Below are 222,247 nucleotides of genomic sequence, written 5' to 3' on the forward strand. Positions count from 1 at the left end.
TGTCGCTCATGCAGCAGCTCGGCGTCGTCCCCACAGGCGCCCCGGCGTAGCAGCGGCCGGCTCAGAGCCGGTTGCCCTGAAGCTCGGCTGTCGCCTGATGTTCGCCATCGATGACCTGAATGGCCTCGAGGCGTTGATGCCCTCGATTTCCTCAGAGATTGCCGCCCAGGCGATCTCGAACACACCGCGCAAGGAGGAGTTATGCCCACGATCATCGTGACCCACGATGTCACCGACACCGACCACTGGCTCTCATCGCCGAAGCGGGAGGAGCTCCTGCCCTCGTTGGGCGCCAGCAACATCCGGACGTTCGTGAACCCTCAGGACCGAACGAAGGTCGGATTGGTCATGGACATCGCGGATCTCGACGTTCTCTTCGCTGTGCTGGAGAACCCATCGGACGAGCTGGCCGAGGCAATGAAGTACGACACCGTTCTCCCTGAGACGATGGCGATCTTTGTCGCGTCCTGAACCACCGTGATGACTTACGCCGCGCTGGCGCTTGACCGGAAGTCGAGGAATCCGGAGCTAGACGCCAACAGATCCGCGACACGTCGCCAGCTGATGTGCGACAGGGCTGGAAGTCTGCCGACCGTGAATCCGGCAGCGATGCACGGATCTGCCGCGATTGGCTCGCGCCGATTCAGCATGCCCAGCCGCCTACGCTGGACGCGTGAGCTTCATCGTGCCGAGTGATGTCGAGTACCAGCGCGCCAAGCGGTTACGGCAGCGGAAGTCTCGCCTCGACCCGATCTACGACGACTTCGTCGAGAGATTCCGACAGCGATACGGTTTCCCGCCGCTGGCCATCAGCCTGGACGCGATCGATCGGCCGGGCCAGCCGCGAAAGACGCCACGACTCGGCGTCGTCCTCGAACGCAGCCGGCAGTACAACTCGTTTCTGCGGGATCCGTACAGCTACGACTCCCGCAAGCAGCACACCATCGCCGGCATGTTCGCGGAAGCGCTCAGTGACCACAGCCCGCACCGGATGCCACGGCGGCCTGTCAGAGTTTGTCCCTGTGGACGAGGTGGACGCAGCAACTGTTCTCTCGCACACCCAGCAGGAGATCCCGCCGGATCAGGTACTGGCGACCTGGTGTCGCTCCCGCCGCCGGCAATGCCTGCGGACGCGCGCGGAACGCCGAATACAAGTGACCATGACCGGCTTGCGGCCCGGCCGCTGGCGCCCTGATCATCTGCAGATGAACGAGACGCCTGCCACGGCGAGGCTAAGACGTGCCGTCCGGGCGGTCATCCTGGCCGATGATGACCGTGTCCTGCTGTGCCGCTTCAGCTTCCCGCATCCAGCTGTACCGACCGGCGCAACGGTCGTATGGGCGGCCCCCGGCGGCGGCATCGAGCCCGGTGAACTGCCGCTCGCGGCACTGCGCCGGGAGCTGCACGAGGAGACGGGGCTTGTCATTGACGCCGACCCGCCTCACGTCTGGCACCAGGAGGTCGCCGCTCCCGGCCATGCGGACGGCTACGACGGAGTGGTCAACGACTACTTCCTCGTCCGCACCACGCGCTTTGATCCCCGCGGCGCGCTGTCCGATGACGACCTCGCCGCCGAGCACATCAGCGGGATGCGATGGTGGCGGCACGGAGACATCGCCCAATACAGTGGAACCGACCTGTTCTCACCCCGTGACATCGCCACACCGCTGGCGGCGCTGATCGCCGGTGACATCCCGGGCACGCCAGTGATGCTCGGCCTGTGATCTCCCTGGCACTTATAGGTCCGCTGTACCCGCCAGACGCACCAAAGACACGAGGCTGCCGGACAATCAGGCGAATCTCCGCGCGCGGCGTGCAGGTCCGACGGGCATCGGGAGGCGGGCAGGACGACTGGCGGCACCCGACCCGCTCAGGGAGCCAGGGCCCGCAGACAACACCTCAGGGTTCCAAGGATTGATGGGCGGTACCCGGCGATGCGACCGCGACCTCATCGCCGTGGCCATGGCTTGGCTAACTCCCACGGCGGCTTTGACCGCAACTCAGCACAGATGATCGTGCAGCAGCGCCTGCTCTACCGCCGTCGCGCCTGCATAACCATCCACGCTTGGCGGAGAGCACAACGTCCGCTTCTGCCGCTGTCCGGTGCGCGCTCATGCCGATCACCGTCTGGCGAGCCATCTCCGCCTACTCGTCGGGCTCGTCGTCCAGGTGCGGCCCGTCCCAGGTGGACAGGCAGAAGGGATGGCCGGCCGGGTCGGCGTACACCAAGCAGTGGTCGGAGTTCGGCTGGAAGTCGAGCCGGGTGGCGCCAGCAGCGACTGCGCGGGCTCCGGTTGCTTCGAGGTCGTCGACGAAGAAGTCGAGGTGCATCTGCATGGGTACGTCGGCACCGGGCCACACCGGTGGGCAGAAATCGTCGACCTGCTGGAATGCGATGAAGCCGTTCGGCCCGGAGACGGTCGCCCAGTGCTCGCTCCCCTTCGTGACGCCGCCGGTGAGCTCGGCGTAGAAAATCGCAAGGGCGAGCGCGTCGGGAGCGTTCACCGTGGTCACGCTGAGTCTGATGTCGTCGGACATCACTCGATCTCCATCGCTTCGTAAGCAGGGGACAACTCGTCCCAGCGCCGGCGCCACGCCGGTGCCGGAGTCTGCTCGGTCCAGCGCTCGGGGTGGGCCCCGGTGTCCTCTGCCAGCGACCGCCCCAGATCCTCCAGATGCGCCTGCCACCCGGCCCCGTGCAAGTACAGCTTGTCCACCGGCAGTCCACGCTCCTCGACCACCAGCCTGGTCTGCGATCCCTCCTCGGTCAGCCATGCCTCCATCTGAGACTCATCGTCCGTGCCCGGCTCCATCGTGAGGAGCAGATGATGCGGTCCGTCGCACACCTCGACCCGCCCCGGACCGGTCCAGGTGCTGGTGAAGACAGCATGGATCGTGCCGCCCACCCGCAGGTCGCCTGAGACTTCAGCGATCCAGCGCACGAGCCGCTCCGGGGTCGTACATGCCTCCCACAGGTCGTCGATGTCCGTGTCGTAGATGTCCTCGACACGCACCGCGCCGCGGGTCTCGTCAAGCGCCCGCATCGTCCCGATGATGTTCACGTTCGCGCCTTCTTCCCTCGAGCGATCTCTGTATGAAGGGCGTCGAGCCGGCTCTGCCAGAGCACGCGGTACTCCGCGAGCCACTCGTCCACCTCGATGAGCGCCTCCGGACGGAGGCTGTAGATCCGGCGCTGCGCCTCCCGGCGTACCTCGATCAGTCCGGCCTCCCGCAGCACCCGCAGATGCCGGGACACCCCCGGACGGGCGATCGGGATCGCCTCGGCCAGCTCTCCCGCGCTCGCCGGATGATCGCGCAGGATCTCCAGAAGCGTTCGCCGGCTCTGGTCCGCCAACGCGTGCAGCACCGCATCCATAGCCCTAATGTATCGGATCGGGTACGTATCCGCAAGGTTACATACGACTCGTCGATGTGCGGGGTCCGACGGTGGGAGCCGCCCAGGCCTTCTCCGGTGTCCTCAACCGATAGAACGCGGACGCGCGGCAGGGCGTCCGCTCATGGCCGCTGTCCGGGCAACCGAAAGCGCATGCGGAGCGCGGCTCAGACGCCTACCCTCGGCGGTGGCCCTGCCTTAGGCGGGTCGGTTCACCCCGACCGCCCGTCCTGCAGCATGGAGGGGGAGGCAGCCCGTTCGAGCCGGGCCGGGGTGGGCACAACGCACTCACATGCCGCAGATAGTAAGGCTCGCTCATGCCGAGGAGGGTGCGGGCCGCGGCCCCCGGCTGGTTGCCGATCGGGCCCCAAACGACATGGTTGCGACCTTCCCATGTCCCTGGTGGATGGTGTTGGATTCTGGCGGGACGTGGATCGACTTATCGGGAGGATATCGGTGGGCCTCACTGCGACCTGGGCTGTCACCACGGAGCCTGACCGGTTCGCCGCACACGCTCATGACCGTATCCCCCCCGCTCCTCGACTGGTCGCCGACGGAGGACGCCGGCAACGTTCGTACGCCGTGGGGGGTGCTTGAGTGCCCTGATATCGACCTTCACGCATCGGCCGAACTCGCCGACAGGTGGGCGACGGCCGACGGCTCGCCCCTGCTGCTGATCGGAGTGTTCGACAGCGACGGCGCCGAGGTCGTCTCCTTTGGCTCAACCGGCGCGGTGCGTACGTTCATCGACCTCGAGGGGTACGCCTCATCGATCTTCCCGGGGTACGCGCCGTTCGACGACGAGGGCAACATGCTCGAGGGAGCGGCGCGCGAGGAGCTCGAGAAGGAGTCCGAGCTCGAGTTCAACCGCGTCTGCGCCATGCTCCGGGACCACAGCTCAACGGCGACAGTCGCCGCTGCAGCGCTCCGTGACTGGGCACTGGAGTCTGGCTTGGCGGCTGAGCCTGTCGAGCGAATCAAGGAGCTCTTGGGCCGCCGCGATCTCTTCGTCGAAGACACAGTCTGGGCCCTCCTCGCCTCACTCGGAGTGCGGACATCCTGAGGATGTGCAAGCCGTCCGCGGCGATTCTGCCGCTCTTCCCAGACATCGCCGCCTCAGGCCAGCGGATCTGGTGGCGGACAGTTCTGACGAGGTGAAGCCGACGACCTCCTCATTGCGAGTCCGTTGCCCTGAGCCCCAACCGCACGACGACTCGACCCGGTGCAGTGATCGCGCTCAGCGGCCGGGGATCGCTGACGGCTGTTCAGGCTGCCACACCGGACCGGAACGTCAGAGCACCTCCCGGCTCGGCCCCGAGGCCTCGTCACCTCGTGTCCTCTTTCGGCGGCCGAAGGGCGGACACACGACGACGATCTGCCGCTTCACCCGGTCCCCGGATCACGCTCCGGGCAGAAGCGGTGGATTGGCAACGAGCGCATATTCGAAGTGCAGTATTCGGCCGCGGGGAGGAGACCGACAGCCGGGCCGGGGTGGTCGCAACGTAGGACGAGCCCGACAGCGAACTGGCCGCCAAGCTCAGCAGATCCACACCGGCGCCCGCTGTCACCAGACGATGGGAACAGGTCCGGGCACACGGCCGCCAGACCGATCTGCGAGCGCGAGTTTGGATTACGTGAGGCTGTTGCCAATGAAGGCCAGGGTGAGGGCTTCGATCCGGCGGAGCTCGGTCTCGGGGGCATCGCGGAGCGGGCCTTGGCCGGTGAGCACGGCGGTTCCGTGGACGACGGACCAGATCGGGAATTCGATGCCGTCGCGTCGTTGCGGATCGAGGACCCCGGCTTCCACGAGTTCGTCCAACGCGGCACGCAATAGCCCCAGCGGGGTGCGATCCGATTCGCCCGTCGCCTCGTCGCGGCTCGCGTAAGCATGCTGCTGCGGCACCGCGAACGCAGTTGCGAACAGGCCGGGTTCATCGTGGGCGAACTTCAGGTAGGCCGACCCGATCGAGCCCAGCCGGCGGCGAGCCGCGACCGGGTTGCCGCGTTTGCCGCTGACCCGAGCGATGTCCGCGGCCATGCGGTCGGCCAGCTCGGTCATCGCCGCAGCGCAGACCTCGGCGAGTAGCTCGTCGCGGTCGGCGAAGTGCCGGTAGGCAGCGTTGGGAACGACGCCGACCATACGGGTGGCTTCGCGAAGCACCACGGCGTCAGGACCGCCGGTGCGAGCCAGTTCGACTCCGGCAGCGACCAGGCCTGCGCGTACGTCGCCACGCGGGCGTCGTCGCCGCGAGCGTGGTGCTTCCTCTGCTGCCGCTTCGCCCGTGCTCACGGGGTCAGGATAACAATGTGGACACCGTCCACTAAACCGAGCTAATGTGGACAGTGTCCACTAACTGCGAGGAAGGGCCTCTGATGGGGGAGAAGACGAATTCAGACCTGCGCCGCGACGATCTGGTGTGGGTGACCGCGGACGCCTGGTTCGCAGGCGGACAGCGGATTTGGTACGACGCGACGTCTGCACAGGTACTGCCCGACGACGAGGCCGCCGCGAGACCCGGCGTACTGAAGGTCTTCGAGCGCACGACAACCGCAGGGACGGAGGCTGACGCCGTGTGGCTGACCATGCTGCCTGGGTTCCCGGACGGTTCCTACGGCTGGGCTCAAGTGGATCGTCTACTCCCCGCCGGGCTCGGTCCGCGGCTGTACGTCGAGCCCGTCGGTCAGGGCGATTCGGACAAGCCCAAGCGCTACCCGCATTCGACATACGGACGAGCCGATCTCGTCGAAGCCTTGTGGCGGCACCACGGCGTCGGTCGTACTGTCGTGGTCAGTTTCGACTATGGCTCGCTGACGCTGCTGGAGCTTCTTCGCCGCCAGGTGGTGGAGCCTGATCGGATCGCGCCGACGATCGCGGCGGGCTTCATGGTGAATGGTGGTTTGTTCGCCGACGCGCATTCGCACCCATGGCAGGGAACTCCGATGCTCAGGTCTCCGCTTGGTGCCCTTGGTGCGCGGGCTTCGCAACGCTCGTCGGCGTCGTTCATCCGGGGATGGAGGCAGGCCCGGATGTACTCGCGCGACTACCACCCGAGCCAGACTGAACTCGTCGAACTGTGGTCGGCATTGGTCCGCCGGGGCGGAGCAACGTTCCTCCATGACGGTGCCGGCTTCGTCAAGGAACATCGCCGCAACGCGACGCGCTGGAACCTGGCCGCGATCGCACGAGAACTGAACGGCACGGTGCCGTTGTACGTCGGCGGCAGCGACGAGGACCCCTACGAGCATCGCCAGATCACGGCGGCCCGCGAACGAGTACCCGAAGCCCGGATCATCACCTTCCCAGGCGGCCACCTGACCACCAGCGAGCACCCGGACCTCCTGGCCGATGCGATCACCGACATCGCTTCCCGCCACGGAGTAGGCAACCGTACGCCGACCGCTGACGAGACGAGCGTCTGACGTGCGAGTCGCGATCAAGATCGTTGTCAACAGCATCGGTATCTTCACAGAGGAAATAGCATGAACGACACCGCAATTCCGTCCCAGTACGTGACGAGGACGTCCCGGGCCGACATCGAGCAGGCCCTTGTTGCCGCAGGCAAAAACCTGGACAGGCTCCAGGCCGCAGATCTCGCGATGATGGAGGACTTCCACACCGGCGGACGAATCGCGACCGGGCAGCTCGCCGACTTGGTCGATATCACGCCGGACAGTGAGGTGCTGGACGCCGGCACGGGCATCGGAGGAACCGCGCGCTACCTCGCGGCCCGTTTCGGGTGCGCCGTGGCAGCTGTCGACCTCTCTGACGAGTACTGCGAGACTGCCCGCTGGCTCAACCGCCTCGTAGGCCTGGATGACCGGATCGTCGTACGTCAGGGGGACGTGACCACGCTGCCCTTCGACGATTCATCGTTCGACGTCGTGTTCAGCCAGCACGTCCAAATGAACGTGGCCGGCAAAGACAGTCTCTATCAGGAGGCGAGGCGAGTTCTGAAGGCCGGCGGCCAACTCGCCCTGTGGGACATCACCGCCGGCAACGGACGCGAACTCGACTACCCGTTGCCGTGGGCCGACGGACCCGACCACACCCATCTCAGCACACCGGCAGCCCTGCGTGCCGCCATCGAGACTGCCGGATTCACTGTCAAGCACTGGAGGGATTTGACCGAGGAAGTCGGCACCATGATGCGAACGATGGGATCACTTCCACCCAGTCCGCTCGGGCTTCACGCGTTCGTCCCCAACTTCCGCGAGCGCGTGAAGAACGTCAGCGAAGCCCTGTCCGACGGCAGCCTTCAAGCCATCCAAGCGGTCGTCCTAGCACGCTAGCCTGCGCGTCCGCTGCTCGATGGAGCCGAGGTGCCGCCGCCGGTGACCGGCGGCGGCCCAGCACGCGGTAGCGTCTCAACAGGTGCGTCGACAGCGGAGGAGCATCGGGGATCGCCATGACCAACCGTCCACGCACGACCGGGATGGATGACGGGGACACGTCACGACCGCAGCCGGATTCGAGCGCGAGTGGACGCGACGGGGTGCGGCTTGCGGTGGTCGTGGGTGCGCTCGGTGTGGTGTTCGGCGACATCGGAACCAGCCCGATCTACACCCTGCAGACGGTGTTCAATCCCAGCGATCCGCATCCCGTCCCGGTCAGCTCGGAGAACGTGTACGGAGTGGTCTCGCTGATCTTCTGGTCGGTGATGATCATCGTCACGGTCACCTACGTGCTGTTGGCCATGCGTGCTGACAACGACGGTGAGGGCGGCATCATGGCCCTGATCACGCTCTTGCGCCGGCTGGGCACGCAGCGGGGCGGGCGCACCGCGGTCGTGTTGGCGGCGCTGGGAATCTTCGGCGCCTCGCTGTTCTTCGGCGACAGCATGATCACCCCGGCGATCTCCGTCCTGTCTGCCGTCGAAGGCCTCAAGGTCGTCGAGCCCTCACTCGAGCAGTTCGTCGTACCGATCACCGCGGTGATCATCGTTTTGCTGTTCGCCGTACAGCGTCGGGGCACGGCGGCCGTGGGACGCGTGTTCGGACCGATCATGATCGCCTGGTTCGTGGTCATCGGCGCGAACGGCATCAGCGGTATCGCCGAACACCCGGGCATCCTCAAGGCCCTCTCCCCCACGTACGCGCTGGGCTTTCTGACCGGCCACTTCAGCATCGCCTTCTTTTCCTTGGCGGCGATCGTCCTTGCGGTGACCGGCGCCGAAGCTCTGTACGCCGACATGGGGCACTTCGGCCGTCGATCGATCACCCGTGCCTGGCTCGTGCTCGTGTTCCCGGCCTGCGTTCTCAGCTACCTTGGTCAGGGAGCATCGATCCTCGAGAATCCGGCCAACATCAGCAGCCCGTTCTTCCTGCTCATTCCCGACTGGGGACGCCTGCCGCTCGTACTACTGGCCACTGCCGCAACCGTGATCGCCTCTCAGGCCGTCATCACCGGCGCCTACTCGGTAGCATCCCAAGCTGCCCAGCTCGGGTACCTCCCCCGGCTCCGGATCGCGCACACATCGGAGTCGACTGCCGGTCAGATCTACGTGCCCTGGATCAACTGGGTCCTGATGATCTCGGTGCTCACCCTCATCTTCGCCTTCCGCAGCTCCGCGGCACTCGCCTACGCATTCGGCATGGCGGTGACAGGAACCATTACCATCACAACCCTGCTGTTCTTCTACGTCGCGCGGCGCCGATGGAACCTGAGCCCTTGGTTGACAGGCATCGGCGCGGCGCTACTGCTGTCAGTGGATCTGCTGTTCGTCGCGGCGAACCTGACCAAGCTCGTCCACGGTGCCTGGCTTCCGCTCCTGATCGCGATCACCGCGTTCACCGTCATGACGACCTGGCAGCGCGGCCGCGCGATCGTCACCGCCGAACGCGAGCGGCGCGAGGGCCCACTCGGCGACTTCATCAGCCGATTGCGCGAACGGAAACTGCCCGCGCAACAAGTTCAAGGCACGGCGGTCTTTCTGAATCGCGGCGGCCAGACCACACCGCTAGCCCTGCGCGCGAACGTCGAGAACAACCACGTCCGGCACGAGCAGGTCGTCATCGTCGCGATCGAGACCGAGCCCGTACCCCGCGTCGGCACGGACCGGCGGATCGTCGTGGACGACCTCGGGTACCGCGACGACGGCATCATCCACGTCACCGCCCGGTTCGGCTACATGGAGACTCCCAACGTACCGACCACCTTGGCGCTGCTCGCCCCGGAGGCGACCGAGGGCCGGCTCCAGCTCGATCGGGCCTCCTACTTCCTGTCCAAGATCGAGCTCCGGCGAGGAGATAACCCGGCCATGGCAACGTGGCGTAAGCGCCTCTTCATCGCCACCTCTTACATCACCGCCGACGCCGCCGAGCATTTCGGTCTCCCCCGCGACCGCACAGTCATCATCGGCTCATACATCGACGTGTAGGCAGAACCCCCACCTCCCCAACCCGGCCGCCCGGACGCCGAGGCGAGCTATTCCTCCGAAGGCGCTCGCGAGATGAACATGCATGTCGTCGGCCGCTCCGTCACGGCCACTCGGCGTTCGTCTGGTCGATCAGTTCGGCGCGTCGTCTGCTGAGAAGCCGGCGGCTGCGAGCAGGCGGCGGAGGCCGACCACCGCCTCGATCTCCGTGTCCTTGTCCGAGGGGATGTCGAAGAAGCCGGTCTCGGACCCGACCGTGACTTCGACCTTGCCGTCGTGGCGGCGTTCCACGGTGCCGACAGCCTCCAGCAATGACACCACGTCGTGCCACTCGATGTTGTGGCTCACGGGATGCTGGAAGATCTTGCGCAGCGTCGCGCGGTGGTGGCTGGTGAGGTGCTCAGATCCTGGGTCCGACGTCATCGCGACTCCTCGTCATCATTGGCCAGCGTACGCCTGGCGCCCTGGCCGGGCCCCAGCTGCCGGCCGGAGCATGATGCTGCGGCCGGCTCGCTCTGCGAGATGTTCAGTGGGCGGCTCGCTCGATCACCTTGGTCACCGCCGAGGGCTGCGACACTGCGACCAGGTAGGAAGCGCCGGCGATCTCCACCTTCGTCGCGCCCGCCCGGGTGGCCATGAACCGCTCGGCGGCGGGGGCGATCGCCTTGTCCCCGGTTGGGATGACGGCGTACTTCGGGAGTGCCGCCGGAGCACTCTTCTCGACCGGCTCGGAGAAGGCCGAGGATCCCCCGCAGTGGCACGGCGGGAGCCACGACGTTGTAGCCGTCACTCTGGAGCCGGCTGGTCACCATGGACCAGCTGGAGCCATCGGCGTACGCCCCGTGCAGCAGGACAATCGTCGGCTTCTCGGTGGCCTGTCCGGACTGGGCTGCCTGCGCGGTGGTCGCGCCCGCCAGCAGCAGGCCCGCACCCAGCCCCGCGAGGAGAAGATTTCTTGCCTTCAGCATCAGTTTTGTCATTGTCCTCACACCTCCACCTGGTTCGCCGTGACAGCTGGAATGTTGCGGGCTTCGATCGCCGGACGGTGTTCTCGAAGGCCGTGCCCAGGACGCGCTTGCCGAAGAAGGCGAAGACGAACGCGAGCAGGTGGCCCTTGACGTTCTTGCCGTCACGCACGATGACGACGTCGATCTCGGTCGCGCCGTCGGCCCGCCCCTTGAGGGTGTAGGTGTAGCCGGACTCGCCGCCCCAGACACTGGAGTCGGTGGTCGTGAGGACGACGTGGTTCGGGTCGGACCAGTCGCAGCGCAGGCGCTCCCAGACACCGCCAGAGCCCTCGGTGACGTCGGCGTGCCCGGGTCCCAGGTCGTACACCCTCAAGTAATCGTCGTGGCTGTTGGCGAAGAGATTCGAGCGGCCAGGCCCGAAGTCCGTGAGCCCGGCAACGAACTGCTCGGGCGTCGAGGTGGTCACCTCGGTGAGGTGAATCGTGGTCATGGCGTCTTCCAATCCTTGAAGGGTTCCGCTTGCTACCACTGTTCGTCGGCAGTTGACGCGTCACCCCAGTGGAAAACACTGGTTCATCGCCCGGTGTGAAGCCTCACCACTGGCCTTCGGGCCAGGGTTAGCCACGCTTTGGCAACGGGCGGGTTGTCCGAGACTGGTTCACGGCCGCTGCCCACGCAGCCGTCGAGCACGGCACGGTCGTGCTGATCACCATCGGCGCCGGCGGTTCCGTGCGTGCCCGGTTCAAGCGGCACCGCGCTGCAGCCCCTCCCGGACGACCGCAATGGTGCAGGCCATCCTCGTTCTCCACCACGTCGAAACCCCGACCTACCAAGGAGGCAAACGCTCAGCCATGCCGACCCAGTGATGAGTTGTCGCGCCCGCACCCGTCATACCTACGACGGGACACGACGAGACGGAAGGATGATGTGATGAGTGCGGACACGCGGCTGGAGGAGCTGGGCGTGAGCGGTCTGGGCGAGAGCGGGCTGGGCGAGGTCGACGAGCCGGCGTTCTCGGGGCTGGCGGAGCGGCACCGGCGGGAGCTGCACGTGCACTGCTACCGGATGCTCGGGTCGTTCGAGGACGCCGAGGACACCGTGCAGGAGACGTTCCTCCGTGCCTGGCGGCGGCGGGAGACCTTCGAGGGGCGGTCGACGTTCCGGGCCTGGCTGTACCGGATCGCCACCAACGCCTGCCTGGACCTGCTCGCCAAGTGCCGCCCGGAGCCCGCGACCGGCGGCGAGGTGCTGTGGCTGCAGCCGTACCCGGACCGGCTGCTCGACGAGCTGCCCGCGGGCGACGCGGACGAACCGGAGACCGTCGCCGTCGCGCGGGAGACGATCGAGCTGGCCTACCTGGTCGCAGTCCAGCACCTCGCGCCGCGCCCGCGGGCCGTGCTGATCCTGCGGGACGTGCTCGGCTGGCCGGCGAAGGACGTGGCGGAGCTCCTCGGGGACTCCGTCAACTCCGTGAACAGCGCGCTGCAGCGGGCCCGCGCCGGTATGCGGGAGCACCTGCCCGCCGAGCGGCAGGACTGGACCGGCGGCGATGAGGACGCCGGGACGCGCGAGCTGGTGCGTCGCTTCACCGACGCGAGCGTGGCCACGGACGTCGACGGGCTCACTGCCCTGCTGCGGGACGACGTCCGCTGCTCGATGCCGCCCACGCCGGGCCTGTACGTCGGCCGCGACGCGGTGGTGAACGACTGGGTCGAGAGCGGCTTCGAGGGCCTGGGGCGCCTGCGCGCCGTCCCCACCTCCGTGAATCGGCAGCCCGCCGTCGCCTTCTACCTCTGGCAGGAGCAGGAGGACGCGTACCTGCCGCTGACGATCGACGTGCTGCGCATCACCGGCGGGGCGATCACCGAGATCATCACGTTCCACGACGACCAGTTCCCGAGACTCGGGCTGCCGGAGCGCCTGCCGGCGGACGGCACGGACTAGTCCCGGTGTGGACGCTCGCGCTGCGCGGTGGCGCGCGTGTCGCGGTGGTCGCGGCGGAGTGGTGCGACGCGTTCGGCGTCGTCACCCGCGGGCGGGTGCAGCTGGAGCTGCGCGACGGCGAGCCCGGGCCGGTCCTCGGACGCGACGCCGGGTTCTGGCTCCGCGGCACCGGCGTCCGCGCCCTGCGGAACCCCGGCCGTCGCACGGCGAGGGTGCGCATCGTCACCCCCAGGGCCAGGACCGTCGCACGCCAGTCGGCACACCCCGTACACCAGTTACCGAATGATGGAGGAACGACATGAACAGCATGAATGACACCGGGGCCGTCGCAGGCCCGGCATCGGGCCAGACCAGCCACACCCACCGGCTCCGCGGGCTCGCCGGCACCGGCTTCATTGCCACGCTCGCAGCGATGGTGGCCACCACCCTCGCCGCTGCGCTTGCCCAGGCCGTTGGCGTCGACTTCGAGGTCCCCGACGGTGGCGAGACGATCCCGTTGTCCGGGTTCGCCGTGGTGACCGGCTTCTTCTCGGTCGTGGGCATCGTCATTGCCGTCGCCCTTCTTCGTTGGAGCGCTCGCCCCGCCAAGCGATTCGTGTGGACGGCAGTGTCGCTGACCGCGGTCTCGTTGGTCCCGCCCCTCCTCGCCGGGGCAAACACCGCCACCACCACCGCCCTCCTCGGGCTACACCTCGTCGCTGCGACGGTGATGATCCCCACCCTGGCGCGGAGCCTCCGCACCCGGACCGGTTGACGATCCCGCAACGGGACACTTCAGAATCGCTAGTGCGCGGGGATGAAGGTGTGTTCGTACCGACTGCTTCCTCGGCGCGAATGATGTGCATGAGGGCGTTGATCAAGGCCAAATGGGTGAACGCCTGCGGAAAGTTGCCGAGGTGGCGTCCGCTGAGCGGGTCGATCTCCTCGGCGTAGAGGCCTAGCGGGCTCGCGTAGGACAGCAGCTTCTCGCAGAGCGCGGTGGCCTCGTCCGCGGTCACGAACGCCACGCAAACACCGTCCTGCAGGGCTGCTGCCGTCGCGCCCGGGGATGTACTGGTCATTCCCGGGTCTCGCCGCGTTGCGGCTCTCGCCAGTGCCACACGCCCGCGTGACGGCCGGGGGTTTTACGGGCGCGGCGAGGCAAACCGATGCGTGACCGTGAGGCAGTGCCAACGGGTGCGAGGGCCTCATCCCGAGACCGGCACACCAGCCGCGCGTCGGGCGCGGCTACGGTTCACGAAAGGAACTGCCATGTCCGTGAAGCGCAAGATGCTGACTGCCGCGGCGGCGCTGACCACGATCGGCGGCCTGGCCACGGTGGGGACGGGGTCCGCGAGCGCCGCCACTCCGCAGTGCGGCGACGCCTGTATCTCCATCTTCAGCAAGGTGCTCGGTACGCCGGCCCAACCCAACTTCGTCGAGGACATCCTGGGCGGGGTGGCGAGAGTCGGCCAGCGGGTGATCTTGAAGCAGGCCAGCGGCTCGGATCCTTCGGAAGACATCATCCCGCATGGGGGCACTGTCGCCGACTTCTATGCCGCCGGGATGGTGTCCGCGGAGGTGAACAGTCACTACGGCAGCCTGCGGGCCGTGCAGCAAGAGTATGCACCGCTCGGGGTGCCCAGTGGCCTGTGCGTGGGCCTGGCGAGCGTCGCATACCAGGACGAGCCGCTTACCTTGCAGCCGTGCAGCGTTCCGGCCACGACCGTGTGGATCCTCAATCCCGCCCTCTCGCACGCCCCGGGGTACTTCCCCATCATCAACGCCTCGACTCCGGACTTCAGCCACCCGTTCGCGATGGACCTGCGGCAGGACGCAATCGCGAGCGATCACCAGAGGCTGGAGATCCATGCCCGCCGCCTGCAGTTCCTCACCGGTGAGAAGACGCTGCCGGACAGCCAACTGTGGGGCGCGCATTTCGGAGCGCTGCAGTAGATGCCCAGCGTGAGAACTGCGCCGTCCCGATCCGGGGACGGCGCCGCTCTCACACTTCGTTTCAGGACTCGGCGAGAAAGTGATCGGCGTTCGGCGTGCCGGCGAACTTCTCGTGCATCAGGCGCGAGAACAGCAGCAGCGAGCTGCGTGGCCGGTGGAGCACCACGAGGTGCTGAGCGTTCCCGGCGTCATTGCGGGTCACCACGACGACAACACCGAGTGGCTCGCCTTGGACCGAAGCGGCGTAGTCCTCGAGGAAGCCGTCCTCACCGTAGTCACCGGCGAACTTGAAGTCCTGGAACTCGTACAGCTCCCGCGCCTGGACGACGATCGCACGAACGTCCTCCGCGCCACGTGCGGTCCCGTTCATCGCCCCACCCTCCAGGGCGACGTCGTCGGCCAGTTTGTCCAGCCACCAGGGGTAGTAGGAACCGGTGCCGGTGTGAGTCGGCGCGTCGACGCCCGCGACCAGCTGCGAACGGCGTACGACCTGTTCACCACGATCGGAATGGAAGCGTTCGCCGAACGGGCCCGCCGCGAACTGACCGCGACCGGCGAAACCGTCCGCAAGCGAACGGCCGAAGTCCCCACCGCGCTGACTCCACAGGAGGCCCAGATCGCACAGCTCGCCAGCGACGGGTTCTCCAACCTGGAGATCGCGACCCGGCTGTACATCAGTCCCCGCACCGTCGAATGGCATCTGCGCAAGGTGTTCACCAAGCTCAACATCCGCTCGCGGCAACAGCTGCACGGCGCCGCGCTGGACACGGCTCCGACGTAGCCACCCATCCCCGGGAGGGCATCCCCGCGAGGTGTTGGCTGGTCGGTGTTGTGTTCGAACAGCGTCATCAGGGCCCGAGTCCCGGGTCGGCAGCTCTTCGAAGATCGGCCCGATCGGACCAACCTTGGGATGGTTGATCGGTGACCTCCCGCTGCGTTTGTGACCTCGGCTCGCTCACGATGCCGGTGCCACCCTGTCGTACTTGTAGAAGCCTTCGCCGGTGGATCGGCCGAGCTCGCCCTCGTCGATGATGGGCAACCCCAGCGCGTGCGGATCCTCTGCGGCTCGCTCGGCGGCGGCCATGGCCTCCGTCGGCGCTGGCTCGAGGTAGGGACTTACGTTGAGCAGTGCCCGGGCGACATAGTCATCCTTCTCGCCGACGGGGGCGACGTAGTACATGGCGTCTTTGGCAGCTTCGAGGCTGTGGAGGCGGGCAATGGTCCAGGTGGCGAGGTACGTCGACGCCAGGCAGCCGCCGGCAGTGGCGAGGTTGCCGCGGGCGAAGAACGGCTGATCGAGGACATCGACGCCGGCAGCCACAACCCACGGCTTGGAAACGAGATCCGTGCAGGCCGGCACGTCAGTCAGATGCCCGAGCTTGGCTAGGACCAATGTGCCGGAACACTGTGCGGCCAACAGTTGCCGGGTCGGGTCGAGCCGGCGCAAGGAACTCATGATGGCGGGATTCTCGACCACTTCGCGGGTCTTCCTGCCACTACCGACGATGACGGCGTCAGCGGTGCAGGCCTCATCGAGATCGATCATGGCGTCGATGGTGACGCCGTTCATCGAACGCACCCGCGGCGCCGGGCTGGCGATAGAGACCCGCCAGCCGGGTGCGCTGACGCGGTTGAGAATGCCGAGGGCGATGAGGGAGTCGAGTTCGTTGTAGCCGTCGAAGGTCAGGATCGCGGTGTGCATGGCAGGCTCCTTCCGGTTCGTACCGCAGGCTAGAGCCGCCCGTGCATGACGGTCGAAGAATTGTCATGCATACACTTGGGCGGTGAGGACGCCGAAGTACAAGGGCGTGGTCGATTCGCTGGCGGCGCAGATCCGCGCCGGGCGGTGGCCCGCCGGCCACCGCCTACCCACTCATCGCAAGCTTGCCGCGGACGAGGGCATCGCGGTCGTGACGGCTTCCCGGGTGTACGCCGAGCTGGAGGCGATGGGGCTGGTCAGCTCCGAGCAGGGCCGGGGCACGTTCGTGCGTGACCTCGCTGCCGCGTCCGGCGAGGAGATCGATCAACGGGCGGTGGCCGTCGACGCCATCGATCTGAGCTTCAACTCGCCCTCGGTTCCCGGCCAGGCCGATCTGCTACGCCAGGCATTGCGCGACCTCGCCGGGGCCGGCGACCTCGACGCGCTCCTGCGGTACCAGCCACCTCGCGGGCGCGTTCAGGACCGGGCTGCGGTCGCCCGTCACCTGCGCCGGCGGGGACTTGACGTCGGCCGCGAAAGAGTCTTGATCGTCAATGGCGCCCAGCACGGTCTCGCGGTGACGGCGATGGCCCTGTTTCAGCCGGGCGACGTGGTCGCGGTGGACGCTGTCACCTATCCCGGGTTCATCGTTCTCGCGCGCACGCTAGGGCTGGAGTTGTCGCCCCTGCCGGTGACCGAGGCCGGGCCCGATCTCGATGCGCTCGAACAGTTGTGCCGGCGACGTCGGGTCCGCGCCGTCTATGCGATGCCGACCCTGCACAACCCGCTCGGCTGGGTGCACGACGACTCCCAGCGCGCGCGGCTCGTCTCGATCGCCAACCGGTACGGCGTTTCGATCATCGAAGATGCCTCGTATGCCTACCTCGTCGAGGATGCACCACCGCCGCTGGCGATGCTTGCCCCCGACCTCACCGTCTATGTGTCAGGCCTGTCGAAGAACGTGGCGACCGGTTTGCGGATCGGCTTCATCGCCGCACCCTCGGCACTCGTGCCAGCGCTCGAGCGCGTCATCCGGGCAACGACTTGGCACACCCCAGGCCTGACGGCAGCGATCGCCTGCCGGTGGCTGGACGACGGCACCGTCGACCGCCTCGAGACGCAGAAGCGGAACGACGCCCGCCTTCGGCAGTCCATCGCCTCGGAGGTTCTGGCCGGGTTGCCTTGTATGGGACACCCGTCGTCGTACTTCCTGTGGCTGCCCTTGGCGCAGGACGCACGGCCGGACCGGATCGCGGCAGCTCTGGCCGGCAGACAAGTCGCGGTCTCCACCGCCGAACCATTCGCAGCGACGCCCGCGGTGCCGCAGGCCCTCCGACTGGCGCTCGGCTCGGTCGGAATCTCCGACCTCCGTCATGCCCTCCACGCAGTCCGACAGGAAACCGACCGCGATCCCTTCCGCTGACAACGACGCAACCGAGCGGTCCGCCACGACGTCCGCTCGTACCAACCTTTTCAGCGAGGTCAAATGAGGACCGCATGACAGTGGCGTACGTCGATACTCCGACCAAGCGGGACCGTGCCCGCGGGGAGACGTCGACGGGTCGCGGTGCCGCCTATCTGATCTTCGTCAGCACCCAGAATGTGGCTCCCGTGCCCGCGCCGTAGGCGAGGTGGGCGCTGAGGTCCCAGGCCAAGGTCGTGGCGTCGTACTTCCAGATCGGCTTGTAGAGCCCTGCGGCAGGCAGGGCGACGTAGTCGCTGGCGAACACCACGGCGCCGAAGGGCACGCCGTACAGGGGATGTGGCGTCCGCAGCGATCCGGCCAGGATTCCGTAGGCCGCGCCCGCTGCCGATCCATAGCCCCAGTGAGCGATGGTGCTGATGAGCCAGGCGGAACGGTCGGGGAGATCGCGCTGGGTGAAGCCCTCGATCACGCGCCTGACTACCTGCCCTGGGTCGGGGGCCGTCTCCCAGTTCTCGACCGGCGCGAACTCCCAGGCCACCGGGCTCTTGGTGCCACCTGAGCGGCGGTATTTCTTGTAGTGGACAGCGTCTAGGCAGGCGGTCCCTATGGCCCCGGCCAGCAGTCCGACTACCACCGCCGCGAGCGGAGTCATCGGGTTCCTTTCGGACACGCATATTCGGTCTCCCCTCATGATCAGGGCGCCAGCCAGGCCACGTGCGGCCGCGACCAGAGCCTCGGTGCCTCAGTGCCGATCCGCAGATGGCTCGAGCGCGGCACAACCTCAGTGAGTGGCTGGTGGTTAGCACCTGCGGCGCTCGGACTTCTCCGCGGCGAGGCCTTGGCACCAAGCCGGTGACAGCCCAATTGTCGTCGGTGGCTGGGAGGGTGAGAAGGGGACATCTGGCGCTCTCTCCTTTCGTGCTTGGGTGACCGGAACGCCTCAGGCGTCGACAGTGCGATGTTCCTCGCCAGCACGACTGACAGCGACGGCACCGTAATCCAGCGGCCGGTCTGCATGTACCCGCTGGTCGCCTGCTACCAGGGCCACGGGAGCACCAACGACGCCACGAACTTCACCTGCCGAACAACCTTATTCGCGGCCGACCCAGGTGGCGACGCACGCCTCGTTGCCCTCGGCGTCGGCCAGCACCCACCACATCGGCGCGTGCGCGTCGGAGACCAGATGGCCGCCCGCGGCCAGGGCGGCGGAGATGCGGGCCTCGGCCTGATCGTGGGGGACGGCGACATCGAGGTGCATGCGGTTGCGCTGTGGGCGGGCCGCATTCATTTGCTGCAACCCGAAGCCCGGGCCGCGGCGCAACGGGTCGAACAGGTAGTCGTCGCCGATCTCGCGGTAACCGAGCAGCGCCCGCCAGAACGGCAGCACGTCGGCGCCGACGAGTACGTCGAGGGTGACGTTGACGAGCTGCACGGCGGTCGGGTCGGCGGGAATGTCCAGTTCCTTGGCGGCGGCAGATATCCGCCGGGCCAGCGCGATGTCGCGCCGCCCCAGGGACACCGTGACACCGGCGGACCGTAGGTCGACGCTGAGGTACTCCTGCTCGGCTCCCCCGGCTAGCCGGCCGATCTCATCGACGAGCGCGATGCCCTTGGCCAGCGAGCCGGTCCGGAAGTGGGCCGAGACCACGTGGTAGAGGGAGCGCCAGTCCTCGACATCGTCGGCCGCGTGGAACTGCCCGGCCGTGATCTGCTCGGTCATGCCGGCGAACCTAACATCGGCGGCGCGATGGATGCCCGCGCGGTCAAGCGTCGGGCAGCACCAATGCCATCGACTCGAATTCGACGATCATGCGGGGTTGCGACGCTGGCCGGCATCCCGGCATCCCGGCATCCCGGCGCCCCCGGCGGTTGACGGCCGGTCCCTCGCTCGGCTGGTCACGATTTGCCCACGCCCGGTGACAGCTGCTTGTCAGGCCATGGTGTTCTCTGCTGCCGTAGCTCCTGAATCCGGACAGGAGGCTGCGGATGCCGACGGTGGTTGGGGACAGCAGAGAGCCTACGGACGTGGCTGAGGCCTTGCAGCTCGCCTACTCCGCGTTGAGGCAAGCTGTCGAGCTGGAACGGAAACGCCAGGACGAGGACGTCGATCCGGACACCTGGGCAGCGGAGATCCACGAACTGCGCACCATGATGTCGGCCGCCGGCCTGATGATGCGATCCATCGGGTTGTCGCGCTTCACCAGCCGGGTCGACTGGGCCCCCAAGGTGCACCGCCCGAGCAGCCGAACCTCAAGCCGGGCCAGTTCCTCTTGCTGGCCGAAGCCGATCTCCAGGCTGCACATCACCACTTCGAGCAGGCGGCCAACAACCTGACCGCCGCCCGCCTAAAGCTCGGGTACCTGGTCTGACCCGTCAGCCGTCTCGGGACCCGGCTGCTGCAGCCCGAGCCCCAGCGTCACCTCGTCGCCAACCGTGCTCGCGTCCAGCGTGATCACCAGTGGGCGCCACAGATGCGATGAACGCGATACGGCGCGACCGTCGATGGTATGACTACGAACCAGATGACCTTGGCGAACCCCAAGCGGGTAAGGCTCGTCGACCACGCCGACGTGGTTCGCCTCACCGCCGTTCAAAATCCGCTGACGAACCTCGTCGTTCGGCTAGCCATCGTGCCGGGCCTCGTCCGGCCCGGCATCGCACACTGGGACGTGAAGACGCGTCTCCCCCTTCACCCACTCTCCAACGAGAACGCGTACGGCGACCCGCAGTTGCTGCACGACCTCGCCGTACCAGGTGAAGCCTTCGCCCATCGGCTCGGCGTGGACGTCATCGTCGGCGCCGAGACCGGTGGCATCCCGCTGGCCACCGCCGTCGCGCTGGCCGGCGACCTTCCGTTCGCGTTCGTCCGCAAGCCCGGTTACGTGGGGCACGAGGACCACGAACCACGCGTCCGCGGAGCGGCAGTCGCCGGCCAGCGAGTGCTGCTCGTGGACGACGCGGTCTCATCGGGCAAGGCGCTCGAAGCCTTCGCAGACGAGCTCCAGAGCGAAGGCGCGAACCTCGTCGGCGTCTTCGTCCTCGTCGACATGCGCGACGTTGCAACTTCGGTGGCGCCGATCACCATCACGCTTCCGATCGAGTCCATCGCGACCTACCTCGAGGTACTCACAGCAGCCACCGATCACGGCATACTCGATCCGGCAACCCACCAGCTCGCAGTCGATGCCCTCGTCAACCACTGGCCCAACGACGATCCCCGCTGGACGCTCCTGAACCACGCTGCCTGACGCGGCTGCTACCGCCGGCGTGGCTCGGCGGCATTCGCTGCGCAAGGTGTTCGCCAAGCTGGGCCCACGTCCTGCCCGAGATCGCCGCCCTGCTGCCGCACGGTACGGCGACCTTGGTCTAGCTTCGCGCAGCCTGCTCGATCACCTTGGTGACGAGCTTGGGGTCGGTCATCAGGCCGAGGTGCCCGGCGTCGTACTCGGTGATTTTGGCGCCCGCTCGTGTAGACATGGTCCGCTGTGCACTGGCCGGGATGATCTGGTCCTTGGTGCCGATCGCGCTCCAGGACGGGATCGTCCGCCAGGCCGGGGTTCCGGACGGCTCGTTGAGTGCTCCCAGTGCACCCGGTCGCTGGGTCGCGAAGACGAGATCCTTGTCTTCGGCACTCAGCCCGGTCGCGAACGAGGCGAAGACGGTCGACCGTTTGAGGTACACGTCGGTGTCCGGGGTGGGCGGCAACGTGGCGGGTACGAGGTCGAACACGGTCGCCGGGTCGACAGAGAGCGCCGAATCCGGCCCCACGAGCTGGAACGGGGTCTCGCCTGCGTCCGGGGCGAAAGCGTTGACGTATACGAGAGCCTTGACGTTCGGAAGCCCGGTGGCCGCGTTGGTGATCACGAAACCGCCGTACGAGTGGCCGACTAGCACGACCGGTCCCGTCAGCGTTTGCAGAAAGGCGCGCACCGACGCCGCGTCACTCGCTACCGAGCGCAGCGGGTTGGGGATGGCGCGTACCGTGTACCCGTCGTCCTGCAGTCGCTCGGTGACGCGGTTCCAGCTCGAGCCGTCCGCCCAGGAGCCGTGCACCAACACGATGGTCGGCTTCGCCCCACGCTGTTCTCCAGCAGCGCTCTGCACCGGGTTGAAGCTCGCCAGGGCCAGCGCCGCGGCGGTGAGCAGGAACGCCACAATGCGCCCGCGTCTCCTGGGACGGCGAGCAGGGTTGGTCAGGGGATTCGTCATGGATCTGTCCACTTCCGTGTGATGGACAGCCGACCGCGTGCCGATCGGCTCATCAATATGTCCGAGCACCACCCCGCGATGTGACAGCACCGTTGGGATGTCACACGCCGCTCGGAGAGACGCTCGCGATTCTCTGGGCAGATGTCTCACACTCGACACTGGCAAGGTCGACTGCACACACCAGATTCAGCGGGTAGCGGGGAAGGGCCTCGTGCGCACCCGCGTCAAGTCCGAGGCCGGCGAACGGCGCATGCTCCCTTCCCGACTGGGCTGTGGACATGCTCCGCGCTAAATGGAACGCGGGCTGCCGTCCGATTCGCCGATCTTCCCGGACTCGACCAGGGGGTTTCGAGATCCGCACACCCTCCGAAAGAGTCTGCGAGACGTGCGGACGCCGGTCGCAAGCGAGAGACGACGGGAACTCGGCCGGGATCTTCGAAACCATCGCCGCCAGGCGGGCTTCACCCAGCAGGACTTCATGAACAGGCTCGGTTGAAGAGGACGCGCATCACTCTAGTCGAGACTGGCCGAGTCAGACTCGATGAGCAGGAAGCCGGCGTACTGGCAGAGGCTTACCAACTGCCCAGCGGGAACGAGCCGCCCTGATGGAGCTGACAGAGCTCGCCGGCATCCGGTCCTTGGCAGACGAGCTGGCATGGGTGACCTCCCACAAGTTCCGCAAGACCACCGCCACCATCCTTGACGAGGCACCACGGGGCCAGACGGCGCGCAGCCACCGGCTGAGCGTGACCAGCCGCGCCCGCCGGCAGGTGTCCCCCCCCCCCCCCCCCCGGCTTCGCGGCTGGGCTCGTTTGGCTAGAGACAAGGTCCTAAGTACCAAGTGCCGCTACCGGCCTTGGCACGTGAGTCGACAAGGATCGGGGGAGGGCCGAAGGGAGCTTGTGCATCCTGGTTGATGAAGGCGTCAACTGTTCCCGTTGGTGCTGCAAGGATCACGCACCCCTGGGCCATAGCCAAGGTGTCCGTTCCAGTGGCGCTGACGGGATAGATGCAACTGTCCGCCCGTATCTCAATCGTCGTCGACACGGGCTCGATCAGCTTGGCATCGACCGACTCGCAGCCGAGATGAACAGCAACCGCGCCGGCAATCGCCTTCCGCAGTGCCCGCAGCCAGGCCTCGCTCGGAATCGGGCCGGAGCGGTCGGTAAGGCCCCGAAGCTCTTGAACCAAATGATGCCGTGACCATTGATGTAGGTAACCCACAGTGCCTTCAAGCGCGAACAGTTGGGCCTGGGCAATCTGGGGCGATGACGGCGTTGTACGGCCGCCCCCTTGGGCAGGGGTATTCGTGCATCCCGACAGCGCGCCGAGGCAGAGGGCGATGGCGGCCAATATTGACGCGATCGATGCTCGATCGTCCACCACCCAGTGGGCCGGCCGCGCGGTGACGAAGCCCCCGATATCCGTCCTCACAGAAGTCATAGCCAGCCTCAACAGGAAGGTGAGCGGCACCACAGACAGACCGAGTGTCCATTAGCTCGGCGGTCAAGTCCACAAAGGTCGGCATGTATTGTCGCGCTTCGCACTTTCCGTATTCCGCGATCGCCTAGCCTTGGCGTTGCAGCAACGCTGTGATCGCGTGCGTCGACAGCGTCGTAGGTGCCGAGAAGTGCCTTACCTGCAAGGGATTCTGGGTGTGTCTACGACTCAGAATGGTCCAAGCGGGAAGGCACTTCCTATGTGGTGCGACACGAGGTCGCGTGCGTCGAGTGGCGCGTTGATTGGAGGTGGCGGTGTCGTCGATGACGTAGCCCGGGTAAGTGTTCGAGCGCCTGTCCCCACCCCTGACGTGCGTTGCTGGTAACGGCGGGGTGCGAAGCTCGGGGAAAGCCGAAGCTGTCATTGATCCATCCCTGGGCGGCGGGTGAGGGAAGGCCGGACGGGTGGTGGGACCGACATGGCCGCTTGCGACAAGTCGCCTGGCACAGCCAAGTTGCTCCTAGCCCATCAACTATCACCCCACTCGACCGGACATGCGCCGCCGCTGCCTTCCCCGGTCCAGGTCGACGCCGTCATCGACCTATACGTCTCCACCTGGTCACTCGCACGAGTCGGCGAGCGGCCCGGGCCGATCCGACCACGGATCGAACCTCCTCCGGGGGCCTGGCGTCGATGCACGAGACACACACGGGGGACCTCGGTCTTGATGTCCTGGCGGTTCGCCGGTGCGTCGTCAGGCAGCGGCACCTCGAGCCGATCCCCCCGCGATGGCTACACTGCCGGGTCATGGCAGAGAGCGCTCGCAAGTCTGTGGTGCGGTTGACCGGCCGGTGGCGGATCGCGGAAATGAGCGGGTGGGACCGTGATGCCATCGATCTGGTCGAGCCGGGTTTCATCGAGTTCACCGGTGGGACCGGCCGGTTCGGTTTCGTCGCCGTCCGCGGCTGGTTGGACTGCCGCCCAGTCGAGCGGGACGGCCGGCTCGGTGTCGAGTTCACCTGGGAGGGTGTCGACGAGGGCGATCAGGTCAGCGGGCGCGGCTGGGCGTCTCTTGCCGATGACGAGACGATCGACGGGCACTTGTTCTTCCACAACGGAGACGACTCGAGTTTCCGGGCAAAGCCCTTCACCGCGGACGATCGCGCGGAGGGGTAGTGAGCGAGTACCAGTACTACGAGTTCCTGGCGATCGACCGACCGCTGGACGATGACGAGCAGGCCGACGTGCGGTCCCTGTCGACCCGGGCGAGGATTACCGCCACCAGTTTCGTCAACGAGTACCACTGGGGCGACTTCCGGGGTCATCCGAAGCTGTTGATGGAGAGCTATTACGACGCGCACCTGCACGTGGCCAACTGGGGTACGCACCGGGTGATGTTCCGTCTGCCCCGCGATCTCCTCGATCCCGATGTCGTCGAGGACTACTGCGCTGGCGACCAGGTGGATGCCTGGATCGCCGACGAGTTCGTGGTGCTCGACCTAACCAGCGAGGATCACACCGGCGAACTGATCTTTACCGATGACGTTGAGGTGTTGTTGTCAGCGATCGTCGGCGTTCGTGCCGAGCTCGCGGCTGGTGATCTCCGGCCGCTCTATCTCGCCTGGCTGGCCGGATACGGCGCCTGGGAACGGGACGAGGACGTCTTCGACCGCGAAGCCGACAACGACCTCGAGCCACCGGTACCGCCTGGTCTGAGCATGCTCACCGCTGCCCAGCGGGCACTGGCGGATTTCCTGCGCCTCGACGACGAACTGCTCGCGGTCGCGGCGCAGGCAAGTCCAACGCTCGAGCAGGTCACCGACGATCCCGACGACCTTGCCACCTGGGTGGATCGCCTATCGATTGGCGAGAAGAACCGGCTCCTGGGACGGGTGCTCAAGGGGGAGGCCGCGAGAGTACGGATAGAGATGCTGCGCCGCTTCAGGGGCGACAGTGCGCCGACCGTCCCATCCCCGACTCGCCGGACCGTGGCCGATCTGCTTGACGACGCGGCACGCCGACGAGCCGACCGAAAGCGTCACCTGGCAGCCCAGCGCGCCGAAAACGAGGTACGCCGGGAGCAGGCGCGCGCCCAGGCCCGCGCACAACGACTCGACGAACTGGCCACCGAGGAAGACACCTGGTGGTCACGCGTCGACGCGCTGATCGACACCCGGAAACCAGCCGAGTACGACGCCGCCGTCACGCTGCTCACCGATCTCCGAGCACTCGCCGAACGCGAGGACCGCTACGACAAGTTCACACTGCGCACGACCGCACTGCGGCGGACCCACGCGCGCAAGCCCAGTCTCATCGAGCGCCTCGACCGGGCTGGCATCTGAGCTTCGGATCGAGTCGAGCAGACCTCTAGCCGCCTTGAGGTTACCGACGAACGGCATACCGGCGAGGTGCAGGAGTTCACGTTCACCGCCACGCTGACCCGCGAGCAGCAGGGCGCCGTGGACGATCTGCGCGACCATGACCTTGGCGTACTGGTCGCACCGCCAGGCGCGGGCAAGACCGTGATCGCCTGCGCGATGGTAGCCGCTCATGCGACCTCCACGCTCGTACTTGTCGACCGTAAGACCCTGGCCGATCAGTGGCGGGCTCGCATTACCGACCTGCTGGGGGTCAAAGTCGGCCAACTCGGTGGCGGCCGTCGCAAAACCCGTGGGGTGGTTGACGTCGCGATGCTGCAAACACTGGCCCGGAAGACCGACATCGAGCAACTCACCAGCGGCTACGGGCTGATCGTCGTGGACGAGTGCCACCACATCCCCGCCCTGGCGTTCGAGCACACCGTCAAGCAGATCTCGGCCCGCCGCTGGCTCGGGCTCACCGCCACACCGTACCGCCGCGACAAGCTCGACGACCTGATCGCCCTCCAGCTAGGTCCGGTCCGCCACAGCGCGGAACGTCGAGCGTGGCAGGATAGGTGACCAACGTGAAGCCTCTGGTGGCTACGGCCATGATCTTGTGGTGAGACCTGTCCTGCCAGGGGCCTCACGTCTGTCTCCCCGGGTGCGCCCTGTTCCGTATGCCGCACATGGAGTGGTCCATGTCGCTTTGCTCGATGAGTCCCGTTGCGGCCAAGGGCGGCGCCGCCACGAGCCGCCGAACAGGTAGCTGCTGAACAGTCCGAGCGCAGACGAGATGGTCCGCGGCCGCAGGAAGGCCTGTGGGGCGCGCCCAGTGATTAACACGTAGACAGATAGACGGCCTCAAGTTCGGACAGATATGGGCAGTCGGACCTCCGTGCTCTCTCTCAGCTGGCGTGAAGGACCCGAAAGCGATCGGGTTGCGCCGGATCTCGATCAACGACTTGGATGGGCGTCCAAGCCCATTGCCAGACGCCGATGCCTGGCGTGCGGGAGAATTGGATCTGCCCGCGGGTGCCTTCGACTGCAACGCGCGGCCAGGATTCGGCAGTGCTCGCCCGGTCGACGCCGTGAGAACGCAGCACATCGGCGAGGACGGCGACCGTGTCGTAGCCCTCGAAGGCGACGAAGGAGGGCGCTTCGGCTAGCCGCTCGCGGAGGGCCGTCTCGACTCGTGCACCGAGTGGGCTGAGGCGCTCGGGCATGTAGCGCAAGAATGGGATCGCGGCGCTGTCCTCGCCCAGCAATGTCGCCCATTCGGCGAACTCCGGTTGCCCGGCCGGAGCACCAATCATGATGTCGGCGAGGCGCTGGTCGTGGCGGACGGACTTGACGATCGACACTGCCGGCTCCGGGTGCCCGACCAGAAGAAGGAGGGCTGTCGCGCGATTGTCGACGAGTTCGTCGCGCACGGCCGTGGGGGCGAGCGCGTCCATGTCGAGTTCGATGACGGTGCCGCCGCGCGGAGCGACGTAGTCCTGCAGAATGCGAGCCCCAGATGCCCAGTAGACACTCGACTCGGCTGCTACGGCGATTCGACTGTGCCCAGCGCTGAGGAGGAACTCTGCGTAGATCCGCCAGCCGTGGGATTGCGCCGGGGCGAGGCGAGCGACCCATTCCGTTGGCTGTTCGGTGAGCGCGTCGAGAACCGCTGACGAGCAGAGGAACGGCACGCCGAGGGCGTCGGCCCTGGCGGCAGCGGCGCGAGCGACGACGCTGTGATACTCCCCCGCCAAGGCAGCCACGCCCAGGTTAGCCAGTTCATCTACGGCCGCCGCGGCCCTCTGTGGATCAGCCGCGGTGTCTCGGACCACCAGCTCGAGTGGTCTTCCGACGATCCCGCCGGCGTCGTTGACTTCGCGAACGGCCAGCTCGAGTCCAGCGAGCAAGTGCCGGCCTGCCTCGACCCAACCAGGCCGAGTTAGCGGAACGAGAGCGCCGATCTGGACGGCTGATCCGTCAGTCCGCTCCGCTCCAAGTGGCGATGGTGGCGCATTCATGGGTTGGCGTCTCCCGCGTGACGATCCGGTAGCAGTTTGCCCCGGATCGCAGAGTGAACATCAGTGGCGTCGAGAGTAGCCGAGCCGAGAATGCCAGCTTCGGCGCCCCGCCCTGCATGCCGTGCGCGCCAGGCAGTTGCTCGACTGCCCTGGCGAGCTCGCGTTGAACCGGCCCCGGTGGGTTCGGGCGACAAGTGGCCCACGGCAACAGAGGCAGCCCGCCGTGGGTTTGGTCCCGCTCAGGCGTGTGACAACACAACAACAAGGGTGAACTGCAGCCCCACGACTGCCACCACGCCACCTGCGACAACCCACACAGGCTTCTTCTGTAGGTTTGGCTGGCTCACGGCTCGAACCGACCGGGGCCTAGACATCCGTAGCGGTTGCCTAGGCCCCGGACTGGTGCGATGACTTGCCCGTTCGACGCATCGGCGGTTGAGGCGAGTGCGGGTCCTAGGCGACGGTGAGGCCTTGTCGTCGGAGTAGGTCGGACAGGGTGTCCCAGTCGGGTGCCGATTCGATGGCCTCGTAGCGCAACGCGTTCTTGTCCTTGAGGCCGGTTGAGGTGCACACGCAGACGATCGGGCCGTCGAAGGTGTCGCCTTGCTGTAGTGCGGTCCGCAGGCCGGCCACGCTGGCGACGCCGGACAGTTCCTGCCAAATGCCCTGGCCGGACAGGTCGTCCTGAGCCCGGACGAGGTCGGGGTCGTCGACACCGATGACTCGTCCAGTCGTGTGGTTCATGACGTGGGTGCTCCGGTAGCCGCCCGTCGTCGTGGCCAACGAGTACGCGTCGGTCGGTGTGAAGTCGACGGTGACGGCCGGGCGGTGTTGTGCGAGGGCGGTTGCGAGTACGGCGCGGCTGCCGATCTCGCACGCGTACAGCGACGGAACCGAGTCCACGACACCGAGCAGGCGTAGTTCCTCGAACCCCTTCCAGACGCCATAGAGCAGCTCGCCGTACCCGGTCGGGACGAACACCGCCCCAGGCAGGCGGTGGCCGAGCTGGATGTAGAGCTCGTAAGCGATCGTCTTGTACCCCTCGGGACCGAACGGGTGCCCGGTATGGGTTGTGGTCTGGTTGCTGACCGGGTGGAAGCCGAGCTTGTCGACGATGTCTTTCACCACGCCCCAGCGCGCGTCCCTCGGAACCGACAGCACTGTTGCGCCGTATGCCCCGACGAAGGACTCTGCGAGCGCAGGAGCGCCGGGAGACATTACGACGATGCAGGGCAGTCCGACACGGGCTGACAGCGCGGCTGCCGATGCGCCATGGTTGCCGGACGAGGCAACGACAACTCCCGGTGCGCCCGAGAGGGCCGCTGCGCTCACAGTGCAGAGGTTGAGCCGGTCTTTGTGGCTCCACGTCGGGTTGCGGCTCTCGTCCTTGACGAGCACCGGAGCGTTCGACCTGAACGCGGCGGACACGTCGACCAAGGGCGTGCCGCCGATCCCCAGTCCGAGCCGGCTGTCGAGTGGCGGTAGCAGAGGCGCCCAGCTGAGGATGTCGTCGGGCAGGTGCCGACGGTCAAAGAGAGCTTGCCGCAGTTCTGAGCCGACCGCGGCGTAGTCGTAGCTGACCTCGAGCGGGTACGAGATGTCGGCGTTGCTTGTGCGTGGGCACCCGGCGGTCAGCGGTGGCAAGAGTGAATAGGTCAGGTCGTGGGCATGGATGGTGCGCTGCCCGGTCGCCAGGGAGGACGACAGGGCAGCGGCAGCATCCGCCTGGATGCTCAGGCTCATGGCTTGAGCGCGACGAAGAACGCCTGGACCGGTGCGTCGGACGACGCGCCCCAGATCGAGTGCCGGACACCGACCGGTACGACGAACGCCGAGCCCTCCTTGATGGGGATGCGCTTCCCGGGGAGCCCGATGACACCCGAGCCCGAGATGACGTAGTAGTACTCGGCGTGGTCGTGCTCCCCGCCCAGCTCGTCGTCGGTCGGTTCGGTCTCCCGATACTTGTACTCGATCAGCGCGGCGCGCGCCCCGTGGGTCTCGCCGAGCGTCTCAGGGGTGAGCAGGCGCCAGCTCGTGCGGGTCTCGTTGTCGTGGGTCTCGACATCGTTGGGGGTGATGACCTTCATGGTTGTGCCTCCACTTGTCATGCATTGGGTGATGGATGGGATCGATCAGCCGGTGGACGTCCCGTCGTGCTGACCGATGCCGTTCGCGGGGTGCCAGCAGGCGTAGCGATGGTGGTCGCCTGCCTCGCTGCTGTCCGTGGGGCCGGTGATGGTCATCACCGGGTTGTCGAGTTCACAGACAGCTGACCGCCGGGGACATCTCGGGTGGAATGCGCAGCCGGCGGGGCGGTTCAGCAATGACGGCGGTTCGCCGTTGAGCAGGACACGGTCGCGGCGCACTCCGGGTGTGCGCGACGGTACGGCGCGAACCAGGGCCGCCGTGTACGGGTGGACAGGTGTGTCGAGCACGTCGCTCGCCGGGCCGGTCTCGACGATCCGGCCCATGTACATGACGGCCACCCGGTCGCAGACCCTGCGGAGCAGGGAGACATCATGGGCGACAAGCAGTATGGCGACGTGCAGACGCCGGGCGAGGTCGGCGAACAGGTCGACAACGCCCGCGGCGGTTTCCTCGTCGAGCATCGAGACAGGTTCGTCCGCAACGATCACGCGGGGCTCGACGACCAGCGCACGGGCGATGGCCACTCGCTGACGCTCACCCCCGCTGAGTTCGTGCGGGTACCGATCCAGGTAGTCCGCCGCAGGCTTCAGGCCGGCGTTCTCCAGAGCGATGACGACCCGGGAGTGGGGCTCGTCGGTCGTGAGTTTCTGGGCGATGAGTGGTTCGACGACTGTCTGGCGGACGGTGAGCCGCGGGTTCAGCGACTCGTAGGGGTCCTGGAAGATGAGCTGCAGGTCGCGGCGCAACAGTTTCCAGTCGGTCCGCCCGTCTCGGGAGACGTCGACGCCAGCGATCCGGATGCTGCCGTCGGCCATCTCGGACAGGCCGGCCAGGGCCGATGCCAGGGAACTCTTTCCGCACCCGCTCTCGCCCGCGAGCCCGACGATCTCGCCGGGGGCCACGGTCAGCGTCACGCGGTCAAGGACGGTCACCTCGTTGGACTTGCGTAAGGCGGCAAGGCCCCGCCCGGACTTGTAGCGGACGGTCAGGTCGAGGGCCTGCAACACCGGCGGTCTGTTGCCGGTGATAGCGGACCGCTCGAGAGTCACCTCGTCAGCCGCCGCGGCTGGCCGCAGAACGTTCCGCGGTGAGCCGGCCGCGAGCACCCGTCCGCGCTCGAGGATGATCACCTCGTCGCACAGTTCGTTCGCGACGCCGAGGTCGTGAGTGATGACGAGCAATGACAACCCGAACGTGTCCCGGGCCTGAACCAGCAGCTCGAGGATCCGATCCTGGACGATGACATCCAGCCCCGTGGTGGGCTCGTCGGCGATCAGCACCCGCGGCTCCAGGACTGTCGCCATCGCGATCAATGCCCGCTGTCGCATCCCGCCGCTGAATTGGTGTGGGTACGACGAGGCTCGGTCAGGGTGGATGCCGACGCGTTCCAAGGCCTGGTGGGCCATGCGGATCGCGGTACGCCGATCCACGTTGCAATGCGCGCGAACGACCTCGGCGATCTGATCGTCGATCCGGAGTACGGGGTCGAGCGAGTTCATCGCGGCCTGCGGCACGAGCGCGAGCTGCTCCCAGCGGATCCGCCGTCGCGCCCGCTCCGGCGTCGTGAGCAGGTCGGTTCCGTCGAACGTCACGCTGCCGGTCACCGCCGCGTTGCGAGGCAGTAGACCGAGTATCGCCTTGCCTGCAGTGGTCTTGCCCGACCCCGACTGACCGATCAGTCCCACCGTGCTACCTGGGGCAAGACTGAGATCGAGTCCGTGCAGGGCAGGTGCGGCGCCGTGAGACGACTGGTAGGTCACCGCCAGGTCACGAACCTGCAGCAACGGTGTCGTTGGTTCAGCCACGGCGAGGCGTCCGTTCAGAGACCGCGGTTCCGGCATGGTCATGACCGCCGCCCTTCCGTCCGCTGCGCCTGCGCGGATTCGTACGCCCGGCCGAGCAGTGAGGTGCACAGCACGAACACTGTGATGGTGAGGCCGGGGAAGAAGGCCCACCACCAGGCCGTCCGGAGGTCCGGTGAGGTGAACGCGTCGAACATGATCGTTCCCCACGAGATCGAGTTCGGGGGCGCGAGACCGAGGAAGCTGAGGCTCGCCTCCGCGAGGACCGCCTCCGCGACGAGGAAGATGCCGTACAACATGGCGAGCGAGGCGACGTTCGGGGCGATGTGCTTGTACAGCACCCGGCGCCGGTTCGCGCCGGCCACGACCGCCGCACGGACGAAGGTGCGCTCCTTCAGGGTGAGCACCTGTGACCGGACGACACGCGCACTGGTCCGCCAGAAGAGCGCGGCGATGGCCAGCAGGAGTACCGCGTCCGAGCGCCCGAGCAGGCCCACGAGGACGATCGCGAACGGCAGGAACGGCACCGCGTAGGCACTGTCGGTGATGCGCATCAGAAGCGAATCGGTGCGCCCGCCGGCGAATCCCGCGATCAGGCCGACATTAACGCCGACGGCAACGGTTGCCAGGGCTCCGACCAATCCGACCGACAGAGTCCGTTGGGTCCCCCAGATGACCTGGCTGAACACGTCGCGGCCGTAACTGGTCGTGCCGAAGGGATGTTCCAGGCTCGGCGGCAGTGACCTGGCGAGCGAACCGTCCGAGGTCTGGAGGCGATCGAACGGTCCGTACGGCGCGATCCAGGGCGCCAGCACCGCGATCATCACGAACAGTCCGATCGCGATCAACGCCGGCTTGGCTCCCGGCGTACGCCAGACCCCGACGATCGCGCTCCAACTTGACGCCCCCGCGCGCCGGCCGCGCCGACCGAGGTCACGCGCGGTGTCGGTGACGGCGCTCATGCCAGCCTGACCCGTGGGTCGAGGTAGGCGTACATGACGTCGACGGTCGCGTTGACAGCGACCACGGTGACGGCGGTCAGGAGGAACACGCCTTGCATGACCGGGTAGTCGAAGTTGTTCACGGCCTCGACCACCGCGCGGCCCATACCTGGCCAGGAGAAGACCGTCTCGACGATGACCTGGCCGCCGATCACGTTGTCCACAAGTGTGGGCGCCAGAGTTACCACCGGCAGCATGGCGTTGCGGGCACCGTGCCGATAGATGATGCGGGAGGCGGCCAGACCTTGCGCCTTGCCGTGCGCGATGAACTCCTGTCCGAGCACGTCGTTCATGGCGGTCCGCATCGTCAGCATCGGCTCGACGAGGTAGTACATGACCAGGATCGACAGGGGGAGGAGCAGATGGTGCAGGAAGTCCCACGACCAGAATGTGCCGCCGTCTGCTCGCCCGGGGGAGAACATACCGATGGACGGCACCAAGCCGAGGATGAGCCCGAACAGCATCAGCGCCAGAGTCGACACCCAGAACACAGGTGACGCTTTGACGACGAAGGCCGAGGTCCGGAGGCCGCCGTCGACCCGCGGCCGACTGGTCGCCGCGAATGCGCCGAGCCAGACACCGATCAGCACGGCCAGGATGATCGCCGGAACAACCAGGACGGCCGTGTTGATCAGTGCCTCACCTAGTACGTCGGTGACCGGAACCTTGTACTGGAACGACATCCCGAGATCGCCGTGCAGCAGGGCCTGGCAGTAGGACTGGAACTGCATCGGCAGCGGGTCGTCGAGTCCGTACCGCTGCCGCAACTGTTCGGCCACAGCGGGATCGACGTCCGGCCCGATCACGGCCGCCGCAGGGTCGCCCGGAACAGCGCGGAAGAGCAGGAAGGTCGCCGGAACAAGGACGGCCAGTGTGAGTACGCTCTGGCCGATCCGGACGAATCCGAAGCGGAACAACGGCCAGAGATTTCGGGGGAGCTGGCCCGGACCGGGCGATCCCGAGGAGGAAACAGGCCTGACTGCGTGGGTGATGGTCATCGCCGGATCCTTCAGCAGTCCTGGCGGCTGCAGGACAGCTTCCGCTTGTCGGCGTCGGCGGCGGGGAAATAGAGCTTGCCGTCCGGGCCGAAGGCGTAGCCGGCCTCTCGCAGTGCGTTCATCGCCTTGTCCCGGTCCTCCTCGAAAGGCTTGAGGCTCGAGTCGTGCCACTGCCCGAGAACTGGCGCGATCACCGAACCGCCACGATCGGCTCCACCTTTGAGGACGACATCGATCAGGTCCTCGTACGGGACGAGCGAGGCCAGCGCCTGGCGGAAGTACTTGTCGTTGCCCGGCTCACGCGAGGTGTTGAAATGCAGCCCCCGCCACCCGTGACTCTGGGTCTCGACGACCGTCACTCCGGGGGTGTTGCGCAGCGACTCGTACTGCAGGGCGGGCTGCACGTCGTCGTACAAGTCGATCTCGCCGGACTTCAGCGCGCCGACCCCGGCGTCGAAGGTTCCGAGGATGGTGAGTTCGAGGCGGGCCACCTTCGGCGGGTCATAGTGATTGCGGTTGGCAACGAAACTGAGGGAGCTGCCGAGCCGGCGCTGCTTGAGCACGAATGGTCCCGAACCGATCGGGCTCGCGTTTGCCGCCTTCGCCGGGTCCGCGATGGACGCCCAGACGTGACGGGGCAGGATGGGCATCTGCGTCAGGGTCACGTCGGCGAAGTGGGCGGCCGGACCGGCCAGCGTCAGCGTGGCCGTGAGCCCGTTCGCGGTGGCGGATTTCACGTTCTTGAGGCCGGCCGAGTACAGCGGTGCGCCATGGTCACGCAGGTACGCTGCGGAGAACGCGAAGTCGTCGGCGGTCACCGGCTTGCCGTCGCTGAAGGTGAGTCCGTCACGTAACTTGACCGTGACCGTGGCGCCTTGGACCTGAACATCGTCAGCCGCTCGCTGCACAGTCTTGCCGTCGGGACCGACCGCGAGTGCCGTGTCGTACAGCAGCGAGATGGGGATCTGGCTCTCGAGGGTTTCGGCGACAACGGGATTCAGGGTCGGTGGATCGAACGTGGTGCCGACGACGAGGACGTCGCGACCGTCCTTCGGCGTGGCCTGGGTCGTGTTCCAGATGTTGAAGACCGGATAGCCCAGGGCCGGCTTGATGCCGTCCCAGCGGTCCGACCGGTACGCGGCTCCGACCTTGGGATAGAGCAGCGGTACGGCGGGAAGCTCGTCGTACACGATGCGCTGTGCGTCGAGCACTGCCTTGCGGCGTGAATCGGCATCCGCGGCCTGGTTCTGGGCTTGGTACAGCTCGTCGTACTTGTTGTTCTTGAAGAGCGAGAGGTTGTTGCCGTCGCTGGTGGCGTTGCGTGAGGCGAACCGGCTGAGGAGGTTCTCGGGATCGAGGCGCTCAGGTGTCGGGCCGTAGGACACGAGCGCGACGTCGTAGTCCTTGCCGAGGAAGGTCCGGCTGTTGATTTGAGCGTCGTCCAACGGGAGCAGCTCGGCTGGGATACCCGCGCCCCGCCAGGCTTCGACGATCATGCGGGCCATTTCGAAGCGCGTCGGATCGTTCGCGGCGGTCTTGGTGAGCAGCCGGATGGTCGGGACCGGTTTCCGGCCGCCGGTGTCCCCGGTGTGGGGCCGGTCGGCCTCGTCGGTCGCGGGTTCGTGCGCGCCGAAACCGCAGGAGGTGGCGAACAGTACGGACGCGATCAGGGTCGGAACGAGGAGGGGACGGTGGCGGAGTTTCATGGTGAGCCCTTCCTGGGGCGATGACAGAGATGCCGGTACGGCGCCCTGCGTTACGGCGGAGTGGGATGCTCGTCGTCAGTGGGCTCGGAGCCGCCCCCAGGCCGGAGGAGCCACTGTTCGAGCGAGCGCAGAATGTCCGAGGCGACGTCGGCGCGCATCGAGTACTTCATGCCGTTGCGGTCGCGCTGCTGCCGCACGAGACCCGCGGTACGGAGTTGGTGCAGGTGGTGATGGACGGTCGGCTGGCCGAGTTTCAGCAGGCTGACGAGCTCGGTCGTGTAGCGCGGCCGGTCCGCGAGCAGCCGGAGCAGGGTCAACCGGTTCGGATCCGCCATGACCTTCAACGCGGTGACCAGTTCGGCGCGCATCGGCACCGGGTCGTAGCTGTCGAACATGTCGCTGTGGACGCCGAAGATGATGAAGGCGGCACCGCTGGCCTCGTCGAGACGCGTCGACATGAAGGGATACATGAACACCGACGGCGCGAGCGTGACAGTTCGCACCTCGATGTCCGGTCCCAATGAGTAGCCACCGGTCAGATGCTCGATCGCCGCTGCCGCCGGCAGCGCGTCGAGGGTACTGCGCGCCGCGTCGCCGGCGCGCTCCACCAAGCCGGTGGTCTCGCCGAGGTGTTCGTTGAACACCGCCGCCAGGTAGCCGTCGAGCAACGTCACCAGATCGGCCTGCACGACGTCGGGCTCGAGCAGAACCTTGCGACAGCGGCTTGCCCAGCCTCCTGTCAGACCTGCGACAGCATCCTTGACCGTAGACGCACTGCCGGTGCTCAAGGCTTGGCGGAACGCCTCGCGTCGGTCGGGACGGGTGTCACCGGTGTCGAGCAGGAACATCGCCAGTTCGTCGGGCCTCGTTGCCGCGATCGCCGCGATCAGGTCGGCAGGACCGGCACCAGGTGACAGCTCCGTGATGACCCTCGCAGCGCCATAGCCGAGCGCGGTGTCGAGGCCCTGGAAGAGGAAACGTCCCTTGGACACGAGGTCGTCGCTCAGGCGGGGGAGTTGATCGGCGGCCCAGCGGCGGCTCCGTGTGAAGGTGCGGGGATTGAAAAGAGCGCGCAGGCTGACGACGAAGTCGTAACAGACCGAGGCGTCGAGCGTCACCTCGCCCCGGAACTCTGCCGAGGTCAAGCCGCGATCCACGCCCCTGATCAGCCTCATGAGTGATATCGCTCCGCTTCGAAAATCGATGGTGGTCGATACTCTAAGAACGTCGATAGTGTTCGTCAAGAGGCCGGGTGTGGTGGCCTTTCCCTGTAGGTGCTGAGGTTTCACGTCACGGACGACCACCGCTTACGCCGGCGGATGGGGCGAAGGCCGAGTGCCCTGCGTAGGTCGCCTAGAGCGTTCGCGATGGGCCGAGCGAGGTTCTGACCGCTGACAACGCTGATGGTCGGCCGATGACGGAACGGCGCATCGACCACTCGCTCGCCCGGCAAGCGTCGGGCGCGTCGTCGTACGTCGCGAACACGACTACGGCACCTTCGAAAGCACCGGCTCCAGATCGGTCGAGTACAACGCCTGAGGGTAGGAACAACACCAAAGAGCCGCACGCCGACCAGTTGCTCCAGTCGCGCCAGCCGTTGACTGGAGGACGGCTGCGACATCTGCAGATCCCGGGCTGCGGAACCAACAGAGCCACGGCGGCTCGCCGGGGGGTAAGGCTGCGGCGGCCGAGGTCGATATTTCTTGCGATCAGACGCTGTCCCGAAGGGTCGAACCCTTCGGGACAGCGCAGTGCTAGCGGGCGTCCATGACCGAAGTCATGCCAGGCTGCCCGTCAGCGGGTGCGTGACGCCGGCCGGGTGGACGTGGACGCTGACCTCCTGCAGATGCGGCGTCTTCGTGAGGAGCCGGTGCTCCACGAACTCCGCGATGCTGTGCGCCTCGGCCACCGATAGTCCTGGCTCCACGGTGATCTCGGCGTCCGCGACCAGGCGGTGGCCACTCCACCGGGCGCGCATGGTCTCGACACCGGCGACGCCCTCCGCCGTACGCGCGGTCTGCGTCATCTGGTCGATGATGCCGTGATCCACGCCGTCCATCAGCCGGCGGATCGTGATCCGCAGCGAGCTGACCAGGACGCCGAGGATCGCGATGGCGATGAACAGACCGACGATGGCGTCGGCACGTTCGAATCCGAGCCAGACCCCGATGACACCGAGCACGACGGCGATCGACGTGAACCCGTCGACTCGGGCGTGCTGCCCTTCGGCGACCAGGGCAGCGGAGCCGATGCGCTTGCCCGCACGGATGCGGTAGATCGCCACGACTTCGTTTCCGGCCGCGCCGATGAGACCGGCGGCCAAGACCCAGCCGAGGTTGGTCAAGGGGTGGGGATCGACCAGCGCGTCGATGGATTCCCAGATGATGAGGCCGGCTGAGGCCGCGATCACGAGGGAGATGAAGAGCCCGACCAGGTCTTCCGCGCGGCGGTAGCCGTAGGGGTAGCGCTTGCTCGCGGCGCGCTGTCCGATCTTGAAGGCGATCACCAGCGGGATGGTCGTGGCAGCATGGCCGAGGTTGTGCAGCGTGTCTGCCAGGAGGGCGATGGATCCGGACGCCCAGACGATGACGACCTGGAGCAGTGCGGTCAGCATCATGCCGGCCAGGCCGATCCAGGCTGTACGAATACCTTCTTGGCTGGCTTCTTGTGCGGACTGAATCGCTTCGTTCGAGTCATGAGCGTGTGGCACGAGCGCGTGCTTGATCTTCGCCCATATCCCGCGGCCGTGGTCATGATCGTCATGGTCGCCGTGCCCGTGCCCATGCCCGTGGCCGTGCCCAGCAGTGGCCTCGCCGTCGGGTCTCGCGTGATTCCCGTGCTGCGCGTGCCCGTGCTCAGCGGCTTGGATGTTGGCAGCCCCACCTGTGTGGTCGTGCTCGGACCCGTGGGGGTGCTTGTGATCGTGCTCTCTGGTGCTCATCGGCTGTCTTAGTCCTCCGCTCTGTCAGGTACCGGTGGCTGGATCAGGGTGGCTCACCGCGCCGGGCGCCCGGTGGTGTTCGGGAATTGCTTCACCGGAGTGCTCGGCGTGATAAATCGCGTCCTGGACGAGCTGGCTGGCATGGGAGTTCTCGATCCGGTAGAAGACCTGGTTGCCCTGCTTTCGGGTTCGAACGAGCCGTGCCATCCTCAGCTTGGCCAGGTGCTGTGATACCGCGGCCTGTGACTTGCCGACCGCTTCGGCCAACTCGTTGACCGCCATCTCGCCGTCCAGCAGCGCCCAGAGCAGCCGCACCCGGGTGGGGTCGGACAGCATCCGGAAGACCTCCACAGCCAGCGCGACCTGTTCGTCGGGTGGTATAGGTCCGCGTGATTGCGTATCTGCGCGCATATGCAGATACTAATGAAGAAACTTCGCCTCGGCAAGGTTGCGTCCGCCTCTCAGCGTCGCCTTCGTACCGAGGGCTCAGCGCAGCGGAATGCCAGGTGGCCACGGCTGGCAACAGGTCGCGGGCGACCCATTGCTCAGCGACGGTGTCCCAAACGCCAAGCTGAACTGGGGCGGCCGCGCACCAAGTTCCATCCGTCAGCCGCTTGCTGGTGGAGAGGGTGCGGCCGCCGTCTGGGCCGCCGGCAGGGACGGTACGGCGCAAAGGTTCGCGATCTCGTCGAGGATCAGACTGAGAGGTGGCTCCATGCGTCCTCCTTGGTTGCCGGCCGCGATCTGGCGGCGGCTTCGGTGATGTCTTCGAGGAGTGCGGCGATGAAGGCCGAGGTCGCGCTGGCACCGACGCCTGTGCCGAGAAGGTAGGTGCTCCCCCGGTCTCGGAGGAAAGCGATCGCGGAGGCAGGCTGGACCGTGGACATGCTGCGGGCGAGGTGGAAGCCCGGGACGCCACCAGACTCACCGGTCTTTCCGGACTCGAGCGGAGGGTTTCGGGATCCCCACAATGTTCGTAGGAGTCTCCGAGACGTGCGCCAGCCGGTAGGAACTGAGCGGCGCCAGCAGCTTGGCAAGGTCCTTCGTGCTCATCGCCGCCAAGCTGGATCCGCGCAGAAGGACGTGGTCGACAAGCTCGGCTGGAAGAAGACACGGCTCAGCCTCATCGAAACCGGCAGGATCAGGCTCGATCAGGAGGAAGCTGGCCTTCTGGCCGACACGTACCGAAGCCGTCGTAGTACTGATCTTCCGGTTCGAACTCACAGTCGATGTCGTGCGCAACCATCAGCTGCCCAATCGTCAACAGAGTCCCGGCCGATGAGGAGCAATGGAACGAGATCCGGCGTCAGAGGCCGGATTGTCACGCCAGGTGTGTGTCTGGCGTGAGGTCGCGGGCTGCCCTTCTGCCCTGGATCGCGGGTCCGGACCCCAGGCTCCGGTAGCGTGCGCCGGGTTCTGCTCCGCCTTCTTCTTCTTCGAGCGAGGATTCCTGTGAACCTTGACTTCGGCCTCGAGCCGCTCTTCTCCTGGTACGTCGTGCTGCTGTGTCTCAGTGGCGCCGTAATGGTCGCGCTGGCCGCGATCAAGGCGGGCGACCGGTCGGTCGGCTCGCGTGCCCTCAGCGCGGTGGCCGGCATCGGCTTCCTGGGCTACGGGATCTACCTGGGCTTCATCTTCCAGGGCGACAGCTACCTGATGTTCTTCCAGGCGTTCATCCTGCCGGCCCTGCTGGTCGTCAACTTCGTCCGCTCCCTGTTCACCAACCACCCGGCAGAGCCGCAGCCGCAGCCATACCCGGGCGCCCCCACGCAGCCGTACCCGGGAGTCCCCATGCAGGCGCAGCCGTATCCGGGTGGTTCCGCGCAGGCGCAGCCGTACCAGGCTGGCTCCGCGCAGCCGCAGCCGTACGCGGGCGACCCCACGCAGCCGTACCCGGTCCAGCCGCAGCCCTATCAGGCCCAGCCGCAGGCGTATCCGGCCGGCCCGACCCAGTCGGGTCCGACGCAGTCGAGCTGAACCCACCTCGGGCAAGCTGGTTGCCTGCGGCAACCAGCGTCCGGAGGAATCAGGAGGCGGCACCCCTGCCCGAACTTGGGGTGTCGCACTGGTCGTCGCGGTTGCTGGCGGCCCGGTGGCCGGCCAAGAACGCCCGGGTCACCCTGCACAACACCGCGACCAACTGGCGAGCCCGCCCCTCCAAGTCATTGGAGGGGGTTCGACGGCCGTGCCGTCCCCTTTTGACGAATTCTGTGAAGGTGTCGACGTGCGCGCAACTCGCGACTGTCAGGCCAGAACCCGCAAGTAGTGAGAGGAACCCGCCGGCCGAGGGGGGGAATTGGCCGGCGGGTCCGCCTTTCCAGGATCGCCCTTGGGTTTACGGGTCGACGGCGACCGTGCAGGTGTAGGTACTGGGCTTCAGGCCGAGGCCGAGGCCGAGCCGTCGCCGTTGGCGCCGGTGGAACCAATGGCCATCTGGCCGTCGGGGCCGGTGCACACGATCGTGGACGCCGTACAGCCGTCGATCTGGGAGTCCACCGACACCGACAGGTTGGTGAGGTGTCTTGCCGAAGGCAACCGTCTCGCCGCCGTACGGCGAGTCGGTGCAACTCGCCTTGTTGTTGACCACCACGGTCTTGGTGATCGGACCGTCGGCCACGTCACCCGTCGGCACTGTCTCGGTGACCGAGTAGCTGCCGAACAGGAGGTTGTCGAAGCATGCCTGCCCGTTCGCGTTGCGGCGCGCACGCCGGAACCACGCGATAGGAACATGTTCTCCCCTCAGGAGATCGGGTCGCCGGCCCAGGCAGGGTCGGTCTGCGTCACCGAAGCGCCGTGAATCAGCGCGCGCCCTCCGAGCGCCTGCAGCGCGACCCCCATACCCCCAGCCATGGACCCGCGGCACCTCTGGATCCGTGCCCAAAAACCTACTCTCGCCAGTCCCGAGTGACAATTACCTTACAATCATTGACTTTTCAAGGAACGCTCTTGCTGAACCCGGCGACGGCAACCTTGGAGATGTTGGTTGCCGTGCGCATCTATCGGGTGACTGTGAGCCGCCGGATCGGCGGGGTTGGCCTTTTGCATCACAGACCGTCGTGGTCCGTGCACCAGTCCGCTCGGCGCTGGTCCGGTTCAGCTGTTCGGTGCCTTGTTCGCGTCGCCGCCTTGGGCGTAACGTCAGGAACGACGTCTGGGGTAGGGATAGACGACATGTGAGTGGGTGGGGGCCCGTGAACGTGTGGCGGGCATGTTGTGGCGACCGGGCTCGGCCCGCTGACTTGCGGGCCGTGGGGCTGCCGAACGCGCGCGCACCTCCGGCGCGAGTCTGGGGCAGCGCAACCAGAAATCATGGGCGACCGCACGGGGGACAACACACCGGCCAATCACCGGGTCCAGCCGCTCCTGCGCAACAAACCAGCCTGCCGCCGCGGACAGCTCACTGCTGCCGCAGCCGTCAGGCAATCACCTTTGGGGGATCCCATGCGCAGGTTCTTCACCATGCTCGTCGCGGCACTCGCGGCGATGCTGTTCTTCGCACCACAAGCAGTCGCGGGAAGCCCACACTTCGTGGGCACGCCCACCGTGACCCGCAGCGGCGACTCGCTGATCGTCTCCGGCAAGGAAGCCGGACTCGGCAGCGAAACTCAAGTCACCATCCAGGTCAGCGCGCAGGCCGCATGCCTGAACCCCGGGCAGAACTTCCCGCAGGCCGCGAACAAGCAGACGTTCACCGCCGAGGGCACCTTCCCGGTCCAGAACGGCAAAGCGCTGTTCGAACTCACGCTGACAGCAACGTTCCAGCCCAAGTGCAGCCCGCCAATGCGGGTCGTCTTCGGCGACGTCACCGTCCAAGACACCGCGCACGGACTCTCGGTCACCATCCCAGGGCCCTTCTGACGACGTGCACCTTGAGTTGAAAAAAATCAGAGGAGGGGCGGCGACGTCGCCCCTCCTCACGTCTCGCGCAGCGCGGAACCGCCGACGCCTGCCACTGCGGCACTCAGACTGCCCGCACCGAAAACTGCTGACGCAACAGTTGCGGCAACCCGGACAACGGCAGCCTCCACGGCGCAGGCCGCGACCAGAGCTGTCATCTTCGGCACGTTCCGACTGTCGTCATCGACAGAACCGTAGACACGTTGCTATTAGCAACCTTTGGGGACACTGGATTTTCCGGCGGCACGAACACACAACCTGGCCTGGGTACCAGGCCCCTAGCGAACGCTCGTCGTTGCGCCAGGAGGCCTGACCACCCACCTGTCAGGTACACGGTCAGAGCCAGGTGACCAGGAGCATTCCCCGAACATGCGGCATCAGGCCCGGCGGACGATCACCAGGCCCGCGTTCTGGTCGAGGACCAGGAGGTCGTCGAGGCCGTCGCCGCTGACGTCGGTCACCAGGACGGAGGTGGCGAGGAAGGGGAAGCCGAGCTCGACCGGAGCAGGCGGGCTCACCTCGGTGCCCGTCACCCGCCAGACCTGCGCCTGCCACCAGCTGCCCGGCCCGGTCACCAGGTTGTCCTGGCCGTCGCCGTCAAGGTCACCCATTCCGACTCCGCTCACCGGCGGCGCGTACGGAACGGCGAGCCGTTTGAAGGCCGGCCCGATCCTCAGCTGCGTCTCCGAATCCGGGTAGCTCGCCGGTCCGGTCCACGCCAGGTCGGCAAAACCGTCACCGGTGACGTCGCCGAGCGCGACATCGCCAACGCCCACTGCCGGTTCACGGAAGGCTTGGGTCCATCCACCGGCGGTCGGAGTCCATACCGCCACGGCCTGGTCGTCCGGTGTGGACGCGACGCCCGCCACCTCGAGGCGACTGTCGCCGGTGACATTGCCGATCTCGATCCGGCCCACCGTGCCGGCAGCGATGGGCTGCGCCTTGCCGGTGGAGAGCCGACCCGTACTCGGCAGCACCTGGAGCGCAGTCGTCGTGCTCACCACGACATCGGCCAGGCCGTCCCCGGTGAGGTCGGCGATCCCGACGTCGAACGCCGCTCCCGTCGTACGCCGCAGCGACGGCGGGCCGAAGCCGGTCGACGAAGCCGCCGAGACGAGTACTCCGTCCTGCGACGGCAGCACCGCGTCCGCGTCGCCGTCGCCGTCCAGATCCCCCAACGCCAGCTCCTGGGACCCGAACGGAACGGCGCGGCTGACGGGATCGGCGAGAGACCCGTCGGCCTGTCCCCTGCGCAACTGCAGGAGATTCCCGCTGTCGGCCGACACCACGGTGACCAGGTCGGGCCGTCCATCACCGGTGACGTCACCGACGGCAGCGTCGTACGTGGCTCCGCCGGCGGAAAGGACCTCGGGCTCCGCGAGCGGAGCGAGCACCGGGCGAACCTCGATCATCGCGGTGGTCGAACTCGGCAGGTAGGCGGTGTCGCCGGTCCAGGAGACGGCCACCTCGTACTGGCCTGCCACCAGGTCGACCTCGATCGTCGCCGAGCCGCCGGCCAACGAGACGGCCCGTGGCTCACCGCCGTCGATCGTGAAGGTCATCTCCCCACCCAAGGTCACGAAGCGGTCCTCGGGAGAGTTCTGCACGTACGCGTTCAGAGTCACCGCGCCCTCGTCGAACGGACCGTAGACCGACAAGACCACCCCGCTCGGCCAGCGTGGCGGCGTCGTCACGGTGACCGTCTCGGAGGGTGCGGAACGCTGGCCGTCGTAGGCAACCGAAAGCACCACATAAGAAGTCGTCGTCTCGGCAGAGGTCGCCACGAAGACGCGGCTCACCTCGCCGGAGTACGACCAGGTCTGCAGCGGCCCGTCGAGCGAACCGTCCGCGGCCACGGCATACACCTCGTACTTCGCCTCCCCGTACCCGGACTGCCACGTCAACTGCACCAGGTCGGGCCGAACTGCGGTGCCGACCACCGACGCCGGGGGCGCCGGCGGAGTGGTGAGCTGCGCTGGTGCACTCCAAGGCGACGCCGCATTGCGCCCCAGGGCCCGCACTTCGATCGTGTACGGCGTCGCGGCGAAGACCTTCAGCTTCGCCGAGATGCCGGTGGTGGCGAGGGACTCCACCTCCCCGTACGCCGTCCAGCGCACTTCATAACCGGTCGCCCGATCGACCACAGTCCACGACACGTCGACCGAGGTCGCGGCCGTGGCTACCGCCGACGTAATCGTCGGAGCAGGCAGCTTCGTAGCCCCGAACGCCGAGGTCGGAATCACCAACAGAACCGGCAAAAGAACCAACAGAACGAATACGCCGCGCAGCTTCATCGGACCCCCTGGGCCTCAACCACCAACCGCCACGCTGCTTGAGCGATAGTGAAGAGATACTGACAGCCGCCCCCGCTGGGCGCAATCGCTCAAGCGACCTAAATTTTCGGCCCGCCGACCCGCATCTGCGAGCCTGCCGCCGACCGCCGTCAGGACTTGGCGGGCGCCTCAAGCCTCCCGCCGGCACACTGCCATGAGCCGCGCGGCGGCCCCGGAGGGTGCGGGGCCGCCTTCAGTCGGCCGTCAGGCTTCTCCCTGGCTCTCCGACACTGGATTGAGTGGTTGGAGACCTGCGGGAAGCGGTTCGTTGTCGCTGAGTTTGGCATCCGATGGTGTCGAGGTATCGCATGCCACATTCTCACCCACCCACACCGTCAAACAACTTCAGCCGCGCCGCACACTAGTTAAGGCGAATTGTTGCAAAGACAGATGTCGCGAACTGCTCTCCATAGACGCCATTCCAGTGATTTATGGTCCGGTATTCTCGCAAGATCCTCGTCCAAGACATCGCTCGGCAAGAGATCAGGGGACGGCGAATAGTCCCGCTGTAGGTACGACGTCGTCCAGGTCGTGATCAGACGTCGCGCACAATCAGCGAAAACCTTCGCCGCACGGCGGGTGATCGCGACAATCCGGGCAGTAACGATCGCAGATTGTGACCTGACGGGACGTTGACGACATCCATCGGGAGTGCCCAGGCTGACCCCAGCATTGTCGGCCATGATCGCGTCGGCTGCAGGGGGGACCTGTCATGCGCTCAGTCTTTTCGCGTACCCGGGCGGCCGTCGCCGTCACCGTTCCGCTCGTCGTGATTCTCACCGCCACCGTGCCGGCGACCGCGCACGATACCCCGCCGACCCCTGCCACCGGCACCGCAGCGAGCCCTGGCGGACACGACCACGGTGACCATGACCATGCCGCCGAGGACCTCGTTGGTGTCCCGATGAACGAGATCGAGCGCGCCGCGAAGGCCCGGTCCGACGAGGTGACCCGGCAGACCGGCCAACGCCCCGGCCGCCGCTCCCCGAAGGAGCAGGCGGTGGCGGACGCCATTGCGGCGGCCGCGGATCCGGCGGTCTCCGGGGCGTGGAGCAGCGTGGTCAACACTCCGGTCGTGCCGGTGTTCAACGCGATGCTGCCGAACGGCAAGGTGCTCATGTGGGACTCCGTCGGCGACGGCCCGGCCGAGTCGTACAGCGATCAGTCGTTCACCCGGGCCGCGGTGTGGGACCCGGCGACGAACACCAGCAAGCGGGTGGATGTGCAGGGCTACAACATCTTCTGCGCCGGCTACGCACAACTGTCCGACGGAACCGTCCTTGTTGCTGGAGGCAACCGAAATACGTCGCTGAACGGGATCCGGAAGACGCACCTGTTCGACTGGCGAACGGAGACCTGGCGGCGCGGGCCGGACATGGCCGCCGAGCGTTGGTACCCGTCCGTGACCGCACTGCCGAACCAGGAAGCCCTGATCCAGGGCGGCGGTCCGGAGAACGCCGAGGTCCATCAGACCAACCAGTGGATCCGCCTGCTCACCGGGTTCACCACCCCGTCCAGCCGGCTGTACCCGCTGCTCACCGTCCGCCCGGACGGAAACGTCGACCTGGTCGGAACCGGCACCACCATGCGCACGTTGCAGACCAGCGGTGCCGGCACACAGGTGGCGACGTCCCTCCGCGACACGATCAACCGCGACTACGCCAGCTTTGCGACGATCCGGGGCGGCAAGACGCTGGTAGCCGGCGGCGGGATCGTCGCCGAGGACGGCAAGGTCAGTGTGCCGACCCGGACCGCGGTGATCGTGGACTCCAACGGCGCGACACAGGCACAGCCGACCGGCTCGATGGCGACCGGGCGGCGGCAGCACAACCTGACGGTCCTCGCCGACGGCGATGCCCTGGCCACTGGCGGCATGAACGCCGTCGTGAGCGACGGCGGCGTCAACCTGGCCAGTCCCGTGTACGCCGCGGAGCTGTACGACACCGAAACGGGTAGTTGGCGCACGCTCGGCGCCGCGAACCGGATCCGCCAGTACCACTCGACCGCCCTGCTGCTGCCCGACGGCCGAGTGATGACCGGCGGAGGCGGGATCTGCGGGGAATGCCAGCGGGTCGGCTACCTGGAGAAGAACATCGAGTACTTCACGCCGCCCTACCTGTACGGCGCCGACGGGCAGCTCGCGGCTCGTCCGGCGATCACCGGAGCACCCACGATCGCGTCGTACGGCAACACGTTCTCAGTGACCTCGCCGCAGGCCGGGTCGATCGTCAAGGTGGGCCTGGTGGGGCTCGGTGCGCCGACCCACGGCGATGACCAGGGCCAGCGTTACGTGCCCCTGACGTTCAGCGTCGCCGGGACGACTCTGACCGTCGCCTCACCGGCCAATGTCAACGCCGCGCCGCCGGGCTTCTACATGATGTTCGTTGTCGACAGCAACGGCGTGCCGTCGGTGGCGCGGATGGTCCAGCTGACCGCCACGGCCCCACCAGCTCCGGCGCCCGTACGGCTGACCATCGCCGGACCAGGCGACAGGTGCCTGGACATCGACCACAGCTCGACCGTGCCTGGCACCAAGGTCCAGCTGTGGGACTGCAACGGCACGGGAGCACAGCGCTGGACGCACCCGGCGGACGGCACGTTGCGAGCACTCGGAATGTGCGCGGACGTACCGGCCGGCAACCTGCGCGTAGGGGCTCCGCTGCGAACCGACATCTGCAGCAGCGTCGATCCGGCGCAGAAGTGGACCGTCAACGCGAACGGCAGCATCCGGTCGACCACGAAACCCAAACTCTGCCTGTCAGCCCCCGGGCGAAACAACGCGGAGCCCGTTACCCTGGCCAACTGCAACGGCTCCGCGACCCAGGTGTTCCGGTACTAGTGCAGATCCTCCCGGTGGTGCGTGAACAGCTGCGGATCGCCGAAGGGCGTAACCCGCAGCCCAGCGCAGGGCTGATCCACTCCCAGACGGTGAAGGGTGCCGACACCGTCGGGCGCGAGTCCCGCGGTCAGAATGTGGCGATCGGGTTGACCGGGCTGCCGGACGTACCGGCGAAGCGGACCGGCGCGACTGCTAGCTGGAAGTCCCACTGGCCGAGCTCGGCAGCCGTCGTCGCGCACACCTCCAGGTCGCAGTTGTCGAGCAGCCACAGACCCATCGCAACGAGGCTCACGGCGTGTACCGGCATCAACACGTCTTCGTACCCCGACGGCTGAACGTCCTGGGGGGTGTCAGCGCCGATCAGCGCGACCTCCCGTTCGTGCAGCCACGGCAGGCAGGACGCGTGCCAGCCGGCCTGCGTGAACCCGCTGGCCTCACCGGCCTCGTGCCGAACGCGGCCATAGCCGGTCCGCAGGAGTACCGCATCGCCGGATCGCACCCGCACACCCTGGCGACGCTCGGCCTCCTCGAGATCGTCGGGAAACACACCTTGCCCCGGTTCCAACCACGGCACATCGTGGACCCTCGCAATGTCCAGCAGGACACCACGCGTGATGATCCCGTTCGCCGCCGCCGTGACGGCCGCCCACGCCGATCCCGTTGCGGCGTCGACCAACGAGTGCGACCGCCCGTTGTACATCGTGCCGTCCCAGAAGATGTGGCACGGCGAGTCGATGTGGGTGATCGTGTTGCCGTGGAACATGATGCCGAGCCGCTCGTTCGAAAAGCCCCAGCGCCGGTCAGCGCGGAATCCGGGCACCGGCATGTGCTCGGCGCCCGGCATGTCGGCGGCGCACGGGCAAGTCGTCGTCGACCGCTCCATTTCTTCCGGTACGGCGACCTCCCATGCGCACGACATGCTCCTGCCGTGGCGCACGGCCCGCGCCGCCGCCAGCCGGACATCGTCGGTGATGTGGTTCAGAGTGCCGAGCTCGTCGTCGTCGCCCCACCGTCCCCAGTTCGACAGCGTGTTGAAGTACCCGAGCACGTCGTCCTGTGTGGGCATCGGTCGCCTTGCCGTCATCCCAGCATCGACTCCTCCGGTCAGGCGGTTCGAGGCACCGCAGGCAGGGTAGGTATCCCGCCCCCCCTTTCACATGCCAAGGCCCGCTGAACTGGCATGACACTACAATCGTCAGCGACCAGCCCACCACCGATGGCGTTGTCGGTGGCCATGGCATTCCGGCGTTGGTCGGACCCGTCTGGCCGGGCGCCCCGTCGCGGTCGTCGAGCTTGGGTGGCCTATCCGAGCCGGACCGGCAGGTGGACACTGTGTGCGTGGGGGCAGTGCAAGCACGGCCGAGTCGTCGGCTCGTTGGCCGAGGGGTCGAGGAGCGACTTCTCGCGGATGCCCTGAAGGCGACCGCGTGTGGTCGTCCGTGTGCAGTGATGGTGCACGGCGAGGCGGGCGTGGGGAAGACTCGGTTGGTCCGGGAAGTCTGCGACGCCCTCGGCACCGAGATCCGAGTGCTCTGGGGAACCTGCGTGCACTTCGGTGAGGCGTCCGTTCCGTTCGCGCCGGTGACCGGTGCGCTCCAGTCCTGGCTGGCACAGGCGAACGCTCAGGAGCAACCGAGACCCAGATCCAGGACCTGCTCGGCCGTGCTGTGGACATCGACCTCGCAGCCCAGATCTACGAGCGCTCGGCCGGTAACCCCTACCTCACCGAACTCCTGGTCGGTGGCCTGTCCGGGGACGAGCCAGGACTCCCGGCCACGGCACCCGCGGCGCTCCGCGACGCGCTGCTGGCCAGCTGGCACGGTTTGTCCGCGGCCGCGCGCCAGGCGACCCGTGTACTCGCGGTCGGCGGCCGCCCGACCGACCTCGCGGTGCTTGCCGGCGTGGTCGCCGAACACGGTGTCGAACCCGGCCTACTCACCGGCTGCCTGACCGAGGCCCAGGACCACGGCGTCGTACTACCCGACGGTGACGGCCGGCCCTGGTTCCGCCACCCGCTTCTCGCCGAGGTCCTGTACGACGGTGTGCCGCACGGCGAGAGGGTAAAGGTGCACGCGACCTACGTGCGCGTGCTCGAGGGCATGCCGGGTGGGCAAGACGGTCGCGTGGCTGCCGACCTGGCAGTCCACAACCATCACGCCGGGAGAGTCGACGATTCCTACCGGTGGTCGCTTACCGCTGCGGGCCACGCAGCCGAGCTGTGCGCCACATCCGAGGAGGCCATCCACCTGGAGCGTGCCTGCTCGTTGTGGGACCAGATCTCGCCGGACGTCCGAGGCTCACGAGTTGGACATGTCGATTTGCTCCGCCGGGCGAGCCGCGTCAGCGGACGAGCCTGCCGACTCGACTCTGCTGTCAACTTGGTGAGAGAGGCGTTGTGCGTGGTCGACCGGGATTCCGAGCCGCTCCTGACCAGCACCCTGTTGCTCGCGTGGTGGGAAGCGACATATCGCGGCTCGGCGCCCATGAAGGCGGGTGTCGACGAGCTCGTCGAGGCGGGTCAGCTGACCCAGGCCTATCCCGACAGCGCCGAGCGTGCCTTGGCGTTGGCGGGGTTGGCCTTTGCCGAGCGCTGGGACAAGTCGTACGACAGCGCGGCGGCTCACGCAGAGGAAGCCGTGCAGGCTGCACGGAGATCCGGGTCGGAACTGGCGCTGGCAGGCGCCCTCAGCACGCGCGCTTTCGTACATCTTCATGACCTCGCCTCGAACCCACTGGCGGACGCGGAGGAGGCCGTGCGGCTTGCTCGGTCGTGCGGTTCCACGGACTGGTTGGAGGAGGCAGCGATCTGGCAGGTCAGGTGCTTGAAACATCTCGGCCGGGTCAACGAGGCCACTGTCGTGGCTCAAGGGGCGTTCCAAGAGGTGCTCGCGGCGGGGTCGGAGTGGGCGTATTTCCTCGCCTCACACGCCGCGGAAGGGCTTCTGTGGCAGGGACGTTGGAACGATTGTCGCGAGCTGCTTCGGACGGCGCTGGCAGCGCGCTGCGGAGGCATCGCAGGAGCATCGGTTCGACTAACGGCTGCACAGCTGGCCGCTCGGTCCGGGCGCATCGCAGAGGCCAAGCTGCACCTGGACCGGGCTCTGAACCTGATCTCCGAGGACTTCGCCGGTCTCCGCGGAGACCTGACCCTCGCCGGCGCAGAAGTCTTCCTGGCGTCCGGTGAACCGCAGAAGGCGCTGCAGTGGCTCAGACGCCGGATCGTCGTGCCGAATGCAGCGAGACCCCACTACAGCGAGGACATCCTCGTGGAATTCGCGCACGCCGCCGCGGAGACCGCCCGGGCCGCCCGAGACGCCGGCGATGCGGACGGTGTCGCACAGGCGGTCGCCACGCTTGATGACCTGATCGCCAAGTGGCCAGCGGAATCGTTCACGGCGGAGCGGCCGGATGCCGTGGATGTGGCGATGTTCAAGGCACTGTTCGATGCCGAGGTGGCGCGCTGCAGGGGCCAGACGGGTCAGGCGGACCTGTGGCGGCATGCGATCGAGGCGTGTCATGCGGCTGGTGTGCCTTGGGAGGAAGCGGTCTCGCGCCTGCGCCGGGCGGAGGCCATGCTGGCTGCCGGATCTCGCGGATCAGCTGTGAGTGATCTGTTGCGGCAGGCTCACCTGACTGCTGTCGAGCTCGGCGCGCAGCCGTTGCAGGAGGAGGTCGAGTCGCTCGCACGGATGGCCCGCGTCTCGCTTCGTGAACCCGTCCCGGTGCCGAGTATGCCTGAAGCTCCGACAGCGCTTGGCGGCCTCACCCCGCGCGAACGGGAGATCCTGGCCTTCCTGGTGGCCGGACGATCGAACGGTGAGATCGCGAAGGCACTCGTCATCAGCTACACGACTGTCAGCGTCCATGTCTCCAACATCCTGCGAAAGACCGGAACGTCGAGTCGGGTGGAAACGGCAGCACTTGCCGAGCGGCTGGGCAGCCAGCGCGTCGACTGACAGGGACGGGAGAACGGGTCCCAGCCAATCGGCGCGCCGGCCCACCTCTAGCGGCGTGCGGGTGCCGACTTCTCTCGCCAGAGAAACCCGAATGCCGCGGCTAACCGGCCAGTGCGTGGCGGCGCCGGTACAGCCACATGCCGGTAAAGGCGACGGCCGCACCACCGAGTGCGGAGGCACCAGCCTGCAGGGCCTCGACCCCGCTGTCGTCCGACCGGCTCTGGCCTACCGTCGCCGCCTGCACGGGAGCGACTTCGTACTTCGGGTCGTAGTTCGGGTAGTTGTACTCCGGGCTCTTGCCCTCGGATGCCGGGTAGCCGGTCCCTTCGTCCGGCCACTCGGGAGGCGCGGGCACGCTTTGAGACGTGGACGCGGCTTCAGGGTCTTTCCCCATGGCCGACGCTTCGGTCGTGGTGAGGACCACGGCGCCCATCGCGACTGCTGACAGTGCGAGGGCGGAATACCTGCGGTTCATGATTCCTCCGTGAGGTCGTCGCGGCGGGATCGCCGCCTTCTTTCACGGTCGGCTCACATGCCCGCAGCCACATCCGACGCACCCCCTCAGAAATGGCGCAGAACCTCTTAGATTTCGGTGCCGGATGCGCGCGCCGAAGCTCTGTCTCAGCTCAGCGGCGACCGCTGAACCAGCTCCGGCGCCTTGCCGACGCCCTCCCCCAGTGCACGGCGGCTGCTGGATCCCAGTCATGCATTGCCGTGCTGGCCTGGTAACTGCTCGACAGCCTTGGCGAGCTCGAGTTCAACCGGGCCTGAGAGTTCGGGCGACAAGTTGCCCATGGCCACGGTGTCGCCTCGCGCTGAGTTTTCCGTCCCGCTCAGGCGTGGGACAACACGGCAACAGCCTGACCCGCGCCGGCATGCAGGCGGCAGCGATGTCGCGATCTGCTCCGGGAACCAGGCCGCGTCGTACTGGACGAACCGCAGAAACGCGGTGCATCGATGAACTCCGAGTCCTAGAGTGCGTGGGGTGAATCTTTCGCATCTCGGTGCGCCGATCGGGCCGATGATCCGCGTCCACGGCGGGTTCGCCAACCGGACTTACCGGCTCGACACCGACCAGGGGTCGTTCGCGGTGAAGGAGTTGAACCTCGTCGACCGCCCCTGGACCTACCGCATCGAGGACGTGTTCAGGTTCGAGCGGGCGGCCTTCGCCGCCGGCATTCCGATGCCGGAGCCGATCTCGGCCAGCCACCACACGCTCGTCCACCGGTGGGTCGAGGGAAGGAAGATGCCCGAAGCACCAGTGTCGGGGGCGTACGCGTTCGAGATCGGTGAGATTCTCGCGCGCATCCACGCGCTCGACGTCGAGTGGACCCACATGTCGATCGAGGACCCGGCGGCACGGGACTGGCCCGAGCTCGCCGAGCGGGCGGCGTCGACCGGACAGCCGTGGGCCGACGAACTCGCCTCCCATGTCGAGACGCTCCTCGCGATTGCCCACTTCGTCGACACCTGCGAACGGCCAGGCCCTGTTGTACTGACCCACAGGGACATCCAACCGTGGAACCTGCTCGCTCGAGACGGTCGGCCGGTAGTGCTCGACTGGGAGCTCTCGGGGATGCTCGACCTGGCGGGTGAGCTTGGCTCGACCGCGCTGAGCCTCGCGAAGGGACCTGGCTTCGACAACATCGAGCCCGCCATCTTCCGCTCGGTCCTCGACGGCTACGTTGCAGGGGGCGGAGCGCTGCCCCCGTCGGGTCCAAGCTGGTTCGTGTTCATGATCGGCGGCTGGCTGGGGCACACAAGGCGGAACGTCCTCCGGTGCCTGGCTGGTGTTGAGGCGAGCACAGGCCCTGACCTCGCGCTGTCGCACGAGTCCGTGCGCAACGGCGTGCGCGGCCTACCCGACATGTTCGGCCGGCTTGCAGAGCTCGAAACGCTGCTCGTGTGACTGACCCGCTTCTGTGCGCCAAGAGCGCGTCTACTTGACTGGTTCAGTGAAGGAACCCGTCCCACTTCAACTCGTAGCGGGAGCCGCCAGGCATGCCGTTGCGGCCAGGCAACTGTTCGACGACTTTGGCAAGCTTGGGTGATTCCAGCCCTGCTACGGGGCGCAGCAACGCGCACGACCTGCTGCGGTGGTTCCCCGTTCTGCGTGGATCGCGCGGCTCGCGCGGCCGCTGATCGCGGCCGGTCTGGCCGAGCTGCCCACCGGCCCGGCCTTTGCCAAGTCCTGGGCCGAACTGCACGCGATGGCAGCGTCGGAGATGAAGTGGGCGTTGTGGCGGCAAGAGCGTCACAACGGTACGCCGGAACCGCTGCCCACCGGGTCACTCGTCGAGGAGTTGCGCGCTGACCCCGTCCTGCCCGAAGCCCTGTCAGCCGCGCTGGCCGGCCCCGGCGTGATCGGGATTCTGGAGCGGCACGCCGTACCGTCGTGGGAGCTCGGTCCGGCCGTCGCCGAGCTGGTCGCCGATGGCCACCTCGACCGGTCCCGCATTCTGGCCGACGCCTTTGTCGCATTGACTCGCCAGGACACTCCCAGCACCCGGAAGGGCATCGCGAAGCTGCTGGCAGCACTCGACCTGAAAGGTCCGGACCTCGCCGAGCGCATGCCGTTGGTCCAGGGGTTGCTGGCGACCAGCCACGGATCGGTGACCGCCGTGCTGTTGCCCGCAGCGGTCGAAACCGCCCACGCCGACGATCTCCCCGACCTCGCGGCCACGATCTTCGCGCGTCCGGAGAAGGCCCAGAAGACCGTGCTGCTCAAGGCGTTGACCGGGCCGCACGCGGTCGACCGGTGGGGATCCGACGCGGTGACGATCGCGCTCAAGGTCGCGGCCGACGTACCCGACCAGGCGTTCGCAGACCGAGCCACCAAAGCGCTTACCGCACTCGGAGTCGCCCAAGAAGCCGACGCAGAGGCTCCGCTGTCTGATCTGTGGGCCGCACCCCTGCCGGTTAACGACACCGGGCCTGCCGCCAAGATCGAGCCGGATGAGCCTGGGCTGGCCGCTGCTCTCTCCCGGATCATCAGGTCAACCACGGCCGCGGACGGCGCGGTCTTCTGGGACGCGATCGTCCGCTGGTCTGCCAGATCGCCTCAAGAGGTGCGCTACTGGGCCTGGTCCGCAAACCAGAGTCTCGGCGACGGAGTGCGCCCGCCGTCGGCTCTGTGGGCAGTGGTCACAGCGGCCGACGTGACCGCGAAGACCCACAAGACCTTGTGCGACAAGATCGCGAACGGCGTACACGCGCCGACCGACTGGGAGATCGCCAGCCTGTCCCTGACCGGCGCGGTCCACGAGATCTTCGCGAGCGAGACAACCCTAAGACTCGGCACGATCCCGTACCTGCTGAGCACCCCGACACAATGGAACGGCCTACTCTCCTTCGACACCCTCGTGGACCGTCTCAAAGGCTACGGCCGTACGTCGGCAGGCCCGACGGATCTCTTCCTCGCACTACTCCGCCTCGAACCCACTCCACCCGAACGCACGACCCAACTCGACGGATTGTCACTCGACCTGTGGTCCCCGGGATCCACGTGGCGTACGGCGAAACACACCGAAGACGCGGTCGACCTGCTGCGACAGTGGATCGAAGGCGGCGGACTCCCGAAGCTCGTGACTCGACATGACGGAGCAACCGTGACCGTCGAACCGGTCCGGCTTCCGATCGACATCAGCCTCATCCCAGGCATCCCGGCCGGGCTCCTCGCCGGTCACACGAGCGGTACCCATCGCGAGTACCACGAGTGGGCGATCAGAGCCGAAACCGGATTCGGGATCGTCCCGGCCTGGCCGGATCTGTTGGCCGCCAAGACGCAGACGCAGTACGACCAAGCCGCGCGGCACCCACCTCGCTGGTTGCCGATGATGGCGCACGCGCCCGGCCCCGGCCTCGCTGTCCAGCATGACATCGCGGCCACGCTGTGCCACGCCGACGAGGATCGACGGCTCCTCGCCGTGGACGCAGCGCTGGCGCTGATGGGCCGCGGTCGGTGGGACAGCACGGCGTACACCGAGTGCTGTCTGCATCTCCTCAATGACGGCGTACTGCGTCTCGGTCGCCTTGGCCACTCGTGGGAGCAGCTGATTCTCGCGGGTGGGCTGCAACCACTCTGGCCGACCGCGATGACCGTGCTCGGCAAGGCTTCGGTGCTCGAGCGGAAGCCCGCTGCGCTGGCCGAGCTGTGCGGCGTACTGCGTCGCTACGTCAGCGCGGTCCCCGATCCACAGATCCCCGAATCCGTTCTGGAGCTGGCAGCATCGAAGGGTAGTAGCAAGGCACGGGTGGAGGCAGCCGCCTTTGTGGCAGCAGCCGCACAGGGAGAAGGCAGATCGTGACGATCGAGGCCGGTTATCGCACTGATTCGACGCTCGTACGGCGTACCGATCGCAGCGCACTGTTGGAACTCGAGACAGCGCTCGGTGCGACTCCCGGCGGACTCGTCGAGCAGCCGCGGTTCTTCAGCGGAGTGCTGGCGCGGCCGGACGTGACCGCGGCCGGCATCCTGGCGGTCGCCGACGTGGCCAACAGCCGGTACTTCGACGCGGGTCTCGTCCACCGCCTCAGCAACCTCGATCCCGTGGTCACCGCCTCGGGCGACCGGCTGCGGTTCGAGGCGTTCTCACTCTGCAACGGAGTCCACGCCCGGCTCGATCTGCTTGCCGATGGCATCGACTCGGGCGAGGTCGCGCACGGGACCACCAACGTGGACATCAACCAGCCGCTGCGCACCGCACTCGCCGGAGTCGGCCGCGCCGAGCTCGTCCACCTCGACGTCGGAACCGAAGGCCTCTCGGTGGCGACGCTCGACGAGACCCACCACGAACGGAAGGTCGATCTCCCGGACCGATGGATCAGGGGCTTCGCCGAGACGCCCGTGCTCGCCGCACGGATGACGCAGCGGGCCGAGCTCGCCGGACCGGCGGCGGCTCGATGGCTCGCCTCACTGCCCAAGTCTGCGCCAGGTCCGTCGTACCACCTGCTCCCGGCGCCAGGCGGATTGCGACAGTCGACCCGACCATCGCCTGGGTCCGTGCATCTTGCCGGAGCCGCGCGGCTGGCAGCGTCGGCGCGGGTCGCGCGCTTCACGCACCGCCTGCGCGTGTTCGGTTCCGACGATCACGCCAGCGCGTGGGTGTTCGAACTGCCGGGCGCGCGGTTGACGCTGCTGCTTTCCCCAGAACCGTACCGAGGCTTCTCGGGTGAAGGCGGCCTGCTGACCACCTTGACGGCGTCTTCGGCCGGGTCCGCTGCCGCCCGACTACTCGAACATCTCGCCTGGCAGCCGGTCATCGATCGCGATCGGCTGGCGGCGACGACGGACCTTCCCCTCGCGGACGTCGACGCGGGCATCGGCTACCTGGCCGTGTCCGGCAAGGTGGGCTACGACCTCCACGGGAGCACCTGGTTCCACCGGGAGTTGCCGTGGAACAGCGAACGGATCGAGCGTGACAACCCTCGACTGAAGGACGCCCGCCAACTGCTGCAGGACCGAGCGGTCGCGCCATCCGCCAACGGCTGGTCGATCACCTCCGGCAACCACCGCCACTGGGTCAAGGGCGATCCCTACACCTGCACCTGTCTGTGGTGGGCCAAGTACCACGGCCAACGCGGCCCCTGCAAACACGTCCTGGCAGTCACCCTGTACGTCCAGGCGCAGCACTAGCAGGTCTTTCGGTACGGACGGTCGCCGAACGACTGGGCCCATTCCGTGGGGGTCAGGTTGCGACCGGCCATGGTGCAGGCTTGGACGAGGATGCGCTGGGTGCTGGTTTCCCAGTGGTAGATCCTCCCGTCGGGTGATCCGTCGGCCCCGGCCACCACCTGACCACACCAGCCGAACCGGCGCGACCCGACAAACCAGTGGAACACCTCCGCAGCGAGGCGGAGCGACCCACCGCGCGCACCCACCAGGATCCAAAGTCCCCAACCGGAACCCACGCCCATCACCGGCTCATCGGTGGATCGAGGCTGAGTGCCTCGCCGCCGTTCTCCCAGAGGGCGGCGGCGACCAGGCTGACGTTGGCCGCAAACTCGTCCTCGGGCAGCTTCGGGAGCATGTCGTCCCAGGCGGCGATCATCGCGCCGCGGAGCTGCATCATGCCGAGGGGCCGGGCGAGGAACCACAGGTGGAAGTGTTCGCTCCCGTCGCCCCAGCGGTTGAAGTGCGTCCGCCCGACGCTGTCGATCCGCCGGATCGCGTTCGCGACGCGCTGGATCATCGGTCCGAGCGTCGCGGTGAGCTCGGGTGGGAGGTTGTCGAGCCGGTAGTGCTCGCGCGGCTCGAGAACGGCCACGAACGGCAGCCCACTCGGCCCGAACGCCTTGAGATGCCAATGGCCGTCTCGCCAGATCACAAACCGATCCGGATCTTCGCACTTCGGACACGGCCGCCCTCCGTCCTCACCGCTACGCGGCGGCTCCGGCAGCACCGGTTCGTTCAGCGGCACGACCTGGAGGTCGCCCTCGAACGGAAAGAACGGTCCACCCAGCAAGGGCTCGGCCGACATCCGCTCGCTGTACGGAAGTCTGCGGTGGTACTCGGACGGAAGTTCAGTCATGCCCCGCACTCTGTCCGAGAATCGGGGCATGGAGAAGCCGGAATTGGCGCGACAGCTGGACCTCGAGCCGCATCCCGAGGGCGGGTCGTATCGCGAGACGTGGCGATCGACCGTCGACTTCGAGCCCGACGGGTACGACGGGAGCCGGGCCAGCGCGACGGCGATCTACTTCCTGCTGGTACCAAGGGGAGGAGCCGCGGTCGCACCGGGTCCGGTCGGCGGAGATCTGGTTGTGGCACTCGGGTGGCCCGCTGACGTTGCAGTACGACGGCATCACGGTCACACTCGGCCCCGATGTGGCCGCGGGTCAGCAGCCGCAGGTCGTCGTACCGCCAGGGGCGTGGCAGTCCGCGCGGCCGGCGGGAGGGCAGGCTGTGCTGGTGTCGTGCGTGGGGTCACCCGGCTTCGACTTCGCCGACTTCACCCCCTCACCGGCCGGTCAGCCGGGCTGACCGGCCGGCTCAGGCTCACGTCTGCTGCGGTAGGGCGGCCTCCCCGGTGGTGATCTCCGGCAGGTGCTCGCGGACCATGAACCCGCTCGCGCAGACGATCCACACCGCGGACAGCAGCAACGGGACGGTGCTCATCAAGTTGCCCCCAGCAACGAACACGCCGTCGGTGGCGAACACACCGAACGCACCCGCGAAGGACACCAGGGCGGCCAGCAGGGCGAGGTAGCCCAGCCAGTTCGGCATCAGGTGCGTCCGCAGTACGCCGATCCCGGCCGCGGCCAGCGGCAGTGCGGCGGCGAAGCCGATCATCGTCGTCATCACCGCGGTGATGTTGTACATCAGGACCGTGAGTGCCTCGTCCCGGCCCGCGATGCTGAACGCGGAGGCTGCGGTGAGTGCGCCGTTCACGAAGACCGCGCCGCCCACCAGCACCGAGCCGGCCAGCAACGCGAGATGTACGTCGCTGCGCTCCTCCCGCTCCCGGATCGCCTCGGCGAAGGCGGCCGCGAACCAGATCACCAGCCCGGCGGCGGCGGCCCACATCAGGGAACTGAACAGCACCGTGGTCCGGTGGTCGTTGAGCCAACTCGAGATCGTGCCGCCCGAGTCGGCGACTGTCGGAGGATTGCCGGCCAGGAACCGGCCCAGGAGTGCCAGGACGACGAACGCCAGTCCGGCGATACCGCCCCAACGCAACTCGTGTCGCTCAGTCATGAGAAACACCTCCAAAGGGCATCGCGAAATGCGGTGCTTATACTCACGATGTTCGCGCGTTCCGGCCGGGAATCAAGACCATGTTTCACACCCGCAACACGGTGCCGTCCGCCGAACAGGCGGGTCGTCGGACGGCCCGCCCGAACCCCAACTGGAGAACGATTGCCAGCGCCTCGTACCCGGGCAGCAGGTCGATCCCTTCCCGTCCCCGCAACTGGATCGCGACGTGGTCGGCACCCGCGTCCAGGTGGGCCTTCACATTGACAGATCCATTGGCAGACCGTCTGCGATCATGGCTACACAGAGTAGTAATGCCTGGTCGAACGCTGAGCCGACGAGGGGACTCGAACCCCTCACCGCTTTCTGAGCCCAGACATGTCACCGCTTGCCGCCATCGCCCAAAGGTTGCCATGACCTGGGCTTATGCCGCGGCAGGCATGTCAACGACGCGCGGCACCACGCACTGTTTGCCACTGAATCACGTGAGCTAAGACGTGAGCGCTGCGTCCCGAGACGTGGAGCTCGGTCTTCAGGTGGGAGCGCAGCAATCCGTCGGCGAAGTACTCTCCGTGTCGCAGAGCATCTCCGCCTTCTTGAGCCCGGTCAGGTCGATCCCCGTCACCCCTGACCGCCGTCATAATGACCCTCGTGGTCGTCCTAGTCCCTCCGACCACTCCTGACCCAGCCACCGATGCCAGCACCTACGGCCGGGCACCCATCGCTGTTCCAATGGGTCCGCTCAAGGCCGCCCACCGCGGTCGGCATGCGTCAACGATCCGGCTGCGAGGTAGGCGTACAGACGTAAGAACTGCTGCTAAGCGACGATGTATCTGACGAAATCTAGATTATCGGCTCGCTCAACCGTTCGATTATGTTGCGGCGGCGTGGCGAATGGCGAGACCGACACCGAACCGGCACTGGCCGGATCGCTGCGGCTGCGTCGCTCGCCGAGGTCCGCCCTGTCCCCGGCTCCTCCTCAGCCGCCTTCGCCAAGGCCAGGGCGACATCGACGAACTCCTCACGACCGCCGTCGAGAAGGGTCAGTTCCGCACGAACCAGCACAGTCATCGGAACCCTCTCCGGTCTCCGGGTGAGGGGTCCGAGGTTGCCTCCGGTCACGGTTTCTGCAGCTGGACGACGTCGTACTCGGTCCCGGGCGGAGCACCCGGGCCGAACGGCGGGGGTAGGGCGAGGTCGAAGCGGGCGTTGAGGAGAGCCAGCCGATCGCCGTGCTCGGCCACGGCCGTAGGGACGCGGAACAGGTCGCTGGTGGTGGCGGAGACGATCTGGCCGCTGGTGAGGTCGGGGTCGAGCCTCAGCTCGACCAGGCGCTCTGCGAAGTTCTCCACCACCCACAGGGTCTTGCCGTCGAGCAGGAGTCCGTCCGGAGTTCCGGGGGTGAGGGTGCCGCCCGTCACGGTGATGGTCCGGCTGGCGCCCGTGCTCGGGTCGACGGTGAACAGCGCACCGAGCGTCGAGTGGCCGACGATCAGGACCTTGCCGTCGGGGGTGGCGTCGATGCCGTTGAGGTTGGGGAACGCAGCGACCGTCGCCGCCGGCCCGGACAGCGGAATCGCCACCGGTGTGCCCACCTGCCCGTTCGGTGCGATCGGCACCTTGAAGAGTACCGGGTTGAACGAGTCGGTGAAGTAGGCGCCGCCCTTGGTGACCACGACGTCGTTGAGCAGCGTCGGCCCGGACGTCAGCACCAGGTCGGCGATCGCGGAACCGTCGCGGGTGCTGTAGACGTACGCGTGCCCGCTGGCACCGCCCGCCACCCAGAGCCGGTGCCAGTCCTCCTCCACCTTCAGTCCGGCGGCCACTCGATCGGGTGGTGCGTCGACGAAGACCTCGCCCTCACCGCTGCGCAGGCTGCCCCGGTAGATGTCGCCGTCTTTCAGAGAGCCCACGTAGAAGGTGCTCCCCGTCCCGATGGCGATCGCCTCCGGCCAGAAGTCGTCTGGCAACGGCACCGACGTGGGGAACGGGCGCGCCGCCCCCAGAGTCAGCACGACCGCCGCCGCCACCACCACAAACCGACGAACACGAGACATACCGCTCCCCCCAAAGGACTGCTCCCCTTGAACCGACGGTAGATCGGGCTCCTGCTGCCGTCCAGATCGGACAGAAGGGCATGATCGCGGGTGACTGGACGCCTACGCTCCGGCCACGGCGGGGTCCTTCTTCAGAACGTGCACCGGGAGGAGCAGCATCGCCGCAGCGGTCGTCGGAGCCAACCCTTGTCCCTGGACGAGGAACGGGTACCCCCAGAGCAGTCCGAAGGTGCTGCCGGAGAAGCTCGTGGTGAGGTGCGTCCACAGCCCCAGCCGGGTGCCCGGCTCCTTCCAGGCTCTGCGCAGGTTGCGCACCTCACCGAGCGACTGATTGGGCCGTCGCAGCGGCTCGTCGTACGGACTGTCCTTGATCAGGAGCAGCACGGCCAGACCGGTCACCAGACTCCGGCAACCGTTGTCAAAGGCAACCGCCGACCACTACGCGAGAGCCGGCCTCGGCGGGTGCGGGGATTCGCCGCAAGACGACGAGCGGGATCGGGCGGTCTGTCCGCGAGCCGAACCGTCCGACATCCGGGTACCGGGCCACCACCTCCTGCCAGAGCTCGTCGCGCTCGCCCCCGCCCGCTTCTGCCGCGTGCACCGCAACGACGTCGGTGCCGATCTCGACTGCGGCGTCCGGATGAGTTCGGAGATTGTGCAGCCAGGCAGGATCGCTCGGCTCGCCTCCGTTGGACGCGACGACGACCACGCGGTCGCCTGCATGGCAGGAGTACACCAAGGGCGTGACCCGCCGCGTACCGGTTCGCGCCCCGACGTGGTGCAGGAGCAGGACGGGCGTTCCGGCCAGGGGCCCGCCCAGCCGGCCGCTGTTCGCGCGGAACTCGGCGATCACCTGGCTGTTGTCCGGACCTGTCATGAGGCGAATCCGTAGGTCAGCTCGACCTTGCCACGGTCGAGCTTCCGCACCTCGAGCAGCTCGGCACTGCGTCGTGGTGAGGTCGCGAACAGCGCGGTGCTGTCCGTGCCGGCGACGAGCGGGTACATGATCAACCGCAGCTCGTCGACCAAGCCTGCGTCGATCAGGGACGCGGTGATGCGCGCTCCACCGACAACGTAGATGTCCTTGCCCGGCTGCTGCTTGAGTGCGGCCACGTCGTCGACAGAACGCAGGAAGGTCGTGTTCGGCCACGACGTGGTCTCCAAGGTGCTGGACAGCACGTAGTGGGGCGTCTGCTTGATGAAGTCGGCCCACTCACGCTCGGCCGGCGTCGGCGGCTCGCTGGTGAGCCACGCCGGCGTCTCCGGCTTGGTCTGGATCCCGGTCCAGTACGACTCGTAGCCGGGGTACATGCCTCCGCCGAGCAGGCAGGCGTCGATCTGCGGCGTCAGGCCGTAGTCCTCCGACCATGCCTCGACCCAGTCGGCGGTACCGTCCGGGCCTTCCACCTTCGCGTCGAGCGACATCTTCATGGCGGCGATGAGCTTGCGCATTGCGTCCTCCGTCTGCTGTGCGGCCGCCCGTCCGTCGGACGGCCTACACAGACAGACCCGCGCCGGTCCGCCGATTCGTCGCGCGAAGCGAAAGTTCTATTCGGACAGCAGTCCGAACGCCGGGAACAGGCCGGGATCCTGGAACGCGACCATGCGCGTGATGCCGGCGGGAGAGACGGTCAGCACGATCACCGCGTGCGCGCGGTGGACGCCATCGGGACCGCGTGAGTACACGCCCAGCGCGTCCTGATCGTTGGCCCGGGTCCGGACGGTGCGCAGCCCACCGGGCTCGAGCAGCAGGTTGGCGCCGAGGAAACGGGCCACCGGATCGCGGCCGGCGAACCAGGTGAGCAGCGGCGGCATCTCCAAGACGGCGTCCACGCGCAGCAGCTCGGCCACCGCGGAGGCGTCCGCGCTTTCGATCGCTGCCGCGAACCGCTCGACGAGTCCACGCCGCTCCGCCTCGCCCGGCTCCGCGACGTCGTCGACGGCCGGCGTCGAGCGGGCCACGTCGGCACGAGCCCGCCGCAGCGCGCTGTGCACGGCGGTCGGGGTCGTCCCCAGCAGCTCGGCAACCTCGGCAGCCGACCACTGCAGGACATCGCGCAGGATCAGTACGGCGCGGGACCGGGCCGAGAGATGTTGCAACGCGGCGACGAACGCGAGCCGGATCCCCGCTCGCGACATCGCCACCGCCGCGGGGTCGTCCGGGAGGTCACCGAGGAGAACGTCCGGGTACGGCTGAAGCCACGCCACCTCCGGTCCGGCCACCAATGGCACGTCCGGGTCGGTGCTCGGTGCGCCGAGACCCGATGGCAGCGGCCGACGGCCACGGCGCTCGATCGCGGTCAGGCAGGCGTTCGTGGCGATGCGATACAGCCACGTCCGCGCTGATGACCGGCCTTCGAAGCCGTCGTACGACCGCCACGCCCGCAGGTAGGTCTCCTGCACCACGTCCTCGGCCTCGTCGATCGAACCGAGCATGCGGTAGCAATGCGCGAGCAACTCGCGGCGGTACGTCCCGGTGAGCTCGGTGAACTCGACACTCGTCGTCACAGCTTCCCAGGCTACTGGGGCTCGACGCCATGCGTTGAGGTGTCAGCCGCTCATGGTTCGTCCGGAAGGAGCTCATCGCGTCCGTGGGCCATCGCTTCTCGACGAGAGGAACCATTCGGCTACAGGCCACCAGTGCCGTGCATTGAGTCCGTCACGCCCCCTCGACATGGGTACCCACTCCCCCGGAGCGACTGGTTCGGTGGCAGAGATCGGTGCAAAGACCGGAACGTGCACGTAGGGCGTGGGATATGCGTACGTCTCGTCGGGCGTGGGTACAACGTTGCGGACGTAGCCCACGCAGCGCGTGGGCACCACCCGGCCAAGGATGTCCTGGCTCAGGTCATCAAGTCCCACGGTCGGAGCGGTCCACCCGTTGTCTCCTCCGAGGAACCGCGTCGGTAAATCGAGCCCCTTGTCTGCATCAACGCAGAAGATCTGAGGCTCACAACCAGAAACGAGTCGAGTCAGCAGGAGCCGAACAATAATGGCTGGTTCCGGGTTCGCCGTGGAGTCGCACGCCCACACTTCTGCAGTGCTTCCTGGCGGTAGCCACGGTGCGTCGGGAGTGCGTGCCACAAGTTGGTCGCTGAAAGGCATGGCCGGATCCTAGGCGCTTGCCACTTGGCTGCTTGCTAACAACCTTGCTAACAGGGGCCTCGGATCGACCTGTTCGGATCTGTACTGGTGAGCCCATTCAGCTCGGTCGACCAGCGGCGGGAACGCTCCCGGTAGACGGCCCTGCACTCGCCTCGGACGACTCGTAATGAGTAGGTCGAGCCGCGACAATGGCCGCGTGACCAGAGAGCCTGCGCCGCACCAGCGTGGAGAACGGCTGCGTCGCCTCGTCCGCGAGCGGGACTGGGAGTTTGCCTTCAAGCGGTTCGCGCTGCTTCTCGTCATCGTGCCGTCAGCCCTACTGATCAGCGCGGCGACAGCGGAGGCCGACTCGGGAGGCAGATGGTGGCCATGGCTGCTCGCCGGCGCGATATGGCTGCTCCTCGCCGGATTCACTTCGGCGTTGTTGCCCGATGATGCTCAGATCCCTTGTGACACAGGGATTGCCGTCGACCGAGTGGTTCGTCCCCAGTCGGCTCTTGGCATCAATGCGCGTTGAAACTCATGGGCTAAACCATGAGCTCGAGCGCATGCGCTCCGTGGGGCGGCCGATCCCGTACTTCTCGATCACGAAGCGCCGGAACAGGTAGCCGCGGCATGACGCGCCCTCCTGACCTGGCAGCATCCGGCCTGGGATCATTCTTCGTGAGCGACGAGGGGTTTCTGATTGGAGAACATACTATGGGATTCAATAGTTCTGAACGTCCGGTGCTCTACGCTTTTTGTGGCTTACCTGGTGCCGGAAAAACTATTGTTGCAAAAGAATTAGAGAAGTCGACGGGTGCGGTCCGGCTCAATGTAGACGAGTGGGTTGCCGCACTCGGAGTCGACTTCTTTGACTTCGAGTTCCGCCGTAAACTTGAGGTTCGACTCTATGAGCACGGCCTAACATTACTGAAACTCGGGTACAGCATCATTTTGGAAGATGGTTTTTGGAGTCGAGATGAACGTGATAGACATCGAGAGGTTGCGCACAAACTAGGCGCTGCTATACAAATGCATTACTTTGATGTGCCATTTGCTGAATTATGGCGGCGTCTTGAGATTCGTAATGCAAGTGGAACACCTGGCGCGGTACCCATAACAAAAGAGCTACTAACAAAATCCTGGTCTATATTTCAACGACCAGATGAGGCGGAACTGGCGCTCTTTGATAGTTTCATCATACATACCTAGTGTCGCGTAGCCCGCTCGCCAAGCCGAACGATCCCTTTCGGTCCGCGTAGTCCGCACCAGACACGGCGCCTCCTCCGGTTCCAGCGAGCGCACGAAAACCTCAGGCTGCCGAGCCATCACCACCTCGCCAGCAAGCCTCCACACCCACCGCCGAACCGGTCAACCCAACACGGCTACGACCCCAACCTTTCTGGACGAGGCACTAGCCAGGCGATTGGCCGTCCTGTGGACTGAAGTCGACCTTCGTGAAGAGCGAAGTAGCTGTCACCTCGCAGATCAACCGCATCAAAGGTCAAGGACTCGTTAGGCGTCGGACGAGGTCGCGTGCGGGTCAGCGTGTTCTGACCTGGCCACCCTGGGCGATGGCCATGCTTCACCGGCGGTTCAGTTCGGACGTCCGGCTAGAGGATCCAGTCTTCCTGGACGCTTTGGGCGGCTATCGGGACCCGAACAACGTCCGCAAGGACCTTCGCCTAGCTCGACAACCAATCGGCAATGAGCTTCGTTGTGAACTGGGCCGCTTGCTCGGCAAGGCTCGTCGGGATGCCGGCCTCAAGCAGATCGAAGCCGCGGAGCGGTTGGGATGGTCGAAGAACCGGCTCAGCCTCATCGAAACCGGGCGAGATCGGGTGGACCCGTCCGAGGCTCGTTTGCTGGCAGATACCTACCGGCTGTCCCGATCGTCCCGCGCCTCGTTGATGGACATGGTCAGCTCAGCTGGCCAACCGACGATTGCCGACGAACTGTCTTGGGTGACCTCACACAACTTCCGGAAGACAACGGCGACGCTCCTGGACGAGGCGGGGCAGACGGCACGGCAGGTAGCTGACCAGTTCGGTCAGTCCCGTCCTTCCATGACACAAGATGTCTACTTTGCCCGGAGAGCCCGCAATCCGGAGGCTGCCCACGCCCTCGCCGGAGCAATGCCGGAGCACCATGAGAGCCAAAATCATGGGGTAAACCATGGGCAGAAGGCTTATGGTTCATGAGGCGACAGGCATATGCCCTGGTGAGAGAGCCGACGAGGGGACTCGAACCCCTAACCACCGCTTTACAAGAGCGGTGCGCTACCAATTGCGCCACGTCGGCGGGTGGGACTGTGGGTCCCCGGTGTTGCTGAGTCATCTTAGAGGATCTGGTGGGCAGGGTCGGGAGGTGGAGGGAGGGGTTTGGTGGCCGGGGTCGGGGTGTTGCGCGGGAATCGGGGGTTTCGGCGGTTGTTCGTGGCTCGGGCGGTGTCGTTTCTGGGCGACTCGCTGGGGCTGGTGGCGCTGCTGCTGTACGTCGAGGGGGTTACGGGGGCGGCGTTGGCGGTGGCGTTGTTGTTGCTGGCGGGGGACTTCACGCCGGGGTTGTTCGGGGCGTTCGCGGGGGTGGTCGGGGATCGGATTGATCTGCGCAAGGTGATGGTGGGGTGCGATCTGGCGCAGGGGGTTCTCGTCGTGGTGATGGCGGTGGCGCTGCCGCCGTTGCCAGTGTTGTTGGTGCTGGTGGCGGTCCGGAGCCTGGTGGCTCAGGTGTTCCAGGCGAGTAGCCGGAGCGCAGTACCTGCGTTGGTGAACGACAGGGATTTGGAGACGGCCAACTCGACGCTCGGGGCCGGCACCTACGGGCTCGAGGCGATCGGGCCTCTGGTGGCGGCGGTGTTGTTCCTGGTCCTCGACGTCCGCGGGATCCTGCTGATCGACGCGGCGACGTTCTTCGTGTCCGCGGTCCTGCTCATGGGCTTGCCGAGTCTGCCGCCCAGCAACGAACACTCCGGTACGTCGGTACTCCGCAACGCGCGCGACGGCCTCAGCTACATCTGGAAGACGAAGACGGTGCGGGTGATCGGCCTCGGGTTCTTCGCGGTGGTGGCGTTCAACGGCGTGGACGACGTGGCGATGGTGTTCCTCGCGAAGGACGAGCTGCACGGCGGGGACTCCGCAGCGGCGACCTTGTACGCCGGGGTCGGGATCGGCCTGGTCGTGGGCTACGCGTTGCTCACCAGGTACGCGAGCCGCTTCGCGATGCCCGTGCTCCTCATCGCGGGTCTCGCGATCAGCAGTCTGGGCAACCTCCTCACCGGGTTGGCCTGGGCGATCTGGGCGGCGCTCGCCCTGCAGACCATCCGGGGAGTCGGCATCGCCGCGCTCGACGTAGCGATCAACACGCACCTGCAGCGCGTCGTACCGCCGGCGATGCTCGGCCGCGTCTTCGGCAACCTGTACGGCGCGATCGGCCTGGCCGCGGGGATCTCCTACGTCTTCGGTGGTCTTCTGCTCGAGCACACCAACGCCCGGGTGACCTTCATCGCCGCGGGCGTCGGCGGTCTCCTCGCGACGGCCGCGACGGCTATCGCTCTAAGGGTTCAAGCGCGGCGATAGGACCTCGCAGGGCACGGGCACCCGGTACTGCGATCAGCGCGACCGCCGCCATCACCAGGAACGCAGCCATCGGGTGATCCACCAGCAGGCCGACCACGATCGCGACGAGGAGTCCGCCGAGGTTGCCCGCCATCCAGATCAAGCCGGCGCCGGTTCCTTCGGCTTCACCGGTACGTCGCTCGACCAGTTCGAGCACGATCGGCAGGGCGGGCAGCAGCAGGAACCCGATCACGGTGATGGCGACGAATCCCATCAGCGCGCTGGGCACGAACGCGAGGGCCACGCAGGCGAGTGCGGTCAGCAGCAGGCTCATCACCAGCAGGGCGGATTCCGCGCGATACCTGACCACGATCACCGGGATCACCGCACAGCCGATCACACCGGCGACTACGTTGACCAGGAGAATCGTGCTCGCCGTCTCGCCACTGACTCCGGCAGGTTCCAGCAGGGCCTGGGCGAAGGTGGTCATGGCGACGAAGACTCCGAACGGGAAGATCGCCAGCACACAGAGCCGGCGGATCAGCGAGTCGCCCCACGCCACCTTCAGGGCGCTGCGATCCGGGCGACGGTGCTCTGCCTTGTGCTCGCCTGGTTTGCGCAGGGCAACGAGCAGGACGAGCGCGGAGACCACCGAGAAGATCGCCGTCAGGATGAGCATGGTCGGCAGCTGGTTGCCGTCGGCAAATATGGCGGCGAGGAGGAAGGCGATCACCATGCCGGCGAAGATGCTGGCGGTGCCGGCGGCGATCCCTTTCGGGCGGTCCTTCTCGGCGAGGTAGCGACCGGTGATGCCGGTGACGGCGTTGAGGACCAGTGGCTGGGCGACCGCGGCAACGATCTGGCCGGCCAGCAGCCAGCCGTAGTCGTCGCCGACGAGTCGCAGACAGGCGCCTAGTGCGGTCAGGACGGCACCGATGAGCAAGCCGCTGCGGAACCACCGGTCGAGGATCAGGCCGGCCGGGATCGCGAGCACGACGTACAGGAGAGGGAAGACCTGGGCCAGCCAGCCGATGGCGTTCTCGGAGACACCGTAGCGCTCGGCGGCAACCGTGGTGACGCCGGCGAAGTTCAGCCAGACGAGCTGGGTTGAAGCGCCGACCAGGGCGAAGGCGACGATCGCAAACCACCGGCTGCGAAGCCCGACCGACTGCTGTGTTTCCGCCATCTCTATCCCTCCCGAACCGAACAGTAACCGCAACCCGCCCCACCCCGCACTGAACCGGCAGAGAACCCGCACTGCACTCGCACTGCACCGCGGCAGCACGGGCGGAGGCAGGCCGCACCAGCGCTGACCCTGGGGGACCTCAACCTGGGAGGGGGGTTGGGGGGTTGATCAGGTGAGAGGGGTGAATGGATGCGGGATCAGGATGGGTTTGACGAGTTTGTTCGGGCCCGGTGGGGCTCGACCGTGCGGTTGGCGGTCGGGCTGACGTTGGATCACGGATATGCGGAGGATCTGGCGCAGGAGGCGTTGGCGAAGTTGTGGTTCCGGTGGAGCCGCGTGGCAGACGGCAATCCGGACGCCTATCTCCGCAAGATCGTGCTGAACACCTTCCTCTCCCGGCGGCGGCGCAGGTGGTGGGGAGAGCACGCGACCGCCGAGCTTCCCGAGTCCGAAGCCGGGCAACCGGCCGCCGCGTGGACCCAAGCGGCACCAACAACCCAGGTGGACGACCGCGACGCGCTGAGGCAGGCGCTCCGAAAGGTCAGCCCCAAGCAACGAGTGGTGATCTTCCTCCGGTACGCCGAGGACCTGCCCGAGCAGGAGGTCGCCGAACTGCTCGGCTGCTCCGTCGGCACGGTGAAGTCCCACGCCAGCCGCGGCCTCGCAGTACTCCGGAAGGCCCTCGACAACCACGCTCAGGAGGTGCACCGATGAACCAAGACCAGCTAGAACGCCTGCGCGACGACCTGCTCGACCTGGCAGATCCTTCGACCGGCCCGTCCGATCCAGCCGCACTGGTGAACGACCGCGTCCGCCAACTCAGGAGACGCCGTACTGAGGGGTCGCTGGCGGGTGTCGCCGTGGTCACCGCCGGGGTGATCCTGGCGAGCCAGACACTCACCGGCACCCCGCAGAGCGAACCTCCAGCGGCCGGGTTCCCCACGCCTGCTAGGACGATCGTCATGGACCCGAAGACCGGCAAGATCCTCAGCGAGAACCCGCCGCGCCAAGAGCAGGCGAACCTGCCGAGGTTCCCACTCCCCCAGCCCTGGCTGAACCAGATGTACACGAAGCTGCCCGGCGCGAACGCCTTCCGCCCGCACGGCTACTACGTGCAGACCGAGACCAAGCTGAACGGCCGACCTTGGGGCATGGTGTCCTACCAGGCCGGGATGACGACCTCGGAAGCCGGCTGTCTGGAGGTGATCCCGCAGGCAGTGTTCGACGCCGCGGCCTGCTTCGACCGTCCGGAGCCGCACGCCAGGGTCGACTGGCGCGCGCAAACAGCCACCAGCGGCACGAAGCCCGAGCTGACCGAGCTCAACAACAGCCTGGTCTACGGAGTGACCCACTACGGCGCCCGTTCGGTCAAGATCACCCTGGCGAACGGCACGACGTACCAGGCGCCCGCGACCGGTACGCCGGCCTCCCGGAGCCAGCGCTTCTTCGCCCTGGTGGTCCCGGCCAAGGCGCCCGCGGTCAAGAAGGTGGAAGCCTTCGACGCACAGGGCCGACTCGCGCCGGAGCTACTCGGCGACTAGTTCGACAGAGGCCGCGTGGCGGCGGGCCAGGTCGTGGTAGACGGCGGCGTTGTGGTCGACGAAGAGCTTGGCGGTGCCGTCCAGTGGGATGATCTTCTTCGCCGGGCTGCCGAGCGCGACGGACTCGGGCGGAATCACCGAGCCGGGCGTGACGGTGGCGCCGGCGGCGATCAGGGTTCGCTCGCCGACCACTGCGCCGTCGAGCACGATCGCGCCGTTGCCGATCAGGGCCTGCTCGCCGACCACGCAGTCGTGCACGAGGCACTGGTGACCGACGGTGGCGTTCCGGCCGACCTCGCAGAGCCCGTCGCCGACGTGGATCACCGAGTTGTCCTGGATGTTCGCGCCCTCGCGGATGACGATCCGGCCGAGGTCGGCGCGGATCACCACGCCATACCAGATCGAGGCGCCCTTCTCGACGACGACGTCACCGACCAGGGTGGCGGTCGGCGCGATCCAGGCTTCCGGGTGGACGGTCGGGCTGACGCCCTCAAAGGAATACAGCGGCATAGCAAGCAGACTAAGCGACTGACTTGACCTGCCGAACCAGTACTGCGCCCAGCAGCGTCACCGCGGCGGCTAGTACGTAAAGCACCGGGTAGCCGCCAAGGAAGCGCACCACAGGTGCTGCGATAGCGGGAGCAATCACCTGCGGCAGGGAGTTCGCGATGTTGATCACGCCGAGGTCCTTCGCCCGGTCGCGCGCGCTCGGCAGGACCTCCGTGAGCAGGGCGAAGTCCACCGACAGGTACACGCCGAAGCCGATACCGAGAATGACGGCTCCCACCAGCGCGCCGGACCAGGTCGGCCAGATCGCGAGCACCACGCCGCCCAGCGCCATCACGACGCCCGCCCAGGTAACGAAGACCTTCCGGCGGGCCAGGTGGTCCGACCAACTACCGGAGCCGACGGCCGTCAGGATCACGCAGAGGCTGTAGATCGCGGTCAGGATCAGTACGCCGGTATCGGGATCGTCGTAGCCGACCGCGTCCTGCAGGTAGAAGAACAGGTACAGCGTGCCGAGCGCATTGCCGAGGTTGAGCAGGAAGCGCGTCAACCACGCCCACCCGAAGTCGGGAAAGCGCCGAGGGCTCACCCAGAATCCGGCGAAGAACTCGCGCCACACCAGCGTGGGCCGCTCGGTCAACTGCTGGTCGCCGCTGATCAGCAGATAAGGAATCACCGAGACGAGCAGGAAGGCGGCACAAGCGATATAGCCGACGCCGACCCCTCCGACAACGGTGGCCAGGCCGACTCCCACCAGCGCGCCGAGCGTCTGGGCGAGCGCGACCCAACCGCCGACGACCCCGCGCTGGAGCTTCGGCACCCGGTCCGGCACGGCGGCGGTGATTGCCGCCAGCAACGCGTTGCAGAACAGTTGCACCAGGCACCAACCGAGCAGCATCCATGCGACCGCACCGGCGCCCGCCAGCACCAGCAACCCCACCGCCCCGCCGAGCGCACCCGCAAGCACCCACGGCACCCGACGGCCGAAGCGCGATCTCGTGCGGTCGGAGATCGCGCCGAACAAGGGGTTCGCGACCACCGAGACCGCCGCACCGACACCGGTGACTAGCCCGAAGACGAACTCCTTGTTGCCCGGAGCAATCGCATCGGACTGCTTCGCGAGCAGCACCTGAATCGGCCCGAGCCAGGCGGCGAACACCCCGACATTCGCCAGCACCACACCCGCAGTCCACCGCCCCCGAACCGGCACCACCGGTTCGGCAAGAGCGTGAGGTGCGGCCGACTCGGTGGTCATTCCCGGCTCTTGGCGATCAGGTTGCGGTACCAGTGGTACGACGCTTTGGGGGTGCGCGCCTGGGTCTTGAAGTCCACGTGCACCAGGCCGAAGCGCTGCGAGTACCCGGCGGCCCACTCGAAGTTGTCCAGCAACGACCACTGGAAGTAGCCGCGGACGTCGATGCCGTTGTCGATCGACTCTTTCAGGACACGGAGATAGGCGCCCAGGTAGTCGATCCGGCGTTGGTCGGTGACAACCCCGTCGACCGGTTCGTCGTTGATCGCGCAGCCGTTCTCGGTGATGTAGATCGGCGGGAGGCGGTCGCCGTACCGGGTCTTGAAGGTCTGCAGAATCTCCCCGAAAGCCTCGGGAACAACCGGCCAGCCGAAGTCCGTGCGCGGATAGCCCTCCAGAACACGTGGTTCGAAAGGAAGACCGTCAGGCATGGGGATGCCGTCCGTGGCCGCGGTGTCCGGGTTGCCGGTGGGAGCGCCGACCCGGACGGGCGCGTAGTGGTTCAGGCCGAACCAGTCGATCGGGGTGGAGATCACCTCGAGGTCCTCGGCGACCGGACCGGGCATCGCCTCCCCCAGCCCCTCGGGATAGCGACCCAGCAGCACCGGATCGGCGAAGAGCCAGTTGACCAGGTTGTCGTAGAAGCCTGCGGCCGCCACATCCTCAGGACTATCGCTGGCCGACCAGGTCGGAGCATGGTTCGACGCGATCCCGATATTCGACGCGCCACCCGCCCGCAGAGCCTGTACTGCGCGGCCGTGCGCGAGCAACTGGTGATGAGCCACCGGCAGCGCCTCGAAGCCGAGCCGCTTGCCCGGCGCGTGACCACCCACGGCGTACCCGAGCAGGGTGAGCACCACCGGCTCGTTGATCGTCATCCACAGTGGCACCCGGTCGGCGAAGCGTTCAGCCAGCAGGGCGGCGTAGTCGGCAAACCGCCCAGTGATGTCCCGGGACGCCCAGCCGCCGGCATCCTCGAGCGCCTGCGGGGTGTCCCAGTGGAACAACGTCGGCGCCGGCTGGATCCCCGCGGTCAGCGGCGAGTCGATCAGCCGGTCGTAGAAGTCGAGACCATCGGCGTTGCCCGGACCGATACCCGAGGGCTGGATCCGCGGCCAGGAGAAGGAGAACCGATAGACGTCGACCCCGAGGTCGCGCATCAGCCCGACATCCTCGGCATACCGGTGATAGTGGTCGCAGGCGACCTCCCCGGTGTCGCCGTTCAGGACCGCCCCCGGTGAGGCGCAGAACGTGTCCCAGGTCGAAGGGCCGCGACCACCCTCGGTCACGGCACCCTCGATCTGGTACGCCGACGTCGAGACTCCCCACCGGAAGTCGGGGCCGAAGTTCAGCGGGTCAGGCGTCACTCGCATCATCCTCACTGGGTCTGGCGACGTCCTGCGGACGCGGCGGCTCCACCTTGCGGACGATCACCGCGGTGCCGTAGGCGGCCACCTCGCTCATCGTCTGGGCGATCTCGTTGCAGTCGAAGCGCATCGCCAGGATCGCGTTCGCGCCCATCTGCTGCGCCATCTGGCACATCCGCATCACCGCGACATGGCGCGACTCGGCCAGCATCTGGGTGTACTCCGGCACCTCGCCACCGCCGAGCGACCGGAAGCTCGCGGTGAAGTTCGAGCCGAAGTCGCGGCTGCGCACGGTCAGCCCGAACACCTCGCCGAACACCTTCTCCGCGGTGTATCCGGGCAGGTCGTTCATGGTCGAGACGAGCACCGGGTACGGCGAACCCTGCGGCGCCACGTGCGGCGCGTTCTGCTGGGCCGGCTGGTACCCGCCCGGCGCCTGGCCGTACCCGGGCTGCCCGTAGCCACGCTGCTGCGGCGGCGGGCCCTGCTGGTAGCCGGGCGGCGGGGCGTACCCCGGCGGCGACCCCTGCTGGTAGCCCTGCTGTGGCGGGTACGGCTGGTTCGGGTTCGGAGGAAAGTTCTGGTTCATACCGTCATCTTTCCAGCCCCGTGCTCGTCATTGGCGGTAGACCTGGAACTCGTAGAGCGAGTACCCGTACGACGTCACCCGCCGCGTCCCGGTGATCCGCACGTACCGCGCGGTGGTGGCCGCGAACCGGGCCGCGTCCTCCCCGCCATCGCCGTTGCCGGTGGCAAACACCTGCTGCCAGTTCACGTTGTCCCGGGACACCTCGATCCGGTACGCCGACCCGTACGCCGCCTCCCACTTGAGCACCACGCGGCGGATCGTCTGCTCGGCGCCCAGGTCCACCTTCAGCCACTGCGGGTCGGACCACCTGCTCGCCCACCGTGTGCCAAGATCTCCGTCGACGGCCTTCGCGGGCGGCGAGTTGAACAGCCCAGTCTCGTAGCTGGAAGCGGTGGCGGTCTTGCCCACCGCCTGGTTGCTGACGTCGTCACCACGGCGCGCCGGGAACTCGACCACCTGCTGGTAGGTCGGCCGGTTGACCCACGTCATGCGGTCCTGGGTGATTCCGCCCATCGGCTGGTGCACGATCTGGTCCGCGCAGTACTGGTCGCCCGCTGGACAGTCCGCTGTCGCCGGGGAGGTGGTGGTTGCCGGGACCTTGGTTGCCGCCAGCAAGGAGTCGGCGAGCACCGTTCGGCAGGCGGCCAAGGAGCCACTACCGCAGTACGTCACCGGCTGCGGGGTCTTGACCGGGTCGCCGAGGACCTTCCGCAGGTCTCGCTGGACGAATCCCCACCAGCCGTTCTGGAACGCCGAGCCCTGGGCACTCGGACGCTCGTCGATCTTCTGCGCGCTCACCAGAGCTCCGTAGAGGTCCGGGCCGAGACCCTGGAACTGTGCGGGGACCAGCAGCGGCCACCAGGCGTCGAGAATCCGGATCGCCTCGGCGTGGTCGTAGGTCTTCGTCGCCTCGTTGGGTGTCTTCCGATGACTGCCGGCCGCCTGCCACGCCTCCAGCTTGGCGACGGCATCCGCGACAGCGGGATCGCTGATCTGTGCGCTCTCCAGCACCCGCAGCAGATACGGCAGCACCTGGTCCGCGCGGAGATCGACGGTCGCCGCCTCCTCCATCGCCTCGACCAACCTGCCGCGGGTGAACTTCTGCCCGGAGCCGATCACCGCCTTGATCCGGTCGTCCAGCGGCTGGCTGCGGTAGACCGCGTTGTAGCCGAAGTTCCCGTCGGCCGCGGAGAACCCGGGCGCCTGCTTGTTGTTCCAGCTGGTCAGGTAGTCCTGGTTGACCACCTGCGGATGCTGAGCCGGCGGCGTGTACGTCGCACGGTTGGTGTCCGGGTTCCAGCCCTGCCACTCATAGGTGCTCCAGGTCGGCAGGTTCGGGTCGGCCCCGGTCGGCCGGACCGGGTTTGTCGCCGGAGTTGAAGTACGCGATGTCGGTCTTGTCCGTGTAGAACCAGTTGAACGTGTAGCCGATGTTCGTCGCCGCGTTCTGGAAGTCCTGCGCGGAGTGGATCGCGTCCGGGTCGTTGAACAGCATGAACCCGAGCGCCGAGCCGACCTCGTTCCCGTAGGTCGACCGGTTCTTCGTGAACAGCACGGGCTTCCCGCCGACGGCGCCCCGGTGCGTGACGATGCCGTACTTCGTGCGCTGGGCGACCAACGTGTAGGAGCCGGCTGGTTCCGAGGACCCGAGACTCGGGTACCACGCGTTGTGCCGCTCGAGCTTCTCGATCGGGACGCACTGGTTCCGGAAGAGGTAGTGCGTCGAGTTCTTGGTGGGAGTCCCGCCGCCCGGCTCACACAGCTCAACGGCGTACGTGTCGGTGATGTCCTGGCCGGCCGAGGTGGCGCTCCAGGAGTAGTCGGCGCCGCGGCCGATCAAGGTGTAGAAGTTCAGCCCCGCGAAGGCGATCCCGCGCGAGCTGACTCCCGGGCCCTGAAGTTCCTGGCGGAGCAGGAGTTGCGGGGCGAAGTACGAGGTCTGGGGTCCGTAGACGGCCACCGGGTTGCCGCTCTCGGTGTGTGCGCCGGAGACGAGCAGCGCGTTCGACATTCCCTTGGGTCCGAAGCCCTCCGGGAAGACGCCGCCGTCGAAGATTCCCTTCAGGGATTCCTTGCCCTGGGCCTTGTTCGGCGGCTTGATTCCCGTGCTGCTCTTGGGTTTCAGCGTCTTGGCGATGCCGGCCGAACCGGTCTGGTCGACGACCTCGGGCTCAGGGGTCACCGAACCACGATCCGGCATCGCGCGACCGGCCGGGTTGGCCGGCGTCGTGCCGTAGGGAAAGGTCGCGCCGTTGTGCACGGTGGTGTTGGCCTCCGGGTCGTTCTGCGAGCGGAACGCCTCCCACACCTTGGTGCCCTCGGCAACGCCGTACTTCGCCTGCGCCTCGAGCAACGCAAGCGCGGACTCCATCTCGCCGCCGCCACCGGTGCCGAAGATGCCGGCCACCACGGCCGCGGTGGCGACCACGTCGGTCACCTTCCACGCTTGCGGCGTCGGCAGGCCGAGCGCGACGTACTCGCCGGGGTAGGCGATCCCGACGGTGTCGATGTAGTGGTTGACCCCGTCCACCCAGGCCTGGATGTCCTGCTGCATCCTGACGCCGTTGGCGCCATAGCGCTCGTCGGCGTCGTCGAACTGCTTCTGCAGCTCGACCTCGGTGTACGGCGCGGTCCGCCAGAGCTCCTGCTCGAACGCGCGGTTCCCGGCCGCGCCACCCGCGAACGGGGTCAGCTGGCCGCGGCCGAGATGCCGGAACACGTCCATCACGAACAGCCTGTCCCGCGCCCCGGCGTACCCGGCGCCGAACATGGTCCCCTCGCGGGTGGTGCCGGTGATGTGCGGGATGCCGCGGGACTTGTCGCGCACGATCGTCACGTCCGCGCGGGGATGGATCGTGCTCGCCACATCGCCCGGTCTCACCCCGAACGACGCGTCGTCGAAGTACGGGGCGAGGCCGTCGTCGGTGATGCCCTGGAAGTTCCAGACCAGCCGCTCGTACGGCTTGACGGTGTCGCTGAAGTGCGGCGGGCGGGTGCCGAATCCCTTGAACAGAAGGAGATCCGTGAAGGTCGCGTTACCGTTCTGTCCGGGTGGCACGATGTCCGCGCACTGCCCGACGCAGTAGTCGACCGGTACCGCGGCCGCGGCCGGTCCGGCCTGACTGGTGGTGGACAGACCGGCAGCCAGTACTGCGCTGACGGCGAGCGCGGCGGTCGTCGTACGGACGGCGCGGGTGAGCTGAGCGGGGCGGCGCGTCACGAGGTCCTCCCTAGAAGCATCTTCAGTTGATGGCGGCAGGGGATCGTCAAAAACTGACGATGACTCACCAGTAGGTTCAGGTCAAGAGTCTTGGACGCTTGACCTGGAAGCCGTACTGTGAGACCGGTCGAGAGGAGTCCGATGCCCCGGGTACCCGCGAACGAGCGGCGCGCCGAGCTCGTCCAGGCGGCGATCCAGGTCGCCACCCGCGAAGGACTGGCCGCGACCACCACCCGGCGGATCGCGCAGGAGCTGGGGATCTCGGTCGGCATCGTGCACTACTGCTTCCGGTCAAAGGAGGAACTGCTGCACGAGGTGATCCGGATGATCACCGAGGCGCAGGTGGTTGCCGCCCGCTCCGCGATCACGCCCGGCGGTGACGTCGCGGCGAGCGTGCGGAACGCGTTCCTCGGGTTCTGGCAACTCGTCGAGGCGACCCCGGACGCGCAGTTGCTGACGTACGAGCTGACCAGCTGGGCCCTGCGCAATGCAAAGACGGAGCCACTCGCACGGGAGCAGCGGGCCAGTCAGCTCGCGGGTATCGAGGAGATCCTGCAGGAGATCTCGGCCGCGACCGGGGTTGAGTGGAAGCTCCCTGCCGACCAACTGGCGCGGATGACGCTCGCCATCACCGACGGAGTCACGCTCGGCTGGCTGGTCGACCGCGACACGGCGTCCGCAGTACAGGCTTTGGAGACCTTCGCGGACCAGCTGCTCGCGCTGGCCGTCTAGTCAGAAGTTGGTGGTCAGGAAACGGTCGCGGGCTTGGCGGTGAAGGTGTTGCAGGCCGACGGATTGGCGGCTTCGAAGCCGCGGAGGGACCAGCGGCCGTGGTTGGTCTTGTTGCCGTGGGTGCGCGTGGGGTTCCACTGGTCGCCGCGGTTGCGGACCGTCCACTTCCACCTGTCCAGGAACGAGCCGCGGGCCGGGAAGAACTGCTTGTCGGCGCCCAGGTAGACACCACTCAGGCAGGAGGCCTGCAGCTCGCGCCGCCTGCTCTCGGTCAGCTGGGCCGCCGAGCCGTTCATGTAGCCCTCGCGGGTGTCGGACGCGACGAGGATCCCGGTCATCGCCTGCACGTGGTGCCCGTACTCGTGGGCGATCAGGAAGGCCATCGTGGCGCGGGCCCACATCGGGTCGGAGTCCCGGTAGTTCTTGATGTCGTAGTTGCCGTCCATGTAGATGACGCCGTTGCAGTACACCGCGGTACTGATCAGCGCGCAGGGCGAGGTCGACGACTTGCCGCCGTACACCTGCAACTGGGGAGCCCAGAACTGGTACCCCGCCTTGCGGATCGCGGGCGCCCACGCCTTGTTCAGACAACCGAGGGCCTGGGTGTAGTAGGCCCGGACCTTGGCGAGCGAGGTCGGCCGGACGGTCGGCTCCTTGCAGCGTGAGGCCGGCAGCCGGCCGACCTTGTAGAGCCGGTTCTGGACGACCAGCCGGTTCTCCTGAGCCATCGGCGCGACCGTCGCGGTCGGACCGGAAGGACTCGGCGTCGGCGTCGGCTTGGGCGACGTAGTGGTGGACGTGATGGCGGGGGCAGGCACTCTCACCGCGACCGAACCCGGCCGGTTCTGGTCGCCCTGGCGCACCGCCACCGCACCCGAGGCCCCGACGACCACGAGGGCCGCGCAGACCACCGTTATGCTCAACCGCCTGCTACTCGCCACCGGCTGACCTTAACCGCAAGCGCGGGCCTTCGCGCGCCGACCGAGGTCACCGAGATTTTCGAGGGGCCCGGCCGCAACTTTGCGTGACGGAACCATGGCAGACAGGTGTCACCTGCCACTATGGTGAGCCGCATCATGGGCACATATGAGCGGCATCGGTTGACCGACGTCATCAACGCCAAAGGGACCAACACGGCGCTGGGCGTCTCCCGCAGTTCAGCGAAGGTGGCCGAGGCGGTCGCAGAGGCCTTGCCCGAGTTCTTCGTGATGAAGGAGTTGGGCGACCGGGTCAGCGAGGCGATCGCACACGCCACCGGCGCGCAGGCCGGCGCCATCACGCACTGCACGTCGGCGGCGATCACCGTCACGATCGCGGCGGCGATGGCCGGCACCGACCCCGACCGCATCGCGGCCCTGCCCGACACCAGGGACATGCACAACAGGGTCGTGCTGCCGGCCGGCCATGCCGTTGCCTACGGCCAGTCGATCCTGCAGGCCGTCCGTCTGGCCGGCGCGAGCGTGGTGCTCGCAGGGTCCGAAAACCGTTGTAGCACAGACGATCTGGACGACGCGCTCTCCGGTTCCGAGATCACCTGCCTGCTACTCGTGTCGTCGCGGCTGACCCACGGCGAGCCCGTCGACCTGACCGCCGCGGTCCGCGCCGCACACCGCCGAGGAGTCCCTGCGATCATCGACGGCGCCGCCCAGTTCCCCCGGACCGCGGACCTGCTGGCCACCGGCGCGGACGTGGTACTGATCAGCGGGCAGAAATACCTGGCCTCGCCGACGGCCGGTCTGGTGATCGGCACCCAGCGGCTGGTCCGGGCGGTTCGCGCGCAGGAGAACGGCATCGGACGCGGGATGAAGCCGACGAAGGAGTCGACCGTCGGTGTGCTCGCGGCACTCGAGGAGTGGCAGGCGATGGACCGGGCCAAGTGGGAGGCGGACCAGGCCGCCAAGGTCGCCGCGTTCGTCCGTGCTGCCGACGAGTTCCCCGGGATCTCGGCCTCGGACCTTCCCGACCCGACCGGCCTGCCGCTGTCCCGAGTGCTCCTCACGGTGGATCCCGCAATCGATGCCACGGCTCTCGCCGCCAAGCTCCAGATCGGCCACCCGCCCATCTACGTGATCGCCGACGACGCTCCCGCGGGCCACCTCGTCCTCGAACTCGTCCCCCTCGACGACGACGAGATCGAAGTACTGGTGACCCGGCTCGGAATGGAGCTCAGGGCAACAGAAAAGCCCCCGGTGTGAACCGGAGGCTTCTCTGAATTGCCAGGGCTGGAACGTCAGCGTTGGTAGGACTTGTTGTTGCCCTCGTAGCGGTTGGACTCGGGGCGACGCGGGCCGTTGCCCGAGCGCTCCGGGCGACGGCTACCGCCACTGCCGCCGCGGCCTTCGTAGCCACCGCGACCCTCGTAGCCACGACTCGAGCGGCCGCCGCCGAAGCGCTTGCCACCCTTGTTGAAGCCACCGCCACCACGCGTCGGCTTCGGGGCCGGCAGCTTGACCGGAGAGCCCGACGGCTTGGTGCCACCGGTCAGCTCGGTCACGACGCCGTCACCCGGACGGGCGCGGACCGGCTCGGTGTTGACACCGGCCGACTCGGCCAGCCGGATCATGCCGCGCCGCTGGTGCGGCAGCACAAGCGTGACGACGGCACCCTTGCCACCGGCGCGCGCAGTACGGCCGGCGCGGTGCAGGTAGTCCTTGTGCTCGGCCGGCGGGTCCGCCTGGACGACCAGGCCGACGTCGTCGACGTGGATACCGCGGGCCGCGACATCCGTTGCCACCAGCACCGGTACCGAACCGTCCTTGAACTGGTCCAGCGTCCGGTTCCGGGCGCCCTGGGTCAGGCCGCCGTGCAGCGCCGCGGCCATCACGCCACGGTCCCGCAGCTGGGTGGCGACGCGGTCGGCGCCCAGCTTGGTGCGGACGAACACGATGGTCCGGCCATCGCGGCTGGCCAGCTCGGCCGTCAGCGACTGCTTGTGCGCCGGCTCGATCACGAGCAGGTGGTGCTCCATCGTGGTGACGGAGGCCTGGCCGGACTCGGTCGAGTGCGTGACCGGGTCCTTCAGGTAGGTCTTCACGATGGTGTCGACGTCGTTGTCCAGCGTCGCCGAGAACAGCAGCCGCTGACCTTCCGGCGGCGTCATGTCCAGCAGCGTGGTGACGGCCGGCATGAAGCCCATGTCGCACATGTGGTCGGCCTCGTCGAGCACGGCCACCTCGATCGCGCCCAGGTCGGCAGCGCCCTGCTCACACAGGTCGATCAGCCGGCCGGGGGTGGCGATCAGCAGGTCGACGCCACGACGCAGCGCTTCGATCTGCTTCGGGTAGGGCAGACCGCCGGCGATCAGCTTGATCGAAACGCCCATCACATGGGCGAGCGGCTCGAGCGCGTCGTGCACCTGCATGGCGAGCTCGCGGGTCGGCACCAGGACCAGGCCACGCGGGCGGCGCGACTCGGTGTGGCCACCGGCCAGCCGCATCAGCGTCGGCAGGCCGAACCCGAGGGTCTTGCCGGAGCCGGTCTGACCACGGCCGAGCACGTCCTTGCCGGCCAGCGCGTCCGGAATGGTGGCTTCCTGGATCGGGAACGGCGCGGTGATGCCGTCCTTGGCCATCCGCTGCACCAGCCGCGGCGCCAGTCCGAGGGCGGCGAACCCATTGCCCTCGGCAACCTCGCCGAGGTCGACGGGCGCCTCGACCCGGGCCGGGCGCTCGCGCTGCTCGAACTTGCGGTCGCCCCGGTCGAACGAGCGGTTGTCATTACGGTCGAACGAACGGTTGTCGTTGCGGTCGAACGTGCGGTTGGTACCACGCTCGGCGCGGGGGTCGCGGTCGAAGCCGCGCTCGTCGCGATCCTTGCGGTAGGCCGGCTTGTCGGAAGAGCTCCGGTCGTACGAGCTCTTCTGGTACGAGCTCTTCGGGTACGACGGGCTGTCGGTGCGGGTGCTCTTCGGGTACGACGAGGTGCCGGTGCTCGCCGGACGACGCTCGGAGTAGGCCGGGCGCTCCGGGCTGGAGTCGTTCGCACGCTCGGCGCGGTAGCCGCGAACCGGGCGGTCGTTGCCACGGGCGGCGTTGTCACGCGGGGCGTCGCGGCGCTCGCCACGGCTGCCACGGTCGGAGTACTGCGAGGGGCCGCCGCGGCGCTCGGTCACGACAGGCTTCTCCACCCGGGCCGAACTACGGTCGGTGCCCGGGGTGCTCGGTGCGTCCAGCTCGGCGGCCATCCGCTCGCCGTACGACTGGGTCTGGAACTTCTTGTGCCGCGGCTTCTTCGCCCGATCGGCGGCGTCGTTGCCGTCGGCGGGAACATACTGGTCCTGGTGGTGCTGGGACACGCAATCTCTCTCTCAACGTCACGGACGGATGCCGGATCGGAGCCGCACGCAAGCGCCGGCCAGAGATCTGGCCGGACTGGACGTGCTGGGCAGGAGATAGGCATCGACCTGCGGGCGCTATCGCGTTGCACCCATGTCGCCGGGGATACATCAGCGGGTTGCTGAAACCGACGGGTCGGAGCGCCTGGGAAATGCTCTGGTGACGCGACTCGCGCACCGACGCCGAAAAGTATACCCCGTCCAGCCCCGCCCCTTGACCACACCCAACAACAGGCGTACCGGGCCCAACCGCTCCACCCACCTACAACCACGTGACCCCGGCCACAATTCCCACCACCCGCGCGCGAGGTGGGACCCACCCGCAGGATCGCCGACGGAGCGCCCGCGGTACCCCCAAGAACTAAAGTCCCCTTCAGCTCTTGTCCCGGCGTCCTAGGGTGGCGGTATGGCGGAGGACACCATTCCCAGCAAGGACCACTGGTTGTCGATCGGCGAGATCGCGAACCGTTCCGGCGTCGCCGCGTCGGCCTTGCGCTTCTACGAGGACCAGGGCCTGATCAACTCGCGGCGGACGGCCGGCAACCAGCGGCAGTACCAGCGCAGCACCCTGCGGCGGATCGCGTTCGTCCAGGCGGCGCAACGCGTCGGGCTGGCGCTGGCCGAGATCAAGGCCGCGCTGGATTCGTTGCCTGGCGACCGGACCCCGACGCGCGCCGACTGGAGCCGGTTGTCGAAGTCCTGGCGGAGCCGGCTCGACCAGCGGATCTCCGAGCTCGAGCGGCTGCGTGACGACCTGGACGGCTGTATCGGCTGCGGCTGCCTCAGCCTGCAGCGCTGCAACCTCTACAACAAGGCCGATCGGCTGGCCGAGCGTGGACCTGGTGCCCGCATTCTGAACGTCGGCATACCCGGCGAGTTATGAAGGTCATAGAGCCGAGCTCGGCGAACGAGGGTTAACCCCCGAGTTCTTCCCGATCTGGTGTGGATTTCCTCGGGGCTTGGCAACATCCGGGATCGTGGCGATCAGTAACCCGCTGGTCGCTTTCCGCCACAGATCACGGAGTGAGGCCCTCCCATGTCCCGTCCCCGGATTCTGACTTCTCTCGCCGGGCTCGCCGCCGCAGCCCTGGCCGTCCCCGCCTTCGCCGCCGCCCCCACGGCGCAGGCCCCCAGCTCGTCCCCGACCACCGTCGCGGCGTACACCGGTTCCCCGCAGGACGAGGCCGCCACCAAGGCGTACCGAAGAACAGGAAGTAGTCCGGCTGCACGCGGGCAGTCCCGCTTGCGAGGCTGACGGTCAGGGCGGACTGGCGGACTACTCCTGTCCCTCGGTACGCCGCCCGCCTGCCGAACGCAGGCGGTCGGGTACAGGTAGCTTCCATCCGCTGGCAGGCGCGTTCGCCTGACCGTCTGTCTTCTGGGCGGATGAATGCAGCTACTGGTTCAGGAGCCTCGCCTTTTCACGCCACCGCCGGCGGGCAGTCCGCGCTGCGCGCTCGTCCACGCGCACCCGGCCCAGCCGCACCTGCCGGCACCAATCCCCCCACGCCAGCCCGTGCCCCAGCCTCTCGCTGCATCCGGATGGTTCTGGCTACCGCGCCAGCCGACCGCCGACCTCAGCGCGCGTCACCGCGGCGGCGTCCACCGGACTGGCGCACTATCTCTTTCTCTTCTGTCCTTTGTCTCTTGCTCTTCAACCCGTCGCCTACAGCTCGCGGTGGGGGCCGGTGGTGTTGCGGACTACCAACTCTGGGCGGAAGAGGAATTCTGTGTGGGGGGTGGTGTGGCCGCGGACCTCTTCCAGGAGGGATTGGACTGCGGCCAGCGCCATGGCGTTGACGGGTTGGCGGACCGTCGTCATCGGCGGGTCGGTGAACTCCATCATCGGGGCGTCGTCGTAGCCGACTACCGAGATGTTGTCGGGGACTGCGAGGCCTCGTTGGCGGGCGGCCCGGATGACGCCTAGCGCCATCATGTCGGAGCCGCAGACGACCGCGCTGACGCCGACGTCGAGGAGGCGCTGGGCCGCGGCGGCTCCGCCTTCTACACCGAACATGCTGAGCTCGACCATCGAGTCGACCTCGGCGTCGTTCAGGCCGAGCTGGGCCTTCATCGCGGTGCGGTAGCCGGCGAGTTTGCGCTGTACGACGATGAACCGCTCCGGCCCCGAGGCGAACCCGATCCGGCGGTGGCCGAGGGCAACCAGGTGGGAGACGGCGAGTTCCATCGCTGCCGCCTCGTCGGAGGAGACGAAAGGTGCCTCGACGCCCGGCAGCCAGCCGTTCACGAACACCACGGGCAGCTTGCGGTCCACCAGCGACTGGTACCGCGCGTGGTCCGCGCCCGTGTCGGCATGCAGCCCGGAGACGAAGATGATGCCGGACACGCCGCGCTCGAGGAGCATCTCGACGTACTCGTCCTCGGTCGCGCCGGACGGTGACTGGGTGCACAGCACCGGGGTGAAGCCGCGCTGCGACAGGGCGGACTCGATCACCTGGGCGAAGGCCGGGAAGATCGGGTTGATCAGCTCGGGCATCACCAGCCCGATCAGGCCGGCCGAGCGGCGCCGCAACCGGGTCGGCCGCTCGAAGCCGAGCACGTCCAGCGCGGTGAGCACCGCCTGTTTGGTGTCCTCGGCGACCCCTGGTTTGCCGTTCAGCACCCGGGACACGGTCGCCTCGCTGACCCCTGCCTTGACCGCGATGTCGGCCAGCCTCGCTCTACTGCTCACGGCGGCACCCTACCCACCGATCGTTGTTCTTGCAGCAAGATGCTGCAAGAACTTGCAGACTCGCGCCGCCCCCAGTCTGCGCGGAAGTGTCCACCAGGTGAACAGTACGGACACCTCACACGCCGTACACCTTGTCAGGAGCAGCCACTCAGGTCAGGATGAACGCACCCCCGCCCGGGGGCCTTTACTCGGATCGTCCGGCACGTTCCTGCCGGTGAAGGAAGGTACACAGTCATGGCTACTGTCTCGTTCAAGGCGGCGACCCGGGTCTACCCCGGTTCTGAGACGCCCGCCGTCGACAAGCTCAACCTCGAGATCGAGGACGGCGAGTTCATGGTGCTCGTCGGCCCGTCGGGTTGCGGCAAGTCCACCTCGCTCCGGATGCTCGCCGGCCTCGAAGAGGTCAACGAGGGTTCGATCTACATCGGCGACCGCGATGTCACCCACCGCCCGCCGAAAGAGCGGGACATCGCGATGGTGTTCCAGAACTACGCTCTCTACCCGCACATGTCCGTCGCGGACAACATGGGCTTCGCGCTGAAGATGCAGGGTGTCTCCAAGGACGACCGCGCCAAGCGCGTGATGGAGGCCGCCAAGCTGCTCGGCCTGGAGGAGTACCTCGAGCGCAAGCCGAAGGCCCTCTCGGGTGGTCAGCGTCAGCGTGTCGCGATGGGTCGCGCGATCGTGCGTAACCCGCAGGTCTTCCTGATGGACGAGCCGCTGTCGAACCTCGACGCCAAGCTGCGGGTCCAGACCCGCACCCAGATCGCCGAGCTGCAGCAGCGTCTCGGTGTCACCACCGTCTACGTCACCCACGACCAGGTCGAGGCCATGACGATGGGCGACCGGGTGGCGGTACTCAAGGACGGTCTGCTCCAGCAGGTCGACACCCCGCTGAACCTGTACGACCACCCGAAGAACAAGTTCGTGGCCGGCTTCATCGGCTCGCCCGCGATGAACCTGCTCGACGCGGACCTGGTCGAGGGTGGCGCCAAGCTGGGCGACTACATCGTGCCGGTCGACCGAGGCATCCTGGCCAAGGCCGCCAACGACAAGACCCTGACGCTGGGTGTCCGGCCGGAGGCCTTCAAGGTCTCCGACAAGGGCCTGCCGGTGCACGTGGCCGTGGTCGAGGAGCTCGGCGCCGACGCGTTCCTCTACGGCACCGCGGAGCACAACAACGAGCACCAGCAGATCGTCGCCCGGATCGACGCCCGGATGCCGGTCGAGAAGGGTTCGACCATCCACCTGGCCGCCGACCCGGAGAAGCTGCACCTCTTCTCGACCTCCACCGAGGAGCGCCTCATCGCCTGATCTCCGGATCCGGTACTGCGTACGCTGCCCCGGGTGGCTCGTCCAGCCGGGGCCGGCGTTCGTCTTGTCCCCGGCTGTTCGTCGTGCCCGGTGAAGGGCGTCACGCAGTACGGCGGGGCAGCGGGCGGTTCGGAGTACGGTCAGTCGGTGCGGTCGAGGCGGTCGAGGCGGTCCTGGTCGCGGTTCTCGAGCTTGTAGGTCGAGGTGGCCGCGCCGCCGATCACCACCCCCGGCGGAGTCAGGTTGCTCTCCTTGATCAGGTAGTGCGGGCGGTGCTTGGTCTCGTAGTAGATCCGGCCGATGTACTCGCCGATCACGCCGAGCATCACCATCTGGATCCCGCCGAGCCCCACGATCGCGGCGATCAGGGTGACGTATCCCGGCATCTTCACGCCCTGGGTGGCCGCGACCGCCACCACCCAGATCGCGTAGAGGACGGCGATCGCGGTGAGCCCCAGGCCGAAGTAGATCGCCACCCGCAGCGGTTTGTTGTTGAACGAGAGCAGCCCGTCCAGCCCGTACTCGAACAGCCTGCGAAAGGTCCACCGGCTCTTGCCGGTCTCGCGCTGCACGTTCTCGTACTCGAAGACGACCGACTCGACGCCGATCCAGGTGGCCTGGCTGTCGTCCGCGGATCGTGCGCCGAGCCCGATCGCGCTGGGCGGGCGCCGCGGCCTTGCTCGTCACGCTCGCCCTGATCAGCCAGGGCAGTCCGTTCCTGACCTCGGGCAGTGTCGGCATGCTCGCCGCCGCGGGCGGTCTGACCATCGCGGTCATGCTGACCTTGTGGCTGATCAGACGCCTCGGCAACCCGGTCACCGACGCCATCTTCTCCATCGGCGCGGCCATGCATCGCGACGACGACCTCACCCGCGCCGACGCCCCGCCCTTGGTGACGGTCCGCCCCGGCCCGGCCCCCGACGCACCGTTCACCAGCGCGTACGGCCTGCAGGAACGACTTCTCGGCGCCCAGGTGTACGACGTCCCGGCGTACCGCGGGAGCCTGGTGGCCCCCGGGCTGCTGACGCTGAAGGCGCGGTGTCCCGTGGAGTCCACCGTGTTCCTCAACTTCCCGCAGGTCGGCGGCCAGGCACGACTGGCGGGCGGCGAGTGGCAAGCGCTGACGGCCTCGCGCCGACCGAGGACCACGACCAGCAGCAAGATGGTGGAGCTCGGCAAGACACCGGTCTCGGGAGAGGTCCTGATCGACATGCAGGTCGTCGCCGCTGTCCGGGGGGCGATCACACCGCGTGGTGCGCTGGGCTGTCTCGATACCACCAAGCTGGCAACCGCCGTCTCCGGCCTCCGAGCGACCGGCGCCACGCACGTAGAGGCGGGCGGACGCTCGATCTCGGCGACGCTCAGGCCCGGCAGTGCTGGGGTGGCGGTGATCGCCGCACCCGCGCTGCCCGGCTGGCTGTGCGCCAGGGATGGCGGGAAGACGGAGAAGCCGACGAGCTTCGGCGGTCTGCTCTCGGTGTCGCTGCCCGTACCTACCGAGCGGGTGAGCTGCGAGTACTTGCCCCCAGGCCTGAGAATCGGTCTGGCAGCAGGAGGCGGCGCGCTTCTGATCACGCTCGCTCTGGTGCTCGCGGCACGATCCCGCAAGCGCCCGAGCGCAAGCGCCGAAGAACCTCCGACGCAGGGCGCTAACTGATGTCGCGGCGGGAGAAGACGAAGGCGCCGAGTGCGACCAGGACCACGGTGACGACGGCGAGATACCAGGCGCCGTGCTCGAACATCAGCGTCTTCGTGATCGTGCTGCAGCCGTAGCCGCCGTCGCTGGTGGGCTGGCACTTGTCGATGTAGTACGTCGCGTCGTGCTGGATCCAGGCGTCGAAGTTGAGTTTCACCAACCAGGGTTGGAGTTTGGTGAGGAAGCCGCCGAACACGCCTTCGACCAGGACGATGTAGCCCATCGCCACCCCGATCGCGGCCGCGGTGTGCCGGAGCAGCAGTCCCACCACTCCCCCGAGCACCGCGCCGACGGCGGTGACCAGGACCCCTCGGCCAGCTTGCGCGGTGAGATCACCCCAGACCTTGCCCGTCGTACCGGCGGTGATGCCCAACTGGTCGATGATCAGGAACGTGCCGACCAACAGCAGCGCGTAGACCACCACCGCCACCGGGACCATGCCGATCGCGGCGGCCAGCAACTTGCTGCCGTACACGCGCATCCGGCGTGGCTCGAACGTCAGCCAGTTGCCGATCGAACCGCTGCTGAACTCCGCGCCGACGAAGCTCGCGCCGATCAGGAAGGTGGCGAACACCAGCAGGTACGACACTCCGAGCAACTGCTCCGGCATCACCTCGGCGAAGACGGACTTCGGCTTCAGGAACTGGTCGATGGACGGGCCGTTGGTCTGGCAGTACACCTCGACCGGGTCCTTCGGGTCGGGCAGCGTCGCGTAGTCCTCCAGGCACCGCTTCGTGTACTCCGCGCCGTGCAACTCCCAGTCCTTCGCAGCGATCTCGTACTGCGCTTGTGCCTGCCGCCGCTGCTCCTCCGACTGCGGCCGGGCGTTGTTCCAGGTCGCGACCAGCACGATCGCGGTGATCAGCAGGACTCCCGCGACGCCGATCAGGGTCAGCCGGCGGGCCACCAGCCGACGCAGTTCGACCCCGCTGAGCCGGATCATCGGGTGCCTCCGAGGCCTTGGTCGGCGGTCAGTTCGAGGAAGACGGACTCCAGGTCGGCGCGGACCGGGATCAGCTCGGACACGTACAACTCCTGCTGCGCGAGGCGCCTGGTCACGTCGGCCGGGTGCTCGGCGCCGTCCACGAACAAGTAGTTGCCCTCGGCCCGCACCGTGAGCCCGGCCGCGGTCAGGATCCTGGTCGCGGCCTCACGCTGCGCCGCCGGGTCACCGAGCGGGCTGTCGATGGCGACCTTCACGGTCGTCCTGCCACTGCCGCCGATCACCTCCGCAACGGTGCCGGAGGCAAGCAACCTGCCGTGGCCGATGATCGAGACGGTGTCCGCGACCTGCTCCACCTCGGCCAGGATGTGGCTGCTGACCAGAACTGTCCGGCCCTGCTCGCCCAGGCCGCGCATAGTCTCGCGGATCTCCCGGATACCGGCCGGATCGAGGCCGTTGGTGGGCTCGTCGAAGATCAGCAGCTCGGGTTCCTTGAGGAGCGTGGCCGCGATCGCGAGCCGCTGCTTCATGCCGAGCGAGTAGGTCTTGAACTTGTCCTTGCCGCGCTCGCCCAGCGAGGTCTCCTCGAGCACCTCGCCGACCCTGCCACGCGGCGTGCCGATCGCGTCGGCCAGCAGTTCGAGGTTCTTCCGGCCGCTGAAGGTGGGGAAGAACTTCGGCGACTCGACGATCGCGCCGACCCGGCCGACGACGTCGGGCAGGTGCTCCGGGACGACCTGGTCGAACACCATCATAGTGCCGGCGTCGGCGCGAACCAGGCCCAGCAGCATCCGGATCGAGGTGGTCTTCCCGGAGCCGTTCGGACCGAGGAAGCCGTGCACGCCGCCGACCGGCACCTCCAGGTCGAGGCCCTGGACCGCGACCACCCGCCTGCCGCGACGGGTCCGGTAGGTCTTGCGCAAGGCCTGTGTGCGGATCGCCAGGTCCGGCATGCCCACCCCTCTCGTCGCCTCCCCGGATCGGGGGATCGCTCATCCTTGCAGAGGCAGACGTCCATCCCGCCGGGTTTGTCGCTGAGCGCACGAGTGGATCGTTCAAGGGGGGTCGCGGCCGCCAGGGATTTGGTCCAAGATTCAATGGATACCGTTGACAACGGCCTACGCCGGGCGCAGGACGCCCCCGACCGAGGAGATGTCGTGAACACTCGACCCCCGCTGCCGCCCTTCACCGAAGAGACAGCGATCCAGAAGGTCCGCGCGGCCGAGAACGCCTGGAACAACCAGGACCCGGAGGCCGTGTCACTGGCCTACACGCCGGACACCTACTGGCGGAACCGCGACACCTTCGTCACCGGCCGCGCCGAGGTGGTCGAGTTCCTGACCCAGAAGTGGGCCCGCGAACTGGACTACCGCCTGATCAAGGAACTCTGGGCCCACACCGACAACCGGATCGCCGTCCGCTTCGTCTACGAGTCCCACGACACCGCTGGCCAGTGGTACCGCTCCCACGGCAACGAGAACTGGGAGTTCGACGAGAACGGCCTGATGAAAGTCCGCCGAGCCAGCATCAACGACCAGAAGATCAACGAATCAGACCGCCTCTTCCACTGGACCGCCCCAGGCCCCCGCCCCGACGACCACCCAGGGCTCACCGACCTGGGCCTCTAACCACCCGAAGACACCCGCACGACCAGCCCGCGACGAGCGTGGCTTTTGGCCGACGACAGCGACCGGTAGAGACCAGCCGGCGTAGGGCGTCGGACAAAAGTCACGCTCGTCGTGTTCCCGGCCAGGCAGCACTGCTCCCGGTCGCGAGAAGGGCTCAGCCCCTCGCCGACCCTGCGCAACGCGGTACAGAAAAATTACCCCCGAGGGGTATCCTCCAAAGACTTGCCAAGGGATACCCCGAGGGGGTAACTTCGGGGGTGTTGACATACCCCCACGGGGTAGCTGCAGGAGAAAGAGAGACCGCCATGACCACCGAAGAGCAGCAGATCGAGCCGGGCCACGTGCACGGCTACACCGCCGAGAAGTCCAGCCACCTGAAGCGGCTGCGCCGGATCGAGGGGCAGATTCGCGGCCTGCAGCGGATGGTCGAGGAGGACAAGTACTGCATCGACATCCTCACCCAGGTGTCGGCCGCGACGAAGGCGCTCCAGTCCTTCTCGCTGGAACTCCTGGACGAGCACCTGTCGCACTGCGTGGTCGAGGCCGCACAGAAGGGCGGGGCGGAGGCCGAGGAGAAGGTCCGCGAGGCCTCCGACGCGATCGCCCGCCTGGTCCGCAGCTGACCCAGCCACACCAGACACCAACCACCCCGGCACAGAGTCACCCGCCTCGGTGCCGGTGATCACAAAACACGAGCAAGGAGCACCGATATGACCACCACGACCTACTCCGTCACCGGTATGACCTGCGGCCACTGCACCGCCGCTGTCACCGAGGAGATCAGCAAGCTGGTCGGCGTCCAGCAGGTCAGCATCGACCTCAACGCCGGTGGCACCTCCGCTGTCCACGTGACCAGCGAGTCCACCCTCGACGAGTCGGCCGTACGCGAGGCCGTCGACGAGGCGGGCTACGAGCTGGCCGCCTCTTCTCCGGGCGTCACAGCATGACCGGGGCTGTCGCGCTCCGGCTCGGCGCGTTCGCTGGTGCGCTCGCGCTGGCCTTCGCCGGCGCCTTCGCCATCGGCTCCGCGGTCGACCCGATCGCGGCAGCCGACCCCGCCCCACACACGGACAACCCAGCCATGCCTGAAATGAACGGGCCGGGAATGGACGAGTCAGGCGAGGCGCAGGGCGGCGGACACAGCGATCCCGCGGCACAACCGCCCGGGCTCGCGGTCTCCCAGGCCGGCTACACCCTGGTCCCGGCGACGACGTTCTTCCAGCCGGGCAAGCAGGAGACGCTGAAGTTCACGATCCAGGGTCCGGACGGCACACCCGTCACGCAGTACAAGCAGACGCACGAGAAGGACCTGCACCTGATCGTCGTACGGCGGGATCTGTCCGGGTTCCACCACGTGCACCCGACTCGGGACGCGAGTGGCACCTGGACCATCCCGTTCACCTTCACCGCGGGCGGTACCTGGCGGATGTTCACCGACTTCCAGCCGGCCGGGCTAGACAAGACGCTGACGCTCGGCACCGACGTGAACGTGTCCGGGCTCTACATCCCGGTCCCGCTGAGCGAGCCGGCCAGCGTCTACTCGATCGACGGGTATGACGTGACCCTGGCGGGCAAGCCGATCGCCGGGAAGGAGTCCGAGCTGACCTTCATGATCAGCAAGGACGGCAAGCCGGTCACCGATCTCCAGCCGTACCTCGGGGCGTTCGGGCACCTGGTGTCCCTGCGCGGCGGCGATCTCGCCTACCTGCACACGCATCCTTCCGAGGAGGCGAAGGCCGGGATGAAGGGCGGTCCGCAGATCGAGTTCGGTACGACGTTCCCGACAGCGGGCACCTACAACCTGTTCCTGGACTTCCAGCACGCGGGCAGGGTCCACACCGCCGAGTTCACCGTGAACGTCAGCACCAGCGGTACCGCGATCGTCCCGCCGGCCTCGTTGCCGAGCCCGACACCGAAGAAGACCACCCCGGGCCACGAGTCCACTCCGCACGGCCACTGAGAGGAGGCTCCACAATGACCACCCCAGCACCACCGGGCAACTCCGTCGAACTCATCATCGGTGGCATGACCTGTGCCTCCTGCGCCAACCGGGTCGAGAAGAAGCTGAACCGGATGGAGGGCGTCACCGCCACCGTCAACTACGCCACCGAGAAGGCGAAGGTGACGTTCGACGAGGGCGTCAGCCCGGACGACCTGGTCGCCACCGTCGAGGCCACCGGCTACACCGCCTCGTTACCGGCTCCCCCTGCTGCCGACAGCCCCGAGCCGCCGGATGAGCTCAAACCACTGCGCGAGCGCCTGATCACCAGCATCGTGCTCGCCGTCCCAGTGGTTGCCCTGGGCATGATTCCGGCGCTGCAGTTCGACTACTGGCAGTGGGCCTCGCTGACGCTCGCGGCGCCGGTCGTCACCTGGGCGGCCTGGCCGTTCCACAAGGCCGCCTGGGTGAACCTGCGCCACGGCGCCACCACCATGGACACCCTGGTCTCGCTGGGTGTCATCAGCGCCTTCCTCTGGTCGCTGTACGCGCTGTTCCTCGGCGAAGCGGGCCGGGCCGGGATGACGATGCCGTTCACGCTGATCCCGTCCCGCGGCAGCGGCGCCGAGGAGATCTATCTCGAGGTCGCGGCCGGCGTGTCCACCTTCCTGCTGGCCGGCCGGTACTTCGAGGGCCGCGCCAAGCGCCGCTCCGGAGCAGCCCTGCAAGCGCTGCTGGAGCTCGGCGCGAAGGACGTCGCCGTACTCCGCGACGGTGCCGAGGTGCGGATCCCCGCGGACCAGCTTGCCGTGGGCAACGAGTTCGTGGTCCGGCCGGGCGAGAAGATCGCCACCGACGGCGTGATCGTCACCGGCAGCAGCGCGGTGGACGCGTCGATGCTGACCGGCGAATCCGTTCCGGTCGAGGTGAGCGAGGGTGACGCCGTCGTCGGCGCCACCGTGAACGCCGGCGGACGGCTCGTCGTCAGGGCGACCCGGGTCGGTGCCGACACCCAGCTGGCGCAGATGGCCCGGCTGGTGGAGGACGCCCAGAACGGCAAGGCAGCGGTTCAACGGCTGGCCGACCGGATCTCCGGGGTGTTCGTGCCGATCGTGATCGTGCTGGCGTTCGGCACCCTCGCGTTCTGGCTCGGCAACGGGTCTCCGACCGAGGTGGCGTTCACCGCGGCCGTGGCCGTGCTGATCATCGCCTGCCCCTGTGCCCTCGGCCTGGCCACCCCGACCGCGCTGATGGTCGGGACCGGCCGTGGCGCGCAACTGGGAATCCTGATCAAGGGCCCGGAGGTGCTGGAGTCCACCCGTCGCGTCGACACCGTCGTCCTCGACAAGACCGGCACGGTGACCACCGGCCGGATGGCTCTGGTCGACGTCCTGCTGGCCGACGGCGAGGATCGCGCCGAGGTACTGCGGCTGGCGGGTGCGCTGGAGCACTCCAGCGAGCACCCGATCGCCCAGGCGATCGCCCGCGGAGCCGTTGACGAACTCGGCACCCTCCCCACGGCAGAGGACTTCGGCAACGTCGAGGGCCTCGGAGTACAAGGGATCGTCGACGGGCACGCGGTACTGGTCGGGCGGACGCGGCTCCTCGAGGAGTGGAGCCAGTACTTGCCCGAGGACCTGGCTCACGCCAAGGAACACGCGGAAGCAGAAGGCAGTACTGCGGTCGCGGTCGGGTGGGACGGCAAGGCCCGCGCCGTGCTGGTGGTCGCCGACACGGTCAAGCCCAGCTCGGCCGAGGCGATCCGCCAACTGAAGGCGCTCGGACTCCGGCCGGTCCTGCTGACGGGCGACAACGAAGCGGTGGCCCAGAAGGTCGCGGCCGAGGTGGGGATCGACGAGGTCATCGCCGAGGTGCTGCCGGCCGACAAGGTCGACGTGGTGAAGAAGTTGCAGGCCGAGGGCCGGGTGGTCGCGATGGTCGGCGACGGCGTGAACGACGCGGCCGCGCTGGCGCAGGCGGATCTCGGGCTCAGCATGGGAACCGGCACCGACGTGGCGATCGAGGCGAGCGACCTCACCCTGGTCCGCGGCGACCTGCGCTCGGCGGCGGACGCGATCCGGCTGTCGCGGCGGACCCTGCGGACGATCAAGGGCAACCTGTTCTGGGCGTTCGCGTACAACGTGGCCGGGTTGCCGCTGGCGGCCGCCGGACTGCTGAACCCGATGCTCGCGGGCGCGGCGATGGCTTTCAGTTCGGTCTTCGTGGTGTCCAACAGCCTCCGCCTCCGCCGCTTCCAGCCGCTCACCCCTGGAGAGTGAAATGACCCACGACGCACACCGGCACGGGGATCACCCGGCACCCGCCGAGCATGGAGATCACCCAGCACAGGCTGCGCACGGAGGCCACGCGCAGGAGCAGAGTCTGACCCGGCAGGCGATCTCGGCGACCGTCCACTGCCTGACCGGCTGCGCGATCGGTGAGGTCCTCGGCATGGTGATCGGTACCGCGCTCGGGCTGCACAACCTGGCCACGGTGGTCCTGTCGATCGTGCTGGCGTTCTTCTTCGGCTACTCGCTGACCATCCGGCCGGTGCTGAAGGCCGGCGTGACCTTCCGGCAGGCGCTCAAGATCGCGCTGGCCGCGGACACGCTGAGCATCTTGACCATGGAGATCGTCGACAACGCGATCATCCTGGCGGTGCCCGGCGCGATGGACGCCGGCCTGGCCTCGGTGCTCTTCTGGGCCAGCCTGGCCGTCGCCCTCGCGATCGCCTTCGTCATCACCGTCCCGGTCAACCGCTGGCTGATCGGCCGCGGCAAGGGCCACGCGGTGATGCACGCCTACCACTGACACCACCTAGCCCTTGGGTCCGAGGAATCCCCCTCGGACGCACGGGCTTTCAGCGCAGCCAGGCGGTGGTGTCGGAGGGGAGCCGGGTCTCCTCCAAGGGAGAACTGGTGAGCAGGATCTCGGAGTACTCCGGGAGGTCGATCGGGTCCGGGGTGAGGTTCACGATGCAGGTGAGACCTTCCCGGGCGAACAACAGCACGCCTGGCGCCGAGTCCAGCCAAGTGAGGGTGCCGTCGCCCAGGGACTCCCGGCGGATCTTCAGCCCGTCGCGGTAGAGCGCGAGCATCGAGTTCTGGTCCGCCTGCTGCGACTCGACCGTGAGGTTCTTCCAGTCGGCGGGTTGCGGCAGCCACGGCGTACCGGAGCCGAAGCCGAACGGCGGCTCCTTGCCCGACCACGGCAGCGGCACTCGGCAACCGTCGCGACCACGGTCGGTTCCACCAGAGCGCGCCCACAGCGGATCCTGGAGCAACTCGTCCGGCAGATTCTCGACCTCAGGCAGGCCGAGCTCCTCGCCCTGGTAGACGTACAGCCCGCCAGGCAGAGCCATCGCGAGCAGAGCCGCCGCGCGAGCCCGGCGCTCGCCCAGTACGGGGTCCGTCTCCATCCCGTGCTTGCGGTCCTGGTGTGAGAACGAGGTGTCAGGACGCCCGTACTTCGTGACCGGCCGGGTGACGTCGTGGTTCGAAAGCACCCAGGTGGGCGGTGCTCCGATCGGCACGTGCGTCGTCAGGGTCAGGTCGATCGACGCGCGCAACTCGTCCGCGTCCCAGGGGCGGGACAGGAAGTCGAAGTTGAACGCCGTCTGCATCTCGTCGGGCCGCAGGTAGAGCGCGAACCGCTCCTGGTCCGGCATCCACATCTCGCCGACCAGGAACCGGCCTTCGTAGGAGTCGGTGATCTGCCGCCAGCCGCGGTACACGTCGTGCACCTCGTCGTGGTCGGTGTACGACTCCTCCACGCTGTCCAGGTCCTTGAAGAGCACTGCCGCACTGTCGATCCGGATCCCGTCGACTCCGCGGTCGAGCCAGAACCGGAGGATGTTGTGGAACTCCTCGACCACCTCAGGATTGCGCCAGTTGAAGTCTGGCTGCTCCGGGGCGAACAGGTGCAGGTACCACTGGCCGTCGGGGACCTGGGTCCAGGCCGGGCCGTTGAAGATCGACTGCCAGTCGTTCGGCGGAAGTCCCCCTTCGCGGCCGTCGCCGAAGAGGAACCGCCCCCGCTCCGGTGAACCCGGCGCCGCGGCGAGGGCCTGGACGAACCAGTCCTGCTGGTCCGATCCGTGGTTCGGCACGATGTCGATGATGGTGCGGACCCCCAGCGCGTGCGCCTCGTCGATGTAGGCCTCGGCCTCGGCGAGGGTGCCGAAGCTCGGCTCGATCGCCCGGTAGTCGGCCACGTCGTACCCGCCGTCGGCCATCGGGGACGGGTACCACGGGTTCAGCCAGATCGCGTCGATGCCCAGCTCGGACAGGTACGGCAGCTTCGCCCGCAGCCCCGCGAGATCACCGATCCCGTCACCGTTGCCGTCGGCAAAGCTGCGCAGGTACACCTGGTAGATCGCGGCTCCGCGCCACCACGTTTCCGACATTGCTTCTCCTTTGGGGGTTGGGGAATCAGCCTTTGAGGCTTCCGGCGGTGAGGCCCGCCATGATGCTGCGCTGGAACACGAAGAAGACCAGGATCGTCGGCAGGCTGGCGATCACCAGCGCGGCGATGAGCACGTTCTGCGGCATCTGCGCGGACAGCGACGCGATGCCGACGCTGATCGACATCTTGTCGGTCTCCGGCAGCACCAGCAGCGGCCAGACGAAGTCCTTCCAGACCGTCACCACCGACAGGATCGACACCACGCCGAGGATCGGCCGCGACACCGGCAGCACGATCGACCAGAGGATCCGCAGCGGCGACGCCCCGTCGATCTCGGCCGCCTCCAGCAGCTCGCGCGGAATCGAGTCGAAGAATCGCTTGAGCAGGAAGATGAAGAACCCGTTCGCCGCCGCCGGCAACCAGATCGCCCAAGGGGTGTTCAGCAGGTTCCAGTGGAACAACGGCACATCCTTGGCCACCAGGTATGTCGGCAGCAGGAGCACCATCGGCGGGATCATCAAGGTGGCCAGCATCAGGCCGAGGATGACCTTGCCGAAGAACGGCCGGAGCTTGGACAACGCGTACGCCGCAGTCACGTCCACCGCGAGGGTGAACAGCCACGCGCCCCCGGCGTACAGGGCGGTGTTCCTCAGGAAGACGCCGAGCTGGAGCTGGTCCCAGGCTTCCTCGTAGACGCCGAAGTCGTAGTCCTTCGGGAAGAAGCTCGGCGGGATCTGCGCGAGCTCGTCGGGCGACTTCAGCGCACCGGTCACCATCCAGTACAGCGGGAAGACGAAGGCCAGGGTGAACCCGATCACCACGACGACCAGCACGGCCCAGTAGGTCAACCTGCCGTGCCAGGACCGCAACGACAACGGCGACACCAGGCTCCTGGACTCATAACCGCGCCCCTTGTATCGCTTCTTCCGCGTACTGCGGGACGCCGGCTCCGGCGGGGTTGCCTCGAGCAACGGTGTCGGCTGCACGGTCGTTGTCATCGGCCACCTTCGTTGTCTCGCGAGACGCGCAGGTAGATCGCGGAGAACACCATCAGAACCACCATCAGCATCAGGCCGAGGGCGCCACCACCGCCGAAGTCGCCGAAGTTGAAGGCGTACTGGTACATCAGGTAGGCCACCGTCACGGTCGCGTTCTCAGGGCCGCCACCGGTGAGCAGGTACGGCTCGATGAACACCTGCATCGTCGCCACCACCTGGAGCAGCAGCATCACCAGCAGGATCAGCTTGGTCTGCGGGATCGTCACGTGCCAGACGCGACGGAACAACCCGGCGCCGTCGAGCTCGGCCGACTCGTACAGGTCACCGGGAATGCTCTGCAGCGCGGCGAGGTAGATCAGCGTGCCGGTGCCGAGGTTCATCCAGGTTGAGACCAGGACCAAGGAGATGAGCGCAGTACTGGTGGAGTCGAGCCAGGCCAGCGGCGGGATCCCGAAGACGTCGAGGATCTGGTTGAACAAGCCGGACCCCGGATCGTAGAACCACTTGAACAGCAGCACGGCGACCGCGGGCGGCAGCATCACCGGCAGGTAGACGACGAACCTCAGGTACGCCACGGCGTGCCGCAGTTCGTTGAGGACCACGGCCAGCACGAACGGTACGGCGTACCCGACCACCAGAGCGAGCCCGCTGAAGGCGGCCGTGTTCAGCCAGGCGGACCGGAACGCCGGGTCCTCGATCACGGTGCGGAAGTTGTCGAAGCCCACCCACTTGGCCGGGTCGACGAAGTTGTTCTCCTGGAAGCTGAGGATGATCTCGCGGATCATCGGATACCAGGAGAAGAAGGCGAAACAGATCAGCGCCCCGCAGAGGAACCCGTACGCCGTGAGGTTGCGGCCAACCGCCCGACGCGCCGCGCCATTCTTCTCAAAGGGGTGCGCCGCACCCGGGTGAGGGGAACGGCGCACCGGCGGTTTGGACAGGATCGCCATCAGGTGTTCTTGGCGAGGATCTTGTCTGCCTTGGAGGCGGCGTCGGACAAGAGCTTGTCGATGTCGGCGTCCTTGCGGGTGAGCACCGCCGACATCGCCACGTCGAGCACCGCGTAGAGCTCCTGCGCTTTCGGCGGCTCGAGCTTGTTGGTGATGCTGGACTGCGCGGTCACGTACGGGGTGAAGTGGTCGACCGGCACGGTGGCGAACTGCTTGCGCAGCGCGGTGATCTCCTGGCCGGGGGCGGAATCGCCGTACAGGTCGGGGATCGGCAGGCCGACCGGGCGGCCCTGGGCCTTGGCGCGGTCGTAGTTGAACTGACCCTTGCCCGGGGTGAGCTCGTGGAACTCCAGCCAGAGCAGACCGGCCTTGATCTTCTCCGGCGTCGCCTTCGGGTTGAACATGTAGCCGTCGCCACCGCTCAGCGAGGCCTTGCCCTCGGACTCCGGCACCGCGGTGACGCCGTAGTCCTCGAACTTGCCCTGGAAGTCGTTGTTCACCGACTGGACGACGTCCGGCGCGCCGATCATCATGCCGAGCTTGCCGGAACCCATCATCCGCATCAGGTCTTCCCACTGCAGCAGTTGCTTGCTGCCCATGGAGTTGTCGTTCCAGCGCATCTGCTTGAGGTTCTCCAGCACGGCCTTGCCCTCGGCGCTGTTGAACGCCGAGCTCTTGCCGTCGTCGCTCACCATCGAGCCACCGCGCGCGTACAGGGAGGCGGCGAAGTGCCAGCCGCCGGTGTTGCCCGCGCTGTACTCACCGAAGCCGGTGTAGCCCGGGCCGATCGCCGCGATCTTCCTGGCGGCCTCCTGCACCTCGGCCCAGGTCTTGGGCGGCGAGTCCGGGTTCAGCCCGGCCTGGGTGAAGAGCTTGCGGTTGTAGACCAGGCCCATGTTGTAGTTGTTGCGGGGCAGGCCGTAGGTCTTGTCGCCGTCCTTGAAGACGCTCTGCACGTCCGGGCGGATGTCGTTCAGCGCCTTCACGCTGCCGACGTACTCGCTGATGTCGGCGGCCTGCTTGGACCTGATGATCTTCTGGACGTCGGTGTAGTAGACGTAGAAGACGTCCTCCTGGGTGCCGCCGGCCAGCTTCGCCTGGAAGGTGTCCGGGTTGATGCAGGGGAACGCGTCCTTGCTCTGGATCGTGATGTTCGGGTGCAACTTCTGGAACGCGGCCACGTCCTCGTCCCACCCGGCCCGTTCCTTCGGGTTGCTCTTCGGCGGCTGACATCCCACGGTGATGGTCACCGGGGCATCGGCCGCCGCCGACCCCTGGGCAGTCGGCTTCTCCTCGTCCCCGGATCCACAGGACGCGGCCGCCAGGCCGAGCCCTGCCACGAGCAACAGGCTTGCCGGCCGGCGCCAGCCGGCCGCGGACACCCTGCGGTGGCTCGTTGTCCTCATCGATCTGCCCTTCTCGAAACGGCGCCGGTCTGAGCCGGCCCACGATGGCGAGGGCGAGTCCCGCCCCTTGATGTGGTCCGTACCGTAGGCAACTCGACCGATCGGCGCAATACTTCGATCTCAAGTTGCAAAAACGTGACTACAAAGCGGAACTCACGAGAATTGCGGTGGGTGTGGCGTTGTCCGCCGTTGTCACCAGCCCGTCAGGCACCCGAACGCAACAGACGGCACGGAGTACAAGACCTCTGTACTCCGTGCCGTCTGTGGGCGCGGGGGATCAGGCGGGGGCGGCCACCGAGGCTGGTTTGAGGCGCGCGGTGGAGGCGCGGACGACGAGTTCCGGCTCGAAGAGGAGTTCGTCGGCGGGCACCGCGGCGCGCTCGATCAGGGCGACCAGCATGTCCACGGCCGCCCGGCCCATCGCGTCGATCGGCTGCCGGACGGTGGTCAGCGGCGGATCGGTGCAGTTCATCATCGCGGAGTCGTCGTAGCCGATCACCGACACGTCGTCCGGCACCGAGAGGCCGGCCCGGCGGACCGCACGGATCGCGCCGAGGGCGAGGATGTCGCTAGCGCAGACGATGCCGGTGACACCGTGCCTGACCAGCCGGGTGGCCGCCGCGTGCCCGCCCTCGAGCGAGAACATCGTGTGCTCGACGAGTTGCGGATCCGCCTCGGGCGAGGCCATGAACGCGTCCAGCTTGCGGCGCGACGGGATGTGGTCGCGCGGGCCGAGCACCATCCCGATCTTCTGGTGGCCGAGTGCGCGCAGATGACCGATCGCCATCTCGGCGGCGACCACGTCGTCGGACGAGACCTGTGGGAAGCCCAGGTGGTCGACCGCCGCGTTGACCAGTACGGTCGGCAGCCGGCGCTCCTGGATCAGCTTGTAGTGCGCGTGCGGCGCGTCCGCCTGGGCGTAGAAACCGCCGGCGAAGACGACCCCGGAAACCTGCTGCTGCAGGAGCAGGTCCACGTAGTCGGCCTCGGACACGCCACCGAGGGTGCGGGTGCAGAGCAAGGAGGTGAAACCTTGCTGCGCGAGCGCGCCGCCGACCACCTCGGCGAAGGCGGGGAAGATCGGGTTCTGCAACTCGGGCAGCACCAGCCCGACAAGCCTTGCGCGATCGCCGCGCAACTGGGTGGGACGCTCGTACCCCAGTACGTCGAGCGCCGTCAGCACGGCCTCGCGGGTCGCCTCGGAGACACCGGGTTTACCGTTCAGCACCCGGCTCACGGTGGCCTCACTGACGCCGACCTTCTTCGCAACCTCAGCAAGTCGTCGAGTCATGACGCAAACACTACGCCCTTTTCCGCAAGTTCTTGCGTTCACTTGCGCAGCGACTCGCGCGGCCAGACTCCGGAGTACCGGCGCCACAGGACCGGCCCGCAGGACCAAGACACCACCGACTTACTGAGCGCTCAGCGGTCCGGGTGTTGGAACTGACAGACTGTGGGGGTGCCTCGTTTCGTCGCCACCCGCCCGGACACCGGTCTGCTGTCGCTCCCGTGGGACATCCCGCTGGAGGACTGGCCCGATGACCAGCTGGTCGCGTTGCCTCGCGGTATCTCGCGGCACGTCGTCCGCTTCGTTCGGGTGAACGGCACTGTCTACGCGATCAAAGAGGTGATGGAACACCTCGCGATGCACGAGTACCGGCTGCTGCGCGACCTCGAACGCCTCGACTCCCCCGCGGTCGAACCGGTCGGCGTGATCACCGACCGGCTGGACCGCGACGGCGAGCCGATCGACTCGATCCTGGTCACCCGGCACCTGCAGTTCTCCCTGCCGTACCGCGCGCTGTTCTCCAGCACGCTGCGGCCCGACACCGTGAACCGGCTGATCGACGCGCTGGTCGCGCTGATCGTGCGGCTGCACCTGCTCGGCTTCTTCTGGGGCGACTGCTCGCTGTCCAACACGTTGTTCCGTCGCGACGCGGGCGCTTTCGCGGCGTACCTGGTGGACGCGGAGACCGGCGAGCTGCACCAGGAGATCTCCGACGGTCAGCGGGCACACGACCTCTACACCGCCGAGATCAACCTGTTCGGCGAGCTGTCCGACCTGCAGGAGGGCGGTCTGCTGGACGCCGACATCGACCCGCTGGAGACGGTCGAGTCGATCACCAGCCGGTACGAGGCGCTCTGGAAGGAGCTGACCGCGCCGGAGGAGTTCCACACCGACGAGATGCACCGGCTGGACTCCCGGATCCGGCGGCTGAACGATCTCGGCTTCGACGTCGCCGAGATCGACATCATCACCGACTGGGACGGCAGCCAGGTCCGGATCCAGCCCAAGGTCGTGGACGCCGGCCACCACAGCCGCCGGCTGCTGCGGCTGACCGGCCTCGACGTCGAGGAGAACCAGGCGCGCCGGCTGCTGAACGATCTGGACGCGTTCTCGGCGGCCACCGACCAGCAGAACGAGGACGAGGAGATCGTCGCGCACCAGTGGCTGACCGAGGTGTTCGAGCCGGTGGTCCGGAGCGTGCCGCGTGACCTGAAGCGCAAGCTGGAGCCGGCCGAGGTGTTCCACGAGGTGCTCGAGCACCGCTGGTTCCTGTCCGAGCAGGCCGGGCACGAGATCGACACGATGGAGGCGGCCCGCTCGTACGTCGACGACGTGCTGAGCGCGAAGCCGGACGAGAAGCTGACGCTGCCGCCGCCACCGATCGCCGGGGCGGAATCGCTGGACTGATCTCCTGGGGCGCCTCGTGCAACGTCCGGGCGGTCGGCGGCGTGGTAGGGGTGGGAGGTGGCCGATGGCCGACGAGGGGGCGCCGGACTTCGATACGTGGGTGCTGCAGCGGGGCGCCGCGCTGCTGCGGTTCGCGTATCTGGTGACCCGGGACCACAGCCGCGCCGAGGAGGCGGTCCAGGACGCCCTCGTCGCGGCGTACTCGCGCTGGTCGCGGATCCTGCAACACGGAGATCCCGAGGCCTATGTCCGGCGCTCGATCGTGAACGCCGACATCTCCCGCTGGCGGAAGTTCCTCCGGCGGGAGACACCGGTGGGCGATGCCGCGGTGTTCGACTCGGCCGGGGTCGATCACGCCGGCTCGCTCGCGGAGCAGGACGCCGTGTGGGACCTGTGCGCCTCCCTGCCGACGAGACAACGCGCCGCCGTGGTGCTGCGGTACTACGAGGGCCTGCCCGACGCGGACATCGCCGAGATCCTCGGCTGTACCGCGGGCACGGTCCGCTCCCAGATCCACCGAGCCCTCGCGTCCCTGCGAACCACCCTGAGCGTGACCGAGGAGGTCACCCACCGATGACGCCCCACGACGACCCGACCGAGAACCTGATCACCCGGACGCTGGACGATCACGCCGCCGATGCACCGTCCGACGCGGGTCTGCTGACAGGCGTACACACCCGGCTCCGCCGTCGACGGAACACCCGCGTGCTCGGCGCCGCGGTACTGGCTTGTGCCGCGGTGGCCGCGACGGTCACCGCCGGCCAGAGCCTCAACAGCGAGGTCTCCCCGGCCAAGGAACCGGTCGCGCCACAGACGATTCCCGCTGCACGGACACAGTCGAAGACGGGGCTGAGCCTGCGCTGGGAGTCGTACAAGACGGTCCAGGTCCTGGTGCCGGCCAGTTGGCAGACGTATGTCTCGGGCCCTGCACCTTGCTCACTGTCGAGCGGACCGGTGATCGGCCGGCTGAGCCCTTGGCTCGACCGGGAACGCGGCTGCGCGCTCGCCGTCCTCCCGCTGGCGGACCGGCAGGAGTACCTGTGGTTCGACGACGTGCAGAAGCCCGGCATCAAGCAGTACGACGGGGACTGGACCGAGGAGACCCGCGAGGTGGCCGGCGTCCACGTCAGCGTGCTCTCCCAGAGCGACGCGACCCGCCGGGAGATCCTCGACTCCGCGACGCCGATCCTGACGACGGACAAGTACGGGTGCCCCTCGCGCATCGGAGGCGATCAGGCGTTTCAGGAGTCGTCCTCGCGGCGCGCGCGAGACGCAGACCTTCGCGCGGTGTCGCTGGTCAGCATCTGCGAGTACTGGGGTGGTGGCGTCTCACCCGTGCAGGGACCGACGCTCCTCTCCGGCTCCAGACTCACCGGCGACGCGGCCCGCGCCTTGGCCACCGAACTCACCGACGCCACCCCGCACACAACCACCCCGGAGGCCCTGCCCGGCTGCACCGACGACGGCGGCCGCACCTTCGTCGTCACCATCACCAGCCCGGTGGCGAGCTGGCCCAGCCGCCTGCACTACTCCCCCTGCTTCCCCAGCTACAGAATCGGCGAGGGCTCCACCCAGCGCACCGCATCCCAACACCTCGTCGACCTGATCCGCACCGGCCCCCACCGCCCATCACAACCGACCGACCTCATCCTCATCCCCAACAACAAGACAACCCCCGCCCGCTGACGAGGCAGGTCAACAGCCTGGGGTCGCGGTGGGGAGACCGAGGGCGGTCGCCGTGGCAAGAAGGCGCCGGTCGTAGGTGACGAAGCACGTCAGGTCATCCGCCAGTACGGCGTCCGCGGTGGCAAGGTGAATCGCGTCGAGCGACCGGATCTGCGGATCGGTGTACGCCGCTGCGGTGGTCCTGACGAGGTCATCGATCTCGTAGATCGCGATGCGCCCGAGCAGCGCAGGCACCCCTGCCACCAGGGCCGGCTCGGTCCGTCGCAAGGCGCGCGGCAACTCCACCTCCGCCAGGGCGGACGAGACCAGCAACTGCTCCGGCCGGACCGCGATCCACTCGACCAGAGCATCCGACTCGACCTCGCGGCGGACGAGTTTCACCAGCGCCGCCGTGTCGAGGTAGATCATCAGTAGCGTTCCTCGTCCCGCAACTCGTCCAGCACGTCACCGGCCTGCCGGTCGGTGCGAACCTCTCCCCTCGGCTGCGGGATCGGGCCGGTGGCCTGGGGCAACCTCAGCTTGCCGGTCGCGAGCAACCGGGCCTGCGGCGACGGCTGGGCAGGCACCAGCCGCGCGACCACCACCCCGCGCTCGGTGATCTCGATCTCCTCGCCCTGCTTCACCCGGGCCAGCACTTTCGCCGTCTCCTGGTTCAGCATCCGCACCGGCACCTCACCCATAGCTGCAAGTGTAGTACTTATTTGTCAGACACCATCCTCTCGCTGAGAATCACTCAGCAGAGAAGGTACGAGGGTCGACTGGTCCCGCGGTTCAGTTGTCCACAGGGTCAGCGGGGTGGCATGCGGAGGGCGCCGTCCAGGCGGATCACTTCGCCGTTGAGGAGTTGGTTGGAGACGATGTGGTCCACCAGGGCGGCGTACTCGGACGGGCGGCCGAGGCGGGCGGGGTGGGGGACCTGCTGTTCGAGGACGGTGCGAGCGTCTTCGGGGAGGCCGGCGAGCATGGGGGTCTCCATGGTGCCAGGGGCGATGGTGACCACCCGGATGCCCTTGTCCGCCAGGTCGCGGGCGGCCGTCAGGGTGAGGCCGACGATGCCGCCCTTGCTGGACGCGTACGCCGCCTGGCCGATCTGGCCGTCGTACGCGGCGATCGAGGCGGTCATCACCACGACGCCGCGATCGCCGTCCTCGCCGGCGGGCAGGTCGATCATCCGCTCGGCGGCGAGCCGGAGCACGTTGAAGGTGCCGATCAGGTTGACCTCGACCACCTGCCGGAAGGTTGCCAGCGGCAACGGACCCTTGCGGCCCACGATCCGGCCCGGGGTGGCGATGCCGGCGCAGGTGACGACCAGGCGCAGCGAACCCAGCGACGCGGCCACGTCCAGTGCAGCCGTCACCGCGACCTCGTCGGTGACGTCGGTGGGCACGAAGTCGACCCGGTCCCCGAGCTCGTCCGCGATCGCTTTGCCGGCCGAGGACGGGAGGTCGCAGATCACCACACCGGCGCCGGACTCGGCGATCCGGCGAACGGTGGCTTCACCGAGCCCGGAGCCACCACCGGTGACGAGCGCGACATCGGACGGGCCAAGCTTCATCGAACACTCCTGAGCAGGTCGCGGCTGATCACCAGCCGCTGGATCTGGTTGGTTCCTTCGAAGATCTGGGTCACCTTGGCCTCGCGCATGTACCGCTCGGCCGGGAACTCGCGGGTGTAACCGTAGCCACCGAGCACCTGGACCGCGTCGGTGGTCACCTTCATCGCGGCGTCGGTGCAGATCAGCTTGGCGATCGCCGCCTGCTGGGTGAACCGCCGGCCGAGGTCGCGCCGCCGGGCGGCCTGGACGTACGTCGCGCGGGCCGACTCCACTGCGGCAGCCATGTCCGCCAGCAGGAACTGCAGCCCCTGGAACTCCGCGATCGCGTGCCCGAACTGCTGCCGCTCCAACGCGTACGACGAGGCGACATCGAGCGCGGCCTGGGCCAGCCCCACGGCGCAGGCGGCGATCCCGAGCCGGCCCGAGTCGAGCGCGGACAGGGCGATCCGCATGCCGTCGCCCTCAGCGCCGATCAGGTTCGCCGCGGGCACCCGGACACGGTCGTAGTTGACCAGCGTCGTGGTCGAACCGGTCAACCCCATCTTCCGCTCGGGCGCCCCGAAGCTGAGGCCTTCGGCGTCAGCGGGCACGTGGAACGCGGAGATGCCGTGCTTCGGATCGGCCGAGGTCCGGGCGAAGGTGGTGTAGAAGTCGGCGTGCGAGCCGTGGGTGATCCACGACTTGGTGCCGCTGATCACGTAGTAGTCCCCGTCGCGAACGGCCTTCGTGGTCATCCCGCTGATGTCCGAGCCCGCCTGCGGCTCCGACAGCGCGTACGCACCGAGCAGCTCGCCGCCGATCATGTCGGGCAGCAGCAACTCGCGCTGATCGGGCGTCCCGAACGTGGCGACGGCGTAGCTCGTCATGGTGTGGACCGACAACCCGACGCCGACCGACATCCAGGCGGCGGCGATCTCCTCCAGCATCTGCAGGTAGACCTCGTACGGCTGCTCGGCGCCGCCGTACTGCTCCGGATAGGGCAGGCCCAGCAGGCCCGCCTTGCCGAGGGTCCGGAAGGCGTCCCGCGGGAACGTCTCGGTTTCCTCGGCCTTCGCCGCGTACGGCGTGAGCTCGTTTGCGCACAGATCCCGGACCAGGCCCAGCAGGTCGGTGGACTCCTCGGTCGGGAGCAAGCGATCGACAGCCATCAGGCACCCCTCTCAACAGCTGACGAAATGATACTCCTATTGATACTGAAGACCATAACTCCGTATCGTTCTATGCTGTCTCGATATGACAACAGTCGTCCCGGGACGCCGCACCCGCAGGCAGTCCGAGCTGCTCGACCGGCTTCTGTCCCTGTTCCTGACCCAAGGCTTCAGCCGGTTCACCCTGGACGACCTGGCCGCGGAGCTGCGCTGCAGCAAGACGACCCTGTACGCGTTGGCGCCGAGCAAGGAACAGCTCGCCGTCGAGGTGGTCAAGCACTACTTCAAGAATGCCACCGCGGAGGTCGAGTCCGCGGTCGGCAAGCAGACCCGGCCCGACCGCCGGATCGCCGCCTATCTGAACGCGGTCGCAGACGCGCTCCGGCCGGCCACCCGCACGTTCCTGGACGACGTGGCGACCTTCGCCCCGGCACGCTCCGTGTACGAGCGGAACACCCGGATCGCGGCGGACCGGGTCCGGTCGCTGATCGAGGAAGGCATTGACAGCAAGGCCTTCCGGCAGGTCGACATCGGCTTCGCGGCGGAGATGATCGCGCACACGATGCAAGCGATCCAGCGCGGCGACATCGCCCGGCGGACCGGGCTGACCGACGCCGAGGCGTACCGCGAGCTCGCCTCGTTCGTCCTGCACTCCCTCCGCCACGACTGACCTCGGCGCGGACTCGGCAGCGAAGCTGACTTCGGCGGCACGGCTGGACCTGACGTCAGGTTGGGTCTCGGCTGTAGCGTGCTTGAGGTGCAGCAGACCAACGTGGACCTCAAGTTGGGGCCTCTTCTCCGGTACGTCGACCAGACGCGCGCGACCGTCTGGGTGGAGACGACCCGGCCCTGTCAGGTGGAGATCCTCGGCCACCGGACGAGCACCTGGTCCGTGCACGGACACCACTACGCGCTGGTCTTGATCGAAGACCTCGAGCCGGCCACCGCGACGCCGTACGAGGTGCACCTGGACGGGGCGCAGGTGTGGCCGCCGGCCGAGACGCCGTACGGGCCGAGTGTGATCCAGACGCCGAAGGCCGACGGGAGTTTCCGGCTGACGTTCGGGTCGTGCCGGCGGTCGGCCCCGTTCGACGAGCAGGGGTTCAAGGACTTCGGCCCGGACGCCCTCGTCGCCCTGGCCGAACGGATGGCCGGTGGCGACACCGAGCGACCGGACGCACTGCTGCTGCTCGGCGACCAGGTGTACGCCGACGACCCCTCGGACGCGGTACTCGAGAAGCTCCGCGAGGCGCACGGTGGCCGGCAGGGGTCCGAGGTGGCCGACGAGATCGGCAACTTCGAGGAGTACACCTGGCTGTACGACGACGCCTGGCTGACTCCGGCCGTCCGGTGGCTCTTCTCCACGGTCCCGCTGTGCATGCTGCTCGACGATCACGACCTGCGGGACGACTGGAACACCTCGCTCAGCTGGCGCCGCTGGGTCACCTCGCAGCCGTGGTGGCACGACCGGGTCGTCGGCGCCTACGCGTCGTACTGGGTCTACCAGCACCTGGGCAACCTCTCGCCGGAGCAGCTGGACAAGGACCCGACGTACGCGGCGATGCGGGCGCTCGAGGACGAGGACGAACGCAGCTCCTACCTGGACGCCTTCGCCTGGGAGGCGGACGAGGACGCGGCCTCCACTCGCTGGAGCTACTACCGGGACTTCGGCGCACGGTCACGCGGAGTACGGCTCGTCGCCGTCGACTCCCGCTGCTCGCGGCATCTGGATCCGGACGAACGGGCGATGGTGGACGCGCACGAGTGGGAATGGGTCCGCAGGCACACGGTCGACGCCACGCAGCCGATCCACCATCTGCTGTTCGCCTCGACGCTGCCGTTCCTGCTGACGCCCGGGCTACACCACCTGGAAGGCTGGGACGAGGCGGTCTCGTCCGGCGCCTGGGGACCGCGCGCCGCCCGGATCGGCGAGAGGATCCGGCAGGGCATGGATCTGGAGCACTGGGCCTCGTTCCGGAAGTCCTTCGACCTGTTGACCGACCTGTTCACCGACCTGATCCGCGGCCAGAACGCGCCGACCTCGATCCTGATGCTGTCGGGCGACGTGCACTGCAGCTACCTGGCCGAGGCGGGCCTGATCACCGTCGACCACCCCGGTACTGCGATCCGCCAGCTGACCATGTCGCCCTTCCGGAATCCCGTCGGGAAGTACATCCAACTGGCGAACAAGCTGCTGGACAGCCGTGGGATGACGGCTCTCCTGCACCGGCTGGCCCGCTCCGCCAAGGTCGCGGATGTCGCCGCCACCTGGCGCACTGCGTACGGGCCGTGGTTCGACAACGGGGTGATGAGCGTCAAGGTGACGGGCGATGAGTGGACGGTCGAGGTGGAGCACGCCGCGCTGGAGGAGCAGCGGCAGGTGCTGCGGCGGACGCTGACCTACGGAGGTTAACCCTACGCTCCGGAATTAACTGAATACTCAGGGATATAGTGGGTATGGCTACCACGGTTGAGCCAAGGACGCTCCCGCCCCGAGCGCGTCCTTCATCGTGAGGAGGCCGACCGTGAAGCTGAATTCCGTCCGCCGTACCGCCGCTCTGCTGGCAACAGCCGGTTTGGCAGCAACCACCGCTCTGCTGGCCACCCAGGCCTCGGCCGCCCCGAGTCCTGAGATCGCGTCAGCGAGCACCATCACCTCCACCCTGTCCCGCGACGCGTCCATCCCGGGCACCGCCTGGATGACTGACCAGAAGAGCGGGCGGATCATCGTCTCGTACGACGACACCGTGAGCGGCGCCAAGTTCGACGCGCTCACCGCCGTCACCAAGCGCTTCGGCAGCCAGGTCACCCTGGAGAAACTGCCCGGCGTCCTCAGCAAGCGGATCAGTGGCGGCCAGGCCATCTACGGAGGTGGCTACCGTTGCTCGCTCGGCTTCAATGTCCGCAGCGGCAGCACCTACTACTTCCTCACCGCCGGCCACTGCACGAACCTGTCCAGCACCTGGTACGCGAACTCCTCGCAGTCGACCGTGCTCGGCACCCGGTACGGGACCAGCTTCCCGGGCAACGACTACGGCATCGTCCGGTACAGCACGTCGTACACGAACCACCCCGGCAACGTGTACCTCTACAACGGCTCGTACCAGGACATCACCGCGGCCGGTAACGCCAGCGTTGGCCAGGCGGTCAAGCGCAGCGGCAGCACGACCGGTGTGCGGAGCGGCTCGGTCACCGGCCTGAATGCCACGGTGAACTACGCCGAGGGCACCGTCACCGGCCTGATCCGGACCAACGTCTGCGCCGAGGGCGGCGACTCCGGCGGCTCGCTGTTCGCCGGCAGCATCGCGCTCGGTCTGACCTCGGGCGGCAGCGGCAACTGCTCCTCCGGTGGCACGACCTTCTTCCAGCCCGTCACCGAGGTGCTGAGCCGTTACGGCGTCAGCGTCTACTGACATTCGCGCTCGCTTGCCCCTGCGGGCTTGGTGGGTGGTTTGAACAGTACGTCGGGACCTCGGACAGGTCATTCCCTGTCCGAGGTCCCACCTTCTTGTCCGGACCCCCGACAACTGGCTGTCCCCAGGGACAATCGGCCGTCCACAGGTTGGTGATGCAGATAGATGGCCGGTGGAATCGCCTGCATGTTCTCTGGTGTGAACAAGAGATTGAGCAACGTGACCGACGAGCGTGGCGGGTGGTTCACGCGCCTTGATGCGTTGGAAGCCGGCTATAGCGACAGCGAGATCCGTCTACGCCTCCGCAAGGGTCAGTGGACGCGGCTCTGCCGGAACGCCTACGCCGAGCCTGACCGCTTGCCGGAGGGTGAATCGCCTTGGGAGCGGACGAGGCGGCTGCACGAACTGATGGCTCGCGTGGTGATCGAGCGGATGAGCGGAGAGGTGGCGATAAGCCATCAGTCGGCAGCCTTGCTCCATGGCTTGCCGGACTGGGGATTCAACCTGGACCGCGTTCAGCTCACCAGGATGGCCGGACGAGCAAGGTCCGATCGGACCTCGCAGATCCATCGGTCACCGCTGATGGCGGACGACGTCGTCGAAGTCCAAGGCTTGCGTCTCACCAGTCCCGCGATCATCGAGACAACCTGCACTTCGTCGTACGAGGTGGGTGTCGTGCTGTGCGATGCTGCCCTGCGCGAAGGGATTGCGACAGCGGAACAGCTGCTCAGTATGGCGAAACGTCTGCAGCATTGGCCCGGCTCGCCCGCCTGCCGTACTGCGGTTGCCTTCGCCGACGGCGCCAGTGAGTCCGTCGGCGAATCCAGACTGAGGGTGCTGATGGCCAACCAGGGTGTTCCACCACCGAAACTGCAGGTGGAGATTCGCAACTCGGATGGGCAGCTGCTCGGCCGGGTCGACTTCCTCATGCAGAAAGACCTTGATCGTCGAGTTCGACGGAGCTGAGAAGTACGACTCGCCGAAGGTACTCCTGGCCGAGAAGTGGCGCGAGGACCGGCTCCGCGAACTCGGCTACTCGTTCGTCAGGGTCGGGTGGGCCGATCTGGATCGTCCTCGGGAGACCGGCGACCGCCTCCACCAAGCGCTCGCCCGCGCCAACGCGGCTTGATCGTCTGCGACCCGAGTGTGTGCGGCTGGTGGGTTCGGACACCAAGTCGGGACCTGGGACAGGTTATTTCCTGTCCCAGGTCCCGAGATGGTGTTCAAGATCCCGAGAACCGCCGGGTTCAGCCGTACCCACCGGTTCAGCCGCGGCGGCGGGAGATTTCGTAGAGGGCTACGCCGGTGGCTATGCCGGCGTTGAGGGATTCAGTGGCGGTGGTGATTGGGATGGAGACGATGATGTCGCAGTTCTCGCGGACCAGGCGGGCCAGGCCCTTGCCCTCGCTGCCGACCACCAGGACGAGGGGCTCGGTGGCGTCCACCAGTTCGGGGAGCTCCACCTCGCCGCCCATGTCGAGGCCGACGATGAGCAGGCCGGCGTCCTTGTAGGACTTCAGCGCGCGGTTCAGGTTGGTCGCGCGGGCGACCGGGATCCGGGCTGCGGCACCGGCCGAGGTCTTCCACGCCGACGCCGTCATGGAGGCGGTACGACGCTCCGGCACGAGCACCCCATGAGCCCCGAAGGCGGCGGCGGACCGGGTGATGGCACCCAGGTTGCGGGGGTCCGTCACGCCGTCGAGCGCCACGATCAGCGGCGCCTGGCCGACGTCGTACGCACGGGCGAGCAGGTCGTCCGGGTGGGCGTACTCGTACGGCGGGATCTGGACCGCGACACCCTGGTGGGCGCCGTGGCTGGTGAGCCGGTCCATCTCCGTGCGCGGCACCTCGAGCAGCGAGATGCCGTGCTCGACGGCGATCAGCAGCGCCTCCCGCAGCCGGGCGTCCCTTTCGGTGCCCTCGGCAACATAAAGCGCGCTGACCGGAACGCCCGCGCGCAGTGCCTCGACCACCGGGTTGCGGCCGTAGACCCACTCGACGGTGGACTCGCCGACGTCCTTGCTGTTCTGGCGACGACCGCCGGTGCGCTCCTTGGCGCGCTCCTGCGCCTTCGCCCGCTTGTGCGCGGGGTGCTTGGTGCGGTCCACCGCCTTGGGCGTCGGGCCCTTGCCCTCCAGCCCGCGACGGACCCGGCCGCCGGAACCGGCGGTCGGGTTGCCTCGGGGCTTCTTGCGGATCGCGCCCTTGCGCTGACTACTGCCTGGCACTTCAGTTTCCTTCGGTTGAGTGGGGCGCAGCGATCGTCCAGCGAGGCCCCTGCGGGGTGTCCTCGACGACGACGCCCAGCGCCTTGAGCCGGTCGCGGATCTCGTCCGAGGCGGCATAGTCCTTGCGTTCCCTGGCGGCCTGACGCTGGTCCAGCAGAGCCTTCACCAGCCCGTCGGCCACCTCGGTGAGCTCGTCGGTCGCCCCGGTCCGGGACACCCAGGGCTCGGCCAGCGGGTCCAGCCCCAGCACGCCGAGCATCGCGCGCACGGAGGCCAGGTTTTCCTTCAGGGCAACGGAATCCCCGTCGGCGACCAGCTTATTGCCGTCCCGCACGGTGTTGTGCAGTACGGCGACCGCGGCTGGCGTCCCGAGGTCGTCGTCCATCGCGGTGACGAAGGCCTGCGGCACATCCGCCGCGGGCTGGACACCACCAGTCACCTCGGTGGCGCGGTCGACGTACCCCTCGACGCGCTGGAAGCTGGTCGCGGCCTCCTCCAGCGCGGCCATCGAGAACTCGACCACGGACCGGTAGTGCGAGCTGACCAGGTAGTACCGCAGCTCGATCGGCCGCACCTGCTCGACCACGTTGCGCACGATGGCGCCGTTGCCGAGCGACTTCGACATCTTCTCGCCGGCCGCGGTGACGAGCGCGCTGTGCATCCAGAAGCGGGCGAACTTCTGCCCGATCGCCTTCGACTGGGCCAGTTCGTTCTCGTGGTGCGGGAAGCGCAGATCGAGGCCGCCGCCGTGGATGTCGAACTCGGTGCCGAGGTACTTGCCCGCCATCGCGGAGCACTCCAGGTGCCAGCCCGGACGGCCTCGTCCCCACGGGGTCGGCCAGGACGCGGTCCGCGGGGTGTCCTCGGTCCAGCCCTTCCACAGCGCGAAGTCCCGGGGGTCGCGCTTGCCGCGCGGGTCGGCGTCCTCAGCCGGCTCCATGTCGTCGATCCGCTGGTTCGAGAGCTCGCCGTACGACGGCCAGGACTTGACGTCGAAGTAGACGTCACCCGAGCCGTCGGGCGCGACGTACGCGTGGCCGCTCGCGAGCAGCGCGTCGATCATCTCCACCATCTCGGGGATGTGACCGGTCGCGCGCGGCTCGTACGTCGGCGGGCGGCAGCCGAGCACGTCGTACGCCCAGTGCAGCTCGCGCTCGAACTCGTAGGCGTGCGCCCACCACGGGATGTGCCGCTCGGCCGACTTGGCGAGGATCTTGTCGTCGATGTCGGTCACGTTCGCGATCACGGTGACGTCGTAGCCGGACCGCTCGAGCCAGCGCCGCAGGACGTCGAACACGATCTCCTTGTAGATGTGCCCGACGTGCGGGGCACCCTGCACCGTCAGCCCACAGTGGTAGATCCCGACCTTGCCCGGATGGACCGGCTCGAAATCCCTCACTGCTGCTGTCGCGGTGTCATACAAGCGAAGTGTCACCGATCAAGGGTAACGGTGATTCGAGACTGCTCTTGACAATTCTCCACAGGCGGGCTCTGTACTGCGGTCAGGTGGTCCGTGGAGGCCGAGCCGGCCGGGCGGTCACGTGGTCTGGGAGCTGACCCGGTACTGCGGTCAGGTGGTCTGGGCCGCTCGGGGCTTCCAGCCGCCGGGTGGGTCCTCGCCGACGCGGCCGTCCACCGCCTCGCGGAGCAGGTCGGCCTGGCCGGTGTGTCGGCCGTACTCCTCGATCAGATCGCACACGAGCCGCCGCAGATTGGCGTGCTCACCCTCGTCCGAGGAGGCGTGGATCAACTGGTCGAGTCCACCCTCAGCCAGGGCCGCGCCGAGCCTCGCGCGCGAACGCTCGACGGCTCCGTCCCACAGCGCGTACAGCTCGTCGGGAGTGTCATCGGCGGCGGAGGTGAACTCCCAGTCGTTGCTGCCGTCCCAGCCGGTCGCGTCCCAGGGCGCACCCACCGGTTCCCCGCGCAGCTTCACGGTGAACTGGTAGTCCTCCTGGGCGGCGAGGTGCTTCAGCAGACCGCCGAGGGTCAGCGAGGAAGCCCCGATACGGGTCTGCAGCCCGGCGGAGTCGAGGTCGTCGGCCTTCCAGCGAAAGGTCATCCGCAGCCGGTCGAGCGCCCCGAGGAGCGCCTCCACTTCAGTGCCCGCCAGCGGCGGTTCCCACGGGGTGTCAGTGGTGTCCATGGCGCCAAACCTAAACCCCAATGCGGACGATCCGCGTCCGGGAAGCGACGATTCCACCATCGGCAATCGGCGACCCGCCGCCGGGAAGGCCGCAGCAAATTGGGTTGCGGGTGTCTCCTAGGCTCGATGGGTGACTTATTCGTTGCCGATCGAGACCGACCGTCTGACCCTTCGCCGCTATCTCGAGACCGACTACGACGACCTGCTGAAGCTCCAGTCGAACAACGACGTCACCCGCTTCCTGCTATACGAGTCGAGAACGCCCGAACAAGTCCGGGAGTCCCTGGCCGGCCGGCTGGCCGACGTACCGATGGATACCGACGGACAGGCGCTCACAGTCGCAGTGATCATGCGGGACACCGGTCAGCACGTCGGCGAGGTCACGCTGTTCGTTCACAGCGCAGAGCACCGCACGGGCGAGATCGGCTTCGTCTTCCACCCCGACTTCCACGGCCGCGGCTTCGCCGCCGAGGCGTCGGTCGAGCTGCTCCGGCTCGGCTTCGAGGAACTCGGCATGCACCGGATCATCGGCCGCCTGGACCACCGCAACACCGGTTCCGCGAACCTGCTCAAGCGCCTGGGGATGCGGCAGGAGGCGCACTTCGTTCGCAACGAGTTCCTCAAGGGTGAGTGGACCGACGAACTCGTCTTCGCGCTCCTCGCGGACGAGTGGTCCGAGCGCGGAAAGTAATTAACCAACTACACACACAACGCGGCACGCGTTCACCGCGACAGCGGGTGGCGGCAGGACTACCGTCGAAAACATGACCGCCGCCCGCGCTCTCGCCGCCCTGATCACCGGTGTCCTCGTGCTGAGCCTCGCCACCGTGCCGAGCGAGGCAGCCAAGCAACCTCAGCAGCGCGACATTGCGTACGAGACGTGGACGTCGACCTCCGACTTCCTCTCCGGCACCCGGTCCGGCACCACCGTGGCCGACGATTCCCTGACCTTCGGCACGTCGACCGGCACCAGCTCGTACGTCGATCCGTTCGGCGACGGCACGGCCAAGAGCTACGACCAGACGAGCTGGACCTCCCCACAGGTGCCGACCTCCTTCGGCCTGACCGAGCTGATCGCCTCGTGGAACGCCACCACTCCGCCCGGGACCTGGGTCGAGGTGTCGATGGCCGGCCACACGGATCTCGGCACGACCACCAAGTGGTACGTGCTCGGCCGCTGGTCGAGCGGCGACGACACCGCGGCCGGCGACATCCACCGCACATCGGTACCGAGCCAGGGCGACACCAACGGCTCCGTCGCCGTCGACACCTTCGTCGCCGCGACCGGCCGGACCCTCGACAGCTGGCAGCTGAAGGTGACGCTGTACCGCCTGTCCGGCACGACCCAGTCGCCCGTAGTCCGCTCAGTCAGTGCGATGGCATCCCGCCTGCCCGACGAGAAGAAGGTCCCGGCCAGCCCCCTGGGAGGAGCCGAAGGCCAGGTGCTCGACGTACCGACCTATTCGCAAGAGACGCACATCGGGCACTATCCGCAGTGGGACGGCGGTGGCGAGGCCTGGTGTTCGGCCACCTCCACGGCCATGGTGCTCGACTACTACGGCGCCGGCCCGACCGCGGCCGACACCGCCTGGGTGGACCCGACCGACGCGGATCCGCAGGTGGACCACTCGGCCCGCTCGGTCTTCGACTATGAGTACGACGGCGCAGGCAACTGGCCCTTCAACACCGCGTACGCCGCTACCCGTGGCATCGACACCTTCGTCACCCGGCTGAGGTCGCTCACCGAGGCCGAGCAGTTCATCAAAGCGGGCATCCCGCTGGTCGCCTCCCTCTCCTTCAAGAAGGGCGACCTCCCCGGCGCCGGCTACGGCACCAACGGCCACCTGATGGTCATCGTCGGCTTCGACGCCGCCGGCAACGTCGTCGTCAACGACCCCGCCTCCCACCTGATCGCCTCCAACGACCAGGTCCGCACCACCTACGACCGCGAAGCCTTCGAAAACGCCTGGGTCCCCCACTCCGGCGGCCTCGTCTATGTCCTCCACCCCACCACCACACAGCTACCTCCCACCACCGGCTCCCAGCCCAACTGGTAACCCGATCAGGAACCGCCCGTATGCCGGGGGCGGCGTACGGGCGGTTCCACCCCCTCCAGGTAAATCCAACCCACGCACCTCCTCCCGTCGCCGCTCAGCGAATGCCAGGTGGTCGCAGCGAGCGATCACCAGACGGCCTGGGATAGGTGCCGGGCCGCCGCGAGGCTGTTAGGCGGCCAACTCGCCTGACAAGAGTCCCCGGGGCTGCGGCTTAGGCCCGGCTGTACCGAACGACAGGAAGACGTCGCCCGCGACCCCGACCTTCACGCCTACTGAGGCGGTTCAGGCGCACGAAGAACGCAGTACTTCCTGTCGTTGCGTACATCACCCGCCTGTCCTCGGCGATCGGGCTCAGGAGCTGAGCTGTTCCAGCCAGGGGTGTTTGTCGTCGAGGCGGTGAAGCATTTCGCGGGTCTCCCACGTCACTCATCCGGCTTCTGCGGAGCTGGGCTCGGCGAAGACTCGAGTGAGTCTGCCGAGGGGTGTGGCCTGGCACTTGGCGGCCACGCGATGGGAGGCCCGGTTGGCCTCGAAAGCGCTGTATAACAAGGTCAGATCCCAGTGTCGCATCCGCTCGGTCCACGCCAACACAGTCACGGAGGCGAGTCCACGGCCGCGCGCTTGGTCCTCGGTCTGTACTCCGACCTCCGCGGCCCGATCGGTGAGGCGCGCGCAATGCGCCAGGCTCAGCACCTGTTCGCCTTCGACCAGTGCGACCCACGGGCCTTGGTCGCCGTTCATCAGGCTGTCCCACTCCTCCGCGGACCAACCACTCGGCGGGCGATAGGAGCCGGCCGTACTGACCAGGCGCAACCCCGGCGGAACGGAGTACGAGGTCGTCGACTCCAGAAGCCAACAGCGCGCGATGCTCACTCCGATCGCGGAGTCCGGCGCCAGCAGAGTCGCGCCGGTGATCGTGATCGACTGTCCGTCATAGGTGACAGCGGTGACCGCGATGGTGGCGTCCCCCAACCCGCCGTCGACTGGCGGCCAGATTGTCTCGGCCTCTAGCTGCAGCACCTTCAATGCATCCACGCGGGCTCACGCTAGACACCAACCCGCCACCGCTCCAACGGGTTTACTCACGCCCCGGCTTCTCCAGCGCCACCCAGGGGCGATCGATTGACTAGCGATAGGTAGACGGTGATAGTCGATGCATGCAGATGTTGGAGCGGGTGGTTGTTCCCCTCAGAGTTCTTCTCGTGCTGCTGTTCGCCGTGCTGGTTCTGTTGCAGACCATGTCGTTTCCGGGGCAGTTCGCGCACATGGCTGAGCAGGATCCTGAGAACGCCTACCTGCGCTGGCCGCTGACGGCCTTCGCGATCGTGGAGTTGTTGTGCGTCCAGGTCGTGATCGTTTGTACGTGGAGGTTGCTCACCCTGGTCAAGGTCGACCGGATCTTCAGCGAGGACGCCTTCAAGTGGGTCGACTCGATCGTGGTGGCAATGGCCACCGGGTGGGCGCTCTACGGCGGCGTCTCCCTGTACTTCGCGTCGCGAGCCGACGATCCCGGTGCGCCGTTGCTGCTGTTCGTGATGGGGCTGGTCGGCGGGGTGGTACTGCTGCTGGTGGTGGTGATGCGGGCATTGTTGCGGCAGGCCACGACTTTGCGCACCGACATGGAAGCGGTCATCTGATGCCCATCGTGGTCCGCATCGACGTCGAACTCGCCAAGCGCAAGATGGGCGTGGGCGAGTTCGCCGAACTGGTCGGGCTCACGCCGGCGAACGTCGCAGTACTGAAGAACGGCCGGGCCAAGGCCGTGCGCTTCAGCACCCTGGAAGCAATGTGCCGGGTGCTCGACTGCCAGCCCGGCGACCTGCTCGAGTGGGTCGAGGAACCCGACCACGACCGAGCCCACCAGGACAGCCGACCCCAGGCTGCGGCAGACGACCCCGACGCCGGCAGCTGAACCGGGGCGCCCGCAGGTGAGCGGCGAGCTGGCGTCCGGGGTGGATCACCTGCAGGTGGATCAGCGGGTGAAGAGGGCGCCGGTGAGGTTGGTGGTCAGGTTGCGGAGGGAGTCCGGGAGGTATTGGAGGTGCCAGCCGCGGGGGCCTCGGTACCAGTGGAAGCCCTCGTCTTCGTCCTGGTCGTCGTCGGTGGCTACCAGGGCGTCGATCCAGCGCTCGGAGCCGCCCAGGACCACGGCATACGGGAGGGCTCGGGAGCAGAGCTCGGCGTGCTGGTCGGTCGGGAGTTCGCTGACGTCCATCTCGAGCAGCTCGCCGCGGATGGCGGCGACCTGGCCGAGGACGCGGCCCGCGGCCGGGGCCTTGGCGGGCATGTGGCGGCCGACCAGCAGCAGGCCTACGCCCACCGCGGTGATCGCGAGGCCGAGGAGTCCCCAGCTGGACACGAGGGCCAGGACGATGGTCAGGATGACGCCGAGCACGGTGACGCCGATGCCGATGGTGGCCCACAGGGAGCGGGTGCGGTCCGGGCGCTCGGTGAACCAGCCGCGCTTGACGACCCCGTCGTACAGGGCGTCCTGGACCTGGCCGAGGTTGGCGCGGACCTGGCGGCCGAGCTCGGAGACGAGGACCGAGTCGGAGTCGCCGAAGATGGCGCGGACCAGGACGTTCTCGTATCGCTGCAGTTCCTCGGACGGCGCGTTCGCCACCCGGCGGAGCTCCCAGTCGGGGCGCGAGTACTCGGTCTCGTGCTCCAGCTCGGTGATGGTCAGGTGGCCGCGAACGGCGAGGTCGATGATCGTCGCGGTCACGTCGACCGGGTCGATCCGCTCGTCGATCAGGGTGCCCACCTCACCGGGCCGCAGGTCGGCGGGCGGGGTGAAGTCGATCCGGGTGTCCTGGCCGAGGCTGAACAGCGAAGCCGGTACGACGCGACGCGGGTCGACCTGGTCGCGTCCGCGCAAGCGGTACAGGGCGAGCAGCGCGAGGGCGCCGAGCAGCAGCACCGCCAGCGCGGTGACGAGCTGCGCGGTGTCGGTCGAGAAGGCGCGCTTGAAGGTCTTGCGGTACTCGACGATCGAGTTCGCGGCGATCTCGCCCTTCGGGAAGCCGACCGTCATCCGCACGGTGTTGCCCGGCGGCAGGCCCTGCTGGCGGAAGGTCGGACCGGCGGTCTCGCCGATCTGCGCGAGGGTGCACGGGGTGTTGCTGTCGATCGCGCCCGCGAAGCACGAGACGTGGGTGACCTCGGGCGTGCTGTAGGTGACGTTCGCGTCCTGCACGGTCAGGTTCATCCCGGTCAGCGGGGCGAACCGGACCTCGGTGCCGTTCAGCGTCTCGGCGACCGCGCCGCGAACGGTGTAGGTGAAGTCGAGCTGGATGTCGCCGGAGATGTCCGCGACCGCGATCGAGCTGATGTCGCCGTTGGTGGCCAGCTCGGACTTCTTGTCCTGGCCGGCCACCTTGACCTGCACGTCCTCGATCTTCTGCACGTGGTCGACGTCGTCGGCCAGGTGCTCACGGGTGACGACGAACCGGGTGAATGTCCCGGACACATTGCTCAGCTTCCACGATTCGGACACCTTCAGGAGCCCGTCGCGTTCGACCCGGATCTCGGTGTCGTAGTTGGTGACCACCGGGTCCGCGCTGCCTGCGGTGCCGGACGCACCCGCCTGGACGCCGGTCAGGGTCAGGAAACCGAGGACACACAGAGATGCCCCGAGCAGACGTAGACGCATCGCCCAATCACACCGTATCGAGAGGGTCAGGATGGAATCGGCCCAGCGGGCCCCTGTCCGACAGCCGGGCGGCCGGGGCAGGTCGTACCGAGTCACCGGCGGCCGGAACGGGCCGTCGACAGGGGGCACCCTATCGCGACCCATGCCGAGCGCAACGACCCGCGAGTGGACCGGCGATAGCTCGGCGGCTGCGTAGGCTGACGCGGGCCGGAGCGTCGGGGCGCCGGCTCGACCCGGTGAGGAGCAACCGCCGCAGCTACGGCCTCACCGGCCTGCTCTACAACCAGTGGCTGTATGTCGTGAACAACAGCGGCGACGTCCCCTACCTGCCCAGGGACCACGGCAGTAAGAAGAGCCACGGGTTTTGGGGCCGGCGCGGCTTCAACGGGCGCAACCCAGCCGTCTGCAACACCTTCGCGGCACCCGGCTCGCAGGTGAGCTGACGGCTGAACCGGGGCTCGGATAGCGTCGGCTCCGCACGGCCGCGCCCCAGGTCGCGTACTCGGTCCGCTGGCGGGGCACTGGAGAGAGCGCGTGTCCGACAACCAGTGGGGAGCCCCCGGGCAGTACCCGCAGCAGCCCCCGCAACAAGGGCAGATGCCGCCACCCGGGAACCACCCGCCCTCCCAAGGCCAGTACTACGGCCCGCCGCCCGCCCAAGGCGGCAACCCCCAGTACGGCGCCCCGCAGTACGGCGGCGGACCCCAGTACGGCGGACCCCCGCAGTACGGGGCTCCCCATAGCGGCGTTCCGCTGTACGGCGGCAGTCAGTACGGCGGGATGCCGCAGGGGTTCGGTTGGGGTGCTCCTCAGCCGGGTGGACCGCAGCGGCCGCCGAAGAAGAGGAGCTCGGCCAGGGTGGTCCTCCTGGTCCTCAGCACCGCCGTCCTCGGAGTAGTCGGGTTGGTTGCCGGGGTCAACCTGCTGAAGGGCGACCCTTCGTACACGAGCGAGCCGTACCCGACCACCACCTACAACCCGACAAGCGGGCCGTCCGAGACACCGACCGCGGCTCCGCCCACCTCTGCCACCAAGGCGCCGCCGGCCACCCAGCCGACGAGGACCACCCAGCCGCCGGTCAAGCCGACCGCGCCGCGGACGACCTCGGCCCCGAAGCCCAAGCCCGGCCCGACGAACCTCCAGCTGGTCAGCATCAACCGGCTGTACAAGGCCGGCACGATGCCGTCGGTCAACTGCAAGGAGTCCAAGGCCAGGCCGTCGACCGTGGCCGGGGCGAGGACCAACTACATCAACCTGCGCAACTGCCTGAACCGAGCCTGGCCGGCGCTGGTGCGAAAGGCAGGGGGCAGCTTCAGGCCGCCGACGGTGATGGTGTTCTCGGGCAACGTGAGCACGCCATGCGGCGTCTGGAGCGACAGCGGGCCGCCGTTCTACTGCAGCGGCAACGAGACCATCTACATGAACCTCACCGAGGACATCGGCAACTACAACCGCCACCCGGAGAACTACCAGCGCGTCTGGGCCCGGATGTGGATGCTGCACCAGTTCGCGCACGAGTACGGGCACCACGTGCAGAACCTGACCGGCATCTTCCAGGCGAACAGCCAGCTGCGGTACGAGGCACCCAGCAAGGCACTGGAGTTGCAGGGCAGCCGCCGGCTCGAGCTGCAGGCCTCCTGCTTCAGCGACATCTTCATCGGCGCCAACAAGCGCAGCTACCCGCTCAGCGGCGAATCGCTGCGCCAGTGGCAGTGGCTGATCGGAGCCACCATCGACCCGCAGCGTGACCACGGGAGCAAGAGCAACCACAAGTACTGGGCCCAGAAGGGCTACACCAGCCGCAGTCCAGCCTCCTGCAACACCTTCACCGCTTCCGCGGCGAGGGTGAGCTAGACGTCCGCCGCACCCATGTGCAGACGTAGAGCGCTCGTGGTGGTTAGCCTGGTCCCCCGGATCACGCCTTGGGTGTCCCGGGGGGATGAGGAACGACCGTGTCGAACGAAGAACGGAGCGCGCCACCAGGGCCGCATCAGCCGCCGGGGCCACTGCCCGACGGCTCGATACCGCTCTACGGCCACCACCCGCCGCCCGGCGCGCCAGGCGGCGGTTCCGCGCAGCCCCGCTTCGGCTGGGGCCCGGACTTCAGCGGCGAGCACCACTTCCAGCACGGCGGCGCGTCACCGCGCGAACATCTCAGCGGGCTGCTGGTCGGCCTCCTGGTGCTCGGCGGCGTGGCGGTGGTGGTCGTGATCGCCGCCCTGGCCCTCCGTGGCGGCGACTCGCCGACGGTGGCGCCTCAGCCGGGCGCCGGCCAGACCACCTCGACCGAGGCCCCGGACGACCGTCCCGGAAACCCGCCGGCCACCCCCTCGTCGCAGGACAGCGCGAAAGCCGTCACGACCAACGCCTTCTACAGCACCGGCGTCCAGCGCTCGGTCGGCTGCAGCGAGCGGCAGGTCGCGTTGAACACCCGCGCCACGGTCGAGGCGTACTACGCGAACCTGGTCGGCTGCCTCGACAAGGCCTGGACCCCGCAGGTCCAAGCGGCCAACGACACCTTCGTAGCGCCGCGGGTGGTCTTCTGGGCGGGCTCGATCCAGTCGCCCTGCGCGGGCGGTTCCTCCGTCTCCTTCTACTGCGGCGCGACCCGGACGCTCTATCTGAAGTACCAGGACGACATCCAGCTGTGGAACCGCTCGGTCGACAGCGCGAACCGGTCCTTCTCCCGGATGTGGGCCACCTACACAGCCGGCCATGAGTTCGGCCACCACCTGCAGCAGCTCACCGGCATCCTGCCCGCCGCCCGGCAGCTCGAGTACGACGCGCCGGACCGCCAAGCGCGACTCGAGGTGAGCCGCCGGCTCGAGCTGCAGGCGTCCTGCCTGGGCGCCACCTTCATGGGCGCCAACAAGACCTCGTACGGCATCACCGGTCTCGACCTGACGATCTATCGCCGGTACGTCGAGGCGCAGACCGGCGACGAGAACGACCGCGGCGGACCGCGGGACCACGGCGCGAGGACCAGTCACCAGTACTGGGCCGCGCGCGGCTTCAACACGCTCGACAGCACCAGCTGCAACACGTTCACGGCTTCGGCCAGCAAGGTCTCGTGAGGAGTATCGATGTCGGACAACTGGACTCCACCCCCTGGGCGGAACCCGCACGAGCCGGACCCGGAGGGCGAACAGCCCACCGACCGGCCCGCGCCGGAGACCCCGCCGGGGGACGGCCAGTCGCCCCTCTGGTGGACCGAGTCCACCGAGAAGCCGCAGGAGTTCCTGCAACCCGGCCCACCCGGCGACCCCACCCAGGTCCCGGCGCAGCAGGTCTCGCCGCACCAGGTCCCGCCACACCAGGCGCCACCGCCGTCCGGGCGACCCCCGGCTCCCAGGCGTCCCGGCAGCCTCTCGTGGAACCTGCCGCCCTACGGTCAACCAGGCGCCTCTGACTCCGCCGGTCAGGGCCGCCAGGGACCCCGGCATGCCGGCCCGGCCTCAGGGCGGGCATGGCCGACAGGGCCCGCCGGAAGCAGACCAGCAGCGGGCGGGCCGACAGCAGGCGGCCCGGGCGCGACTGGACCGCGTGCGGCTACGGGCGGCCACGGCCCGAACGCTGGAGGACCTGGTGCTGGTGGACCTGGTGCTGGTGGACCGGTCACTGGTGGCTGGGGGCAGGGCGGTCCGACCGCAGGTGGTCAGGGACCGGCGGCCGGCGGGCCCGCCGGTGGTGGCTTCCAGATGATGGGGCAACAGCCGGCGCAGCCGCAGACGTGGCAGTACCCGCCGATCCCGATCCCGCAACCGCCGGGACCCGGGCGCCGCCGGAAGCCGCGTCAGACCCAGAGGGGCCTGCTGATCGGCCTTGTCGTACTGGCGGTCCTGGTCGTCGGCTCAGGTGTCACGTTCGCCCTCCGCAACAGTGGAGACGACGGCAAGGTCCCCGTCTCGGCCGACACGCCGTCGGCGTCCGCGTCCCCGTCGGAGACCCCTTCGGACAGCCCGAGCGCCTCCCCGACCGAGCGCCAGCCGCCGACGACCGACGAGATCGTCACCGCCAGCAAGCTCTACACCGTCGGCGCGCTCAACCCGACGCGGTGCCTCGAGCCGAAGGCCGTCCCGTCGACCTACGCCGGAGCGAAGGCCTACTACTCGCTGGTGCTGCCCTGCATGAACCGCACCTGGTGGCTGGCCATGAAGAAGGCCGGCCTGCCGTACCGCGCACCGAAGCTCGTCGTGTACGCCGGGACAGTCGCCACCCCGTGCGCCACGGAGCGCGGCACCCGTGGCGCGTACTGCGACAGGAACGAGACGATCTACATGCCGTTCACGCTCGGCGCGAACTACTACGCGCGTAACCCGGTCTCGGGTCGCGCCTGGATGCTCGACACGTTCGCCCACCAGTACGGGCACCACGTGCAGCGTCTGAGCGGTATCTACGCGGCTTCCCTCTCCCGGCAACTGAACGCGCCGACCGCGGAGGAGAGGCTGGCCGAGAGCCGCAAGCGTGAACTGCAGGCGTCCTGCCTGGGCTCGGCCTACCTCGGGATCTCCGGTCCGTACCTCCCGCTCCGTGGCCCGCTGCTGACCACCTGGAAGTCCCTGATCGCCAACACCGGCGACGAGTTCTCCCGCCCGATGATCCGGTCGCAGGGAAGCAAGGCGAACCACAACTACTGGTCGGTGCGCGGCTTCAACTCCAAGAGCCCGAACTACTGCAACACCTTCGGGACCGCACCGGAGCGCTCCAACTGACCGACCTCACTACCACGAACACGACGAAGCCCGGGCCCCACCAGAAGGGGACCCGGGCTTCGTCGTTGCCCGGAACTTCGCCGTAGCTCAGAGCAGTAGTTCAGAGCAGTAGTTCAGAACAGCCGCCGGGCCGACGACAGCGTGCCACCGAACGCGGCGACGAAGTTCGACAGCGACTCGCCGATGTTCGACAGGTGCCAGTTCTCCGGTCCGGAGTACCAGCCGATCCCGGCGTCCGGGTCGTCGTCGTCATCCGTCGCGGCGATCTCGAGCGCCCACTTCTCCGTCAACCCGAGCACAGCCGCGTACGGCAGGCAGCGCGACGCGAACTCCAGCCGGTGGCTCTGCGGCAGATCCGCCGACGTCTCTTCGGCCAGGTACCGCTGGAGCCCTGCCACGCGACCCAGTACTGCGGCGCCACGTGCCGTGCGCGCGGGAGCAACCTGCCCGGCCAGCGTCAACGCCACGCCCGCGAGCATCACCGCGAAGCCGACCAGGCCGAACTTCGTGACGATGGCGAGCACGATCGTCAGCAGTGCACCGGCACCGAGCAGCACCAGGCCTGCCGTGGTCCAGCGGTTCCGCACGGCGTCCGGGCGGCTCGCGAACCACCCCTGCGTGACGACATCGGCGTACAGCTGCTCGCGGACCAGGCCGAGGCGCGGGCGCAGCGCGTGGCCGAGGGTGGAGACGGTGACGGTGTCGGCCTCGGCGAACACCGCGTCCAGCAGGGCTTTCTCGTACGGCAACAGCTCGGGCCCGCCGGCGTTCAGCCGCCGCAGCTCCCAGTCCAGCTTGCCGAAGTGGCTCTCCCGGTGCAGCTCCACGATGGTCAGGTAGTTGCGCACGGCAAGGTCCAGCAGCGTCGCGGTGATGTCCACGACGTCGGCGGTCTCGTCCACGACGGTGCCGACCTGACCCGGCCGGATGCCGTCGGGTGCGGCGAACTGCGGCCCGTCGGCGCCGTCCAGCACTGGGCGCTCGGGCGCGCCCTCCCCGGTCTTGCCCGCATCACGGCCGCGGAAGTACCAGAGCGCGGCCGCGGCCAGGATGCCGATGCCGAGCAGCAGCACGCTCAGCCCGAGGGTGGTCGAGTCGACGGTGAACGCGCGGCCCAGCGACCAGCGGGTCTTGAACTCGGCGTTCGGCTGGACCGTGGCCTGGTCGCTCAGCCCGGTCAGGAAGGTCAGCCGGCCAGCGGCGGGGATGCCGTTCTGCTCGATCTCCAGCGCGGCGGACTCGGCCAGCTGCGACGTCGTACACGGCATGCTCGAGCCGACGCGGCCGGCGAAGCAGGTCACCCAGGTCGCGAACGGGACGTTCACCGTCACGGCCGCCTTCGGGATCGAGGCGCTGTAGCCCTGCACGATCGGCCAGCTCACCTCGCGGCCCTCGGTCGAGTCGGCGACCACGTTGTCCACGTCGTAGCTGTAGACGATCTTGGCCTGGCCGGACGCCTTCAGGCTGAGCTCGCGGCCGTTGTCGATCGCCTTGTTCTCGAAGTTCTCGGCCGGCTGACCGTTCACCGTGGCCGAGATGTTGGAGATCGCGTAGATGCGGTCCTCCGCCGCGTCCGACCGGACCCGGGTCGCCAGCGTCCGGCGGAAGGTGTCGCCGCCGGCGGTCAGATCCACCGTCTCCTTGACCTTCAGGATCCCGTCACCCGTCAGGGTCGCCTCGGCGACGTACGACGTGATCTGGTCGTCCGCGGCCTGCGCCGGCAACGTGCCGAAGGCAACAAAAGGGACTGTCAGAGACGCGAGCAGGGCGGCCGGCAAGAGGCGGCGCTTCAGTGACATGGGTCGAGAGTAGTCTCGTGCCGGTTCGTCCAGCGAACCCAGACGACCGACGAGTAGCGGAAGGGGGAACGACACGTGAGCGACCCGTACGGGTACGACGGACGTCCCCAGGATCGGCCGGCGCCACCGCCCGGCGTACTGCCTCCGCCGCAGGCGACGCAGTGGCAGCAGGGCACCTACGCACCCCCTCGCCAGCAGTACCCGCCGCAGCAGCCGTACCCCGGCCAGCAGGGTCAGTACCCCGGGCAACAAGGCCAGTACCAAGGGCAGTACCAGGGTCAATGGGCCCAGCCGTACTACGGCGGCGGCCCCAACCACTTCAACGGCTTCCAGCCGCCGCGGCGCAAGTCCAGCGCGATCCGCCTGGTGCTGATGGGGTTCTTCGTCGTCGCGTTCGTCGGGATCGCGCTGTCCGTGGTCGGCGTGATGCTGGCCGGCGGCGGGACCGACACCGCCGGCCGGCCCGGTACGAACGGCCCGTCCGTCGTGCCGACCGCGACCACGAACCCGGAGAAGGGCACCGCCGAGGACTTCCTCCTGAACGCCCCGGTGTACCAGGTCGGCGGCCTCGGCGAGCTGAACTGCCCGGCCGAGAAGCTCGGCGACGGCGGCCTGGCCGCGCAGAAGGTGTACTACCAGAAGCTCTTCAAGTGTTTGAACGACGCCTGGCGGCCCGCCTTCGCCAAGCTCGGCTCGGACAAGCCGGACCCTGGTCTGGTCGTCTTCGACCAGCCGGTGGTCACTCCCTGTGGCAGGTTCGCTCCGCTGTCCGGCCGGGTGCTCGCCTTCTACTGCTACGGGAACTCGGTGATGTACACCGACGTGAAGCAGATGAACAAGGCCTTCGGGTCGAAGCAGGACCTGGCCTTCCTGATGACGATCGCGCACGAGTACGGCCATCACGTGCAGGGCGTCAGCGACCTCTTCTACGCGCGGGCCGTCTACCTGCAGGACCACCCGGAGCAGAAACTCGAGAGCTCCCGCCGCAACGAGTTGCAGGCATCCTGCTTCGCCGGCGTCTTCAGCCGCGCGGTGGAGAAGTCCTACCCGTTCACCAACCGGATGGCCGAGTTCGAACGCCAGGCCAGCAACAGCTTCGGCGAGAGCCCCGACACGCCCGAGGACGAGCGGACCCACGGCCTCGCCACGAGTCAGGGCTTCTGGATCCTGAACGGCCTGAACGTCGGCGAGACCAAGGCCTGCAACACCTTCGCCGCCCCGACCAACCTGGTGAAATAGGCCGCTGGTCCAGGCCTCGAGTCAGACACCCCCGTCACCCCGGACATCCGCAGTTGGTGTCCGGGTGACGTCGTATTCGGGAGCAGGACGGCCAACCGGCGTATCATCCGCCCCGTGACACTGCGACGGGGGGACAGCGCTCCACCCGAGCGCACGCTGGTCGACATCCTGCAGGCGACGGCAGCGACGTATCCCGACGAGCCTGCGCTCGACGACTCGCACGTCAGCCTCAGCTACCGCGAACTGCTCCACCAGGTGACGAGGTTCGCGGGGCGCCTGACCGCTCTCGGCATCGGCCCGGGCGACCGCGTCGGAGTACGGATCTCCTCCGGTCACAACGACCTGTACGTCGCGATCCTGGGCAGCCTGCAGGCGGGCGCCGCCTACGTCCCGGTCGACGCGGACGACCCCGAGGAGCGCGCCGAACTCGTCTTCGGCGAGGCCGCTGTCGCCGCGATCGTCACCGACGACCTGGAGATCACCTCCACCCGGCTCCAGCCGGAGGAAGCCTCCGACGGCTACTACGACTACCCCTACTCCGCCCGGATGGACGCCGGACCACCCGCCGGTACCGCGGGCGCCGGTACCGCGGTCGCCGGTACCGCGGTCGCCGGTACCGCGGTCGCTGGTCCGTCGCGGACAGGTCATCGGGGTGACGACGGCCCGGGTCCCGACGACGACGCCTGGATCATCTTCACCTCGGGATCGACCGGCGTACCGAAGGGAGTCGCGGTCACGCACCGCTCGGCGGCGGCCTTCGTCGACGCCGAGGCGAGGATGTTCCTGCAGGCCGAACCGATCGGCGCGGAGGACCGGGTGCTCGCCGGGTTGTCTGTGGCGTTCGACGCGTCCTGCGAGGAGATGTGGCTGGCCTGGCGGCACGGCGCCTGCCTGGTGCCCGCGCCGCGGTCGCTGGTGCGTAGCGGAATGGACCTCGGCCCCTGGCTGGTGGCGCAGGGAATCACCGTCGTGTCGACGGTCCCGACCCTCGCGGCGCTCTGGCCCGCGGACGCGCTGGACAACGTGCGGCTGCTGATCTTCGGCGGCGAGGCCTGTCCGCCCGAGCTCGCCGAGCGACTGGCGGTCGACGGCCGCGAGGTCTGGAACACCTACGGCCCGACCGAGGCGACCGTCGTCGCTTGCGGCGCCCGGCTCACCGGAGTGGGTCCGGTCCGGATCGGTTTGCCCCTGGATGGCTGGGATCTGGCCGTCGTCGATGCCGCAGGCAACGAAGTGCCCGAGGGCGGTACCGGTGAGTTGATCATCGGCGGAATCGGTCTGGCCCGGTATCTCGACCCCGCCAAGGACGCGGAGAAGTTCGCCCCGATGCCGTCGCTCGGCTGGGACCGCGCCTACCGAAGTGGCGACCTGGTCCGGAACGAGGCGGAGGGCCTGGTGTTCATGGGCCGGGCCGACGAGCAGATCAAGCTCGGCGGCCGGCGGATCGAGCTCGGCGAGGTGGACGCCGCCCTGCAAGCACTGCCCGGCATCTCCGGCGCCGCTGCCGCCGTCCGGACCAGCGGGGCGGGGAATCAGCTTCTCGTCGGGTACGTCGTACCGGACGAGCCCGAGTCGTTCGACCGGCAAGCGGCGACCGAGCGGTTGCGCGAGGAGCTCCCGGCCGCGCTGGTCCCGTTGCTCGCCGTCACCGACACCCTGCCGACCAGGACCAGCGGCAAGGTGGATCGGGCGGCTCTGCCCTGGCCGCTGCCGGGGATGGAGACCGACGGCCCGGCAGCTGAGCTCGACGGAACCGCGGGCTGGCTCGCGACGCGGTGGACGAAGGTCCTCGGCGCGCAGGTCACCGGGCCCGACAACGACTTCTTCCTGCACGGCGGCGGCAGTCTCGCCGCGGCCCAACTGGTCTCCGCCTTGCGCGAGCGGTACCCGGAAGCCACGGTCGGCGACATCTACGACTACCCGCGGCTCGGAGCGCTGGCCGATCGGCTGGACTCCTTCAGCTCCACTGCCGAGCCGGTCGAGATCCGCGAGATCAAGCCGACTCCTCCTGCAACGCAGGTCCTGCAGACGGCACTCACCCTGGTGCTGCAGACCGTGGTCGGCGTGCGATGGCTGGTCTGGCTCTTCACCCTGAACAACCTGCTGGCGCTCACGGACGGCCCGCACCCGTGGGTGCGCACAGTGTCGTGGTGGTGGATCCTCGCCGGCTGGCTGATCCTCATCACGCCCGCAGGCCGGATGGGTATCGCCGTCGTCGGTGCCCGACTGCTGTTGCGCGGGCTGGAACCAGGCATCTACCCGCGCGGCGGCAGCGTCCACGTCCGCCTGTGGGCGGCGGAGAACCTCGCCGACGCGGCAGGCGCCGCGAACCTCGCGGGGGCGCCCTGGATCGCCTACTACGCAAGGGCACTCGGCGCGAAGATCGGCCGCGGCGTCGACCTGCACACGCTCCCGCCCGTCACCGGCCTGTTCACGATGGGCCGTGGCGCCTCTATCGAGCCAGAGGTCGACCTCTCCGGCTACTGGATCGACGGGGACCGCCTGCACGTCGGTACGGTCACCGTCGGCGCCGAGGCCGTCGTCGGCTCGCGGAGCACCCTGCTGCCCGGCGCGGAGGTCGGCCGCAACGCGGAGATCGCCGCCGGTTCGGCCGTGTCCGGCAAGGTCCCCGCCGGCGAACGCTGGTCGGGATCACCCGCCTCCCGCGTCGGTCGCGCGCGCCACCCGTGGCCCGACGAACGCCCCGCCCGCGCCCCTTTCTGGGTCCTTGCGTACGGCGCTGCCTCCGCGCTGATGTCACTCCTTCCGCTGGGAGCCGCCGCGGCCGCCATCGTCGTACTGTGGCGGGCCGTGCGGGCGACTTCGTCGCTCGGGGACGCTGCTCTGCACGCGTTGTGGGCGGTTCCGCTGATGACGCTGGTCGGGTTCGTGACGTTGGCGCTGCTGACCTTGATCGGGGTCAGGCTCCTGGGGATCGGGATCAAACCCGGGCACTTCCCGGTGCGGAGCCGGTTCGGCTGGCAGGTCTGGGCCACGGAGAGGTTGCTCGACTCCGCCCGCACGTTGCTCTTCCCGCTCTACGCGAGCCTGCTGACGCCGTTCTGGCTGCGGGCGCTCGGGGCGAAGATCGGCCGCGATGTCGAGGCCTCCACCGTCCTGCTGCTGCCCAAGATGACCACCGTCGGCGAAGGGGCGTTCCTGGCCGACGACACGATGATCGCGTCGTACGAACTGGGTGGCGGCTGGCTGCACGTGGCCGGCGCGAAGGTCGGCAAACGGGCCTTCCTCGGCAACTCGGGGATGACCGCGCCCGGTCGCTCGGTGCCGAAGAACGGCCTGGTCGCGGTGCTCTCGGCCGCGCCGAAGAAGTCCAAGGCGGGCACGTCCTGGCTCGGCAGCCCACCGGTGAAGCTGCGGCGCCAGGCGATCGAGGGCGACCAGAGCAGGACGTTCAACCCGCCCCTGCGGCTGAAGTTCGCCCGGGCCGCCGTCGAGCTGTGCCGGTTCTTCCCGATGATGTGCACTGTCCTGATCGCGCTGGGCGTGCTGTTCACCCTGCAGGCGCTCGATCTCTGGCTCGGCCCGTGGTGGACCTTCCTGCTGTCCGGCGCGGTGATCCTGGCCGCTGGAGCCGTGGCGGGCGCGATGGCCACGGTCGCCAAGTGGGTCATCGTCGGCCGGACCAAGGCCGTCGACTACCCGCTGTGGAGCAGTTTCATCTGGCGGAACGAGGTCGTCGACACCTTCGTCGAGATGGTCGCCGCACCCTGGTTCGCGAACGCCGCCGCCGGTACGCCGGTGCTGGCGCTGTGGCTGCGCACCCTCGGCGCGAAGATCGGCAAGGGCGTCTGGTGCGAGACGTACTGGCTGCCCGAGGCGGACCTGATCACCCTCGGCGACGGTGCCTCGGTGAATCGCGGATGCGTGCTCCAGACGCACCTGTTTCATGACAGGGTTTGTTCCATGAGCACCGTCACCTTCGGGCCAGGATCAACCCTCGGGCCGCACGGCATCATCCTGCCGGCGGCCTCGATCGGAGCGGGCGCCACCATCGGCCCGGTCTCCCTGGTGATGCGCGGCGAGAGCGTTCCGGCCGGCTCGCGCTGGGCCGGGAACCCGATCGCCCCCTGGCGCGGTTGATGGTTGCCGAGGTCAAAGGGAGCCCGGGTGACGACACGGCCGGGGATTCCTATGTTCCGGCCCGTGGCAACGGCGGCTACCACGTCGAGTCGTACGAGCTCGACCTCGACTACCGGGTCAACAGCAACCGGCTGACCGGCAAGGCCACCATCACCGCCGTCGCGACCCAGGCGCTGTCCCGGCTGAGCTTCGACTTGGCCGGACTCCGGGTGACGAAGGTCTACGTCAACGGGCGCCGCGCCGCGCGGTACACGCATCGCAGCGGCAAGCTGCACGTCTGGCCCGCCAGCACCATCGTCGACGGCGGCGAGTTCGTCGTGGACGTGCAGTACTCCGGCAACCCCGCGCCGATCGACAGCCCGTGGGGCGAGCTCGGCTGGGAGGAGCTGACCGAAGGCGTGATCGTGGCGAGCCAGCCGAGCGGCGCGGCCACCTGGTTTCCCTGCAACGACCACCCCGGCGACAAGGCGCACTACCGGATCACCATCACCACCGACTCGCCGTACCACGTGGTCGCGAACGGGAGACTCGTCTCCCGGCGGACGAAGGCGAGCCGCACGAGCTGGGTGTACGACCAGGCGGCCCCGATGGCGACGTACCTTGCGACTGTCCAGATCGGCCGGTACGACGTACTGGAGCTAGCCTCGTCCCCGGTGACCATGCGGGCGGTGTTGCCGGCTGCGCAGGTGCGGGAGTTCCGCTCGGACTTCGGGCGGCAGCAGGCCATGATGCAGCTGTTCACCAGATTGTTCGGGCCGTACCCGTTCGGTAGTTACACCGTGGTGGTGACAGACGACCCGCTCGAGATTCCGCTGGAGGCGCAGGGCATCTCGGTGTTCGGCAGCAACCATGTCGACGGGCGGCGCGGTGCGGAGCGGCTGGTGGCGCACGAGCTCGCCCACCAGTGGTTCGGCAACAGCCTGACCCCGGCGAGCTGGCGGCACATCTGGCTGAACGAGGGATTCGCCTGCTACGCCGAGTGGTTGTGGTCGGAGGAGTCGGGCGGCCTGAGTGCGTCGCAGCAGGTGACGAGGGCCTACAACCGGCTGAAGGGGCTCGACCAGGACCTGGTGCTGTCGGATCCCGGGCCGGATCTGATGTTCGACGACCGGCTCTACAAGCGCGGCGCGATCTCTCTGCATGTCCTGCGGCAACTGCTGGGCGACGACACGTTCTTCGGGCTGCTGCGGACCTGGACCCGGCGGTACCGGCACGGCTCGGTGACCACGGACGCCTTCATCTCCTTGGCCGCCGAGGCCTGCGCGGACGGGGACGCCGTACGGGAGCTGTTCTCCGTCTGGCTGGACTCTCCGGTGCTGCCGGTTCTCCCCCGGGCCAACCGGCGCCGCTGACTGTGCGGCTGTCGTCTCGGTGGTCCTTAGGATCGCTGGTATGACATCTTCTCGGATTGCTGTCACCACGGACGCGGCGCCGGCTCCGCGTGGGCACTACTCGCAGGCGCGGATCGTCGGCGACCTGATCTTCACCGCGGGAGTGCTGGCCTACGACCCGAAGACCAACGACCTGGTCGGCGAAGGAGACGCGGCCGAGCAGACCCGCCAGATCTTCCGCAACCTGTCGGCCATCCTCGCCGAGGCCGGCGCCTCCCTCGACGACATCGTCAAGCTGACCGCCTTCCTCCAGGACCTGGACCGCGACCGCCAGGCCTACGACGCGGTCTTCCCCGAGTTCCTCACCACCCCGTACCCCGCCCGCCTGACCGCCGGCGCCCGCCTAGGCGGCCAAGCCCTCGTAGAAATCGAGGTAATCGCCACCCGCCCGTAAAACCCGAGCGCTGGCGGACCGGGTGGGAGCGACGGCGGAGGAGCTGCGGGTGGGCGGAGTACTAGTAGATCAGCGCGGTGGCGATGGCCGCGATGCCCTCGCCGCGGCCGGTCAACCCCAGTCCGTCCGTCGTCGTCGCCGACACCGACACCTCCGCGTCGCAGGCGGTGCTGAGGGCTTTTTCGGCTTCGAGGCGGCGGGTGCCGACGCGGGGGCGGTTGCAGATGAGCTGGATCGAGATGTTGCCGATCTCGAAGCCGGCGGCGCGGACTCGGCGGGCTGCCTCGGCCAGGAGGGCGGCGCCTGACGCCCCGGCCCACTCGGGTTCGGAGGTGCCGAAGTTGGAACCCAGGTCGCCGAGCCGGGCGGCCGAGAGCAGCGCGTCACAGGCCGCGTGAGCCGCCACATCGCCGTCCGAGTGCCCCGCAGGGCCGGCCGTCTCCTCGGGCCACAGGAGCCCCGCGAGCCACATCTGCCGGCCTTCCTCGACCGGATGGACGTCGACGCCCGTCCCCACCCGTGGCACCTTCATGAGGATCGCCTTTCCGCGAGGATCGACTCGGCCAGGATCAGGTCCCGCGGCCGCGTCACCTTGAACGCGTCCTCGGACCCCTCGACGGTCTGCACGGTTACCCCGAGTCGCTCGCACAACATCGCGTCATCGGTCGCCCCGAGGCCCTCGGCGGCATGCGCCCGCCGCAGCAACGACGGCTCGAACCCCTGCGGAGTCTGTACCGCGACCAACGCCGACCGGTCCGGCGTATCGACCACCTTGCCGACCGGATCGACCCGCTTGATCGTGTCCGTGACAGGAACCACCGGTACCACCGCCGGAGCCCCGGAACGCACGGCGGCGACCACGCGCTCGATCACCGCAACCGGCACGAAGGACCGGGCCGCGTCGTGCACGAGGATGCAGTCGATCCCCTCGGTCGGGACCAGGTCCAGGGCAGCCCGGACGGAATCCGTCCGCTCGGTGCCACCCGCAACCACCTGGAGCGTCGCGGTCCCGACGTACGGCTCGAGCAGTTTGAGGACGACGTCCTCGCTGCCCGGCGGTACCGCGATCACAAAACAGGTGAGGTCGGCGGCGGTCGCTGCCCGCAGTCCACGTACGGCGTGGACCAGCAGCGATTCGCCACCGACCTCTCGAAATGCTTTTGGTGCCTCACCACCCAGCCGTACCCCGAAACCGGCCGCCGGGATGATCGCCGCAGTACTCACGACGCCATCATGCCGGACGGGTTCGAGGGCGCGGTCGGGTGTGCTCCCCAGTAGCAGGAAGCTCCTGGACTCAGGAAGCGAGGACCTCGTCGAGGATGGCTTCCGCCTTGTCCTCGTTCGTGTGCTCGGCCAGGGCCAGTTCGGAGACGAGGATCTGACGAGCCTTCGCCAGCATCCGCTTCTCACCGGCGGAGAGACCACGGTCACGCTCACGGCGCCACAGGTCGCGAACGACCTCTGCCACCTTCATCACGTCACCGGAGTGCAGCTTCTCCAGGTTCGCCTTGTAACGACGCGACCAGTTGGTCGGCTCCTCCGTGTGCGGCGCCCGCAGCACGTCGAAGACGCGCTCCAAGCCAGCCTGATCCACGACGTCACGCACGCCGACAAGATCGAGGTTGCACGCGGGGACCCGGACGACCAGGTCGTTCTGAGCGACGATCCTCAAGACCAGATAGGTCTTGTCCTCACCTTTGATCTGACGGGTCTCGATGTCCTCGATGACGGCCGCACCATGGTTGGGGTAAACAACCGTCTCGCCGACTGTGAAAGTCATATGTCACGTGCCCCTTTCCGAGTCCTATCCTACCACGCGGTCGGTGGTCCGGTCGGGGCGTTTGCGCTGGTCAGAGGCCACTTCCCGCCTTGACAAACGCTGTCCGCCGTGCCTCGCACGCGCGAAGATGGTTGCCCGGGACACCCGCCACAGGGGTGGCCGCCGTCGGACCGGCGGCCCGATGTCGCTACGCTGTGCTCCGCCGGGGGCCAACGCCTGACGGCATCCACCGGGTTGTAGGAGAGGGAACTCAAGTGCCCATCACGTTGTCCTCAAAGGCCTTTCGGCGTACCGGCCTGGCCGGTGCCACCTTCGCACTGAGCATCGTGCTGGCGGCGTGCGGGGCGAACTTCGGCGCCCAGACCACGAAGCCCTACCAGCCCGCCGAGGGCACCAACGCGGACTCGGGCCCGATCGCGGTCCGCAACATGCTGGTGCTGGCCGACGAGGACGGCAAGGGTGAGCTGCACGCCGGGATCGTGAACAAGGGCGACGAGGACGACACCCTGGTCAGCATCGCCTCGGCCCCGTCCACCGAGCCGGACGGCCAGGACCCCGCCACGCCGCCGGCCACGGTGACGTTCGGCAACGTCAAGCCGGTCGAGCTGAAGTCCAACGAGCTGGTCACCCTGCCGCCGGCCGAAGGCCAGCCGATCACGGTGACAGGAGGTAAGCCGGGCGACATCATCAACGTCGTCCTCACCTTCGGCAAGGCCGGCCCGATCACCACGGCGATCCCGGTCCTCACCCTCGACCACTACTCCCCGTCGCCGCGCCCTGACGCCGAGTCCGAAGGCTGACCTTCACCTCACACGCCACGGGCGGTGCCACCCCACCCCGGGGAGGCACCGCCCGTAGTACGTCCAGAGCCGGGTGCTGCGCTGCCGCGGGCGCCGCAGTACGACGCGACCCGGGCTTCCGGTGGCGGCGAGCCCGGGAGGCGGCGTCCGGGTCAGGATGCGGCTTCGGCGGCCTTGGAGAGGCCGGGGAGGATCTTGTCCAGCACCCACGGCACGCTGAGCACGCTGACGGCGCTCATCCCGGAGATGACCTGCTGGTCGGTCATCAGGTAGGTGCTGCCCTTCTTGAACGCGGGCAGCGAGGCGTAGACCGGGTCGGCGGCGAACTTCTCCGGCGTCATGCCGTCGATGTAGCCGACCACCACGTCGGCGTCCAGGTCGTTCAGCCGCTCCTTGCTGACAGTGACCGCGAACTCCTTCTTCGAGTTCGTCTTCTCCAGCGCCTCGATCCCGGGCGCGTTCACGAAGCCCATCTCGTTGAGGATCTGCACCCGCGGGTCACCGGGCATGTACGCGTAGTTCTCCGCGCCGTACGACAGGATCGACAGCGTCTTGCCCTTGAACTCCGGGTGGTCCGCGGCGGTCTTCGTGGTCAGCTCCTTGATCCCGGCGACCAGCTTGTCCGCCTCGGCCGACTTGCCCAGCGCCTTGCCGATGATCGTGGTCTGGTCCTGCCAGGTGGTCTGCCACGGGGCGCCCGGGTACGCGACCGTCGGCGCGATCTCCGACAGCTTGGTGTAGGTCGCCTTGTCGAACCCCTCGTACGGCGCCAGGATCACGTCCGGCCGCAGCGCCGCCACCTTCTCGAACGGGATGCTGTCGGTGGTGTCCAGCAGCGTGGTCTTGGCAGCGTCGAAGTGCTCGGTGTCCCAGGCGGTGACCCCGGCCGGCGTCGGGCCGTAGGTGATCTTCGGCATCCCGACCGGCGTCTCACCCAGCGCGTACACGACGTCCTGCGCGTTCCACCCCAGCGTGACGATCCGCTCCGGCTTCTTCTCGATCGTGGTCTCGCCGAACGTGTTCTTCAGCGTGACCGGGAACCCCGCGGAAGCATCCCCCGCGGGCGCCGCCTGCTCGTCGGCGTCACTGCCACAAGCAGCCAGCGTCGTCGCCACCAGAACAGCGGCAACCGCCACAGCGGCAGTACGAGCGGGCCGCAGCGCCGCCCGGGTACGGGACCAGGACATCGTGATTCTCCTTAGCAACAGACGTCTAAACTAAGGAGAGCCTAAGCTAACTATCTACCAGCCTCACAGCCGCTGGCATGTGAGCCCTACCTCGTACTGCGGGAGAACCCCACGCAGCTCCTACGTCGCAGCTCAGCGGATGCCAGGTGGTCGCGGTGGAGTGAGGTGGTCGCCGCGCCGTGAGGTGGTCACCGGACGGGGTCGGGTGGTTACAAGACCGCCGCGATGGCCGGGCGGCCCGGCTCACCTCACAACACGTCCACCCAAGTTTGCTGACCGGCACGGATGTACCGAACGACGCCCGCCTGTGTGCCGGGGACTGCCGGGCACGCGCCAGCCCGCCAGGGCTCAGCGTCACCACCCCTCCACCGAAAGCGGACGAACCCCTGCGCGCTCGTCGCCGAGGTGCGACGGAGGAGCACCGGGGCCCTGGTCCGGCGGGCGACAAGGGAGCTGTCGGCAGCACCAAACCACCCGACTCCCGGCTGCACCCCGAACTCCGCGACCACCTGGGCTCTCATTCAGGCGCGACGTAGGAGCGCCGTTCCCGGGTGGGTGGGAGCGGCGACGGAGGAGCTGGGTGGAGCGTAGTACTCAGGCTTCGAACTTGTAGCCCAAGCCTCGGACGGTTACCAGGTGGGAGGGGTTGGAGGGGTCTTTCTCCAGCTTCGAGCGGAGGCGTTTTACGTGGACGTCCAAAGTCTTGGTGTCGCCCACGTAGTCGGCTCCCCAGATGCGGTCGATCAGCTGGCCGCGGGTGAGGACGCGGCCGGTGTTGCGCAGCAGCATCTCGAGGAGTTCGAACTCCTTCAGCGGGAGCCGGATCTCGGTGCCGGAGACGGTCACCACGTGGCGCTCGACGTCCATCCGGACCGGGCCTGCCTCCAGGGTGTCGGGCAGTAGCTCGACGTCCTGGCCGCGGCGCAGGACCGCGCGGATGCGGGCCAGCAGTTCGCGGGGGCTGTAGGGCTTGGTGACGTAGTCGTCGGCGCCGAGTTCGAGGCCGACGACCTTGTCGACCTCGGTGTCCTTGGCGCTGACGATGATCACCGGGACGTTGCCGCGACTGCGCAGCGCCCGGCAGACCTCGGTCCCGGACAGGCCGGGCAGCATCAGGTCCAGCAGGACGATGTCGGCGCCGGCCCGGTCGTACTCGTCCAGCGCGTCCGGGCCGGTCTCCGCGACGGCGACCTCGAACCCTTCCTTGCGCAGGACGTACGACAACGCGTCGCTGTAGCTCTCTTCGTCTTCGACGACCAGCACACGGGTCACGAAGCTGCCTCCTTGGTTTTCTCCACTGACGGGGTCGGCGTCAGGGGTTGCTCGGATTCCTCCTGGACGGAGGAGTCCGTCGGTTGCCCGGTCGCGGGATCGAGCCGCAGCGGGAGTCGGACGGTGAAGGTGGAGCCCTGGCCCTCGACGCTCCAGACTCGCACGTCGCCGCCGTGGATCGAGGCGATGTGCTTGACGATGGACAGGCCGAGTCCGGTACCACCGGTCTCGCGGCTCCGGGCCCGGTCGACCCGGTAGAACCGCTCGAAGATGCGTTCCAGGTCACTGCTCGGGATCCCGACGCCCTGGTCGCTGACGGTGATCTCGACCAGGTCCCCGATCGGGTGCGCGGCGACCGCCACCCGGGTCCCGTCGGGGCTGTAGTTGACGGCGTTCTCGACCAGGTTGCCGATCGCGATGGCGAGCTGGTCCTCGCTGCCCATCACCTCCAGCGACGGGTCGGTCTTGACTACCAGGTTGATGTCGCGGTCCTCCGCGTCCACCCGGCAGCGGTCGACCGCGGCTTCGATCACGCCGTTGATGTCGACGGGGCCGGGGTTCTCCAGCGGGTCGTCGCCCTGCAGCCGGGACAGCTCGATGATCTCCTTGACCAGCCGGCTCAGCCGGGCCGCCTCGACCCGCATCCGCCCCGAGAACCGCTGTACGGCGTCTGGGTCGTCCGAGGCCTCGGAGACGGCGTCGGCGAGCAGGATCAGCGCGCCGATCGGGGTCTTGAGCTCGTGGCTGACGTTCACGGTGAAGTCGCGGCGGATCGCGTCCAGCCGGCGCTCCCGGGTCCGGTCCTCGACCAGCACGAGCACGAACTGGCTGCCGAGCGGGGCCACCCGGGCACTCACGTACTGCGTGGCGCCGAGCCGGCCGCGGACGATCTCCAGGTCCTGCTGGCGGATCTCCCCGTCCCGGCGGACCGCCCGGACCATGGTGAGCAGGTCGTCCACCACCAGCCGCTCGCCGCGGACGATGCCGAGCACGTGGGCGGGGGCGCTGGCCTGGAGCACCTGGTCCTCCGGGCCCATCACCACGGCCGAGGACCGCAGTACCGACAGCACGGTGGCTACGCCGGTGGGGACGACGGGGTCGGGGATGACCGGAACCTTCTGCTGGGAACGCTCACTGAGCACCATCGCGCCCAGTGAAAGCAGGGCCAGGGCCGCGCCGATGACGCCGCCCAGCACCGCAGCCAGCGTGGGGTCCACGGCACCGATGCTACGCGGGCAACCAGGAGGGAAAGACCGAATGAGCACCGGATGACCGGAACACGTCCTAACTGTTCATCGGCCGTTCACCACTCGTCGCCGTCCGGCAACCTGGGCCGCCTACCGTCCACCGTGGGCGGGCATGGCGTCCACCGCGTCGGGGTACCCGATCAGCGGTGGGCCGGAGGCCGCCGGCGAAGCAGGACCGGACACCACAGATCGGAAGCAGACACGATGCGCGACACCTACCACGAGCAGCTCGAAGACATCCTTGCCGAGCTCGAACGGATGACCCGGACCGTGTCCACCGCCGTCCGCCGCTCGACCAGTGCCCTGCTGACCGCCGACATCCGGCAGGCCGAGGAAGTGATTGCCGCCGACATCAAGCTGGACGCGGCCGGCGAAGGCGTCGAGGAGAAGGTCTTCGATCTGATGGCCCGGCAGGCCCCGGTCGCCAACGAGCTGCGGATGCTGGTCGCCGCGCTCCGGATGGTCGCCGACCTGGAGCGGATGGGCGACCTGGCCGCCCACGTGTCGAAGATCGCCCGGCTGCGCTACCCGGCGCCGGCGATCCCGGTCGAGCTGCACGGCGTGATCGAGGAGATGGGCGCCGTCGCCGGCCGGATGGTGGACGGCGCCGGCGACGTGATCAAGTCCCGCGACGTCAAGGCGGCGACCAAGCTGGAGACGGTCGACGACGAGATGGACAAGCTGCGCTCCAACCAGTTCCGGCTGATGATGGACGACTCCTGGCCGCACGGCGTCGAGGTCGCTGTCGACATCGCCCTGCTCGGCCGGTACTACGAGCGCATCGCCGACCACGCCGTGTCGATGGCCCGCCGGGTCGTCTACCTGGTCACCGGCGAGCTCCCGGTCGCCGTCGGCGGCACCGCCGCAGGCTCAGGCGCCGGCGCCTCCACCCCGTCCCCCAACGGCAACAACTGACCACGCACCACCCAGAGGCGCCTCCGGCAACTGTTGCCGGAGGCGCCTTTGTTGTCCCTCTCTGCCGGTCGGCAACCGCCCAGTCGTGGATCTGCGTTCCAGGTAATCGCTTCGCCAGGTCCGCGATCCACAAATGAGCGCAGCCTCATCCTTGGTCCACCAGTACGGCGGGGAGGAGGTGGCGGAGGTCAGCGGCCCTGGTTCTTGACGGCTTCGATGGCGGCGGCGGCCGCTTCGGGGTCGAGGTACTCGCCGCCCGGCTTGATCGGGTGGAAGTCGTCGTCGAGCTCGTAGTACAGCGGGACGCCGGTCGGGATGTTCAGGCCGACGATGGTCTGCTCGTCAAGGTTGTCCAGGTGCTTGACCAGCGCGCGCAGCGAGTTGCCGTGCGCGGTCACCAGCACGGTCTCGCCGGCCAGCAGGTCCGGCACGATCGCGTCGTACCAGTACGGCAGCATCCGCTCGACGACGTCCTTCAGGCATTCCGTTGCCGGCAGCAACTCCGACGGCAGTCCGGAGTACCGCGGGTCGCCGGCCTGGTCGAACTCCGAGCCGCGCACGATCGCCGGCGGCGGGGTGTCGTAGGAGCGGCGGAACAGCATGAACTGCTCCTCGCCGAGCTCCTCCAGAGTCTGCTTCTTGTCCTTGCCCTGCAGGCCGCCGTAGTGGCGCTCGTTCAGCCGCCAGGACCTGCGGACATCGATCCACTGCCGGTCGGCCACGTCGAGTGCGATTTCTGCGGTGCGGATCGCGCGGCGAAGCACCGAGGTGTGCAGGACGTCGGGCAGCAGGCCGCGGTCGCGCAGCAGCTCACCACCGCGCTGGGCTTCCTCGACGCCACCCGCGTTCAGGTCGACGTCGACCCAGCCGGTGAAGAGATTCTTGGCGTTCCAGTCGCTGGTGCCGTGACGCAGCAGGATCAGGCGGTAGGTCATGACGACAGCCTACCGAGGCTCCAGCCAGCCCTTGAACGCGTCCAGGTTCCGGGTGGACTCACCGCGGGACAGCCGCCACTCGTACTCCTTGCGGATCGAGCTGGCGAAGCCCAGTTCCAGGATCGTGTTGAACGACGAGTCGGCGTACTCCAGCACCGCGCCGAGCAGCCGATCCACCTCGACCGGGGTGATCGCGTGCAGCGGCACCCGCCCGTCCAGGTGGATGTCGCCCATGTGGTCGACCGCGAAGGCGACGCCGTACATCTTCAGGTTCCGCTCCAGCAGCCAGCGGTAGACCGCCTCGTGGTTCTCGTCCGGCCGGCGGGCCACGAAGGCGTGCACCTGGACCGCCTGACTACCGACGGTCAGCATCACCGTGGTCTTCAGCTTGCGCTCGCCGGGCAGGTCGGCCGCGAAGACCCCTGGTTCGGACTCGGTGAACTCCAGGTCGTTCTCGGTCAGCACCTGGCGGATCACGTCCGCCGCGGACACCCTCATCAACCAACCTCCGCGGCCAGTTCCGCCGCCATCGTCTCCTGCGCCCTCCGATAGGCCGCCAGCGTCTTCTTCGCCGTCAGTTCCCAGCCGAACCCCCGGGCATGCTTGACCGCGGCGCGACTCATCGTCTCGCGCCGCAGCGGATCCGTCGCGATCCGGCTCAGCGCGTCGGCGAAGTCGTCGATGGCGTGGCCGGGGACCAGCAGTCCGGTACTGCCGTCGCTGACCGCCGTCGTCAGCCCGCCGACCGCCGCCGCGACCACCGGCGTACCGCAGGCCTGTGCCTCCAGCGCGACCAGCCCGAAGGACTCGGAGTACGACGGTACGCAGACCACCGAGGCCGCCCGGTACCAGTCCACGAGCCCGGCCCGGGCGATCGGCTTCACGAACCGGGTGACGTCGTCGACCTTCAGGTCCCGGGCGAGCTCCGCATGCGACTCCGGGTGCTCCATCCCGTTCCCCGAGGGGCCGCCGATGATCGCCACCACCAGCCGGTCCCGCAGCGATGGGTCCTGCTCGAGCATCCTGGCCGCCGCCCGGATCAGGATGTCCGGCGCTTTCAACGGCTGGATCCGCCCGACGAACGCAAGCACGATCGCGTCCTCGGTCACCCCGACGGCATGACGGGCAGCCGCCTGGTCCCCCGGGCTGAACACCTCGAGGTCGACACCCGGGTTGACCACCCCGACCTTGCCGGGCTGCGCGCCGTACAGGCTGATCAGCTCCTGCGCCTCGTCGGCGGTGTTCGCGAGCAGCCGGTCGGCCGCCTCGACCACCTGCTCCTCGCCGAGCAACCGCGCCGGCGGCTCCGGTACGTCGTCGTCGGCCAGGCTCGCGTTCTTCACCTTGGCCATCGTGTGCATGGTGTGCACCAGTGGTACGGCCCACCGGTCCCGGGCGAGCAGGCCGACCTGGCCCGACAACCAGTAGTGCGAGTGGATGACGTCGTAGTACCCGGGTTCGCGGATCGCCTCGGCTCGCAGTACGGCGCGAGCGAAGGTGCACAGCTGCGCCGGAAGCTCGTTCTTCGACAGGCCCTCGTACGGCCCGGCGGCCACGTTGCGCACGGTCACGCCGGGGCTCAGCTCGACCTTGGCCGGCAGAGCGGAGGCGGTCGCCCGGGTGAAGACGTCCACCTCGATGCCGAGGTCGGCGAGGCGCTTGGACAGCTCCACCACGTAGACGTTCATCCCGCCGGCGTCCCCGATCCCGGGCTGGTCCAGCGGCGAGGTGTGCAGGCTGATCATCGCGACCCGCCGGAGAGGACGGTCAGGGGGTTGCGTCACGTGGCCAGCGTAACTCCGGCGCCGCGGCGTGGAATCGGGACTTCTCCCTATCTGGGCCCCGCCACCGGCACGGCGTACAGACGCCCCGCCACCGGTACGGCGTACAGAAAGGTGAGACGGGCTGGGAACGGGCGGCGGGGGTTTGGGAGACTCGGGGCATGACTTCCAGTGCGCGTCCTCTAGCTGTTGTCACCGGTGCGAGTAGCGGGATCGGGGCTGCCTCGGCCCGACGGCTGGCCCGGGAGGGGTTCGAGGTGATCTGTGCGGCCCGGCGGCTGGATCGGGTCGAGGCGCTGGCGAAGGAGATCGACGGTCGCGCGGTGCGGTGCGATGTCACCTCTGCCGAGGACGTCGCCCGGCTGACCGCGGAGGTGGGTGACCGGCTCGACCTGCTGGTGAACAACGCGGGCGGCGCCTTCGGTTTCGAGCCCGTCGCCGAGGCCGACCTCGACGCCTGGCGGAAGATGTACGAGGTGAACGTGATCGGCGTCGCCGCGGTCACCAAGTCGTTGCTCCCGGCACTCATCGCGGGCGAGGGCCAGATCATCGTGATGGGCTCCACCGCCGGCCAGGTCGCGTACGAGGGCGGCGGCGGGTACGCCGCGGCCAAGCATGCGGTGAAGGCGGTCGTGGACACCCTGCGACTGGAGCTGTACGACCAGCCGGTCCGGGTCTGCGAGATCGCGCCGGGGATGGTGAAGAGCGAGGGGTTCGCGCTGACCCGGTTCGAGGGTGACCAGGCCAAGGCCGAAGCCGTCTACGCGGGTGTCGCCGAACCGCTGGTCTCCGACGACATCGCCGACATCGTCGCCTGGGTCGCCACCCGGCCACCGCACGTCAACATCGACCGCCTCACCGTCCGCCCCCGAGCCCAAGCAGCCCAACACAAGGTTTACCGAGTCCAGTAACCCCAACCGCGGCGTACGCAGTACCGGCTATTTGGCGCGGAGGCGGTCGACCTGCGGTGACGGGATCGGCAGCGGGGCGGTGGGTTCCGGGAGGCTGTACGACGCGTGCAGGCGGCGGCGGATGGCCTCGACCGGGAACGTGGCGGGGTAGATCGCCATCTTGACCGTCACGCCCTCGAGTGTTGCCCTGAGCAACATCTCCTCGACGGCCGGCTCAGCGGCGCCGCGCTCGGCGAAGATGGAGCGGATCGCGTCCTCCATCTCGCGCACCCGGTCCGCCTTCTCGGCCTCCACGTCGGCGAAGATCGGGTGCGTGGCCGGCAGCATCATCAGCGTGATCGCCAGCCGCTGCACCGGCAGGGTGGCCGCCGCCACCATCAGGCTGCCGTCGATGATCGCGGCCAGCCGCTCGTCCGCGCTGCCCTGGAGCCCGAGGATCCCACCGATCCCGTCCAGCCAGCGGTCCAGCAGCTCGGCGGCGAGCCGCTGCTTGTTGGTGAAGTAGTAGCTGACCAGTCCGCGAGACACCGCGGCCCGCTCCGTGACATCGGAGATCGAGGCGGCCTCGTAGCCCTTCTCGGCGAAGACCTCCAGGGCAGCGGCAAGGATCCGCTCGCGGGACTTCTCCCGTAGCTCACGGTTCGTACTGACCGATCGCGGCATCTCTTCTTTTCCCGGTAGGGCCACGGAGGCCGAGTCTCACCCCCCGCAGACACTCGGCGCTCCGTGGCCCCCCCGTTGCAGGCCCCTCCCCAGGCGCCTGTTCATAGACTGTACGTACAGCGAACGAAATGTCAAAGGCTCAACCGACCAATGGACACGCTCCGTGCGACCGGCTTCGCGGCCGGCCCCGGCGACCCGGATCGGTGGATGCCCCCGTGACCGGATTCGTGGATGCCCCTGTGACCGGTTTCGTGGTCACGGTCCGTGCGCCGTACCATGGAGGCGCTGCGCCCTGCGAAGTGGCACGGGCTCAAGCCGCAGCCACCGCCTGGCCACCGAATCTCAAATTTGCTTGGAGCGCTTCCGCATGCCCCTCCGTAATGATCTGCGCAACGTGGCCATCGTGGCCCACGTCGACCACGGGAAGACCACCCTGGTCGACGCGATGCTGTGGCAGTCCGGTGCCTTCGGAGCCCACCAGCACGTCGACGAACGAGCGATGGATTCAGGTGACCTGGAGCGTGAGAAGGGCATCACGATCCTCGCCAAGAACACCGCCGTCCGGCACAAGATGGCCAACGGCGAGCAGATGACGCTCAACATCATCGACACCCCTGGCCACGCCGACTTCGGCGGTGAGGTCGAGCGCGGCCTGTCGATGGTGGACGCGATCGTGCTGCTGGTCGACGCCTCCGAGGGCCCGCTGCCCCAGACCCGCTTCGTACTGCGCAAGGCGCTGGCCCGCAACATGCCGGTGATCCTGGTAGTTAACAAGGTGGACCGTCCGGACGCCCGGATCGCCGAGGTCGTGGACGAGACCTACGAGCTGTTCCTGGACCTGCTGGACCACGACGCGGACCAGAGCGCCCTGGACTTCCCGGTCGTCTACGCCTCCGCCCGCGCGGGTCGCGCCTCGCTGACCCAGCCGGAGGACGGCGGCATGCCGGACTCCGAGGACCTCGAGCCGCTGTTCGAGACGATCCTGGCGAACGTGCCGGCCCCGGAGTACACCGAGGGCGCGCCGCTGCAGGCGCACGTCACCAACCTGGACGCCTCGCCGTTCCTCGGCCGGCTCGCGCTGGTCCGGGTGCACGAGGGCACCCTGAAGAAGGGTGCGCAGGTCGCGTGGTGCAAGCACGACGGCACCATCCAGAAGGTCAAGATCACCGAACTGCTGATCACGGAGGCACTCGAGCGAGTGCCCGGCGACTCGGCCGGCCCCGGCGACATCGTCGCGATCGCGGGCATCCCCGAGATCATGATCGGCGACACCCTGGCCGACCCGGACAACCCGAAGGCGCTGCCGTTCATCACCGTGGACGAGCCGGCCATCTCGATGACCATCGGCACGAACAGCTCGCCGCTGGCCGGCCGGATCAAGGGCACCAAGGTCACCGCCCGCCTGGTCAAGGACCGGCTCGACCGGGAACTCGTCGGCAACGTGTCGCTCAAGGTCCTGCCGACCGAGCGTCCCGACACGTGGGAGGTGCAGGGCCGTGGTGAGCTGGCGCTGGCCATCCTGGTCGAGCAGATGCGCCGCGAGGGCTACGAGCTGACCGTCGGCAAGCCCCAGGTGGTCACCCGCGAGATCGACGGCAAGCGGCACGAGCCGGTCGAGCGACTGACGATCGACTGCCCGGAGGAGTACCTCGGTACCGTCACCCAGCTGCTCGCGGTCCGCAAGGGCCGGATGGAGCAGATGACCAATCACGGCACCGGCTGGGTCCGGATGGAGTTCCTGGTGCCCGCGCGAGGCCTGATCGGCTTCCGCACCGAGTTCCTCACCGACACCCGCGGTACTGGTATCGCGCACCACGTGTTCGAAGGCTACGAGCCGTGGTTCGGCGAGCTACGCACCCGCCCGTCCGGCTCGCTGGTTTCGGACCGCACCGGCGTCACGACGTCGTACGCGATGGTGAACCTGCAGGAGCGCGGCACGATGTTCTGCGAGCCGGGCACCGATGTCTACGAGGGCATGGTGGTGGGCGAGAACTCCCGCGCCGACGACATGGACGTGAACATCACCCGCGAGAAGAAGATGACCAACGTCCGGTCGAACGCGGACGAGTTCGAGAAGCTGGTGCCGGCCCGCAAGCTGTCGCTCGAGCAGTCGCTGGAATTCTGCCGCGAGGACGAGTGTGTCGAAGTCACGCCGGACTCCATCCGGATCCGTAAGCTCGCGCTGACCCAGATCGAGCGCGCGAAGCTCGGTCGCAAGTCGAAGGCCTGACAGGCGATTCACTGACCTGGTTGGTCGGTCCGGCGGGGAGAAGTTTGCGGATCGTTACCAACCGGGCGGATCGCCATGGCGTCTACCTAGTGAAAAGCACATCAGTTGGGGGAAGGAAAAAGAACATGGGCATTCTGCGTAAGCTCGGCGCCACCACGACGGCGGTCGCGATGCTGGGGGTCGGCGTCCTGACCGCTGCCACGACAGCCGATGCGGCTCCGGTCGCCGGCAAGGCCGTGGCGGTGGCACCGAAGGTTGCGCCCAAGGCCGCTGTCGCCCCGGCCGCCAAGGCCACGGCGAAGAGCACCTTGGTTCCGGGCAAGCTGCGTATCGACAGGCGCTGCATGAAAGGCCGGATCCTCTGCATCAACAAGAAGACCCGCAAGGTGGTGCTCATGGTCAACGGCAAGGCTCTTGCCGTGGGGGACGCGCGCTTCGGCGCCAAGCGGACCCCGACCCGGAACGGCAGCTTCAAGGTCTACCGCAAGTCGAAGAACCACGTCTCGTCGATCTACCACTCGCCGATGCCGTACGCGATGTTCTTCAGCGGTGGCCAGGCCGTGCACTACTCGTCGGACTTCAGGGCCCGTGGCTACAACGGCGCCTCGCACGGCTGCGTGAACATGCGGGACAAGAAGAAGATCGCCTGGATCTTCGCCCACGTGAAGATCGGCGACAAGGTTCTCGTCTACAGCGCCTGAGCTTTCTCGTTCCAGCAGCAGAAGCAGCGGCGGCCGGGTTCTCCCCCGGCCGCCGCTGTTTTCGTTCATTCCAAGGCTTTGGTGAACGCCTTGTGGAGCCGCGGTTCGACCAGGCAGAACGTCGCCTCCTCGACCTCGGTCTCCGTCTCCCGCAACGTCTGTACTGCGAGGTCGGCCGCCGACTGCGCGGGCCATCCGTAGATGCCGGCTGATACGGCCGGAAGCGTCAGGCGCCTGGCCCCCAACTCGTCCGCCAGTCGCAGCGCGTTCCGGTAACAGGACTCGAGCAGCGCCGGATCCCGTTGTCCCGCGGTGTAGTTCGGCCCGACCACATGGATCACGTACTGCGCCGGCAGGTTCCCCGCGGTGGTCCAGCCGGCCTCCCCGGTGGGAACACCGTTCGGGTACCTCTCGATGCACTCGGCCAGGATCGACGGGCCACCGGCGTGGTGGATCGCGCCGTCCACGCCACCCCCTCCGCGCAGAGCGTGGTGTGCGGCGTTGACGATCGCGTCCGCGGGCACGGTGGTGATGTCGGCGGTCTTCAGCACGATCTCCATCGCGCCCTCCTCTGCGTGACGACCCTGTCTCTCCGTGACGATCCAGGTGAGGCTGGTCACGAGTTGCTTACAAGAGATGACCAGATTGTCTTCTGCAACTTACGCTTGGCCGGCACCGGGGAAACAGTCCGGTGCGAAGCGTCCGCCCGACGCCAACCAACCGGTCTGTGAGGGCGTCCCACTGCTGTAGGGACGGATCGACGAGGGGATTCCGATGCGCTGGACTCGTAGTGCGCTGATCGTGCGTAGTGTGCTGGCTGCTGCCGTCACGACGGCGGCAATTGCTGGACTCGCCGGTTCCGGAATCACTGCGTCCGCCGCACCCGCCGAGCTGAAGACCGTGCCGTTCGAGGTCAGCGGCGAGCTGCCGATCTACCCGAAGGCGCTGTGGAGCAACGGGTCCAGCGGTGCGTCGGTCCGCAAGGTCGAGGCTCGCCTGGTCCAGCTCAAGCTGCTCGACAAGCAGTACATGGACAACTCGTTCGGCACGCTGACCCGGTCCGCGGTGAAGAAGTTCCAGAGCTCCAAGGGGATCCCGCCGATCGGCTACGTCGACCAGAACACCTGGACGAAGCTGTCCGCGGTCACCCACGAGCCCACCCAGGCCGAGCTCTTCCCGCCGGCACCCGTGGTGAACGGCAAGAAGCTCGACGCCCGCTGCGCGACCGGCGTCGCCCTCTGCATCGACAAGAGCACCCGGAAGCTGCGCTACGTGGTCGACGGCGTCGTCAAGATGCAGCTGGACGTCCGCTTCGGCGCCCAGAAGACGGCCACCCGCGAGGGCGGGTTCACGGTCGGCTGGAAGAGCCGCAACCACGTCTCGACGCTGTACGACTCCCCGATGCCGTACGCGATGTTCTTCAGCGGCGGCCAGGCAGTCCACTACTCCTCCGACTTCGCCGCCCGAGGCTACAACGGAGCCTCCCACGGCTGCGTCAACGTCCGAGACCTAGCCAAGATCCAAGCCCTCTTCGACCAGGTCAAGGTCGGCGACAAGGTCATCGTCTACCGCTCTTAGTCCCGACCGGGCGGGTGGTTGCCCGCCCGCCAGGCACCATCGGTGCCGGTCGCGGGACAGGCGGCAAGGGGCGCCGACCGGTGGGTGCCCGCAGTACAGCTAGAGCGGTCGCGGTCCGCGCCGGCGGCGGATGCCCCAGCCTCCGCGGCCTCGGCCGGCGGCGGCTCGGAGGGCGGGACGGGCGTCCACCAGGTAGACGCCGGCCGCGACGATGCCGATCAGGCCGAAGAAACTCAGCCAGCTCTGGAAGAGCTGACCCAGCGTGAAGGTGGCCAGGATCAGCACCCAGCCGGGTTTGGTGAGCTTGTCGGCGGCGACGAAAACCGCGCGCGGGCGGAGGGCTGCGTCCAGCAAGGCGACCAGCTTGATGCCGAACAGCACCCACCAGATGACGTCGATCGGATTCGCGAACCCGGGAAACAGGGTCGAGAACGTGGCGAGTGGGAGCATGCGTTAGAGCCTAACGCAGCACACGGGTGGCCCACCTCTGCCGAACGACAGATTGTGGACCACCCGTGCCTGCTGAAGCGTGACGGCTACGGTCAGTCGCCGATCTTGGAGGCCGCGGCGCCGGCTGCCTTGGTGGCGGTCTTGGCGGTCTTGCGGGCGCTCGTGGAGGTCGCCTTCACGTTGCGCGACGCGGTCTCGGCGGTCTTGCGCGCGGTGGTGCGGGTGGCCTTGGCCTTGCTCACCGTGGTCTTCGCCTGGGTGGCCAGGTCCTCGGTGGCCTTCTGGCTGCGGATCCGGGTGACGATGTCCTGGCCGCGGGCGGCGAGGTCGTCGTAGGTCTCCTCGGCCTGGCCGAGCACGGTGGTCAGACCGGCCTGCGCGACGGCGGGCAGCTCACGCAGCTTGGCAGGCACGGTCTTGGCGTCGGCGGCGAGCGCCTCGAGGCGCTTGCTCAGCTCGGCCTGGCGCTTGGCCAGCTCGGTCTGCAGCGTCTTCTGGTCCAGCGCGGCGAACCGGGTGGTGACGTCGTCGCTGACGGCGCGGAACTTCTCCACGGCCAGGTCGCCGGCGCCGGCGATCACGTAGAGCGGGTTGACAGGGGTACGGGTTGCCATCAGGCATCTCCTCGGAAGGTTTCAGCGGGGTCTGGAACTGCTCAGTGACTACTTGGTGGTGCTTTTTCTTGCAGGGGTCTTCTTGGCGGCCGGCTTCTTCGCCGGTGCGGCCTCGGCAGCAGGCTCGGCCTGTACTGCGCTGGGCGTCTCCGCGGTCTCGGGCGTGTTCTCACGGACGAACGAGTCGTACACGTCGAGCAGCACGCGCTTCTGCCGCTCGTTCAGCGCGGGGTCGAGCAGTACCGCATCGACCACGCCCGGAGTCCGCCGGGCGCCGTCCGAGCTGTCGTCCGGATCGAGGATGCCGGCCCGTACGTACAGGGTCTCTGCAGAGATCCGCAAAGCCTTCGCGAGCTGCTGCAGCACATCAGCCGACGGTTTCCGCAGGCCGCGCTCGATCTGGCTCAAGTACGGGTTCGACACACCTGCCAGGTCGGAGAGCTGCCGCAACGACAGCTGCGCGTTCCGGCGCTGCTCGGCGAGGTACTCCCCCACCGATCCAACGGATCCCGCAACACGATCACCTAATCTGGCCATGCCTCCAGTGTGCTAGCAAGGTGCTTGCAATTGCAAGCAGACCTGACGTGACAGCAATCACCCGTACCGCGGGCCGTGGTGCGGCGCGCAGTACGGGTGGCGTGAGAGCGAGTTACTTGAAGAGGGAAGGATTCGGGTGGACGGAGCCGACCTGGATACCGCCGCCGTAGAGCGGGTGGCGGGTCTGGGAGTCGATCTCGTCGTTCGTCAGGCCGAGGTGCTGGAGGGTCGCGGCCATGACGACGGCGCGGGCCCGGGGGGTGCCGTCCTCGACCTTGACCGCGATGCCCCGGCCATCGGGAAGACCCGCTGCGTAAACGCTTTCGGCACCCGCCTTGCACATCAGCCCCGGAACAGCCTTCATCAGCGCGGCCTCGTCCCGCCGGCTGCCGCTCGCGTACTCCGGGTGCGTCCGGAACGCGTTCGCCACCCGCGCCTCGAGGGTGCCCTCGGCTGCCGCCGCGAACAACCCGAACGAGCGAGCCAGGCCGGCCAGGCTGATCGCCAGCAGCGGAGCACCGCAGCCGTCGACCGCGACGTACGAGACCTTCTCGCCGGCGGAGTCCTCGATCGCGGTCCGGATCGCTTGCTGGACAGGGTGTTCCGGCGACCGGTAGTCGTCGCGACCCCAGACCCCGTCCGGGCTCTTGGCGTGCGCGTCGTCGTGGATCGGCCAGCCGTTCGCCACGCAGGTCGCGATCATCGCGGCGTGCTTGCCGGAGCAGTTCATCGTGATCGGGTCGACGGCATGCCCGGTGCGGACCCACTCGTCCCGCGCCTGCTCGTCGATCGGGTACGCCGGGGGCGTGCGCAGGGCCGACTCGTCCAGGCCGACGCCGGCCAGGATCCGCCGTACGCCGTCCAGGTGGAACGGCTCGCCCGAGTGCGACGCACCGGCGAGCGCGAGCAGTTCGCCGTCCAGGTCGAGGCCGCTGCGGAGCATGCCGAGCGCCTGCATGGGCTTGTTGGACGAGCGGGGGAACATCGGCTGGTCCACCACGCCGACGGACCACTCGACGGAGCCGTCGGGAGCGGTCACCACGACGGAGCCGCGGTGATGGCCCTCCACGAATCCGCTGCGGACGACGTCGGCGACGATCACAGGTTCGGTCACAGCGGAACTGTACGGCTCAGAGGTCAGGAGCAAAAACCCGGATTGGAGATGATTCCGCTCACAGCCGGATGGGGACGCTCAGAGCCGGGCGCGGACGTGCAGGCCGACCTCGGGGTCGACCAGGAGTTCCTGGGTGGCGGTGACCGTCGGCTGGTCCTCGGCGACGACCTCCAGCACGGCGGCAGGGTCCACCGACCGCTTGATCAGCGCGAGCGCGATCGGCCCGTCCTCGTGGTGCCGCGCGGCCGACCCGATGAAGCCGACCTGCTTGTCACCAGCCCGTACCGCGTACCCGTGGGCCGGCAGGTGATCCACGGACCCGTCCAGGTGCAGCCGGACCAGGCGGCGCGGCGGACGGCCCAGGTTGTGCACCCGTGCGACTGTCTCCTGACCGCGGTAGCAGCCCTTGTCCAGGTGTACGCCGACGCCGAGCCAGCCGAGCTCGTTCGGGATCGCGCGCTCGTCCGTGTCGAGCCCGAGCCGCGGGTTGCCCGCCTCGATCCTCAGCGCCTCGTACGCCCAGACGCCGGCAGGCGGTCCAGCGACCTCGGCGAACGCGGGCAACTCGGCCCGCGGCAGGAACACCTCATACCCGCCGAGCGAATCCGCGCCACTACGCGTCAGGGGTCCTTCCGCGGGGGCGTCGCCCGGGCGCCAAACGATCGCGTAGTCCGCGGTCACGTCGGTGATCTCCACCCGCGACATGAACACCATCTTCTGGAGCCACTCGACCAGCGCCGCGGATGCACCCGGCTCGGTGTGCAGCCAGAACGTCTCGCCGTCGTCGACGCCGTACATGGCGTGCTCGATGTGACCCGTCGGCGAGAGCAGCAGGGCCGTGGTGGAGGTGCCCGGGCGCAGGCCCTCGAAGTACTGGGTGGTCAGTGCGTGCAGCCAGGTGAGCCGGTCGGGTCCGCTGATGGTGACCACCTCGCGGTGCGAGAGGTCGACGTACCCCTTACCCGCGACCAGTGCCCGCTGCTCGCGCAGGTCGGAGCCGTAGTGAGCCGCGACCCCGGCGTCGAGACCGTCGGCCTCCACGGCGCCCGGGAGATCGAGCAGAGGACTGCGCGTCAGTGACATGTCACCAGAGTACGTCCAGCGGCGTACGGCGGATGTCTCCCGCTGTGGGATGTGGACAACACCACGCGGAGCGAGGCTGGCAGTACATCCTGAGAGGAGCAGAACGATGACCGACAGAGCTTTCCGGTTCGGTGTGGTGGCGAGCCCCGACCGAGGCGCCGCAGAGTGGCAGACGACCGTACGCCGGGCCGCGGACCTCGGGTACTCGACAGTGCTGATGCCCGACGGGCTCCAGCTGCTGTCGCCGTTCCCGTCCCTCGCAGTGGCGGCGGCGACCGCGGACATCCGGGTCGGGACCTTCGTCGCCGCTGCGCCTCTGCGGCCCCCGCGAGCGGCTGCCTGGGACGCGCACACGTTGACCGTGCTGACCGACGGGCGGTTCGAGTTCGGCATCGGTACGGGACGGCCCGGCGTCGAGGAGTTCGCGGCTGAGCTCGGGCTTCCGTTCGGGTCCGCGAAGGAGCGGCGGGACCAGGTCCGGGACACCCTGGACCAATTGGAGAAGCTGGACGGCGAGCGGCACACACCGATCATGCTGGCCGCTGGTGGACCACGGATGCTTGCGATGTCCGCGGCGCGGGCCGACATCGTGTCGCTGGCCAAGTCGGCGTTGACGCCGCGCGAGGAGCTCGTGCAGCTGGCCCGCGAGCTCCGGGAGCTGGCTGGGCCGCGGGCGGACGACATCGAGCTGGCGATGAACCTGTTCGCGGCCGGGACCAAGGAGCTGCCGCCGTGGACGAAGCAGGCGGCCGGCGTGGATGCCGCGACGCTCGAGGCGAGTGGTTCGCTGATGCTGCTGCGTGGAACGCCGCAGCAGATGGCGGATGAGCTGCAGCGCCGGCGGGACGAGTTCGGCGCCTCCTACATCAGCGTGAACGCCACCTACCTGGAAGACCTCGCCCCGGTGGTTGAGCAGCTCGCCGGGAAGTAGCACGCTGCCCGTCAGGTCCCAGGCGGAGTGGGAGCTGACGGGCAGCGTTGAGGGGTGGGACAGATGGTTCAGGTGCGGACTGGAGTGGCGTCCTGGGCGGCAGGTTCGCCGGCCTCGGGAACGTCGCCCGCGTGGGTGTCGCCGGCCGCGAAGGCCGCCTCGTCGAACGGGTCCTCGCCGGCGAAGACCTGCCGGGCCTGGGCCTTGTCGAAGGCGCCGACCCAGTGGCCGACCAGCACGGTCGCGACCGCGTTGCCGGCGAAGTTCGTCAGCGCCCGCGCCTCGGACATGAACCGGTCGATGCCGACGATCAGGCCGACGCCGTCGACCAGCTCAGGCCGGTGCGACTGCAGACCGCCGGCCAGTGTCGCCAGGCCCGCACCGGTCACCCCGGCGGCACCCTTCGAGGCCACGATCATGAACACCAGCAGGGAGATCTGCTGACCGATCGAGAACGGCTGGTCCATCGCCTCGGCGATGAACAGCGACGCCATCGTCAGGTAGATCGCGGTGCCGTCCAGGTTGAACGAGTACCCGGTCGGCACGGTGATGCCGACGACCTGCTTGCCGACGCCGAGGTGCTCCATCTTGCCGATCAGCCGCGGCAGCGCGGTCTCCGACGACGAGGTCGACACGATCAGCAGGAACTCCCGGCCGAGGTACCTGAGCAGCTGGAAGATCGAGATCCCGGTGACCGCCTTGAGGATGGTGCCGAGGATGACGATCACGAAGAGCAGGCAGGTGACGTAGAAGGCCAGCATGATCTTGCCGAGGCTGACCAGCGCGTCCATACCGGTGGCGCCGACGACGGCCGCGATCGCGCCGAACGCACCGATCGGCGCGGCCCACATGATCATCGACAGCACCTTGAAGACGAGCCGCTGGATGTGCCCGATGGCGGTCAGTATCGGCTGGCCCTTGGTGCCCATCGACTGCAGGGCGAAGCCGACCAGCAGCGCGACGAAGACGGTCTGCAGCACCTCACCCTCGGTCAGCGCCGACAGGATGGTCTTCGGGATGACGCCGATCAGGAAGTCGGTGGTGCTCTCGTGGGCGCCGGCCGCCTGGCTCTGGCCGCTCTCGCGCAGCTTGTCGGTCAGGTTCAGGCCGGAACCCGGCTGGACCAGGTTGCCGACCACCAGGCCGATGCCCAGCGCGACGGTCGACATCACCATGAAGTAGACGAGTGCCAGACCGCCGACCTTGCCGACGCTGGCGGCCTGCCGGACCGAGCCGATGCCGAGCACCAGCGTGCAGAAGATGATCGGGCTGATCATCATCTTGATCAGGTTGACGAATCCGGTGCCGAGCGGTTTCAGCTCGACCGCGAAGTCCGGGAAGAGGAAGCCGACGCCGATCCCCAGCAGCACGGCGACGATGACGGCGATGTAGAGGAAATGGGTCCGGTCGTTGCGGACCGGTGTCGGTCGGGTTTCTGTCGGGCTCGACATGGGGGACACTCCTATCGGCCGGGCGGGCGGTTCTGAGTAACTGTGACGTGACGCACAGGGAAACCGCTCATTTCGTTCATATAGTTCGCGGCCAGTGTGAGCAGCCCGGCGCGTGGCGACCAGTAGGGGCACTGGTGTGCACAATGTCCGCATGAGGCAACGGCCGTGGGAGCTCCGCCGCCAGGTGCTCTGGCTGCAGACCGCCACGGCCGCGGTGCTGATCCTGCTGATCTGGATCACCCTGCTCTCCCGCGCCCGGGCCCAGGCCGAGCGGGACGCCGCTGCCGCCGGGGTGACACCACCCGGCTGGGGCGACCTGATCCAACTCGAGGTGCGGTCCATGCTCGGTATCGCCAGCCTCACGCTGGGTGTCGCGGTCGCCGGCAATGCCCTGGTGAGCTGGCGAGTCCGCCGTGCCACTCGAGGGATGGGGACCCAATCCCTCGCCTGGATGCTCGATTTCTACGAGGGTGTACTGCGGGCCGCCCGCGAAGGCCTGCTGCTGGTCGACTCGGATGGCCGGGTCAGACTGGTAAACGACGAGGCACGCCGCCTGCTCGGCCTCCGCGACGTCCCTCCCGGCTCGAGCGTCGAGGAGCTCCACCTGCCGGCCACCCTGTCGGGCCTCCTCTCCAACGGACGGACGGCGTACGACGAACTGCACCTCGGCGCGCTCGGTGTCGTCGTGGTGAACCAGCAGCCGACGCACTCCGGCCGCATCATCACCCTGCGCGATCACACCCAGCTGCAGATGCTGCTCGGTGAGCTGGACGCCGTGCGGAGCCTGGCGGAATCGCTGCAGGCGCAGAACCACGAGGCGTCGAACCGCCTGCACACCGTGGTCAGCCTGATCGAGATCGGCCGCCCCGAGCGGGCCCGGGAGTTCGCCGTCTCCGAGCTGCAGTTGGCCCAGGCGATGACTGATCGGGTGGTCGGTACGGTCGGCGATCCCGTGCTCGCGTCGTTGCTGCTCGCGAAGCTGGCCCAGGCCCAGGAACGTGGTGTGCTGCTGACGCTGGAGCTCGGCACCCAGGCTTTGCACACGCGGCTGCCCGCCCAGGATGTCGTCACCGTGGTCGGCAACCTGCTCGACAACGCGATCGAAGCCGCCCGAGGTGGAACCGCTCCGCGCCGGGTCGAGCTCAAGGCGGGGACGACTCCCGACGCCATCGATCTGGCCGTAACGAATACTGGCGCCGAGTTCGGAGCCACTGAGCTGGCCCGGATGTTCGACCGCGGCTGGACCACGAAAGCCGAGCCTGGTCACGGACTGGGGCTCGTGCTGGTTCGCAGTACGGTCGAGCGCTGGCAGGGCACGCTGATGGTCGACCCCGATTCGGAGCTCGACGAGGTGCCTGCGCTGACGGTCCGGGTGCGCCTGCCGCGGGCGGTGAGCGCCAGTGCCTGACCTGCGGGTTCTGGTGGTCGAGGACGACCCCGTCGCGGCCGAGGCACACCGCACGTACGTCGACCGCCTGCCCGGCTTCTCCTGCCTCGGAATAGCCAGTACTGCGGCCCGCGCGCTGCAGGTGCTCAGCCGCGAGCAGGTGGACCTGGTGCTCCTGGACATGAATCTGCCCGACGGCCACGGACTGGACGTAGTACGGCGGATGCGTGCCGCGGGCAATCAAACGGACGTGGTGGCGGTGACTGCGGCCAGGGAGGTGGCGGCGGTTCAGGCGGCGGCGCGGATCGGGGTCGTTCAGTACGTGCTGAAGCCGTTTGCCTTTGAAACGTTGAGGGATCGGCTCAGCGCCTATGCCCGGCAACGCCGTGCGGCAGAGGCGGGTCAGGTGGTCGCGGATCAGGACGAGGTGGACCGGTTGTTGCATCCAGCAACTGTTTCTTCGGTGCCGAAAGGGTTGGCCGGGTCGGTGCTGGACCGGGTGGTGACGTTGCTGGGTGATCGCGAGGGGTGGACGGCCGAGGAGGTCGCAACGTCGCTGGGGACGTCACGGATCACGGCGCGGCGGTATCTGGAGCATCTGGCCGATCAGGGGCAGGCGTTGCGCACCCAGCGCTACGACGGCCGCAGCGGAAGGCCGAAAGTCGAGTATTCCTGGGTGTCCGAGAGCTAGACGCTCGCTCGGGCTTGAGGTTGCGGGCGGCGCCGAGAGGGTTTGAGGTAGCGGGGCGGTGCCGAGAGGTCCTGGGGTCAGACCCTGACGAGGGTGGCCCAGAGGTGAGGCTGGAGGGGCTGGCCCTCGGCGGCCATGTCGTAGGCCCAGAGCAGTTCGCCCTTGACCAGGCCGTACAGCCGGTGTCCGGCGCTGACCTCCTTGGCCGTGACCGTGCGCGCCACCACGTCGGTGCGCATCTCGATCTTGGCGCCGTCGATCTCGCCGTAGTAGATCTCGGCGAAACCGGTCGGGTGCGCCAGCACGACCTCGAGCTTGTTGCCCGGCTTGGGCCGCCAGAAGCCCGTCTCGACGGCCAGCGGGCGCTCCTTCGTGCCGTCCTCGCCGACCACGTAGGTCTGGCTGACGTAGTGCAGGTAGGGCTTGCCGTTGTGGCTGAAGTCGACCTGCTGGCCGAACTCGAACTTCTCGATCGTGGGGTAGTCGCCGTGCCCGCGACCTTCCCAGCGGCCGAGCAGCCAGGCCAGCGGCATCAGGTCAGGGTGCAGGTCCTGCGGGATCTCGAACGCCATCAGCCGACCTCAGCTCGCGCTGCGGCCGCGGTACAGCCGGTAGACGACGAACGCCGAGAACCAGGCCATGAACACGGTGACCAGCACCAGGAGGGTCGTGAAGATGACGTGGAGCACGTTCGCCAGTCTAGGGGATGCGCTGGTCGTGCCTGGACTACGGTGGGGTGATGTCCCGCACGCTGGTGATCAAGCTGACCGCAGGTGCCGAAGAACCCGAACGCGCGAACCAGGCCTTCACCGTGGCCGCCACCGCTGTAGCCGCCGGAGCCACGGTGTCTCTGTGGCTCACGGGCGAGGCGGTCTGGTTCGCCGTACCGGGCCGGGCCGAGTCCTTCGAACTCCCCCACGCAGCACCCCTCGCAGACCTCGTCGCCGCCGTCCTCGCCGGCGGCCAACTAACCGCCTGCACCCAATGCGCCAAACGCCGAAACCTGACCGAGTCCGACCTACTCCCCGGCACCCGCATAGCCGGCGCCCCGGCCTTCACCGAAGAAATCCTCACCGCCAACGCCCAAGCAATCGTCTACTGATGACCTGGGCGAGGCCCCGTCCGCTAGAACTTCCTGTCACTCTCGGGAGCGTTCGGGGCCGGAGCCTTCGTTGCCTCGGCCGCCGGTTCCTCGGGTGCTCGTGTCGCGGTGCTGGGCGCCTGCGGTGCGGCCGCCGTGGCCGGCTGCGACCGCGGGCTCGCCGGAGCGCTGGGTCGCGCCGTTCGCCGGGGCGTGACCGTTCTGGGTGGCCGCTCGAAGCTTCTCGATCTCGGCATTCGACATCCCGTTGCGGCCGTTCTGACCGGCAGCCTGCGCGTCCTGACCGTTGACCTGCCCGTTCTGGCCGGTGGTCTGCCCGTCCTGGCCGTTCGCCGACTGGTTCCGCTCCCGATCCGCGGCGAGTTGAGTCTCCACAGGATCCTGAGCTCGCGCCTGCTGGTTCTGCGCCGCAGCCTCAGCCGCTGCCCGCTGATCCCCAGCCGTGGGCAACGTCGGCTGCCCACCCGACTCCCCCTGCTCTTGCACTTCATGACCCTGCCGGCCGGTCTGCTGCCCGTCCTGCTCGACCCGCGGGCCGTCCTGGACTGCCTCCTGCTGGGCACGGTCCTGGTCGGGGTCGGTCTGCTCGCCCTCGAGTTGGGCCGACTGGCTCCGGTCAGCGCCGGTCGATTCCATCCCCGGTTCGATCGTGCCCGGTATGCCGTCAGGCCCAAGCGTTGTCTCCGGCCGCTGCCCACCGTCGGCATCCAGCCCTTCAGCTTCCGCCGCCGGCGGCTCCTGTCCAACCTCAGGTCCGTCCTGCTCAGAATCCGGCCCGTCCTGTACCGCGTCCGGTCCGTCCTGGGCGGGTCCGTCCAGTTGGTCAGCGCGTTGCTGGTCCGGCTCGTCGATCTCGGGTGTTGCGCCGTCCTGGTCGGCGACTGGGCTGTCCGCCTGGGACTCCTCCGCGAGCCGGTCCTCCTCGAGGCGGTCCTCCAGTTCGTCGGCGGCGACGACAGCCGCGGCACCCGCGGCGGCACCGGTGGCCGCGGCCGGGACTACGTCGGGACCGTCGCCCTCGCGGTTCTCCTCGGCCTGGCGGCGTTCGTCGGCCTGCTGGCGTTCCGCGTCCTGCTCGGCCCGGTTCTCCGCGCGCGCCTCGGCGGCGTCGTCCTTCCCGTTGCCATCGCCGTCGTTGAGCTGGTCCCGCTGCGCGTCTGCCTCGTCGCGCCGCTGGCCCGAGTCGTCGCGGCCGTCGTGGTCACGGTCAGTCCGATTGCGATCCTGCTCGTCCCGGTCCCGCCGCTCCGACGCGTCGTCCACATGGTCGCCGTCCAGATCGTTGAGGTCCCGGTCCGGCTCGTTGGGATCCCGGTCCCGGTCGTTCGGGTCGAGCTCGGGGTCCAGGACCGGGTCGCGGTCGGCCTCGTTGTCCTGCCGGTCGCGCTCCTCCTGGATCCGCTGCGCCTCCCGCTCGTACACCTGCTGGCGCTGCTCGGGGGTCAGCTGATCCGCGATCGATCCGGCCTCGCGGTCCTGTTGCACCAGGTCGCGGAGCTCCTCGATCAGCGAGCGCAGCTCCCGCTCACGGGACAGGCCCTGGCCCTGCTGCCGGCGCTGCATCAGCCGGCTGGCGATCCTGTGCATGATCCGGTACAGGTCCCTCAGCAGATCGTCCTCGATCGCCATCAGGCCACCTCGCTCGCATAGACGGAGTACCCGAACCCGGCGGCGACGGTGGCCGCATCCGGTTCGGGCTGAGTCGCGTACAGGTGTATCTCGGCGCCCGGCCGCAGCCAGACCGCCAGGTGACGGCGGCGGCCGCGCCACTCGCCGGGAATCCGCGGGTCGTTGCCCGGGCCAACGAACACCGGGTCGCCCCAGTGCCGCCGGGCCAGCTCCAGCTGCCCCGGCCAGTGCTCGTCCAGCCCGTCCTCGGCGTCGGGGATCTCGTCCGGCGCGATCTCGTACGCCGACCAGCCGCTGCGGGGGCTCTCCGGCAGTACGGCGTCGGGCAGCACCAGCATCACGGTCTGGCGCGGGGTCACCAGACCCCAGGTGTAGCGGGTCGGGTCGATGTTGCCGGGGGCCCAGGGTCGCCAGCCGGTGGCCGCGGTGACGCGTGACACCAGGGCGCGGATCGCGTCCAGACCGGTCTCCGGGGGACCCCAGACACGCTTCCAGTCGGACACCTCCGCGAGGTCGGCCATAGCGCGCTCGTCATCGTCCGACAACCGCTGCTGCGTCCTCACCTGAGCCTCTCCTCTCCCTCGAACCCACCCAGCCTAAGGGGACGAGGTACCAACTGCCCTCCGACGCAACTCTCCACCCCTCCGGATCCCCTGATCCCACCCGGACCCCGGACGAAGTACAGGTGAACAGCAGCTTCCTGCAATGTCAGTCAGCCTGGATAGGCCGCCCGGGTGGTTGAAAGTCGTCGGGTTGCAAGCGTTGGAGCCCCGCTGTGAGGGACCCGTAAGGGATCTGACCAGGCGTTCGCGAGCAGTAAGCGGTGGGAGCCCTTCCGGCGGCCGATCGCGGGTTGTGATGGACACATGAAGCTGCCGGAGCTACCGACGGAGAAGGCGTTCCCCTCGCCGTTGCATCACCCGCGGGTCGCGACCGTGATCGGGCGGTGGTTGGGGGTCGCGGTGACGATCTGCTTCCTCACCGGGCTGTTCAGCCACTTCCAGCAGGCGACGCCGGGCTGGCTCGTCATCCCGAGCCGGCCGGCCTCGCTCTATCGGGTCACGCAAGGCCTCCATGTACTGACCGGGATCATCTCCGTACCGCTGCTGCTGGCGAAGCTCTGGACGGTCTACCCGAAGTTGTTCGCAAAGCTTCCGTGGCCGCCCAGCCGGAAGGCCCTGGGCGCGGTCTTCGAGCGCCTGTCGATCGCCGTGCTGGTGGCGGCGTTGGCGCTCGAACTCTTCATCGGCTTCCTCAACACGCTGCAGTGGTACCCCTGGCCGTTCCCCTTCAAGGAAACGCACTACGCGCTGGCGTGGATCATCGTCGGTGCCCTGCTGGTACACCTCGCGGTCAAGCTGCCACTGATCATCGCGAACTGGCGGAGGACACCAGCAGACCGTACTCCGGTCCCGGCGCCGGTCGAATCATTGCCGCCAGCAATCACCGGGTTGAGCCGCCGCGGGCTGTTCCGTACGGTCGCCGGCGCGGCAGCCCTGGTGGGAATCACCTCAGTCGGCCAGTCGGTATCCGCGTTCGGGCCGATCGCAGTACTGGCGCCACGCAAGCCCAACGTCGGCCCGCAAGGGCTTCCGGTCAACCGCACTGCTCGAGACGCCGGGGTCGTCATGGTCGCGGCGGACTGGCGCTTCACTATTACGGGCCCGGAGCAACTGTCTTACTCACTCGATGAGCTGCGCGCCTTGCCACAGAGCCGGTCCGACTTGCCGATCGCCTGTGTCGAGGGCTGGAGCCAGGGTGCTCGGTGGGAGGGCATACGGATCAAGGATTTGCTGAAGCTCTGTGGCGCTCCCGAGGGATCGAGCCTGAGGGTGGTCTCGATGGAGAAGGGCGGCTTCTACGCCACCAGCGAGCTTCCTCCGCAGTTCGCGGAAGATCCCCTCACCCTGCTCGCCTTGCGCCTGAACGGGACCGACCTCGACCTGGACCACGGCTTCCCGGCCCGCATCATCGCCCCCAACAGACCCGGCGTCCTCCAAACCAAATGGGTCCACCGGCTGGAGGTCCTCACATGACTTGGCCACCGATCGGGCAGCGGTGGAGCCGACTCAGCGCGACCATCGCCGTGCGGACCGGGCTGGCGGTGGTGGGTGTTGGGGTCGGGTTGTGGGGGCTGAGGTTGTTGCTGCAGTCACTCAGTGTGGATGCGTTGATCCGGTTGCCGTTGTGGCTTGCCGGCGCCGTGATCGCGGACGACTTCCTCCTTGTCCCGCTGACCATCAGCGTCGGCTGGATGCTGACGCGTTGGTCGATCGGGCCGGGCCACCACCGCACGGTGACGACCGTGCGCACGACCCTGCTGTACGCCGGGATCACCACGCTGGTGGCGATTCCCCTGCTGCTCCGGCAGGGCAAGGGCGTCAACCCGACGGTGCTGCCGCGGAACTACCTGCGCGACTGGTTGTTGCTCGAGGCCACGATCGTGCTGGTCGGCGTACTGGTGGCGGTGCTTCAGGGGCGGCGCTTGACGTTCAGGAGGTCGCGGGCCTCGTCCGGGGACATCGGCGGGCGCTGAGCCAGGGTCGCCAGCGTGGCGGCGCGCTCGATGAGCTCCGAGTTGTGGGTGACGGGCCGGCCCTTGGCGAGGGTGAGCGTGTCCTCCATACCGACGCGGAGGTGGCCGCCCTTCGACAATGCGGCCAGCGCCACCGGGAGGGTGGTCCGGCCGACACCCGTCGCCGACCAGGAAGTCACGCCGGCCGGCAGTCCGTTGACCGCGGCAACCAAGGCGTCCGTAGTACCGGGCATGCCGCCGGGGACGCCCATCACCAGGTCGCAGTGCACCTTGCCGCCGTACGGGAGGCCGAACTTGTCGAGCAACCGGTTCAGCGCGGCGACGTGGCCGAGGTCGAACAGCTCGAACTCCGGGACCACCTCCCGCTCCTGGGTGAGCTGGTAGAGCTCGGTCACGAAGGGCCAGGGGTTCATGAAGACGTCGTCACCGAAGTTGACCGTGCCCATCGTCAGGGAGCAGGAGTCCGGCGCCGCGTCGAGGACCTTGAGGCGGTGCTCGAACGGGTCGGTCACGGCGCCGCCGGTGGACAGCTGCACGATCAGGGCGGTGTTCTCCCGGACCGCGGTCACGGTGTCGGTCAGCCGGCCGAGGTCCAGCGTCGGCCGGTGGTCCGCGTCGCGGATGTGGATGTGGATCATCGCGGCCCCGGCAGCCTCGCACCGCTTGGCCGTCTCCACCAGCTCCTCGAGCGTGGTCGGCAACGCCGGACAGTCCGCCTTGGTGGTCTCGGCACCGGTGGGGGCAACAGTGATCAACGTCGACATCATGAACGAATCGTGCCAGATCCGGGCACCGGACGGGACATTTGCCCGTGGCCGGGCCCGAAAACCGGACGATCTACCGCTGGCTTCCCCCGCGACGAAGTCGGCCGATCAGGTGCGCCGTCGCCGCCAACACTGCCAGCCCGAGCCGATCAACCGGCTGTCCGACGCGTCCTCGGTGGCGAACTCTGCCGCCCCGGCGCGCCGTACCTTGAGCGGGTCGGCCACGACGTACTCGACCTGGACCGGCTCGCCCGGGCCGGGCACGCGGGCCTCCACCTCGTCAGCCCGCATCGAGCCGGTCAGCGCCTCGCCGTCGACCGGGTACCGCACGACGAGTTCGCGATGGCCGAACCCCCACCGCGGCTCGTCGTACCGGAGCAGCTCGCCCGCGACGGCCACCTTGTCACCGGAGTACTTGCGCTCGAGCACGGACGTGAGGGTGGCGTCGCCGAAGAAGAACATCACCATCAGGACGAAGAACCAGGCCACGGCGGCCGGCACGAGCGGGTTGCTTCGCCGGCGGCGGCCGTCGGCTCGTACGGGCCTCTCGGCGTTGACTGGTCGGGTCGACGGGACCGCCTCCGCGACGCCCGGGATCGTCCGGGGTGGGCGGCCGACGATCCAGAGGACGACCAGGAGGAGCCCGGAGTAGACCGCCCAGGCGGTGACCACGCCGAAGCCTGCGATTGCTCCGCCCCAGAAGAAGTCCTCGGCGGAGGATCCGCTGATGACGGCGAGCAGCGCGCCGACGCCGCCAGCGGCCGCCGCGACCGAGAACAGGCCGAGGATGAACACCACCGGAACCGAGCCACCGTTCGCGTCGCCGCGCAGATAGATCCGGCAAGGGCCGACGAGGAACAGCCATCGGAGCAGGCGGCGCACACAACGAGCATGGCAGGTTGGCAGACTGGGCGCATGAGAGCAGTGCTGCAGCGTGTCAAGCGGGCGTCGGTGGTGGTCGAGGGCGACGTCGTCGGGGCGATCGATGAGCCTGGGCTGGTGGTGTTGGTGGGCGTGACGCATGACGACACGGCCGAGAAGGCGGCGGCGCTGGCGTCGAAGATCTGGACGCTGCGGATCCTGCGCGACGAGCGGTCGTGCGCCGACGAGCACGCGCCGATCCTGGCGATCAGTCAGTTCACGCTGTATGCCGATACCCGGAAGGGCCGGAGGCCGTCGTGGAGTGCCGCTGCGCCTGCTTCTGTGTCGGAGCCTTTGTACGAGGCGTTCTGCGCCGCCCTGGAGTCCCTCGGCGCCAAGGTAGAACGAGGCCGCTTCGGCGCCGACATGGAAGTAACCCTGACCAACGACGGCCCGGTCACTTTGATCCTGGACGTTTGATCGCTTGTACTCCGGACCACCCGGTGACCCGCCGCGCGCTGGTGCAGGTAGCTTCCATCCGGGTCGCAGGTCCTTCCATCTGTTGGGCGGATGAAAGCAGCTGTTCAGGCGGTCTTGCAGTGTTGGGGAAATGAGCGGACCCCCGGCTCGGATCTGGCGATCCGGGACGGAGGTCCGGGGGCCTGGCTGAATCGGTGAGGTTCGGCTCAGCGAGGATGTGGTGTCGGCTGGATCAGCCGATCACTCCGGCGGCCGAGTGGCCGACGATGACCTTGGTGTTCAGGCCGTAGACGTCGATCACCAGGGCGTTGACCGAGATGTACCGCTTCTGACGCAGGACCTGGTTGAAGGTCAGCTTGGCGATGCCGGGGATGTCCAGGGTGGTGTTCGGCTTGTTCGGCATGATGTAGACCTTGTTGCCGACCTTGACCGAGACGACGCTGGAGGTGGAGTCGAGGCCGACCTTGCCGTCCTTGGTCTTCCACGCCGAGGCGGAGGACTCGATCGCGCCGATGGACAGGTTGCCCACCTTCACGCCGGCGACGTGCGAGGTGAAGTTCACGGCGGACTTCTCGGTGCCCATGGCGCCGTTCTTGGTGGTGTACACCGCGCCCACGTAGGCGACCTTCGGGATGCTGACCTCGGCGACCGCGTTCCGGATCGTCTTGCCTTCCGTGCCCTGGCAGGTGGACTGGTAGGAAGTCGGACCGGAGGTGACCAGCTTGTCGACGTTCGCCTTGGTGCCGTACGCGTCACCGATCACCATCGCGGTGGCCGGCTTGGTGATCTCCGCGCGGGTCTTCAGCACCGCGACGTCGACACCCTGCGGGACGTAGCGGTTCTTCACGTTCGCGTGCACCACGACGGCCTGCGCGTACGAGTAGATGCCGGTGTTGGTCTTCACGCCTCCGACGCGGTTCAGCACGATGTAGCCGAGGCCCGGGACGGCGACCTTGGTGTTCGGGCCCGGCTTGACCAGCGACGGGACCGACACGGCGCCGATCTTCACCGCGGCGAAGGTGGTGCTGCCGGTGTAGGACAGCTGGCCGTTCTGGTAGACCGCGGTGGTCGTGGTCTTCGCGCCGGTCAGCGTGAGCAGCGAGCCGATCTTGATGTCGACGGCGGTCGCGTTGCTGGTGACACCGTTACCGCGCTTGTCGTTGAACGAGTGCGTGCCGGTGGTGACCGACCGGGCGATCGCCTGGTCGTTGACGTTCGCGGTGGCCAGGTCGTTGTGGTCCGACCGGTTCGAGTCCGTGGTGCAGGCGATCTGGCTGACGACCTGCGGGCCGCTCTTCGCGAGCCCGGTCTGGACGTCGGTGCCGAACGCGTAACCGCTGTAGCCGAATACCGGCGCGGCGGACGCCGAACCCGAGGTCAGCGCGATCGTAGAAGCTACGCCGACAACCGCCGCAACTCCGACGGCAGCGAGCTTCTTGTATCCGATGGGGGGTCTCATGACCCCTCCTCCCTGAGTGATGACGTGACCCTAGTGAGCGGGCCAGGACACAGACACAACTCAGCCGGTTGCAGTAGGTAACGAGAAGGTGCCGCTCCGGGATCAGACCGTTACATAACGGCCCCATGCCGTGAGAAACACGGTCTTGCGCGTAACTCGCCGCCGTGAGATTCAGGCCATCCCGATTGACTGACGGAACAACGAAACCCCTGCGCCGTAAAGGAAATCGACACAGGGGGGTGACAAAACCGAAGGGCCCGACGCGCAAGCTCCGGGCCCTTCGGGGTAGTCCAGCCGGTCGATCAGACGGCGACGGCGACCTCGGCCACCTCGCCGTACTGCGCCACCACCTGCCGGTCCACCGGCTCCGCCTTCGGGGCGAGGGTGCGCAGCGTCCAGCTCCCCGGCGCCGCGAAGAACCGGAAGTGACCGGTCGCCGAGGTCGGCACCTCGGCCGTGAACTCACCAGTGGAGTCCAGCAGCCGCACGTAGGCGCCGCCGACCGGCTCCTCGCCGCGCAGTACCTGGCCCTGGATCACGGCTTCCTTGTCGATGTCGACGCCCTTGAGGTCAAGGCCGCCCTTCTTCGCTCCGCACATGGTCAGGCCTTCCCGGGCTCGTCGCCGAGGGCAACCGGTACGCCGACCAGCGAGCCCCACTCGGTCCAGGAGCCGTCGTAGTTCTTGACGTTCGGCTGGCCCAGGATCTCGTGCAGCACGAACCAGCTGTGCGCCGAGCGCTCGCCGATCCGGCAGTACGCGATGGTGTCCTTGCCGAAGTCCACGCCGGCGTCGGCGTACAGGGTCTTCAGCTCGTCGTCGGAGCGGAAGGTGCCGTCGTCGTTGGCCGCCTTGCTCCACGGGATGCTGGCCGCGGTCGGGATGTGGCCCGCGCGCTGCGCCTGCTCCTGCGGGAGGTGAGCCGGGGCGAGCAGCCGGCCGGCGTACTCGTCGGGGCTGCGCACGTCGACCAGGTTCTTCACGCCGATGGCCTGCTCGACCTCGTCGCGGAAGGCGCGGATGCTCTTGTCCTGCTCCTTGGCCTGGTACTGCGTGGCCTCGCGCTTGACGACGTCGTCGGTCAGCTCGCGGCTGTCCAGCTCCCAGCGCTTGCGGCCGCCGTCGAGCAGGCGGACGTCACCGTGGCCGTAGAGCTTGAAGTACCAGTACGCGTAGGCCGCGAACCAGTTGTTGTTGCCGCCGTAGAGCACGACGGTGTCGTCGGTCGACACCCCGCGATCGGACAGCAGCGCCTCGAACTGTGCCTTGTTGACGAAGTCGCGGCGGACATGGTCCTGGAGGTCGTCCTTCCAGTCCAGCTTGATCGCACCGGCGATGTGGCCGGCGTCGTACGCCGAGACGTCCTCGTCGACCTCGATCAGGACGACGTTGGCGTCATTCTTGTGCTCCTCGACCCAGTCGGCCGAGACGAGAGCGGATTCCCTGCTCATGGATGCTGCTCCTCAGGTGGTAGTAGCGGTGTTTGGCGTACGAATGCGGTGGATCAGCAGATAGGCCTCGCAACCGAGGCAGAGCCCGACCGCGGCGTTCACGAACGCGGCGACCAGGGCGAATCCGGTGGCGACCACGCCGAGCACCTCGACGCCGGCCAGGTAGCCGATCAGGCCGAGCACGGCGAAGACCAGCCCGACGAGCTGGGCGAACCGTGGCGGCGCGGCGTCCTCGAGTTCCTGCGGCGGACCGAGCCGGGGCCGGATCACCCGCTTGAAGAACTGCCCGTACGGCGACGCCTGGACGCCGAACGCGACCGAGATCGCGAAGACGACGGCCTGGATCGCCAGCGGCCACGGACTGTTCAGCACGAGAGTCAGTGCGAGGACCACCGTCGTGACGGCCGCGGCGAAGCGCAGACCGCGGGGGTCGACCTGGGGTTGTACTGCCGCCTGACTGGACATGACCACTCCCGGAAGGAGGTGGATCGAGCGGCCCGCCCGAAGGCTGCGGGAGGCGACGTACTGGGAACCGTGCTCAGCTTCCGGTTCCGGAGCGCTCGGGACGCCGCCTGGTCAGTGGGTACGACACAGGGACGAGCGCATGCGGCAGTTGTCCACCGCGCGGCGCTTGGTCAGCAAGGTCGTGTACTCCACGTCCAAGAGACTACGGAAGCGGCCCTGCCCGGCCAGCTTTTGTCCCAACTATTGAGACAATTGATCACATTCCGGACATCGGAGGCCGAGACGGTACTACGGGCCGGGAGGCGGGCCGCCGCGGTCAGGTGCCGGTGGGCTGTTGCGGTCAGGTGCGGTGGGCTAGCGGCGGGGCTGTTGCGGGCCGACGACCACGTTGGTGCCGGCAACCTTGTCGTGCAAGGCCTGCTTCTTGTCGTCCCACAGCGGCCAGAGGTCGTTGATCAGGGCCAGGAAGCTGAACAAGGTGCCGACCAGCGGGATGATGCCCAGCAGGCTGAGCCCGTTGTAGAGGCTGAAACGCTTCACCACGGCCTCACCCGGCGGCGGCCCGGGGACGTCGCGCAGGCGGATGCTGATCCCGACCGCCTTCTTGCCCGGCGTCGCACCGCTGCGGGTGACGAAGAAGTACTCGTAGAAGAAGCTGATCACCAGGCTGATCACCATCGCCGGAAGCAGCCACTGGTAGGCCTCCCACGGCAGCCCGGTGCCGAACTGGGTCTCGCCGGCCGCCGCCTGCTCGAAGATGTCATCCTGGTAGTCCACCGCGACCTGGAAGTACTGGTAGAAGAAGTAGCCGGTCAGCGGCAGCGTGCAGAAGAACAGGATCAGGCCGTCCAGGACCCGGGCCAGGACGCGCTTCCACCAGCCGGCCAGCGGCTGGCCGTCCGGGGTCGACTTCACGGTCGGCGCGTAGCCGAAGCCCTGCTGGCCGTGCGGCTGCGGACCGTAGCCCTGCCGCCCCATCCCCGGCTGCCCGAGCCCCTGGCCGTAGCCCTGCTGACCGTAACCCTGCTGGCCGTAGCCCTGCTGGCCCGGCTGGGCATAGCCCGGCTGGCCGTAGGTCTGCTGACCTTGCTGTTGACCCTGCTGGCCTTGCTGACCGTACTGGCCTTGCTGCGCTTGCTGGCCGAAGGCGGGGCGGCCCGGCGGCGGGTACGGCGGGGGGCCTTCGCGCGGGCGGCGGTAGTCCGTCCAGAAGCCGCCGTCCCAGTATCTCTGCTGGGCGGAGTCCTGCGGATCGTCGTACCAACCAGCCGGGAAGCTCATGGCCAAAGCATCACTTAGAGACAGTCCACTTCGCTATTCGGGTCAGCGCGGTGTTGTTTGAGCTGGACGCTCAGTGCGGCTGACGGTCGACGGCGGCACCGAGGGCGGCGATCACGTCGGGCTTGCGTGGCTGCCCGCTGGCGCGGGTGACGATCGCGCCGGTCGCGTCGAGCACCAGCACGGTCGGCGTACGGAGGATGTCGAGGCGGCGGACCAGGTCCAGGTGGGACTCGGCGTCGAGCTCGACGTGGCGGACGCCCTCGACCATCGACTCGACCTCGGCCAGCGTCCGGCGGGTGGCGCGGCACGGTGCGCAGAAGGCAGAGGAGAACTGCAGCAGCGTCGCCCGCTCACCGAGCTCCTCGCCGATGTCGCCGGCGGTCAGTCGCTCGGCGTCGTCGTCGTGGTCCGCCGTGCCGCGGGCCGCCCCGACGTGCTCTGTCCCGACCTGCGCTGCCCCGACCTGCGCTGCCTGGTCGGGTGTCGCCTGGGTGGCCGTTTCCTGCACTTCGGCCCTCCCGGCCACCTTCACCGGGCGAGTCCCCCGGAATCGTCCGTCGAACCGGGACTTGAACACGCTGAGCGCGACGCCGATGACAACGGCGCCGATCAGCACAATGATCCCGGGGCTCATGACAATCCAGAGTACGTCGGTGTGGAATGCGCTCAAACGCTCGTTCAATCCTTGGACCGGGCACTACCGCGTTGTACGGTCCGAGCACCTCGTTCCCTCGCCCCAGGGAGTCACCGTGCGTCGTCTGCCGGTCCTGCTCGCCGCGTCCTCATCGTTCTCCCCGCCGCCCCGCCGACGTGCGCGGTACAACCTGCTCCGAATCCAGCACCCGCTGCGCAGGCCTGCCCCGGCTACGGCGAGGCGACCACCGGGAACAACACGGGCGGCCAGTGCTCCCAGCCGTCGACGATCGACCTCATCTTCGTCCGCAAGGACCGCCTGGCCGGCAGCTACACCAGCGACTCCCTGGCCATCTCCCAAGCCTGCAACGGCCCCTGCTCCGACCACCGCATCATCACCGGTACCGCCACGGTCACCTTCCAGCCCGCGCGCGGCGTCCGGGTCATCGGTCGGATTGAATGGAGGCCATGGAGAGCGGCTTGGTGGTGCGGTCGGGGGTGGTCATCCCGGAGGTCGAGCTGGGGTGGCGGTTCTCGCGGTCCAGTGGGCCGGGCGGCCAGTCGGTGAACACGACCGACAGCCGGGTGGAGCTCAGCTTCGACGTGGCGGGCACCACAGCATTCAACGAAGTACTGCGGGAGCGGGCGCTCGAGCGGCTCTCCTCGCGACTGGTGGACGGGGTGCTGACGGTGACGGCCTCCGAGCAGCGGTCGCAGTGGCGGAACCGGGAGGCGGCACGGACGCGGCTGGCGTCAATCCTTCGCGATGCGATCGCGGCGCCGCCCCGGAAACGGCGCCCGACCAGGCCGAGCAAGAACGCGGTACGGCGGCGGCTGGACGAGAAGAAGCGCCGAGGCGAGACCAAACGCCTCCGCGGCCGCCCCACCGACTGACCCACCGAGTTGCCCAAGGCCACGGAATTGCCGCACCCGCGGGCCGCCGGGCGGTTCGGGGTACGAGTGGTCAGCCGCCGGCGAAGGGTGGGAGGGCGTCGACCAGGGCGCCTTCGCGGAGGGGCGCGTCGGCCTCGACGCGCTCGCCGTCGAGGAGGAAGGTGCAGATGCCCAGCACCCGGGCCAGCTCGGGGCGGCCGTCCGAAACGGTGCCGACGAGGTCCTTGATCGACACGGCCTCAGCGATCGAGGTGGACTCACCGGCCGCGGCGCGTGCGGCGGCAAAGTACCTGATGGTCACTTCCGGCATGTGGGTGCAGCCTCACTAGTTGATTAAGTCTTCCGCTATTATGTCAGCTTGCTGTTGCTTACCAGTGTGACCTCGGGCCCCCGGCAATGACGCCGACGGGGCCTGACGTGCATAAGGACCGGGTCACCCATCAGGGATCCGACGACCAGCACAAGGAGACAGCATGAGCACCCTGCTTCTGCTGACCAACGCGCTGCAGGCTTCCACAGAGGTCCTGCCGTCGCTCGCCCTGCTGCCGCACCAGATCCGCATCCTTCCCGCCGAGGTCGCCGCGCTCGTCGACGCCCCCGACGCCGACGCCGTGCTGCTGGACGCCCGGCGCGACCTGGTCAACGTCCGCGGGGCGTCGCGGCTGATCCGGACCACCGGCATCGACGTTCCGCTGATCCTGGTCGTCACCGAGGGCGGTCTGACCGCGGTGAACGCCGACTGGGGCGCGGACGACGTCCTGCTCGACACCGCCGGCCCGGCCGAGATCGAGGCCCGGCTGCGGCTGGTGATCGGCCGCCTCGCCGCCGCCCGCAACGAGGACCCCGACACCTCGCTGATCCGCAGCGGTGACGTGGTGATCGACGAGGCCTCGTACACGGCCAAGCTGAACGGCCGCGCCCTCGACCTCACCTACAAGGAGTTCGAGCTGTTCAAGTTCCTCGCGCAGCACCCGGGCCGGGTGTTCACCCGCGAGCAACTCCTCCAGGAGGTCTGGGGCTACGACTACTTCGGGGGCACCCGGACGGTTGACGTCCACGTCCGCCGCCTCCGCGCCAAGCTGGGCCCCGAGCACGAATCCCTGATCGGCACCGTCCGCAACGTCGGCTACCGCTTCGTCATCCCACCCGCCAGCCAACGCGAAACCGCCGACGCCACCGTCTGAGGTCCACGGTCCATCCTCCGCGGTCCACTGTCTGAGCGCGGCCAACCGCGCACGGGGAAAGAACCCCCGCCACCTGAGCATCACCTGAGGAAGGCCGCCCGGCGTCTGAGGCTCTGCCGCACACGCGGAGGCGGATCAGGTGCACCCGGAAGGCGGTCCACCGCTCTCCTCGTGAGGCTCGTGGTGCCTGTGCTTCGCAGGGGATTTCGCGGGGTGCCGGCAATCTTGTGCGACTTGGACCAGAGCGTATTTCTGCTGCTACCGTGCGTATTCGGTCTTTTTTCACGGAAGGTGACCGATGGCGCACCTTGCTCCGACTTCGCACCGTCGCGGTGCCCACGCTTCGCATCGCAGCGACCGCATCGACGGACCCATCCAGACCACGACCTGGCTCGGCCTGACCTTCGCGCTGATCGTCGGCCTGGTCCTGACCGGCCGCTCCCACGTCGGCGTCCGCGCCGCCGGGATCACCCTGCTGATCATGCTGCTCCCACTCACCGTCGCGGTCTTCGGCACGGCAGTACGCCGTGGCCTCGGCTCAGCCCGGGCAGCCGTGGCAACAGGAGCCGCACTCACCTTCGTCGTCCTGCGCTTCCTCCTCCACTAGCGCCCGCCCTGCGATTTCTTCGGCACCAGCGGTCATCCGGTTCGGCTTACTCCTGTGCACGCGAACGACCGGGCCGCTCCCCCGAAGGAGAGCGACCCGGACGCGGAGTGCGCAGTACCGGCCGGAGCCGTGTACGCCGTACCGAAGTACGGGTGGGACCTAGGAACCGATGCTGATCCGGTCCGTCGGGCCCGGGGTGTACGGGTCGTGCGCGGTCAGGTAGTTGGCGAAGGCGTCGATGTCGAGACCGCCGAAGAACTTGTCCGTCGCCGTGGTGAAGGCCGGGAAGCCGTCACCGCCGTCGGACAGGAAGTTGTTCGTGACGATCCGGTACGTCGTGCCGTCGACCAGCGGCTGACCCGCGATCTCGATCGAGCCGGCCACCACCTTGGCGCCCGGCGCGGCGGCCGGGTTCCAGGTGTAGGTGATGCCCGCGATCTGGAGCACCTTGTTCGCGGCCTGGTTCGCGCCGGAGAACTGCTGCTCGAGCAGAGCCTTGATCTGGGTGCCGGTCATGTCCATCGAGACCAGGAAGTTGTTGAACGGCTGGACGGTGAACGCCTGGCCGAACGTGACAGCCCCGCCGGTGGAGGCGAGGTCTGCCCGGATCCCGCCCGGGTTCATGAACGCCACGACCGGGGTCTTGCCGTTCGTGACGGTCGACGGGTCGGCCAGCTGCGCGTCAGCGATCAGGTTGCCCAGCGGGGACTCCTGCGAGTCGTCCGGCGTCCTCGACACCAACGGCGTGGTGATGTGGCCGATCACCTTGGACTCGATCGGCGCGACGAGGGTCTGGTACTTGGCGATCAGCTTGGTCAGCGCCGGGTCCTTCGGCACGTCCCGGGTGACGATCTTGTTGTTGGCCAGCGTGTTCAGCCGGTCGACGTCGTGGGTGGCGTTGTCGATGCTCAGCCGCACCTCGGTGAAGATCTTGCCGAACGAGGAGGCACTGGTGACCAGCCGCGGCTTGCCGGCCGGGTCGTTGATCGAGCAGTTGTAGGCCTGGTGGGTGTGACCGGAGATGATCGCGTCGATCGCCGGGTCGAGGTTCTTGGCGATGTCGGTGATCGGGCCGGAGATGCCCGGGCAGCTGTTGAACGCCCGTGGGTCGGACGGCAGACCACCCTCGTGCAGCAGCACCACGATCGACTGGATGCCCTGCTCCTTCAGCTTCGGCACCAACGCGTTGGCGGTCTCCACCTCGTCCTTGAAGGTGAGGCCCTCGACGCCGGCCTTGGTGACGATGTTCGGCGTCGCCTCCAGGGTCATGCCGATGAAGGCGATCTTCTGGCCGTTCTTGAACTTCTTCACCGTGTACGGGTCGAGCAGCGTGCGCTGGGTGTTCTCGAAGAACACGTTCGCCGACAGGTAGCCGAACTTGGCGCCCTCGAACTCGGCCTTCGGGTCCGGGCACGAGTTCTGGTTGTTCAGCCCGTCGCCGTCGTCCAGGCAGCCGCCGGTCTGCATCCGGAGCAGCTCGTGCCAGCCCTCGTCGAACTCGTGGTTGCCGACCGAGGTCGCGTCGAGGCCCATCACGTTCATCGCCTCGATGGTCGGCTCGTCGTGGAACGCGGCCGACAGCAGCGGCGACGCACCGATCAGGTCACCCGCGGCGACCGTGACGGACTCCTGCCCCTGCGCCTTGGCCGCGGCCCGCGCGAGCTCCAGGTGGGTCGCGAGGTACTCGGCGCCGCCGGCCGCCGTACCGTTGACGTTGCCGCCGGAACTGGTCGCCGGGTTGGGCGCCAGGTTGCCGTGGAAGTCGTTCAGCGCGAGCAGCTGGATCTGAGTGTGCGTCGGCGTGGGTTTCGCCGGCGCTGCCTGGGTCACGGTTCCCCCCGTGGCCAAGCCGAGTACTACGGCGGCACCGGCGGCCAGCAGGCCAACGGCCCGCGGTCTCCTCAGCCACGTCTTGTCTCGTCCTGTGAAGGCCATGTCTACTCCGTTGTAGTTTTCGGTCGCCGCTGGTGCGCGGTCCCGGCAAATTACCCTGACCCGGCGCGCCCTACCAAGGCCTCGACAGTGAACTGACAGAGACCTTTTACGGTATTGAGGTGACCCTCGAAGCCGTGCCCTCACCGTTGCCCCCGGCCACCGCCTCAGCCGTGACCGAACTCGCTCGCTCCGCTGCTGAGAGCGACGGCGTCAACCCACTCTCCGAGCACACCCTCCTGCACTTGGAAGGCGAACACTCGGGCGACGCGCACCTGCTCGCGTACGCCGGAAACCCGGGCGAGTCCCCGCTGGCCGGGTATGCCGCGCTCGGCCCCGACGGATCCGCCGAGCTCGTCGTCAGCCCGGAGTACAGGCGTCAGGGCTACGGCACATCGCTGCTGCGAATGCTGCTGGACCACGGCGGTTCGGGCCTCCGCGTCTGGGCCCACGGCCGACTCCCCGGAGCCGACGAACTAGCCACCCGCATGGACCTCTCCGTCGCCCGGGAACTGTACTTCCTCCGCCGTACTGCGGCCCCGGTCCCCGCCGCCGTCTGGCCGGAAGGGATCACCCTGCGCACCTTCGTACCGGGTCAGGACGACGACGCCTGGCTAGCCGTGAACGCAGCCGCCTTCGCCCACCACCCCGAACAGGGCAGCTGGACCCAAGCAGACCTGGCGGATCGCCTCGAACAGCCATGGTTCGACCCGGCCGGCTTCTTCCTGGCGGTCGACTCAACCGGCGCGTTGGCCGGCTTCCACTGGACCAAGGTCCACACAGACGAAGGCCCCACCCCCTTCGGCGAGGTCTACGTAGTCGGCGTGGCTCCCACCCACCAAGGCACCGGCCTGGGCAAAGCCCTAACACTGGAGGGCCTCCGCCACCTCCAGGAGGACCGAGGCCTCTCCTCAATCACTCTCTACGTAGACGGCACCAACACCCCCGCCCACACCCTCTACACAAACCTCGGCTTCACCACAGCCGCCCTGGACGTCCAATACGCCCCCGCCGCAGCCCTGTGAACGGTGCCACAGAGAACTCACCCCGTCACCCCACGTCATAATCCGCCCCACCCCACGTCCCACCACTAGCCAGGAGCCGTCCGGGCCTCTTACCCCCGCCGGGCGGCACCTGGCCCCAACGACTTATCCACAACCTGCAGCAACTGACATCACACTCCGCACCGACGCTCAGTTACGATCGAGCCCGACTACGGAGAGGTGACACCCGTGACTACCCGCAACAGGCCACAGTTGCTGACCCTGGCCTGCCTGGGCACAGCTCTACTCCTCACAGCCTGCACCTCCCCAAGCCCCGAAGCCGGCCGCCCCAACACCGCGCCACCTTCGACGATTCCCTCTACCGCGGCACCGACGAGTAGCGGCACGGGCGCCCCACCAAGCGCTCCTCCGACCAGTGCACCGACGCGGCCTGCGACCTCCGAAGGATTAACGCTCGCAGCGGCCGAGACTTTCATCCGCTATTACGTCGATCTCCTCAATTACGCCTCCGCAACTGGTGACATCCAGCCTGTCCTTAACGCAAGTGAGAGCGGTTGCCGCCATTGCAAGGACTACACGAACTACGTCAAGCAAGTAAACGCAGCCAACGGCGGCCTGAGTGGGGACTACTGGGAGCGCGTCAAAGACGTCCCCGATCTCTTCCGCGGCGAGAGCGGCCGACTTGGCGGCTACGCGCTGGTCACGATCGGGGCGTATACGTCGAAAGACTCCCCGTCGGCCAAGCCGGTGACGAGCACGGTTCGGACATACAAGCGTGAGTTCACGCTCTCACCACAGCGTGGATCTTGGGTTATGTACGAGATGGAACTCGTCGCGCAATGACCCGCCTGCCGAAGATCACCAGCGCAGCCACAGTCGCGCTCGCGGCGGTTGTTGTCTGTGAGCTCTTGGCGCCGAACGCCTTCGCCGAGGACTCGACTGCGGCCGGGCCCGATCCGACCCCGACCACGACGCCCACGGTCGTCACCACCCCCACCAGAGAAGGAGCTCAGGCCTCGACCACAGGTCGGGTCACGCGTCGAAAGTCAGCCAAGGGCGGGGAGCCTGCGAAGCCGAAGGCGACCAAATCGGCCGCAGCCCACACTCCAGGACGGGCTGGGCAGCCGCCGCGACGTGAAAACTCGCCGCGTTCGACAATCGACGAGCTCAAGCTGAACATCGGGATCTGTGGGCGGATGGGGCCGGACGGGACTATTCCGGGGCCTACTCGGTGTATGCCGTACGAGGCTGATCCGCCGGTGGCGCCTACTCCTGGGGTGGTGGCGGTTCGGATGCCGCAGCCGCAGGATGTGCGGTGGGTGGAGATTCTCAGTGAGTACAAGAATGTGTTGTTTCCGAAGCTCAATGTGAAGGTTCAGCCGGCTGGGCGGACGTTGGTGAATCTGGACACGATTGTCTATACGGAGGACAGCAAGGTTTCCGCCACCACGGTCACGTTGCTGGGGTTTCCGGTGGTGGTTGAGGCCACGCCGATGAGTTATACGTGGAGCTTTGGTGATGGGGCGACGTTGACGACCACCTCGCCGGGGAAGCCGTATCCGGCGAAGGAGATCACTCACAAGTACATGAAGCGTGGTGGGGTCAGTGTGGCTGTGACCACCAACTACGCGGCCCGGTTCAACGTTGCTGGGACCGGGTGGCAGTACGTCGACGGGACTGTGCCCATCACCGGGCCCGCGACGCCGCTGCTTGTTCGCGAAGCCGTGCCAGTTCTCGTCGACCCGCCGCGCTGACTAAGCGTTGGGGTTGAGAGCGTTGCGGATGTGGGTGGTTATTCGGGTTCGGGCGGCTTGGGTTTCGCCGGGGAGGACGAGGATGTTGGCGAAGCCGTGGACCAGGCCTGGTTCGCAGATGTGGGTGACTTCGACGCCGGCGGCGGCCAGGCGGGCGGCGTACTCGTTGCCTTCGTCTCGGAGGGGGTCGAAGCCTGCGGTCACGACGTAGGCGGGGGCCAGGCCGGTCAGGTCTTCGGTGAAGATCGGGGAGACCATCGGGTCGGAGCGGATGGCTGGGTCCGGGGTGTAGTGGTCGCGGTACCAGATGATGTCTTCCTCGGTGAGGAAGAACCCTTCGGCGAAGAGGTCTCGGCTGGGGCGGCGACCGACGAGGTCGAGGGCCGGGTAGATCAGGACCTGGAGAGCCGGCGCGGGGAGGCCGTGAAGTACGCATTGCTGGGCGACGATCGCGGAGAGGTTGCCGCCGCAACTGTCACCGCCGACGCCCACCAGCGCAGGATCGACTCCGAGGTCCTCGGCGTGCTCGACCGCCCACGAGAAGGCCGCGATAGCGTCCTCAGCCGCGACGGGCGCCTCGGCCTCCGGAGCGAGGCGATAGTCGACCGACAGGACCCGGATCCCCGCCTCCTCCGCCAGGTCGCGGCAGTAGGCGTCGTGGCTGTCCAGGTCGCCAACCACCCAGCCGCCGCCGTGGAAGAACACCAACAGCCCGCCCCCGGACGTCGGAGCAGAGCGCGGCACATAGAGACGAGCCCCCAGTTGGCCGTCCGAGCCTCGGACCGTGAGCTCGGTCACGCGTAGCAGCTCCGGCGGATGGCCGGCGACCAGCTTGGACAGGGTCACCAGGTTCGCCCGGGCCGTCTCGACCGACTGCTTCTTTGCGCCCGGCAAGAAACCCTCGAGCCGGAGCAGGAGTTGCAGATCAGGATCCAGGACGTTGCCGTCGATCTGGATCGGGGCTCCGGCCAGGCGGCGCCGGAGGCCGGCAGGCAGGGCCGTCACCGGCTTCAGGGCACTGCCCTGCACCGTCTCCAGGGCGGTTCGCAGCAGCGTGTCCACTCGTCGCTTCACAAGGAGTGACGCTAGCAACTGCAAACGGCTCGCCGTTTGGTCTACCTCCCGTTCACCTGGGGGTGGGATGCTGGTCAGCGTGGCTGGAGACTTGTTGGCGTCGCACAACCGGGAGTACGACGTCGAGCCCCCGTACGACATCGCGGAGGCCGGCGATCTCCCCGAGGACCGGTTCTCGGACCGCGAGCTGAGCTGGCTGGCGTTCAACCAGCGGGTGCTCGAGCTCGCCGAGAACGAGCGGGTCCCGCTGCTGGAGCGCGCCACGTTCCTGGCCATTTTCGCCAGCAACCTGGACGAGTTCTTCATGGTCCGGATCGCCGGTCTGAAGCGGCGGATCGCGGCCGGCGTGGCGGTCCGGGCGGCCAGTGGGCTGCTGCCGCGCGAGGTGCTCGACCGCAGCCTGAGCCGCAGCCGCGAGCTGATGGACCGGCAGGCCGAGACCTGGCGCAAGGAAGTGCTGCCGGCGCTCGTCGAGGAGGGTATCGACATCCTCCGCTGGGACGAGCTGGACACCGCCGAGCGCGAGGAGATGACGCAGTTCTTCAAGGACCGCGTCTTCCCGGTGCTGACCCCGCTGGCGGTCGACCCGTCGCACCCGTTCCCGTACATCTCCGGCCTGTCGCTCAACCTGGCCGTGGTGGTCCGCAACCCCGACACCGGTGGCGAACACTTCGCCCGGGTGAAGGTGCCGCCGCTGCTGCAGCGGTTCGTCCAGGTCGCCGAGGGCCGGTTCGTACCGCTCGAGGACGTCATCGCCGCGCACCTGGGCCAGCTCTTCCCCGGCATGGAGGTGACCCAGCACCACGCCTTCCGGGTCACCCGCAACGAGGACCTCGAGGTCGAGGAGGACGACGCGGAGAATCTGCTCGCGGCGCTCGAGAAGGAGCTGCTGCGGCGCAAGTTCGGCCCGCCGGTCCGGCTCGAGGTGGAGGAGTCGATCGACCCGAAGGTCAAGGCGCTGCTGCTGTCCGAGCTGGGTGTCACCGAGGCCGAGGTGTTCGAGCTTCCGGGTCCGCTGGACCTGCGCGGGCTGTTCGCGATCGCCGCGCTGGACCGGGCGGAGCTGAAGTACCCCGGGTTCGTCCCGTCGACCCACCCGCACCTGGCCGAGGTGGAGACCGCCAACCCCGCCGACCTGTTCCATGCGCTCAAGCAGCGCGACGTCCTGGTGCACCATCCGTACGACTCGTTCTCGACGAGCGTCCAGCGGTTCATCGAGCAGGCCGCGGCCGATCCGCACGTGCTCGCGATCAAGCAGACGCTGTACCGGACCAGCGGTGACTCCCCGATCGTGGACGCGCTGATCGACGCGGCCGAGTCGGGTAAGCAGGTGCTGGTCCTGGTCGAGATCCAGGCCCGCTTCGACGAGCAGGCGAACATCAAGTGGGCCCGCCAGCTCGAGCACGCGGGCTGCCACGTCGTGTACGGCGTGATCGGGCTGAAGACGCACTGCAAGCTCTCGATGGTGGTCCGCGAGGAGCCTGACGGCCTCAGACGCTATGCCCACATCGGCACCGGCAACTACCACCCGAAGACCGCCCGGCTGTACGAGGACCTCGGCCTGCTCACCAGCGACAAGGTGGTCACCGAGGACATCGCGCACCTGTTCAACCACCTGTCCGGCTTCGCCCGCCGCAGCGGGTACCGCCGCCTGCTGGTCGCCCCCCAGTCCGTACGCCGGGGCCTGGTCGAGCGGATCGACCGCGAGGTGGAGAACCACCTGGCGGGTCGTCCCGCGCGGGTCCGGATCAAGGTGAACAGCCTGGTCGACGAAGCCCTCTCGGACGCGTTGTACCGCGCGTCGCAGGCCGGCGTACCGGTGGAGCTGTGGATCCGCGGCATCTGCACCATCCGGCCGGGCATCCCCGGGTTGTCCGAGAACATCCGGGTCCGCAGCATCCTCGGCCGGTTCCTCGAGCACAGCCGGGTGTTCTGGTTCGAGAACGGTGGTGAGCCGGAGGTGTGGATCGGGTCCGCCGACCTGATGCACCGCAACCTGGACCGCCGGGTCGAGGTGCTCGTCCAGCTGAAGGAGCAGGACCACGTCACCGAACTGGGCGACCTGTTCGATCTCGGGTTCGACGAGGGCACCGGCTCGTGGTGGTTACGCCCTGACGACACCTGGCAGGCCCGGTTGACCAGCCCGGCCGGTGAACCGCTGCGCGATCTGCAGGAACGCCTGATCGCCACGCGTGGCCGCCGCCGGACCACGGATCCGATTACCTAGGGTTGATTCCATGAGCAACCCGGCGACGGTGATCGCCGCGGGTGGTGTCGTGTGGCGCGAGAGCCCCGGCAGCCGGCAGGTCCTGCTGGTCCACCGCCCGCGGTACGACGACTGGTCCCTGCCGAAGGGCAAGCTGGCTCCGCGAGAGCACGTGCTGGTCGCTGCCCAGCGGGAGATCGAGGAGGAGACCAGCCAGCAGGTGATCCTCGGCCCGCCGCTAGGCATTCAGCGGTACGACGTCCGCAAGAACGGCGGCATGGCGCCGAAACTCGTGCACTACTGGGCTGCCTCGCTCGCCGGTCCGGATCAGGAGTTCGAGCCGAACGACGAGGTCGACAAGCTCGAGTGGCTCCCCGTCGCCAAGGCGCAGGAGCGGCTCAGCTATCCCCGCGACGTCGACATCCTCAACTGCCTGGACGCGGTACTCCCGGTCGAGTCGACCGTGGTCGTACTCCGGCACGCGGAGGCGGTCAGGCGCAAGGAATGGTCCGGCAAGGACATCCTCCGCCCGCTGAGCGACGAGGGACTCGCATCGGCCGAGCGGCTGTCCGGAGTACTGGCCGCTCTCGGCGTCAACCGCATCCGCAGCAGCGATTCCGAGCGGTGCGTGAGCACGGTCACGCCGTACGCCGCGTCGATCGGGCGGCGGATCCATCTGCATTCGGAGATCTCCGAGCACGGATATGCGAAGGACCCGTCGGCGCTGGAGAAGGTGGCGGCGAAGGCCTGGAAACCTGGCAAGGTCACCTTGATCTGCTCGCACCGGCCGGTCCTCCCGGCACTTGCGGAGGCACTCGGCCTGCCGGTCGGGAAGTACGCCACCAGCGCGTTCATGGTCGCCCACCGCCTCGCCGACGGCCGCGTGATCCGGGAGCGCTTCGGCGCACCCTGAATAGTCGCCGCCGGCCGTTGACCCGTCGTCACCGCTGTCCAACAGCCTGCGACCACACCCCCGTTGAGCGTGAATCAATCCCACGTTCCGATAACAGCCGCATGCGCTGCCGGATGACCTGGATGCCTGCGGGTATGTTCCTATCGAGGCGTCCCACCGGGCGCTGGTCACGGAGAGGTTCGGGGCGCACCATGACGACGATGCGAGAACTGACTCTGATCGGGATCCGGATGGAGTCGCCGAACCGGGCGCCCGTGATGATGCTGCGCGAGACCGAGGGCTACCGCTACCTGCCGATCTCGATCGGCTCGGTCGAGGCGACCGCGATCGCCTACGAGGAGCAGGGCCTGCGTCCGTCCAGACCGCTCACCCACGACCTGATGCGCGACCTGATCGAGGCGTTCGGCGTCACCGTCGAGGCGGTCGAGATCGTCGAACTGCGCGACGCCGTCTTCTACGCCGAACTCGTGCTCGGCAACGGCGCGCGCGTCTCCGCCCGCCCGAGCGACTCGGTCGCCCTCGCGGTCCGGCTCGGTACGCCGATCCGCTGCACCGAGAAGGTCCTCCAGGAAGCCGGCGTGGCGACCCCCGAGGAGGAGCAGGCCGAGCTCGAACGGTTCCGCCAGTTCCTCGACGGCGTAGCCCCCGAAGACTTCTCCAGCTGACCGCAAAGCATGGCGTACTACGGTGTGCCGCGCGTGGTATCGGGGATCCGGGCGCTCAGGTTGACTTTGCGCTGAGGCGATATCGGAACGTGATCCAACGTCCGTTTTACTCTACGCAGCGTCACGGGGCCTAACTCAGTTCACCTGCTGGCCTTCTGGCGGCACGCCAAGCGTCGCGATTGCTACCGGAACCGTTCACCGGTCGTTCACCCGCGACGGACCACCCGGTCACCTCGTCTCCCTACCGTCTGTGGAAGTTCAAGAAGTCTGATCCCCGCAGAAGGGCAACACTCTCGTGTCCGTCAATCGCCTGCTCCGCGTCGGCACCGTCGCCGTGGCATCCCTCGGCGTCCTCGCTCTGAGCGCCTGTGGCAGTGACCCGGAGCCGTCGGGCTCTTCGAGCCCCGGTGGCTCCTCCTCTTCCGCCGCCGGCGGGGACTGCCCGAAGGGCACCCTGAACGCCGAGGGCTCCTCGGCGCAGAAGAACGCCATCGAGGAAGTCATCAGCAAGTACAACGAGAAGTGCGCCGATGTCACGGTGAACTACAACCCGACCGGTTCCGGTGCGGGCATCAAGCAGTTCAACGCCAGCCAGGTGGACTTCGCCGGCTCCGACTCGGCGCTGAAGACCGAGGGTGTCGACGGTGCCGTCTCCGAGGCTGACGCGGCCGCGAAGCGGTGCGGCGGCAACCCGGCACTGAACCTGCCGATGGTGATCGGCCCGGTCGCGATCGCGTACAACGTGGACGGTCTGGACAAGCTGATCCTGGACGGCCCGACCGCCGCCAAGATCTTCCAGGGCACCATCAAGACCTGGAACGCGCCGGAGATCGCCAAGCTCAACCCGGGCGTCACGCTGCCGTCGGCCCCGATCGCGGTCTTCTTCCGCTCTGACGAGTCGGGCACCACCGAGAACTTCAGCAAGTACCTCGCCGCCGCCGGTGGCGGTGCGTGGACCGGTAAGCCGGCCAAGAAGTGGACCGGCACGGGTGCCGGCAAGGAGAAGTCCGCCGGTGTCGCCGAGGGCGTGAAGAGCACCAAGAACTCGATCACCTATGTCGAGTGGAGCTACGCGGTCGACAACAAGCTGGGCGTCGCGCAGGTCGACACCGGCGCCGGCGCGGTCGAGCTGTCCGCCGACTCCGCGGGCAAGGCGCTGGCCGCGGCCAAGCCGGCCGGGACGGGCAGCGACCTGGCCCTGAAGCTGGACTACGCGACCAAGGCCCCGGGTGCCTACCCGATCATCCTGGTCACCTACGAGATCGCCTGCAGCAAGGGCCTCCCGGCCGAGAAGACCGCTCTGGTCAAGAGCTTCCTGAGCTACTTCGCCAGCGCCGACGGCCAGTCCTCGCTGACCGACCTGAAGTACGCGCCGCTGCCCGAAGAGACCCGGACCAAGGTCGACGCCGCCATCCAGGCGATCAGCTGACCTCGACCGGCACAACGTAGTACGGCGAACTGTGAGCCCCGGGCGTTCCTTCCAACGGACGGCCGGGGCTTCGGTTCGCCGGCACCACACCCCGCATCGACCAGGCGCTTGGAGCAGCATCGATGAGTAGTACAGACGGCACGGCACCGCCCGACCGGCCGACCGACCGCACCCCAGGGCCGAAGCTGGACCTCGGACCGGTCGGGCATCTCGGCGACCGGCTGTTCGCCGGCCTGGCCCGTGGATCCGGTGGCCTGGTCGTCGCGATCGTCGCCTTCGTCGGCGTCTTCCTGCTCGCGCTGGCGATTCCCGCGCTGGCCGACAACAACAGCAGTTTCCTGTTCTCCCGGATCTGGGAACCGGGTGGCGACAACCCGCGGTTCGGCATCGCCGCCCTCTTCTACACGACGCTGATCAGCTCGATCATCGCGATGGTGATCGCGGTCCCGATCGCGGTCGGCGTCGCCCTGTTCACCACCTACTACTCGCCCAAGCGGCTCGCCGCGCCGGTCGCGCACGCGATCGACCTGCTGGCGGCGGTCCCCTCGATCATCTACGGGCTGTGGGGCATCCTGTTCTTCGCCCCGATCCTGCGCCCGGTGATCAACGGCCTGGCCGCCGCCCTCGGCTGGATCCCGATCTTCGAGAAGCCTGCCACCGACAACCTCGGCGTCGTGTTCACCGCCTCGGTCGTGCTGGCGATCATGATCCTGCCGGTCGTCACGGCGATCAGCCGGGAGATCTTCGCCCAGACACCGGTCGCGCACCGCGAGGGCGCGCTGGCGCTCGGCGCGACCCGCTGGGAGATGATCCGGATGGCGGTGCTGCCGTACGGCCGCTCCGGCGTGGTCAGCGCCTCGATGCTCGGCCTCGGCCGTGCGCTCGGCGAGACCGTCGCAGTGCTGATCATCCTGTCGGTACCGAACGGCAACGACCCGTGGAACTCGTCCATCTTCGCCGGCGGCGAGACCTTCGCCTCCAAGATCGCGAACAACGCCGCCGAGTTCGACTCCCCGGAGAAGACCGGCGCGTACATCGCGGCCGGCCTGGTCCTGTTCGTGGTGACCTTCCTGGTCAACTCCGCCGCCCGCATCATCGTCGCGCGCAGCGGCCCGGGCGGTAGGCGCCCGCGCAAGAACCGCCGTATCGGCGACAAGGCCGCGCAGACCGAAGGAGCCACTCCGTGACCACCCTCGCCGCGAACCGTCCGGCGTACGACGGTAAGTCGCTCGACCTGACCGGCAAGTCCGGCGCCCGCGCGTTCCGGAACACGCTGGCCACCGTGCTGATCGTGCTGTGCTTCCTGATCGCCCTGATCCCGCTGCTGTGGATCCTGTGGACCGTGATCAGCAAGGGCTACAGCCTGCTGCTGGACGCGAACTGGTGGAGCCAGTCGCAACGCGGGATCACCGTACGGCGGGTCGGCGGCGGCGCGTACCACGCGATCATGGGCACGCTGATCATGTCCCTGATCTGCGCGGCGATCGCGGTGCCGATCGCCATCATGGGAGCCGTCTACCTGGTCGAGTACGGCAAGGGCACCAAGGCCGCCAAGGTGGTCAGCTTCATGATCGACATCCTCACCGGTGTCCCCTCGATCGTCGCGGCGCTGTTCATCTACGCCGTCTGGATCACCGTGCTCGGGTTCAACCGGGTCGGGTTCGCGGTGTCGCTGTCCCTGGTGCTGCTGATGCTGCCGGTCGTGCTGCGCTCCACCGAGGAGATGCTGAAGCTGGTCCCGGACGAGCTGCGCGAAGCGTCGTACGCGCTCGGGGTGCCGAAGTGGAAGACGATTCTCAAGGTGGTCGTGCCGACGGCCTTCGGCGGCATCATCACCGGCGTCATGCTCGGCCTGGCCCGGGTGATGGGCGAAACCGCGCCGCTGCTGATCCTGGTCGGCTACTCCAAGAACATCAACCTGAACCCGTTCGACGGGTTCATGGGCGCGCTGCCCACGATGATCAACCAGGACCGCACCGAGCTCGCCCTGGAGCCGGCCGCGGACCGGGTCTGGGCGGCGGCACTGACCCTCATCCTGCTCGTCCTGCTGCTCAACCTGCTGGCCCGCCTGATCGCGCGGTTCAGCACCATCAAGTCCAAATAGTCGAGAGGTTCTGAGTCGATATGGCTAAGCGCATCGAGGTCAGCGGCCTCAACGTCTACTACGGCGACTTCAAGGCCGTCGAGGATGTGTCGATGACGATCGAGCCCCGCTCGGTCACCGCGTTCATCGGCCCGTCCGGCTGCGGCAAGTCCACCTACCTGCGCACCCTGAACCGGATGCACGAGGTGATCCCAGGCGCCCGGGTGGAGGGCAAGGTCGTGCTCGACGACCAGGACCTGTACGCGCCGGGCATCGACCCGGTCGCGGTCCGCCGGGTGGTCGGCATGGTGTTCCAGCGGCCGAACCCGTTCCCGACCATGTCGATCTTCGACAACGTCGCGTCCGGCCTGAAGCTGAACGGGGTCAAGGACAAGAAGAAGCTGACCGAGGTCGTCGAGCGGTCCCTGCACGGCGCGAACCTGTGGACCGAGGTGAAGGACCGCCTCGACAAGCCCGGCGCCGGCCTGTCCGGTGGCCAGCAGCAACGGCTCTGCATCGCCCGGGCCATCGCGGTGGAGCCCGAGGTGATCCTGATGGACGAGCCCTGCTCGGCCCTGGACCCGATCTCCACGCTGGCGATCGAGGACCTGATCGAGAAGCTGAAGGACCGGTTCACCGTCGTCATCGTGACCCACAACATGCAGCAGGCGGCCCGCGTCTCCGACCAGACCGCCTTCTTCAACCTCGCGGCCACCGGCAAGCCCGGCCGGCTGATCGAGATGGGCCCGACCAAGCAGATCTTCTCGAACCCGAACGAGAAGGCCACCGAGGACTACATCACCGGCCGCTTCGGCTGATCCCGTACTCCGTCACCGCGCCGGGGTCCCCGTGTCCGTTACACGGGACCCTGGCGCGTGCGGCGTGACCGGAGGACCGTTGGAAAGATAGCCTTCGGTGATTCCTCGACGTTCTCAGAAGGGACCGTGGTGAGCACTCCGACGCCTCCGGGCGATGACCCGAACGACCCGAACCGGCCTGACGATACGCCGGCCGAGCCGGGCCAGTACGGCGAGCGGCAGCCCGGTCAACCCGGCCAGTACGGCGAACAGCAGCCCGGCCAGTACGGCGAGCAGCCGGGCCAACCGGGGCAGTACGGCCAGCAGCCGGGCCAGCCTGGTCAGTACGGCGGTCAGCAGGATCCGTACACAAACCCCGGCCAGTACGGCCAGCCTGGTCAGCCCGGGCAGTACCCGGGCCAGCCCGGCCAGTACGGACAGCCAGGGCAGTACGGCCAGCAGCCCGGCCAGTACGGACAGCCGGGGCAACCGGGCCAGTACGGACAGCAGCCTGGTCAGTACGGGCAGCAGCCCGGTCAGCCGGGGCAATACGGCCAGCAGCCTTACGGGGCGTCGGGCGCGTACCCGGGGCAGCCGGGTGCCTACCCCGGTCAGCCCGGCGGCTACGGCTACGGCAATGCGCAGGCTCCGCAGAACAACACCCCGATGGTGCTCGCCATCATCGGCATCGTCTGCTGGTTCTGCTGCTCCCCGGCCGCGATCGGCCTGGGATTGTTTGCCCAGAGCAAGTTCCGGCAGCAGGGCCGGCCGGACACGCTGGCGAAGGTCGCCTGGATCGGCGGCATCGTCTTCCTGATCCTGGGCATCATCGGGTACGCCACCGGCCTGGCCGGCGACCTGAACTGACAGCCGCTCCGCGCGGCGTCGTCCGTCAGTTCAGGTTGCGGGCGACGCCGTACACGAGCAGCAGCACGATCAGGGCCTTGATCGACCAGTCGACGACCCGTGCGCTCAGCCGGATCCTCGGCAGCTTGACCCAGCGGACCCGTTCGAGGCCATAGGCAAGCAATTGGTAGCCGATGGCAACGCCGATCAGCGGGCCGAGCACCAGCACGACCGGGTTGAAGTGCCAGGCGGCGTCCAGATCGCCACGTAGCAACGCCGCAGCCATCCGGGTCGATCCACAGAGTGGACAGTTCAGCCCGGTCGTGGCGTGCAACAGGCAAGGTATGCCGAGGTGCCGGTCGCCGGAGAGCTGGTAGATCGCCGCCAGGCCGAACCCACCGACGCCGACAGCGGCAAGGCCCAGCACGCGCCGATCGAGCGGCTCCACCGGACCGGTCGGGCGGAGGACGATACCTTCTGGCGTCAGGGTCACGCCTACCAAGGTAACCCCTGCCCCAGGCAAGTTCACGGGATCCCAGGGCCGGCTGAACCGTCCGAGCACTAGCCTGCAAGCCACTCCTCACCTGCATCTAGAAGGGATCGTCGTGAGCACTCCTGCGCCACCGCCGGGTCACCGCCCGCAAGACTCGAACCAGCCGGGTCAATACGGGCCGCCAGCGCAGTACGGGCAGCACCCGGACCAGTACGGCCAGCAGCCCCAGCAGCCGGGCTACGGCCAGCCGAGCTACGACCAGCAGCCCTACGGTCAGCAGCCCGGACAACCCGGCCAGCCGGGCCAATATGGTCAGCCTGCCCAGTACGGGGCCCAGCAGCCCGGGCAGTACGGCCAGCCGGGCCAGTACGGCGGCCAGCTGCCAGGGCAATACGCGCAGCAGCCCCAGCAGCCGGGCTACGGGCAGCAGGCGTACGGCCAGCAGCCGTATGCGGCGTACGCGCAGCAGCCCTACGGTGGCTACGGTCAGGCGGCCGGCAACCTCGCCACCTGGCCGGTCCGGGTGGGCGCGTTCCTGATCGACATCATCATCATCGGTCTGCCCAGCTCGATCGGTAACGCGCTGGGCGACGACGGCACCGGCAGCATCCTGTCGCTCCTGCTCAGCCTGGTCTCCATCGGGCTGTGGGTCTACAACCGGGTCATCCTGCAGGGCAACACCGGCCAGAGCTGGGGCAAGAAGGCGCTGGGCCTGAAGCTGGTCTCGGCAGACACCGGTCAGCAGGTCGGCCCGGGCAAGGCCGCGCTGCGCGACATCACCCACATCCTGGACGGCCTGCCCTGCTACCTGGGCTACCTGTGGCCGCTGTGGGACGAGAAGAAGCAGACCTTCGCGGACAAGCTCAACAACACCTACTCCGTCAAGCTCTGACCACACCCCCGGCGACATCCCGCGACACCCGGACGCCGTGGCCGTTCCAGGCCGCGGCGCCCGGTACGCCGCCCCCGGTCCGCGATACTCGTGCCCACGGATCCGGAGCGCCCAGAAAGGATTCCAGTGACCACCCCTCCCCAAGGCCCGCACATCCCCGGCCAGCCCCCGCAGTACCCGACCCAGCCCGGACCGTACGGCCAGCCAGGGCAGTTCCCGCCGGGACAGCCGGGACAGCCTGGCCAGCTTCCGCCTGGGCAGCCGGGGAGCTTCGGCGTGCAGCCGAACAACCCGACCCAGCAGGGCTACGCGCCCTACAGCCCGTCCGGTGGCTTCGGCTACGGCTATGCACCGCCCGGTCAGCTGGCCAGCTGGCCGATCCGGGTGGGTGCCTCTCTTCTCGACTCCGTACTTCCGATGGTCCCGATCGGCGTCGGCCTGATCGCAGGCGTGGCGCTCTCCAGCGGGACGACGTCCGGCGGTCGCAGTAGCGCCGGCGGTGCCGTGATCGGCCTCAGCTACCTGCTCGCCGTACTGATCGCGTTCTGGAACCGGGTGATCAAGCAGGGCAGGACCGGGCAGTCGTTCGGCAAGAAGGTCACCGGGCTGAAGATCGTCTCCGAGTCGACCGGCGAGACGATCGGCATCGGCCGCACGTTCGGCCGCGAGTTCTGCTCCATCCTCTTCAGCTACCTCTGCTTCCTGAACGCGCTCTGGCCGCTCTGGGACCAGAAGCAGCAGACCTGGCACGACAAGGTCGTCTCCGACCTCGTCATCAAGCTCTAGCCCAGAGGAGCCCGAGCCCGCCCAGCGGGCTCGGGCGCGGGTCAGTGGGACAGCAGCAGGCCGGCGCAGGTGACGGACCAGAGCACGCTGGTGAAGGTGCCGATGATGAAGCGTTCCGCCACCGCCTGCGGCGTCACCGACGCCGGCTGATCCGGACTGCGCAGTTCCGGGTACCGGGCGAGTCCCTTGATCGCCAGCACGACCGCTACCCCCTCAGGCCACCCGGCCACGATCGACGCGAAGATGGCCATCCGCTCGAGCGAACCGATCAAGGCACCGCCCCGCAGTACCTCACCGGCCTGCTGGGTCGACTGCGACCGGGTGTTCCCGCGGTCCACCAACGCGAGCACAGACGTCGTCAGTGGCCCGCCACCCGCGACAGCGAAGGCACCTGCCACCAGCAGCAGGATGTTCCACCAGGCCTCGCGCCAGCCCGCGACCCCATCACCTGCCAGCAGCAGGATGCCGACGGTGAACAGGCAGGCCAGCATCAACCCGCTGACCACGATCTGAAGAGTGGACCCCGACCTCGGCAGCCACGCCAGGACGGCGAGGATCAACCCGGTCGCTGTCAACGACAGGACGATCGCCGTCATGCAGCCGCCGACTCGAGGAGCTCGATCGCGAGCACGCGGCCACGCTGTTCCTCCACGACCCCGGCCGCCTGGGCCCGCTGGGTCACCGCGGACTGGCTGATGCCGAGCTTCACGCCGATCTCGCGCCGGCTGAGTCCTTCAGCCAGGAGATCCGCCACTGCCCAGCCGCGGTCGCTCCGACGTCGCAGTACGGAGGCCATCAGCCAGAGCACGGTCTCGACCTGCTCGGCTCCGCGCGCGTTCTGCCCGATCACGTTGATGTGGTGCGGGCTCGACTTGGCCCGGTTGACCGCCTCCCGCGCGGACACGAACGCCTCGCCGCTACCTGCCCTGGTACTGCGGGGCAGTGGCTCGGCGACGTCGCCGATGCCGAGCCCGATGTACCAGGTGTCCATCCGGAGCAGCTGGACGATCACGTCGATGGTGGCGCGCGCATCGGACAGCACACCCTGCACCTCGTCGCCCGCGGTGCGCTCGAACCTGCGCAGCAACCCGCTACGTCGCGGCCGCCGGTTGAGCGAATTCAGTAGCTCGGGTACGAGATCGGTCATGCTCCGGCTGCCCCGCTGATCTACCGTGAGAACGAAGACCATCGCCCTGCACCTCCTTCCCAAAGCATGATTAAGGCTACAATCTTATTCACGTAGAGTGAAGGAAAAAACCTGAACCGGGTCGCGCGATCACGGAGGGTGATCGTTCTGTCGCGACGCCGATCCCCCAATTCTCCGCTGATCCCGCCCCATCCCGCGCCCCGACTCACCGGTGGTCCTCCGCGGAGTCAGGACGTCCGGGCCTCTACAACAGTCGGACCGATTCCCGCTCAGAGGTAGTCGAAGAAGCGGATCCACCAGTCGGGCGCCTGGTCGGGCGGGTAGTGCGAGGCCAGGTCGCTGATGCCGTCATACGAGCGGGTCAGCAGTTCCTCGGGGATCACCAGATAGCCGAGCCCGGCCAGAATCCCTTGCACAGCTTGCAGATCCGCGCTAGCGGCAGCGTGGTCGGCCAGCGCCTCGGCCAGATCGAGGTAGGCGCCGGGGTTCTCGGCGGAGACCACCGCCATCGAGCCGAAGTTGCTCACCGAGACGACGAGCTGCGCGCGTCCGCGAACCGCCTCGACCGGGATCTCGATCCGGCCGTGCAGGCTGGCGCCCTCGATCTGACGATCGACCCGGCAGCTGGTGCCGAACTCGGCATCCAGCCGTTCCACCAGGACATCGAAGGCGGCCCGGACCACGGCATGGTCGTACCCGGTCGGGCGCTCGAGGCCCCCGGCCTCGTCGTACCGGTGCAGCGCCGCGCGAAGCTCGTCTTCCATGCGCCCATCATCAGGCACGGTGTGACTAGTTGGTTGGCAGCGGCGGTTGCGGGTTCTCGCACAGGAACGGGGCCCGCTGTCCACCAGAGTGGTAGTGGTACTGCTTGCCGCCCGCAGCCAGCACGATCCGGCTTCCGTCCGTGAGGACCTGGGCGTAGTGCATGCCGGGCTCGGGGCAACCGAGCGCGGAATCTCGCCAGGTCACTTCCGCGGAGCTGACCACCGTGATCTCCTCCGCGGAGAGGCCCAAGCGGTCGGCCAGATCGGACTTCGCCTGCTCTACGGGTCCTCCAGAAGGCGTACTCGGGCTGGTTGGTTGCGTCGATGGGCTCACAGAGGACTCCCGTCCAGAAGGCGGATCCGCTTCAGCGCCACAGCCGAAGAGCAGCAATGCGACACCGACGAATACCACGGCAACAAGGCGCACAGCGATCACCTACCTCTCATCGTAGAGACGGCGGACAGGCCGAGGGGGTTGTCCACCCCGGCCTGTCCGCCGGATTTCGTCAGGCCGGGGTGACCGGCAGATAGACCTGCGAGTTGTTGGCCTTGAAGGTGTCGGACATCTCCGCGAAGCCTGCCTCGATCGCTTCGGCCGAGTCCAGGCCGTTCTCCTCCGCGTACTTGCGGATGTCGGCGGTGATCCGCATCGAGCAGAACTTCGGCCCGCACATCGAGCAGAAGTGCGCCGTCTTGGCGGGTTCGGCCGGCAGCGTCTCGTCGTGGAAGGACCGGGCCGTGTCCGGATCCAGCGACAGGTTGAACTGGTCCTCCCAGCGGAACTCGAACCGCGCTCGCGACAACGCGTCGTCCCAGTCCTGCGCACCCGGGTGTCCCTTGGCCAGATCGGCCGCGTGGGCCGCGATCCTGTAGGTGATCACCCCGGTCTTCACGTCGTCGCGGTCCGGCAGCCCGAGGTGTTCCTTGGGCGTCACGTAGCAGAGCATCGCCGTCCCGAGCCAGCCGATCTGGGCGGCGCCGATCGCGCTGGTGATGTGGTCGTAGGCCGGCGCCACGTCAGTTGCCAACGGCCCCAACGTGTAGAACGGCGCCTCGCCGCAGAGCTCCTCCTCGAGCCGCACGTTCTCGGCGATCTTGTGCATCGGGACGTGCCCGGGCCCTTCGATCATCACCTGGACGTCGTGCTCCCAGGCGATCTTGGTCAACTCCCCCAGCGTGCGGAGCTCGGCGAACTGGGCTGAGTCGTTGGCGTCGGCGATGCAGCCCGGACGAAGCCCGTCGCCCAGGGAGAACGTCACGTCGTACTGGCGGAGAATCTCGCAGAGCTCGGCGAAATGCGTGAACAGGAAGGATTCCTGGTGGTGCGCGAGGCACCAGGCGGCCATGATCGAGCCGCCGCGGGAGACGATGCCGGTGATCCGCTGGGCGGTCAGGGGCACGTACCGCAGCAGCACGCCCGCGTGCACGGTCATGTAGTCCACGCCCTGCTCGCACTGCTCTATCACCGTGTCGCGGTAGACCTCCCAGGACAGCTCGGTCGGGTCACCCTTCACCTTCTCGAGCGCCTGGTAGAGCGGGACGGTACCGATCGGCACCGGCGAGTTCCGCAGGATCCACTCGCGGGTCTCGTGGATGTTCTTGCCGGTGGACAGGTCCATCACGGTGTCCGCGCCCCAGCGAGTGGCCCAGACGAGCTTCTCCACCTCCTCCTCGACCGAACTGCTGACGGCCGAGTTGCCGATGTTCGCGTTCACCTTCACCAGGAACTTCTTCCCGATGATCATCGGCTCGGACTCCGGGTGCCGGTGGTTCGCCGGGATCACCGCCCGGCCGCGCGCCACCTCGGCGCGGACGAACTCCGGATCCACGCCTTCCCGGACGGCGACGTACCGCATCTCCTCGGTGATGGTGCCGGCCCGCGCGTGGGCCAGCTGGGTCAACGGCTCCCGCCCGGCGAGCCACTCCCGCCGTACCGCGGGAAGCCCCGCCTGTACGTCGATCTCGGCGGTCGCGTCCGTGTACGGACCGGAGGTGTCGTAGAGGTCGAGGTGCTCCCCGTTGGTGAGATTCACCCGCCTCGATGGAACCCGCAGGTCACCCGAGTAGATCTTCTCCGAACCGGAGATCGGCCCAGTGGTGACGACCGGACGGACAGAGTTGTCGATAGTTGTCACGATGCTGCTCCCTACGCCGGAATTACCCGGACAGGTTCGGCGGTCGGCGGCGCCGGTTCACCCAGCCGCCCTCTCAGCCCGCTACTGCGCGAGCTCCCGCGGTATCAACTTGTCGCAGCAAACCCTAACAACCATTGCGTACTGCGTACTGGATCCGCGCGTCGGCGGCGGCTGGTGAGCGGCGGAGCGGCGAGGGTCACCTTCCGGGACGGTGTGGCGGGTTGCCGGACCCGGTAGCGTCAGGTCATGCGCGACCTCCTGTATCCGCCGGTCATCGGCTTCGCCAAGACCGCCTTCAAGGTGCTCGACCTCAAGTTCCGGATGACGGGCACGGAGCACATCCCGCGGTCCGGGGGCGCGGTGCTCGCGCTGAACCACATCAGCTACGTCGACTTCGTGATCGGCGGGTTCGGCGCGCAGCCGAGCAAGCGGCTGGTGCGGTTCATGGCCAAGGAGGTGCTGTTCCGCAACCGGTACTCCGGCCCGCTGATGCGCGGCATGCACCACATCCCGGTGGACCGCGGCGCCGGCGCCGGCTCGTACCGCGAGGCGCTGCGGTACCTCAAGGAGGGCGAGATCATCGGGGTGTTCCCGGAAGCCACCATCAGCCGGTCGTTCGAGCTGAAGGAGTTCAAGTCCGGGACGGTCCGGATGGCCGCCGCGACCGGCGTGCCGGTGATCCCGATGGTGCTGTGGGGCACCCAGCGGATGATGACCAAGGACCACCCGCGCGACTTCTCCCGGCACCAGAACGTGTCGATCAGCGTCGGCGAACCGATCAAGGTGAGCCGGGGCGACGACGCGACCGAGGCGACCGCCCAGCTGCGGACCAGCATGGCCGGCCTGCTCGACGAGGCCATCCGCGCGTATCCCGAGCAGCCACCCGGCGCTTGGTGGCTGCCCGCGTCGTACGGGGGCGGCGCTCCGACGCCCGAGGACGCCGAGCGGCTCGACCAGGAGGAGCTGCGGAACCGGGCAGCACGCCGCAAGGAGTAGCCCGGGCACCGGATGGGAACCGGTCAGGCGGACGGAGCTGCCATCCGGACAAGGCCTTGACCGAGGGCGGCACCAGGAGTACCAAGATTCTTTGGTGTCGGAATGCAGGACCTGGGGGGTCCCCTCTCGACGCAGGCCGACGGCAGTCGCCGTCGGCCGGCAGTCATCAGGTGGGGCGGGGGAACGAAGAACTTGTACGGATCTGACGAGGAGCTGCACCTCTTCGAGCCGGGGACGCTGACGATCCCGGGTGAGGTCGCAGAGGAGATCCCGGACGTCGGGGTGTACTTCGTGAGCTGGTCGACCGAACACCTGCCCCCCGACCAGGCGCGCCAGATCGAGTCCGCGGTGAACGGGAGACGCTGCCAGAACGGCTGGTTCCCACTGGAGAGCCTGGGCAGCTTCGGCAACCGGGGGTCCTGGCACGGCCCGCTCACCTACCTGGCCAGGATGACCGCGCGAGACCCGGCGATCGTGAAGGCCTGGTCCACGATCGACCTGCGGGGCGACCACAAGCTCCGGATCGAGGCGACCGCCAACCACCTGCTGTTCCAGCAGGGCCACGCGGCCGCCGCCACCTGGGTGAAGGCGGTCCGCCCCCAGGCCACCCTGAGCCTGTCCTTGCTCGGCGACTCCCTCTACCGCAACTGGCAGGACTCCGTCAGCACGCTCCGCCCCAAGGACGTCGCCAAAGCCGTCCGCCGCTGGAACCGCTGACTAGTGTCCCGTAAGCGATGTAGCTTGAACGATAGCGGTGTCCAGGTGCGTGCATCGCGGTGCTTGAGCAGTGGCCTCGATGCGGAGCATCGTGGGCGCTGGGCAAGTGCCGCGAGGTGCGTGCCTGGGCGCCGATAGCGTCAAGTTACATCGCTTACGGGACACTCGCTGTCATTCCAGGATCAGGTGAGCGATGCCGTAGACGCCGGCGGCCACCAGGCCCGCGGCCGGGATCGTCAGGACCCACGCCATCACGATGCCCTTCGCGACGCCCCAGCGGACCGCTGACAGGCGCTTCGTGGCCCCTGTGCCCATCACCGCGGAGGTGATCGTGTGGGTGGTGGAGACGGGTGCGTGCAGTCCGATCGCCATCACGTAGAGCACCGTGGAGGCGACCGCCTCCGAGGCGAAACCGCGGGCCGGGTCCAGGTGGATGATCCGGCGGCCCAGGGTCCGCATGATCCGCCAGCCGCCGGAGTAGGTGCCCAGCGAGATCGCGGTCGCCGCGGCGATCTTGACCCAGGTCGGGATGCCGTCGTCCGGGTCCACGTGACCAGTGGTGAGCAGGGCCAGGAAGATCACGCCCATCGTCTTCTGCGCGTCCTGCAGGCCGTGTCCGAGTGCCATCGCGGCCGCGGACAGTGACTGTGACAACCGGAAACCCCGGGTGGTCTTGCCCGGGTTTCTGTTCCGGAAGACCCACAGGATCCCCGTCATCAGCGCGAACGCGCCGAGGAAGCCGATCGCGGGCGACAGCACCATCGGGATGACGACCTTGTCGAGGATGCCGGACCACAGCACCACGCTGGCGGAGGCGATCCCGGCGCCGACCAGACCGCCGATCAGGGCGTGCGAGGACGACGACGGCAGTCCGAAGTACCAGGTGATCAGGTTCCAGGTGATGGCACCGACCAGCGCGGCGATCACGACCACCAGGCCGTGCCGGCCGTCCGGGATGTTGATGATGCCCTTGCCGACCGTTTCGGCGACCTCGGTGCCCAGGAAGGCGCCGAGGAAGTTCATCACCGCCGCCATCGCCAACGCGACCCGCGGCGTCAGCGCCCGGGTCGAGACCGAGGTCGCGATGGCGTTCGCGGCGTCGTGGAAGCCGTTGGTGTAGTCGAACGCGAGCGCGATGACGACGACCGCGATGACGAGCGCGAGCTCCACGCTCAGCTCTCCTTGACGGCGATCTGTTCGACCGTGTTGGCAACCCGCTCGAAGGCGTCGATGGCGGCCTCCAGCAGGTCGACCACGGTCTTCACCTTCATCACCGTCAGCGCGTCGAACTCACCGCTGAACATCTTGGCGATGATCCGGCGGTGCACGGCGTCACCGGTGTTCTCCAGCCGGTTGATCTCGATCCAGTACTCGGCCAGGTCCTTCATCGTGCGCAGCCGGGGCATCGTCTCGGCCGTCAGCGTGGCCATCCGCTGCAGCACCTCGATCTGCTCGGCCACCTCGGCCGGCAGGCTGGTGAGGTTGAAGAGGTGGACGTTGTCGACCGCCTCCTCCATGAAGTCCATCACGTCGTCGAGATCGGACGCCAGCCGGTAGATGTCCTCCCGGTCGAACGGCGTCACGAAGGTCGAGTTCACCCGGCGGATGATCGAGTGGGTGGTCTCGTCGGCGGCGTGCTCGGCTTCCTTCATCAGCTTGGCGATCTGGTGGCTGGCCGAGAGGCCGGAGCCGGCCGTGCTGCCCAGCAACTCGGCCAGGATCCTGGCTCCGTCGACCAGGTGGTTGGCTGACTCGGTGAAAAGGTCGTAGAACGTCGGGTCGTTCGGACGCAGACGTAACGGCACTTCAAGCTCCGGGTGAACGAGGGACAAACCTTGAACATGCTAGGGGCAACAGACGCCTGACGAAGCATCCGCCCTGTCAACGTATCGCGAGATGATCAACACGTAGACTCACTGCAACCTGTTCGTGTCGGGATGATCTCAGCGAGTGACCACCGCATAGAGGTCGAAAAGCCCCACCACGAGCACCAGCCCGGCCGCCACCCGCAGTACCCGGTCCGACCCCAACTCACCCGGTGGACCCGCCTGCGGACGAGTCGATCGGCGGTAGACGGCGCTCACCGCGGCCCAGCAGGCCAGCGCGAGTACGGTCACCACGATGCCGAGCCCCAGCCGGACGTCCGACGTGCCGTGGCCGGAGGCGAGCAGCAGGATCCCGTTGGCGACCAGGCCGAGTGACGTACGTCGCCAGGCCAGCAGCGTGCGTTCGGGTTGCAGCCCTGGGTCGGGGATCATCGCCATAGGCTGAAGAGCAGGCCGAGCAGCCCCACCACGGCGATGGTTGCTCCGAGCATCAGAGGCAGTCTGGTGACCGGCAACCGGGCGCCTTCACGCATCGCGGCCTGGTTCAACTGCCAGCGCCGGAAAGCGCCTGCCGTGGTGACGAGCCCGGCGCAGACCAGGATGGCGCCCATGATCTTGGCCACGATCCGGTCCGGCCCGAGGTCCAGGAACTGTACTGCGGACAGACCTCCCGCGTAACAGGCCAGCGATGTCCGCAGATAGGCCAGGTAGGTCCGCTCATTGGCGAGCGTGAACCGGTAGTCGGGCTCCTGGCCGGTCGGTGGCGTGGTCATCCGCAGCTCAGCAGGCCGCGGTTCTGCTTGAGGGCGAGGACCCGGCGGACACTGCTCTGCAGGCTGGCCGCGAACTCCTTGTCCTGCTGGGCCTTCGTGACCAGCGCACTCACCATCGTCGAGGTGAGCGACGCCTTCGCGGTGATCACGATGTCGCCGCCGGCCGCCACGAACCGCGTGGCCCGCTGACCCGCCGGCACAGAGGCGACCTCCGCGGCCGCCCCGACATCGTCAGTGATCACGACCCCGCCGTACCCGAGGTCGCCGCGCAACATGCCCCGGATGATCGTGGGAGAGAACACCGCCCGGTTCTTCGGGTCGATCTTGGTGTAGGTGACGGTGGACACCATCACCATGTCGGAGCCGGCCCGGATCCCCGCGGCGAACGGCGCCAGGTCGTCGTCACCACGGACCGTGACGGTATCCACCACTCCGGAGGAGAAGTCGGTGTTGCCCTTCACCCGGCCGAGGCCCGGGAAGTGCTTGACCGAGGTCATCACGCCGGCGGCGTCCATCCCCTTGATGAAGGCGGCGACGTGCTTGCTGACCGTGCCCGGAGTACTGCCGTAGCCGCGGTCCAGCGCACCGATCGGCGCATTCGCGTTCCCCAACGAAGCCGGTACGACATCTGCCACCGGCGCGAGGTCCACGTTGACGTTGGCCTGCTTGAGCTGGCTCCCCCAGGTCTTGGCCCGGGCGGTGAGCTTCTCGTCGGACCAGGTGGCCTGCACGGTCGCGGCCGGGATGCGGTCGAACCCGGAGCCCTTGAGGCGCTGGATCTGGCCTCCCTCCTGGTCCGCCGCGATGAACGGGCGGATCCCCTTCACCGTGGCGGTCGTGCTCGCCGTGGCCATCGCAGTACGTGTGTGGGACGCGCTGCCGCCGCTCCCCATCAGCAGGAGTCCGCCAGGCTTCTGGGCGCGGGCGATGGATCGCTCGGCCGAGGTCATACCTTCGGCGTCGATACCCGTCATGATCAGCTGGGCCGCCTGCTCGCGCAGTGTCAGCGCCTCGGCCTTCTGGTCCACGCAGGTTGGCGTCTGGCTGGGCGTCTCACTCGGGGTCGGGCTGGGCGTCTGAGTGGGAGTGGTGTCGCTCGGCGACGTGGCGGGCGCCGTTGGTGTGGTCGGCACCGTCGACGAGGGGACGGTGCTCGGCCCCGCCGTCGGCGTGCCCGTGTCGCTACAGCCGGCCAGGAGCAGCACGGCGAGTACTGCGGCCGTGGCTGTCGCTGCCCGGCTCGAGATGGTGTTCATTGCTGCCATTCTCAGCGGACGTCCCAAATGGCGCTGTCATAGGTCCCGCCGGAGTGCCGCGCCAGCGTGCTGCAGATGTCGTGCAACTGCGCGACCTGCTCCTCACTGAGGGCATCGAAGACCACCTGCCGGACCGTCTCGACGTGCCCGGGAGCCGTGTCCTTGAGCTTCTGGCGGCCTTCCTCGGTGAGAATGGCGACCTGACCGCGGCGGTCGGAGGCGATCCCCTCGCGGCGTACCCAGCCGACCTGCTCGAGCCGGTTCACCGCGTGGGAGAGGCGGCTGCGGGAGCCCAGTGTGGACAGCGCCAGCTCGCTCATCCGCAGCCGGCCGTCCTCGGCGTCGGCCAGCCGGACCAGGATCTCGAAGTACGTGTGTGGCATGCCCGCGTCGCGTTGCAACTGCTGCTCGATCTTGCCGTTGACCACGCGCTGGGCCGCGATGAACGCTCGCCAGGCCTGCTGCTCTTTCTCATCCAGCCACCGGGGTTCCGCCATTGTCGCAGCGTAGCCAGAAGAGGAGCCTCCCGCGCTTCTGCCGGGCCGTCATGTCGTTGCGCGCTGCTGCCGCAGCCGGTCCTTCCAACGGATCAGCAGCACAGCGAGTGCGCAGACGAGCATCCCGCCGAACGCCAGCGGGCCGATGGTCTCGCCGAAGAGCAGGAACGCGAACACCATCGTGGTGGGCGGCACCAGATACAGCAGGCTGCTGATCCGGGTCGCGGAGGACAGGCGCAGGTTGACCAGGTACAAGCCCCAGCCACCGCCGGTAGCCAGCACGACGAGCCACAGCACCGCACCGTAGAACCCCGGCTCATGCGGGACCGTCAATTGACCGGTCGCGGCTGTGACAGCCAGGAAGAACACGCCGGAGACCAGACTCTGGAGGCACAGCGCATCCAAGAGGTTGGTGGCCGGCTCGCGATGACGCTCCAGGCAAGTGCCTGCCACCAATCCCAGAAGACCACCGAGCGGAAGCAGGAAGAGCAAGGCCGAGCGATGACCCGCGCCGAGATCGTTGGCGACCACCAGGCCGACTCCGGCGACACCGAGCAGCAGACCGATCCACTGTCGTCGGCTCACGTGTTCTCCGAGCAGGGGACCCGCCACCGTCGCGATCAGGATCGGCTGCAGCGAGCCGATCAGCGCGGTGACACCCGCGCCGACACCATGGTCGATCCCGGTGAAGATCAGGCCGAGGTACACGCACTGGGTGAGGAAGGCCATTGCCACCTGGGTGACGAGATCCCTGCGGGTGACCCGTGGCCGCCGCTTCAGCAGTACTGCGGCAGCCAAGCTCCCAGCGACCAGGTAGCGCCACGCGAGCAGGTCGAAGGCCGACGTGTACTCCGTGCCCCACCGGGCGCCGATGAACCCGCAACTCCAGAACACGACGAACCCGGCTCCCGCCAGCAGCGGAACCGCTCGCACGCCCGCGGGCCGGCGTACCGGGGTGTCTTGCACTGCTTCGGCGACGGGCTGGTGAACGGTCATGGAAAGACAAGTAACCACACCGGTCGGTATACTGTCAGTATGGTTGCTCACCAGGCGAGACCGTGGGAGTGGCTCAACCGGACGGGGGCTGAGGGCGCGGAGAAGGCGCTGACGCCGGCCGGCGAGCGGATCCTGACCGCCGCGTCGACGCTGTTCTACGAGCAGGGCATCCGGGCGGTGGGCGTCGATACGATCGCGAACGCGGCGGACGTGACGAAGAAGACCCTGTACGACCGGTTCGGCTCGAAGGACAACCTGATCGCGGCGTACCTCGAGCGGCGGAACCGCGTCTGGCACGTGTTCCTGGACGAGCAGCTGGCGAGGCTGCGGCCGGGTACGCCGGAAGAGGTGATCCTGGCTCTGTTCACCGCGTTGACGGAGTGGATGGCGGAGTCGCGGCGGGGCTGCGGGTTCATCAACGCGAGCGTCGAACTGGCGGCGCCGGACCATCCGGCGATGCCGGTGATCGTGGCGCAGAAGCGGTGGATGCGGGCCGAGTTCGTGGCGCAGGCGAAGCTGGCCGGGTTCGATCGGGTCGAGGAGCTCGCGGACCGGTTGCTGCTGCTCCACGAGGGCGCGCTGGTGAGCTATCGGGTGGCCGCGATGGAGCACGCGCCGGAGGTGGCCTACCGGGCGGCCGCCGACCTGCTCGCCTCTTGGCCGCGAGTCAGCGCCTGACCGCGTGAGGTTGCGGTTCGGCTGCGGGGTTTCAGGTTCGTCTGGCGACGGTGAGGCCGACCAGGCGCGAAACGACCATCGCGACGTAGCCGAGGCCGGCCAACTGCTCGATCATCACGACCGAGCGGCCCCAGGACGTGATCGGAATGATGTCGCTCAGGCCGGTGCTGGACAGCGTGGTGAAGCTGAGGAACAGCAACTCCATCCAGCTCCGGTCCTGATCCGGGTTGACAGCTGCCGTGAAGCTGCCCGGCACGAGCGCCTGCACGATGACGAACACATAGGCGAATCCCCAGGCCACCAAGGTGAAAGTGGCACCCGCGGCGTACAGCTCATCCGTGCTGACGTCATGGTCGGACAGCATGTACCGCAGCAGGCTGTAGGCCGCGTAGAAGTAGAAGGCAGCGTGGAGCGCAGCTGAGATCGGCACGATGACGTCCGTCGGGCGGAAGGCGTCGACCAGCGAAAGCACGACAGCGGGGATGCCAAGGCAGACGCTCACCCAGGTGAGCCCCGGCGTTGCGCGCACCGAGAAGATCGCCAGCACCAGCACGACGATGCCCAGGATCTCGAAGGCGACACGTCCGCCGCGCGACCCTTCCATCGCGGGGTAGATCAGCACGCCGAGCAACTGGACGACGAGCAGGATCGCGGACGGATGCCGCCTGGCGCTGCCGAACAGACTCATCTCGGGCTCATTTCGGGTCCTGACGGGACGCCTTGATCGCCTCGCGCCGGGCGAGCCGGTGGCTGCGGCGGATCTCGGCCTCGCGCATCCGCCTGCGGTCCTCGTCCGTTTCGGGGACGATCCGCGGGACCGGGCGCGGCTTGCCGTCCGAGTCGACCGCGACGAACACCAGGTACGCCGTGGCCACGTGGACCTGCGGGCCGACGGCGTCCCAGCGGTCCGCGGTGATCCGGACGCCGATCTCCATCGAACTGCGGCCGGTCCAGTTCACCTGGGCGGTGAAGTGCACCACGTCGCCGACCCGGACCGGGACCACGAAGACCATTTCGTCCATCGACGCCGTCACCGCGGCACCGCCCGAGTGCCGCGCCGCCACCACCCCGGCGACCGAGTCGACCAGCGTCATCACCACTCCGCCGTGCACGGTGCCGAGCAGATTCGTCTCGTTCTGCGCCGTGATGTGCGACAACGACAACCGCGTGGCCGACGGCGGCCGCTCCGACGGTGCCTCAGTGGCGGACATGGATCCTGCTCCTCGGATGGACGAGACCGCCGGTCTGCCGACGCCTCCGCGCAGAATAACCGCCGCGTTGTCCACAGCCGCGGAACTGCTTGCCGAGAGACCGCCCGCGCGCTCGTACTTTCTCTGTCGAGGAGGTGGACAGCATGATCACTGACAACGACTCCACCCACGACGACTCCACTGAACGGGCCCTAGGCAACGATCCCGAGGCGCCCCACCGAGCCCTGTCTCCCCTGACCAACGCCGAAGCCGCACACCTGGTGCGCCTCAGCCTGGAAGCAGCCGCCGAACGCTCCCTTCCCGCCGGCTACGACGGCACCGCCAACCTCCGCCTCCATCCGACCAGCGCAGCCTTTCCCACCCCGGGCGACACCGGTCTCGCCGCCGACCTCGGCGTCGGTTCGGATCCGGACGCGGCGGTCAGCATGGTGGCCGGGCTGTCGAACCTGGCACGGATCGTCGCCGGTGAACGACGAGACCGCTGGCCCCAGGTGGTCGGCGAGCACTTCGACCAACTGGCCAGCACCCTCCGGCACGGCCCGCCTCCGCTGCCTGCGGACCCGCGGCGCGAGCTCTACCAACGGCTGACCCCGAGCAACCTCGTACAACCCAGTTGGACCAGCCAAGCACCAGAGTTCGTGCCCGGCCTCCTCTCCGTCCCTGCCACCTACACCGACGGCACGATCACGATGTACTTCGACCCGTCGGACCTCGGGATGACGTGGTCGGAGGCGGAGCAGGCAGGTCTCCACAACCTGCGCGGCCTCACCGACACCGTGGAGTACGCAGAGCACGACGGCACCACCATTGCCATGCTCAGCGGTAGCGTTTTCACCGCCTCACGAGCACTCGTGCTCGACACCGTCCTCCGCGAATCCCTCCACGTCGAGAACCCGCAGTACGGCGTACTGGCCGCGATGCCGGTCCGCGGTCTACTCCTGGTCCATGTGATCACCAGCCTGCGAGTCATCCCCGCGCTGGGCATGATGCTGAACTTCGCAGGCCGAGCACACGCCACCGAGCCAGGTCCGCTGAGCCCTTGGGTTTATCTCGTCACCCCCGAAGGCCGCTGGCATCCAGCCATCCGCCAGCCCGAGGAAGGCCGGCCGCCCGGCCTCTCACCAGCCCTGCTCGCGCTCGCCCATCACCTCGGCCGCCTCGAGTGACCAGGGTGGACAGCGAACGAGGGGCCAGTGGGACAGTCTGGGTATGGGCGAGCAACCGGCAGATCTGCGGCAACTGTTCAGGAGTGCGGCCGACCACGCGGCCGAGTACAGGGCGACCTTGGCTGAGCGACCGGTTCGCGCGGGGAAGTCTGCAGCGGAGGTGCGGGCTGACTTCCAACGGCCACTGGCGCAGACAGGGCGTGCTGCCGACGAGGTGATCGAAGAGCTCGTCGGCCTGGCTGAGGGCGGACTCGTGGCGAGCGCCGGACCGCGGTACTTCGGGTTCGTGACGGGTGGTGCACTGCCCGCCGCGAGCGCGGCCGACATGCTGGCGGTCGGGTGGGACCAGAATGCCGTGAACAGCGTGATGTCCCCGATGACCATGGCCGCCGAGCAGGCAGCGGGTGGTTGGCTGAAGGACCTTCTCGGGATACCTCCGGCAGCGTCGGTCGGCTTCGTCACGGGAGCCCAGGCGGCCAACACCGTGGGGCTGGCGGCGGCTCGGAACCACGTGCTGGCGAAGGCCGGCTGGGACGTGGAGACGAACGGCCTCAACGGTGCTCCCCGGGTGCGTCTGCTGGCCGGCGACGAGCGGCACGCCACGATCGACCGGTCGCTGCGCCTGCTCGGACTCGGCTCCGGTTCGCTCGAACTCGTGCGGACGAAGACGAACGGGGTGATCGACCTGGCCGACCTGCGGGCCAGACTCGTCGATCACGAAGGTCCGCTGATCGTCTGCCTGCAGGCCGGGAACGTGAACACCGGCGCGTCCGATGCCCTGGGCGAGGCCTGCGACCTGATCCACGAGTACGGCGGTTGGGCGCACGTCGACGGTGCCTTCGGACTGTGGGCCGCGGTGAGTCCAGACCTGCGCGATCAGGTGGCGGGACTGGAGCTGGCGGACTCGTGGGGTTGTGATGGGCACAAGTGGTTGAACGTGCCGTACGACAGCGGGTTCGTGTTCTGCGCGCACCCGGATCCGCATGCGGCTGCGTTGGCCTACAGCGCTTCCTACCTGGTGACGTCCGGAGAGCGGGAACCGGGCGACTACGCGATGGAGTCGTCGAGGCGTGCGCGTGGACTCGCGGTCTGGGCCGGGTTGCAGGAACTGGGTCGCGATGGTGTGACCGAGGTGGTCGATCGGTGTTGCGCGCTGGCCAGGAGGTTCGCCGAACAGCTGGAGAAGGGAGGCTGCGAGATCGGGAACGAGGTGGTGCTGAATCAGGTGCTGGTGTCGTTCGGTTCCGACGAGGATACCGACCGGGTGATCGCTGCGGTCCAGGCCGGCGGCGTCTGCTGGATGGGCGGCACCACCTGGCGAGGCCGTCGCTACATGCGCATCTCGGTCTCGAACCACCTCACCACCGAAGCCGACGTGGACCTCTCCACCCGAGCCATCCTCGCCGCCACCCGCGCTTCCTAGACGACGAGCGGGGACGCGACCGGGCGGCGCCCCGGCAGATGAAGGCGCCGCCCAGTCAGCAGTGGTTGTCGTGCTGCAGTGGTGAGGCTGCAGTGGTTGGTGCTGCAGGGATTGTCAGGCTGCCGGGGGCATCAGGACGGAGTCGATCAGGTAGACCGTCGCGTTGGCGGTCTTCACCCCACCACAGATCACCTTGGCGTTGTTGACCATCAGGTTGTCGCCCGAACCAGTCACCGTGACCGCCTGCTTCTCCACCGTGGTCTGGCTCCCCACCACCGCGTCCGGCGCCAACTGCCCCGGCACCACGTGATAGGTCAGGATCTTGGTCAGCAACGCGTCATCGGTCTTCAACGTGTTCACCGTCGCCGCCGGGATCTTCGCGAACGCCGAGTCCACCGGCGCGAACACCGTGAACTCACCACCGTTCAACGTCGACACCAGATCGACCTTCGGGTTCAGCTTGCCCGACACCGCCGCCACCAGCGTCGTCAGCAACGGATTCCCCGACGCCGCGGTCGCCACCGGCGCCGCCGCCATCCCATCCACCGAACCCGCACCAGTCGGGTTCGCCTTCGCATAATCGGCACACCCCGGACCGACCAGACCCGCCGCATTGTCCATCGACGGCGACGCACTCGGAGTCTCGGCCGGCACCGACGACGACGTACTGGTCGACGGACTACCACTCGAGGTGTCATCACTTCCACCACACGCGGCAGTGACGAAGAGCAGGGACAGTGCCGAGGCGGCCAGTGCGACCCGCTTGATGGTGTGGGACATGACGATCTCCTTCGCTTGGATTCGTATTGCGTTCAGTGCGTTGTGTTCGGTGTTTGGTCGGCCAGCGGGTCTGTTACTCGACCATCACCACTGTGTTGTGCAGGCCGCTGGAGCCGTTGGGGCGCGGGGCCGCGCGGTCGGTTGTCTGCACCTGTCCGTCGCCATCGGTCGCCCGGACGGTGAGTCTGTGGTTGCCGGGCGTCGCGTTCCAGCGGAACGTCCACTGCCGCCAGGTGTCGATGGTGTCCTCGGCCGCCAGCGTGGCGGGCTGCCAGTCGCCGTCGTCGACCTGTACCTCGACCTTGGCGATACCGCGGTGCTGTGCCCAGGCGACTCCGGCCGCGACGGCCGGGCCCGCCTTGATCCGGGCGAATCCCTTCGGCACGTCGATCCGCGAGGAGGTCTTGATCGGCGCCTCGACGGACCAGCCACGGTCGGTCCAGTAAGCGCTGAAGTCAGAGAACTTGGTGACCTCGAAGTCCACGATCCACTTGGTCGCGGAGACGAACCCGTACAGGCCGGGCACCACCATCCGAACGGGGAACCCGTGCTCGAAGGGCAACGGCTCACCGTTCATCCCGACGGCGAAGATCGCGTCGCGGCCGTCGGTGAGGGCCTTCAGCGGAGTGCCGATGGTGAGGCCGTCGATGCTGGTGGACTTCACCGCGTCGGCGCCGTCCCGCACACCGGCTTCCCTGAGGATCTCGGCGATCGGTACGCCGATCCAGCGCGCGTTGCCGACGTACGGTCCGCCGACCTCGTTGGACACACAGGTCAGCGTGATGTCGCGTTCGATCAGCCGCCGGCCGAGCAGGTCCGCGAAGTTGAGCCGCAGTTCGCGATCGACCAGACCGTGGATGCGCAGCTCCCAGTTCCGCGGGTCAACCTTCGGCACCGTCAGCAAGGTGTCGACCCGGTAGAACGACGGGTTCGGGGTGACGAACCGGCTCACCCCAGGGATCTCCGACATCACTCCGGCGGGCACCGCCTGCGCCCGGCTCGCCGGCGTAGGAATCCTGATCCCCCGCCGAGTTGCCTCACTCACCCCTTCAGGCAGGACCCGCGAAACCGCGAGCCCACCGACCCCGGCCACCCCCAGCGCCATCGTGGTAGCCAGGAACCGCCGCCGATCAAACCCCACCGGCGCCTCCGCCTCCCGCTCCCCAATCTCATTGCCCTCAGCAACAACTGGCACACCGTCAGCGCTCACCGCTGCCGCAACAGCAGAAGCGTGCGGCTTCCCGGAGGAAACGGAACCCTCAGCGCGGCTACGAGCTCCGGCGGTATTCGCGGAGCCATCACCTTCGGCGGTGTTCGTGGAGGTGGAACCTTCGGCGGCGGGGAGCTTCCAGCCTCGGCCGCCGCCGAAGGGACTGAGGCCCAGTGCGCGGAGCACCAGGATGATTCCGACTGTTGCCACTAGCAACGTGACGATGCCGGGCAGTACCTGGACGAAGTGATTGTCCGCAAGGGTTCGCCCGGTCGCCGCGGCGAGGATCGCCAGCAGTCCGAGTACCACGGTCATCACCACGGCGACCCGAGGGATGGAAGCCCCGATCGCCCCCGCCAGTAAGGCGAAAACAGCAACCGCGAGCAGCACCGTGCCGACCAGGATCGGCTTGTCGGCCGTCCCGAGGTTCTTCACCGCCCAGTCCTTCGCAGGACCGGGAGCGAGGTCGATCAGTTGGGTCCCGACGCCGACCACCGGCGAAGTACCACCGGCCAGCGCGGCGGTGAGCTCACCCAGGCCGAGTCCAGCACCTGCTGCGAGCACACCTCCCAGCGCGGCCAGCGCCCGGCGTCTCCTCGTCACGGTCATGCCCCTGCTTCGGACCCGTGCGACGACCGGATAGGTCAAACCACCAAGGAAACTTCAAGAATCGCGCACCGCCTGCGAGAGACCTCTTGCCCGTCAGGCAACCCGGAGCCGATCGACCGTCAAAGCCGGAGGCGGCGAGGTGCGCCGGCGCGGATCAGCCAGCGGCCGGAGGGGTGAAGTGTCCGGGCCAGTCGGCATGCCGGATCCGGGTGATCTCACGGATCTCACCGAGGGTGGACCACTCGTCCTTGCCCAGGCGAGCCAGCGGGCGGAGGCGGGTGATCTCCGGATGGGAGCCGTCCAGGACGGATTCGTCGATGCTGATGTGTCGCACCCGGCCGATCACGACGGTGGAGTCGCCCAGTTCGAGAGTGGTGTGGAGCTGACACTCGATCGCGACCGGCGACTCGGCGACGCGCGGTACGGCGACTGTGGTGCTGGGTTCGGTGTGCAGCCCGACGGCCGCGAACTCGTCGACCTCCGGCGGGAAGTTCGTGGCCGTCGCGTTGATCTGCTCGAAGAGGGGTTCCGCCGCGAAGTTGACCACGAACTCCCGGGTCGCCTCGACGTTGTTCAGGCTGTCCTTGCGGCCGACCGAGGTGAACTGCACCATCGGCGGCCTCACGCACGCCACCGTGAAGAAGGAGTGGGGCGCGAGGTTGAGAACTCCGTCGGCCGACCTCGACGACACCCAGGCGATCGGGCGCGGCACCACCACCGCGTTCAGTACCGCGTAGAAGTCCCTGCTGCTGATGGTCTCCGGATCCAGGTCCCTTCGCACGCCAGCCAGTATCCCCGGCGAGATCCCCGGCAATTCGGTGGACCCTGGCAACGACCGGCGAAAGAATCCCACCGATGACAGGACTCCCAGCCGGTGACCTCCCAAGCGGTGACCTCCCCGCCATCACCTCCGAGCCGGCGGCCGAGGTGATCGCCGCCATCGCCGACCGGTACGGCGTGCGCGTCGAGGCGGTCCGTGAGGTACCGGGCGGCGTCGCCAACCACGCCTTCGCGCTGGGCGACGACCTGTTCCTCCGGATCCCGCGAGGCAAGGAGTTCGAACGCGATCTGCAGAAGGAGATCGCAGTCATCCCAGTGGCCCGGGCGGCCGGAGTACGGACCCCCGCGATCGTCGACTTCGACGCCACCCGCACCCTCGTCGACGCGCCGTACGTGGTCATCGAGCAACTCCACGGCACCGACCTGAGCGAGGCGGAACCACCCGACGACCAGTTCTGGCAAGACCTGGGCTCACAGGTCGCCCTGCTCCACCGAATCCCTAGAACCCCGCTGGACGGCGTACCGACTGACGACGGCGGCGGGGACCCGCGTCCGACCGTGGAGCACCTGGCAACGCTCGGCTACCTGGACCCCGGTACCGCGGACTGGCTGCTCGGCTGGTTCGACCGGCTGGCCACCCGCTTCCCGCACGTCCCGCACGACCCGCAAGACCTGCAAGAGCCGCAAGCCCAGCCGCGAGTACTCCTGCACGGCGACCTGGCGCCGCAGAACCTGCTGACCCGCCGCAACAGGCTGGAAGCGCTGATCGACTGGGGTGACGCCGCCTGGGGACCACCCGGCATGGAGTTCGCCAAGCTCCGCCTGGAGCAGGTCGCCGCCACCCTGCCGACGTACACGGGCCAGGCCGCAAGCAAGAGCGACGGTCAACTGGAAGCCGCCGCACTGTGGTTCCACCTCAGCTGGGGCCTCAGCGGGATCCCCAAGCCGCCGAGACCCAACGAGCGCCACTGGACGGCACCATCCGCCAGCCGGCTGCTCGGAGTACTCCGGTTCTTCGCCGCGGGACCGCCGGAGCCGTGGCCGGGACTGAGCTGAATCCGGAGGGCTGAGTCAGAAGGCCGGTTGCTTGGACTGATCGACCGTGCTTCTGCTGTAAATACAAGGGTTCGCGCACTTGTCACGACGTGGGGCAGACTGGCTTTTCGTGACTGACTACGTAGCTGCCCAGGACCGGTACGACGACCAGATGACCTATCGGCGCAGTGGCCGCAGCGGACTCCAGCTGCCGGCGATCTCGCTCGGGCTCTGGCACAACTTCGGCGGCGACAAGCCGCTCGACACGCAGCGGGACATCCTGCGCCGCGCCTTCGACCTCGGTGTCACCCACTTCGACCTGGCGAACAACTACGGCCCGCCGTACGGCTCGGCCGAGACCAACTTCGGCGGCCACTTCGCCCGCGACTTCAAGCCGTACCGCGACGAGCTGCTGATCTCCACCAAGGCCGGGTACGACATGTGGCCGGGCCCGTACGGCCAGGGCGGCGGCTCGCGCAAGTACCTGCTCGCCTCGCTCGACCAGTCGCTGGACCGGATGGGCCTGGACTACGTCGACATCTTCTACTCGCACCGCTTCGACCCGGACACCCCGCTCGAGGAGACGATGGGCGCGCTCGACGCCGCCGTCCGCTCCGGCAAGGCGCTGTACGCCGGCATCTCGTCGTACTCCGCGGAGAAGACCCGCGAGGCGCACCGGATCCTCGAGGAGCTCGGCACGCCCCTGCTGATCCACCAGCCGTCGTACTCGATGCTGAACCGGTGGATCGAGGAGGACCTGCTCGACGCCGTCGGTGAACTGGGCGTCGGCGTGATCGCCTTCTCCCCGCTGGCGCAGGGTCTGCTGACCGACCGGTACCTGAACGGCGTACCGGAGGGCTCCCGCGCCTCGCAGGGCAAGTCGCTCAGCGCCGACATGCTGACCGAGGAGACCCTCAAACACGTCCGTGCCCTGGCCGAGATCGCCCAGCAGCGCGGCCAGTCCGTCGCCCAGCTCGCACTGGCCTGGACGCTGCGCGACCATCGGGTCACCAGCGCCCTGATCGGCGCCTCCAGCGTCGCCCAGCTGGAGAACAGCCTGGCCGCGGTGAAGAACCTGAAGTTCACCTCCGAGGAGCTGGACGCGATCGACGCCGACGCCGTCGAGGCCGGCATCAACCTGTGGAAGAAGAGCTCCGAGAACTGAGCCAAGGGCTCCGGCATCAGGACACCCAGTCACGTTGCAAAGCAGATTCCACGCCTGAAGCTGTCGGTTCGGTCACGGGCTGTGCCGGTGCGGTTGCATCGGCACAGCCCGCGGCGCACGCTGGGAGGAACCCCCCAGGAGGTGGTTGCGATGACCGCTTCGACTCTCGAACTGGCCCTCACTTACGAACACGCGAAGATCCGGGAACTCGCCGCTCCCGCCCAGGAACCGGAAGCCTCGAGGCCGGACCGACGGCACGAGACCGACTGGTTCTACGCCATCGCCGCTCAGCATCTGGCCGCCGCCGAGGACGTCCTGCTACCGCACGTCCGCCGGCTCCCCGACGGGCACGTCCTCGTCACCACGTACGTCGGCAACGCCCGGCAGCTCGAGCGCTCCCTCCGTTTCCTCAAGGCCCGCCAGTACGGCGACAGCCGGGTACTCCACCTGCATCCGGAGCACGTCTGGCGGGTGGTCGAACGGCTCCTGACCGAGCACGAGCTGCTCGAGGCGGAGTACAGCCGGATGCTCGGCGAGGAGATGGACAGCGACCATGTCAGCTCCCTGACCGAGAAGCTCCTCACCGCCGAGGAAGTGGCGCCGACCCGGGCCCATCCGTTCTCGCCGCACACCGGGACGGCCGGGCGGCTGGCCCACCGGATGTGGCGGATCGCGGACAACGCCTGGGACAGCGCGGAGGGACGCGTCGTCCCGACGAAGTACCACGTGCACCCCAAGCGGGACTCGGCGCTCTCGCACTACCTGCGCGGCACCCCGATCGACGAGGACGAGGGCTGAGACGACCGGGCCCGCGCCGCCGGATGCCTCCGACGGCGCGGGCCTGGCCCGGAAACCCTCCCCCAGTGCGCCTGGTTGTGGGGGTGGGCCTTGGTTCCCGCCTCCGCTGCGCCTGGTGTGCGGAGATGGGACCTGCGCCCTCCCCCGCTGCGCCTGATGTGCGGGGGAGGACGGATCGTGGGTCACTTCAAAGCGTCGAGCGCCTTCTGTGAGCCGGGGTGCAGCGGCACCGGATCGGTCTTGGCCGCGTTGTCCAGAGTGATGTCCTTGGCCGCCACGTTCACCTGGACCAGCGCGTCCTTGTTGTCGTAGATCACCTTGGTCAGCTTCTCGGCCAGCTCGTCCGACATGTTCTTCCGGACCAGCAGCACGTTCGGCACGATGATCGTGGCCACGTCGGCCGGCTGCTTGTAGGCCGCCGCCGCAATGTTGCCCTGGGCATAGATCGTGCCGTACTTCGTCTGCAGCGGCTGCAGCAGGTCGGTGATCGGTATCAGTTTGACGTCCTTGCCGAGGCTCGTCATCAGGTCGGTGATGCCGCCGGTGGGGATGCCGCCGGACCAGACCAGGGCGTCGATCGAGCCGCTCTTCATCGCGTCGACCGACTCCGGCAGGCCGAGCCGCTGTGCGGTGACGTCGCGCGCCGGATCCAGGCCGGCCGCCTCCAGCAGCCGCCGGGCGATCACCTCGGTGCCCGAGTTCGGCGAGCCGGTGGAGACCCGCTTGCCCTTCAGGTCCGCGATCTTGCTGATCCCGGCCGAGGCGCGCACGGCGACCTGGGTGTAGTTCGGGTAGAGGCGGGTCAGCGCGACGACGTCCTGCTTCGTCTTGAAGCTGTTCACGCCGTTCACCGCGTCCGCCGCGGTGTCACCCAGCGAGAAGGCGATGTCGTAGTTGCCGGCCGCCAGGCCCTGCACGTTCTGCACCGAGGCGCCGGTCTCGCTCGCGGTCGCACGGTACCCCTCGACCTTGGAAGAGATCACCGACGCGAGTGCGCCGCCGAGCTGGTAGTAGACGCCGGTGGTGTTGCCGGTGGCAATGGTCAGCCGGCCTCCGTCGGTACCGGCGGCCCCGCCCTCAGGCTCTCGCTGCCCTCCGCAGGCGACGAGTGAGACGGCGGCGGCGAGCACCACGAGGGTGGTGGGCAGGCGTCGGATTCTCATCAGGTGGCGGATCCTTCCGTTGGCCCGGTCTGGCGGCCCTGCCGGACCAGGTTGATGACGACGGCAACAAGTAGCAAACCGATCCCGATCGCGATGGTTACGGGCGCGAGATAGAGCAGCAGCAGTGCCGCCGGGACGCAGAGCAGGCGTTCGACCCAACCCGTGGCGATCACGATCCAGCCGCCGGTGACGACCGCCAGCGCCGCGACGGCGAGCATGGAGACCACGAGGGTCCAGACCATGCCGATCAGGCTGCCTTGCCCCAGCAGGTGCGCGCCGTTCTCGGTCAGCACGAACGCGAAGGGCACCAGGAACGCGGGCAGCGTGTACTTCCACGCCTGCCACATCGTCGGCATCACCTTGCCGCCGGTGATCGCGGACGTGGCGACGGCCGCCAGCGCGGTCGGCGGCGACACCTCGGACAGCACCGCGTAGTAGAAGATGAACATGTACGCCTCGGCCTGCGTGACGCCCAGCTGCACCAGCGCCGGCGCGATGATCACCGCGGCGATGATGAACGACGCCGTCACCGGCACCGCCAGACCGAGCACCAGTACTGCGAACGCGGCCAGCACCACCGTCAGGATCAGCACGACCGTCGGGTTGTCCGTCAGTCCCTTGGCCGCGTCCACGATGATCTCGGCCAGGTTCAGCCCGAGGCCGGTCTGGGTGGTCACCGCGACGATCACGCCGGCGGTCGCACAGGTCGCCGCCACCGGCAGCACCGAACGGGTGCCCTGGGCAAGCGCTTTGAAAGACGGCCCGGCGGTGAGCCGGTGCTCGCGGTCCAGGAAGGACAGCCCCAACTGGATGATCACCGCGTACACCACGGCCTTGAACGGCGGCACGTCCACCGCCATGAAGCCGATGATCACGAACAGCGACAGGAAGTGGTAGCTGAACCTCATCAGCAGCTTCAGCGCCGACTGGGTGGACGGCTCGGCGGCCGTGGTCCCGTGCCGGCGGGCGTCCATCTCGATCGCCAGCAGGATGCCCAGGTAGTACAGGATCGTCGGGATCACCGCGTAGCCGAGCACGGTCAGATAGCTGACCTGCAGGAACTCCGCGATGATGAAGGCCGCCGCGCCGAGGGTCGGCGGTGACAGGATCGCGCCGATGCCCGCCGCTGCGAGCATGCCGCCCGCCGGTTCGGGCGGATACCCGGCGCGGCGCAGGATCGGCCAGGACACGGTGCCCAGCGAGACGGCCGTCGCCGTTCCCGAGCCGGACACGCTGCCAAGCAGGAATCCCGCCAGCGTGACGGTGCGGCCGGGCGCGGTACGGCTGCGTTTGAAAGCGGCGAAGGAGAGGTCGACGAAGAACTTGCCGGCGCCGGAGTAGTCCAGGACCGCGCCGTAGATGGTGAACAGCACGATGTAGCCGGCGGCGACCCTCAACGGGGTGCCGTAGAACCCGGCCGTGCCCATGGTGAACTGCGCGATGATCGCGTCGAAGTTGAATCCCTGGTGCGCCAGCGACCAGGTGTAGGGCAGATAGCCGCCGTAGTACGCGTAGGCGATGAAGAGCGCGCTGACGACCGGCAGCACCCAGCCCGTCGTACGGCGGCAGGCCTCGAGCAGGAGCGCGAACAACAGAGCCCCGGCGAGTACGTCGAGACCCGTCGGGGCCTGGCGTCGTTCGAGGAAGCCGTCGAAGTCGACCAGCGGGTAGACGCAGACCGTCAGCGCCATCGCGGCGAGGATCCAGTCCGTGATCCCGGGATCGTCGGTGGCCCGGGCCTTGAGCGGGTTCATGAAGGCGGGCACCCGCCAGCCCCGATAGCACAACAAAGTGACCGGGAGGACGGCTGCGAGAAAGATCACTAAATAGAACTGGGTTCCGGCGGACAACGGGAAGAACACCTGCAGCAGCACACCGACGCTGATCACCGCACACCACGCGGAGATCGCCCGGTCCAGGGTAGGACTGAGCCGCCGAGCAGGCTTTTCCTGCTCGTACTCGGCTAGTTCGGACTCGGAGGGCGTGGCTGCGCCAGCCCCCGTAGTTATACCGACAGTCATCGAGCGGTTTCCTCCTGTGTCCGAAGGCTAGTGTCGACGACCACGCCATGGAGTCGCGTGATTACGTCTTTACCAAGATCTGACACACATGAAGCTCTCCTGCCCTACGATCACGGCATGAGCGGCGCCGTCAGGATTCTGTTGGTCGAGGACGATCTAGATATCGCGAACGCTCTGATACCTGCGCTGCGCCGATACGGGCTGATGGTGACGCACGTCCGGACAGCCGCGGACGCCCTCGCGGCGGACCCCGGCGACCTGGTCCTGCTGGACCTCGGACTGCCCGACGGCGACGGCATCAACGTGTGCCGTCAGATCCGCACGGTGTCAGACGTCCCGGTGATCGCAGTGACCGCGCGAGGTGAGGCGGCGGACCGGGTCCGCGGCCTGCGCAGCGGCGCGGACGACTATGTGGTCAAACCGTTCGCCATCTCCGAGCTACTGGCCCGCATCGATGCTGTACTACGGCGTACCGGACTACTCCAACCCCGCCCCCGGGTGACAGTCGGCGACCTGACCGTGGACATCGAGGCACGCACCGTCCAGGTCGCGGACAAGCCCATCAGTCTGACCCGCAAGGAGTTCGACGTGCTAGCTGTGCTGGCCGCTCACCACGGCCGGGTGGTCCCCCGCGAGCAGGTCGCTCTGTACGCCTGGCAGTCCGTCTTCGAGGCCTCCTCGCGGACGATGGACGTGCACGTCGCGAGCTTGCGGGCGAAGCTCGGCCGGCCCGAGCTCGTGCAGACCATCCGCGGCGTCGGCTACCGCCTGGGTTCGGACTGACCGTTGCGTCGTCGCCTGCTGCAGTCCCTCGTTCCGATGGTCATCGTCCTGGCCATCTTCGCCGCGGTGCCGCTGGCGAACTTCATCGCCACCGGCACGTCCCGCACGCTCTTCCTGTCCCGCAGCAACGACGCGGACTGGTTCGCCACGATGGCCGAGGGACCACTGCAGTCGGGTGACATCGCCAACCTGCGCGAGCTGGCGGTCCGGTACCACCAGCTCTACAACACGCCCGTGTTCGTCGTCGACGTCGATCGCCGGGTGATCGCGACCTCGCGGTCCGGCGTCGTGGTCGCGGAGCCTGACCTCAAGACCGCCCTGGACAGCACCCTGGCCGGCCGGCTTCCGACCGAGCCGCCGGCGCTGTGGCCGTGGCGCACGGGCGAGATGGTGGTGGCCCGTCCGGTCGTCAACAACGGCCGCGTCCTCGGCGCGGCGGTGCTGCGGGTGCCGACCGAGCACGCCCGCGACGACGTGCAGCGCGGTCTGCTACTGCTCCTCGGCGGTCTGCTGATCAGCGTCGGAGCCGTTGTCATCGGCATCGTTCGCCCGGTCACCCGCTGGGTGCTGCGGCCGCTGAACGACCTCGACAACGCGACCCACCAGGTCACCCGCGGCGCGCTGGACACCCGGGTCTCCACGGACGGCCGCGCACCGGAGCTCCGAAGACTCGGGGACAGCTTCAACTCGATGGCGCTCAGCCTGCACCAGGCCCGCCAGCGCGAGCGGGAGTTCGTCGCCGACGCGTCACACCAGCTCCGTACTCCGCTCACCTCGGCCCGGATCCACATCGAGGGCCTGTCCCGGCTCTCCCCCACTGCCCGCTTCGCGCTCAGCGACATCGACCGGCTCGGCCGGATCGTGCAGCGGCTCTCCCGGCTGGCCGGCTCGGACCGCCCAGGTGATGCCGAGGGCAGCGAAGAGCCGCTGGACCTGGCCCAGGCCGTCAAGGAGCGGCTGGTCGGCTGGAAGGCCGTCTACGCCGCCGACGACCTGGAACTGATCATCGGCGAGATGGTGCCCGGCGGCGTCGCCCCCGAGCTCGAGGTGGACGACATCCTCGACGTGCTGCTCGACAACGCCTCGAAGTACGGCGCTCCGCCGGTGGAGGTGTCGGTCCTGCGGGACGGCACCGAGGTGGTCCTCGCGGTCCGCGACCACGGTCTCGGACTCGGCTCGCGTGACCTCAAGAAGGTCGGCGAACGCTTCTGGCGCAGCGCCCACCACCGGGAGATGCCCGGTACGGGTCTGGGCCTGGCCATCGTCCGCTCCGAGGCCGCCCGCGTCGGCGGCCGGGTGGTGGCCCGCCCACCCATCGGCGGTGGCCTCGTGATCGAGGTCCGCGTCCCCCTGATCGACGACTACGAGCTCTAGTGTCCCGCTCAGATGTGGTTGGCGCGGTACCAGCGTTCGGCGGCGTTGTGGAGCGGGATCGGCATGGTGGCGATCGCGGAGCGGGCGTCGAGGGAGCCTGCTTCGGGGTGCACGGCCATCAGGTCGGTCTGGCGGCGGAACATCGTGTTCAGGGTCCACCAGGCCCAGGAGTCGGACAGGCCACGGCGGGCCAGCAGGTAGTTCGGCACCGCGAGCGTCGGGACCGCGCTCGCCAACTGGTAGATCGACGGCGGGATCGACGACAGGACGTAGCCGCCGAAGCGCTTCAGGGCGATCATCTCCGCCACCGGGCCGATGTCGACCAGCCGGAACCCGATGTCCTTCTGCAGGCCCTTGATCGGGTCTGTGGGCAGACCACCGCTCCAGATCATCGCGTCGATGCCGCTGCTGGTGGCCGGGTCCTTCGCCAGCGCCTTGGCCCGCAGCGCCGCGACCGACTCCTCCAGGCCGAGCATCCTCGGCCTTACCTTGACCTTGGCGGTGCTGAGGATCCGGTTCGCCACCACCCTGGTGCCGGAGTTCGGCGACCCGACGCTGACCACGCGGCCGGCCAGGTCCCTCAGTGAGAAGATTTCGGAGGCGACCGGGACGACGATGTGCACGTAGTTGTCGTAGGTCCGGGCCAGCGCGGTGAAGCGGAGCGCGCCGCTCGAGAACGTCTCCACGCCTTCATAGGCGTCCAGGGCGGAGTCGGACAGCGAGAAGGCGATGTCGGCCTTGTTGGCCGCCAGCATCTTGAGGTTCTCCACCGAGCCCTCGGTGAGCAGCGGCTGCATGGTCACCCCGGTCACCTCGGTGACGAGCTTTGCCAGCCCGGCGCCGTAGATCGCGTACACGCCGCCGGCGTTCCCCGTCGCGAACCTGCCCGGCTCAGCCGGAGCCGGCTCATCCGACTTCCCGCGGGAGCATCCCGGCGTCACCAGAGCCGCGGCTGCCGCAGCTCCGAGTCCGAGCACACTACGGCGATTCATCAGGCGGGGACGATCCATAGGTGACAACCTAGAGGTCAACCGGTTCGAGTCGGTAGGTCACTCCATCCCCACGCGTACTCACACCCCGGCGATTCCCCGTACTGCGGACGCATACGTCCGGCAGCGCCAGGCACCCACCTGCAGATGCCCGCCTGCGACCAGCCCTCCAGCTAGGGCGGATCCACAGCAACCGGACAGCGTCTGGACGGGTCTGGGGTGGATGTGACAGCGTTGTCATCGCGTCGGCCGTCAGGCCGCGGAGAAACCGTCATCGGAGGATGATTTCGTGCACGACGACCGATCACTCATCGAGGAGCGGCTGGGGCGCGCCCTGCGGGAGCGGATCCGCCCCGCGATCTACGGCGCCGCGGTACCGCTGGACATCAAGGTGTGGCACGCGCCTGGTGAACCGGCACCGCCCGCCGAAGCACTCGCCGCGACCTACGAGCCGGCCGAGATCGGGCTGCCCTGGGGCCCCGCCTGGGGTACCGCGTGGTTCCACTTCAGCGGCCAGGTGCCGGCCGAGTGGGCCGGGCAGGAGATCGAGGCCGTGATCGACCTCGGCTTCAGCGGCGGCCCGGGCTTCTCCGCCGAGGGGCTGATCCACACCACCTCCGGCGTCCCGCTGAAGGGCCTGCACCCGCGCCAGACCTACGCGCCGCTGTCCATCCTCGGCCCGGACGGTACGTCGGCCTCGGCCGGTGACCGGATCGAGTTCTACGTGGAGGCCGCGGCCAACCCCGAGGTGCTCGGCTCGAACGCCTTCGCCCCGACCGACGTCGGCAGCAAGCCCGAGCCGGGCGGCAAGCCGATCTACCAGCTGGCCCGGGCCGACCTGGCCGTCTTCAATGCCGAGGTGTGGGACCTGATCCTGGACCTGGAGGCCCTCGACGGCCTGCAGCGGGAACTGTCCCCGCAGGAGCCGCGCCGCAGGGAGATCCTGCGCGCGCTGAGCCGCGCCCTGGACGTCCTGGACTACGAGAACATCGCCGGTACCGCGACCGACGCCCGCGCCGAGCTGACCGACGTACTGAGTCGCCCGGCGCACGCGAGCGCGCACCAGCTGTCAGCGGTCGGTCACGCGCACATCGACTCCGCCTGGCTCTGGCCGCTGCGCGAGACCCGCCGCAAGGTGGCCCGCACGGTGTCCAACGTCGCCACTCTGGCGCAGGAGTACCCGGAGCTCGTCTTCGCGTTCTCGCAGGCCCAGCAGCACGCCTGGGTGAAGGACAACTACCCGGAGGTCTGGGAGCGGCTGAAGAAGGCCGTTGCCGACGGCACCATCGTGCCGGTGGGCGGCATGTGGGTCGAGTCCGACACCAACCTGCCCGGCGGCGAGGCGCTGGCCCGGCAGTTCGTGCACGGCAAGCGGTTCTTCCTGGACGAGTACGGGATCGACACCCAGGAGGTCTGGCTGCCGGACTCGTTCGGCTACACGGCGGCCCTGCCGCAGCTGGTGAAGCTGTCCGGCTCGAAGTGGTTCCTGACCCAGAAGATCTCCTGGAACAAGGAGAACAAGTTCCCGCACCACACCTTCTTCTGGGAGGGCCTGGACGGGACCCGGGTGTTCACCCACTTCCCGCCGATCGACACCTACAACTCCGACCTGTCCGGCCGTGAGCTCGCGCATGCGCAGCGCAACTTCGCCGAGAACGGCGCCGCGACCCGCTCGCTGGTCCCGTTCGGGTACGGCGACGGCGGTGGCGGGCCCACCCGCGAGTTCGTCGCGACCGCCCGCCGGGTGGCCAACCTGGAGTCCTCGCCGCGGGTGACGATCGAGTCCCCGACCGAGTTCTTCAGCGCGGCCGAGGAGGAGTACACGAACGCCCCGGTCTGGTCGGGTGAGCTCTACCTGGAGATCCACCGCGCGACGTACACCTCGCAGGCCAAGACCAAGCAGGGCAACCGGCGCAGCGAGCACCTGCTCCGCGAGGCCGAGCTGTGGTCCGCGGCGGCCGTGGTGGCGGGCAAGCTCGACATCTACCCGTACGAGGACCTGGACCGGATCTGGAAGGCCGTGCTGCTGAACCAGTTCCACGACATCCTGCCGGGCAGCTCGATCTCCTGGGTGCACCGCGAGGCCGAGGCGACGTACGCGAAGCTGGCCGGGGAGCTCGAGGCGATCATCGCGACGGCCCAGCAGGCACTCGCCGGCGAGGGGCCGGCGCAGATCGTCTTCAACGCGGCGCCGCACACCCGCGGCGGCGTGGCCGGTCTCGGCGCCGGCGTTGCCGTCGGCGAGGGCCAGGCGGTGACGATCGACGACGGCGTCCTGGACAACGGCGTGATCCGGGTGACGGTCGACGACCGCGGCCTGATCACCTCCCTGTACGACGTGGCGGCCGACCGCGAGGTGATCGCCCCGGGCAGTACCGCGAACCTCCTGCAGCTGCACGTGGACACCCCGAACCACTGGGACGCCTGGGACGTCGACTCGTTCTACAAGAACAACGTCCGCGACGTCACCGAGGTCGACAGCGTCGACTTCAGCACCGTCGAGGGCGTCGCCACGGTCGTCGTCAAGCGCTCCTTCAACCGCTCCAGCGTCACCCAGACGCTGCGGCTGCGGCCGGGCGCCAAGCGGCTCGACATCGAGACCTCGATGGACTGGCACGAGTCGGAGAAGTTCCTCAAGGCGGCCTTCCCGGTCGACGTGCACGCCGACCGGTCCGCGTCCGAGACCCAGTTCGGGCACATCTTCCGCCCGACCCACCAGAACACCTCGTGGGACGCGGCCAAGTTCGAGATCGCGGCGCACCGCTGGGTGCACGTCGGCGAGC

The 222,247-nt window shown here is 68.1% G+C and carries 226 protein-coding genes, 1 tRNA gene and 3 pseudogenes (1 of these 230 cut by a window edge); 109 read left to right on the forward strand and 121 right to left on the reverse strand.

Translation table 11 applies throughout. The annotated features are described in order from the left end of the window. The 4 genes from EV644_RS45900 to EV644_RS15315 all read left to right on the forward strand — a co-directional run. Positions 1-220, forward strand: a 220-nt coding sequence (locus tag EV644_RS45900) for a hypothetical protein (RefSeq protein ID WP_206751500.1), incomplete at its 5' end; no start/stop codon positions are given. Further along, complete coding sequence (locus EV644_RS15305; protein WP_132188960.1) at positions 202-471, forward strand: hypothetical protein; 270 nt, start codon at positions 202-204, stop codon at positions 469-471. The genes EV644_RS45900 and EV644_RS15305, both read left to right, overlap by 19 nt. Positions 472-673: 202 nt before the next feature. Next, positions 674-1,195 (forward strand): hypothetical protein, encoded by a 522-nt coding sequence (locus tag EV644_RS15310; RefSeq protein WP_132188961.1) that lies wholly within the window; start codon positions 674-676, stop codon positions 1,193-1,195. Further along, positions 1,161-1,724 carry an NUDIX hydrolase gene (locus EV644_RS15315; RefSeq protein WP_242001021.1) on the forward strand — a complete coding sequence of 188 codons (564 nt, stop codon included), beginning with the start codon at positions 1,161-1,163 and terminating at the stop codon, positions 1,722-1,724. The genes EV644_RS15310 and EV644_RS15315 overlap by 35 nt, the downstream gene beginning before the upstream one ends. 421 nt (positions 1,725-2,145) lie before the next feature. Here the strand turns inward: EV644_RS15315 and EV644_RS15320 are convergent, their stop codons facing one another. Genes EV644_RS15320 through EV644_RS15330 form a run of 3 tightly spaced genes read right to left on the reverse strand, consistent with a single transcriptional unit; the run spans position 2,146 to position 3,376 of the window. Further along, entirely contained in the window at positions 2,146-2,538 is a 393-nt protein-coding gene (locus EV644_RS15320) for a VOC family protein (RefSeq protein ID WP_132188963.1), read from the reverse strand. After that, complete coding sequence (locus EV644_RS15325) at positions 2,538-3,062, reverse strand: SRPBCC domain-containing protein (protein WP_241998177.1); 525 nt, start codon at positions 3,060-3,062, stop codon at positions 2,538-2,540. Before EV644_RS15325 ends, EV644_RS15320 begins: the two co-directional genes overlap by 1 nt. Next, positions 3,059-3,376 (reverse strand): ArsR/SmtB family transcription factor, encoded by a 318-nt coding sequence (locus tag EV644_RS15330; protein ID WP_132188964.1) that lies wholly within the window; start codon positions 3,374-3,376, stop codon positions 3,059-3,061. The genes EV644_RS15325 and EV644_RS15330 overlap by 4 nt, the downstream gene beginning before the upstream one ends. A 535-nt stretch (positions 3,377-3,911) precedes the next feature. On the opposite strand from EV644_RS15330, the gene EV644_RS15335 reads away from it, so the two are divergent. Next, entirely contained in the window at positions 3,912-4,457 is a 546-nt protein-coding gene (locus EV644_RS15335) for a hypothetical protein (protein ID WP_132188965.1), read from the forward strand. 567 nt (positions 4,458-5,024) lie between these two features. Here EV644_RS15335 and EV644_RS15340 read toward each other — a convergent pair. Then, on the reverse strand, positions 5,025-5,684 hold the full coding sequence (locus EV644_RS15340; protein ID WP_132188966.1) for a TetR/AcrR family transcriptional regulator: 660 nt from the start codon (positions 5,682-5,684) through the stop codon (positions 5,025-5,027). A gap of 83 nt (positions 5,685-5,767) precedes the next feature. On the opposite strand from EV644_RS15340, the gene EV644_RS15345 reads away from it, so the two are divergent. The 3 genes from EV644_RS15345 to EV644_RS15355 all read left to right on the forward strand — a co-directional run bounded on the left by EV644_RS15345 (position 5,768) and on the right by EV644_RS15355 (position 9,771). After that, positions 5,768-6,814 (forward strand): alpha/beta fold hydrolase, encoded by a 1,047-nt coding sequence (locus EV644_RS15345; protein ID WP_132188967.1) that lies wholly within the window; start codon positions 5,768-5,770, stop codon positions 6,812-6,814. 60 nt (positions 6,815-6,874) lie between these two features. Continuing rightward, on the forward strand, positions 6,875-7,684 hold the full coding sequence (locus tag EV644_RS15350; RefSeq protein ID WP_132188968.1) for a class I SAM-dependent methyltransferase: 810 nt from the start codon (positions 6,875-6,877) through the stop codon (positions 7,682-7,684). A 116-nt stretch (positions 7,685-7,800) separates the two neighbouring features. Beyond that, positions 7,801-9,771, forward strand: coding sequence for a potassium transporter Kup (locus EV644_RS15355; RefSeq protein WP_132188969.1), 1,971 nt, complete (start codon positions 7,801-7,803; stop codon positions 9,769-9,771). 129 nt (positions 9,772-9,900) lie between these two features. Here EV644_RS15355 and EV644_RS15360 read toward each other — a convergent pair whose 3' ends face one another. The 3 genes from EV644_RS15360 to EV644_RS46265 form a co-directional block, all read right to left on the reverse strand. Next, complete coding sequence (locus tag EV644_RS15360; RefSeq protein ID WP_132188970.1) at positions 9,901-10,191, reverse strand: hypothetical protein; 291 nt, start codon at positions 10,189-10,191, stop codon at positions 9,901-9,903. 103 nt (positions 10,192-10,294) lie between these two features. After that, the gene (locus EV644_RS15365) at positions 10,295-10,558 is read right to left on the reverse strand and encodes a hypothetical protein (protein WP_241998179.1); all 264 of its coding nucleotides are present in this window, start codon (positions 10,556-10,558) and stop codon (positions 10,295-10,297) included. Continuing rightward, positions 10,555-11,226 (reverse strand): hypothetical protein, encoded by a 672-nt coding sequence (locus EV644_RS46265; protein WP_241998182.1) that lies wholly within the window; start codon positions 11,224-11,226, stop codon positions 10,555-10,557. Before EV644_RS46265 ends, EV644_RS15365 begins: the two co-directional genes overlap by 4 nt. 440 nt (positions 11,227-11,666) lie before the next feature. Here EV644_RS46265 and EV644_RS15375 point away from each other — a divergent pair, with 440 nt between their 5' ends. The 3 genes from EV644_RS15375 to EV644_RS45330 are packed head-to-tail and all read left to right on the forward strand — an operon-like array spanning position 11,667 to position 13,434. Continuing rightward, positions 11,667-12,680, forward strand: coding sequence for an RNA polymerase subunit sigma-70 (locus tag EV644_RS15375; protein ID WP_132188971.1), 1,014 nt, complete (start codon positions 11,667-11,669; stop codon positions 12,678-12,680). Between the two features lie 5 nt (positions 12,681-12,685). After that, on the forward strand, positions 12,686-12,982 hold the full coding sequence (locus EV644_RS45325) for a hypothetical protein (protein WP_199239836.1): 297 nt from the start codon (positions 12,686-12,688) through the stop codon (positions 12,980-12,982). Beyond that, a complete protein-coding gene (locus EV644_RS45330; RefSeq protein ID WP_199239837.1) occupies positions 12,979-13,434 on the forward strand; it encodes a DUF6069 family protein in 456 nt (151 codons plus the stop codon). Before EV644_RS45325 ends, EV644_RS45330 begins: the two co-directional genes overlap by 4 nt. Before the next feature lie 106 nt (positions 13,435-13,540). Here EV644_RS45330 and EV644_RS47745 read toward each other — a convergent pair. Next, positions 13,541-13,741: pseudogene (locus EV644_RS47745) on the reverse strand (glycoside hydrolase family 15 protein); the annotation flags it as partial. A gap of 190 nt (positions 13,742-13,931) precedes the next feature. On the opposite strand from EV644_RS47745, the gene EV644_RS15390 reads away from it, so the two are divergent. Next, the gene (locus tag EV644_RS15390; RefSeq protein WP_132188972.1) at positions 13,932-14,615 is read left to right on the forward strand and encodes a hypothetical protein; all 684 of its coding nucleotides are present in this window, start codon (positions 13,932-13,934) and stop codon (positions 14,613-14,615) included. A 61-nt stretch (positions 14,616-14,676) separates the two neighbouring features. Here EV644_RS15390 and EV644_RS15395 read toward each other — a convergent pair whose 3' ends face one another. Further along, positions 14,677-14,985, reverse strand: coding sequence for a hypothetical protein (locus EV644_RS15395; protein ID WP_132188973.1), 309 nt, complete (start codon positions 14,983-14,985; stop codon positions 14,677-14,679). A gap of 72 nt (positions 14,986-15,057) precedes the next feature. Here EV644_RS15395 and EV644_RS15400 point away from each other — a divergent pair, with 72 nt between their 5' ends. Beyond that, on the forward strand, positions 15,058-15,396 hold the full coding sequence (locus tag EV644_RS15400; protein ID WP_241998184.1) for a helix-turn-helix domain-containing protein: 339 nt from the start codon (positions 15,058-15,060) through the stop codon (positions 15,394-15,396). 174 nt (positions 15,397-15,570) lie between these two features. Here the strand turns inward: EV644_RS15400 and EV644_RS15405 are convergent, their stop codons facing one another. Then, positions 15,571-16,317 carry a DJ-1/PfpI family protein gene (locus tag EV644_RS15405; RefSeq protein WP_132188974.1) on the reverse strand — a complete coding sequence of 249 codons (747 nt, stop codon included), beginning with the start codon at positions 16,315-16,317 and terminating at the stop codon, positions 15,571-15,573. Between the two features lie 82 nt (positions 16,318-16,399). Between EV644_RS15405 and EV644_RS15410 the strand changes: the two genes are divergently transcribed. Continuing rightward, entirely contained in the window at positions 16,400-17,737 is a 1,338-nt protein-coding gene (locus tag EV644_RS15410; protein ID WP_132188975.1) for an aminotransferase-like domain-containing protein, read from the forward strand. Positions 17,738-17,888: 151 nt separating this feature from the next. Here the strand turns inward: EV644_RS15410 and EV644_RS15415 are convergent, their stop codons facing one another. Both EV644_RS15415 and EV644_RS15420 read right to left on the reverse strand, forming a co-directional pair. Next, positions 17,889-18,392: a hypothetical protein gene (locus EV644_RS15415; protein ID WP_132188976.1), complete on the reverse strand. Its 504-nt coding sequence runs from the start codon at positions 18,390-18,392 to the stop codon at positions 17,889-17,891. A gap of 438 nt (positions 18,393-18,830) precedes the next feature. Then, complete coding sequence (locus tag EV644_RS15420; RefSeq protein ID WP_132188977.1) at positions 18,831-19,460, reverse strand: 4a-hydroxytetrahydrobiopterin dehydratase family protein; 630 nt, start codon at positions 19,458-19,460, stop codon at positions 18,831-18,833. A 305-nt stretch (positions 19,461-19,765) separates the two neighbouring features. Between EV644_RS15420 and EV644_RS15425 the strand changes: the two genes are divergently transcribed. Further along, positions 19,766-20,074, forward strand: coding sequence for a hypothetical protein (locus EV644_RS15425; RefSeq protein WP_132188978.1), 309 nt, complete (start codon positions 19,766-19,768; stop codon positions 20,072-20,074). A 173-nt stretch (positions 20,075-20,247) separates the two neighbouring features. Beyond that, positions 20,248-20,988, forward strand: a complete 741-nt coding sequence (locus tag EV644_RS15430; RefSeq protein ID WP_199239838.1) for an orotate phosphoribosyltransferase — start codon at positions 20,248-20,250, stop codon at positions 20,986-20,988. A gap of 118 nt (positions 20,989-21,106) precedes the next feature. Here EV644_RS15430 and EV644_RS15435 read toward each other — a convergent pair whose 3' ends face one another. Further along, positions 21,107-21,949 carry an alpha/beta fold hydrolase gene (locus tag EV644_RS15435; protein ID WP_199239839.1) on the reverse strand — a complete coding sequence of 281 codons (843 nt, stop codon included), beginning with the start codon at positions 21,947-21,949 and terminating at the stop codon, positions 21,107-21,109. Between the two features lie 816 nt (positions 21,950-22,765). Next, a complete protein-coding gene (locus EV644_RS15440; protein WP_132188979.1) occupies positions 22,766-23,425 on the reverse strand; it encodes a hypothetical protein in 660 nt (219 codons plus the stop codon). A 771-nt stretch (positions 23,426-24,196) separates the two neighbouring features. On the opposite strand from EV644_RS15440, the gene EV644_RS15445 reads away from it, so the two are divergent. The 3 genes from EV644_RS15445 to EV644_RS15455 all read left to right on the forward strand — a co-directional run bounded on the left by EV644_RS15445 (position 24,197) and on the right by EV644_RS15455 (position 26,328). Beyond that, positions 24,197-24,565, forward strand: a complete 369-nt coding sequence (locus EV644_RS15445; protein WP_241998186.1) for a hypothetical protein — start codon at positions 24,197-24,199, stop codon at positions 24,563-24,565. After that, the gene (locus EV644_RS15450; protein WP_132188980.1) at positions 24,565-25,731 is read left to right on the forward strand and encodes a hypothetical protein; all 1,167 of its coding nucleotides are present in this window, start codon (positions 24,565-24,567) and stop codon (positions 25,729-25,731) included. Before EV644_RS15445 ends, EV644_RS15450 begins: the two co-directional genes overlap by 1 nt. A gap of 66 nt (positions 25,732-25,797) precedes the next feature. Continuing rightward, complete coding sequence (locus tag EV644_RS15455) at positions 25,798-26,328, forward strand: DEAD/DEAH box helicase (protein WP_132188981.1); 531 nt, start codon at positions 25,798-25,800, stop codon at positions 26,326-26,328. 326 nt (positions 26,329-26,654) lie between these two features. Here the strand turns inward: EV644_RS15455 and EV644_RS15460 are convergent, their stop codons facing one another. From EV644_RS15460 to EV644_RS47165, 13 genes are all read right to left on the reverse strand, one after another. Then, positions 26,655-27,767: an ABC transporter substrate-binding protein gene (locus EV644_RS15460; RefSeq protein WP_132188982.1), complete on the reverse strand. Its 1,113-nt coding sequence runs from the start codon at positions 27,765-27,767 to the stop codon at positions 26,655-26,657. A gap of 453 nt (positions 27,768-28,220) precedes the next feature. Further along, a complete protein-coding gene (locus tag EV644_RS15465) occupies positions 28,221-29,510 on the reverse strand; it encodes a threonine synthase (RefSeq protein WP_132188983.1) in 1,290 nt (429 codons plus the stop codon). After that, positions 29,507-29,854 carry a cupin domain-containing protein gene (locus EV644_RS15470; RefSeq protein ID WP_158292837.1) on the reverse strand — a complete coding sequence of 116 codons (348 nt, stop codon included), beginning with the start codon at positions 29,852-29,854 and terminating at the stop codon, positions 29,507-29,509. Before EV644_RS15470 ends, EV644_RS15465 begins: the two co-directional genes overlap by 4 nt. Before the next feature lie 45 nt (positions 29,855-29,899). Next, the gene (locus tag EV644_RS15475; protein ID WP_199239840.1) at positions 29,900-31,720 is read right to left on the reverse strand and encodes an ABC transporter ATP-binding protein; all 1,821 of its coding nucleotides are present in this window, start codon (positions 31,718-31,720) and stop codon (positions 29,900-29,902) included. A 38-nt stretch (positions 31,721-31,758) separates the two neighbouring features. Further along, complete coding sequence (locus EV644_RS15480; protein ID WP_132188985.1) at positions 31,759-32,679, reverse strand: ABC transporter permease; 921 nt, start codon at positions 32,677-32,679, stop codon at positions 31,759-31,761. Further along, entirely contained in the window at positions 32,676-33,716 is a 1,041-nt protein-coding gene (locus tag EV644_RS15485; RefSeq protein WP_132188986.1) for an ABC transporter permease, read from the reverse strand. Before EV644_RS15485 ends, EV644_RS15480 begins: the two co-directional genes overlap by 4 nt. Before the next feature lie 11 nt (positions 33,717-33,727). Next, the gene (locus EV644_RS15490) at positions 33,728-35,422 is read right to left on the reverse strand and encodes an ABC transporter substrate-binding protein (protein ID WP_132188987.1); all 1,695 of its coding nucleotides are present in this window, start codon (positions 35,420-35,422) and stop codon (positions 33,728-33,730) included. 50 nt (positions 35,423-35,472) lie between these two features. Then, a complete protein-coding gene (locus EV644_RS15495; protein ID WP_132188988.1) occupies positions 35,473-36,597 on the reverse strand; it encodes an ArsR/SmtB family transcription factor in 1,125 nt (374 codons plus the stop codon). A 110-nt stretch (positions 36,598-36,707) separates the two neighbouring features. Further along, positions 36,708-37,169 carry a helix-turn-helix domain-containing protein gene (locus EV644_RS47160; protein ID WP_132189381.1) on the reverse strand — a complete coding sequence of 154 codons (462 nt, stop codon included), beginning with the start codon at positions 37,167-37,169 and terminating at the stop codon, positions 36,708-36,710. A 30-nt stretch (positions 37,170-37,199) separates the two neighbouring features. Further along, positions 37,200-38,363 (reverse strand): cation diffusion facilitator family transporter, encoded by a 1,164-nt coding sequence (locus tag EV644_RS15505; RefSeq protein ID WP_132188989.1) that lies wholly within the window; start codon positions 38,361-38,363, stop codon positions 37,200-37,202. Between the two features lie 24 nt (positions 38,364-38,387). Continuing rightward, complete coding sequence (locus EV644_RS15510; protein WP_132188990.1) at positions 38,388-38,774, reverse strand: ArsR/SmtB family transcription factor; 387 nt, start codon at positions 38,772-38,774, stop codon at positions 38,388-38,390. A 195-nt stretch (positions 38,775-38,969) separates the two neighbouring features. Then, on the reverse strand, positions 38,970-39,080 hold the full coding sequence (locus EV644_RS46270) for a type IV secretory system conjugative DNA transfer family protein (RefSeq protein ID WP_241998190.1): 111 nt from the start codon (positions 39,078-39,080) through the stop codon (positions 38,970-38,972). A gap of 207 nt (positions 39,081-39,287) precedes the next feature. Next, on the reverse strand, positions 39,288-39,416 hold the full coding sequence (locus EV644_RS47165; protein WP_255511310.1) for a hypothetical protein: 129 nt from the start codon (positions 39,414-39,416) through the stop codon (positions 39,288-39,290). A gap of 30 nt (positions 39,417-39,446) precedes the next feature. Here EV644_RS47165 and EV644_RS47750 point away from each other — a divergent pair, with 30 nt between their 5' ends. After that, positions 39,447-39,710 carry a hypothetical protein gene (locus EV644_RS47750; protein WP_369410498.1) on the forward strand — a complete coding sequence of 88 codons (264 nt, stop codon included), beginning with the start codon at positions 39,447-39,449 and terminating at the stop codon, positions 39,708-39,710. Between the two features lie 105 nt (positions 39,711-39,815). Beyond that, the gene (locus EV644_RS15520) at positions 39,816-40,340 is read left to right on the forward strand and encodes a hypothetical protein (protein ID WP_132188992.1); all 525 of its coding nucleotides are present in this window, start codon (positions 39,816-39,818) and stop codon (positions 40,338-40,340) included. A gap of 399 nt (positions 40,341-40,739) precedes the next feature. On the opposite strand, the gene EV644_RS47170 is transcribed toward EV644_RS15520, so the two are convergent. Beyond that, a complete protein-coding gene (locus EV644_RS47170; protein ID WP_255511311.1) occupies positions 40,740-40,865 on the reverse strand; it encodes a hypothetical protein in 126 nt (41 codons plus the stop codon). Between the two features lie 20 nt (positions 40,866-40,885). Here EV644_RS47170 and EV644_RS47175 point away from each other — a divergent pair, with 20 nt between their 5' ends. Further along, positions 40,886-41,014 carry a hypothetical protein gene (locus EV644_RS47175; protein ID WP_255511312.1) on the forward strand — a complete coding sequence of 43 codons (129 nt, stop codon included), beginning with the start codon at positions 40,886-40,888 and terminating at the stop codon, positions 41,012-41,014. A gap of 790 nt (positions 41,015-41,804) precedes the next feature. Next, entirely contained in the window at positions 41,805-42,221 is a 417-nt protein-coding gene (locus EV644_RS15525) for a hypothetical protein (protein WP_132188993.1), read from the forward strand. A 416-nt stretch (positions 42,222-42,637) separates the two neighbouring features. On the opposite strand, the gene EV644_RS15530 is transcribed toward EV644_RS15525, so the two are convergent. Beyond that, positions 42,638-44,503, reverse strand: a complete 1,866-nt coding sequence (locus EV644_RS15530; protein WP_158292838.1) for a fibronectin type III domain-containing protein — start codon at positions 44,501-44,503, stop codon at positions 42,638-42,640. Between the two features lie 802 nt (positions 44,504-45,305). Here EV644_RS15530 and EV644_RS15535 point away from each other — a divergent pair. Further along, positions 45,306-47,432, forward strand: a complete 2,127-nt coding sequence (locus EV644_RS15535) for a galactose oxidase-like domain-containing protein (protein WP_199239841.1) — start codon at positions 45,306-45,308, stop codon at positions 47,430-47,432. 127 nt (positions 47,433-47,559) lie between these two features. On the opposite strand, the gene EV644_RS15540 is transcribed toward EV644_RS15535, so the two are convergent. Further along, positions 47,560-48,498 carry a cyclase family protein gene (locus tag EV644_RS15540; protein WP_132188995.1) on the reverse strand — a complete coding sequence of 313 codons (939 nt, stop codon included), beginning with the start codon at positions 48,496-48,498 and terminating at the stop codon, positions 47,560-47,562. A gap of 281 nt (positions 48,499-48,779) precedes the next feature. On the opposite strand from EV644_RS15540, the pseudogene EV644_RS47755 reads away from it, so the two are divergent. Both EV644_RS47755 and EV644_RS15550 read left to right on the forward strand, forming a co-directional pair. After that, positions 48,780-49,040, forward strand: a pseudogene (locus EV644_RS47755) (ATP-binding protein); the annotation flags it as partial. 59 nt (positions 49,041-49,099) lie between these two features. Continuing rightward, entirely contained in the window at positions 49,100-51,388 is a 2,289-nt protein-coding gene (locus EV644_RS15550; protein WP_241998192.1) for a helix-turn-helix transcriptional regulator, read from the forward strand. Positions 51,389-51,488: 100 nt separating this feature from the next. Here the strand turns inward: EV644_RS15550 and EV644_RS15555 are convergent, their stop codons facing one another. Further along, entirely contained in the window at positions 51,489-51,863 is a 375-nt protein-coding gene (locus EV644_RS15555) for a hypothetical protein (protein ID WP_132188998.1), read from the reverse strand. 510 nt (positions 51,864-52,373) lie between these two features. Here EV644_RS15555 and EV644_RS15560 point away from each other — a divergent pair. The 3 genes from EV644_RS15560 (at position 52,374) to EV644_RS15575 (ending at position 57,023) form a co-directional block, all read left to right on the forward strand. Then, positions 52,374-53,297 carry a phosphotransferase family protein gene (locus EV644_RS15560; protein ID WP_132188999.1) on the forward strand — a complete coding sequence of 308 codons (924 nt, stop codon included), beginning with the start codon at positions 52,374-52,376 and terminating at the stop codon, positions 53,295-53,297. 187 nt (positions 53,298-53,484) lie between these two features. Beyond that, positions 53,485-55,695 (forward strand): hypothetical protein, encoded by a 2,211-nt coding sequence (locus EV644_RS15570; RefSeq protein ID WP_132189000.1) that lies wholly within the window; start codon positions 53,485-53,487, stop codon positions 55,693-55,695. Continuing rightward, complete coding sequence (locus EV644_RS15575; RefSeq protein ID WP_199239844.1) at positions 55,692-57,023, forward strand: SWIM zinc finger family protein; 1,332 nt, start codon at positions 55,692-55,694, stop codon at positions 57,021-57,023. Before EV644_RS15570 ends, EV644_RS15575 begins: the two co-directional genes overlap by 4 nt. Positions 57,024-57,303: 280 nt before the next feature. On the opposite strand, the gene EV644_RS15580 is transcribed toward EV644_RS15575, so the two are convergent. After that, positions 57,304-57,918 (reverse strand): HIT family protein, encoded by a 615-nt coding sequence (locus EV644_RS15580; RefSeq protein WP_132189001.1) that lies wholly within the window; start codon positions 57,916-57,918, stop codon positions 57,304-57,306. Positions 57,919-57,946: 28 nt separating this feature from the next. Here EV644_RS15580 and EV644_RS47180 point away from each other — a divergent pair. Both EV644_RS47180 and EV644_RS15585 read left to right on the forward strand, forming a co-directional pair. After that, a pseudogene (locus tag EV644_RS47180) lies at positions 57,947-58,006 on the forward strand (hypothetical protein); the annotation flags it as partial. A 1-nt stretch (position 58,007) separates the two neighbouring features. Continuing rightward, a complete protein-coding gene (locus tag EV644_RS15585) occupies positions 58,008-58,370 on the forward strand; it encodes a cupin domain-containing protein (protein WP_255511318.1) in 363 nt (120 codons plus the stop codon). Positions 58,371-58,385: 15 nt separating this feature from the next. On the opposite strand, the gene EV644_RS15590 is transcribed toward EV644_RS15585, so the two are convergent. From EV644_RS15590 to EV644_RS15620, 7 genes are all read right to left on the reverse strand, one after another. Continuing rightward, a complete protein-coding gene (locus tag EV644_RS15590; protein WP_132189002.1) occupies positions 58,386-59,084 on the reverse strand; it encodes a DUF4386 family protein in 699 nt (232 codons plus the stop codon). 85 nt (positions 59,085-59,169) lie between these two features. After that, complete coding sequence (locus tag EV644_RS45335; RefSeq protein WP_199239845.1) at positions 59,170-59,343, reverse strand: hypothetical protein; 174 nt, start codon at positions 59,341-59,343, stop codon at positions 59,170-59,172. 856 nt (positions 59,344-60,199) lie between these two features. Then, positions 60,200-61,138, reverse strand: coding sequence for an SMP-30/gluconolactonase/LRE family protein (locus tag EV644_RS15600; protein ID WP_132189003.1), 939 nt, complete (start codon positions 61,136-61,138; stop codon positions 60,200-60,202). Between the two features lie 102 nt (positions 61,139-61,240). After that, entirely contained in the window at positions 61,241-61,537 is a 297-nt protein-coding gene (locus EV644_RS15605; RefSeq protein ID WP_241998195.1) for an MFS transporter, read from the reverse strand. A 19-nt stretch (positions 61,538-61,556) separates the two neighbouring features. After that, positions 61,557-62,015 carry a nitroreductase family deazaflavin-dependent oxidoreductase gene (locus EV644_RS15610; RefSeq protein WP_132189004.1) on the reverse strand — a complete coding sequence of 153 codons (459 nt, stop codon included), beginning with the start codon at positions 62,013-62,015 and terminating at the stop codon, positions 61,557-61,559. Beyond that, positions 62,012-62,590 carry a dihydrofolate reductase family protein gene (locus tag EV644_RS15615; RefSeq protein ID WP_132189005.1) on the reverse strand — a complete coding sequence of 193 codons (579 nt, stop codon included), beginning with the start codon at positions 62,588-62,590 and terminating at the stop codon, positions 62,012-62,014. The genes EV644_RS15610 and EV644_RS15615 overlap by 4 nt, the downstream gene beginning before the upstream one ends. Before the next feature lie 96 nt (positions 62,591-62,686). Beyond that, positions 62,687-63,646, reverse strand: coding sequence for a sigma-70 family RNA polymerase sigma factor (locus tag EV644_RS15620; RefSeq protein WP_132189006.1), 960 nt, complete (start codon positions 63,644-63,646; stop codon positions 62,687-62,689). Positions 63,647-64,439: 793 nt separating this feature from the next. Here EV644_RS15620 and EV644_RS15625 point away from each other — a divergent pair. The 3 genes from EV644_RS15625 (at position 64,440) to EV644_RS15640 (ending at position 66,426) form a co-directional block, all read left to right on the forward strand. Beyond that, positions 64,440-64,760, forward strand: a complete 321-nt coding sequence (locus tag EV644_RS15625; protein WP_132189007.1) for a hypothetical protein — start codon at positions 64,440-64,442, stop codon at positions 64,758-64,760. 146 nt (positions 64,761-64,906) lie between these two features. After that, the gene (locus tag EV644_RS15630) at positions 64,907-65,437 is read left to right on the forward strand and encodes a P-loop nucleotide/nucleoside kinase family protein (protein ID WP_199239846.1); all 531 of its coding nucleotides are present in this window, start codon (positions 64,907-64,909) and stop codon (positions 65,435-65,437) included. A 362-nt stretch (positions 65,438-65,799) separates the two neighbouring features. Continuing rightward, on the forward strand, positions 65,800-66,426 hold the full coding sequence (locus EV644_RS15640; RefSeq protein WP_132189009.1) for a helix-turn-helix domain-containing protein: 627 nt from the start codon (positions 65,800-65,802) through the stop codon (positions 66,424-66,426). 27 nt (positions 66,427-66,453) lie between these two features. Here EV644_RS15640 and EV644_RS15645 read toward each other — a convergent pair. After that, positions 66,454-66,526, reverse strand: a tRNA-Thr gene (locus EV644_RS15645). Between the two features lie 134 nt (positions 66,527-66,660). Here EV644_RS15645 and EV644_RS15650 point away from each other — a divergent pair. Beyond that, on the forward strand, positions 66,661-67,803 hold the full coding sequence (locus tag EV644_RS15650) for an MFS transporter (protein WP_255511319.1): 1,143 nt from the start codon (positions 66,661-66,663) through the stop codon (positions 67,801-67,803). On the opposite strand, the gene EV644_RS15655 is transcribed toward EV644_RS15650, so the two are convergent. Continuing rightward, a complete protein-coding gene (locus EV644_RS15655; protein ID WP_132189010.1) occupies positions 67,772-68,968 on the reverse strand; it encodes an MFS transporter in 1,197 nt (398 codons plus the stop codon). The two genes, EV644_RS15650 and EV644_RS15655, sit on opposite strands and share 32 nt — an antisense overlap. A 189-nt stretch (positions 68,969-69,157) precedes the next feature. On the opposite strand from EV644_RS15655, the gene EV644_RS15660 reads away from it, so the two are divergent. Continuing rightward, a complete protein-coding gene (locus EV644_RS15660) occupies positions 69,158-69,682 on the forward strand; it encodes a SigE family RNA polymerase sigma factor (protein ID WP_132189011.1) in 525 nt (174 codons plus the stop codon). Next, positions 69,679-70,509, forward strand: coding sequence for a hypothetical protein (locus tag EV644_RS15665; RefSeq protein WP_132189012.1), 831 nt, complete (start codon positions 69,679-69,681; stop codon positions 70,507-70,509). The genes EV644_RS15660 and EV644_RS15665 overlap by 4 nt, the downstream gene beginning before the upstream one ends. Here the strand turns inward: EV644_RS15665 and EV644_RS15670 are convergent. From EV644_RS15670 to EV644_RS46280, 6 genes are all read right to left on the reverse strand, one after another. After that, entirely contained in the window at positions 70,495-71,019 is a 525-nt protein-coding gene (locus tag EV644_RS15670; RefSeq protein ID WP_132189013.1) for a gamma carbonic anhydrase family protein, read from the reverse strand. The genes EV644_RS15665 and EV644_RS15670 overlap by 15 nt on opposite strands. A 10-nt stretch (positions 71,020-71,029) precedes the next feature. Further along, the gene (locus tag EV644_RS15675; protein WP_132189014.1) at positions 71,030-72,271 is read right to left on the reverse strand and encodes an MFS transporter; all 1,242 of its coding nucleotides are present in this window, start codon (positions 72,269-72,271) and stop codon (positions 71,030-71,032) included. After that, complete coding sequence (locus EV644_RS15680; RefSeq protein WP_199239847.1) at positions 72,268-73,635, reverse strand: GH1 family beta-glucosidase; 1,368 nt, start codon at positions 73,633-73,635, stop codon at positions 72,268-72,270. The genes EV644_RS15675 and EV644_RS15680 overlap by 4 nt, the downstream gene beginning before the upstream one ends. Then, on the reverse strand, positions 73,625-74,224 hold the full coding sequence (locus EV644_RS15685; RefSeq protein WP_132189015.1) for a YbjQ family protein: 600 nt from the start codon (positions 74,222-74,224) through the stop codon (positions 73,625-73,627). The genes EV644_RS15680 and EV644_RS15685 overlap by 11 nt, the downstream gene beginning before the upstream one ends. A 27-nt stretch (positions 74,225-74,251) precedes the next feature. Continuing rightward, a complete protein-coding gene (locus tag EV644_RS46275; protein ID WP_241998199.1) occupies positions 74,252-75,469 on the reverse strand; it encodes a discoidin domain-containing protein in 1,218 nt (405 codons plus the stop codon). 64 nt (positions 75,470-75,533) lie between these two features. Then, a complete protein-coding gene (locus tag EV644_RS46280; protein WP_241998201.1) occupies positions 75,534-77,444 on the reverse strand; it encodes a penicillin acylase family protein in 1,911 nt (636 codons plus the stop codon). Positions 77,445-77,585: 141 nt separating this feature from the next. On the opposite strand from EV644_RS46280, the gene EV644_RS15695 reads away from it, so the two are divergent. Beyond that, the gene (locus EV644_RS15695; RefSeq protein ID WP_132189016.1) at positions 77,586-78,176 is read left to right on the forward strand and encodes a TetR/AcrR family transcriptional regulator; all 591 of its coding nucleotides are present in this window, start codon (positions 77,586-77,588) and stop codon (positions 78,174-78,176) included. A gap of 14 nt (positions 78,177-78,190) precedes the next feature. Here the strand turns inward: EV644_RS15695 and EV644_RS15700 are convergent, their stop codons facing one another. Then, positions 78,191-79,099: a neutral zinc metallopeptidase gene (locus EV644_RS15700; RefSeq protein ID WP_132333374.1), complete on the reverse strand. Its 909-nt coding sequence runs from the start codon at positions 79,097-79,099 to the stop codon at positions 78,191-78,193. Positions 79,100-79,252: 153 nt separating this feature from the next. On the opposite strand from EV644_RS15700, the gene EV644_RS15705 reads away from it, so the two are divergent. Further along, the gene (locus EV644_RS15705; protein WP_132189018.1) at positions 79,253-80,371 is read left to right on the forward strand and encodes an aminotransferase class V-fold PLP-dependent enzyme; all 1,119 of its coding nucleotides are present in this window, start codon (positions 79,253-79,255) and stop codon (positions 80,369-80,371) included. A 35-nt stretch (positions 80,372-80,406) separates the two neighbouring features. Here the strand turns inward: EV644_RS15705 and EV644_RS15710 are convergent, their stop codons facing one another. Further along, positions 80,407-82,470, reverse strand: a complete 2,064-nt coding sequence (locus EV644_RS15710) for a DEAD/DEAH box helicase (RefSeq protein ID WP_132189019.1) — start codon at positions 82,468-82,470, stop codon at positions 80,407-80,409. Positions 82,471-82,915: 445 nt separating this feature from the next. Between EV644_RS15710 and soxR the strand changes: the two genes are divergently transcribed. Together soxR and EV644_RS15720 are read left to right on the forward strand one after the other, a co-directional pair. Beyond that, entirely contained in the window at positions 82,916-83,392 is a 477-nt protein-coding gene (gene soxR, locus EV644_RS15715) for a redox-sensitive transcriptional activator SoxR (protein WP_132189020.1), read from the forward strand. A gap of 153 nt (positions 83,393-83,545) precedes the next feature. Continuing rightward, positions 83,546-83,764, forward strand: coding sequence for a hypothetical protein (locus EV644_RS15720; protein WP_199239848.1), 219 nt, complete (start codon positions 83,546-83,548; stop codon positions 83,762-83,764). Positions 83,765-84,175: 411 nt separating this feature from the next. Here EV644_RS15720 and EV644_RS15725 read toward each other — a convergent pair whose 3' ends face one another. Continuing rightward, positions 84,176-85,201 (reverse strand): LacI family DNA-binding transcriptional regulator, encoded by a 1,026-nt coding sequence (locus EV644_RS15725; RefSeq protein WP_132189021.1) that lies wholly within the window; start codon positions 85,199-85,201, stop codon positions 84,176-84,178. Positions 85,202-85,435: 234 nt separating this feature from the next. Between EV644_RS15725 and EV644_RS15730 the strand changes: the two genes are divergently transcribed. Continuing rightward, a complete protein-coding gene (locus tag EV644_RS15730) occupies positions 85,436-86,515 on the forward strand; it encodes an ABC transporter ATP-binding protein (protein WP_132189022.1) in 1,080 nt (359 codons plus the stop codon). A gap of 140 nt (positions 86,516-86,655) precedes the next feature. Here the strand turns inward: EV644_RS15730 and EV644_RS15735 are convergent, their stop codons facing one another. Beyond that, positions 86,656-87,087: a hypothetical protein gene (locus tag EV644_RS15735; protein ID WP_199239849.1), complete on the reverse strand. Its 432-nt coding sequence runs from the start codon at positions 87,085-87,087 to the stop codon at positions 86,656-86,658. A gap of 65 nt (positions 87,088-87,152) precedes the next feature. Between EV644_RS15735 and EV644_RS15740 the strand changes: the two genes are divergently transcribed. Further along, positions 87,153-88,172, forward strand: a complete 1,020-nt coding sequence (locus EV644_RS15740) for a YfhO family protein (RefSeq protein WP_132189023.1) — start codon at positions 87,153-87,155, stop codon at positions 88,170-88,172. On the opposite strand, the gene EV644_RS15745 is transcribed toward EV644_RS15740, so the two are convergent. After that, entirely contained in the window at positions 88,165-89,154 is a 990-nt protein-coding gene (locus tag EV644_RS15745) for a DUF2705 family protein (RefSeq protein ID WP_132189024.1), read from the reverse strand. The two genes, EV644_RS15740 and EV644_RS15745, sit on opposite strands and share 8 nt — an antisense overlap. Continuing rightward, on the reverse strand, positions 89,151-90,107 hold the full coding sequence (locus tag EV644_RS15750) for an ABC transporter ATP-binding protein (protein ID WP_132189025.1): 957 nt from the start codon (positions 90,105-90,107) through the stop codon (positions 89,151-89,153). Before EV644_RS15750 ends, EV644_RS15745 begins: the two co-directional genes overlap by 4 nt. Before the next feature lie 204 nt (positions 90,108-90,311). Between EV644_RS15750 and EV644_RS15755 the strand changes: the two genes are divergently transcribed. From EV644_RS15755 to EV644_RS15780, 6 genes are all read left to right on the forward strand, one after another. Continuing rightward, the gene (locus tag EV644_RS15755; RefSeq protein ID WP_241998203.1) at positions 90,312-90,782 is read left to right on the forward strand and encodes a nuclear transport factor 2 family protein; all 471 of its coding nucleotides are present in this window, start codon (positions 90,312-90,314) and stop codon (positions 90,780-90,782) included. A 305-nt stretch (positions 90,783-91,087) separates the two neighbouring features. Further along, a complete protein-coding gene (locus EV644_RS15760; RefSeq protein WP_241998206.1) occupies positions 91,088-91,405 on the forward strand; it encodes a metal-sensitive transcriptional regulator in 318 nt (105 codons plus the stop codon). An 87-nt stretch (positions 91,406-91,492) separates the two neighbouring features. Then, positions 91,493-91,729 (forward strand): heavy-metal-associated domain-containing protein, encoded by a 237-nt coding sequence (locus EV644_RS15765; RefSeq protein ID WP_132189027.1) that lies wholly within the window; start codon positions 91,493-91,495, stop codon positions 91,727-91,729. Then, on the forward strand, positions 91,726-92,742 hold the full coding sequence (locus EV644_RS15770; RefSeq protein WP_132189028.1) for a DUF8832 domain-containing protein: 1,017 nt from the start codon (positions 91,726-91,728) through the stop codon (positions 92,740-92,742). Before EV644_RS15765 ends, EV644_RS15770 begins: the two co-directional genes overlap by 4 nt. 14 nt (positions 92,743-92,756) lie before the next feature. Continuing rightward, a complete protein-coding gene (locus tag EV644_RS15775; RefSeq protein WP_132189029.1) occupies positions 92,757-95,000 on the forward strand; it encodes a heavy metal translocating P-type ATPase in 2,244 nt (747 codons plus the stop codon). A gap of 1 nt (position 95,001) precedes the next feature. After that, a complete protein-coding gene (locus tag EV644_RS15780; RefSeq protein ID WP_132189030.1) occupies positions 95,002-95,532 on the forward strand; it encodes a DUF4396 domain-containing protein in 531 nt (176 codons plus the stop codon). Between the two features lie 49 nt (positions 95,533-95,581). On the opposite strand, the gene EV644_RS15785 is transcribed toward EV644_RS15780, so the two are convergent. The 5 genes from EV644_RS15785 to EV644_RS15805 all read right to left on the reverse strand — a co-directional run bounded on the left by EV644_RS15785 (position 95,582) and on the right by EV644_RS15805 (position 101,770). After that, the gene (locus EV644_RS15785; protein ID WP_132189031.1) at positions 95,582-97,126 is read right to left on the reverse strand and encodes a glycoside hydrolase family 13 protein; all 1,545 of its coding nucleotides are present in this window, start codon (positions 97,124-97,126) and stop codon (positions 95,582-95,584) included. A 25-nt stretch (positions 97,127-97,151) separates the two neighbouring features. Beyond that, complete coding sequence (locus EV644_RS15790) at positions 97,152-98,123, reverse strand: carbohydrate ABC transporter permease (protein ID WP_132189032.1); 972 nt, start codon at positions 98,121-98,123, stop codon at positions 97,152-97,154. Next, entirely contained in the window at positions 98,120-99,073 is a 954-nt protein-coding gene (locus EV644_RS15795; protein ID WP_241998207.1) for a carbohydrate ABC transporter permease, read from the reverse strand. Before EV644_RS15795 ends, EV644_RS15790 begins: the two co-directional genes overlap by 4 nt. Next, positions 99,073-100,479 (reverse strand): ABC transporter substrate-binding protein, encoded by a 1,407-nt coding sequence (locus EV644_RS15800; RefSeq protein ID WP_241998209.1) that lies wholly within the window; start codon positions 100,477-100,479, stop codon positions 99,073-99,075. The genes EV644_RS15795 and EV644_RS15800 overlap by 1 nt, the downstream gene beginning before the upstream one ends. A gap of 277 nt (positions 100,480-100,756) precedes the next feature. Then, positions 100,757-101,770: a LacI family DNA-binding transcriptional regulator gene (locus EV644_RS15805; protein ID WP_132189033.1), complete on the reverse strand. Its 1,014-nt coding sequence runs from the start codon at positions 101,768-101,770 to the stop codon at positions 100,757-100,759. Positions 101,771-101,938: 168 nt separating this feature from the next. Between EV644_RS15805 and EV644_RS15810 the strand changes: the two genes are divergently transcribed. The 3 genes from EV644_RS15810 (at position 101,939) to EV644_RS15820 (ending at position 104,860) form a co-directional block, all read left to right on the forward strand. Further along, entirely contained in the window at positions 101,939-103,174 is a 1,236-nt protein-coding gene (locus tag EV644_RS15810; protein WP_132189034.1) for a DUF4032 domain-containing protein, read from the forward strand. A gap of 64 nt (positions 103,175-103,238) precedes the next feature. Continuing rightward, positions 103,239-103,751: a SigE family RNA polymerase sigma factor gene (locus EV644_RS15815; protein WP_132189035.1), complete on the forward strand. Its 513-nt coding sequence runs from the start codon at positions 103,239-103,241 to the stop codon at positions 103,749-103,751. Then, complete coding sequence (locus EV644_RS15820; protein WP_132189036.1) at positions 103,748-104,860, forward strand: hypothetical protein; 1,113 nt, start codon at positions 103,748-103,750, stop codon at positions 104,858-104,860. Before EV644_RS15815 ends, EV644_RS15820 begins: the two co-directional genes overlap by 4 nt. A 9-nt stretch (positions 104,861-104,869) precedes the next feature. On the opposite strand, the gene EV644_RS15825 is transcribed toward EV644_RS15820, so the two are convergent. The 4 genes from EV644_RS15825 to EV644_RS15840 form a co-directional block, all read right to left on the reverse strand. Then, positions 104,870-105,268, reverse strand: a complete 399-nt coding sequence (locus EV644_RS15825; RefSeq protein WP_132189037.1) for a type II toxin-antitoxin system VapC family toxin — start codon at positions 105,266-105,268, stop codon at positions 104,870-104,872. Continuing rightward, positions 105,268-105,540 carry a type II toxin-antitoxin system Phd/YefM family antitoxin gene (locus EV644_RS15830; RefSeq protein ID WP_132189038.1) on the reverse strand — a complete coding sequence of 91 codons (273 nt, stop codon included), beginning with the start codon at positions 105,538-105,540 and terminating at the stop codon, positions 105,268-105,270. The genes EV644_RS15825 and EV644_RS15830 overlap by 1 nt, the downstream gene beginning before the upstream one ends. Positions 105,541-105,647: 107 nt before the next feature. Continuing rightward, a complete protein-coding gene (locus EV644_RS15835) occupies positions 105,648-106,415 on the reverse strand; it encodes an SDR family NAD(P)-dependent oxidoreductase (RefSeq protein WP_132189039.1) in 768 nt (255 codons plus the stop codon). After that, positions 106,412-107,563 carry an acyl-CoA dehydrogenase family protein gene (locus EV644_RS15840; protein WP_132189040.1) on the reverse strand — a complete coding sequence of 384 codons (1,152 nt, stop codon included), beginning with the start codon at positions 107,561-107,563 and terminating at the stop codon, positions 106,412-106,414. Before EV644_RS15840 ends, EV644_RS15835 begins: the two co-directional genes overlap by 4 nt. A gap of 85 nt (positions 107,564-107,648) precedes the next feature. On the opposite strand from EV644_RS15840, the gene EV644_RS15845 reads away from it, so the two are divergent. The 5 genes from EV644_RS15845 (at position 107,649) to EV644_RS15865 (ending at position 112,105) form a co-directional block, all read left to right on the forward strand. After that, positions 107,649-108,233 carry a TetR/AcrR family transcriptional regulator gene (locus EV644_RS15845; protein WP_132189041.1) on the forward strand — a complete coding sequence of 195 codons (585 nt, stop codon included), beginning with the start codon at positions 107,649-107,651 and terminating at the stop codon, positions 108,231-108,233. 87 nt (positions 108,234-108,320) lie between these two features. Further along, the gene (locus tag EV644_RS15850; protein WP_241998211.1) at positions 108,321-109,976 is read left to right on the forward strand and encodes a DUF7800 domain-containing protein; all 1,656 of its coding nucleotides are present in this window, start codon (positions 108,321-108,323) and stop codon (positions 109,974-109,976) included. A 112-nt stretch (positions 109,977-110,088) separates the two neighbouring features. Further along, positions 110,089-110,976: a S1 family peptidase gene (locus EV644_RS15855; protein WP_132189042.1), complete on the forward strand. Its 888-nt coding sequence runs from the start codon at positions 110,089-110,091 to the stop codon at positions 110,974-110,976. 198 nt (positions 110,977-111,174) lie between these two features. Beyond that, on the forward strand, positions 111,175-111,942 hold the full coding sequence (locus tag EV644_RS15860; RefSeq protein ID WP_132333376.1) for a type IV toxin-antitoxin system AbiEi family antitoxin domain-containing protein: 768 nt from the start codon (positions 111,175-111,177) through the stop codon (positions 111,940-111,942). After that, complete coding sequence (locus EV644_RS15865) at positions 111,917-112,105, forward strand: hypothetical protein (RefSeq protein WP_132189044.1); 189 nt, start codon at positions 111,917-111,919, stop codon at positions 112,103-112,105. The genes EV644_RS15860 and EV644_RS15865 overlap by 26 nt, the downstream gene beginning before the upstream one ends. A gap of 136 nt (positions 112,106-112,241) precedes the next feature. On the opposite strand, the gene rlmB is transcribed toward EV644_RS15865, so the two are convergent. From rlmB to EV644_RS15880, 3 genes are all read right to left on the reverse strand, one after another. Continuing rightward, positions 112,242-113,204, reverse strand: a complete 963-nt coding sequence (rlmB, locus tag EV644_RS15870; RefSeq protein ID WP_132189045.1) for a 23S rRNA (guanosine(2251)-2'-O)-methyltransferase RlmB — start codon at positions 113,202-113,204, stop codon at positions 112,242-112,244. 1 nt (position 113,205) lies between these two features. After that, a complete protein-coding gene (cysS, locus tag EV644_RS15875; RefSeq protein ID WP_132189046.1) occupies positions 113,206-114,639 on the reverse strand; it encodes a cysteine--tRNA ligase in 1,434 nt (477 codons plus the stop codon). Positions 114,640-114,774: 135 nt separating this feature from the next. Continuing rightward, on the reverse strand, positions 114,775-115,350 hold the full coding sequence (locus EV644_RS15880) for a mycothiol transferase (protein WP_132189047.1): 576 nt from the start codon (positions 115,348-115,350) through the stop codon (positions 114,775-114,777). A 130-nt stretch (positions 115,351-115,480) separates the two neighbouring features. Between EV644_RS15880 and EV644_RS15885 the strand changes: the two genes are divergently transcribed. Beyond that, entirely contained in the window at positions 115,481-116,041 is a 561-nt protein-coding gene (locus EV644_RS15885) for a GNAT family N-acetyltransferase (protein ID WP_132189048.1), read from the forward strand. Positions 116,042-116,114: 73 nt separating this feature from the next. After that, positions 116,115-117,407, forward strand: coding sequence for a C39 family peptidase (locus EV644_RS15890; RefSeq protein WP_132189049.1), 1,293 nt, complete (start codon positions 116,115-116,117; stop codon positions 117,405-117,407). Positions 117,408-117,833: 426 nt separating this feature from the next. Here EV644_RS15890 and EV644_RS15895 read toward each other — a convergent pair whose 3' ends face one another. After that, positions 117,834-118,442: a GNAT family N-acetyltransferase gene (locus EV644_RS15895; RefSeq protein ID WP_132189050.1), complete on the reverse strand. Its 609-nt coding sequence runs from the start codon at positions 118,440-118,442 to the stop codon at positions 117,834-117,836. A 122-nt stretch (positions 118,443-118,564) separates the two neighbouring features. On the opposite strand from EV644_RS15895, the gene EV644_RS15900 reads away from it, so the two are divergent. Together EV644_RS15900 and EV644_RS15905 are read left to right on the forward strand one after the other, a co-directional pair. After that, positions 118,565-119,044, forward strand: coding sequence for a DUF2975 domain-containing protein (locus EV644_RS15900; protein ID WP_132189051.1), 480 nt, complete (start codon positions 118,565-118,567; stop codon positions 119,042-119,044). Next, positions 119,044-119,319: a helix-turn-helix domain-containing protein gene (locus tag EV644_RS15905; protein WP_132189052.1), complete on the forward strand. Its 276-nt coding sequence runs from the start codon at positions 119,044-119,046 to the stop codon at positions 119,317-119,319. Before EV644_RS15900 ends, EV644_RS15905 begins: the two co-directional genes overlap by 1 nt. Positions 119,320-119,379: 60 nt before the next feature. Here EV644_RS15905 and EV644_RS15910 read toward each other — a convergent pair whose 3' ends face one another. Beyond that, the gene (locus EV644_RS15910) at positions 119,380-121,059 is read right to left on the reverse strand and encodes a DUF2207 domain-containing protein (RefSeq protein WP_132189053.1); all 1,680 of its coding nucleotides are present in this window, start codon (positions 121,057-121,059) and stop codon (positions 119,380-119,382) included. A gap of 236 nt (positions 121,060-121,295) precedes the next feature. Here EV644_RS15910 and EV644_RS15915 point away from each other — a divergent pair, with 236 nt between their 5' ends. The 4 genes from EV644_RS15915 (at position 121,296) to EV644_RS15930 (ending at position 125,771) form a co-directional block, all read left to right on the forward strand. Further along, positions 121,296-121,502, forward strand: coding sequence for a hypothetical protein (locus EV644_RS15915; RefSeq protein WP_132189054.1), 207 nt, complete (start codon positions 121,296-121,298; stop codon positions 121,500-121,502). A 91-nt stretch (positions 121,503-121,593) separates the two neighbouring features. Then, positions 121,594-122,913, forward strand: a complete 1,320-nt coding sequence (locus EV644_RS15920) for a neutral zinc metallopeptidase (protein WP_241998213.1) — start codon at positions 121,594-121,596, stop codon at positions 122,911-122,913. Between the two features lie 98 nt (positions 122,914-123,011). After that, positions 123,012-124,133 (forward strand): neutral zinc metallopeptidase, encoded by a 1,122-nt coding sequence (locus EV644_RS15925; protein ID WP_132189055.1) that lies wholly within the window; start codon positions 123,012-123,014, stop codon positions 124,131-124,133. Between the two features lie 624 nt (positions 124,134-124,757). After that, entirely contained in the window at positions 124,758-125,771 is a 1,014-nt protein-coding gene (locus tag EV644_RS15930; protein ID WP_132189056.1) for a neutral zinc metallopeptidase, read from the forward strand. Between the two features lie 113 nt (positions 125,772-125,884). On the opposite strand, the gene EV644_RS15935 is transcribed toward EV644_RS15930, so the two are convergent. Further along, positions 125,885-127,570, reverse strand: coding sequence for a DUF2207 domain-containing protein (locus tag EV644_RS15935; RefSeq protein ID WP_132189057.1), 1,686 nt, complete (start codon positions 127,568-127,570; stop codon positions 125,885-125,887). Between the two features lie 75 nt (positions 127,571-127,645). Here EV644_RS15935 and EV644_RS15940 point away from each other — a divergent pair, with 75 nt between their 5' ends. The 4 genes from EV644_RS15940 to EV644_RS15955 all read left to right on the forward strand — a co-directional run bounded on the left by EV644_RS15940 (position 127,646) and on the right by EV644_RS15955 (position 134,695). Next, positions 127,646-128,809: a neutral zinc metallopeptidase gene (locus tag EV644_RS15940; protein ID WP_132189058.1), complete on the forward strand. Its 1,164-nt coding sequence runs from the start codon at positions 127,646-127,648 to the stop codon at positions 128,807-128,809. A gap of 114 nt (positions 128,810-128,923) precedes the next feature. After that, entirely contained in the window at positions 128,924-132,910 is a 3,987-nt protein-coding gene (locus tag EV644_RS15945; RefSeq protein ID WP_132189059.1) for a Pls/PosA family non-ribosomal peptide synthetase, read from the forward strand. Next, positions 132,910-134,262 (forward strand): M1 family metallopeptidase, encoded by a 1,353-nt coding sequence (locus tag EV644_RS15950; protein WP_132189060.1) that lies wholly within the window; start codon positions 132,910-132,912, stop codon positions 134,260-134,262. The genes EV644_RS15945 and EV644_RS15950 overlap by 1 nt, the downstream gene beginning before the upstream one ends. Positions 134,263-134,302: 40 nt before the next feature. Beyond that, positions 134,303-134,695 carry a RidA family protein gene (locus EV644_RS15955; RefSeq protein WP_132189061.1) on the forward strand — a complete coding sequence of 131 codons (393 nt, stop codon included), beginning with the start codon at positions 134,303-134,305 and terminating at the stop codon, positions 134,693-134,695. A gap of 61 nt (positions 134,696-134,756) precedes the next feature. Here EV644_RS15955 and ispF read toward each other — a convergent pair whose 3' ends face one another. The 3 genes from ispF to EV644_RS15970 form a co-directional block, all read right to left on the reverse strand. After that, the gene (ispF, locus tag EV644_RS15960) at positions 134,757-135,227 is read right to left on the reverse strand and encodes a 2-C-methyl-D-erythritol 2,4-cyclodiphosphate synthase (protein ID WP_132189062.1); all 471 of its coding nucleotides are present in this window, start codon (positions 135,225-135,227) and stop codon (positions 134,757-134,759) included. Next, complete coding sequence (gene ispD, locus EV644_RS15965; RefSeq protein ID WP_132189063.1) at positions 135,224-135,919, reverse strand: 2-C-methyl-D-erythritol 4-phosphate cytidylyltransferase; 696 nt, start codon at positions 135,917-135,919, stop codon at positions 135,224-135,226. Before ispD ends, ispF begins: the two co-directional genes overlap by 4 nt. Positions 135,920-135,989: 70 nt before the next feature. Beyond that, positions 135,990-136,475 carry a CarD family transcriptional regulator gene (locus EV644_RS15970; RefSeq protein WP_012918679.1) on the reverse strand — a complete coding sequence of 162 codons (486 nt, stop codon included), beginning with the start codon at positions 136,473-136,475 and terminating at the stop codon, positions 135,990-135,992. 254 nt (positions 136,476-136,729) lie between these two features. On the opposite strand from EV644_RS15970, the gene EV644_RS15975 reads away from it, so the two are divergent. After that, positions 136,730-137,275 carry a copper chaperone PCu(A)C domain-containing protein gene (locus EV644_RS15975; RefSeq protein ID WP_132189064.1) on the forward strand — a complete coding sequence of 182 codons (546 nt, stop codon included), beginning with the start codon at positions 136,730-136,732 and terminating at the stop codon, positions 137,273-137,275. A 152-nt stretch (positions 137,276-137,427) separates the two neighbouring features. On the opposite strand, the gene EV644_RS15980 is transcribed toward EV644_RS15975, so the two are convergent. From EV644_RS15980 to EV644_RS15990, 3 genes are all read right to left on the reverse strand, one after another. Next, positions 137,428-138,462 (reverse strand): iron-siderophore ABC transporter substrate-binding protein, encoded by a 1,035-nt coding sequence (locus EV644_RS15980; protein ID WP_132189065.1) that lies wholly within the window; start codon positions 138,460-138,462, stop codon positions 137,428-137,430. A 594-nt stretch (positions 138,463-139,056) separates the two neighbouring features. Further along, the gene (locus EV644_RS15985; RefSeq protein WP_132189066.1) at positions 139,057-139,734 is read right to left on the reverse strand and encodes a winged helix-turn-helix domain-containing protein; all 678 of its coding nucleotides are present in this window, start codon (positions 139,732-139,734) and stop codon (positions 139,057-139,059) included. Then, on the reverse strand, positions 139,731-140,951 hold the full coding sequence (locus EV644_RS15990) for a sensor histidine kinase (RefSeq protein WP_132189067.1): 1,221 nt from the start codon (positions 140,949-140,951) through the stop codon (positions 139,731-139,733). Before EV644_RS15990 ends, EV644_RS15985 begins: the two co-directional genes overlap by 4 nt. A 234-nt stretch (positions 140,952-141,185) precedes the next feature. Here EV644_RS15990 and phoU point away from each other — a divergent pair, with 234 nt between their 5' ends. Beyond that, positions 141,186-141,896, forward strand: coding sequence for a phosphate signaling complex protein PhoU (gene phoU / locus EV644_RS15995; protein WP_132189068.1), 711 nt, complete (start codon positions 141,186-141,188; stop codon positions 141,894-141,896). Between the two features lie 188 nt (positions 141,897-142,084). On the opposite strand, the gene EV644_RS16000 is transcribed toward phoU, so the two are convergent. The 3 genes from EV644_RS16000 to mshA are packed head-to-tail and all read right to left on the reverse strand — an operon-like array spanning position 142,085 to position 144,615. Continuing rightward, a complete protein-coding gene (locus EV644_RS16000; RefSeq protein WP_132189069.1) occupies positions 142,085-142,831 on the reverse strand; it encodes a phosphoglyceromutase in 747 nt (248 codons plus the stop codon). Between the two features lie 9 nt (positions 142,832-142,840). Further along, the gene (locus EV644_RS16005) at positions 142,841-143,329 is read right to left on the reverse strand and encodes a type III secretion system chaperone family protein (RefSeq protein ID WP_132189070.1); all 489 of its coding nucleotides are present in this window, start codon (positions 143,327-143,329) and stop codon (positions 142,841-142,843) included. Next, a complete protein-coding gene (gene mshA / locus EV644_RS16010) occupies positions 143,329-144,615 on the reverse strand; it encodes a D-inositol-3-phosphate glycosyltransferase (protein WP_132189071.1) in 1,287 nt (428 codons plus the stop codon). Before mshA ends, EV644_RS16005 begins: the two co-directional genes overlap by 1 nt. Before the next feature lie 158 nt (positions 144,616-144,773). Here mshA and EV644_RS16015 point away from each other — a divergent pair, with 158 nt between their 5' ends. Then, positions 144,774-145,523: an SDR family NAD(P)-dependent oxidoreductase gene (locus EV644_RS16015; protein WP_132189072.1), complete on the forward strand. Its 750-nt coding sequence runs from the start codon at positions 144,774-144,776 to the stop codon at positions 145,521-145,523. A gap of 27 nt (positions 145,524-145,550) precedes the next feature. On the opposite strand, the gene EV644_RS16020 is transcribed toward EV644_RS16015, so the two are convergent. Further along, positions 145,551-146,186, reverse strand: coding sequence for a TetR/AcrR family transcriptional regulator (locus EV644_RS16020; protein ID WP_132189073.1), 636 nt, complete (start codon positions 146,184-146,186; stop codon positions 145,551-145,553). A 367-nt stretch (positions 146,187-146,553) separates the two neighbouring features. Between EV644_RS16020 and typA the strand changes: the two genes are divergently transcribed. Continuing rightward, positions 146,554-148,416 (forward strand): translational GTPase TypA, encoded by a 1,863-nt coding sequence (gene typA, locus EV644_RS16025; protein WP_132189074.1) that lies wholly within the window; start codon positions 146,554-146,556, stop codon positions 148,414-148,416. A 125-nt stretch (positions 148,417-148,541) separates the two neighbouring features. Next, a complete protein-coding gene (locus tag EV644_RS16030) occupies positions 148,542-149,117 on the forward strand; it encodes a L,D-transpeptidase (RefSeq protein ID WP_132189075.1) in 576 nt (191 codons plus the stop codon). A 65-nt stretch (positions 149,118-149,182) separates the two neighbouring features. Here the strand turns inward: EV644_RS16030 and EV644_RS16035 are convergent, their stop codons facing one another. After that, positions 149,183-149,677, reverse strand: coding sequence for an O-acetyl-ADP-ribose deacetylase (locus EV644_RS16035; protein WP_132189076.1), 495 nt, complete (start codon positions 149,675-149,677; stop codon positions 149,183-149,185). Between the two features lie 214 nt (positions 149,678-149,891). Here EV644_RS16035 and EV644_RS16040 point away from each other — a divergent pair, with 214 nt between their 5' ends. After that, a complete protein-coding gene (locus tag EV644_RS16040; protein WP_132189077.1) occupies positions 149,892-150,695 on the forward strand; it encodes a L,D-transpeptidase family protein in 804 nt (267 codons plus the stop codon). Between the two features lie 99 nt (positions 150,696-150,794). Here the strand turns inward: EV644_RS16040 and EV644_RS16045 are convergent, their stop codons facing one another. From EV644_RS16045 to ygfZ, 5 genes are all read right to left on the reverse strand, one after another. Next, positions 150,795-151,145 carry a DUF2516 family protein gene (locus EV644_RS16045; protein ID WP_132189078.1) on the reverse strand — a complete coding sequence of 117 codons (351 nt, stop codon included), beginning with the start codon at positions 151,143-151,145 and terminating at the stop codon, positions 150,795-150,797. 92 nt (positions 151,146-151,237) lie between these two features. Next, positions 151,238-151,759, reverse strand: coding sequence for a hypothetical protein (locus EV644_RS16050; protein ID WP_132189079.1), 522 nt, complete (start codon positions 151,757-151,759; stop codon positions 151,238-151,240). 48 nt (positions 151,760-151,807) lie between these two features. Then, positions 151,808-152,296 carry a helix-turn-helix domain-containing protein gene (locus tag EV644_RS16055; protein WP_132189080.1) on the reverse strand — a complete coding sequence of 163 codons (489 nt, stop codon included), beginning with the start codon at positions 152,294-152,296 and terminating at the stop codon, positions 151,808-151,810. 112 nt (positions 152,297-152,408) lie between these two features. Further along, on the reverse strand, positions 152,409-153,410 hold the full coding sequence (locus tag EV644_RS16060; protein ID WP_132189081.1) for an asparaginase: 1,002 nt from the start codon (positions 153,408-153,410) through the stop codon (positions 152,409-152,411). Positions 153,411-153,488: 78 nt separating this feature from the next. Next, a complete protein-coding gene (ygfZ, locus tag EV644_RS16065) occupies positions 153,489-154,493 on the reverse strand; it encodes a CAF17-like 4Fe-4S cluster assembly/insertion protein YgfZ (protein ID WP_132189082.1) in 1,005 nt (334 codons plus the stop codon). 106 nt (positions 154,494-154,599) lie between these two features. On the opposite strand from ygfZ, the gene EV644_RS16070 reads away from it, so the two are divergent. Next, on the forward strand, positions 154,600-155,424 hold the full coding sequence (locus EV644_RS16070; protein ID WP_132189083.1) for an LLM class flavin-dependent oxidoreductase: 825 nt from the start codon (positions 154,600-154,602) through the stop codon (positions 155,422-155,424). Between the two features lie 68 nt (positions 155,425-155,492). On the opposite strand, the gene EV644_RS16075 is transcribed toward EV644_RS16070, so the two are convergent. Next, positions 155,493-156,875 (reverse strand): cation:dicarboxylate symporter family transporter, encoded by a 1,383-nt coding sequence (locus tag EV644_RS16075; RefSeq protein ID WP_132189084.1) that lies wholly within the window; start codon positions 156,873-156,875, stop codon positions 155,493-155,495. Positions 156,876-157,026: 151 nt separating this feature from the next. On the opposite strand from EV644_RS16075, the gene EV644_RS16080 reads away from it, so the two are divergent. Next, entirely contained in the window at positions 157,027-158,283 is a 1,257-nt protein-coding gene (locus EV644_RS16080) for a sensor histidine kinase (protein WP_132189085.1), read from the forward strand. Beyond that, a complete protein-coding gene (locus EV644_RS16085) occupies positions 158,276-158,953 on the forward strand; it encodes a response regulator (protein ID WP_132189086.1) in 678 nt (225 codons plus the stop codon). Before EV644_RS16080 ends, EV644_RS16085 begins: the two co-directional genes overlap by 8 nt. Positions 158,954-159,030: 77 nt before the next feature. On the opposite strand, the gene EV644_RS16090 is transcribed toward EV644_RS16085, so the two are convergent. After that, the gene (locus tag EV644_RS16090; RefSeq protein ID WP_132189087.1) at positions 159,031-159,525 is read right to left on the reverse strand and encodes a heme-binding beta-barrel domain-containing protein; all 495 of its coding nucleotides are present in this window, start codon (positions 159,523-159,525) and stop codon (positions 159,031-159,033) included. A gap of 167 nt (positions 159,526-159,692) precedes the next feature. On the opposite strand from EV644_RS16090, the gene EV644_RS16095 reads away from it, so the two are divergent. Next, the gene (locus EV644_RS16095) at positions 159,693-160,055 is read left to right on the forward strand and encodes a DsrE family protein (protein ID WP_132189088.1); all 363 of its coding nucleotides are present in this window, start codon (positions 159,693-159,695) and stop codon (positions 160,053-160,055) included. A 36-nt stretch (positions 160,056-160,091) separates the two neighbouring features. Here the strand turns inward: EV644_RS16095 and EV644_RS16100 are convergent, their stop codons facing one another. Then, positions 160,092-161,684, reverse strand: coding sequence for a hypothetical protein (locus EV644_RS16100; RefSeq protein WP_132189089.1), 1,593 nt, complete (start codon positions 161,682-161,684; stop codon positions 160,092-160,094). Then, positions 161,684-162,247 (reverse strand): hypothetical protein, encoded by a 564-nt coding sequence (locus EV644_RS16105; RefSeq protein WP_241998216.1) that lies wholly within the window; start codon positions 162,245-162,247, stop codon positions 161,684-161,686. Before EV644_RS16105 ends, EV644_RS16100 begins: the two co-directional genes overlap by 1 nt. Before the next feature lie 303 nt (positions 162,248-162,550). On the opposite strand from EV644_RS16105, the gene EV644_RS16110 reads away from it, so the two are divergent. After that, positions 162,551-163,720, forward strand: a complete 1,170-nt coding sequence (locus EV644_RS16110; RefSeq protein WP_132189090.1) for a molybdopterin-dependent oxidoreductase — start codon at positions 162,551-162,553, stop codon at positions 163,718-163,720. Further along, on the forward strand, positions 163,717-164,220 hold the full coding sequence (locus EV644_RS16115) for a hypothetical protein (RefSeq protein WP_132189091.1): 504 nt from the start codon (positions 163,717-163,719) through the stop codon (positions 164,218-164,220). Before EV644_RS16110 ends, EV644_RS16115 begins: the two co-directional genes overlap by 4 nt. On the opposite strand, the gene EV644_RS16120 is transcribed toward EV644_RS16115, so the two are convergent. Both EV644_RS16120 and EV644_RS16125 read right to left on the reverse strand, forming a co-directional pair. Further along, on the reverse strand, positions 164,157-164,987 hold the full coding sequence (locus EV644_RS16120; protein ID WP_132189092.1) for a beta-keto acid cleavage family enzyme: 831 nt from the start codon (positions 164,985-164,987) through the stop codon (positions 164,157-164,159). The genes EV644_RS16115 and EV644_RS16120 overlap by 64 nt on opposite strands. 105 nt (positions 164,988-165,092) lie before the next feature. Further along, positions 165,093-165,866, reverse strand: a complete 774-nt coding sequence (locus EV644_RS16125) for a hypothetical protein (protein ID WP_132189093.1) — start codon at positions 165,864-165,866, stop codon at positions 165,093-165,095. 33 nt (positions 165,867-165,899) lie between these two features. Between EV644_RS16125 and dtd the strand changes: the two genes are divergently transcribed. Further along, positions 165,900-166,325: a D-aminoacyl-tRNA deacylase gene (gene dtd, locus EV644_RS16130; protein WP_132189094.1), complete on the forward strand. Its 426-nt coding sequence runs from the start codon at positions 165,900-165,902 to the stop codon at positions 166,323-166,325. Between the two features lie 232 nt (positions 166,326-166,557). Here dtd and EV644_RS16135 read toward each other — a convergent pair whose 3' ends face one another. The 6 genes from EV644_RS16135 to EV644_RS16160 form a co-directional block, all read right to left on the reverse strand. Beyond that, positions 166,558-167,784 carry a choice-of-anchor P family protein gene (locus EV644_RS16135; RefSeq protein WP_132189095.1) on the reverse strand — a complete coding sequence of 409 codons (1,227 nt, stop codon included), beginning with the start codon at positions 167,782-167,784 and terminating at the stop codon, positions 166,558-166,560. A 302-nt stretch (positions 167,785-168,086) separates the two neighbouring features. Further along, positions 168,087-168,383, reverse strand: coding sequence for a DUF1416 domain-containing protein (locus tag EV644_RS16140; protein ID WP_132189096.1), 297 nt, complete (start codon positions 168,381-168,383; stop codon positions 168,087-168,089). A gap of 2 nt (positions 168,384-168,385) precedes the next feature. Then, positions 168,386-169,234 (reverse strand): sulfurtransferase, encoded by an 849-nt coding sequence (locus EV644_RS16145; protein ID WP_132189097.1) that lies wholly within the window; start codon positions 169,232-169,234, stop codon positions 168,386-168,388. Positions 169,235-169,246: 12 nt separating this feature from the next. After that, positions 169,247-169,699, reverse strand: a complete 453-nt coding sequence (locus EV644_RS16150) for a DUF4395 domain-containing protein (RefSeq protein ID WP_132189098.1) — start codon at positions 169,697-169,699, stop codon at positions 169,247-169,249. A 354-nt stretch (positions 169,700-170,053) separates the two neighbouring features. Continuing rightward, the gene (locus EV644_RS16155) at positions 170,054-170,980 is read right to left on the reverse strand and encodes an RDD family protein (RefSeq protein WP_132189099.1); all 927 of its coding nucleotides are present in this window, start codon (positions 170,978-170,980) and stop codon (positions 170,054-170,056) included. 70 nt (positions 170,981-171,050) lie between these two features. Continuing rightward, positions 171,051-171,614: a TlpA family protein disulfide reductase gene (locus tag EV644_RS16160; protein ID WP_241998218.1), complete on the reverse strand. Its 564-nt coding sequence runs from the start codon at positions 171,612-171,614 to the stop codon at positions 171,051-171,053. Positions 171,615-172,081: 467 nt separating this feature from the next. On the opposite strand from EV644_RS16160, the gene arfB reads away from it, so the two are divergent. After that, positions 172,082-172,507, forward strand: coding sequence for an alternative ribosome rescue aminoacyl-tRNA hydrolase ArfB (gene arfB, locus EV644_RS16170; protein ID WP_132189100.1), 426 nt, complete (start codon positions 172,082-172,084; stop codon positions 172,505-172,507). Positions 172,508-172,577: 70 nt separating this feature from the next. On the opposite strand, the gene EV644_RS16175 is transcribed toward arfB, so the two are convergent. After that, positions 172,578-172,817, reverse strand: coding sequence for a MoaD/ThiS family protein (locus EV644_RS16175; protein ID WP_132189101.1), 240 nt, complete (start codon positions 172,815-172,817; stop codon positions 172,578-172,580). Between the two features lie 163 nt (positions 172,818-172,980). Between EV644_RS16175 and EV644_RS16180 the strand changes: the two genes are divergently transcribed. Continuing rightward, entirely contained in the window at positions 172,981-173,691 is a 711-nt protein-coding gene (locus tag EV644_RS16180) for a response regulator transcription factor (RefSeq protein WP_132189102.1), read from the forward strand. 298 nt (positions 173,692-173,989) lie between these two features. Further along, on the forward strand, positions 173,990-174,298 hold the full coding sequence (locus tag EV644_RS16185) for a hypothetical protein (RefSeq protein ID WP_132189103.1): 309 nt from the start codon (positions 173,990-173,992) through the stop codon (positions 174,296-174,298). Between the two features lie 159 nt (positions 174,299-174,457). Here EV644_RS16185 and EV644_RS16190 read toward each other — a convergent pair whose 3' ends face one another. Further along, entirely contained in the window at positions 174,458-176,233 is a 1,776-nt protein-coding gene (locus EV644_RS16190) for a bifunctional metallophosphatase/5'-nucleotidase (RefSeq protein WP_132189104.1), read from the reverse strand. A 119-nt stretch (positions 176,234-176,352) separates the two neighbouring features. On the opposite strand from EV644_RS16190, the gene mshD reads away from it, so the two are divergent. The 3 genes from mshD (at position 176,353) to EV644_RS16205 (ending at position 178,988) form a co-directional block, all read left to right on the forward strand. Further along, a complete protein-coding gene (mshD, locus tag EV644_RS16195; protein WP_132189105.1) occupies positions 176,353-177,255 on the forward strand; it encodes a mycothiol synthase in 903 nt (300 codons plus the stop codon). 207 nt (positions 177,256-177,462) lie between these two features. Then, on the forward strand, positions 177,463-178,077 hold the full coding sequence (locus EV644_RS16200) for a DUF6318 family protein (protein WP_132189106.1): 615 nt from the start codon (positions 177,463-177,465) through the stop codon (positions 178,075-178,077). Between the two features lie 392 nt (positions 178,078-178,469). Then, positions 178,470-178,988, forward strand: a complete 519-nt coding sequence (locus EV644_RS16205) for a PKD domain-containing protein (protein ID WP_132189107.1) — start codon at positions 178,470-178,472, stop codon at positions 178,986-178,988. Here EV644_RS16205 and EV644_RS16210 read toward each other — a convergent pair whose 3' ends face one another. Next, a complete protein-coding gene (locus tag EV644_RS16210) occupies positions 178,989-180,062 on the reverse strand; it encodes an alpha/beta hydrolase (RefSeq protein ID WP_241998220.1) in 1,074 nt (357 codons plus the stop codon). It abuts the gene before it with no gap. Positions 180,063-180,129: 67 nt separating this feature from the next. On the opposite strand from EV644_RS16210, the gene EV644_RS16215 reads away from it, so the two are divergent. The 7 genes from EV644_RS16215 (at position 180,130) to pstB (ending at position 188,176) form a co-directional block, all read left to right on the forward strand. Further along, positions 180,130-182,289: an RNA degradosome polyphosphate kinase gene (locus EV644_RS16215; RefSeq protein WP_132189108.1), complete on the forward strand. Its 2,160-nt coding sequence runs from the start codon at positions 180,130-180,132 to the stop codon at positions 182,287-182,289. 10 nt (positions 182,290-182,299) lie between these two features. Continuing rightward, positions 182,300-183,181, forward strand: a complete 882-nt coding sequence (locus tag EV644_RS16220) for an NUDIX hydrolase (protein WP_132189109.1) — start codon at positions 182,300-182,302, stop codon at positions 183,179-183,181. 191 nt (positions 183,182-183,372) lie between these two features. Continuing rightward, the gene (locus EV644_RS16225) at positions 183,373-183,846 is read left to right on the forward strand and encodes a bifunctional nuclease family protein (RefSeq protein ID WP_132189110.1); all 474 of its coding nucleotides are present in this window, start codon (positions 183,373-183,375) and stop codon (positions 183,844-183,846) included. Positions 183,847-184,141: 295 nt separating this feature from the next. Continuing rightward, positions 184,142-185,275, forward strand: coding sequence for a phosphate ABC transporter substrate-binding protein PstS (gene pstS / locus EV644_RS16230; RefSeq protein ID WP_132189111.1), 1,134 nt, complete (start codon positions 184,142-184,144; stop codon positions 185,273-185,275). Positions 185,276-185,397: 122 nt separating this feature from the next. Next, positions 185,398-186,462 carry a phosphate ABC transporter permease subunit PstC gene (gene pstC, locus EV644_RS16235; RefSeq protein ID WP_132189112.1) on the forward strand — a complete coding sequence of 355 codons (1,065 nt, stop codon included), beginning with the start codon at positions 185,398-185,400 and terminating at the stop codon, positions 186,460-186,462. Further along, the gene (pstA, locus tag EV644_RS16240) at positions 186,459-187,379 is read left to right on the forward strand and encodes a phosphate ABC transporter permease PstA (RefSeq protein ID WP_132189113.1); all 921 of its coding nucleotides are present in this window, start codon (positions 186,459-186,461) and stop codon (positions 187,377-187,379) included. The genes pstC and pstA overlap by 4 nt, the downstream gene beginning before the upstream one ends. Positions 187,380-187,399: 20 nt before the next feature. Further along, the gene (gene pstB, locus EV644_RS16245; RefSeq protein WP_132189114.1) at positions 187,400-188,176 is read left to right on the forward strand and encodes a phosphate ABC transporter ATP-binding protein PstB; all 777 of its coding nucleotides are present in this window, start codon (positions 187,400-187,402) and stop codon (positions 188,174-188,176) included. A gap of 114 nt (positions 188,177-188,290) precedes the next feature. Here pstB and EV644_RS45340 read toward each other — a convergent pair whose 3' ends face one another. Continuing rightward, positions 188,291-188,704 (reverse strand): hypothetical protein, encoded by a 414-nt coding sequence (locus EV644_RS45340; RefSeq protein ID WP_199239850.1) that lies wholly within the window; start codon positions 188,702-188,704, stop codon positions 188,291-188,293. A gap of 117 nt (positions 188,705-188,821) precedes the next feature. Between EV644_RS45340 and EV644_RS45345 the strand changes: the two genes are divergently transcribed. Beyond that, positions 188,822-189,022: a hypothetical protein gene (locus tag EV644_RS45345; protein WP_199239851.1), complete on the forward strand. Its 201-nt coding sequence runs from the start codon at positions 188,822-188,824 to the stop codon at positions 189,020-189,022. 25 nt (positions 189,023-189,047) lie between these two features. Here the strand turns inward: EV644_RS45345 and EV644_RS16255 are convergent, their stop codons facing one another. Further along, entirely contained in the window at positions 189,048-189,494 is a 447-nt protein-coding gene (locus tag EV644_RS16255; RefSeq protein WP_241998221.1) for a DUF2752 domain-containing protein, read from the reverse strand. A gap of 112 nt (positions 189,495-189,606) precedes the next feature. Here EV644_RS16255 and EV644_RS16260 point away from each other — a divergent pair, with 112 nt between their 5' ends. Next, a complete protein-coding gene (locus EV644_RS16260; protein WP_132189115.1) occupies positions 189,607-190,386 on the forward strand; it encodes an RDD family protein in 780 nt (259 codons plus the stop codon). 126 nt (positions 190,387-190,512) lie between these two features. Beyond that, positions 190,513-191,172: an RDD family protein gene (locus EV644_RS16265; protein WP_241998224.1), complete on the forward strand. Its 660-nt coding sequence runs from the start codon at positions 190,513-190,515 to the stop codon at positions 191,170-191,172. 41 nt (positions 191,173-191,213) lie between these two features. Here the strand turns inward: EV644_RS16265 and EV644_RS16270 are convergent, their stop codons facing one another. From EV644_RS16270 to thiC, 5 genes are all read right to left on the reverse strand, one after another. Further along, complete coding sequence (locus EV644_RS16270) at positions 191,214-191,768, reverse strand: hypothetical protein (RefSeq protein WP_132189116.1); 555 nt, start codon at positions 191,766-191,768, stop codon at positions 191,214-191,216. After that, entirely contained in the window at positions 191,765-192,319 is a 555-nt protein-coding gene (locus EV644_RS16275; RefSeq protein ID WP_241998226.1) for a helix-turn-helix domain-containing protein, read from the reverse strand. The genes EV644_RS16270 and EV644_RS16275 overlap by 4 nt, the downstream gene beginning before the upstream one ends. A gap of 269 nt (positions 192,320-192,588) precedes the next feature. Continuing rightward, positions 192,589-193,083 carry a hypothetical protein gene (locus tag EV644_RS44555; protein WP_158292841.1) on the reverse strand — a complete coding sequence of 165 codons (495 nt, stop codon included), beginning with the start codon at positions 193,081-193,083 and terminating at the stop codon, positions 192,589-192,591. A gap of 25 nt (positions 193,084-193,108) precedes the next feature. Then, the gene (locus tag EV644_RS48280) at positions 193,109-193,519 is read right to left on the reverse strand and encodes a DUF8738 domain-containing protein (RefSeq protein WP_500789594.1); all 411 of its coding nucleotides are present in this window, start codon (positions 193,517-193,519) and stop codon (positions 193,109-193,111) included. Between the two features lie 70 nt (positions 193,520-193,589). Continuing rightward, positions 193,590-195,218, reverse strand: a complete 1,629-nt coding sequence (gene thiC / locus EV644_RS16290; protein WP_132189119.1) for a phosphomethylpyrimidine synthase ThiC — start codon at positions 195,216-195,218, stop codon at positions 193,590-193,592. Between the two features lie 246 nt (positions 195,219-195,464). Here thiC and EV644_RS16295 point away from each other — a divergent pair, with 246 nt between their 5' ends. Both EV644_RS16295 and EV644_RS16300 read left to right on the forward strand, forming a co-directional pair. Further along, a complete protein-coding gene (locus EV644_RS16295) occupies positions 195,465-196,214 on the forward strand; it encodes a lysophospholipid acyltransferase family protein (RefSeq protein ID WP_132189120.1) in 750 nt (249 codons plus the stop codon). A gap of 192 nt (positions 196,215-196,406) precedes the next feature. Next, on the forward strand, positions 196,407-196,931 hold the full coding sequence (locus EV644_RS16300; protein ID WP_132189121.1) for a hypothetical protein: 525 nt from the start codon (positions 196,407-196,409) through the stop codon (positions 196,929-196,931). A gap of 171 nt (positions 196,932-197,102) precedes the next feature. Here the strand turns inward: EV644_RS16300 and EV644_RS16305 are convergent, their stop codons facing one another. The 7 genes from EV644_RS16305 to EV644_RS16335 all read right to left on the reverse strand — a co-directional run bounded on the left by EV644_RS16305 (position 197,103) and on the right by EV644_RS16335 (position 202,279). Next, positions 197,103-198,101 carry an inorganic phosphate transporter gene (locus EV644_RS16305; RefSeq protein WP_132189122.1) on the reverse strand — a complete coding sequence of 333 codons (999 nt, stop codon included), beginning with the start codon at positions 198,099-198,101 and terminating at the stop codon, positions 197,103-197,105. Between the two features lie 2 nt (positions 198,102-198,103). Continuing rightward, positions 198,104-198,736: a DUF47 domain-containing protein gene (locus tag EV644_RS16310; RefSeq protein ID WP_132189123.1), complete on the reverse strand. Its 633-nt coding sequence runs from the start codon at positions 198,734-198,736 to the stop codon at positions 198,104-198,106. A 138-nt stretch (positions 198,737-198,874) separates the two neighbouring features. Further along, a complete protein-coding gene (locus EV644_RS16315) occupies positions 198,875-199,189 on the reverse strand; it encodes a DUF202 domain-containing protein (RefSeq protein WP_132189124.1) in 315 nt (104 codons plus the stop codon). Then, entirely contained in the window at positions 199,186-199,530 is a 345-nt protein-coding gene (locus EV644_RS16320) for a YidH family protein (protein ID WP_132189125.1), read from the reverse strand. Before EV644_RS16320 ends, EV644_RS16315 begins: the two co-directional genes overlap by 4 nt. After that, positions 199,527-200,786, reverse strand: coding sequence for a glycoside hydrolase family 3 N-terminal domain-containing protein (locus tag EV644_RS16325; protein ID WP_241998228.1), 1,260 nt, complete (start codon positions 200,784-200,786; stop codon positions 199,527-199,529). The genes EV644_RS16320 and EV644_RS16325 overlap by 4 nt, the downstream gene beginning before the upstream one ends. 11 nt (positions 200,787-200,797) lie before the next feature. Next, positions 200,798-201,283 carry a MarR family winged helix-turn-helix transcriptional regulator gene (locus tag EV644_RS16330; RefSeq protein WP_132189126.1) on the reverse strand — a complete coding sequence of 162 codons (486 nt, stop codon included), beginning with the start codon at positions 201,281-201,283 and terminating at the stop codon, positions 200,798-200,800. Between the two features lie 48 nt (positions 201,284-201,331). After that, positions 201,332-202,279 carry a DMT family transporter gene (locus tag EV644_RS16335; RefSeq protein WP_132189127.1) on the reverse strand — a complete coding sequence of 316 codons (948 nt, stop codon included), beginning with the start codon at positions 202,277-202,279 and terminating at the stop codon, positions 201,332-201,334. 39 nt (positions 202,280-202,318) lie between these two features. Between EV644_RS16335 and EV644_RS16340 the strand changes: the two genes are divergently transcribed. Then, positions 202,319-202,957: a TetR/AcrR family transcriptional regulator gene (locus EV644_RS16340; RefSeq protein WP_132189128.1), complete on the forward strand. Its 639-nt coding sequence runs from the start codon at positions 202,319-202,321 to the stop codon at positions 202,955-202,957. A gap of 31 nt (positions 202,958-202,988) precedes the next feature. Here the strand turns inward: EV644_RS16340 and EV644_RS16345 are convergent, their stop codons facing one another. Beyond that, positions 202,989-203,645, reverse strand: coding sequence for a potassium channel family protein (locus tag EV644_RS16345; protein ID WP_132189129.1), 657 nt, complete (start codon positions 203,643-203,645; stop codon positions 202,989-202,991). A gap of 7 nt (positions 203,646-203,652) precedes the next feature. Next, positions 203,653-204,168 (reverse strand): acyl-CoA thioesterase, encoded by a 516-nt coding sequence (locus EV644_RS16350; protein WP_132189130.1) that lies wholly within the window; start codon positions 204,166-204,168, stop codon positions 203,653-203,655. A 143-nt stretch (positions 204,169-204,311) separates the two neighbouring features. On the opposite strand from EV644_RS16350, the gene EV644_RS16355 reads away from it, so the two are divergent. Both EV644_RS16355 and EV644_RS16360 read left to right on the forward strand, forming a co-directional pair. Then, a complete protein-coding gene (locus EV644_RS16355; protein WP_241998231.1) occupies positions 204,312-205,334 on the forward strand; it encodes a hypothetical protein in 1,023 nt (340 codons plus the stop codon). A 43-nt stretch (positions 205,335-205,377) separates the two neighbouring features. Further along, on the forward strand, positions 205,378-206,757 hold the full coding sequence (locus EV644_RS16360) for a pyridoxal phosphate-dependent decarboxylase family protein (RefSeq protein WP_132189132.1): 1,380 nt from the start codon (positions 205,378-205,380) through the stop codon (positions 206,755-206,757). Between the two features lie 114 nt (positions 206,758-206,871). Here the strand turns inward: EV644_RS16360 and EV644_RS16365 are convergent, their stop codons facing one another. From EV644_RS16365 to EV644_RS16375, 3 genes are all read right to left on the reverse strand, one after another. Next, a complete protein-coding gene (locus tag EV644_RS16365) occupies positions 206,872-207,537 on the reverse strand; it encodes a fasciclin domain-containing protein (protein WP_132189133.1) in 666 nt (221 codons plus the stop codon). Positions 207,538-207,610: 73 nt separating this feature from the next. Beyond that, positions 207,611-209,356 (reverse strand): molybdopterin-dependent oxidoreductase, encoded by a 1,746-nt coding sequence (locus EV644_RS16370; protein ID WP_241998233.1) that lies wholly within the window; start codon positions 209,354-209,356, stop codon positions 207,611-207,613. Positions 209,357-209,510: 154 nt separating this feature from the next. After that, positions 209,511-210,137 (reverse strand): flavin reductase family protein, encoded by a 627-nt coding sequence (locus EV644_RS16375; RefSeq protein WP_132189134.1) that lies wholly within the window; start codon positions 210,135-210,137, stop codon positions 209,511-209,513. A gap of 74 nt (positions 210,138-210,211) precedes the next feature. Here EV644_RS16375 and EV644_RS16380 point away from each other — a divergent pair, with 74 nt between their 5' ends. The 3 genes from EV644_RS16380 (at position 210,212) to EV644_RS16390 (ending at position 213,134) form a co-directional block, all read left to right on the forward strand. Next, positions 210,212-211,192, forward strand: coding sequence for a phosphotransferase family protein (locus EV644_RS16380; RefSeq protein ID WP_132189135.1), 981 nt, complete (start codon positions 210,212-210,214; stop codon positions 211,190-211,192). Positions 211,193-211,301: 109 nt separating this feature from the next. Next, positions 211,302-212,336, forward strand: coding sequence for an L-glyceraldehyde 3-phosphate reductase (mgrA, locus tag EV644_RS16385; protein ID WP_132189136.1), 1,035 nt, complete (start codon positions 211,302-211,304; stop codon positions 212,334-212,336). Between the two features lie 150 nt (positions 212,337-212,486). Further along, positions 212,487-213,134 carry a hypothetical protein gene (locus EV644_RS16390; protein WP_132189137.1) on the forward strand — a complete coding sequence of 216 codons (648 nt, stop codon included), beginning with the start codon at positions 212,487-212,489 and terminating at the stop codon, positions 213,132-213,134. A gap of 182 nt (positions 213,135-213,316) precedes the next feature. Here the strand turns inward: EV644_RS16390 and EV644_RS16395 are convergent, their stop codons facing one another. Next, on the reverse strand, positions 213,317-214,297 hold the full coding sequence (locus tag EV644_RS16395) for a TAXI family TRAP transporter solute-binding subunit (protein WP_132189138.1): 981 nt from the start codon (positions 214,295-214,297) through the stop codon (positions 213,317-213,319). Continuing rightward, positions 214,297-216,318, reverse strand: a complete 2,022-nt coding sequence (locus EV644_RS16400) for a TRAP transporter permease (protein ID WP_132189139.1) — start codon at positions 216,316-216,318, stop codon at positions 214,297-214,299. The genes EV644_RS16395 and EV644_RS16400 overlap by 1 nt, the downstream gene beginning before the upstream one ends. 117 nt (positions 216,319-216,435) lie before the next feature. On the opposite strand from EV644_RS16400, the gene EV644_RS16405 reads away from it, so the two are divergent. Both EV644_RS16405 and EV644_RS16410 read left to right on the forward strand, forming a co-directional pair. After that, a complete protein-coding gene (locus EV644_RS16405) occupies positions 216,436-217,101 on the forward strand; it encodes a response regulator transcription factor (protein ID WP_012918592.1) in 666 nt (221 codons plus the stop codon). Between the two features lie 36 nt (positions 217,102-217,137). Further along, positions 217,138-218,475 carry a sensor histidine kinase gene (locus tag EV644_RS16410; RefSeq protein WP_132189140.1) on the forward strand — a complete coding sequence of 446 codons (1,338 nt, stop codon included), beginning with the start codon at positions 217,138-217,140 and terminating at the stop codon, positions 218,473-218,475. 8 nt (positions 218,476-218,483) lie between these two features. Here the strand turns inward: EV644_RS16410 and EV644_RS16415 are convergent, their stop codons facing one another. Beyond that, positions 218,484-219,485 (reverse strand): TAXI family TRAP transporter solute-binding subunit, encoded by a 1,002-nt coding sequence (locus EV644_RS16415; RefSeq protein WP_132189141.1) that lies wholly within the window; start codon positions 219,483-219,485, stop codon positions 218,484-218,486. A gap of 268 nt (positions 219,486-219,753) precedes the next feature. On the opposite strand from EV644_RS16415, the gene EV644_RS16420 reads away from it, so the two are divergent. After that, positions 219,754-222,247 carry the 5' portion of an alpha-mannosidase gene (locus EV644_RS16420; protein ID WP_132189142.1) on the forward strand. Its footprint extends 524 nt past the window's final position, so 2,494 of the gene's 3,018 nt are visible here — the first part of the coding sequence; it begins with the start codon at positions 219,754-219,756; the stop codon falls past the right edge of the window.

The sequence above is a fragment of the Kribbella orskensis genome (assembly GCF_004342085.1).
In the GTDB taxonomy this organism is placed as follows: Bacteria; Actinomycetota; Actinomycetes; order Propionibacteriales; family Kribbellaceae; genus Kribbella; species Kribbella orskensis.

What these genes read in the sequence shown, in the direction of transcription:
- EV644_RS15305 (WP_132188960.1), top strand. Translation starts at nt 202, where the DNA reads ATGCCCACGATCATCGTGACCCACGATGTCACCGACACCGACCACTGG.
- EV644_RS15315 (WP_242001021.1), top strand. Translation starts at nt 1,161, where the DNA reads ATGACCGGCTTGCGGCCCGGCCGCTGGCGCCCTGATCATCTGCAGATG.
- EV644_RS15320 (WP_132188963.1), bottom strand. Translation starts at nt 2,538, where the DNA reads ATGTCCGACGACATCAGACTCAGCGTGACCACGGTGAACGCTCCCGAC.
- EV644_RS15330 (WP_132188964.1), bottom strand. Translation starts at nt 3,376, where the DNA reads ATGGATGCGGTGCTGCACGCGTTGGCGGACCAGAGCCGGCGAACGCTT.
- EV644_RS15335 (WP_132188965.1), top strand. Translation starts at nt 3,912, where the DNA reads ATGACCGTATCCCCCCCGCTCCTCGACTGGTCGCCGACGGAGGACGCC.
- EV644_RS15345 (WP_132188967.1), top strand. Translation starts at nt 5,768, where the DNA reads ATGGGGGAGAAGACGAATTCAGACCTGCGCCGCGACGATCTGGTGTGG.
- EV644_RS15350 (WP_132188968.1), top strand. Translation starts at nt 6,875, where the DNA reads ATGAACGACACCGCAATTCCGTCCCAGTACGTGACGAGGACGTCCCGG.
- EV644_RS15355 (WP_132188969.1), top strand. Translation starts at nt 7,801, where the DNA reads ATGACCAACCGTCCACGCACGACCGGGATGGATGACGGGGACACGTCA.
- EV644_RS15360 (WP_132188970.1), bottom strand. Translation starts at nt 10,191, where the DNA reads ATGACGTCGGACCCAGGATCTGAGCACCTCACCAGCCACCACCGCGCG.
- EV644_RS46265 (WP_241998182.1), bottom strand. Translation starts at nt 11,226, where the DNA reads ATGACCACGATTCACCTCACCGAGGTGACCACCTCGACGCCCGAGCAG.
- EV644_RS15375 (WP_132188971.1), top strand. Translation starts at nt 11,667, where the DNA reads ATGAGTGCGGACACGCGGCTGGAGGAGCTGGGCGTGAGCGGTCTGGGC.
- EV644_RS45330 (WP_199239837.1), top strand. Translation starts at nt 12,979, where the DNA reads ATGAACAGCATGAATGACACCGGGGCCGTCGCAGGCCCGGCATCGGGC.
- EV644_RS15390 (WP_132188972.1), top strand. Translation starts at nt 13,932, where the DNA reads ATGTCCGTGAAGCGCAAGATGCTGACTGCCGCGGCGGCGCTGACCACG.
- EV644_RS15395 (WP_132188973.1), bottom strand. Translation starts at nt 14,985, where the DNA reads ATGAACGGGACCGCACGTGGCGCGGAGGACGTTCGTGCGATCGTCGTC.
- EV644_RS15405 (WP_132188974.1), bottom strand. Translation starts at nt 16,317, where the DNA reads ATGCACACCGCGATCCTGACCTTCGACGGCTACAACGAACTCGACTCC.
- EV644_RS15415 (WP_132188976.1), bottom strand. Translation starts at nt 18,392, where the DNA reads ATGACTCCGCTCGCGGCGGTGGTAGTCGGACTGCTGGCCGGGGCCATA.
- EV644_RS15420 (WP_132188977.1), bottom strand. Translation starts at nt 19,460, where the DNA reads ATGACCGAGCAGATCACGGCCGGGCAGTTCCACGCGGCCGACGATGTC.
- EV644_RS15430 (WP_199239838.1), top strand. Translation starts at nt 20,248, where the DNA reads ATGACTACGAACCAGATGACCTTGGCGAACCCCAAGCGGGTAAGGCTC.
- EV644_RS15435 (WP_199239839.1), bottom strand. Translation starts at nt 21,949, where the DNA reads ATGACGAATCCCCTGACCAACCCTGCTCGCCGTCCCAGGAGACGCGGG.
- EV644_RS15445 (WP_241998186.1), top strand. Translation starts at nt 24,197, where the DNA reads ATGGCAGAGAGCGCTCGCAAGTCTGTGGTGCGGTTGACCGGCCGGTGG.
- EV644_RS15460 (WP_132188982.1), bottom strand. Translation starts at nt 27,767, where the DNA reads ATGAATGCGCCACCATCGCCACTTGGAGCGGAGCGGACTGACGGATCA.
- EV644_RS15465 (WP_132188983.1), bottom strand. Translation starts at nt 29,510, where the DNA reads ATGAGCCTGAGCATCCAGGCGGATGCTGCCGCTGCCCTGTCGTCCTCC.
- EV644_RS15470 (WP_158292837.1), bottom strand. Translation starts at nt 29,854, where the DNA reads ATGAAGGTCATCACCCCCAACGATGTCGAGACCCACGACAACGAGACC.
- EV644_RS15480 (WP_132188985.1), bottom strand. Translation starts at nt 32,679, where the DNA reads ATGAGCGCCGTCACCGACACCGCGCGTGACCTCGGTCGGCGCGGCCGG.
- EV644_RS15485 (WP_132188986.1), bottom strand. Translation starts at nt 33,716, where the DNA reads ATGACCATCACCCACGCAGTCAGGCCTGTTTCCTCCTCGGGATCGCCC.
- EV644_RS15490 (WP_132188987.1), bottom strand. Translation starts at nt 35,422, where the DNA reads ATGAAACTCCGCCACCGTCCCCTCCTCGTTCCGACCCTGATCGCGTCC.
- EV644_RS15495 (WP_132188988.1), bottom strand. Translation starts at nt 36,597, where the DNA reads ATGAGGCTGATCAGGGGCGTGGATCGCGGCTTGACCTCGGCAGAGTTC.
- EV644_RS15505 (WP_132188989.1), bottom strand. Translation starts at nt 38,363, where the DNA reads ATGAGCACCAGAGAGCACGATCACAAGCACCCCCACGGGTCCGAGCAC.
- EV644_RS15510 (WP_132188990.1), bottom strand. Translation starts at nt 38,774, where the DNA reads ATGCGCGCAGATACGCAATCACGCGGACCTATACCACCCGACGAACAG.
- EV644_RS46270 (WP_241998190.1), bottom strand. Translation starts at nt 39,080, where the DNA reads ATGGAGCCACCTCTCAGTCTGATCCTCGACGAGATCGCGAACCTTTGC.
- EV644_RS47165 (WP_255511310.1), bottom strand. Translation starts at nt 39,416, where the DNA reads ATGAGCACGAAGGACCTTGCCAAGCTGCTGGCGCCGCTCAGTTCCTAC.
- EV644_RS15525 (WP_132188993.1), top strand. Translation starts at nt 41,805, where the DNA reads ATGCGCAGGTTCTTCACCATGCTCGTCGCGGCACTCGCGGCGATGCTG.
- EV644_RS15535 (WP_199239841.1), top strand. Translation starts at nt 45,306, where the DNA reads ATGCGCTCAGTCTTTTCGCGTACCCGGGCGGCCGTCGCCGTCACCGTT.
- EV644_RS15540 (WP_132188995.1), bottom strand. Translation starts at nt 48,498, where the DNA reads ATGCCCACACAGGACGACGTGCTCGGGTACTTCAACACGCTGTCGAAC.
- EV644_RS15555 (WP_132188998.1), bottom strand. Translation starts at nt 51,863, where the DNA reads ATGAACCGCAGGTATTCCGCCCTCGCACTGTCAGCAGTCGCGATGGGC.
- EV644_RS15580 (WP_132189001.1), bottom strand. Translation starts at nt 57,918, where the DNA reads ATGACTGAACTTCCGTCCGAGTACCACCGCAGACTTCCGTACAGCGAG.
- EV644_RS15590 (WP_132189002.1), bottom strand. Translation starts at nt 59,084, where the DNA reads ATGACTGAGCGACACGAGTTGCGTTGGGGCGGTATCGCCGGACTGGCG.
- EV644_RS15600 (WP_132189003.1), bottom strand. Translation starts at nt 61,138, where the DNA reads ATGTCTCGTGTTCGTCGGTTTGTGGTGGTGGCGGCGGCGGTCGTGCTG.
- EV644_RS15610 (WP_132189004.1), bottom strand. Translation starts at nt 62,015, where the DNA reads ATGACAGGTCCGGACAACAGCCAGGTGATCGCCGAGTTCCGCGCGAAC.
- EV644_RS15615 (WP_132189005.1), bottom strand. Translation starts at nt 62,590, where the DNA reads ATGCGCAAGCTCATCGCCGCCATGAAGATGTCGCTCGACGCGAAGGTG.
- EV644_RS15640 (WP_132189009.1), top strand. Translation starts at nt 65,800, where the DNA reads ATGGCCATGCTTCACCGGCGGTTCAGTTCGGACGTCCGGCTAGAGGAT.
- EV644_RS15655 (WP_132189010.1), bottom strand. Translation starts at nt 68,968, where the DNA reads ATGGCGGAAACACAGCAGTCGGTCGGGCTTCGCAGCCGGTGGTTTGCG.
- EV644_RS15660 (WP_132189011.1), top strand. Translation starts at nt 69,158, where the DNA reads ATGCGGGATCAGGATGGGTTTGACGAGTTTGTTCGGGCCCGGTGGGGC.
- EV644_RS15665 (WP_132189012.1), top strand. Translation starts at nt 69,679, where the DNA reads ATGAACCAAGACCAGCTAGAACGCCTGCGCGACGACCTGCTCGACCTG.
- EV644_RS15670 (WP_132189013.1), bottom strand. Translation starts at nt 71,019, where the DNA reads ATGCCGCTGTATTCCTTTGAGGGCGTCAGCCCGACCGTCCACCCGGAA.
- EV644_RS15675 (WP_132189014.1), bottom strand. Translation starts at nt 72,271, where the DNA reads ATGACCACCGAGTCGGCCGCACCTCACGCTCTTGCCGAACCGGTGGTG.
- EV644_RS15685 (WP_132189015.1), bottom strand. Translation starts at nt 74,224, where the DNA reads ATGAACCAGAACTTTCCTCCGAACCCGAACCAGCCGTACCCGCCACAG.
- EV644_RS15695 (WP_132189016.1), top strand. Translation starts at nt 77,586, where the DNA reads ATGCCCCGGGTACCCGCGAACGAGCGGCGCGCCGAGCTCGTCCAGGCG.
- EV644_RS15705 (WP_132189018.1), top strand. Translation starts at nt 79,253, where the DNA reads ATGGGCACATATGAGCGGCATCGGTTGACCGACGTCATCAACGCCAAA.
- soxR (WP_132189020.1), top strand. Translation starts at nt 82,916, where the DNA reads ATGGCGGAGGACACCATTCCCAGCAAGGACCACTGGTTGTCGATCGGC.
- EV644_RS15720 (WP_199239848.1), top strand. Translation starts at nt 83,546, where the DNA reads ATGTCCCGTCCCCGGATTCTGACTTCTCTCGCCGGGCTCGCCGCCGCA.
- EV644_RS15730 (WP_132189022.1), top strand. Translation starts at nt 85,436, where the DNA reads ATGGCTACTGTCTCGTTCAAGGCGGCGACCCGGGTCTACCCCGGTTCT.
- EV644_RS15745 (WP_132189024.1), bottom strand. Translation starts at nt 89,154, where the DNA reads ATGATCCGGCTCAGCGGGGTCGAACTGCGTCGGCTGGTGGCCCGCCGG.
- EV644_RS15750 (WP_132189025.1), bottom strand. Translation starts at nt 90,107, where the DNA reads ATGCCGGACCTGGCGATCCGCACACAGGCCTTGCGCAAGACCTACCGG.
- EV644_RS15760 (WP_241998206.1), top strand. Translation starts at nt 91,088, where the DNA reads ATGACCACCGAAGAGCAGCAGATCGAGCCGGGCCACGTGCACGGCTAC.
- EV644_RS15765 (WP_132189027.1), top strand. Translation starts at nt 91,493, where the DNA reads ATGACCACCACGACCTACTCCGTCACCGGTATGACCTGCGGCCACTGC.
- EV644_RS15770 (WP_132189028.1), top strand. Translation starts at nt 91,726, where the DNA reads ATGACCGGGGCTGTCGCGCTCCGGCTCGGCGCGTTCGCTGGTGCGCTC.
- EV644_RS15775 (WP_132189029.1), top strand. Translation starts at nt 92,757, where the DNA reads ATGACCACCCCAGCACCACCGGGCAACTCCGTCGAACTCATCATCGGT.
- EV644_RS15780 (WP_132189030.1), top strand. Translation starts at nt 95,002, where the DNA reads ATGACCCACGACGCACACCGGCACGGGGATCACCCGGCACCCGCCGAG.
- EV644_RS15785 (WP_132189031.1), bottom strand. Translation starts at nt 97,126, where the DNA reads ATGTCGGAAACGTGGTGGCGCGGAGCCGCGATCTACCAGGTGTACCTG.
- EV644_RS15790 (WP_132189032.1), bottom strand. Translation starts at nt 98,123, where the DNA reads ATGACAACGACCGTGCAGCCGACACCGTTGCTCGAGGCAACCCCGCCG.
- EV644_RS15795 (WP_241998207.1), bottom strand. Translation starts at nt 99,073, where the DNA reads ATGGCGATCCTGTCCAAACCGCCGGTGCGCCGTTCCCCTCACCCGGGT.
- EV644_RS15800 (WP_241998209.1), bottom strand. Translation starts at nt 100,479, where the DNA reads ATGAGGACAACGAGCCACCGCAGGGTGTCCGCGGCCGGCTGGCGCCGG.
- EV644_RS15805 (WP_132189033.1), bottom strand. Translation starts at nt 101,770, where the DNA reads ATGACTCGACGACTTGCTGAGGTTGCGAAGAAGGTCGGCGTCAGTGAG.
- EV644_RS15815 (WP_132189035.1), top strand. Translation starts at nt 103,239, where the DNA reads ATGGCCGACGAGGGGGCGCCGGACTTCGATACGTGGGTGCTGCAGCGG.
- EV644_RS15820 (WP_132189036.1), top strand. Translation starts at nt 103,748, where the DNA reads ATGACGCCCCACGACGACCCGACCGAGAACCTGATCACCCGGACGCTG.
- EV644_RS15825 (WP_132189037.1), bottom strand. Translation starts at nt 105,268, where the DNA reads ATGATCTACCTCGACACGGCGGCGCTGGTGAAACTCGTCCGCCGCGAG.
- EV644_RS15830 (WP_132189038.1), bottom strand. Translation starts at nt 105,540, where the DNA reads ATGGGTGAGGTGCCGGTGCGGATGCTGAACCAGGAGACGGCGAAAGTG.
- EV644_RS15835 (WP_132189039.1), bottom strand. Translation starts at nt 106,415, where the DNA reads ATGAAGCTTGGCCCGTCCGATGTCGCGCTCGTCACCGGTGGTGGCTCC.
- EV644_RS15840 (WP_132189040.1), bottom strand. Translation starts at nt 107,563, where the DNA reads ATGGCTGTCGATCGCTTGCTCCCGACCGAGGAGTCCACCGACCTGCTG.
- EV644_RS15845 (WP_132189041.1), top strand. Translation starts at nt 107,649, where the DNA reads ATGACAACAGTCGTCCCGGGACGCCGCACCCGCAGGCAGTCCGAGCTG.
- EV644_RS15880 (WP_132189047.1), bottom strand. Translation starts at nt 115,350, where the DNA reads ATGGACACCACTGACACCCCGTGGGAACCGCCGCTGGCGGGCACTGAA.
- EV644_RS15890 (WP_132189049.1), top strand. Translation starts at nt 116,115, where the DNA reads ATGACCGCCGCCCGCGCTCTCGCCGCCCTGATCACCGGTGTCCTCGTG.
- EV644_RS15900 (WP_132189051.1), top strand. Translation starts at nt 118,565, where the DNA reads ATGCAGATGTTGGAGCGGGTGGTTGTTCCCCTCAGAGTTCTTCTCGTG.
- EV644_RS15905 (WP_132189052.1), top strand. Translation starts at nt 119,044, where the DNA reads ATGCCCATCGTGGTCCGCATCGACGTCGAACTCGCCAAGCGCAAGATG.
- EV644_RS15910 (WP_132189053.1), bottom strand. Translation starts at nt 121,059, where the DNA reads ATGCGTCTACGTCTGCTCGGGGCATCTCTGTGTGTCCTCGGTTTCCTG.
- EV644_RS15930 (WP_132189056.1), top strand. Translation starts at nt 124,758, where the DNA reads ATGATGGGGCAACAGCCGGCGCAGCCGCAGACGTGGCAGTACCCGCCG.
- EV644_RS15935 (WP_132189057.1), bottom strand. Translation starts at nt 127,570, where the DNA reads ATGTCACTGAAGCGCCGCCTCTTGCCGGCCGCCCTGCTCGCGTCTCTG.
- EV644_RS15950 (WP_132189060.1), top strand. Translation starts at nt 132,910, where the DNA reads ATGGTTGCCGAGGTCAAAGGGAGCCCGGGTGACGACACGGCCGGGGAT.
- EV644_RS15955 (WP_132189061.1), top strand. Translation starts at nt 134,303, where the DNA reads ATGACATCTTCTCGGATTGCTGTCACCACGGACGCGGCGCCGGCTCCG.
- ispF (WP_132189062.1), bottom strand. Translation starts at nt 135,227, where the DNA reads ATGAAGGTGCCACGGGTGGGGACGGGCGTCGACGTCCATCCGGTCGAG.
- EV644_RS15970 (WP_012918679.1), bottom strand. Translation starts at nt 136,475, where the DNA reads ATGACTTTCACAGTCGGCGAGACGGTTGTTTACCCCAACCATGGTGCG.
- EV644_RS15980 (WP_132189065.1), bottom strand. Translation starts at nt 138,462, where the DNA reads ATGTCCTGGTCCCGTACCCGGGCGGCGCTGCGGCCCGCTCGTACTGCC.
- phoU (WP_132189068.1), top strand. Translation starts at nt 141,186, where the DNA reads ATGCGCGACACCTACCACGAGCAGCTCGAAGACATCCTTGCCGAGCTC.
- EV644_RS16000 (WP_132189069.1), bottom strand. Translation starts at nt 142,831, where the DNA reads ATGACCTACCGCCTGATCCTGCTGCGTCACGGCACCAGCGACTGGAAC.
- EV644_RS16005 (WP_132189070.1), bottom strand. Translation starts at nt 143,329, where the DNA reads ATGAGGGTGTCCGCGGCGGACGTGATCCGCCAGGTGCTGACCGAGAAC.
- EV644_RS16015 (WP_132189072.1), top strand. Translation starts at nt 144,774, where the DNA reads ATGACTTCCAGTGCGCGTCCTCTAGCTGTTGTCACCGGTGCGAGTAGC.
- EV644_RS16020 (WP_132189073.1), bottom strand. Translation starts at nt 146,186, where the DNA reads ATGCCGCGATCGGTCAGTACGAACCGTGAGCTACGGGAGAAGTCCCGC.
- typA (WP_132189074.1), top strand. Translation starts at nt 146,554, where the DNA reads ATGCCCCTCCGTAATGATCTGCGCAACGTGGCCATCGTGGCCCACGTC.
- EV644_RS16030 (WP_132189075.1), top strand. Translation starts at nt 148,542, where the DNA reads ATGGGCATTCTGCGTAAGCTCGGCGCCACCACGACGGCGGTCGCGATG.
- EV644_RS16035 (WP_132189076.1), bottom strand. Translation starts at nt 149,677, where the DNA reads ATGGAGATCGTGCTGAAGACCGCCGACATCACCACCGTGCCCGCGGAC.
- EV644_RS16040 (WP_132189077.1), top strand. Translation starts at nt 149,892, where the DNA reads ATGCGCTGGACTCGTAGTGCGCTGATCGTGCGTAGTGTGCTGGCTGCT.
- EV644_RS16045 (WP_132189078.1), bottom strand. Translation starts at nt 151,145, where the DNA reads ATGCTCCCACTCGCCACGTTCTCGACCCTGTTTCCCGGGTTCGCGAAT.
- EV644_RS16050 (WP_132189079.1), bottom strand. Translation starts at nt 151,759, where the DNA reads ATGGCAACCCGTACCCCTGTCAACCCGCTCTACGTGATCGCCGGCGCC.
- EV644_RS16055 (WP_132189080.1), bottom strand. Translation starts at nt 152,296, where the DNA reads ATGGCCAGATTAGGTGATCGTGTTGCGGGATCCGTTGGATCGGTGGGG.
- ygfZ (WP_132189082.1), bottom strand. Translation starts at nt 154,493, where the DNA reads ATGTCACTGACGCGCAGTCCTCTGCTCGATCTCCCGGGCGCCGTGGAG.
- EV644_RS16070 (WP_132189083.1), top strand. Translation starts at nt 154,600, where the DNA reads ATGACCGACAGAGCTTTCCGGTTCGGTGTGGTGGCGAGCCCCGACCGA.
- EV644_RS16075 (WP_132189084.1), bottom strand. Translation starts at nt 156,875, where the DNA reads ATGTCGAGCCCGACAGAAACCCGACCGACACCGGTCCGCAACGACCGG.
- EV644_RS16080 (WP_132189085.1), top strand. Translation starts at nt 157,027, where the DNA reads ATGAGGCAACGGCCGTGGGAGCTCCGCCGCCAGGTGCTCTGGCTGCAG.
- EV644_RS16090 (WP_132189087.1), bottom strand. Translation starts at nt 159,525, where the DNA reads ATGGCGTTCGAGATCCCGCAGGACCTGCACCCTGACCTGATGCCGCTG.
- EV644_RS16095 (WP_132189088.1), top strand. Translation starts at nt 159,693, where the DNA reads ATGTCCCGCACGCTGGTGATCAAGCTGACCGCAGGTGCCGAAGAACCC.
- EV644_RS16100 (WP_132189089.1), bottom strand. Translation starts at nt 161,684, where the DNA reads ATGGCGATCGAGGACGATCTGCTGAGGGACCTGTACCGGATCATGCAC.
- EV644_RS16110 (WP_132189090.1), top strand. Translation starts at nt 162,551, where the DNA reads ATGAAGCTGCCGGAGCTACCGACGGAGAAGGCGTTCCCCTCGCCGTTG.
- EV644_RS16115 (WP_132189091.1), top strand. Translation starts at nt 163,717, where the DNA reads ATGACTTGGCCACCGATCGGGCAGCGGTGGAGCCGACTCAGCGCGACC.
- EV644_RS16120 (WP_132189092.1), bottom strand. Translation starts at nt 164,987, where the DNA reads ATGATGTCGACGTTGATCACTGTTGCCCCCACCGGTGCCGAGACCACC.
- dtd (WP_132189094.1), top strand. Translation starts at nt 165,900, where the DNA reads ATGAGAGCAGTGCTGCAGCGTGTCAAGCGGGCGTCGGTGGTGGTCGAG.
- EV644_RS16135 (WP_132189095.1), bottom strand. Translation starts at nt 167,784, where the DNA reads ATGAGACCCCCCATCGGATACAAGAAGCTCGCTGCCGTCGGAGTTGCG.
- EV644_RS16140 (WP_132189096.1), bottom strand. Translation starts at nt 168,383, where the DNA reads ATGTGCGGAGCGAAGAAGGGCGGCCTTGACCTCAAGGGCGTCGACATC.
- EV644_RS16145 (WP_132189097.1), bottom strand. Translation starts at nt 169,234, where the DNA reads ATGAGCAGGGAATCCGCTCTCGTCTCGGCCGACTGGGTCGAGGAGCAC.
- EV644_RS16150 (WP_132189098.1), bottom strand. Translation starts at nt 169,699, where the DNA reads ATGTCCAGTCAGGCGGCAGTACAACCCCAGGTCGACCCCCGCGGTCTG.
- EV644_RS16155 (WP_132189099.1), bottom strand. Translation starts at nt 170,980, where the DNA reads ATGAGCTTCCCGGCTGGTTGGTACGACGATCCGCAGGACTCCGCCCAG.
- EV644_RS16160 (WP_241998218.1), bottom strand. Translation starts at nt 171,614, where the DNA reads ATGAGCCCCGGGATCATTGTGCTGATCGGCGCCGTTGTCATCGGCGTC.
- arfB (WP_132189100.1), top strand. Translation starts at nt 172,082, where the DNA reads ATGGAGAGCGGCTTGGTGGTGCGGTCGGGGGTGGTCATCCCGGAGGTC.
- EV644_RS16175 (WP_132189101.1), bottom strand. Translation starts at nt 172,817, where the DNA reads ATGCCGGAAGTGACCATCAGGTACTTTGCCGCCGCACGCGCCGCGGCC.
- EV644_RS16180 (WP_132189102.1), top strand. Translation starts at nt 172,981, where the DNA reads ATGAGCACCCTGCTTCTGCTGACCAACGCGCTGCAGGCTTCCACAGAG.
- EV644_RS16185 (WP_132189103.1), top strand. Translation starts at nt 173,990, where the DNA reads ATGGCGCACCTTGCTCCGACTTCGCACCGTCGCGGTGCCCACGCTTCG.
- EV644_RS16190 (WP_132189104.1), bottom strand. Translation starts at nt 176,233, where the DNA reads ATGGCCTTCACAGGACGAGACAAGACGTGGCTGAGGAGACCGCGGGCC.
- EV644_RS16205 (WP_132189107.1), top strand. Translation starts at nt 178,470, where the DNA reads ATGCCGTACGAGGCTGATCCGCCGGTGGCGCCTACTCCTGGGGTGGTG.
- EV644_RS16215 (WP_132189108.1), top strand. Translation starts at nt 180,130, where the DNA reads ATGCTGGTCAGCGTGGCTGGAGACTTGTTGGCGTCGCACAACCGGGAG.
- EV644_RS16220 (WP_132189109.1), top strand. Translation starts at nt 182,300, where the DNA reads ATGAGCAACCCGGCGACGGTGATCGCCGCGGGTGGTGTCGTGTGGCGC.
- EV644_RS16225 (WP_132189110.1), top strand. Translation starts at nt 183,373, where the DNA reads ATGACGACGATGCGAGAACTGACTCTGATCGGGATCCGGATGGAGTCG.
- pstC (WP_132189112.1), top strand. Translation starts at nt 185,398, where the DNA reads ATGAGTAGTACAGACGGCACGGCACCGCCCGACCGGCCGACCGACCGC.
- pstB (WP_132189114.1), top strand. Translation starts at nt 187,400, where the DNA reads ATGGCTAAGCGCATCGAGGTCAGCGGCCTCAACGTCTACTACGGCGAC.
- EV644_RS45345 (WP_199239851.1), top strand. Translation starts at nt 188,822, where the DNA reads ATGGTGCTCGCCATCATCGGCATCGTCTGCTGGTTCTGCTGCTCCCCG.
- EV644_RS16270 (WP_132189116.1), bottom strand. Translation starts at nt 191,768, where the DNA reads ATGACGGCGATCGTCCTGTCGTTGACAGCGACCGGGTTGATCCTCGCC.
- EV644_RS16275 (WP_241998226.1), bottom strand. Translation starts at nt 192,319, where the DNA reads ATGACCGATCTCGTACCCGAGCTACTGAATTCGCTCAACCGGCGGCCG.
- EV644_RS44555 (WP_158292841.1), bottom strand. Translation starts at nt 193,083, where the DNA reads ATGGAAGACGAGCTTCGCGCGGCGCTGCACCGGTACGACGAGGCCGGG.
- EV644_RS16295 (WP_132189120.1), top strand. Translation starts at nt 195,465, where the DNA reads ATGCGCGACCTCCTGTATCCGCCGGTCATCGGCTTCGCCAAGACCGCC.
- EV644_RS16315 (WP_132189124.1), bottom strand. Translation starts at nt 199,189, where the DNA reads ATGATCCCCGACCCAGGGCTGCAACCCGAACGCACGCTGCTGGCCTGG.
- EV644_RS16320 (WP_132189125.1), bottom strand. Translation starts at nt 199,530, where the DNA reads ATGACCACGCCACCGACCGGCCAGGAGCCCGACTACCGGTTCACGCTC.
- EV644_RS16325 (WP_241998228.1), bottom strand. Translation starts at nt 200,786, where the DNA reads ATGAACACCATCTCGAGCCGGGCAGCGACAGCCACGGCCGCAGTACTC.
- EV644_RS16330 (WP_132189126.1), bottom strand. Translation starts at nt 201,283, where the DNA reads ATGGCGGAACCCCGGTGGCTGGATGAGAAAGAGCAGCAGGCCTGGCGA.
- EV644_RS16335 (WP_132189127.1), bottom strand. Translation starts at nt 202,279, where the DNA reads ATGACCGTTCACCAGCCCGTCGCCGAAGCAGTGCAAGACACCCCGGTA.
- EV644_RS16340 (WP_132189128.1), top strand. Translation starts at nt 202,319, where the DNA reads ATGGTTGCTCACCAGGCGAGACCGTGGGAGTGGCTCAACCGGACGGGG.
- EV644_RS16345 (WP_132189129.1), bottom strand. Translation starts at nt 203,645, where the DNA reads ATGAGTCTGTTCGGCAGCGCCAGGCGGCATCCGTCCGCGATCCTGCTC.
- EV644_RS16350 (WP_132189130.1), bottom strand. Translation starts at nt 204,168, where the DNA reads ATGTCCGCCACTGAGGCACCGTCGGAGCGGCCGCCGTCGGCCACGCGG.
- EV644_RS16355 (WP_241998231.1), top strand. Translation starts at nt 204,312, where the DNA reads ATGATCACTGACAACGACTCCACCCACGACGACTCCACTGAACGGGCC.
- EV644_RS16360 (WP_132189132.1), top strand. Translation starts at nt 205,378, where the DNA reads ATGGGCGAGCAACCGGCAGATCTGCGGCAACTGTTCAGGAGTGCGGCC.
- EV644_RS16365 (WP_132189133.1), bottom strand. Translation starts at nt 207,537, where the DNA reads ATGTCCCACACCATCAAGCGGGTCGCACTGGCCGCCTCGGCACTGTCC.
- EV644_RS16370 (WP_241998233.1), bottom strand. Translation starts at nt 209,356, where the DNA reads ATGACCGTGACGAGGAGACGCCGGGCGCTGGCCGCGCTGGGAGGTGTG.
- EV644_RS16380 (WP_132189135.1), top strand. Translation starts at nt 210,212, where the DNA reads ATGACAGGACTCCCAGCCGGTGACCTCCCAAGCGGTGACCTCCCCGCC.
- EV644_RS16390 (WP_132189137.1), top strand. Translation starts at nt 212,487, where the DNA reads ATGACCGCTTCGACTCTCGAACTGGCCCTCACTTACGAACACGCGAAG.
- EV644_RS16395 (WP_132189138.1), bottom strand. Translation starts at nt 214,297, where the DNA reads ATGAGAATCCGACGCCTGCCCACCACCCTCGTGGTGCTCGCCGCCGCC.
- EV644_RS16400 (WP_132189139.1), bottom strand. Translation starts at nt 216,318, where the DNA reads ATGACTGTCGGTATAACTACGGGGGCTGGCGCAGCCACGCCCTCCGAG.
- EV644_RS16405 (WP_012918592.1), top strand. Translation starts at nt 216,436, where the DNA reads ATGAGCGGCGCCGTCAGGATTCTGTTGGTCGAGGACGATCTAGATATC.
- EV644_RS16410 (WP_132189140.1), top strand. Translation starts at nt 217,138, where the DNA reads ATGGTCATCGTCCTGGCCATCTTCGCCGCGGTGCCGCTGGCGAACTTC.
- EV644_RS16415 (WP_132189141.1), bottom strand. Translation starts at nt 219,485, where the DNA reads ATGGATCGTCCCCGCCTGATGAATCGCCGTAGTGTGCTCGGACTCGGA.